This is a genomic window from Kitasatospora sp. NBC_00039 (assembly GCF_045160625.1).
In the GTDB taxonomy this organism is placed as follows: domain Bacteria; phylum Actinomycetota; class Actinomycetes; order Streptomycetales; family Streptomycetaceae; genus Kitasatospora.
This window is the reverse complement of sequence record NZ_CP108289.1, coordinates 5993723-6221115: the sequence shown is the minus strand read 5'-3', so window position 1 is coordinate 6221115 and position 227393 is coordinate 5993723. Positions and strand designations below refer to the sequence as shown.

At 73.0% G+C, this 227393-nt stretch carries 205 protein-coding genes, 7 tRNA genes, 2 pseudogenes and 1 riboswitch (1 of these 215 cut by a window edge); of the genes and pseudogenes, 91 read left to right on the top strand and 123 right to left on the bottom strand.

Annotation, left to right across the window (positions count from 1 at the left end; translation table 11 throughout):
- Positions 1–88 precede the first annotated feature (88 nt).
- The 5 genes from OG286_RS27680 (at position 89) to OG286_RS27660 (ending at position 5927) form a co-directional block, all read left to right on the top strand.
- Positions 89–1477, top strand: coding sequence for a M48 family metalloprotease (locus OG286_RS27680; protein ID WP_405359650.1), 1389 nt, complete (start codon positions 89–91; stop codon positions 1475–1477).
- Between the two features lie 153 nt (positions 1478–1630).
- Positions 1631–2284, top strand: a complete 654-nt coding sequence (locus tag OG286_RS27675) for a class I SAM-dependent methyltransferase (RefSeq protein ID WP_405359652.1) — start codon at positions 1631–1633, stop codon at positions 2282–2284.
- A 196-nt stretch (positions 2285–2480) separates the two neighbouring features.
- Complete coding sequence (locus tag OG286_RS27670; protein WP_405359654.1) at positions 2481–3776, top strand: hypothetical protein; 1296 nt, start codon at positions 2481–2483, stop codon at positions 3774–3776.
- A gap of 7 nt (positions 3777–3783) precedes the next feature.
- A complete protein-coding gene (locus OG286_RS27665) occupies positions 3784–4806 on the top strand; it encodes an N-acetylmuramoyl-L-alanine amidase (protein ID WP_396319528.1) in 1023 nt (340 codons plus the stop codon).
- A gap of 209 nt (positions 4807–5015) precedes the next feature.
- Complete coding sequence (locus OG286_RS27660) at positions 5016–5927, top strand: hypothetical protein (protein WP_405359656.1); 912 nt, start codon at positions 5016–5018, stop codon at positions 5925–5927.
- Positions 5928–6131: 204 nt separating this feature from the next.
- Here the strand turns inward: OG286_RS27660 and OG286_RS27655 are convergent, their stop codons facing one another.
- From OG286_RS27655 to OG286_RS27645, 3 genes are all read right to left on the bottom strand, one after another.
- Positions 6132–7214 (bottom strand): prenyltransferase, encoded by a 1083-nt coding sequence (locus OG286_RS27655; RefSeq protein WP_396319530.1) that lies wholly within the window; start codon positions 7212–7214, stop codon positions 6132–6134.
- Positions 7211–7960, bottom strand: a complete 750-nt coding sequence (locus tag OG286_RS27650; protein ID WP_396319531.1) for a class I SAM-dependent methyltransferase — start codon at positions 7958–7960, stop codon at positions 7211–7213. Before OG286_RS27650 ends, OG286_RS27655 begins: the two co-directional genes overlap by 4 nt.
- A 97-nt stretch (positions 7961–8057) precedes the next feature.
- Positions 8058–9368: a glycosyltransferase family 4 protein gene (locus OG286_RS27645; RefSeq protein WP_396319532.1), complete on the bottom strand. Its 1311-nt coding sequence runs from the start codon at positions 9366–9368 to the stop codon at positions 8058–8060.
- A gap of 291 nt (positions 9369–9659) precedes the next feature.
- Here OG286_RS27645 and OG286_RS27640 point away from each other — a divergent pair, with 291 nt between their 5' ends.
- The 8 genes from OG286_RS27640 to OG286_RS27605 all read left to right on the top strand — a co-directional run bounded on the left by OG286_RS27640 (position 9660) and on the right by OG286_RS27605 (position 18178).
- Positions 9660–10322: a TetR family transcriptional regulator gene (locus tag OG286_RS27640; RefSeq protein ID WP_396319533.1), complete on the top strand. Its 663-nt coding sequence runs from the start codon at positions 9660–9662 to the stop codon at positions 10320–10322.
- Positions 10323–10507: 185 nt separating this feature from the next.
- Positions 10508–10585, top strand: a riboswitch (cobalamin riboswitch).
- A 108-nt stretch (positions 10586–10693) separates the two neighbouring features.
- Positions 10694–11989, top strand: a complete 1296-nt coding sequence (locus OG286_RS27635) for a prenyltransferase/squalene oxidase repeat-containing protein (protein ID WP_405359659.1) — start codon at positions 10694–10696, stop codon at positions 11987–11989.
- A 155-nt stretch (positions 11990–12144) separates the two neighbouring features.
- Positions 12145–12834 (top strand): SCO2322 family protein, encoded by a 690-nt coding sequence (locus OG286_RS27630; RefSeq protein WP_405359661.1) that lies wholly within the window; start codon positions 12145–12147, stop codon positions 12832–12834.
- A gap of 422 nt (positions 12835–13256) precedes the next feature.
- Entirely contained in the window at positions 13257–14330 is a 1074-nt protein-coding gene (locus OG286_RS27625) for a CbiQ family ECF transporter T component (RefSeq protein WP_396319659.1), read from the top strand.
- Positions 14327–14464 (top strand): hypothetical protein, encoded by a 138-nt coding sequence (locus OG286_RS27620; RefSeq protein WP_396319536.1) that lies wholly within the window; start codon positions 14327–14329, stop codon positions 14462–14464. The genes OG286_RS27625 and OG286_RS27620 overlap by 4 nt, the downstream gene beginning before the upstream one ends.
- Positions 14461–16158, top strand: a complete 1698-nt coding sequence (locus tag OG286_RS27615) for an ABC transporter ATP-binding protein (protein WP_405365847.1) — start codon at positions 14461–14463, stop codon at positions 16156–16158. The genes OG286_RS27620 and OG286_RS27615 overlap by 4 nt, the downstream gene beginning before the upstream one ends.
- A complete protein-coding gene (locus OG286_RS27610; RefSeq protein ID WP_405365846.1) occupies positions 16155–17087 on the top strand; it encodes an ECF transporter S component in 933 nt (310 codons plus the stop codon). Before OG286_RS27615 ends, OG286_RS27610 begins: the two co-directional genes overlap by 4 nt.
- 95 nt (positions 17088–17182) lie before the next feature.
- On the top strand, positions 17183–18178 hold the full coding sequence (locus OG286_RS27605) for an RICIN domain-containing protein (RefSeq protein WP_405365845.1): 996 nt from the start codon (positions 17183–17185) through the stop codon (positions 18176–18178).
- Positions 18179–18255: 77 nt separating this feature from the next.
- Here the strand turns inward: OG286_RS27605 and OG286_RS27600 are convergent, their stop codons facing one another.
- From OG286_RS27600 to OG286_RS27585, 4 genes are all read right to left on the bottom strand, one after another.
- Positions 18256–18519, bottom strand: a complete 264-nt coding sequence (locus tag OG286_RS27600) for a hypothetical protein (RefSeq protein WP_405365844.1) — start codon at positions 18517–18519, stop codon at positions 18256–18258.
- Positions 18520–18873: 354 nt separating this feature from the next.
- Positions 18874–19116, bottom strand: a complete 243-nt coding sequence (locus tag OG286_RS27595; protein WP_405365843.1) for a hypothetical protein — start codon at positions 19114–19116, stop codon at positions 18874–18876.
- Between the two features lie 193 nt (positions 19117–19309).
- The gene (locus OG286_RS27590; RefSeq protein WP_405365842.1) at positions 19310–20188 is read right to left on the bottom strand and encodes a hypothetical protein; all 879 of its coding nucleotides are present in this window, start codon (positions 20186–20188) and stop codon (positions 19310–19312) included.
- Positions 20189–20377: 189 nt separating this feature from the next.
- Complete coding sequence (locus OG286_RS27585) at positions 20378–20710, bottom strand: antibiotic biosynthesis monooxygenase family protein (protein WP_396319543.1); 333 nt, start codon at positions 20708–20710, stop codon at positions 20378–20380.
- 380 nt (positions 20711–21090) lie between these two features.
- Between OG286_RS27585 and OG286_RS27580 the strand changes: the two genes are divergently transcribed.
- Together OG286_RS27580 and OG286_RS27575 are read left to right on the top strand one after the other, a co-directional pair.
- The gene (locus tag OG286_RS27580) at positions 21091–22131 is read left to right on the top strand and encodes a hypothetical protein (RefSeq protein WP_405365841.1); all 1041 of its coding nucleotides are present in this window, start codon (positions 21091–21093) and stop codon (positions 22129–22131) included.
- Positions 22132–22334: 203 nt separating this feature from the next.
- Positions 22335–22838: a hypothetical protein gene (locus OG286_RS27575; protein WP_396319545.1), complete on the top strand. Its 504-nt coding sequence runs from the start codon at positions 22335–22337 to the stop codon at positions 22836–22838.
- Positions 22839–23014: 176 nt separating this feature from the next.
- On the opposite strand, the gene OG286_RS27570 is transcribed toward OG286_RS27575, so the two are convergent.
- Positions 23015–23425, bottom strand: coding sequence for a cupin domain-containing protein (locus OG286_RS27570; RefSeq protein ID WP_405365840.1), 411 nt, complete (start codon positions 23423–23425; stop codon positions 23015–23017).
- A gap of 60 nt (positions 23426–23485) precedes the next feature.
- Between OG286_RS27570 and OG286_RS27565 the strand changes: the two genes are divergently transcribed.
- Complete coding sequence (locus tag OG286_RS27565) at positions 23486–23962, top strand: MarR family winged helix-turn-helix transcriptional regulator (RefSeq protein ID WP_396319547.1); 477 nt, start codon at positions 23486–23488, stop codon at positions 23960–23962.
- A gap of 7 nt (positions 23963–23969) precedes the next feature.
- Here the strand turns inward: OG286_RS27565 and OG286_RS27560 are convergent, their stop codons facing one another.
- Complete coding sequence (locus OG286_RS27560) at positions 23970–26042, bottom strand: DHA2 family efflux MFS transporter permease subunit (protein ID WP_405365839.1); 2073 nt, start codon at positions 26040–26042, stop codon at positions 23970–23972.
- Between the two features lie 417 nt (positions 26043–26459).
- Between OG286_RS27560 and OG286_RS27555 the strand changes: the two genes are divergently transcribed.
- A complete protein-coding gene (locus OG286_RS27555; protein ID WP_405359672.1) occupies positions 26460–27668 on the top strand; it encodes a peptidoglycan-binding protein in 1209 nt (402 codons plus the stop codon).
- 7 nt (positions 27669–27675) lie between these two features.
- Here the strand turns inward: OG286_RS27555 and OG286_RS27550 are convergent, their stop codons facing one another.
- The 4 genes from OG286_RS27550 to OG286_RS27535 form a co-directional block, all read right to left on the bottom strand.
- Positions 27676–28263, bottom strand: a complete 588-nt coding sequence (locus tag OG286_RS27550) for a TMEM165/GDT1 family protein (protein WP_396319550.1) — start codon at positions 28261–28263, stop codon at positions 27676–27678.
- Between the two features lie 277 nt (positions 28264–28540).
- Complete coding sequence (locus OG286_RS27545; protein WP_405366082.1) at positions 28541–29314, bottom strand: ABC transporter permease; 774 nt, start codon at positions 29312–29314, stop codon at positions 28541–28543.
- 26 nt (positions 29315–29340) lie between these two features.
- On the bottom strand, positions 29341–30960 hold the full coding sequence (locus OG286_RS27540; RefSeq protein WP_396319551.1) for a dolichyl-phosphate-mannose--protein mannosyltransferase: 1620 nt from the start codon (positions 30958–30960) through the stop codon (positions 29341–29343).
- 150 nt (positions 30961–31110) lie between these two features.
- Positions 31111–32418, bottom strand: a complete 1308-nt coding sequence (locus OG286_RS27535; protein WP_405365838.1) for an MFS transporter — start codon at positions 32416–32418, stop codon at positions 31111–31113.
- 168 nt (positions 32419–32586) lie between these two features.
- On the opposite strand from OG286_RS27535, the gene OG286_RS27530 reads away from it, so the two are divergent.
- Complete coding sequence (locus OG286_RS27530) at positions 32587–33147, top strand: MarR family winged helix-turn-helix transcriptional regulator (protein ID WP_396319553.1); 561 nt, start codon at positions 32587–32589, stop codon at positions 33145–33147.
- A gap of 124 nt (positions 33148–33271) precedes the next feature.
- Here OG286_RS27530 and OG286_RS27525 read toward each other — a convergent pair whose 3' ends face one another.
- The 3 genes from OG286_RS27525 to OG286_RS27515 all read right to left on the bottom strand — a co-directional run bounded on the left by OG286_RS27525 (position 33272) and on the right by OG286_RS27515 (position 36870).
- Positions 33272–35068 (bottom strand): glycosyl hydrolase family 18 protein, encoded by a 1797-nt coding sequence (locus OG286_RS27525; protein ID WP_405365837.1) that lies wholly within the window; start codon positions 35066–35068, stop codon positions 33272–33274.
- A 328-nt stretch (positions 35069–35396) separates the two neighbouring features.
- Entirely contained in the window at positions 35397–36068 is a 672-nt protein-coding gene (locus OG286_RS27520; protein ID WP_396319555.1) for an FxLYD domain-containing protein, read from the bottom strand.
- Positions 36069–36309: 241 nt separating this feature from the next.
- Positions 36310–36870, bottom strand: a complete 561-nt coding sequence (locus OG286_RS27515) for a DoxX family protein (RefSeq protein WP_396319556.1) — start codon at positions 36868–36870, stop codon at positions 36310–36312.
- 146 nt (positions 36871–37016) lie between these two features.
- Between OG286_RS27515 and OG286_RS27510 the strand changes: the two genes are divergently transcribed.
- Together OG286_RS27510 and OG286_RS27505 are read left to right on the top strand one after the other, a co-directional pair.
- Entirely contained in the window at positions 37017–37334 is a 318-nt protein-coding gene (locus tag OG286_RS27510) for a barstar family protein (RefSeq protein WP_396319557.1), read from the top strand.
- Between the two features lie 22 nt (positions 37335–37356).
- Positions 37357–37989, top strand: a complete 633-nt coding sequence (locus OG286_RS27505) for a MarC family protein (protein ID WP_396319558.1) — start codon at positions 37357–37359, stop codon at positions 37987–37989.
- A gap of 43 nt (positions 37990–38032) precedes the next feature.
- Here the strand turns inward: OG286_RS27505 and OG286_RS27500 are convergent, their stop codons facing one another.
- Both OG286_RS27500 and OG286_RS27495 read right to left on the bottom strand, forming a co-directional pair.
- The gene (locus OG286_RS27500; RefSeq protein WP_396319559.1) at positions 38033–38575 is read right to left on the bottom strand and encodes an NADPH-dependent FMN reductase; all 543 of its coding nucleotides are present in this window, start codon (positions 38573–38575) and stop codon (positions 38033–38035) included.
- A gap of 65 nt (positions 38576–38640) precedes the next feature.
- The gene (locus tag OG286_RS27495; RefSeq protein ID WP_396319560.1) at positions 38641–39075 is read right to left on the bottom strand and encodes an Lrp/AsnC family transcriptional regulator; all 435 of its coding nucleotides are present in this window, start codon (positions 39073–39075) and stop codon (positions 38641–38643) included.
- Positions 39076–39275: 200 nt separating this feature from the next.
- Between OG286_RS27495 and OG286_RS27490 the strand changes: the two genes are divergently transcribed.
- The 3 genes from OG286_RS27490 (at position 39276) to OG286_RS27480 (ending at position 42169) form a co-directional block, all read left to right on the top strand.
- Positions 39276–40106, top strand: a complete 831-nt coding sequence (locus tag OG286_RS27490) for a tryptophan 2,3-dioxygenase (protein ID WP_396319561.1) — start codon at positions 39276–39278, stop codon at positions 40104–40106.
- Between the two features lie 68 nt (positions 40107–40174).
- A complete protein-coding gene (gene kynU / locus OG286_RS27485; protein WP_396319661.1) occupies positions 40175–41401 on the top strand; it encodes a kynureninase in 1227 nt (408 codons plus the stop codon).
- Between the two features lie 276 nt (positions 41402–41677).
- Positions 41678–42169: a hypothetical protein gene (locus tag OG286_RS27480; protein WP_396319562.1), complete on the top strand. Its 492-nt coding sequence runs from the start codon at positions 41678–41680 to the stop codon at positions 42167–42169.
- A gap of 133 nt (positions 42170–42302) precedes the next feature.
- Here OG286_RS27480 and OG286_RS27475 read toward each other — a convergent pair whose 3' ends face one another.
- A complete protein-coding gene (locus OG286_RS27475) occupies positions 42303–43247 on the bottom strand; it encodes a hypothetical protein (RefSeq protein WP_396319563.1) in 945 nt (314 codons plus the stop codon).
- A gap of 64 nt (positions 43248–43311) precedes the next feature.
- Between OG286_RS27475 and OG286_RS27470 the strand changes: the two genes are divergently transcribed.
- Entirely contained in the window at positions 43312–43938 is a 627-nt protein-coding gene (locus OG286_RS27470) for a TetR/AcrR family transcriptional regulator (protein WP_405365836.1), read from the top strand.
- An 82-nt stretch (positions 43939–44020) separates the two neighbouring features.
- Here OG286_RS27470 and OG286_RS27465 read toward each other — a convergent pair whose 3' ends face one another.
- Complete coding sequence (locus OG286_RS27465) at positions 44021–44269, bottom strand: LPXTG cell wall anchor domain-containing protein (protein ID WP_396319565.1); 249 nt, start codon at positions 44267–44269, stop codon at positions 44021–44023.
- Between the two features lie 410 nt (positions 44270–44679).
- Between OG286_RS27465 and OG286_RS27460 the strand changes: the two genes are divergently transcribed.
- Positions 44680–45390 carry a 4'-phosphopantetheinyl transferase family protein gene (locus OG286_RS27460; RefSeq protein WP_396319566.1) on the top strand — a complete coding sequence of 237 codons (711 nt, stop codon included), beginning with the start codon at positions 44680–44682 and terminating at the stop codon, positions 45388–45390.
- Positions 45391–45540: 150 nt separating this feature from the next.
- Complete coding sequence (locus tag OG286_RS27455) at positions 45541–46023, top strand: DUF2269 family protein (protein WP_396319567.1); 483 nt, start codon at positions 45541–45543, stop codon at positions 46021–46023.
- A gap of 35 nt (positions 46024–46058) precedes the next feature.
- On the opposite strand, the gene OG286_RS27450 is transcribed toward OG286_RS27455, so the two are convergent.
- Complete coding sequence (locus OG286_RS27450; RefSeq protein WP_396319568.1) at positions 46059–46199, bottom strand: hypothetical protein; 141 nt, start codon at positions 46197–46199, stop codon at positions 46059–46061.
- Positions 46200–46482: 283 nt separating this feature from the next.
- Positions 46483–47490 carry an Lrp/AsnC family transcriptional regulator gene (locus OG286_RS27445; protein ID WP_396319569.1) on the bottom strand — a complete coding sequence of 336 codons (1008 nt, stop codon included), beginning with the start codon at positions 47488–47490 and terminating at the stop codon, positions 46483–46485.
- 124 nt (positions 47491–47614) lie between these two features.
- Here OG286_RS27445 and OG286_RS27440 point away from each other — a divergent pair, with 124 nt between their 5' ends.
- Positions 47615–48427: an inositol monophosphatase family protein gene (locus tag OG286_RS27440; protein WP_396319570.1), complete on the top strand. Its 813-nt coding sequence runs from the start codon at positions 47615–47617 to the stop codon at positions 48425–48427.
- Positions 48428–48556: 129 nt separating this feature from the next.
- On the opposite strand, the gene OG286_RS27435 is transcribed toward OG286_RS27440, so the two are convergent.
- The 6 genes from OG286_RS27435 to OG286_RS27410 form a co-directional block, all read right to left on the bottom strand.
- Positions 48557–49444 (bottom strand): amidohydrolase family protein, encoded by an 888-nt coding sequence (locus OG286_RS27435; protein WP_396319571.1) that lies wholly within the window; start codon positions 49442–49444, stop codon positions 48557–48559.
- On the bottom strand, positions 49441–51075 hold the full coding sequence (locus tag OG286_RS27430; protein WP_405359682.1) for an acyl-CoA dehydrogenase family protein: 1635 nt from the start codon (positions 51073–51075) through the stop codon (positions 49441–49443). The genes OG286_RS27435 and OG286_RS27430 overlap by 4 nt, the downstream gene beginning before the upstream one ends.
- The gene (locus tag OG286_RS27425) at positions 51059–51688 is read right to left on the bottom strand and encodes a TetR/AcrR family transcriptional regulator (protein WP_396319573.1); all 630 of its coding nucleotides are present in this window, start codon (positions 51686–51688) and stop codon (positions 51059–51061) included. Before OG286_RS27425 ends, OG286_RS27430 begins: the two co-directional genes overlap by 17 nt.
- A gap of 221 nt (positions 51689–51909) precedes the next feature.
- Entirely contained in the window at positions 51910–53385 is a 1476-nt protein-coding gene (locus OG286_RS27420; RefSeq protein ID WP_405365835.1) for a S28 family serine protease, read from the bottom strand.
- A gap of 139 nt (positions 53386–53524) precedes the next feature.
- Positions 53525–54466, bottom strand: a complete 942-nt coding sequence (locus OG286_RS27415) for a serine protease (RefSeq protein ID WP_405365834.1) — start codon at positions 54464–54466, stop codon at positions 53525–53527.
- A gap of 117 nt (positions 54467–54583) precedes the next feature.
- Positions 54584–55213, bottom strand: coding sequence for a TetR family transcriptional regulator (locus OG286_RS27410; protein ID WP_405365833.1), 630 nt, complete (start codon positions 55211–55213; stop codon positions 54584–54586).
- Positions 55214–55383: 170 nt separating this feature from the next.
- Here OG286_RS27410 and OG286_RS27405 point away from each other — a divergent pair, with 170 nt between their 5' ends.
- The 3 genes from OG286_RS27405 to OG286_RS27395 all read left to right on the top strand — a co-directional run bounded on the left by OG286_RS27405 (position 55384) and on the right by OG286_RS27395 (position 56989).
- Positions 55384–55539 carry a hypothetical protein gene (locus OG286_RS27405; protein ID WP_396319577.1) on the top strand — a complete coding sequence of 52 codons (156 nt, stop codon included), beginning with the start codon at positions 55384–55386 and terminating at the stop codon, positions 55537–55539.
- A 73-nt stretch (positions 55540–55612) separates the two neighbouring features.
- Positions 55613–55945, top strand: coding sequence for a DUF4190 domain-containing protein (locus OG286_RS27400; protein WP_396319578.1), 333 nt, complete (start codon positions 55613–55615; stop codon positions 55943–55945).
- Positions 55946–56080: 135 nt separating this feature from the next.
- Positions 56081–56989 carry a metallophosphoesterase family protein gene (locus OG286_RS27395; RefSeq protein ID WP_396319579.1) on the top strand — a complete coding sequence of 303 codons (909 nt, stop codon included), beginning with the start codon at positions 56081–56083 and terminating at the stop codon, positions 56987–56989.
- A gap of 235 nt (positions 56990–57224) precedes the next feature.
- Here OG286_RS27395 and OG286_RS27390 read toward each other — a convergent pair whose 3' ends face one another.
- The 6 genes from OG286_RS27390 to OG286_RS27365 form a co-directional block, all read right to left on the bottom strand.
- The gene (locus OG286_RS27390) at positions 57225–59804 is read right to left on the bottom strand and encodes an ABC transporter permease (protein ID WP_396319580.1); all 2580 of its coding nucleotides are present in this window, start codon (positions 59802–59804) and stop codon (positions 57225–57227) included.
- Positions 59801–60556: an ABC transporter ATP-binding protein gene (locus OG286_RS27385; RefSeq protein ID WP_396319581.1), complete on the bottom strand. Its 756-nt coding sequence runs from the start codon at positions 60554–60556 to the stop codon at positions 59801–59803. The genes OG286_RS27390 and OG286_RS27385 overlap by 4 nt, the downstream gene beginning before the upstream one ends.
- Positions 60553–60837 carry an SHOCT domain-containing protein gene (locus OG286_RS27380; protein ID WP_405365832.1) on the bottom strand — a complete coding sequence of 95 codons (285 nt, stop codon included), beginning with the start codon at positions 60835–60837 and terminating at the stop codon, positions 60553–60555. The genes OG286_RS27385 and OG286_RS27380 overlap by 4 nt, the downstream gene beginning before the upstream one ends.
- A 222-nt stretch (positions 60838–61059) precedes the next feature.
- Positions 61060–61737: a response regulator gene (locus tag OG286_RS27375; RefSeq protein ID WP_396319583.1), complete on the bottom strand. Its 678-nt coding sequence runs from the start codon at positions 61735–61737 to the stop codon at positions 61060–61062.
- Positions 61734–63122 (bottom strand): sensor histidine kinase, encoded by a 1389-nt coding sequence (locus OG286_RS27370; protein WP_396319584.1) that lies wholly within the window; start codon positions 63120–63122, stop codon positions 61734–61736. Before OG286_RS27370 ends, OG286_RS27375 begins: the two co-directional genes overlap by 4 nt.
- 91 nt (positions 63123–63213) lie before the next feature.
- Positions 63214–65754 carry an ATP-dependent Clp protease ATP-binding subunit gene (locus tag OG286_RS27365; protein WP_405365831.1) on the bottom strand — a complete coding sequence of 847 codons (2541 nt, stop codon included), beginning with the start codon at positions 65752–65754 and terminating at the stop codon, positions 63214–63216.
- 382 nt (positions 65755–66136) lie between these two features.
- Here OG286_RS27365 and OG286_RS27360 point away from each other — a divergent pair, with 382 nt between their 5' ends.
- The 3 genes and pseudogenes from OG286_RS27360 (at position 66137) to OG286_RS27350 (ending at position 67066) form a co-directional block, all read left to right on the top strand.
- The gene (locus OG286_RS27360; protein ID WP_405359693.1) at positions 66137–66619 is read left to right on the top strand and encodes a hypothetical protein; all 483 of its coding nucleotides are present in this window, start codon (positions 66137–66139) and stop codon (positions 66617–66619) included.
- A pseudogene (locus tag OG286_RS27355) lies at positions 66595–66693 on the top strand (NERD domain-containing protein); the annotation flags it as partial. The gene OG286_RS27360 and the pseudogene OG286_RS27355, both read left to right, overlap by 25 nt.
- 85 nt (positions 66694–66778) lie before the next feature.
- Positions 66779–67066, top strand: coding sequence for a hypothetical protein (locus OG286_RS27350; RefSeq protein ID WP_405366098.1), 288 nt, complete (start codon positions 66779–66781; stop codon positions 67064–67066).
- A gap of 777 nt (positions 67067–67843) precedes the next feature.
- On the opposite strand, the gene OG286_RS27345 is transcribed toward OG286_RS27350, so the two are convergent.
- The 4 genes from OG286_RS27345 to OG286_RS27330 form a co-directional block, all read right to left on the bottom strand.
- Positions 67844–68263 (bottom strand): hypothetical protein, encoded by a 420-nt coding sequence (locus tag OG286_RS27345; RefSeq protein WP_405359695.1) that lies wholly within the window; start codon positions 68261–68263, stop codon positions 67844–67846.
- A complete protein-coding gene (locus OG286_RS27340; protein ID WP_405359697.1) occupies positions 68260–68832 on the bottom strand; it encodes a hypothetical protein in 573 nt (190 codons plus the stop codon). Before OG286_RS27340 ends, OG286_RS27345 begins: the two co-directional genes overlap by 4 nt.
- 470 nt (positions 68833–69302) lie before the next feature.
- Positions 69303–69656: a GntR family transcriptional regulator gene (locus tag OG286_RS27335; RefSeq protein ID WP_405359699.1), complete on the bottom strand. Its 354-nt coding sequence runs from the start codon at positions 69654–69656 to the stop codon at positions 69303–69305.
- 571 nt (positions 69657–70227) lie between these two features.
- Positions 70228–70299: transfer RNA gene (locus tag OG286_RS27330), tRNA-Val, on the bottom strand.
- A gap of 224 nt (positions 70300–70523) precedes the next feature.
- On the opposite strand from OG286_RS27330, the gene OG286_RS27325 reads away from it, so the two are divergent.
- The 3 genes from OG286_RS27325 to OG286_RS27315 all read left to right on the top strand — a co-directional run bounded on the left by OG286_RS27325 (position 70524) and on the right by OG286_RS27315 (position 72735).
- Entirely contained in the window at positions 70524–71843 is a 1320-nt protein-coding gene (locus OG286_RS27325; protein WP_396319589.1) for a hypothetical protein, read from the top strand.
- 179 nt (positions 71844–72022) lie between these two features.
- The gene (locus tag OG286_RS27320) at positions 72023–72493 is read left to right on the top strand and encodes a DUF4442 domain-containing protein (RefSeq protein WP_405359701.1); all 471 of its coding nucleotides are present in this window, start codon (positions 72023–72025) and stop codon (positions 72491–72493) included.
- A 20-nt stretch (positions 72494–72513) separates the two neighbouring features.
- A complete protein-coding gene (locus OG286_RS27315; RefSeq protein WP_396319591.1) occupies positions 72514–72735 on the top strand; it encodes a zinc ribbon domain-containing protein in 222 nt (73 codons plus the stop codon).
- Positions 72736–72847: 112 nt separating this feature from the next.
- On the opposite strand, the gene OG286_RS27310 is transcribed toward OG286_RS27315, so the two are convergent.
- The 3 genes from OG286_RS27310 to OG286_RS27300 all read right to left on the bottom strand — a co-directional run bounded on the left by OG286_RS27310 (position 72848) and on the right by OG286_RS27300 (position 77592).
- Positions 72848–73717 carry an HAD family hydrolase gene (locus OG286_RS27310; protein ID WP_405359703.1) on the bottom strand — a complete coding sequence of 290 codons (870 nt, stop codon included), beginning with the start codon at positions 73715–73717 and terminating at the stop codon, positions 72848–72850.
- Between the two features lie 5 nt (positions 73718–73722).
- Complete coding sequence (locus OG286_RS27305) at positions 73723–76218, bottom strand: phosphoribosyltransferase (protein WP_405365830.1); 2496 nt, start codon at positions 76216–76218, stop codon at positions 73723–73725.
- A gap of 162 nt (positions 76219–76380) precedes the next feature.
- Positions 76381–77592 carry an HpcH/HpaI aldolase/citrate lyase family protein gene (locus tag OG286_RS27300; protein WP_396319594.1) on the bottom strand — a complete coding sequence of 404 codons (1212 nt, stop codon included), beginning with the start codon at positions 77590–77592 and terminating at the stop codon, positions 76381–76383.
- Positions 77593–78050: 458 nt separating this feature from the next.
- On the opposite strand from OG286_RS27300, the gene OG286_RS27295 reads away from it, so the two are divergent.
- On the top strand, positions 78051–79190 hold the full coding sequence (locus tag OG286_RS27295) for a TerD family protein (protein WP_396319595.1): 1140 nt from the start codon (positions 78051–78053) through the stop codon (positions 79188–79190).
- 256 nt (positions 79191–79446) lie between these two features.
- On the opposite strand, the gene OG286_RS27290 is transcribed toward OG286_RS27295, so the two are convergent.
- On the bottom strand, positions 79447–80187 hold the full coding sequence (locus OG286_RS27290; protein WP_396319596.1) for a Tellurium resistance: 741 nt from the start codon (positions 80185–80187) through the stop codon (positions 79447–79449).
- Between the two features lie 441 nt (positions 80188–80628).
- On the opposite strand from OG286_RS27290, the gene OG286_RS27285 reads away from it, so the two are divergent.
- Positions 80629–81861: a DUF2637 domain-containing protein gene (locus OG286_RS27285; protein WP_396319597.1), complete on the top strand. Its 1233-nt coding sequence runs from the start codon at positions 80629–80631 to the stop codon at positions 81859–81861.
- A 127-nt stretch (positions 81862–81988) separates the two neighbouring features.
- On the opposite strand, the gene OG286_RS27280 is transcribed toward OG286_RS27285, so the two are convergent.
- From OG286_RS27280 to OG286_RS27260, 5 genes are all read right to left on the bottom strand, one after another.
- Entirely contained in the window at positions 81989–83095 is a 1107-nt protein-coding gene (locus OG286_RS27280; protein WP_396319598.1) for a DUF475 domain-containing protein, read from the bottom strand.
- Positions 83096–83164: 69 nt separating this feature from the next.
- A complete protein-coding gene (locus OG286_RS27275) occupies positions 83165–83740 on the bottom strand; it encodes a TerD family protein (RefSeq protein WP_396319599.1) in 576 nt (191 codons plus the stop codon).
- 209 nt (positions 83741–83949) lie between these two features.
- Positions 83950–84525: a TerD family protein gene (locus OG286_RS27270; protein WP_396319600.1), complete on the bottom strand. Its 576-nt coding sequence runs from the start codon at positions 84523–84525 to the stop codon at positions 83950–83952.
- A gap of 197 nt (positions 84526–84722) precedes the next feature.
- Positions 84723–85181: a peroxiredoxin gene (locus OG286_RS27265; protein WP_396319601.1), complete on the bottom strand. Its 459-nt coding sequence runs from the start codon at positions 85179–85181 to the stop codon at positions 84723–84725.
- A 240-nt stretch (positions 85182–85421) separates the two neighbouring features.
- Entirely contained in the window at positions 85422–85856 is a 435-nt protein-coding gene (locus tag OG286_RS27260; protein ID WP_396319602.1) for a DUF3052 domain-containing protein, read from the bottom strand.
- 516 nt (positions 85857–86372) lie between these two features.
- Here OG286_RS27260 and aceE point away from each other — a divergent pair.
- A complete protein-coding gene (gene aceE, locus OG286_RS27255) occupies positions 86373–89123 on the top strand; it encodes a pyruvate dehydrogenase (acetyl-transferring), homodimeric type (RefSeq protein ID WP_396319603.1) in 2751 nt (916 codons plus the stop codon).
- A gap of 141 nt (positions 89124–89264) precedes the next feature.
- Here aceE and OG286_RS27250 read toward each other — a convergent pair whose 3' ends face one another.
- Positions 89265–90869 (bottom strand): MFS transporter, encoded by a 1605-nt coding sequence (locus tag OG286_RS27250; protein WP_405359710.1) that lies wholly within the window; start codon positions 90867–90869, stop codon positions 89265–89267.
- 221 nt (positions 90870–91090) lie between these two features.
- Here OG286_RS27250 and OG286_RS27245 point away from each other — a divergent pair, with 221 nt between their 5' ends.
- The 9 genes from OG286_RS27245 (at position 91091) to OG286_RS27205 (ending at position 102964) form a co-directional block, all read left to right on the top strand.
- Positions 91091–91801 carry a TetR/AcrR family transcriptional regulator gene (locus OG286_RS27245; protein WP_396319605.1) on the top strand — a complete coding sequence of 237 codons (711 nt, stop codon included), beginning with the start codon at positions 91091–91093 and terminating at the stop codon, positions 91799–91801.
- A gap of 85 nt (positions 91802–91886) precedes the next feature.
- Positions 91887–93191 (top strand): sensor histidine kinase, encoded by a 1305-nt coding sequence (locus OG286_RS27240; RefSeq protein ID WP_396319606.1) that lies wholly within the window; start codon positions 91887–91889, stop codon positions 93189–93191.
- A complete protein-coding gene (locus tag OG286_RS27235) occupies positions 93188–93862 on the top strand; it encodes a response regulator (protein ID WP_396319607.1) in 675 nt (224 codons plus the stop codon). The genes OG286_RS27240 and OG286_RS27235 overlap by 4 nt, the downstream gene beginning before the upstream one ends.
- Before the next feature lie 309 nt (positions 93863–94171).
- Positions 94172–95314, top strand: a complete 1143-nt coding sequence (locus OG286_RS27230; RefSeq protein ID WP_396319608.1) for an alpha/beta hydrolase — start codon at positions 94172–94174, stop codon at positions 95312–95314.
- A 45-nt stretch (positions 95315–95359) separates the two neighbouring features.
- Positions 95360–96589 (top strand): acyltransferase, encoded by a 1230-nt coding sequence (locus tag OG286_RS27225; protein WP_396319609.1) that lies wholly within the window; start codon positions 95360–95362, stop codon positions 96587–96589.
- A gap of 224 nt (positions 96590–96813) precedes the next feature.
- A complete protein-coding gene (locus tag OG286_RS27220; RefSeq protein WP_396319610.1) occupies positions 96814–98757 on the top strand; it encodes a galactose oxidase-like domain-containing protein in 1944 nt (647 codons plus the stop codon).
- A gap of 33 nt (positions 98758–98790) precedes the next feature.
- On the top strand, positions 98791–101079 hold the full coding sequence (locus tag OG286_RS27215; protein WP_396319611.1) for a Dyp-type peroxidase: 2289 nt from the start codon (positions 98791–98793) through the stop codon (positions 101077–101079).
- A gap of 145 nt (positions 101080–101224) precedes the next feature.
- Positions 101225–101572 (top strand): MmcQ/YjbR family DNA-binding protein, encoded by a 348-nt coding sequence (locus OG286_RS27210; protein WP_396319612.1) that lies wholly within the window; start codon positions 101225–101227, stop codon positions 101570–101572.
- A 234-nt stretch (positions 101573–101806) separates the two neighbouring features.
- The gene (locus OG286_RS27205; protein ID WP_405365829.1) at positions 101807–102964 is read left to right on the top strand and encodes an alpha/beta hydrolase; all 1158 of its coding nucleotides are present in this window, start codon (positions 101807–101809) and stop codon (positions 102962–102964) included.
- Positions 102965–102977: 13 nt separating this feature from the next.
- Here OG286_RS27205 and OG286_RS27200 read toward each other — a convergent pair whose 3' ends face one another.
- The 3 genes from OG286_RS27200 to OG286_RS27190 form a co-directional block, all read right to left on the bottom strand.
- Positions 102978–103952, bottom strand: coding sequence for a helix-turn-helix transcriptional regulator (locus tag OG286_RS27200; protein WP_396319614.1), 975 nt, complete (start codon positions 103950–103952; stop codon positions 102978–102980).
- 163 nt (positions 103953–104115) lie between these two features.
- Positions 104116–105129 carry an aldo/keto reductase gene (locus OG286_RS27195; RefSeq protein WP_396319615.1) on the bottom strand — a complete coding sequence of 338 codons (1014 nt, stop codon included), beginning with the start codon at positions 105127–105129 and terminating at the stop codon, positions 104116–104118.
- Positions 105126–105614: a MerR family transcriptional regulator gene (locus OG286_RS27190; RefSeq protein ID WP_396319616.1), complete on the bottom strand. Its 489-nt coding sequence runs from the start codon at positions 105612–105614 to the stop codon at positions 105126–105128. The genes OG286_RS27195 and OG286_RS27190 overlap by 4 nt, the downstream gene beginning before the upstream one ends.
- Before the next feature lie 141 nt (positions 105615–105755).
- Between OG286_RS27190 and OG286_RS27185 the strand changes: the two genes are divergently transcribed.
- Complete coding sequence (locus tag OG286_RS27185) at positions 105756–106589, top strand: serine hydrolase domain-containing protein (protein ID WP_396319617.1); 834 nt, start codon at positions 105756–105758, stop codon at positions 106587–106589.
- A gap of 34 nt (positions 106590–106623) precedes the next feature.
- On the opposite strand, the gene OG286_RS27180 is transcribed toward OG286_RS27185, so the two are convergent.
- Positions 106624–107400: a pirin family protein gene (locus OG286_RS27180; RefSeq protein WP_396319618.1), complete on the bottom strand. Its 777-nt coding sequence runs from the start codon at positions 107398–107400 to the stop codon at positions 106624–106626.
- Between the two features lie 207 nt (positions 107401–107607).
- Between OG286_RS27180 and OG286_RS27175 the strand changes: the two genes are divergently transcribed.
- From OG286_RS27175 to fabF, 5 genes are all read left to right on the top strand, one after another.
- The gene (locus tag OG286_RS27175; RefSeq protein ID WP_396319662.1) at positions 107608–108804 is read left to right on the top strand and encodes a PucR family transcriptional regulator; all 1197 of its coding nucleotides are present in this window, start codon (positions 107608–107610) and stop codon (positions 108802–108804) included.
- Positions 108805–108894: 90 nt separating this feature from the next.
- Positions 108895–109839: an ACP S-malonyltransferase gene (locus tag OG286_RS27170; RefSeq protein ID WP_396319619.1), complete on the top strand. Its 945-nt coding sequence runs from the start codon at positions 108895–108897 to the stop codon at positions 109837–109839.
- Positions 109836–110882, top strand: coding sequence for a beta-ketoacyl-ACP synthase III (locus OG286_RS27165; RefSeq protein WP_396319620.1), 1047 nt, complete (start codon positions 109836–109838; stop codon positions 110880–110882). The genes OG286_RS27170 and OG286_RS27165 overlap by 4 nt, the downstream gene beginning before the upstream one ends.
- Before the next feature lie 82 nt (positions 110883–110964).
- The gene (locus OG286_RS27160; RefSeq protein ID WP_360183576.1) at positions 110965–111207 is read left to right on the top strand and encodes an acyl carrier protein; all 243 of its coding nucleotides are present in this window, start codon (positions 110965–110967) and stop codon (positions 111205–111207) included.
- A 153-nt stretch (positions 111208–111360) separates the two neighbouring features.
- A complete protein-coding gene (gene fabF / locus OG286_RS27155; RefSeq protein ID WP_396319621.1) occupies positions 111361–112626 on the top strand; it encodes a beta-ketoacyl-ACP synthase II in 1266 nt (421 codons plus the stop codon).
- 63 nt (positions 112627–112689) lie between these two features.
- Here fabF and OG286_RS27150 read toward each other — a convergent pair whose 3' ends face one another.
- Together OG286_RS27150 and OG286_RS27145 are read right to left on the bottom strand one after the other, a co-directional pair.
- On the bottom strand, positions 112690–113184 hold the full coding sequence (locus OG286_RS27150) for a DUF3145 domain-containing protein (protein ID WP_396319622.1): 495 nt from the start codon (positions 113182–113184) through the stop codon (positions 112690–112692).
- Between the two features lie 363 nt (positions 113185–113547).
- A complete protein-coding gene (locus OG286_RS27145; protein ID WP_396319623.1) occupies positions 113548–114570 on the bottom strand; it encodes an NADP-dependent oxidoreductase in 1023 nt (340 codons plus the stop codon).
- Between the two features lie 96 nt (positions 114571–114666).
- Between OG286_RS27145 and OG286_RS27140 the strand changes: the two genes are divergently transcribed.
- A complete protein-coding gene (locus tag OG286_RS27140; protein WP_396319624.1) occupies positions 114667–115131 on the top strand; it encodes a MarR family winged helix-turn-helix transcriptional regulator in 465 nt (154 codons plus the stop codon).
- 157 nt (positions 115132–115288) lie between these two features.
- Complete coding sequence (locus OG286_RS27135; protein WP_405359722.1) at positions 115289–116818, top strand: LCP family protein; 1530 nt, start codon at positions 115289–115291, stop codon at positions 116816–116818.
- Between the two features lie 137 nt (positions 116819–116955).
- Here the strand turns inward: OG286_RS27135 and OG286_RS27130 are convergent, their stop codons facing one another.
- The 8 genes from OG286_RS27130 to mqnE all read right to left on the bottom strand — a co-directional run bounded on the left by OG286_RS27130 (position 116956) and on the right by mqnE (position 125375).
- Positions 116956–117879, bottom strand: coding sequence for a 1-aminocyclopropane-1-carboxylate deaminase/D-cysteine desulfhydrase (locus tag OG286_RS27130; RefSeq protein WP_396319626.1), 924 nt, complete (start codon positions 117877–117879; stop codon positions 116956–116958).
- Between the two features lie 198 nt (positions 117880–118077).
- Positions 118078–119118, bottom strand: coding sequence for a methyltransferase (locus OG286_RS27125; RefSeq protein ID WP_396319627.1), 1041 nt, complete (start codon positions 119116–119118; stop codon positions 118078–118080).
- Positions 119119–119270: 152 nt separating this feature from the next.
- On the bottom strand, positions 119271–120188 hold the full coding sequence (locus OG286_RS27120; RefSeq protein ID WP_405359724.1) for an oxygenase MpaB family protein: 918 nt from the start codon (positions 120186–120188) through the stop codon (positions 119271–119273).
- Positions 120185–121642, bottom strand: a complete 1458-nt coding sequence (locus OG286_RS27115; RefSeq protein WP_396319629.1) for an MFS transporter — start codon at positions 121640–121642, stop codon at positions 120185–120187. The genes OG286_RS27120 and OG286_RS27115 overlap by 4 nt, the downstream gene beginning before the upstream one ends.
- A gap of 84 nt (positions 121643–121726) precedes the next feature.
- Complete coding sequence (gene mqnC, locus OG286_RS27110; protein ID WP_405359726.1) at positions 121727–122935, bottom strand: cyclic dehypoxanthinyl futalosine synthase; 1209 nt, start codon at positions 122933–122935, stop codon at positions 121727–121729.
- Between the two features lie 16 nt (positions 122936–122951).
- On the bottom strand, positions 122952–123869 hold the full coding sequence (locus OG286_RS27105; RefSeq protein ID WP_396326180.1) for a menaquinone biosynthetic enzyme MqnA/MqnD family protein: 918 nt from the start codon (positions 123867–123869) through the stop codon (positions 122952–122954).
- Positions 123866–124168 (bottom strand): ferredoxin, encoded by a 303-nt coding sequence (locus tag OG286_RS27100; protein WP_396326179.1) that lies wholly within the window; start codon positions 124166–124168, stop codon positions 123866–123868. Before OG286_RS27100 ends, OG286_RS27105 begins: the two co-directional genes overlap by 4 nt.
- A 43-nt stretch (positions 124169–124211) precedes the next feature.
- On the bottom strand, positions 124212–125375 hold the full coding sequence (gene mqnE, locus OG286_RS27095; RefSeq protein ID WP_405359729.1) for an aminofutalosine synthase MqnE: 1164 nt from the start codon (positions 125373–125375) through the stop codon (positions 124212–124214).
- Between the two features lie 163 nt (positions 125376–125538).
- On the opposite strand from mqnE, the gene OG286_RS27090 reads away from it, so the two are divergent.
- Positions 125539–126423, top strand: a complete 885-nt coding sequence (locus tag OG286_RS27090) for a 1,4-dihydroxy-6-naphthoate synthase (RefSeq protein ID WP_396323277.1) — start codon at positions 125539–125541, stop codon at positions 126421–126423.
- Between the two features lie 35 nt (positions 126424–126458).
- On the opposite strand, the gene OG286_RS27085 is transcribed toward OG286_RS27090, so the two are convergent.
- Positions 126459–126815 (bottom strand): LuxR C-terminal-related transcriptional regulator, encoded by a 357-nt coding sequence (locus tag OG286_RS27085; protein ID WP_396323276.1) that lies wholly within the window; start codon positions 126813–126815, stop codon positions 126459–126461.
- Between the two features lie 547 nt (positions 126816–127362).
- Positions 127363–127436 (bottom strand) — tRNA-Ile (locus tag OG286_RS27080).
- Between the two features lie 191 nt (positions 127437–127627).
- Between OG286_RS27080 and OG286_RS27075 the strand changes: the two genes are divergently transcribed.
- Together OG286_RS27075 and OG286_RS27070 are read left to right on the top strand one after the other, a co-directional pair.
- Entirely contained in the window at positions 127628–128491 is an 864-nt protein-coding gene (locus OG286_RS27075; protein WP_396323275.1) for a trypsin-like serine peptidase, read from the top strand.
- 162 nt (positions 128492–128653) lie between these two features.
- A complete protein-coding gene (locus OG286_RS27070; RefSeq protein WP_396323274.1) occupies positions 128654–129403 on the top strand; it encodes a trypsin-like serine peptidase in 750 nt (249 codons plus the stop codon).
- Positions 129404–129557: 154 nt separating this feature from the next.
- On the opposite strand, the gene OG286_RS27065 is transcribed toward OG286_RS27070, so the two are convergent.
- Together OG286_RS27065 and OG286_RS27060 are read right to left on the bottom strand one after the other, a co-directional pair.
- Positions 129558–129630 (bottom strand) — tRNA-Asn (locus OG286_RS27065).
- Positions 129631–129693: 63 nt separating this feature from the next.
- Positions 129694–129766: transfer RNA gene (locus OG286_RS27060), tRNA-Asn, on the bottom strand.
- 244 nt (positions 129767–130010) lie between these two features.
- Between OG286_RS27060 and OG286_RS27055 the strand changes: the two genes are divergently transcribed.
- The 4 genes from OG286_RS27055 to OG286_RS27040 all read left to right on the top strand — a co-directional run bounded on the left by OG286_RS27055 (position 130011) and on the right by OG286_RS27040 (position 134860).
- Positions 130011–130304 (top strand): hypothetical protein, encoded by a 294-nt coding sequence (locus tag OG286_RS27055; protein WP_396323273.1) that lies wholly within the window; start codon positions 130011–130013, stop codon positions 130302–130304.
- A gap of 107 nt (positions 130305–130411) precedes the next feature.
- Positions 130412–131845: an FGGY family carbohydrate kinase gene (locus OG286_RS27050; protein WP_396323272.1), complete on the top strand. Its 1434-nt coding sequence runs from the start codon at positions 130412–130414 to the stop codon at positions 131843–131845.
- Positions 131846–131953: 108 nt separating this feature from the next.
- Complete coding sequence (locus tag OG286_RS27045; RefSeq protein ID WP_396323271.1) at positions 131954–133357, top strand: glutamate decarboxylase; 1404 nt, start codon at positions 131954–131956, stop codon at positions 133355–133357.
- A gap of 435 nt (positions 133358–133792) precedes the next feature.
- A complete protein-coding gene (locus tag OG286_RS27040; protein WP_396323270.1) occupies positions 133793–134860 on the top strand; it encodes a DUF2690 domain-containing protein in 1068 nt (355 codons plus the stop codon).
- Between the two features lie 15 nt (positions 134861–134875).
- On the opposite strand, the gene OG286_RS27035 is transcribed toward OG286_RS27040, so the two are convergent.
- The 5 genes from OG286_RS27035 to OG286_RS27015 form a co-directional block, all read right to left on the bottom strand.
- On the bottom strand, positions 134876–136090 hold the full coding sequence (locus tag OG286_RS27035; RefSeq protein ID WP_405365828.1) for an RNA polymerase sigma factor: 1215 nt from the start codon (positions 136088–136090) through the stop codon (positions 134876–134878).
- A 180-nt stretch (positions 136091–136270) separates the two neighbouring features.
- Complete coding sequence (gene dnaG, locus OG286_RS27030) at positions 136271–138178, bottom strand: DNA primase (RefSeq protein WP_396323268.1); 1908 nt, start codon at positions 138176–138178, stop codon at positions 136271–136273.
- A 119-nt stretch (positions 138179–138297) separates the two neighbouring features.
- On the bottom strand, positions 138298–139608 hold the full coding sequence (locus tag OG286_RS27025) for a deoxyguanosinetriphosphate triphosphohydrolase (RefSeq protein WP_396323267.1): 1311 nt from the start codon (positions 139606–139608) through the stop codon (positions 138298–138300).
- Positions 139609–139990: 382 nt separating this feature from the next.
- Positions 139991–140455, bottom strand: coding sequence for a nuclear transport factor 2 family protein (locus OG286_RS27020; RefSeq protein WP_396323266.1), 465 nt, complete (start codon positions 140453–140455; stop codon positions 139991–139993).
- A gap of 14 nt (positions 140456–140469) precedes the next feature.
- Positions 140470–141807, bottom strand: coding sequence for an MFS transporter (locus tag OG286_RS27015; RefSeq protein WP_396323265.1), 1338 nt, complete (start codon positions 141805–141807; stop codon positions 140470–140472).
- 85 nt (positions 141808–141892) lie between these two features.
- Between OG286_RS27015 and OG286_RS27010 the strand changes: the two genes are divergently transcribed.
- Positions 141893–142477 carry a TetR/AcrR family transcriptional regulator gene (locus tag OG286_RS27010; RefSeq protein ID WP_396323264.1) on the top strand — a complete coding sequence of 195 codons (585 nt, stop codon included), beginning with the start codon at positions 141893–141895 and terminating at the stop codon, positions 142475–142477.
- 66 nt (positions 142478–142543) lie between these two features.
- On the opposite strand, the gene OG286_RS27005 is transcribed toward OG286_RS27010, so the two are convergent.
- Complete coding sequence (locus OG286_RS27005) at positions 142544–143485, bottom strand: SGNH/GDSL hydrolase family protein (RefSeq protein ID WP_396323263.1); 942 nt, start codon at positions 143483–143485, stop codon at positions 142544–142546.
- A 278-nt stretch (positions 143486–143763) separates the two neighbouring features.
- The gene (locus OG286_RS27000) at positions 143764–144708 is read right to left on the bottom strand and encodes a PAC2 family protein (protein WP_396323262.1); all 945 of its coding nucleotides are present in this window, start codon (positions 144706–144708) and stop codon (positions 143764–143766) included.
- A 688-nt stretch (positions 144709–145396) separates the two neighbouring features.
- Here OG286_RS27000 and OG286_RS26995 point away from each other — a divergent pair.
- Positions 145397–146128, top strand: a complete 732-nt coding sequence (locus tag OG286_RS26995) for a GNAT family N-acetyltransferase (RefSeq protein ID WP_405359738.1) — start codon at positions 145397–145399, stop codon at positions 146126–146128.
- A gap of 84 nt (positions 146129–146212) precedes the next feature.
- Here OG286_RS26995 and OG286_RS26990 read toward each other — a convergent pair whose 3' ends face one another.
- Positions 146213–147469 carry an ADP-ribosylglycohydrolase family protein gene (locus OG286_RS26990; RefSeq protein ID WP_405359740.1) on the bottom strand — a complete coding sequence of 419 codons (1257 nt, stop codon included), beginning with the start codon at positions 147467–147469 and terminating at the stop codon, positions 146213–146215.
- A 186-nt stretch (positions 147470–147655) separates the two neighbouring features.
- Between OG286_RS26990 and OG286_RS26985 the strand changes: the two genes are divergently transcribed.
- Positions 147656–148039, top strand: a complete 384-nt coding sequence (locus tag OG286_RS26985) for a hypothetical protein (protein ID WP_405359742.1) — start codon at positions 147656–147658, stop codon at positions 148037–148039.
- Between the two features lie 167 nt (positions 148040–148206).
- Here the strand turns inward: OG286_RS26985 and OG286_RS26980 are convergent, their stop codons facing one another.
- The 8 genes from OG286_RS26980 to OG286_RS26945 form a co-directional block, all read right to left on the bottom strand.
- Positions 148207–148524, bottom strand: a complete 318-nt coding sequence (locus OG286_RS26980; protein ID WP_396323258.1) for a transcriptional regulator — start codon at positions 148522–148524, stop codon at positions 148207–148209.
- Positions 148524–149003, bottom strand: a complete 480-nt coding sequence (locus OG286_RS26975) for a hypothetical protein (RefSeq protein ID WP_396323257.1) — start codon at positions 149001–149003, stop codon at positions 148524–148526. The genes OG286_RS26980 and OG286_RS26975 overlap by 1 nt, the downstream gene beginning before the upstream one ends.
- Positions 149004–149186: 183 nt before the next feature.
- Positions 149187–149726 carry a ribonuclease domain-containing protein gene (locus OG286_RS26970; protein WP_396323256.1) on the bottom strand — a complete coding sequence of 180 codons (540 nt, stop codon included), beginning with the start codon at positions 149724–149726 and terminating at the stop codon, positions 149187–149189.
- A 276-nt stretch (positions 149727–150002) separates the two neighbouring features.
- Positions 150003–152711, bottom strand: coding sequence for a pyruvate, phosphate dikinase (gene ppdK / locus OG286_RS26965; RefSeq protein WP_405365827.1), 2709 nt, complete (start codon positions 152709–152711; stop codon positions 150003–150005).
- A gap of 564 nt (positions 152712–153275) precedes the next feature.
- On the bottom strand, positions 153276–154445 hold the full coding sequence (gene dusB / locus OG286_RS26960; RefSeq protein ID WP_396323254.1) for a tRNA dihydrouridine synthase DusB: 1170 nt from the start codon (positions 154443–154445) through the stop codon (positions 153276–153278).
- A gap of 90 nt (positions 154446–154535) precedes the next feature.
- On the bottom strand, positions 154536–155333 hold the full coding sequence (locus OG286_RS26955) for a DUF4097 family beta strand repeat-containing protein (RefSeq protein WP_396323253.1): 798 nt from the start codon (positions 155331–155333) through the stop codon (positions 154536–154538).
- Between the two features lie 2 nt (positions 155334–155335).
- A complete protein-coding gene (locus tag OG286_RS26950; protein ID WP_396323252.1) occupies positions 155336–155980 on the bottom strand; it encodes a response regulator in 645 nt (214 codons plus the stop codon).
- Positions 155968–157197 (bottom strand): histidine kinase, encoded by a 1230-nt coding sequence (locus tag OG286_RS26945; RefSeq protein WP_396323251.1) that lies wholly within the window; start codon positions 157195–157197, stop codon positions 155968–155970. Before OG286_RS26945 ends, OG286_RS26950 begins: the two co-directional genes overlap by 13 nt.
- A 135-nt stretch (positions 157198–157332) precedes the next feature.
- Between OG286_RS26945 and OG286_RS26940 the strand changes: the two genes are divergently transcribed.
- Together OG286_RS26940 and OG286_RS26935 are read left to right on the top strand one after the other, a co-directional pair.
- Entirely contained in the window at positions 157333–157887 is a 555-nt protein-coding gene (locus tag OG286_RS26940; protein ID WP_396323250.1) for a hypothetical protein, read from the top strand.
- Positions 157884–158282, top strand: coding sequence for a hypothetical protein (locus tag OG286_RS26935; protein WP_396323249.1), 399 nt, complete (start codon positions 157884–157886; stop codon positions 158280–158282). Before OG286_RS26940 ends, OG286_RS26935 begins: the two co-directional genes overlap by 4 nt.
- 4 nt (positions 158283–158286) lie before the next feature.
- On the opposite strand, the gene OG286_RS26930 is transcribed toward OG286_RS26935, so the two are convergent.
- Positions 158287–159183, bottom strand: coding sequence for a helix-turn-helix transcriptional regulator (locus OG286_RS26930; protein WP_396323248.1), 897 nt, complete (start codon positions 159181–159183; stop codon positions 158287–158289).
- A gap of 101 nt (positions 159184–159284) precedes the next feature.
- Here OG286_RS26930 and OG286_RS26925 point away from each other — a divergent pair, with 101 nt between their 5' ends.
- Positions 159285–160754: an MFS transporter gene (locus OG286_RS26925; RefSeq protein ID WP_396323247.1), complete on the top strand. Its 1470-nt coding sequence runs from the start codon at positions 159285–159287 to the stop codon at positions 160752–160754.
- Between the two features lie 82 nt (positions 160755–160836).
- On the opposite strand, the gene OG286_RS26920 is transcribed toward OG286_RS26925, so the two are convergent.
- From OG286_RS26920 to OG286_RS26910, 3 genes are all read right to left on the bottom strand, one after another.
- Positions 160837–161127, bottom strand: a complete 291-nt coding sequence (locus OG286_RS26920) for a hypothetical protein (RefSeq protein ID WP_405365826.1) — start codon at positions 161125–161127, stop codon at positions 160837–160839.
- Positions 161120–161683 (bottom strand): RNA polymerase sigma factor, encoded by a 564-nt coding sequence (locus tag OG286_RS26915; protein ID WP_405365825.1) that lies wholly within the window; start codon positions 161681–161683, stop codon positions 161120–161122. The genes OG286_RS26920 and OG286_RS26915 overlap by 8 nt, the downstream gene beginning before the upstream one ends.
- Before the next feature lie 259 nt (positions 161684–161942).
- Positions 161943–162386, bottom strand: a complete 444-nt coding sequence (locus OG286_RS26910; RefSeq protein ID WP_405359751.1) for a hypothetical protein — start codon at positions 162384–162386, stop codon at positions 161943–161945.
- An 88-nt stretch (positions 162387–162474) separates the two neighbouring features.
- Here OG286_RS26910 and OG286_RS26905 point away from each other — a divergent pair, with 88 nt between their 5' ends.
- The 3 genes from OG286_RS26905 (at position 162475) to OG286_RS26895 (ending at position 165589) form a co-directional block, all read left to right on the top strand.
- Positions 162475–163053, top strand: coding sequence for an NADAR family protein (locus OG286_RS26905; RefSeq protein WP_405359753.1), 579 nt, complete (start codon positions 162475–162477; stop codon positions 163051–163053).
- Positions 163050–164189, top strand: coding sequence for a hypothetical protein (locus OG286_RS26900; protein WP_405359755.1), 1140 nt, complete (start codon positions 163050–163052; stop codon positions 164187–164189). The genes OG286_RS26905 and OG286_RS26900 overlap by 4 nt, the downstream gene beginning before the upstream one ends.
- Before the next feature lie 68 nt (positions 164190–164257).
- Positions 164258–165589 carry a hypothetical protein gene (locus OG286_RS26895; RefSeq protein ID WP_405365824.1) on the top strand — a complete coding sequence of 444 codons (1332 nt, stop codon included), beginning with the start codon at positions 164258–164260 and terminating at the stop codon, positions 165587–165589.
- A 78-nt stretch (positions 165590–165667) separates the two neighbouring features.
- Here the strand turns inward: OG286_RS26895 and OG286_RS26890 are convergent, their stop codons facing one another.
- Complete coding sequence (locus OG286_RS26890) at positions 165668–167050, bottom strand: glycine--tRNA ligase (protein ID WP_396323240.1); 1383 nt, start codon at positions 167048–167050, stop codon at positions 165668–165670.
- A gap of 217 nt (positions 167051–167267) precedes the next feature.
- On the opposite strand from OG286_RS26890, the gene OG286_RS26885 reads away from it, so the two are divergent.
- Genes OG286_RS26885 through OG286_RS26870 form a run of 4 tightly spaced genes read left to right on the top strand, consistent with a single transcriptional unit; the run spans position 167268 to position 170368 of the window.
- Positions 167268–168221, top strand: a complete 954-nt coding sequence (locus OG286_RS26885) for a metal ABC transporter substrate-binding protein (RefSeq protein ID WP_405359759.1) — start codon at positions 167268–167270, stop codon at positions 168219–168221.
- Positions 168222–168237: 16 nt separating this feature from the next.
- Positions 168238–169005: a metal ABC transporter ATP-binding protein gene (locus tag OG286_RS26880; protein WP_396323238.1), complete on the top strand. Its 768-nt coding sequence runs from the start codon at positions 168238–168240 to the stop codon at positions 169003–169005.
- On the top strand, positions 169002–169922 hold the full coding sequence (locus OG286_RS26875) for a metal ABC transporter permease (RefSeq protein WP_396323237.1): 921 nt from the start codon (positions 169002–169004) through the stop codon (positions 169920–169922). Before OG286_RS26880 ends, OG286_RS26875 begins: the two co-directional genes overlap by 4 nt.
- 35 nt (positions 169923–169957) lie before the next feature.
- Positions 169958–170368, top strand: coding sequence for a Fur family transcriptional regulator (locus tag OG286_RS26870; protein WP_329487566.1), 411 nt, complete (start codon positions 169958–169960; stop codon positions 170366–170368).
- A 98-nt stretch (positions 170369–170466) separates the two neighbouring features.
- Here OG286_RS26870 and OG286_RS26865 read toward each other — a convergent pair whose 3' ends face one another.
- The 4 genes from OG286_RS26865 to leuA form a co-directional block, all read right to left on the bottom strand.
- Entirely contained in the window at positions 170467–171330 is an 864-nt protein-coding gene (locus OG286_RS26865; protein WP_396323236.1) for an isoprenyl transferase, read from the bottom strand.
- 4 nt (positions 171331–171334) lie between these two features.
- Positions 171335–172081, bottom strand: coding sequence for a DNA repair protein RecO (gene recO, locus OG286_RS26860; RefSeq protein WP_396323235.1), 747 nt, complete (start codon positions 172079–172081; stop codon positions 171335–171337).
- A gap of 249 nt (positions 172082–172330) precedes the next feature.
- Complete coding sequence (locus OG286_RS26855; protein WP_396323234.1) at positions 172331–173023, bottom strand: TerB family tellurite resistance protein; 693 nt, start codon at positions 173021–173023, stop codon at positions 172331–172333.
- Between the two features lie 261 nt (positions 173024–173284).
- Positions 173285–175081: a 2-isopropylmalate synthase gene (gene leuA, locus OG286_RS26850; protein WP_405365823.1), complete on the bottom strand. Its 1797-nt coding sequence runs from the start codon at positions 175079–175081 to the stop codon at positions 173285–173287.
- A 331-nt stretch (positions 175082–175412) separates the two neighbouring features.
- On the opposite strand from leuA, the gene OG286_RS26845 reads away from it, so the two are divergent.
- Positions 175413–176432: a M4 family metallopeptidase gene (locus tag OG286_RS26845; RefSeq protein ID WP_396323232.1), complete on the top strand. Its 1020-nt coding sequence runs from the start codon at positions 175413–175415 to the stop codon at positions 176430–176432.
- Positions 176433–176541: 109 nt separating this feature from the next.
- A complete protein-coding gene (locus tag OG286_RS26840; protein ID WP_396323231.1) occupies positions 176542–176808 on the top strand; it encodes a protealysin inhibitor emfourin in 267 nt (88 codons plus the stop codon).
- A gap of 114 nt (positions 176809–176922) precedes the next feature.
- On the opposite strand, the gene era is transcribed toward OG286_RS26840, so the two are convergent.
- The 15 genes from era to hrcA form a co-directional block, all read right to left on the bottom strand.
- Positions 176923–177852: a GTPase Era gene (era, locus tag OG286_RS26835; RefSeq protein WP_148645217.1), complete on the bottom strand. Its 930-nt coding sequence runs from the start codon at positions 177850–177852 to the stop codon at positions 176923–176925.
- Between the two features lie 61 nt (positions 177853–177913).
- Positions 177914–178075 carry a hypothetical protein gene (locus OG286_RS26830; RefSeq protein ID WP_396323230.1) on the bottom strand — a complete coding sequence of 54 codons (162 nt, stop codon included), beginning with the start codon at positions 178073–178075 and terminating at the stop codon, positions 177914–177916.
- 235 nt (positions 178076–178310) lie between these two features.
- Positions 178311–178664 carry a cytidine deaminase gene (locus OG286_RS26825; RefSeq protein WP_396323229.1) on the bottom strand — a complete coding sequence of 118 codons (354 nt, stop codon included), beginning with the start codon at positions 178662–178664 and terminating at the stop codon, positions 178311–178313.
- A 45-nt stretch (positions 178665–178709) separates the two neighbouring features.
- The gene (locus OG286_RS26820; protein ID WP_396323228.1) at positions 178710–179249 is read right to left on the bottom strand and encodes a DUF4383 domain-containing protein; all 540 of its coding nucleotides are present in this window, start codon (positions 179247–179249) and stop codon (positions 178710–178712) included.
- Between the two features lie 77 nt (positions 179250–179326).
- Complete coding sequence (locus tag OG286_RS26815; RefSeq protein ID WP_396323227.1) at positions 179327–179563, bottom strand: hypothetical protein; 237 nt, start codon at positions 179561–179563, stop codon at positions 179327–179329.
- A 44-nt stretch (positions 179564–179607) separates the two neighbouring features.
- Positions 179608–180933 (bottom strand): hemolysin family protein, encoded by a 1326-nt coding sequence (locus OG286_RS26810; protein WP_396323226.1) that lies wholly within the window; start codon positions 180931–180933, stop codon positions 179608–179610.
- 18 nt (positions 180934–180951) lie between these two features.
- Positions 180952–181446 (bottom strand): rRNA maturation RNase YbeY, encoded by a 495-nt coding sequence (gene ybeY, locus OG286_RS26805; protein ID WP_396323225.1) that lies wholly within the window; start codon positions 181444–181446, stop codon positions 180952–180954.
- 14 nt (positions 181447–181460) lie between these two features.
- A complete protein-coding gene (locus tag OG286_RS26800) occupies positions 181461–182597 on the bottom strand; it encodes a PhoH family protein (protein WP_396323224.1) in 1137 nt (378 codons plus the stop codon).
- A 197-nt stretch (positions 182598–182794) separates the two neighbouring features.
- A complete protein-coding gene (locus OG286_RS26795; protein WP_396323223.1) occupies positions 182795–183718 on the bottom strand; it encodes a ribonuclease Z in 924 nt (307 codons plus the stop codon).
- A gap of 5 nt (positions 183719–183723) precedes the next feature.
- Positions 183724–184077: a histidine triad nucleotide-binding protein gene (locus tag OG286_RS26790; protein WP_396323222.1), complete on the bottom strand. Its 354-nt coding sequence runs from the start codon at positions 184075–184077 to the stop codon at positions 183724–183726.
- Positions 184078–184144: 67 nt separating this feature from the next.
- A complete protein-coding gene (locus OG286_RS26785; RefSeq protein ID WP_396323221.1) occupies positions 184145–184816 on the bottom strand; it encodes an RDD family protein in 672 nt (223 codons plus the stop codon).
- 134 nt (positions 184817–184950) lie between these two features.
- Positions 184951–188262 (bottom strand): PDZ domain-containing protein, encoded by a 3312-nt coding sequence (locus OG286_RS26780; RefSeq protein ID WP_405365822.1) that lies wholly within the window; start codon positions 188260–188262, stop codon positions 184951–184953.
- Between the two features lie 113 nt (positions 188263–188375).
- Complete coding sequence (locus OG286_RS26775) at positions 188376–189125, bottom strand: 16S rRNA (uracil(1498)-N(3))-methyltransferase (RefSeq protein ID WP_396323219.1); 750 nt, start codon at positions 189123–189125, stop codon at positions 188376–188378.
- A 76-nt stretch (positions 189126–189201) separates the two neighbouring features.
- Complete coding sequence (gene dnaJ / locus OG286_RS26770; protein WP_396323218.1) at positions 189202–190341, bottom strand: molecular chaperone DnaJ; 1140 nt, start codon at positions 190339–190341, stop codon at positions 189202–189204.
- 75 nt (positions 190342–190416) lie between these two features.
- Entirely contained in the window at positions 190417–191451 is a 1035-nt protein-coding gene (hrcA, locus tag OG286_RS26765) for a heat-inducible transcriptional repressor HrcA (protein ID WP_396323217.1), read from the bottom strand.
- A 260-nt stretch (positions 191452–191711) separates the two neighbouring features.
- Here hrcA and htpX point away from each other — a divergent pair, with 260 nt between their 5' ends.
- The 3 genes from htpX (at position 191712) to OG286_RS26750 (ending at position 194274) form a co-directional block, all read left to right on the top strand.
- On the top strand, positions 191712–192632 hold the full coding sequence (gene htpX / locus OG286_RS26760; RefSeq protein WP_396323216.1) for a zinc metalloprotease HtpX: 921 nt from the start codon (positions 191712–191714) through the stop codon (positions 192630–192632).
- A 58-nt stretch (positions 192633–192690) separates the two neighbouring features.
- The gene (locus OG286_RS26755) at positions 192691–193275 is read left to right on the top strand and encodes a PspA-associated protein PspAB (RefSeq protein ID WP_396323215.1); all 585 of its coding nucleotides are present in this window, start codon (positions 192691–192693) and stop codon (positions 193273–193275) included.
- Between the two features lie 171 nt (positions 193276–193446).
- Positions 193447–194274 carry a DUF3097 domain-containing protein gene (locus tag OG286_RS26750; RefSeq protein WP_396323214.1) on the top strand — a complete coding sequence of 276 codons (828 nt, stop codon included), beginning with the start codon at positions 193447–193449 and terminating at the stop codon, positions 194272–194274.
- Positions 194275–194331: 57 nt separating this feature from the next.
- Here OG286_RS26750 and hemW read toward each other — a convergent pair whose 3' ends face one another.
- A complete protein-coding gene (gene hemW / locus OG286_RS26745) occupies positions 194332–195561 on the bottom strand; it encodes a radical SAM family heme chaperone HemW (RefSeq protein WP_396323213.1) in 1230 nt (409 codons plus the stop codon).
- Between the two features lie 83 nt (positions 195562–195644).
- Positions 195645–197567, bottom strand: coding sequence for an AMP-dependent synthetase/ligase (locus OG286_RS26740; RefSeq protein ID WP_396323212.1), 1923 nt, complete (start codon positions 197565–197567; stop codon positions 195645–195647).
- 337 nt (positions 197568–197904) lie between these two features.
- Here OG286_RS26740 and OG286_RS26735 point away from each other — a divergent pair, with 337 nt between their 5' ends.
- The 4 genes from OG286_RS26735 (at position 197905) to OG286_RS26720 (ending at position 204007) form a co-directional block, all read left to right on the top strand.
- Entirely contained in the window at positions 197905–199638 is a 1734-nt protein-coding gene (locus OG286_RS26735; protein WP_396323211.1) for an ABC transporter ATP-binding protein, read from the top strand.
- A 140-nt stretch (positions 199639–199778) separates the two neighbouring features.
- The gene (locus OG286_RS26730; RefSeq protein WP_396323280.1) at positions 199779–201677 is read left to right on the top strand and encodes an ABC transporter ATP-binding protein; all 1899 of its coding nucleotides are present in this window, start codon (positions 199779–199781) and stop codon (positions 201675–201677) included.
- Between the two features lie 226 nt (positions 201678–201903).
- Complete coding sequence (gene sigJ / locus OG286_RS26725; RefSeq protein WP_396323210.1) at positions 201904–202842, top strand: RNA polymerase sigma factor SigJ; 939 nt, start codon at positions 201904–201906, stop codon at positions 202840–202842.
- Between the two features lie 94 nt (positions 202843–202936).
- Positions 202937–204007 (top strand): NAD(P)/FAD-dependent oxidoreductase, encoded by a 1071-nt coding sequence (locus tag OG286_RS26720; protein ID WP_396323209.1) that lies wholly within the window; start codon positions 202937–202939, stop codon positions 204005–204007.
- Positions 204008–204095: 88 nt separating this feature from the next.
- Here OG286_RS26720 and lepA read toward each other — a convergent pair whose 3' ends face one another.
- A complete protein-coding gene (lepA, locus tag OG286_RS26715) occupies positions 204096–205964 on the bottom strand; it encodes a translation elongation factor 4 (protein ID WP_396323208.1) in 1869 nt (622 codons plus the stop codon).
- Between the two features lie 336 nt (positions 205965–206300).
- Between lepA and OG286_RS26710 the strand changes: the two genes are divergently transcribed.
- The 3 genes from OG286_RS26710 to OG286_RS26700 all read left to right on the top strand — a co-directional run bounded on the left by OG286_RS26710 (position 206301) and on the right by OG286_RS26700 (position 208329).
- Positions 206301–206606: an antibiotic biosynthesis monooxygenase family protein gene (locus OG286_RS26710; RefSeq protein ID WP_405359777.1), complete on the top strand. Its 306-nt coding sequence runs from the start codon at positions 206301–206303 to the stop codon at positions 206604–206606.
- Positions 206607–206815: 209 nt separating this feature from the next.
- Positions 206816–207082: a 30S ribosomal protein S20 gene (gene rpsT / locus OG286_RS26705; protein ID WP_363607500.1), complete on the top strand. Its 267-nt coding sequence runs from the start codon at positions 206816–206818 to the stop codon at positions 207080–207082.
- A 635-nt stretch (positions 207083–207717) separates the two neighbouring features.
- Positions 207718–208329 (top strand): hypothetical protein, encoded by a 612-nt coding sequence (locus OG286_RS26700; RefSeq protein ID WP_396323206.1) that lies wholly within the window; start codon positions 207718–207720, stop codon positions 208327–208329.
- A gap of 36 nt (positions 208330–208365) precedes the next feature.
- Here OG286_RS26700 and holA read toward each other — a convergent pair whose 3' ends face one another.
- On the bottom strand, positions 208366–209361 hold the full coding sequence (gene holA, locus OG286_RS26695; RefSeq protein WP_396323205.1) for a DNA polymerase III subunit delta: 996 nt from the start codon (positions 209359–209361) through the stop codon (positions 208366–208368).
- A 95-nt stretch (positions 209362–209456) separates the two neighbouring features.
- On the opposite strand from holA, the gene OG286_RS26690 reads away from it, so the two are divergent.
- On the top strand, positions 209457–209750 hold the full coding sequence (locus OG286_RS26690) for a hypothetical protein (RefSeq protein ID WP_396323204.1): 294 nt from the start codon (positions 209457–209459) through the stop codon (positions 209748–209750).
- A 240-nt stretch (positions 209751–209990) separates the two neighbouring features.
- Here the strand turns inward: OG286_RS26690 and OG286_RS26685 are convergent, their stop codons facing one another.
- The 4 genes from OG286_RS26685 to OG286_RS26670 all read right to left on the bottom strand — a co-directional run bounded on the left by OG286_RS26685 (position 209991) and on the right by OG286_RS26670 (position 215764).
- Complete coding sequence (locus tag OG286_RS26685) at positions 209991–212414, bottom strand: ComEC/Rec2 family competence protein (RefSeq protein WP_396323203.1); 2424 nt, start codon at positions 212412–212414, stop codon at positions 209991–209993.
- Between the two features lie 319 nt (positions 212415–212733).
- The gene (locus OG286_RS26680) at positions 212734–213750 is read right to left on the bottom strand and encodes a helix-hairpin-helix domain-containing protein (protein ID WP_405365821.1); all 1017 of its coding nucleotides are present in this window, start codon (positions 213748–213750) and stop codon (positions 212734–212736) included.
- Between the two features lie 176 nt (positions 213751–213926).
- Entirely contained in the window at positions 213927–214772 is an 846-nt protein-coding gene (locus tag OG286_RS26675) for a DegV family protein (protein ID WP_396323201.1), read from the bottom strand.
- A gap of 203 nt (positions 214773–214975) precedes the next feature.
- Positions 214976–215764, bottom strand: a complete 789-nt coding sequence (locus OG286_RS26670) for a hypothetical protein (protein ID WP_405359816.1) — start codon at positions 215762–215764, stop codon at positions 214976–214978.
- A 395-nt stretch (positions 215765–216159) separates the two neighbouring features.
- Here OG286_RS26670 and OG286_RS26665 point away from each other — a divergent pair.
- Positions 216160–216450, top strand: a pseudogene (locus OG286_RS26665) (TetR-like C-terminal domain-containing protein); the annotation flags it as partial.
- A 159-nt stretch (positions 216451–216609) separates the two neighbouring features.
- On the opposite strand, the gene leuS reads toward OG286_RS26665, so the two are convergent.
- From leuS to OG286_RS26645, 4 genes are all read right to left on the bottom strand, one after another.
- Positions 216610–219504, bottom strand: a complete 2895-nt coding sequence (gene leuS, locus OG286_RS26660; RefSeq protein ID WP_396323199.1) for a leucine--tRNA ligase — start codon at positions 219502–219504, stop codon at positions 216610–216612.
- Between the two features lie 257 nt (positions 219505–219761).
- On the bottom strand, positions 219762–221225 hold the full coding sequence (locus OG286_RS26655; RefSeq protein WP_405359818.1) for a hypothetical protein: 1464 nt from the start codon (positions 221223–221225) through the stop codon (positions 219762–219764).
- Between the two features lie 169 nt (positions 221226–221394).
- Positions 221395–221467, bottom strand: a tRNA-Ala gene (locus OG286_RS26650).
- A 226-nt stretch (positions 221468–221693) separates the two neighbouring features.
- Entirely contained in the window at positions 221694–223133 is a 1440-nt protein-coding gene (locus OG286_RS26645; RefSeq protein WP_396323197.1) for an MFS transporter, read from the bottom strand.
- 102 nt (positions 223134–223235) lie between these two features.
- Between OG286_RS26645 and OG286_RS26640 the strand changes: the two genes are divergently transcribed.
- Positions 223236–224141 carry a helix-turn-helix transcriptional regulator gene (locus OG286_RS26640; RefSeq protein ID WP_396323196.1) on the top strand — a complete coding sequence of 302 codons (906 nt, stop codon included), beginning with the start codon at positions 223236–223238 and terminating at the stop codon, positions 224139–224141.
- A 225-nt stretch (positions 224142–224366) separates the two neighbouring features.
- Here OG286_RS26640 and OG286_RS26635 read toward each other — a convergent pair.
- From OG286_RS26635 to OG286_RS26615, 5 genes are all read right to left on the bottom strand, one after another.
- A tRNA-Ala gene (locus OG286_RS26635) sits at positions 224367–224439 on the bottom strand.
- Between the two features lie 37 nt (positions 224440–224476).
- Positions 224477–224549: transfer RNA gene (locus tag OG286_RS26630), tRNA-Ala, on the bottom strand.
- Positions 224550–224674: 125 nt separating this feature from the next.
- Entirely contained in the window at positions 224675–225322 is a 648-nt protein-coding gene (locus OG286_RS26625) for a histidine phosphatase family protein (RefSeq protein WP_396323279.1), read from the bottom strand.
- On the bottom strand, positions 225319–225804 hold the full coding sequence (gene rsfS, locus OG286_RS26620; protein ID WP_396323195.1) for a ribosome silencing factor: 486 nt from the start codon (positions 225802–225804) through the stop codon (positions 225319–225321). Before rsfS ends, OG286_RS26625 begins: the two co-directional genes overlap by 4 nt.
- Positions 225805–225942: 138 nt before the next feature.
- Positions 225943–227393 carry the 3' portion of a LytR C-terminal domain-containing protein gene (locus OG286_RS26615; protein ID WP_405365820.1) on the bottom strand. 430 nt of this gene lie beyond the right edge of the window, so 1451 of the gene's 1881 nt are visible here — the last part of the coding sequence; the start codon falls outside the window, past its right edge; the stop codon is at positions 225943–225945.

Below are 227393 nucleotides of genomic sequence, written 5' to 3'. Positions count from 1 at the left end.
CTCGGCGGCCCGCCGGGCAGCGCCTGCGGCCCCCGGGCAGCGGAAGACGGGTGCCGGACGCGGGCCACCAGTGGCATGATCATCCGCCGTGTCCTCACCCGCCGCTCCGGCCGCCCCCACCCCGCCTGCCGACGCTCCCCCCGGCGCCACGCCCCACACCTGCCCGCAGTGTGCCGCGCCGCTGGACGCCGACCCGCGCTTCGCCGTCTGGTGCCCCCGCTGCGAATGGAACCTCGTACCGGAGCACGACGCCGCGACCGATCCGACCACCCCTGCCGCCCCTGCCACCCCGCGCGAGCGGGCGGTGGCCGCCCGGACCGAGCAGCTCTACCAGGACCTCGCCGCAGGCCGCACCGCCTCCGCCGGACGACGCGACTGGCTCGCCGCGGCGGCCGTCGCGTCACTCGTCCACCTCGTCACCACCGCCCTCTTCGGCTGGGCACTCTGGCTGCTCGTCACCGGGAGCACCCCGCTCCGGTGCCTGGGTGCGGCCGCCCTCGCGGTCGTCGTCCTCCTGCGCCCCCGGATCGGCCGGGTGCCGCGCGGCGAGAGCGTGCTGACCCGGAGCCAGGCGCCCGCCCTCTACGGCCTGGCGGACCGGGTTGCGGCCGAACTCGGAGCAGGGCCGGTCGGGGTGATCCGCGTCGACCGCTCGTTCAACGCCGGCCTCGCCGTGGTCGGGCTGCGCCGGCACTCGGTGCTCACCCTGGGCCTGCCGCTCTGGGAGGCGCTCGACGAACAACAGCGGATCGCCCTGCTCGGCCACGAACTCGCCCACCAGGTCAACGGCGACCACCGGCGCGGCCTCTGGCTCAACGCCGCGATCGGCGCGCTCGCGCACTGGTACGACCTCGCCCGGCCGCGCAGGCACGCGCACTGGGCGGGATTCCGGCTCCTGTTCCACGTCGCCGGCCTCATCAGCAACGCGGTGCTGCACTCCCTCGCCTGGCTGCTGATGCGGACCCTGTTCCTCCTCGACCGGCTCACCGCCCGGGCCGGCCACCAGGCCGAGTACCACGCGGACACGCTCGCCGCGCAGGCCGCGTCCACCGAGGCCGCCCGCGGGATGCTGGAAGCACTGCTGCTCGACGGGGCCGCCGGCACGCTGGTCTCCCGCGTGCGCGCCGGCCACCAGAGCCGCCCCCGGACGACCCGCCGTGGCGCGGCCGACGCCCAGCCGGCCTCGCAGGCCTCGAAGGCCCCACAGGCCTCGCCGGCCGACACCCTCTGGGACCGGCTCCGCGACCACCTCGCGGGCGTCCCGCCGCTCGAACGCGAGCGCCTGCTCCGCCGCTCCGCCCGGGACCGGGCCGCCGTGGACTCCACCCACCCCCCGACCCACCTCCGCCTCGCCCTCCTCGCCCAGCGCCCGCCCCTCCCGGCCGCCGTCACCACCTCCCCCGCCGAGTCCGCCGCCATCGCCACCGAACTCGCCCCCCACCGCCTCCGCATCGCCCGCTCCCTCCTCGCCCCCTGAGCGGCCCGAGCGGACCGGACGCGGAAAGCCGGCCGGGCCGCCCCGCTTCCGGCTCCGGCGCAGGTCGGGGTGGGCGGGACGGTGGGGCGTACCGTCGAGTAGGGTCCGACGGCGAGTACGGAGTACCGACCACCCCCGGCAAGGAGCTGCAGCATGTCCGACCTCCTGGAGAACACGCGACCCGGGGCCCAGGTGCTGGCGGCCTTCGAGGGTGCGACCGGGTTCATGCCGGTGGACGAGGGGCTGGCGCTGTACGCGGCGGCGGTGACGGCCGCGCGGCGGACGGGTCTGCCGGTGCTGGAGATCGGCACGTACTGCGGGCGCTCGGCGATCCTGCTGGCGGCGGCGGCCAGGGAGGCGGGGACGGTGGCGCTGACCGTCGACCACCACCGTGGGTCCGAGGAGCAGCAGCCCGGCTGGGAGTACCACGACCCGACGCTGGTGGACCCGGAGGTCGGCCGGATGGACACGCTCCCGCGCTTTCGCCGCACACTGCACGCGGCCGGGCTGGAGGAGCACGTGGTGGCGCTGGTCGGCCGTTCGCCGCAGATCGCCGCGCTCTGGGGCGGGCGGCTCGGCCTGGTCTTCATCGACGGCGGCCACACCGACGAGCACGCCACCGGCGACTACGAGGGCTGGGTGCCGCATCTGGCGCCCGAGGGCCTGCTGGTGGTGCACGACGTCTTCCCCGATCCGGCGGACGGCGGCCAGGCCCCGTACCGGGTGTACCTGCGGGCGCTCGCCGAGGGGTTCGAGGAGATCTCGGTGACCGGTTCGCTGCGGGTGCTGCGCCGGACCGCCGCCTGATCCGTCCGCGCCGAGATCCGCGGACCCGCCCCACCGGCGATCACGGATGCTCTAACGTCGTGCCGGGGCTGTCGGGCGGGGGTTCGAACGGTACGGTGTCCGCGCGGCGCCGACGGATGCCGCGGGCGACGAAACAGCGACAAAACGGCACAGCACCAGGCAGAGCATCCGGGCAGACGGTGGGGGCTAGAGCGCAATGACGGACCAGCAGAACACCGCTCCGGCGGTCTGGGACCCCACGGCGCGCGGCGGCGCCGGCGGCTGGGTCCGCGGCCCGCAGCAGCAGCCTGCCCCCGGCGCCGCCCAGAACCCCGCCACGCCCCCGCCCGCGGCCGCCCCGCCCGCCGGGGCGCCTCAGCCGCCCGGGCCGGGCGCCGTCGGCGACCAGGGCCCGCCGCTGGGCGCGCGCCCGTACCTGTCGGCCGCCCGCGGCTACGACGCCCCGACCGCGCCCGCCTTCCCGGCGGCAGCCCCGCAGCCGGCGGGCCCGCCTCCGGCCGCACCGCCCTCGGCCCCGCCCGCCGGCGGCTTCCCGGGCCACGCGGCCCCGCAGCACCAGGGCCCGGCCCGCCCCGACGGCTACGGCTACCCGGCGGCCCCGCCGCAGCCCCCGTACCCGCAGCGGCCGGACTCCCAGCAGCCGTACCCGCCCCAGCAGTACGCCCAGCAGCAGCCGTACGGGCAGCCCGACCAGCGCACCGACTACGCCCCCGGCTACCCCGCCGACTACGCCACCGGCTACGACGACCCGGACGACGAGGACCGCCCCGGCAACAAGCGTGCGCCGCTGCTGATCACCTTCGCCCTCCTCCTGGTGCTGGCGATCGGCGGAGGCATCCTCTGGGCGGTGAAGGGCACCGGCGACTCGGCCGACAAGGCCGCCCCCGCCCCGTCCGCCACCGGCGCACCCACGGACGCGACGGCCTCCGGCAATCCGCAGCCCGCCCCGGTGCCCGGCGGTTCGGCCGAAGCGCCGAGTCCGACCGCCTCCGACACCGCGTCCGCAAGCCCGACGGCCGGCGCGGCCGGCCCCAGCGCGCAGGCCCAGGCCAAGACGCTGGACGAACTGCTGACCCAGGGCGAGAGCGCAAAGGCGCCGATCGGCAGCGCGGTCGCCAAGGTGTCCAGCTGCCCGTCCAAGGCCGACATCGACAGCGCGGCGCAGGTCTTCGACACCGGCGCCAAGCAGCGCGACCAGCTGCTCACCAAGCTCGCCGCCCTGGCCGTCACCGACCTGCCCGGCGGTGCGGACGCGGTGGCGTCGCTGAAGTCGGCCTGGCAGCTGTCCGCCGACATCGACCGCGCGTACGCGAGCTGGGCGCGCACGGTGTCCACGCAGGGCTGCTCCGGCTCGGCGCCGAACACCGCCGACAAGAAGCACGCGGACGAGCTCAACCCGCAGGCCACCCAGGCGAAGAAGGACTTCGTGACGAAGTGGAAGACCATCGCGGACTCGTACGGCCTGACCGCGCGCACCCAGGACAGGATCTGAACCACCCGTGACCCGCACCACCGACGGCAGTACGCACGACGAACCGCCCCGCCGTTCCCGCCTGTTGCGCACCACCACGGTGGCCGGCGCGCTGGTGCCGCTCTGTCTGGCCGGCTGGCTGGGCTGGCAGGCCGTCGCCGACCACGGCCGGGCCGACGATGCCGCACCGTCGGCCCACACGGCCGGGGCGGCAGCTCCGCCGGCGCCGTCGGCCTCTCCGGCGCCGTCCACTTCGGAGCCGTCCACTCCGACAACCGCCGAGAGTGCCCCGGCCACCCCCGCCGGAGGGGACCCGACGAGCTCACCGTCGGCCTCCCCCGGGACCACGCCCACCACCGCGTCCGCTCCCGTGTCCACCGCCCTCGCCGGCCGGACCGTGCTGCTCGACCCCGGCCACAACCCCGGCAACTTCGCCCACACCACCGAGATCAACCGCCTGGTCGACATCGGCAACGCCCGCAAGGAGTGCGACGCCACCGGCACCTCCACCAACGCCGGCTACACCGAGGCCGAGTACACCCTGGACGTGTCCCGCCGGGCCCGCGCGATCCTGACCGCCCGCGGCGCCACGGTGGTGCTGGTCCAGGACGGCGACCGGCCCTGGGGCCCGTGCATCGACGAGCGCGCCCGCGCGGGCGCCGAGGCGCACGCCGACGCGGCGGTCTCGGTGCACGGCGACGGCGGTCCGGCCGGCGGCAGCGGGTTCCACGTGATCATGCCCGCCAAGGTGGTCGCGGGGAAGGCGGACAACTCCGCGATCGTCGCACCCTCGCACCGGCTCGGCCTGCTGCTGCGCGACGGCTTCCACGCGGCGACCGGCGAGCCGTACGCCGACTACACGGCGAGTCAGGGGCTGGACACCCGCTCCGACCTCGGCGGGCTGAACCTCTCGACGGTGCCCAAGGTGTTCATCGAGTGCGGTAACATGCGCAACTCGACCGACGCCAGGCGGATGACGGACCCTCAGTGGCGCCAGCAGGCGGCCCAGGGGATCGCCGACGCGCTGACGACGTTTCTGACCAGCCGGTAGGCGTCCGCGGCCGAGAGGGCCGGCTCGACCACCGGGTGGACGGCAGGAGTCGGACCCGCACAGTTTGCAACGACTTCGCCCCATTCCCGAGCCCGCTGTGCACCCGCGAGGCGGTTGGCCCTAGGCTTCTGGTCCGTTCGGAGTTTTCCGGGCCGGTCAAGCCGACCGTGCAAACCGCCGTCCACGACACACCAACGAGGGGAACGTTAGTGAATCTGCGCGCTCTCACCAGGGGAGACGCCGCCGTCGCAGGTGCGGCCGTCCTGCTCTTCATCGCCTCCTTCCTGCCGTACTGGACCGTGGACTGCAGTGGCAGGTACTGCGGTGACACGTCGCAGAACGCCTGGGACAGCGTCCTGTTCCCCGTCCTGCCCTCCGTCTTCCTGCTCGGCATCCTCGCCGCCGTGCTGATCCTGGTGCAGCGTTTCCAGGGTGCCGCGGCCGCCAACCGCCAGGTGCTCGGCCTGCGGCTGGACCAGTGGGGCATCGCCTTCGCCGTCGCCGCGCTCTGGACCTCGATCTGGTCCCTGGGCGGCGGCCCGAAGGGCCTGGACCACGGCTTCGGCGCCTGGCTCGCCGTCATCTCCCTGATCGTGCTCGCCGGTGCCGCCGCGGCCGCCCCGCTGGTGCCCGCGCTGAAGGCGCCGCTGGTGACCGACAAGCCGGTCGCCCCGCAGGGCTACCCGGGTGGCTACCCGGCCCCGCACGCCGGTCAGCCCGGCCAGCCCGGCCAGTACGGCTACCCGGCCCCCGGCCAGGACCCGCTCCAGGCGCAGCCGCCGGCCTTCGGTGGTCAGGCCGGCGGTTACGGCTACCCGGCCCCGCAGGCCGGCCAGCCGCAGGACGGTGCCGCCCAGCAGGCCGCTGCCCAGCAGGCTCCGGCCGCCCAGGCGCAGCCCGCCCCGGCGGCCCCGGCCGCCGACTTCGCGCCGTTCTGGTTCGCCGTCCCGGCGCCGCGTCAGCTGGCCCCGAAGGACAACCCGGCCGGTGGCCCGGTCGGCGAGCTGGTCCCGGGCACGTGGTACCTGGCGGTCGAGCAGCGCGGCGCCGCGCTGGTCGCCCAGCTCCAGGACGGCACCCAGGGCGTGCTGGCCGACACCTCGGGCATCCAGCGCGGCTGACGCCCGAGCAGCAACATCGAAGGGGCGGGACCGGAGGAGTCCGGTCCCGCCCCTTCAGCGTTGCGGCGCCGAGCCGTTGAGGCCTCGAGGCCTCGAGCCGCTGAGCCGAGCCGCTCAGCCGTCGAGGCCTCAGCCGTCGAGGCCTCAGCCGTCGAGGCACTGGGACGCCGAGTGCTCGGCGGCTCAGTGCCTCGCGGGGCCGCCTCAGCAGCAGTCCTGCACCACCAGTCCGGCGGGCAGCTGGTCGCCGCCGAAGACCGCGACCGTGGCCGGGTCGCCGCCGAGCGCGGCGACGGCCAGCAGCAGCGCGCCCGCCGTCCAGGTGGTGCGCTCCTCCGGCCAGATGGCGTCGTCCTCGAAGACGTAGCCGGTCCAGTACGAGCCGTCGGTGTGCCGCAGGTGCTTCTGGATCCAGCGCAGGATGTCCACCGCGCGGTCGGACTCGCCGACCGCCCAGAGCGCGAGGGCCAGTTCGGCGCTCTCGCCGCCGGTCACCCAGGGCCGGTCACTGACGCAGCGCACGCCGAGGCCGGGCACGACGAAACGGTCCCAGTCCCGTTCGATCCGCTCCAGTGCGGCCGGGCCTCGCAGCGCGGTGCCGAGCACGGGGTAGTACCAGTCCATCGAGTAGCGGTCCTTGTCGAGGAACCGCTCGGGGTGGTGGGCGATGGCGTGCCGCAGCCGGCCGGCCGCCAGCTCCCAGTCGGGCTGCGGCTCCTCCAGGTAGTCGGCGATGGCCAGGCCGCAGCGGAGCGCGTGCAGGATGGAGGACGACCCGGTGAGCAGCGCCTCGTCGGGCGCCGAGCCGTTCTCGTCGACCCGCCAGGAGATCGGCCCGTCGGGCAGCCGCAGGCCGACGATGAAGTCCAGGGCGCGCCTGACGACGGGCCAGATCCAGTCCAGGAACGCGTCGTCACCGGTGCTGAGGTGGTGGTGCCAGACACCGACCGCGACGTACGCGCAGAAGTTGGTCTCCTTGGCGGAGTTGGAGACCTGGCCGTCCGTGCCGCCGCCCTGCCCGTAGCTGTAGGCCGCGTACCAGGAGCCGTCGGGGTTCTGGTTGGCGGCCAGCCAGCGGTAGGCGGCCTCGGCGGCGGCGTGCTCGCCGGCGGTGTCCAGGGCCATCGCGGCCTCGGTGTGGTCCCACGGGTCGAGGTGGTGGCCGGTGAACCAGGGTATGGCGCCGTCGCCCTGCTGCTCGGCGAGGATGCTGCGGACGGTGCGGGCGGCCTGCTCGGCGTCGAGCACCCCGTCCAGCAGCAGCACCTCGGGGACGGCGGCGGTCACTCGCCGGCCCTGGCGGTCTCGGCGCGGTTGGGCTTGGAGGCGTAGGCGACGAAGCTCTTGCCGATGACCGGGTTGAGCGCCTTCTCGGCGGCCTTGGTGAGGGTGCTGATCACCGGGGTGCCGATGATGTCCCAGACCAGCAGCTGGTGGTAGGCCTTGACCGGCAGCGCCTTGTCGTTGTCCACGCCGACCGCGCACTTGATCCACCAGTACGGCGAGTGCAGAGCGTGGGCGTGGTGGGTGCCGTACGGCTCCAGGCCGGCGTCCTTGAGCTTGCCGAGGAGTTCGTCGCCGCGGTAGATACGGATGTGGCCGCCCTCGACCTCGTGGTACTCGTCGGAGAGCGCCCAGCAGATCTTCTCGGGCAGCCAGCGCGGCACGGTGACGGCGAGCAGGCCGCCGGGCTTGAGGACGCGGAACATCTCGTTGAGCACGCCCTTGTCGTCCGGGATGTGCTCCATCACCTCGGAGATGATGATCTTGTCGAAGTACTCGTCCTCGAACGGCAGGGCCAGCGCGTTGCCCTCCATGGCGACGGCCGACGCGCCCTCGGGCGCCTCACCGGCCTGCTCCATGGCCGCGAACCACTTCGTGACCTCGGCGATCTCCTCGGTGTTCTGGTCGAGGGCGATCACGTTGGCCCCGCGCCGGTAGCACTCGAACGCGTGCCGCCCCCCGCCGCAGCCCAGGTCGAGCACCCGGTCGCCGGGGGCGAGCGGGAAGCGCGAGAAATCAACGGTCAGCACTGCGGGGCTCCCATTCCTTTGGTACCAAACGCTTCCGGCGCCACGTCAGACCGGGCGGGGGACAGAACGACTTGAAGAGAGGGTGACGTGGCGGCCGTCAGGCCACGTACCGCCAGCCCGGACCGGAGCGGGCGCGCTGCCCGACCCCGGTGGCGATCGCTGCCCGGTAGCCCTCGGCGGTCAGTTCGGCGGCCCGCTGCCAGGTGAACCGTTCGAGCACCCGCTCGCGCCCGGCCTCGCCGAGCGCCTCGCGCAGCTCCGGATCGTCCAGCAGCCGGCCGAGCGCCGCCGCCAGCGCGTCCGCGTTGCCCGGCGGGACGGCCAGGCAGGTCTCGCCGTCCGGCCCGGCCACCTCGGGGATCGCCCCTCCGGTGGTGGCGACCAGCGGCGTACCGGTGGCCATCGCCTCGGCGGCGGGCAGCGAGAAGCCCTCGTACAGGGACGGCACGCAGGCCACCTCGGCCGAGCGGTAGAGGTCGACCAGCTCCTGGTCCGTCAGACCGCTGCGGAACTCGATGTGCCCTTCCAGGCCGAAGCGGCGCACCGCCTCGGTGACCGGCCCCTGCTCCTTCTGCGGCTTGCCGACCACGACCAGGTGCGCGTCCCGCTCGGTGCGGACCTTGGCCAGCGCCTCCACCAGGTACACCAGCCCCTTGAGCGGGACGTCCGCGCTGGAGGTGGTGACGATCCGGCCTGGCACCCGCCGCACCGTCTCCGACGGCGACCAGAGCCGGGTGTCGGCGCCGATCGGCACCACCGAGACCGCGCCGGGCGCGGCGCCCAGGTGCTCGACGATCTCCCGCTTCGAGCTGCCGGAGACGGTGATGATGTGCTCCAGCCGGGCGGCCACCCGGCGCTGCATCCGGGTGAAGGCGTACCAGCGGCGCAGCGACAGCCGCCGGAGTCTGGTGGGGGCAGCGTCCAGCTCCAGCTGCCGGTCCACGGTGATCGGGTGATGGATCGTGGTGACCAGCGGGAACCCGTGCCGCCCGAGGCCGAGCAGGCCGTAACCGAGGGTCTGGTTGTCGTGCACGACGTCGTAGCGGCCCTTGTGCAGGGCGAGGTACCGACGGGCGCGCAGCGAGAAGGTCAGCGGCTCGGGGAAGCCGCCGGTGCGCATCGTGGCGACCTCCAGCACGTCCACCGGGCCGCGGTACTCGGCGAGGTCCGGTGTACGGAAGGGGTCGTCGGCGCGGTAGAGGTCCAGGCTGGGCAGCTCGACCAGCCGGACCGAGCCGGGGCCCTCGACCTCGTCCAGTACGGGGTACGGCTGGGCGCCGATCACGTCCACGTGGTGGCCCAGCCTGGCCAGTTCACGGGAGAGGTGCCGTACGTAGACGCCCTGGCCGCCGCAGAACGGGTCGCCGCGGTACGACAGGAGGGCAATCCGCAGCGGTCGCGCGGTCATCCTCGGCCCCCATCTCTGCTACTAGGTGTGCTGCCGGTCGGTAAAGTAGATCAGGTTTCAGTGTGAGGTGGAGTTCGCCACTGACCATGTGAACAATGAGAGACCTTGAAGATACCGGCCCGTAGCTTCTCGTCAGGAGCCAGGGCTGGTGATTCACGCCACGCCGGATCACCCGCCCGACCGGCCGGACCAGCTCCGCCGGACCGGCCGGACGGACCTGCTCCGGAACCGTTCCGGACATGCTCCGGCACTTCAGGAGCACCCCGCCACTCTCGCGCACCGGGAGCACCCTTGCCGTCGCCCGCCGCACCACACCCTGCGCCGCCCGCCGCGGCGCACCCCGCGCCGCGCTCCGCACCGACCCCCGCACCGCACCCCGACGGCCCGCCGCTGACCGCCCGGCAGGCCGAACGGCGGCGGCGGATCCTGCGCTCCGCGACCGCGCTGGCGGCCCGCGGCGGGTACGACGCGGTGCAGATGCGGGAGGTCGCGGAGGGCGGGCAGGTCGCGCTCGGCACCCTGTACCGGTACTTCCCGTCGAAGGTACATCTGCTGGTCGCGGTCATGCTGGAGCAGTTGCAGAGCCTCCAGGAGCACGTCCGGCGGCACCCTCCGGCCGAGCTCGAACCGGCCCCGCGGGTTGCCGAGACACTCACCCGCGCGTTCCACGCGCTCCAGCGCGAACCACTACTGGCGGAGGCGATGGTCCGGGCGCTCTCCTTCGCGGACCGCTCGGTCAGCACCGAGGTGGACCTCGTGAGCACCGCCACCGGACAGCTGATCCTGGACGCGATCGGCCAGTCCGGTCCGCCCAGCGAGAGCCAGCGTGCCGCCGTCCGGGTGATCGAGCACACCTGGCACTCGGCGCTGGTGTCCTGGCTCTCCGGCCGCTCCTCGATCGCCGAGGTCCGCGCCGACCTGCACACCGCCGCCCGGCTGCTCACCCTGCCGTGACGCCGGTCGGCCGCCTGCCGGCCGCCGCCCCACCGCTGCCGTGGGGCCGTTCGCCGGTGCTCGCCCCCGATCGGTGGCGGTGCCCGCCGCCCAAGTGGAACCTGTTCTCGCCCGGGCCGGTTCGGCAGCCCCCGCCCGGCCGCTAGAGTCGAGCCGCAGGACAATTCCATCCCGCTTCTCCTCCGGGGAAAGCCGGTGCGAATCCGGCACTGACCCCGCAACCGTGAGCCCGGCGCTGGACGGCCGGGCGAGTCGGAATGCCCGGGGAGGGGCGAGCGGCCACACCGGGCACACCCGCGCCCGGCACCCGTCGAGGTCTACGGATCGGCCCACCCGGGCCGCCACCGCTCACCGAAAGGCTCACCTCCACCATGCTCACCGCCGCCCGCCTGGGCGCCGCCGCCCTGACCGCCGCGCTGCTCACCGGCGCCGCCGCCGTGCCGGCCCTCGCCGACAGCCCCTCACCCAGCGCCGCGGCCGTCCCCGAGGGCCTGTACGGCAAGGGCGACCCGACGTTCGACGGGGTGTGGCGGCAGTCGCTCGCCCTCACCGCACTGGCGGGCGCCAAGGTGACACCCGCCGACTCCGCCGTCTCCTGGCTCACCGGCCAGCAGTGCGCGGACGGCGGCTGGCCGTCGTTCCGCGCGGACACCGCGGCCGCCTGCGCCGCCGCGACCGAGGACAGCAACGCGACCGCCGTCGCCGTCCAGGCGCTGGTCGCACTCGGCGGGCACCAGGACGCCGTCGACAAGGGCGTCCAGTGGCTCAAGGCCAACCAGAACGCGGACGGCAGCTGGGCCTACAACCCCGGCAGCCCCGGCGACGCCGACTCCACCGGCCTCGCCGTCAACGCCCTGCTCGCCGCCAAGGTGGACCCGGCCGGCGTCGCCAAGGCCGGCAGGAGCGCCTTCGACGGGCTGGCGCTCTTCCAGCTCGGTTGCGCCGCCCCCGCCGACCAGCGCGGCGCCTTCGCCTACCAGCCCAAGCCGGACGGTGCGCTCGAACCGAACGCCCTCGCCACCGGCCAGGCCTCGCTGGCCGCCGTCGGCGGGAAGCTGCCGGTCACCAACACCAACCGGACCGACGCCGCGCCCAAGGCGCTCACCTGCGCGGACGGCTCCACCAGCGCGGCCGGCTCGGCGCCGACGGCCGTGCTGCGCGCCGACTCCGGCGAGACCGCGGGCGCCTACCTCACCGCTCAGCTCGCCGCCGGCGGGCAGCACCTCACCCTCACCACCCCCGGCGCGGCCCCGGCCCCCGACTACACCGCCACCGCCTGGGCCGCGCTCGGCCTGATCCAGGGCGGCCACCCGCAGCAGGCCGCCGGCGCGGTGGACTGGCTGGCCAAGGAGGGCACCGCCTGGACCAAGGGCGGCACCGACGCCTCCGCCACCGCCACCCTGCTGCTCGTCGCCCAGGCCGCCCAGCGCGACCCGGCCTCGTTCGGCGGCGACCTCGTCGGCCAGCTGACCGCCCTCGGCCCGGCGCCCAAGGCGACCGCCCCGGCCTCGGCCTCCGCCACGGCCTCCGCCACGGCCTCCGCGCCGGCGAAGGGGAAGAAGGACAGCAGCGTCAGCCAGTGGTGGCCGATCGGCATCGGCCTGCTCATCGGCATCGGCGGCGGCGTGGTCCTGAGCATTCAGCGCAAGCGTGGCCCGAAGCCGTGACCAGCCCCACCACGCCGGCACCGGTGAGCGCGGCAGCAGCAGCCGCGGCACCGGGCCACCCGGCAGGAGCCACCCCGGCAGCGGCTGCTTCGGCACCCGCTGCTCCGGCAGCACCCGTCACCCCGGCACCCGCTGCTTCCGGCCGCTGCCGGCGGGTGGCGCCCGCTCTCGTCCGGTTCGTCGCCGGAGTGGTGGCCGGGGTGCTGATCCTGCTGGTGCTCGGGGCCGCGCCGGCGCAGGCCGCCGGGTACCGGTACTGGTCGTTCTGGAAGTGGTCCGACGGCGCGTGGGCCTACCAGCAGCAGGGGCCCTCCGTGTACGTGCCGCCGGACGGTGGCGTGGACGGATGGCGCTTCGCCGTCAGCCCCGACGGCGGCCGGGACGCGGCCCGCCCCGGCACCGCCCCGGACTTCGCCACCGTCTGCGGCGGCACGCCCGCGCAGCAGGGGCGGAAGCGCGTCGGCGTCGTCCTGGACTTCGGCACCGCCGCCGACGCCGGCGGCGAGACCCCGCCCGGGCCCCGTACCGCCTGCGCCGTCGTACCCGGCAACGCCAGCTCGGCCGAGGTGCTGGCCACCGTCGCCCCGCCGCTGCGGTACGACACCAGCGGGCTGCTCTGCGCCATCGCCGGCTACCCGAAGGCCGGCTGTGCCGACCAGCTCGGCGGAGCCGGCCGGCCCTCCGATCAGCCCCCCGGCCGTTCCTCCGCCGACGCCACTGCTGCCGCCGCGCGCAACGACGACTCGCCCGGCACCGGCGGCCCGAACCTCGGCGTGATCGCCGGCGCCGCGCTCGTCGCCGTCCTGGCCGCGGGCGCCGTCTGGCAAGCGCGTCGCCGCCGCTGAACCGGGCGCCCGAATATGTCGACCGGTCCACCTATACCGACCGGTCTGTCTATATCGACCGGTCTACTTATGACGACCGGTCTACAGAAAACGACCGCCCGTACGACCAACCGGAGTAGGAAGTCGGCCCGTCCGACTTCCTACTCCGGGGCCACCCCCGAGTCAGCCCCGACCCACCCCGACCCACCCCGGACCCACCCCGCCCCGCCCCGCCCTCACCACTGCCCGGACCCGGACCCAAACCCGGACCTAGGCCCGGACCAGGACCCGCCCCCGCCCCCGCCCCACGCCACACCGCCCGCCGCCCGCCCCGGCACCACGCCGCCCCAACCCGCCCACCCCCGACCTGGACCTCCTCCCCCGTGACCACACCCCGCGCCGCCGGCCCGCGCCGCGCCCCCCGCGCCACTCGCCGCCCGCCCATCGGCCCCCGCCAGCTGCACCCCGGGGCCTGGTGGCTGTGGGCGCTCGGTCTGGGCGCGGCGGCCACTCGGACCACCAATCCGGTCCTCCTGCTGCTCCTCGTCGCCGTGGCCGGTTACGTGGTGGCCGCCCGGCGCGGCGATGCGCCGTGGTCGCGTTCCTACGGCGCGTTCCTCCGGCTGGGGTTGGTGGTGCTGGGCATCCGCCTGGTGTTCGCCGTGCTGCTCGGTTCGCCGGTCCCCGGCACGCATGTGCTCTTCACCCTCCCCGAAGTACCGCTGCCCGCCTGGGCGCAGGGCGTGCGGATCGGCGGCCGGGTCACCGTCGAGGGCCTGCTCGCCGCGTTCTACGACGGACTCCGGCTGGCCACCCTGCTGGTCTGCGTCGGCGCCGCGAACGCCCTCGCCAGCCCGGCCCGTCTGCTGCGCGCGCTGCCGGGCGCGCTCTACGAGGCGGGCGTGGCCGTCGTGGTGGCGATGACCTTCGCGCCGAACCTGGTCGCCGACGTCCAGCGGCTGCGTGCCGCGCGCCGGTTGCGCGGGCGTACCGACCGGGGCATCGCCGCCGTGCTGAGCGTCGGGATTCCCGTTCTGGAGGGCGCGTTGGAGCGTTCGGTGGCGCTCGCCGCCGCCATGGACACCCGCGGCTTCGGCCGTACCGCCGACGTCCCGCCGCGCCTCGCCCGGACCACCGCCGTGCTCACCCTGGCCGGCCTGCTCGGCGTCTGCCTCGCCGCCTACGGACTGCTGACCGCCGGGGGCGCCGGCTGGGCCCTGCCCGTGCTGCTGCTCGGTCTGGCCGCCGCGTTCGCCGGGCTGCTGCTCGGCGGCCGGCGTTCCACCAGGAGTCGCTACCGGCCGGATCCGTGGGCGCTGCCCGAGTGGCTGACCGCCGGATCGGGCGCCGCCGTGGCCGGGTTGACGATCTGGCTCTCCGCCCAGGACCCGGCCGCCTTCGCCCCCACCGTCGTCCCGCCGACCGCCCCCACCCTGCCGCTGGCCGCCGTCGCCGCCGTCCTCGTCGGCCTGGTCCCGGCGTTCGCCGCCCCGCAGCCGCCCCGGAGGGCCTCGTGACCGCCTCGCCCCAGGCCCCCACTCCGGCCCCCTCCCAGGCCCGCACCCTGGCCGAGGCCGCCGCACAGCCACCCGCCGCACCCGCCACGCCCGCCGTACCCGCCACCCCGCACCCGCCCCGGAGGGCCTCGTGATCACCTTCGAGCAGGTCTCCGTCCAGTACGCCGACGCCGGGGCCCCGGCCCTGAGCGGCGTCGACCTGACGATCCCCGAGGGCGAACTCTGCCTGCTGGTCGGCCCGTCGGGCTCCGGGAAGTCCACCCTGCTGGGCACCGTCAGCGGCCTCGTCCCGCACTTCACCGGCGGTGTGCTGCACGGCCGCGTCACCGTCGGCGGGCGCGACACCCGCGAGCACCGGCCGCGCGAACTCGCCGACCTGGTCGGCACGGTGGGCCAGGACCCGCTGGCGCACTTCGTCACCGACACGGTCGAGGACGAACTCGCCTACGGCATGGAGTCGTTGGGCCTGGCTCCGGACGTGATGCGGCGCCGGGTCGAGGAGACGCTCGACCTGCTCGGCCTCGCCGACCTCCGAGACCGCGCCCTGGGCTCCCTCTCCGGCGGCCAGCAGCAGCGCGTCGCGATCGGTTCGGTGCTCACCGTCCACCCCCGCGTGCTGATCCTCGACGAGCCCACCTCCGCGCTCGACCCGGGCGCAGCCGAGGAGGTGCTGGCCGTGCTGCAGCGACTGGTCCACGACCTCGGCACCACCGTGCTGATGGCCGAGCACCGGCTGGAGCGGGTCGTCCAGTACGCCGACCAGGTCCTGCTGCTCAACCCCGGCGCGCCGCCCGTCCTCGGCGAGCCTGCCGAGGTGATGGCGCACTCACCCGTCCACCCGCCCGTGGTCGGCCTCGGCCGGCTCGCCGGATGGGACCCGCTGCCGCTCTCCGTCCGCGACGCCCGCCGCAAGGCCGCCGCCCTGCGCACCCGGCTCGACGGCCTGCACCCGACGGCCGCCCCCTCCCCGACGGCCGCCCCCTCGAAGCCCCCCGCCACACCCACCACCACACCCACCGCCGTCGCCGACCGCCTCGCCGTCAAGCGCGGCCCCGTCCCCGCCCTGCGCGGAGTGGACCTCACCCTCCGCCCCGGCGAGATCACGGCGCTCATGGGCCGCAACGGCGCCGGCAAGTCCACCCTGCTCGGCACCCTGGTCGGCCTGCACGCGCCCGCCTCCGGCAGCGCCCGGGTCGGTGGGCTCACCCCGCACCGCACACGGCCCGCCGACCTGATCCGCCAGGTCGGCCTCGTCCCGCAGGACCCGCGCGACCTGCTCTACGGGGAGAGCGTCACCGCCGAGTGCGCCGCCGCCGACAGCGACGCGGGCGCCGCCCCCGGCACCTGCCGCGCCCTGGTGGAGCGGCTGCTGCCCGGCATCGCCGACGCCGCCCACCCGCGCGACCTCTCCGAAGGCCAGCGGCTCTCCCTGGCCCTGGCCGTCGTCCTCACCGCCCGGCCCCCGCTCCTGCTGCTGGACGAACCGACCCGTGGCCTCGACTACGCCGCCAAGGCCCGTCTGGTCGAGATCCTGCGCACGCTCGCCGCCGAGGGCCACGCCGTCCTGCTCGCCACCCACGACGTGGAGCTCGCCGCCGAACTCGCCCACCGCACGGTGATCCTGGCCGAGGGCGAGATCGTCGCGGACGGTCCGACGGCCGAAGTGGTGGTCTCCTCGCCCGCGTTCGCCCCGCAGGTCGCCAAGATCCTCGCCCCCTCCCCCTGGCTCACCGTCCACCAGGTCGAGCGGGCCCTCCACGCCGGCACCCGCCCCGCCGGCAGCGCCGAACCCGACGCCGGCACCGGCCCCGACGGGAGCGCCGGATGAACCGCCCCGCCGCCCCTCGCCCCGCCGCCGCCCCCCGCCCCCTCACCCGCTCTGCCGTCCTCACCCGCCCCGTCCCCCTCGGCCGCCGCTCGATCGCGACCCTGCTCCTCACCTCCCTGGTCGGCGTGGCCGCCTTCGGCTGGCCGCTGCTCGCCGCCACCGACTCCGCGCTGGTCGGCCACTCCACCGACGCCCCGTGGCTGTTCGCCCTGCTCCTGCCGCTGCTGCTCGCCGTCGTGATCGCCCAGATCTCCGAGGGCCGCACGGCCGGCGGCGGCGCGCCCGGCCTGGACGCCAAGTCGGTCGCCCTGCTCGGCGTGCTGGCTGCCGCGGGCGCGGCCCTGCGCCCGCTCGGCGCGGGGACGGCCGGGCTGGAGCCGATGTTCTTCCTGATGGTGCTGGCCGGACGGGTGCTCGGCCCGGGCTTCGGCTTCGTGCTCGGCTCACTCTCGATGTTCGCGTCTGCTCTGCTGACCGGCGGGGTCGGACCCTGGCTGCCGTTCCAGATGCTCTCCATGGGCTGGGTCTGCCTCGGCGCCGGCCTGCTGCCCGGTACCGCCACCCTCCGCGGCCGCCGCGAACTCGCCCTGCTGGCCGGTTACGGGGCGCTGTCCTCCGTGCTCTACGGCACGATCATGAACCTCCAGGGCTGGCCCTACATCGCCGGTCTGGCGAGTTCGATCTCCTTCGTCCCCGGTGACCCGGTCGGCGCCAACCTGGTGCGTTTCGCCGCCTACTGCCTCACCACCTCCCTCGGCTGGGATCTCCCCCGCGCCGCCCTCACCGTCGTCCTCTGCCTCACCCTCGGCACCCCCGTCCTGCGTGCCCTGCGCCGGGCGACCCGCCGAGCCGCCTTTGCCGCACCCGTGGAGTTCCGCCCGCCGCCAGGTGGCGGCGTCCCCGAGCGGGAACACACCTCTTCCAGGTGAACCGCGCGACGCGGGCGTGACCCACAGCCCCGAAGGGCCGGTTCGTCCACGAATATCTCGACCGCACCTGCCGTCCAGGAAATGGAGTCGAGTTCGTGAGTTCCCTCAACCGGGGCGTCGCCCGTGCGGCGACCGTGGCCCTGACGTCCCTGACGCTCGCCGGCGCCTTCGCGTCACCCGCCGCCGCCGTGACCTTCATCGGCCGGGACGCCCCGACCACCGTGACGATCGCCCCGGGCCAGACCGCCGCGGTGCCGTGGACGTACCAGAACACCGGCGGGCCCGGCCTCCTTCCCCCCTCCGGCATGTCGGCCGTGTTCACCGCGCCGGGCAACACCACCTTCGCCCCGCAGTCCACCGTCGCCACCCAGTACAGCGGCGACGGCTCGTCCTGGACCGGCAACAATGTGGGCCTGCGCAACTGCACGCTCAGTAACGCCGGCCGAACGCTCACCTGCGAGGGTTACGGACTCAACGGCGGCCGCAGCGGCTGGCCGTCCAACGGGTACTTCCGCTTCTCCCCGCAGGTCACCGTGGACGCCTCGGCACCGGCCGACACCACGCTCCCGCGCGGCAACGGCAGCTTCCGCTACCGGGACCCGAACAACGGCACCGACTACACGATCACCGACGGCACCCTGAACGTCGCCACCCCGCCGCGCGTGCCGAGGGGCATGTGCCTGGACATCGGCAACACCCGGTTCAACGCCGACAACGCCCGGATCTGGCAGTGCCTCGACCACACCAACCAGCGGTTCGTCCTCGACGAGGGCCGGGTCAAGGTCGCCGACACCGTCGGCACCAACCCGGAGATGTGCCTCGACGCCGACAACACCGGCTTCAACGGAGACAACGTCCGCATCTGGGCCTGCGAGTACTCCGACGCGGCCACCGCCAACCAGTCCTGGCTGCTCCGCCGGGGCTCGTTCGTCCTGGAGTCGACCCTCGGGTCGGCCCAGGAGATGTGCCTGGACGTCGGCGGTACGCGCAACAACAACGACAACGCCTTCATCTACCAGTGCGGGGCCGGCAACCCCAACCAGCAGTTCGTCGTGGAGGAGGGCTACATCAAGGTGAAGGACACCCTGTGAGGTGATCCGACGCGGGGCCCGCCCGCCCTTTCGCCGTGCCGCGGCAAGGGCGGGCGGAACACGACCAGCCCCACTGGTCAGCCGATCAGTTGGTCCGGCTCGTCCAACCACGGGCGGTGCTCCCCGGCAGCGGCGACCGTCAGGCCGAAACGGGTGAGAGCGGGCTGCCCCTGGCGCACCCACCAGGCGTGCGCGGCCGTGATCTCGTCCCAGAGGTTGCGGGGCCCCGACTGGGACACCGCGTGTCTGCCGTCCCGGTCGGCGAAACGGCAGTGTGCGTAGGAGACGCCGTCCCAGACCTCAAGGCGGCCGGTGCCGAAGCGGTCGTAGTCGGCCGCCACGTCCTGCCGCAGCAGGCCGGGCAGCCTACCTGTCCGGGGGTCTCGGGGCGGGGTGTCGCCCGGGCTGCTGCGGCGGCGTTGCCAAAGTCGTCATACTTGTGTCTCCTCACACTGAGATTCTCCCCAACGCCGGTTGGCGGTGAGGACGTTCGGTGATGTGGACCCGCTCCGGCCGCTTGTTCTCTGCCAGGATCCGGCGGCCGGGGCGGAGTTGGAGTAGCGCCTACGCGCCACCCGCGCAGCAGAACGTCAGCAGCATCGCGGCGACCAGCACGACGCCTGCCACGGAGACGGCAAACGCAGCGGCAAGCCGACGGGTGTCGCGGATGCCTCCCCCGTCCAGCCCGTCGTCCGTCACCGGTGCGCACTCTCGTGGTGGCGGCGCATCAGGACACGCGCGTCCACGGCCCCGGAGTGGTCGAAGGCAGCCCGAGCGGAAGCCTTTCGCGCGTCCAACTCCGCGCACAGCAGGCACCCTTCGACCATGGCAGGTTCGCCTGCGGTGATCACCTGGCGCAGGATTCGTGCTCGGTGCCGCTGCGGGGCACCGAGCGCGGACAGCCACGGGTCCATCGGCTCCAGCTCGCCGGCACTCACGACGCCTCCACAGAGACGCAGTTAACGCACTCGCAGTGCACGAGGACGGCGTCCCGGTTCAGGGTCTCGGCGGCGGCCGCGTATCCCGCATTGCGTCTGGCGGCCCGATAGTCGCCCATGGGGCTCCAGCCCCGAGACGGGGTGCATCGGACAGGCCCGCCTCGCGTGTCTCTTGCGGCCCGCCGACGCTGACTCAGAAGCGGACCTGACCCGGTTCCCGGCATGCTGCGCACAACTTTCCGGCCGCCGCCACATGGCGGCCGCACAAGCCGTCCCGTCCAAGGCACTCATGGTGCCTCGGGCCTGGGGCCGGACCGGCTGCGGGCGACATGGCCGCAGCCGGTCGAAGGGGCGGGGCGGACGGTACCTTCGACAGTCGGCCCGCGAGGATCGCGCCGACGCTGTGGGTGACCTTCTCGGGCAGTGGGGCGGACAGGACGCTCGTCAGAGCGTCCCCCGTCCAACCGGCCGCGAGCAACCCCTCCGCCATGGCTGCCTGATCCATCAACGGCTTTCCGGCAAGGGCCATACGCGGGTCCCGGCGCCCGAGTTCGAGCAGCAGCGTCATGCCCTCCGTCATGCGCGGCGGCGCAAGCGTCCGCGCCTCTCCGGACGGATGGACGGAAGGATGGCCTTCAACTTCCTTCCGAACCAACGTCTTTTCCCTCAAGGAGGGGCTTCCCGTCGTCCCGGCGCCTGCCGTTCCAGCTCCAGGTGGACCGGCGGCCGGAGATACGGGAAGCGGCGGCAGCGCGTGAATCGCCTTGCCCGTCACCGGGACTTCGTAGACGGAGACCGTCGTCCGGACCTGCCCCGTGACCGGGTCACGCTCGGTCCGGCGGACGTAGTGGCCGGCTTCCTCCAGCTCGCGCAGCGCCCGGGACACCACCGCCCGCCCCTCAACGCTCTTCGCCGCCAGGGTCCGCACGTCCTCCCTGGCTCCGTCGGGGAGGCTGAGGAGATAGCTCAGCAGCCCTCGCGCTGCCCACGACAGTGAGTGCTTCCGGACGACGTGGCCGTTGTCCAGGATCGTGTACCCGGGCGCGTGCTTGGGGATACGATGAATGTGCATTCGGAGTCCTTAGCTCCAGTGCCATACCCCGGGGTGTTCCAGCACCGCCGGGGATTTTCCTGTCGCCGATCACCGTAGATGCGGCAAACGGGCTCCAAGGCCGAATCCGGAAACGTCACCCGAACAGGGGGCGCCATCGCAAAGCAGCGCGCCCGGACTGATCCGGGCGCGCCGCTCACCATGACAACCTCAGGCCTTCGGCCCCGTCGACTGGACGACCTCGAAGGACCACAGCGTGGAGCCCGAGGCGGCCGGCCGCTTCGGGGCCTCGCCCTCCGCGGCGGGCGGGCCCTGGCGGTGGGCGGCCTGCATGGGGCCCTCCATCCAGGCCTTGAAGTCGTCCTCGCTGCGCCAGCGGGTGTAGACGAGGTACTGATCGGTCCCCTCGACCGGGCGGAGCAGCTCGAACCACTCGAAGCCGTCCGAGTTCTCGACCGTCCCGGCCCGCGAGGCGAACCGCTTCTCCAGCACCTCGCGCTGCTCGACCGGAACAGTCAGCACGTTGATCTTCACCACGGACATGCCGCACCTCCTCGTCCGCCGGGGCCCGCGTCGGGCTCCGGCCCTCGTCTGTGTCAGCTGCAGTCTCCTACACCTGACGCCTCGGCCGGGTGCGGGGCCGCGCGGCCTCCGCGGGCGAGCCGCGCCCCCGGAACACCGTGGGACGTCTCCATTCGGACGCTGTCGGCCGTCCCAAACCGCAGGTCCCGGCGGTGAGACGAAATGCGGTGCGTCCCACCGGAGTCCGGGGCGCGATCACCGTCCGGCGGGTCCCCTACGCTGGGCAAACGCCCGGCGCCGGGCCGGGTCGCCGCCTCCCGTGAGGTGCGCCGCGACCGCCCTCCTCCCAGGACCGCGCCCGGGCCGACCAGACCCAGACCGGACCCGAGGAGCGATCCGCCATGCCGTTGCGCCGGAGTGAGAGGACAGGCCGCAGCCGTACTCCCCGCGAAGCGCACCCCGCCGGCCTCGGGGCGGGGCTGCTGGCCCTACTCGCACTGGTGAGCGGCTGCGCCACGGCAACGGCCACGTCGGCGGTGCCGCCGATCGCCGCACCGCCCACCACTCCGGTGGCACCGCCCAAGGCGGGCACGGGCATCGCCGAACTCCACCTGCCCATCGAGCAGTACATGCTGACGGCGGTCCAGTCGGTGCAGTTCGACTGGGTGCGCAAGGCCGCCACCGGCTCCTGCATGAAGCGGTACGGGCTGGACTACCCGGTGCCGGCCAAGCCAGGGCCGGACGGCCCGGGTGCGCACGCCTTCACGCTGATGAACCGCCGTTACGGCATCACCGACGCTGACAGCGCAGCCCGGTGGGGCTACCACCTGCCGCAGGCCGCGTCCGCTCCGGCCGCCCCCGAACAGCCGGTCGCGCTGGCCGCGATGCCCGCAGCCGCCCAGACCGCCCTGCTCGGCGTCGACCCGGCCCGCGGATCCCGGGTGACCTCGTACCAGGGCAAGGCCCTGCCCGAGGGCGGCTGCTTCGCGGAGCTCGACCGTGTTCTGCCGGGTGCCGTCGGCGGCCCGCAGGGGCCCGGCAACGGGCCGCAGGGCGTGGTGACCGACATCAAGTCGGCGAGTTTCACCGAGTCGAGGTCCGTGCCGGAGGTCGTCGCGGCCACCGCCGCCTGGGTGGACTGCATGAAGGGCCGCGGCTTCGACATCCCCGATCCGCTGAAGGCGCCGGCGACCGTCACGACGATGAAGGACCCGGCACCGGGCATCGCGGAGATCGCCCAGGCCGTGGCCGACGTCGACTGCAAGGACCGGACCAACCTGACCGGGATCTGGTTCGCCTCCGAGTCCACCCTGCAGAACGCGGCGATCGCCAAGCATGCGAAGGACTTGGCCGGCGTCAAGGCGAGCCTCGACTCCGAGGTGGGAGCGCTGGGGCGGCTGCTGGAGCACGACTGGTCGTCCCCCACGCCCGCCGCCCTCTGACCTCCCCCGCCCTCGGACCACCCCGGGCCACCCCGAACCATCCCTGGCCGATCCGACCCGCTCCCCGCCCGCACGTCGGGCGCGGACCGCGGGGCGGGCGGACGGGGCCGTGCCGTGGCCGCCGCAGCAGGCGGTCCGGCAGCCGGACCGCGGACCGGTTCCGCCCCGGCAACCCTCCACCGAGTGAAGGAGCACCAACACCCATGAAGCTGAAGTCGACCGGCCGCCGTCTGGCCACCGGCGCGGCGGCGCTCGCCATCGCCGGTACCACCATGCTCACCGGCGCGGGCCCGGCCAACGCCGACAGCGTCACCACGATCAACGGCTGGAGCACCTGGAGCAACCCGGTGCGCTGCAAGGACAGCAACGGCGCCTACGTCACTCTGTGCATCTACTACTCGCCGGGCGCCGAGGGCGCGATGACGATGGAGTACACCGTCCAGGACGGCGAGATCGACGGGACCTTCTGGAAGCAGGACCAGTACGGCTCGGCCGGCTACGGCCAGAAGGTGCGCAACAACGCCGCCTCCGTCGAGAACGCCAGTAACTCGACCATCGGCGTCTGGGTGTACCCGTGGTTCTACGGTGACGCGAACTACGTCCCCGCCGGCCGCGGGGGCAGCCTGACCTCGAACCTGCGCAACAACGAGGCCTCCTGGGGCATGGTGGACCAGCTGGACCGCGGCGGCCACGTCCGCCTCGACTGACACGCCGGCACCCCCGCACCGCAACCGCACCGCACCCGACACCCCGCACCGCGTTCACCGCGGTGCGGGGTGTCCTGCTCCGGTCAGGCGAATCCGGTCGAACCGATCCGATCGGGCAGATCCGGTCAGACGCCCCGGTCGGGCAGATCGGGTCAGGCGATCCGTCAGGCGACCCGTCAGGCGATCCACGGCGGGACGACCCGCTCGTCGTCCCGCGGGGCCAGCCCGCAGGCGCCCTCCGGGGTGACGGCATCCGGGTTGTAGGCGACGGACGGCGTGGGCGAGGCCACCACGGCGGTGAATCCCGACGAGGTCCGCAGCTGACGGGCGACGTCCGCCGGCAGGACCACGGTGTCGCCCGCCGCGACCGCGACCTCCTCCCCGGCGAGGTCGATCACGACGTCCCCGGTCAGGAACGTCCAGACCTGCTCGGTGTCCATGGCGTGCAGCGGTCCCTGCCGGCCGGGCTGCATGTCGACGTGCCACACGGCCAGTGCGGCGCCGCCCTGGGTGGGCGAGGCGTAGGTGGTCATGACGGCGTTGGGCGTCTCGGTGCGGCGGGCTTCGGTGCTGCGGATGACTGACATCGGTAGGGCCCCCTAAGATGGACAATGTCGTTGTCTATATAGTCAATGAGGTTGTCCATCATGTCAAGCGAACCCCCGCCCCCCGGCTACGAACTGCCGCTGCGCCTCCTGCTCGCCTTCCGCGTGATCATCGACGAGCTGCACGAGCGCATCGCCCACGAGGGCCACCCCGACCTGCGCCCGATGCACGGCTTCGTCTTCCAGGCGATCGGCCCGGACGGCACCACCGCCGTCGAGCTCGGCCGCCGGCTCGGCGTCTCCAAGCAGGCCGCCGGCAAGACCGTCGAGCAGCTCGAACAGCTCGGCTACGTCGAGCGCGGCAGCGACCCGGCCGACGCCCGCCGCAAGGTGGTCCGGCTCACCGCACGCGGCGTCGACTGCCTCGTCCGCTCCGCCCGGATCTTCGACGAACTGCGCGCGCAGTGGTCCGCCACGCTCGGCGAGGAGCGGCTGCGCGCCCTGGAGACGGACCTGCGCGCGCTCGCCCCCGGCGACCCGTTCCGCCTCGACACCCCGCGCTGGTTCGGCTCCCCCTGAAGGGCGTTCAGGACGAACGCCCCTCCCCCGGGTACGGGTACTCCGGGCCGACCCGGTCCGGCCGGTCGCGCAGGTCGGCGCAGAGCCCGGACGACAGCCGGGTCAGCAGGTCGGCGAGGTCCGCGTACTGCTTCTCGTCCCAGTCGCCGAGGAGCTCGGCGAGCTGTTCCCGCCGCGCGGCCACCAGCCGCAGCGCCACCGCCTCGCCCGGTTCGGTGAGCCGCAGCGGGAGGCCGGCGGTGCGCGAGGCGAGCCCCCGGCCCTCGACCTCGCCAACGGCCTCCTCGACCACCGTGATCGGGACGGTCCGGCGCTCGGCCAGCCCGGCGGGCTCGACCGAGCCGTGGTGGTACATCTGCAGCAGCAGCCAGCTGGAGGCCGGCTTGAGGTCGAGCCCGGCCGACTCCGTGATCCTCCGGAACAGGTCGTGCCGGGCCTCCCGGCTGCTCAGCACCGAGAGGGCGCGGGCGATCTCGTCCAGCGAGGAGCGCTCGACCGGGTTGAGGCCGATCGACTCGCCGAGGTCGGGGGTGGTCACCGTCGCGCGGAGCTTCTGCTCGCGCAGGAAGAACGAGAGCACGAAGGCGACCAGGGCGACCGGCACCGCGTACAGGAAGACCCGGGTGATCGACTCGGCGTACGCGTGGTGGATCCCGGCCTGCACGTCGGCGGGGAGCACGGTGATGACGCGCGGGTCGGAGCTGACCGCCCCGGGGTTGAAGCCCGGCGGCAGCGGCACTCCGGCGAGGGCGTCCCGCAGCCGGTCGTTCAGCCCGGACGCGAAGAGCGTGCCGAAGATGGAGACGCCGAAGGACGCGCCGATGGAGCGGAAGAACGTGGCTCCGGCGGTGGCGACGCCGAGGTCCTGGTAGCCGACGGAGTTCTGCACGATCAGCACCAGCACCTGCATCACCAGGCCCAGGCCCAGGCCGAAGACGAGGAAGTAGCAGCTCATCTCGAAGGTGCTGGTGTTTTCGTCCAGCCGGGAGAGCAGCAGCAGGCCCACGGTGGTGACGGCCGTTCCGGCGATCGGGAAGATCCGGTAGCGGCCGGTGCGGGCGACGATCTGGCCGGAGCCGATCGAGGTGAGCAGCATGCCGAGCACCATCGGCAGCATGTGGATGCCGGACATGGTCGGCGACACCTGCATGACCACCTGGAGGAAGGTCGGCAGGTAGGTGAGCGCGCCGAACATGGCGAAGCCGACCACGAAGGAGATGACGGCGACCAGGCTGAACGTCTGCGAACGGAACAGCCGCAGCGGCAGCACCGGTTCGTCGGCGGCCCGTTCGGCCGCGACGAAGGCGACCAGCAGGACGAGGCCCAGCACGCCGAGGCCGACGATCTGCCAGGAGTTCCACGCCCACGTCGTGCCGCCGAGGGAGGTCATCAGCACCAGGCAGGTGGCCACCGAGGCGATCAGCACGGTGCCGAGGTAGTCGATCCGGTGCCGCCGCTTGACCTCCGCCCCGTGCAGCACGGCGGCGATCACCACCAGGGCGACCACGCCGATCGGCAGGTTGATGTAGAAGACCCAGCGCCAGCTGAGGTTGTCCACGAAGAGGCCGCCGAGCAACGGGCCCAGCACGCTGGTGACGCCGAAGACGGCACCGAACAGGCCCTGGTACTTGCCGCGGTCCCGGGGGGAGACGAGGTCGCCGACGATGGCCTGCGACAGCACCATCAGGCCGCCGCCGCCGAGGCCCTGGAGGGCGCGGAAGGCGATCAGCTCGCCCATGTTCTGGGAGATGCCGCAGAGCACCGAGCCCAAGAGGAAGATCACGATCGAGGCCTGGAAGAACCGCTTCCGGCCGTACATGTCGCCGAGCTTGCCCCAGAGCGGGGTGGCCGCGGTGGAGGCGAGCATGTACGCGGTGACCACCCAGGAGAGGTGCTCCAGGCCGCCGAGGTCGCTGACGATGGTGGGCAGTGCGGTGGAGACGATGGTCTGGTCGAGCGCGGCGAGCAGCATCGCCAGCAGCAGGGCGCCGATCGGGACCCAGAGGTTGGGGACGGTGACCTCCGGCGGGCCCGGCTCGCTCGCCGGGCTCCGGTCGGACGCGGCGATCGGATCCGTCATGGGGTCTCCGTAGGGGGTCGCGGGCCCGGGGCGGGGCCGGGCCCGGGGAGGCGGGCCCCGGCCGGCCGGGGTCCATGCGGACGATCACTCCCGGTTCACCATGCTGTCAGAATCGCCCTGGTTTGCGCCGTCCAGTTGAGCCGAACGTAAGAACGGCGGCCATCCGGGTGACGGGCCGACCTCGCCGACCGTTCTTCAACTCCCAACCACCACCAACCGGCACAACACCCCCAGAGCGGGCCGGACGCCCCTGTCCCCCCTCGGAGACGTCCTGCATAATCAGGCGCGTTCGCCCCCGGGAGCACACGTCCGGGCACGTGCCTCCGGGAGCACGTCCGAGCAGCCGTCCGGGAGCACCCGCCCGGGAACGCGTCGGGGGCACACGAGAACTGATCCGAGACCGAGGAGGACCGGCCGATGCCGGACCAGCACTGCCCGACGTGCGGCACCGCACGCTCCGCCGGGTGCGGGTGCCTCCCGGACCCGGGCCTGACCGAGACCGCCATCCTGCCGCACCTCGAAGGCCCGCCGCTGGTGCGGCCGTACGTGCCGCAGGCCGTCGGACAGGTCGCGGACACCCCGTCGGGCGGCGTCCCGGTGGGCGGCATCGTGGCGGGCGGCGTCTCGGCGGACCCGTTCGCCACCACCGTGCTGCCGCCGGTCCAGCCTCCGACGAGCCCGCCCGCCGCACCCCCGACGACCGTCCTGCCGCCCGTCCCGCCGGCCGGTCCGGACGCCGACGCCTACGCGACCACCGTGCTGCCCCCCGTCATGCCGGCGCCCCGGCAGGGCGGTTACCGGCAGGACGGGTACCACCAGGACGGGTACCACCAGGACGGCTATCAGCAGGACGGCTATCAGCAGGACGAGTACCGGCAGCCCCCCTCCGACGGCGGCGAGATCGGGCTCTTCCCGTTCGAGCACTCCGCCCCCGCCGGGCCAGCGAGCAGCACCGGCGGCCGGGCCGCCCGCCGCGCGGCGGAGCAGGCGGAGGGGAGCCCGACGGTCCGGCGCAGGGCGCTGCTGATCGCGGCGGGCGCCGGACTGCTGGCGCTCACCGTCGGCCTGGCGTACGCGGTGACGCCCTCCGCCGAGCCGGGCCACCAGGCGCAGCCGGCACCCTCGACGACCCTGGCGCCCGCGCCGGTCGACCCGACCACCCCGCCGGTGCCGAGCCCGAGCGCGCCGCCGCCGTCGGCCGGCGACACGCCGAGCCCGACCGCGACCAGGACCGCCAAGCCGAGCCCGACCAGGACGGCGACCCCGACTGCCGCGGCCACGACGCCGCCGGCGCCCGCTCCCCCGGCGCCGACCGCCCCGCCGACCGCGCCGAGCCCGACCCCCACCCCGACGCCGACGCCCACGGCGACGACGCCGACCCCCACCCCGACCCCGACGATCCGGGTGCTCCAGCTGAACATGACCGGCCCGGACGTCAAGGACATGCAGCAGCGCCTGTGGGTCGCCGAATGCGGAATAGTCGACAAGTCGATCATCACCGGCACCTTCGACTACTGGACCCAGACGGTGCTGAGCGACTACCAGCACTACAACCGGATCAAGGGCGAGAACAACGTCTACGGGCCCAAGACCCGGGCCGCGCTGGAGGCCGACCCGGGCTGCTGACCTGGTGTCAGCCGGTGACCGCCTGGAAGATGCTGACGCCGGCCATCAGCACCATGACGCCGGCCGCCACCCGGATGATCACCTTCATCGGCACGTGCTTCAGCAGCTTCTGGCCGCCCACGATGGCGATCCCGGCGACGGCGCAGAGCGCCAGCCAGGCACCGAGGCCGACGGCGAGCGGGTCGGCGTACTTGGCGGCCAGGTTGGCGGTCATGATCTGGGTGAGATCGCCGAACTCGGCGATCGCGACGACCACGAAGCTGGCCCCGGCGACCTTCCAGAAGCTGTTGGCGGACGGCTCCTTGGCGGCGTGGCCGTCCTCGTCGTCGACCCCGCCGTGGAAGAGCAGCATGGCGGCCCCGGCCAGGAACAGCACGCCGGTGACCCCCTCCACCCAGCGGTGCGGCAGCAGCGAGAGCAGGTGGCCGGCGACCAGGGCGATGCCGACCTGGAGGGCGAAGGCCGCGGCGATGCCGGCGAAGACGTGGCTCGCGCGGTACTTGGCGCCGAGCATCAGGCTGGCCAGGGCGGTCTTGTCCGGCAGCTCGGCCAGGAAGACGATGCCGAAGGTGATGGCGAGAACGGTCAGGCTCATGCGCCCGCCCCGCTTCGCCCGGCAGGGGCGTGCGCCTGTACGCGCCTTCTGGTGATTCGCTCGCTCATCAGGGGTTCGGTTTCCCTCGGTCGGGCTGCCCGGCCTCGGCAGCTCCGCTGGGGACGCTTCGGCCCGACAGCACTGGACGGATTCACAGCACTGCGGCCGAAGGTCTCGCCGGCACGCCGAGAACGACGCGTGCCCCGGGCGCCGGGCCCGCGAGGGCCAGTATGTCGACGGTCCGGTGGAGGGCTACTCCCCTTCAACGCCGACCAGCCTACCGGACGCCCCCGTGCACGGGCTCCGCGCCCACCAGCGCGCGGGTGACCAGCTCCAGCACCACCACGATCGCGACCGACTCCACCGCCAGCAGCGCGACCAGCACGAACAGCTGCACCGCACCCGCCTGCGCCGGGGTGGCACCGCCGAGCAGCATGCCGACGAAGGCGCCGGGCAATGTGACCAGGCCCACCGTCCGGGTCTGGTCGAGGGCCGGGACGAGCGAGGTGGCGGCTGCGGTACGGCAGATCTCCAGCCGGGCGTCCCGCGCCTCGAAGCCCAGCGCGAGCGCCGCCTCCACCTCGCCGTGGCGCTGGCGCAGCTCGTCCAGGGCGCGGCGGCCGGCCAGCGAGGTGGCGGTGAGCGCGCCGCCGATCAGGATGCCGGCGACCGGGATGACCGAGAGGCCCTTCGGCGGCAGCAGTCCGACGCCCAGCAGCAGCGCGAGCACCGGGAGCACCCCGGCGCCGATCGGCGCGGCCGCCCACCTCCACTCCGGCCCGGGGGTCATCCGCCGGCCGGCCGTCCGCACCGCGACCGCGAACATCAGCAGCACGAACAGCGCCGACCACCAGAGCGAGCCGACCACCCAGGTGATCACCAGCGCGACGGCGGCCAGCTGCACCACCGCGCGCAGGCCGGCCCGGAGCACCGCGTGCCCGTGGCCGAGCAGGCCCCACCCCGCCACGGCCACGGCGGCGGCCAGCAGGACGGCGGTGACCACCCCGAGCGCCGGGGTGACCGGCAGCAGCTGGCCGCTGCCCGCCGCCAGCACCGCCTCCGCCGGGGTCACGGGGGTCAGATCCAGCTGGTGAACCACATCCGGTCCTGCCAGGACGTCATCGGGATCACCTCCGCCGTGTAGAGCGGGTAGAAGAAGGCGAAGCAGCCGACGATGGCCAGCACGATCAGCCCGGCCCCGGCCGCGCCGATCCGGCGCCGTTCGGGCGAGCAGCCCTGCGGCCCGAGCACCGCGCCGAGCATCTGGGCGACGGCCAGGCAGAGGAACGGCACCAGCACGACCATGTAGAAGGAGAAGACCGTCCGCTCCTGGTACTGGAACCACGGCAGGTAGACCCCGGCGACGCCGCAGAGCACCGCGCCGGAGCGCCAGTCCCGGCGGAAGAACCAGCGCCAGAGCAGGTAGACCAGGGCGAAGCAGGCCGTCCACCAGAGCAGCGGGGTGCCGAGGCCGAGGATCTGCGCGGCGCAGCCGCCGGACGCGGTGCAGCCGTGCTGTCCGTTCGGCACCTGTTCCCAGTACATGGAGACCGGACGGCCCTGGACCAGCCAGCTGAACGGGTTGGACTGGTAGGTGTGCGGGGTGCTCAGCCCGGTGTTGAAGTCGTACATCTGCGAGTGGTAGTGCCAGAGGCTGCGCAGCGGCGCGGGCACCCAGCTCATCGGGACCTGCGGCAGCGGGGCGCCGAGGACGCTGTCCGGGGAGAGGCCGGCCCGGCTGTCGGCCCAGTGCCGGTCGTACCCGCCGCCGGACTTGCCGCCGGCGGCGAGCCAGCCGGCCCAGGCGCCGACGTACACCACCAGGGCGGAGCCCACCATGGCGAGCAGGGCGGGCAGCGCGTCCCGGCGCAGCATCGAGCGCCAGGGGCGGCGGGCGCCGGCCCAGCGGCGGCCGGACTGGTCCCAGAGGACGGTGAGCAGGCCGAAGGCGGCGAGCACCGGGGCGCCGTTCCACTTGACCGCGCAGGCGGCGCCGAGGAACACCCCGGCGGCGATCCGCCAGGGGCGCCGGCCGAGCCTGACGGTGTCGCCGCCGTAGGCGTCGCGGACGGCGGCCAGCCGCGCGCGGGTGCGGTCGCGGTCGACCAGCAGGCTGCCGAAAGCGGCGAGGACGAAGAACATCTGGACGCCGTCGAGAAGGCCGACCCGGCTCATCACCAGCTGGAGGCCGTCGACGGACATCAGGAGGGCGGCGGTGCAGCCGATCAGGGTGGAGCCGAAGAGCCGACGGCCGATCCGGGCCAGCATCAGCACGGTGACGGTGCCGAGCAGCGCGGTCATGAATCGCCAGCCGAAGGGGTGCAGCCCGAAGGCCGCCTCGCCGATCGAGATCACCCACTTGCCGAGCGGCGGGTGGGCGATGAACTCGGGGGCGGCGGTGAGCGGGATGTGCTGCGGGACGGCCAGGATGTCGGCGTTGGCGCTGTCCGGCCACGTCCCCTCGTAGCCCTGGTGGAGCAGCGACCAGGCGTCCTTGGGGTAGTACGTCTCGTCGAAGACGAAGGCGTTGGGGTAGCCGAGGTTCCAGAACCGGAGGATTCCGGCGAAGAGCGCCACGCCGATCGGCCCGAGCCAGCCTGCCCGGTCGGCCGCCCAGCGCAGCAGCCCCCGCGGAGCCGATGCGGGGGCTGCGGGGGCTGGTGGTGCGGGTGGGTGCGTGAGCGCCGCTTGCGTCATAGCCTCGCCGATTCGCCTGTCTCGCCTGTGCCGGCCGGGGCCGGGCGGTCAACAGCCACTGACACTATGTGCCGGTGGTCACGAATCCAAGCACGACGGGCGCCGTCCAGGTGACCCGGACGGCGCAGTCGCGACGCTGCTCAGGGCGGGTCACGCCGCGGTCTGCAGCTCCCGGACGGGCAGGGCGGTGCGGACCACGACCGGGGCCGCGTTGTCCTGGGCGGCGGTGAGGTACGGCCGCAGCTTCAGTGCCAGGGCGACGATCAGCAGGGTCGAGCCGGCCATCGCCGCGAGGTAGAACGGCCAGGTGCCGGAGCCGACCAGCAGCACGCCCACGGCCGGGCCGACCGCGATCGCGACCTGCTTCACCAGGGCGTACCCGGAGTTGTAGGTGCCGAGCAGCCGGGCCGGGGCGAGATCGGCGACGATCGGGCCCATGGTGGGGGCGAGCAGCGACTCACCGACCCCGAAGAGGGCGTAGATCGAGACGATCGCGACCGTGGCGGCCATGGTCTCGGTCCGGATCAGGCCGGCGACCAGGGCCATCGCCCAGGCGCCCAGCCAGACCACGCCGGCCGCGGCCATCGCGGTGGTGCGCCGGCGGCGGGCGGTGATCCGCACCATGAACATCTGCAGCACCACGATGGTCAACGCGTTGGCGCCGATGGCGATGCCCAGGGTGGAGGGCGCGGTACCGACGGTGTCGGTGGCGAAGGCCGCGACGCCGGACTCGAACTGGCCGTAGCAGGTGAAGAAGATCAGCCCGGCGAGCACGCAGAGCCGCAGCATCGCCTTGTCGGCGACCAGTGCACGCAGGCCCTGCGGGCCGCCCTGCTGGTCCTGGACGAGGACGGGGGCCGCATGCGGGATGCGGGCGGAGCCGGTGACGAGGGCCAGGCCCAGGAAGGTCGCCGCCTCGATGGTGAACAGCCGGGTCAGGCTGGCCGGGTCGGCGACGTCCACGATCTGGCCGCCGACCAGCGCGCCGATGCCCATCCCCAGGTTGATCAGGGTGAACTGCAGCGCGAAGGCGTGCGAGCGGGTCGCGGCGGTCGAGCAGCGGACGATCATCGTGGCGAGCGCCGGCTGGCAGGTGGTGACTCCCGCACCGAACAGGAACGAGGAGACCAGCAGGGCCGGGGTACCGGTGGCGTGGCCGAACGCGAACGCGCCGGTGGCGGCGAGCGCGGCGCCGGCCAGCAGCACCGGGCGCGGGCCGTACTTGTCGATGCCGCGGCCGGTGAACGGGAGGACGGCGAGCGCGGCCAGCGCGAAGACGGTGAACACCATCCCGGCGGCCAGCGAGCCCAGCCCCCGCACCTGGTCCACGTACACGAACATGTACGGCATCGTGAACCCGCTGCCGAACGCACTGAGCGCGTTGCCGATCTGGACGCGGCGCAGCGGGCCGCCCGCCCCATGACGCTGCTGCCTCTGCTGCTTCACCGTGCCGGTCACCGTGCACACCCCTTCGAGGTCGCTCCCGGCTCACCGAGCCGAGTTTCGCTGGATACTCTTAAGTCCGGAAGATTTAAGAGCTAAAGTCTGACGAGATAAAGTCTTAGCACCGGAAGAGTCAGGAGTCAAAGGCTTAAGGGGTGCACCCCTCATGCGACACTGGTCCGCATGACTGCAGAGAAGCCCGCGCCGGCCACCGCCCGAGAGCTGGGCATCGCCGAGCAGGTGGCCGTCTACCAGCGGGAATTCCCCGACGTGGACCCCCAGGTGGAGACCATCGTGCAGACCCTCTCCCGGGTCGCCCGGCGGATGAGCGTCGCCTACGACCGGCAGCTGACTGTGCTCGGAATCACCTCCGCCGAGTGGGAGGTGCTCAAGGCCCTGGTGGTCGCAGGGAGCCCCTACCAGCTGGGCCCGGGCGAGCTGGCCAAGCGGCTCGGGCTCACCCCGGCCGCGATGACCCACCGGATCGACCGGATGGTCGCCGAGGACCTCGTCACCCGGGAGCGCGACGAGGCCAACCGGGTCCGGGTGATCATCGAGCTGACCGAGAACGGCCGCGACAAGTGGCTGGAGTCGATGCGGATGGCCGCCGTCTTCGAGGAGGTGCTGCTCCAGGACCTCGTCGGCGAGGAGCGCACCGTGCTCTCCGGCATGCTGGCCCGGATGCTGCGGCGGATCGAGGAGACCCAGCCCGACGCCCTCGGGCGCACCGACGACCTGGCCTGAGCGCCGGGAGACCGCGAACGGTCCGGCCCGCCGGGGGAGCTCCCCCGGCGGGCCGGACCGTCTGTGCTGCGGGTGGTGGTGCGCGGGTCCGTCAGGCCGTCATGCGCTCGGGCGTTCGAATGGTTCAGCAGGGGCCGTTGTCGGTCCAGACGCCCCACTGGCCGGTGGTGGTGGGGTCCTCGCCCTTGGTCCACCACTTGCTGGTGTAGTAGTGGCCCTTCCAGGAGACCTTGGTCGGGGTGGCGTAGGTCGCGGCCGGGTCCCAGGCCGGGGCGCCGGAGCAGCCGGCCGGGGTGGTCGGGGTGGCGGTCGCCGTCGCGGTGGCCGTCGCGGTGGCGGTCGGCGTGGGGGTCACCGTCGGGGTCGCGGTCGAAGTGGGCGTCGGCGCGGCCGGGCAGCCGGCGGCGGAGCCGTTGGTGGCCTCGACCATCTTGTCGAACAGCGCGGTCCTGGTGCCCAGGTCGTACAGCGAGAAGGCGAAGGAACCGCCGAGACCGTTGCAGTGGGCGTAGTCGACCTTGGCCTGGATCGAGCGGGTGTCCTCACCGGTCCAGAAGGTGGTGCCGTCGTAGAAGTACGTGGTCTTCGCCGTGTCGTCCCAGAAGGTCTTGGCCGGGTTGTCGACGAAGCCCGCGAGCTCCTTGTACATCTGGATGCCGGGCACGTTGCCGGACATCGCCGCACCGGCGGCCGGGCCGGTCGCGGGCTGGAAGAGGCCGTTCTTGCCGTTGTTCTGAACGCCGGTCCAGCCGCGGTAGTAGAACGGGATCCCCACGTTGATCTTCTTGGCGGGGAAGCCGCCGGGGATGCCGTAGTCGGTGTCGCCGGCGGTGTACGCCTTGATCGCGGCGTCGACCGAGTACTTGCCGTGGCCCGGCGCGGCCGGGGTCATCGGGTCGTCCGGGCCGGAGTAGAGCGGGGCCTGGTGGTTGGTCGGGCCCTTGGCGTCCCAGGCACCGTGCATGTCGTAGGTCATGATGTCCAGGAACGTGAGGTACTGGCCGATCTTGTCGGTCTCCACGTTCCGGATCTTGTCCTGGCCGGCGCCGACCGCCGCCGCGGTGGCGTAGGTCTTGCCGTCGGCCTTGCCCTGGGCGTCGAGCTGCTCGCGCAGCTCCTTCAGCAGCAGGGTGAAGTCCTGCTTGTCGTTCTGGCTGGAGATGTTGCCGGTGTGGCCGCCGCCGCCCGGGTACTCCCAGTCGATGTCGATGCCGTCGAAGATGCCGGCCGCCGAGCCCGGGCCGCCGTAGCCGGCGTCCGCCGGGAGGTTGCCCTTGATGAACATGTCGATGCAGGACGAGACCAGGTGCTTGCGCGAGGCGTCCGTGGCGGCCGCCGCCGAGAAGTACTTGGAGTAGGTCCAACCGCCCAGCGAGATCAGGATCTTGAGGTTGGGGTTCTTCGCCTTCAGCTTCTTCAGCTGGTTGAAGTTGCCCGCGATCGGCTGGCCCCAGGCGTCGCCGACACCGTCGACAGCCACGTCCGGGCCGTAGCTCTTCTGGTAGTCGGCGAACGCGTCGCCCGCGCCGTCACCGGCGTTCGGGTTGTTGTCGTCCTGGCTGGCGGCCTTGGTGGCCTCGAAACAGCCGAGGTCGCTCGGGTGGATGTTGGCGAACGAGTAGATCAGGTAGTCCAGCTTCCCGGCCACGCCGGTGTCCTGGATCGTCTTCGGGTAGTACGCGTTCGCGTAGACCGACCACTGGTCGAAGTAGGCGACCTTGATGCCACCGCTGGTGGCCGGCGCGCCGGTGGAGTTGGTGACGGCCGCGTTGGCCGAGGCGCCGCCGGAGAGGGCGAGGCCCGCGCCGAGCAGCAGGGAGGCGGTCGTGCCGGCCGCGATGGCGGCCAGGCTCTTCGGGCGCCGGCGGCGGCCGCCCTCCCGGGCCGGGGTCCCGGCCCTTTCGATACGTGAACGGAGCATGGGTGCGTGACTCCTGGTTGTGGGGGATTCCGCCGCCCCGGCGGGTCCGTACGGGGTGGGGCCGCACGACCAGGGCATGACAGAACCGAGGAAGGGAATCGAGCGGGAACATGCCTGACGGACACCGGGATATGCCGAACCGGCGCCCGCGGCCTCGACCGCTGACGCCGGTTCAGGGGCTCCCTGCACCTGGGATCAAAATGGACTAGACCAACTCCCCCGTCAAGGGGTGATGTCGGGCCTTGAGCCGCCCTTAAGGTTCACCCGCTCCCGCCCGACCCCCGCCGACCTGCGGCTCCGTACGGGCTTCGCAGATCGGCGACGGACGTCAGTAGCGGATGGCGTTGGCCACCTCCGCCTTGACCGTGCCACTGAGATCCCGGTTGCTCTTCGCGGTGGCCTGGGCACTCTGCCCGGCCGCGACGTCCTCGACGGTCACCACCGTCGCGTCCAGCACGTTGCCGGAGCCGTCGGTGAAGTTGACCTGGATCACGTACCGGTCGGACTGCTGCCCGTGGTTGGTGACGGTGAGCGGCACCTCGGCCTTGCCGTCCGAGTCGATCTTCACCTCGCCCGTGGTGACATCACCCTTGGCGTCCAGCCCGCCCTTGACTCCCGCGATCGCCGACGAGGCCGCCGCCTCTGCCGAGGAGGCCGCCGACGCGGCCGCCGAGGAGAGCCCGCCCGCAGCCGAGGCCACCGCCGAGGCGGCGGCGGAGGCGGCAGCGGAGGCAGCGGCCGAGATGCCGGACTCCACCGCGCCGGCGGCCGAGGAGGCGACGCTGCTCGCCTTGCTGCCCGAGGAGCAGCCGGCCAGGGCCGCCGCGCCGAGCACGGCCGCCGCCAGCACGCCGGCCAACGCACGACGGGGCTGGCGGACCACGGGGGCGTCCGGGTCCAGGGCGGTGGGCCGGTGGGGGGTCGTCGTCCGGCGATCCGGCCGGTGCTGCGGCTGACGGTCCGGCCGGCGATCCGGCTGACGGTCCGGCTGGCGATCCATCGGGGGTCCTCGATTCTGCCCGGCGCCGGGGTGCCCGGCACACCTCCCGCACCACCCTCCGAGGTGGTGGCCCCACCCGCCAGCAGAGCTGGTTCGTCCGGGTGAGGAGCGGCGTTCCCGGACCGGACCGGTGCGCGGGAAGTCGGCCGGTCCGACTTCCCGCGCACCGGACGCCGCCGGACGGGGGCGGTTTCCGGCGAGCGGCGTTCGGGCCGTCAGGCCTCGCGCCAGCGGGCAGGGATCAGGAGAGGCCCGAGCCCTCCTGGTCCTGCGCCTCCATGGCGGCCCGCTCCTCGCTCAGCCGCACCGCGTGCCGGCGGCGGGCCACCACGCCGTACGCGGAGGCCGCGCTGGCGGCGAAGGCGAGCACGCCCACCCACGGGCGGTCGAAGGCGTGGCCGGTCAGGTGGTCCAGCGAGTACCGCCCCGGGCCGGCCAGGCCCAGCGCCAGCCCGGTCGCGCCCAGGAACGCCGGGTACTCGTAACCGCCGGACATCATGAAGAAGCCGGCCGGCGCATGCACCGCGACCGCCCCCGCCATGGTGCCGGCCACCACCACACCGGCCGCCGGCGTGGCCAGCCCGGCCACCAGCATGGCACCGCCGCCCGCCTCGCCGAGGCCCGCGGCCATGGCGCTCCGCCGCCCCGGGTGGAACCCCATCTGCTCCATCGCCTGGGCAGTGCCCTCCAGGCCGCCGCCACCGAACCAGCCGAACAGCTTCTGGGTGCCGTGCGCGATCAGCACCCCGCCGACGGCGCCGCGCAGGGCCAGCAGGCCCAGGTCCTTACGGTTCAGACACATGTCGAGTCCTCGTTCCAGCGGAGGGTGATCCGGCTTCCATAGGAGCCGAAAGGGCGGGCCGGTTCGACCCGGGACCGCCATCCGGGCGAATATCGAGGAGGGAGGGAATACCCGGGCGAACAGGGGCGAGCAGGAATGGAGGACGGATGACCGTCACCCGGCCGGAACGGCCCACCTACGTGCTGGACGGCCGCGGGGTCACCGACCGCGCCGCGTTCTACACCGCCCTCGGCGCCGCCCTGAACGGGCCCGGGGGCTACTACGGCTCCAACCTCGACGCGCTGGCCGACTGCCTGCACGGCGGATTCGGCCCCACTCCCCCGTTCACCCTGCTCTGGCAGGACGCCGGCACCGCCCGCCGGCACCTGACCGGCACGGTCTTCCTCGGCGAGCGGCGGCTCGACTACTTCGACGCGATCCTCGCCACGCTGCGCGCGGAGGGCGTGGCGGTCGAACTGCGATGATCATCCCGGCCATGCTTGGCCCATGTTCGTCTTCGACCTGAGCAGCACGTTCATCGCCTTCTTCGCCGTCGTGGGCCCGCCGAAGGTCCTGCTGTCGTTCGCCCGGCTGGCCGGCAGCCGCACCACAGGCGAGCTGCGGCGGCTGGCGGCCTGGTCCACGGTGATCTCCGCCGTCATCGGGCTGGTGCTCGCCTACACCGCCGACGCCGTCACCTCGCTCTTCCACATCAGCGACCAGTCGCTGCAACTGGCGGGCGGCGCGATCTTCTTCATCTACGCCGTCGCCCTGGTCCTCGGCATCCACCTCGGCGCCGGCTCAGACGAGGACGAACACCTGGCCAATCCGATGGTGGACGGCATCCGCGAGCTGCTGCTGCCGTACATCGCCAGCCCGCTGGCCGTCACCGCGGTACTGGTCGGCTCGCTCGTCAAGGACGACTGGGGGTGGCGCACGACCGTCGCCGGGGCGTACATCGCCGTCGTGGTGATCAACTACCTCTGTGTGGCGGCCCTCGCCCCGCTGATGCAACGCACCCACCGGACCTCGCTGGAGGTGCTCTCCCGGCTGCTCGGCCTGCTGCTGGCGGCGGTCGGCGTGGAACTGTTCCTGAACGGCCTGGCGGGGCTGGGCATGCACCTGCCGGACGGGCACTGAGCCCGGCCGGCAGGGTCCGGGGCCCCTCGGCCGAGGGCCGGGGTCAGCCGGCCGCCAGGCGGGCCAGCACCTCGCCGATCCGGTCGCGGACCAGCGGGTCCGTGGCCAGCCCGTCCGGGCCGACGCCCGAGCGGTCCAGCGGGATCCGTGCGCAGGCCTCGTCCAGCACGGCGGCGCCGGTGTAGCCGAGCACGGTGCGCAGCGTCGCCTCGGCGCCCTGGCCCCGGCCGGGGGCGGCGGCGGTGATCCAGGCGGCCGGCTTGTCCGAGATCTCGGTGCCGCCGACCGTCCAGTCGAGCAGGTTCTTGAACGAGCCGGGCAGCGTGCCCGCGTACTCCGGGGTGCAGATCAGCAGGGCGTCGGCGGCCTCGATGGCGGCCCGCAGTTCGGTGACCGGCGCGGGCAGCGGGTCGGTGTCGTCGTCGGGGTTGAAGTGCGGCAGTCCGGCCAGGCCGGTGTAGAACGTGGCGGTGACGCCCTCGGTGGAGTGCGCGACCGCGGCGGCGGTGCGCAGCACCGTCTCGTTGGTGGAGCCGGCGCGCAGGCTGCCGGAGAGCAGCAGGATGTGACGGTCGTCGTTCGGCATGGCGAGGAACCTACCGCTCCGCCGGATCTGACGTTCCGTCGGGCCGCCGTGCGGGACCCGCCCGCTCAGGGGGCGACGACCGGGCGCCAGGGCACCGGGCTGGAGAGGATCATCGAGCTGGCCGGCTGCCCGTAGGCGCCGAGGCGGTCGATCAGCGCCTCGAAGTCGGCCATCGCGGGCACGGCGACCAGCAGCACGCAGCAGGCGCCACCGGTCACCCGGTGCAGCTGGAGCACCTCCGGCCAGCGGGCCACCTCGGGGTCGCGCAGCACGCAGCGGGGGCCGTAGCACTGCAGCTGGACCAGCGCGGTGATCGGCAGCCCGGCCCGTGCGGGGTCGACATGGGCGTGGTAGCCGCTGATCACCCCGTCGGCCTCCAGCCGGCGCACCCGTTCGGCGACGGCGGGTGCGGAGAGACTCACCCGGCGGGAGAGTTCGTTGTACGAGAGCCGGGCGTCGGCCTGGAGCTCGGCGAGCAGGCGGCGGTCGACGGCGTCCATGGCGGCTCCAGGAAGGTCGTGGTCGGCGGGCGTTGTGTGGCCGGATCCAGCCGTTTCGCGATCATAAAGCAGATCGGCGGAAAGACCTCTCGAACGACAAGTCCGAGTGCCGTTGGGGTGCCCGGAGCCCATTCAAGAGCGGGTGGTGGCCGCCGCACAATGGGGCCCCGCAACTGTGCGGGTCATCAGGAGGGATCGGGATGGGGCACGACGCGGTGGAGAAACCGAACCTGTCGTTCGGCCCGGGCGGCGAACCGGGTCACGGCACCCCGTACGCCCGGTACGTGCGGCTGGCCGAGCTGCACAGTCTGCAGAACCCGCGCAGCAAGGTGCCGGCCGAGATGTCGTTCATCGTCTCCACCCAGGTGATGGAGCTGCTTTTCGGCCTGCTGCGGCACGAATGGACGCTGGCCCAGCAGGCACTCCGCGAGGACGACCTGCCGGCCGCGCTGGCCGCGCTGCGCCGCGGCACCCACGTCCAGGACGTGCTGACGGAGTCCTGGGACCTGCTGGCGACCATGACACCGCAGGAGTTCAACGCGTTCCGTTCGGTGTTCGGCGAGGCCTCGGGCTTCCAGTCCTCGGCCTTCCTGCACCTGGAGTTCCTGCTCGGCAACAAGAACGCCGCCCTGCTGCGGATGTACGACGAGGTGCCGGAGACGCACGCGGAGCTGAGCGCCGCACTGCGCTCCCCCGGCCTGTACGACGACGCGCTGGCCCTGCTCGCCCGGCGCGGGCTGGCCGTGCCGCACGAGCCCTCCGAGCAGCGGCACCGCGCCGACCCGGCGGTGGAGGCGGCCTGGCGGCAGGTCTACACGGACCCCGGGTACGCGGCACTGCAGCCGCTCGCCGAGGCGCTGCTGGACGTCGCCGAGCGGGTGACCCGCTGGCGCCAGCGGCACCTGGCGGCGGTCAAGCGGGCGATGGGCGCCAAGCCGGGCTCGGGCGGCTCCAGCGGCCTGACCTGGCTGCGCAAGGCCGCCGAGCAGGACGTCTTCCCCGAGCTGTGGACCGTCCGGGACGAGCTGTGAACGGGCCGGACGCGACCGGGCGAGATGTGACCAGAGGAATGGACGACAGAGTGGGCGAGAGACCGGGCATGATCACGCGCGAGGAGTGCGCGGCGCTGGACGCCGTCGACCCGCTGGCGGCGTTCCGCAAGGAGTTCGCGCTGCCGGAGGGGGTCATCTACCTGGACGGGAACTCCCTCGGTGCACTGCCGGCCCGCACCCCCGGGCGGGTGCGGCAGGTGGTCGAGGAGGAGTGGGGCCGGGAGCTGATCCGCAGCTGGAACGAGGCCGGCTGGTTCGAGCAGCCCTACCGGCTGGGCCGCCGGATCGCCCCCCTGGTCGGGGCCGGACCGGCGGAGGTGGTGGTCTGCGACACCACCTCGGTCAACCTGTTCAAGGTGCTGACGGCCGCACTGCGGCTGCGCCCCGGCCGGCACACGGTGCTCGGCGACGGCGCGGCGTTCCCGACCGACCTCTACATCGCCGAGGGCGTGACCCGGCTGTTCGAGGGCGCGCGCAGCGTCCTGGTCACGCCGGAGGAGCTGGACCGGCACCTGGACGGGGACGTCGCCGTCGTCGTCCTCTCCCACGTGGACTACCGCACCGGCGAGCTGCTGGACATGCCCGGGATCACCGCCCGGGTGCAGGCCGCGGGCGCCCTGATGATCTGGGACGTCTGCCACTCGGTGGGTGCGCTGCCGGTCGGGCTCGGCGCGAGCGGTGCCGACTTCGCGGTCGGCTGCACCTACAAGTACCTGAACGGCGGCCCCGGTTCGCCGGCCTTCCTGTATGTGGCCGAGCGCCACCTCGCGGCCGGGCCGGAGCAGCCGCTGAGCGGCTGGTTCGGGCACGCCCGCCCGTTCGCCTTCGAGCCCGGGTACGACCCGAAGGCGGGCATCGGCCGCTTCCTGACCAGCTCGCCCTCACTGCTCGGCCAGGCCGCGCTGGAGTCCTCGCTGGACGTCTGGGAGCGGGCCGACCTGGCCGCGGTGCGGGCGAAGAGCCTGGCGCTGACCGATCTGTTCATCAACCTGACGGAGGGCCTGGACGGGGTCGAGGTGGCCACCCCGCGCGAGCACGCCCGGCGCGGCAGCCAGGTCGCACTGCGGCACGCCGACGGCTACCCGGTGGTGCAGGCCCTGATCGCGCGCGGGGTCATCGGGGACTTCCGCGCCCCGGACCTCATGCGGTTCGGCTTCACCCCGCTCTACCTGTCGTACACGGACGTCTGGGATGCGGCACAGCAGCTGGCCGAGGTGCTGGAGAGCGGCGAGTGGCGGGAGGAACGCTTCTCCCGGCGCGGCGAGGTGACCTGACCCCCGACGACTCCTCCCCTGTCACCGGCGCCGAGCTCACCGTCGACGGCGACCGGACGGCCGGCCCGACCGTCGAGTAGGTCATGGGCCGGCGAGGTCGAGCAGGTGAGTCGATCCGGTGGGCCGGGGTCAGTGATCGCGGGCCAGGCGCTCCCGGGCCGGCGATCCACCCACACCCACACCTCCACACCCCGCCCGCGACGGCGGCTTGCCGCCAAAGCAACGGGGCAGGTAGACATTTGAGTGTTCGTCATACCGTCGGATGGGTGTATCGACATGGAAATCGGCCCGCTGAAGCCCGAACCCGCCGAGGTCCTCGTCGCCCTGGCCTGCTTCTTCCTGATGGTCTGGCTGCTGGGCCGCAAGGTGCTGCCGAGGATCGAGCGCGTGCAGGCCGAACGGCGGGATGCGACCGAAGGCCGACAGCAGCGCGCGGAGGAGATCCACGACGAGGCGGAGCGGACGTACGCGGCCTACCGGCAGGAGCTGGCGGACGCGCGGCACGAGGCGGCGCTGATCCGGCAGGAGGCGGCCGAGCAGGGTGCGGCGATCATCGCGGCGGCCCGCGAGGAGGGCATCCGGGAGCGCGACCGGCTGGTCGCCGAGGCGGACGCGCAGATCGCCGTCGACCAGGCACTCGCGGCCGTCACCCTCCGCCAGGACGTCGGCGAGCTGGCCGTCGAGCTGGCGGGACGGGTGGTCGGCGAGCCCGTGGCCGCCGTCGCGGCCCGGCGCGGCACGGTGGAACGCTTCTTCGACGAGCGCTGAGCCGACAAGCACCGATTCGACGAGCACTGATTCAGCGAGCGCCGATTCAACGAGCGCCGAGCCGACGAACACTGAGTCGTGACGCGGGACGGCCCTTCCCCCACCACGGGCGGAGGGCCGTCCCGCGTTGCCGTCACGGCGAGGTCAGCTCCTCGACCAGCCGGCGGTAGACGTCGAAGGCCGGCTTGCGGGTGTAGTCGTCCCGCAGCAGACCGAAACGGTCGAAGGCCCCGGAACCCGCGCTGTCCGCGTCCCTCAGACTGAAGAACGCATAGCTCTCGATGGTGAGTTCGGCGGCGAGACCGGCGACCGTCCGGACCACCTCCTCCACCACCTCGGCCTGCCGCCGCTCGCTCCGGTCCGGACCGGTGGGCCAGCCGTGCTCGCAGATCCGGACCGGCACCGACGGGCCGATGCCGGCCTTGGCGAGGGAGTCCCGCCGGAAGCCGGCGAGCACCGCGGCGACCACCTCCGCCAGCCGCTCCGGCGGGACGGGCCGGAAGACGTCGGGGAAGAAGTCCAGGCCGACGTAGTCGAGCGCGCGGTGGAAACGCTCGTCGGCGAGGGCGCCGAGCTCCGGCCAGAAGGTGTCCGCCGGGTCGAAGTTCAGCGCCGCGTTGAAGCCGACGGCGAGGTCGTGACCGCAGGCCAGCGCCTCCTCCTTGGCCGCGATCACGCCCTGCACCAGCGCCTGGCGGATATTGGGGGTGCTGCCGTCGAGCGCGGGCAGGTCGACGTTGGGCTCCTCGCAGATCTGCAGGAGGGCGATCCGGTGCCCCTCGGCCCGGACGGTCCGCCGGACGAAGTCCAGCCAGCCGTCCAGACTCCCGCTCGGCTCGCGGAACTGGAGGACGAGGTCGAGCCGGCGGCCCTCGACCGCATAGCGCTCCGGTTCGGCCGGGGTGGGCACCCCCTCGGGGTGGTGGCGGTAGGCGCGCACCAGGAACGCGGGCGCCGCGCCCTGGAGCTCCCGCAGAGCGGCGGCGATCAGGGCCGGGTCGTCGGGGCGGACGGGTTCGATCACGCCGGTGTCGTCACCGAGCAGACCGCCGGGGTAGATGCCGAAGGTGAAGGTCATGCCGCCACCGTAGCCGATATTTTTGGTGTCACTGCAAATTTAGCGTGACACTATGATTTCTGACATGGGACTTCGCGAACTCAAGAAGCAGCAGACCCGGACCCTGCTGGCCGATACGGCGATGGGCCTGTTCGCCGAGCGCGGGTTCGAGCAGGTCACCGTGGTCGAGGTGGCCCGGGCGGCCGGGGTCTCGGCCAACACGGTCTTCAACTACTTCCCGACCAAGGAGGACCTCTTCTTCGACCGGCAGGAGGAGGTGGTCGCCCGCCTGGCCACGGTGGTGCGGGAGCGACCGGCGGGCACGTCCGCCGTCGACGCCGTCCGGGCCGAGCTGCTGGCCGGGCTGGCGGCGGGCGAGCCGACGTACGGGCTGAGCGCCGAGGCGGTGGTGTTCTGGCGGGTGGTCGCGGAGAGCCCGGCCCTGCGGGCCCGACTGCTGGAGCTGGGCGAACGCGCCGAGGCGGCGCTCGCGGCGGCACTGGCCGCGGAGTCGGGAGCCGACCCGGACGACCCCCTGCCGCGGGTACTCGCCGGCGCCGTCGCGGGGGCGCACCGGGCGGTGATGGCGGAGATCCGGCGCGGCATCGTGGCCGGCGAGCCCACCGGGACCATCCGCGCCCGGGCGGAGGCGGCGGTCGAGGTGGCCTTCAACCTGCTGGGGGCGGGGCTGGCGGACTACCCGGCGCAATGAGCGCCCCCACGACGCGTCAGGCCGCCCGCTCGGGTGAGCGGGCGGCCGGACGGCGTTCGGCCGCGACGCGCAGCTGCAGCGGTCAGCTGTGGCGTCCGCACCGGCGGGCGGCCAGGACGGCGAGGCCGCCGAGACCCAGCACCCCGACCCCGGCCAGGCCGAGGACGACCGGGGCGTTGCCCGCGCCGGTCGACGGCAGCTCACCACTGCCGCCGGTCGACGTGCCGTTGGTCGGCCGATGGCCGGTGGGGTGGTGGCTCGTGGGGTGGTGGCTGGTCGGGTGGTGGCTCGTGGGGTGGTGGCTGGTCGGGTGGTGGCTGGTCGGGTGCACGGTCGGGCTGGTCGGCGCGGCGCTCGACCAGGTCGGCGCGGGCGAGGTGGGGGGCGAGGTGGGAGTCGGAGACGTCGGGGACGGCGAGTTGGAAGTGGGTGACGTCGGGGACAGCGAGGTGGGCGAGGGGCTCGGCGACGTCGGTGACGGGCTCGGCGTCACGACGCAGTCCGGGAGGTCCCCGTCGAACGGGTAGCTGTGGATCTCGTAGCCGCCGGATGTCCTCCGACAGAGAAAGCAGGCCAGGAAGCCTGCCGTGGTTCGGTTGATCCTGTGTTGATTCCAGCCAATCCGGTGCATCCGATACTAAATCGGATGATTCATGCCCTATAGGCCCTCAGGAGCGGTCCGAGATTCTTCCACCCGGGCCCGTCACCGCGCGCCGGCAGCGCCGCCGCTAGGTTGGCACCATGACTTCCGAGGACCAGGATCCGCACGCCCCGCTCGCCGCCGTCGCGGCCAGTGCCGACGTGCTGCGGCATCCCGAGGCCGGCGAGCACCTGCTCACCGCGCTGGAGCGCGAGCGCGCCGCCCGGTTCCGGCGCGACTCCGGACGGGCCGACTTCACCGCCGCGCACATCCTGGTCCGGCTCTGCGCCGCCCGCCTGCTCGGCGTCCCGGCCGCCGGGCTGACGCTGGCCCAGAACTGCCCCGACTGCGGAAAGGCCGACCACGGCCGCCCGTACCTGCCGGACCACCCGGACGTCCACGTCAGCCTCTCGCACACCCACGGCGTCATCGCGGCCGCCGCCGGACACCAGCCGATCGGCGTGGACGTCGAGCTGGCCACGCGCGGCGGCGCGCTCCCCGACGTCGCCCGGCGGGTGCTCGCCCCGGCGGAGCTGCGGCTGGTCGAGGCGCACCCGGAGCCGGGGGTGGCGTTCCTGCGGCAGTGGGTGCGGAAGGAGTCGCTGATCAAGCTCGGGCGGACCAGCCTGGACGGGCTCTCCGCCGTCGATCTCTCCGCCCTGCCGCTCGACATCCCGGCGGACCGGCCGCTGCGCAGCCGCTACCAGGACCTGCATCTGCTCGACTGGACCGACGCCGCGCACGGGGCGGCCGTCTCGGCCGTGAGCACCGCGGCGCCGCGGGTCGTGCTGCTGACGCCGCCGGCCGGCTGACCGAGCCCGGCCAGAGGCCCGACCCCGACCGGCGGCGCCCCGGATAAGCGGTGTTAGCGTGCCTGCTCGGGGCACGGAAACCGGACGCCCCGGCTGCCCGCGCCGCGTCCCCGGCGCGCAGCCCCCGTTGGATCAAGGGGTGCCCCCGCCATGGCCAAGTTCCTGCTGAGCCTGCACGTCCTCGCCTCGGTGCTGTTCATCGGCCCGGTGGCGGTGGCCGTCAGCATGTTCCCGCGCCGGGCGAAGGCCGCTCTGGCCGGCGGACCCGACCGGGCCGCCGAGGCGGGCACCTTGCGGCTGCTGCACCGGATCACCCAGGTCTACGCCCTGCTGGGGATAGCCGTCCCGGTGATGGGCATCGGCGTCGCCCAGGTGATGGACGTGCTCGGGCAGTCCTGGCTGATCGTCTCGATGGTGCTCACCGCACTCGCCGCGCTCTCCCTGCTGCTCTTCGTGCTCCCCGCCCAGCAGGCGGCGGTGGAGGCGCTCGACCTCGACGGCGGGGCCCCGGAGCACGGCAAGGCCGTTCAGGGCCTGCGGCTGCTGCCGATGACCGCCGGCGTCTTCAACCTGCTCTGGGCGGTTGTCGTGGTGCTGATGATCATCCGGCCGGGCTCGACCACCGGCGCCTGACCGGCCGGAACGGCCCACCCGGTACGGTCCTGCCATCACGGCCGCGGGGATCGAGGCCGGTACGGGGACGGGCGGACGGCGCCCAGCTCGACCAAGGTGGACCCGCCGACGCCCAGCAGGTCGCCGAGCGGCCCGCAGATGGCCAGGTAGGCGAGGCCGTTGCCGCCGCTGACCACCGCGTCGAGTGACCACCGCGTCGAGTGCGAGGAAGCGCCGCAGGTTCTGCCGGGCCCGCCGGCCGGCGGCGGCGGTGCGGTGGGCGGCGGTGAGGTTGTCCGCGGACATGACGGATCAGCCTCCGGAGGGGGGTCGGGGCCCGGTACGGCCGGCGCGGCCGGGTGCTCCACACCCTGCCCGGCCGGTCCCGGGGCGTCGATTACCTCCGAGGTAACGGCCAAGGTCAGGGGTGGGGCCGGGGCGGGACGGGGCCGGGCTGGGCCGGGATGGGTCGGGACCGGGTCAGGGCCGTGGGCGCGGGCGTTGCAACGGGACGCCCGCCCGTTTGACCGCGCGGGCGACGATGACCGTCTCGGCGCGGTCGACGCCGAGCGGGCCGAGCGTCCCGGTGAGGAAGCGGTAGAGGCCGCCGTGGTCCGCACAGAACAGGGTGGCCATCAGGTTGGCCGGGCCGCTGGTGGCGAAGACCCCGTGCACCTGGGGGTGGCGGGCCAGCGCCGTACCGACCTCGGCCAGGCGGCCCGGCGGGACGTCCAGCCAGAGGTTGGCGTCCACGGCCATGCCCAGCAGCCGTGGGTCGACGGTGGCGTGGGTGCGGAGCAGACCGGCTGCGGTGAGCCGGTGCAGCCGGCGGCGGACGGTCGATTCCGGCGCGCCGACGGCCGCCGCCAGGGCGGCGTGGGACTGCCGGGCGTCGACGGAGAGGCGGGCGAGCAGGGCCCGGTCGAGCGCGTCGAGCGGGGGCCTCTCCCGGGGGGCGTCGGCGGGCGGCTCCGTCGGGGCCGCAGGAGTCAGCGCGGCCACCTCGGCCTCGTCCAGGTAGCCGGCCTGCCACCGCCCCGCGTCGGAGAAGGCGTGCAGCACCGCGTGCGTGGTGGTCTCGGTGACCGCCGCGGTGGCGGGCAGCTGCCCGTACAGCAGCCGGTCCCGGGAGCCGGCGTCGCCCAGCATCACCGCGCCGACCTCCTGGCCGCCGAGCATGACGTCGACGAACGGGACGTCCGGACGGTCCGCCAGGGCCTGCGCGATGGTGTCGACCTTGCCGCGCAGCACCCGGACCCGTAGCAGCAGCGCGCCGACGGCGGCGTCCTCGACATCGGGCATCCGGACCACGCGCAGCAGACCGGCCTGCTGCATCCTGGCCAGCCGGCGGGTGACGGTCCGGGCGGAAACACCGAGCACCTCGGCGATCCGGCCGGTCTCGGCCCGGCCGTCGACCTGCAGGGCGCAGACCAGACGGCGGTCGAGTGTGTCCAGCACCGTGTCCTGATCAGCAGTCGAGAGGTCCATGAAGTCCGATCCCCGTCAGTTCTGGCTGCCCTGGCGTCCTGTTCGACAGCAATGACGGTACTCCTTGTCCCGGGCGGCCGGAAGATCCCGCTACCGGCCCGCGGCGGACAGGACAGGAGAAGCGATGAACGACGAGGTCCGGGAGCTGAGGGAGCTGCTGCCCGGGGTCGAGGCGGCGGTGCGGGAGGTCGGCGCGCGGCTGGCGGCGGCGCGCCCGGCCGAGCCCACCCCCGCACGGACGGTCGCGGAGGCGATGGCACACTTCGCCGAGCTGGACGGCCCGGCCGCCGCGCACCTGCGGGCACGGCTGGGCGAACTGCGCCCGCAGGCCGGCTGGGTGACGGACGAACTGGAGGGCGCGGTGCCGGCCGAGGGCGAGTGGTGGCTCTGCGACGCCACCGACGGCGCCGTGCAGTACCTGCTCGGCCAGCAGCAGTGGGCGGTCACCGCCACCCTGCTCCGGGACGGTGTCCCGGTGCTGGCCGTGGTGCACGCGCCGGAGCTCGGCGGGCGCACGTACCGCGCGGTGCGGGGCGGCGGCGCCGAGCTCGACGGGCGGCCCGTCGCACCACCGGAGCGCGAGCTGCCGGTGGCCGTCGCCGGGACCAGCCAGCCACCACTGGTGGCCTCGGACCCGGTGGCGCTGCGCCGCGCGGGCGAGTCGCTGACGGCGGTGTTGGGCTCGGTGCTGGCGGTCCGCAACCTCGGGCCGACGTCACTGCAGGTCGCCCAGGTCGGATCGGGGCAGCTGACGCTGTTCTGGGAGTACGGGGCGGACGCGGGCAACCTGCTGCCGGGGGCGCTGATCGCGGCCGAGGCGGGCGCGACGGTGACGGACGCCGCAGGGGCGGCCTGGACGGCCGGCTCCGACAGCTTCCTCGCCGCCGCGCCCGGGCTGCACGGGGACGTGCTGAGGCTGCTGCGTCCGGTCGGGTGACCGCCGGCGTCGGCGACCACCCGGACCGAACAGCGTGGCGGTGCCGGCGTCAACGGCGGGGGAGGCCGAACTGCGTGGCCACGGCGACGTCAGCGGGCGGCCAGACCGAACAGCGTGACCGTGCCGGCCTCAACGGCCGGCCAGACCGAACAGCGTGGCCGCGTTGTCGTGGCAGACCGCGCGAAGCCACTCCTCCCCCAGGCCCAGCCGGTCCAGCGCCTCCAGCTGGTGCATGTACCGGTACGGGATGTTGGGGAAGTCGCTGCCGAGCAGGACCCGGTCCTGGAGGGCGTGCAGGCGCGGCAGTTCGGCGCGTGGGAACGGATCGTCCGCCTCGACGAAGTCGGTGAACGCCATGGTGGTGTCCAGCCGGACGGACGGATGTCTCTCGGCGAGGTCGAGGAAGTCGCGGTACTCGGACATGCCGAGGTGGGCGACCACCAGGACCAGGCCCGGGTGCCGGTCCAACACCTCGCCGATCGGGCCGGGGCCGGTGAACTTGCCCGCCACCGGGCCGGATCCGCAGTGGCTGACCACCGGGGTGCCGGTCTCCGCGAGCAGCCCCCAGACCTCGTCCAGCCGGCGGTCCGTCGGGTCGTAGCCGCCGACCTGGAGGTGTGCCTTGAACACCCGGGCGCCGTCCTCGATCGCCCGCGCCACGTAGGAGGGCGCCTCGGGCTCGGCGAAGAAGGTCGCGGTGTGCAGGCAGTCCGGGGTGCGGGCGGCGAAGTCGGCGGCCCAGGCGTTCAGCCAGGCGGCCATGCCGGGCTTGTGCGGGTACAGCATGGACGTGAACGCCCGGACGCCGAACACCCTTAGGCGATCCACGCGTTCGGTCTCGGCCTGACGGTAGGTGATCGGCCAGGGGCGGTTGACGAGCGGGCCGGCCGCGTCGAAGTACGCCCACACCTTGTCGAGGACGTTCTTCGGCATGAAGTGGGTGTGCACGTCGATCAGGCCGGGCAGGCCGAGGCCCTGCCAGAAGCCGCGGACGTCCGTCACCTCGTCGTCGCTCATGCGGGCACCGGGCGGGCGCGGTCGATGATCGCCCCGGCGTCGAGGCCGGAGGGCAGGGTGCCGAAGGCGGCGCCGTGGTCACCCCCGAGGCGGGAGGCGCAGAAGGCATCCGCCACCGCCGGGTCACCGTGGCGGACCAGCAGCGAGCCCTGGAAGGCCAGCGCCATCGACTCGACCAGCCGGCGGGTCCGGAACTCCACGTCGCTCAGGTCGGCGAGCTGCTTGCGGAGTCCGGCGACGGCGGCATCGAGCCGGCGGTCCGCGCCGGCGGCCGCGTCCAGCTCGCCGAGGAAGGCCTCGACGGTGTCCGGCCGCTTGGCCATGGCACGCAGCGCGTCCAGGGCGGCGACGTTGCCGGAGCCCTCCCAGATCGAGACCAGCGGCGCCTCCCGGTAGAGCCGGGGCATGCCGGACTCCTCGACGTAGCCGTTGCCGCCGAGGCACTCCAGTGCCTCGGCCGCGTGCGCCGGACCGCGCTTGCAGACCCAGTACTTGGTGACGGCCAGCCCCAGGCGCCGTACCAGCGTCTCGGACTCGTCCCCGGCGAGGGCGAGGTCGGTGGCCTGGGCGAGCCGCATCGCGACGATGGTGGCCGCCTCGGACTCCACCAGCAAGTCGGCGAGCACGTTGCGCATCAGCGGCTGGTCGACCAGCGCCCGGCCGAAAGCGTGGCGGTGGACGGCGTGGTGGACGGCCCTGGTGGCGCCGAGGCGCATGCCGGAGGCGGCACCGATGGTGCAGTCGAGGCGGGTCATGTTGACCATCTCGATGATGGTCGGGACGCCCCGGCCCTCCTCGCCGACCAGCCAGCCGACCGCGCCGTCGTACTCGATCTCGGCGGAGGCGTTGGACTTGTTGCCCAGCTTGTCCTTGAGCCGCTGGAGGTGGAGGCGGTTTCGGCCGCCGTCCGGGAGGATGCGCGGCAGCATGAAGCAGCTGAGCCCACCCGGCGCCTGGGCCAGCGTCAGGAAGAGGTCCGACATCGGCGCCGAGGTGAACCACTTGTGCCCGGTCAGCCGGTAGCTGCCGTCCGCGTGCAGGGTCGCGGTGGTGGTGTTGGTGCGGACGTCCGAGCCGCCCTGTTTCTCGGTCATCGACATGCCGGCGATCAGCCCGCGCTTGCCGTGCGGCTCGCGCAGCCCGAAGTCGTACTCGGTGGCGGCCAGCAGCGGCTCCAACTCGGCCGCGAGGGCGGGGGTGGCGCGCAGGGCGGGCACGGCGGCGTACGTCATCGAGACCGGGCAGGTGTGGCCGGCTTCGACCTGGCCCCAGACGAAGAACTTGGCCGCGCGGGCGGCGTGCGCGCCGGGCCGGTCGTCCCGCCAGGGCGCGGCGTGCAGGCCGTGGCCGACGGCGGTGCGCATCAGCTCGTGCCAGGCGGGGTGGAACTCGACCTCGTCGATCCGGTGGCCGAAGCGGTCGTGGGTGCGCAGCACGGGCGGGTTCTCGTTGGCCAACCGGCCCCACTCGGCGGCCTGTTCGGAGCCGGCCAGCCGGCCCAGCTCGTGCAGCTCCGGCTCGGCCCAGCCGGCGCCGGCCCGGTGCAGGGCGGCGAGCAGGGCCGGGTCGGCGGCGGTGTCGTGTCCGTACGGCAGGGGCACCTGGTTGGTGACCTCATGCGTCGCTGTCATCGCGTCCTCCCAGGGCACGCAGGGTGAAGGAGACCAGGGCGGGGACCACCTCGGGCGGGGTGTCCCCGGTAGCGGGTGCGTGGGCCTCGGCGAGCGGGCCGGCCAGGGCCTCGCCGACCGCGCCGACGATGCCGGCGGCCGTCAGCTCCGGGTCCTGCCGGGGCAGCCGGCCGGCCGCCACTGCGGCGGCGATCTCGGTGGCGATCACGTCGCGGAACGCCCGCCGGAACACCAGGCGTTCGGCGTCCACGACGGCGTCGGCCGGTTCGACCAGCAGCACGTAGGCGAGCCGTGGCGCGCGCAGGGCGCGGGCGGCGAAGGTCTCGACGACGGCGGCGATCCGCTGCAGCGGGGCATCGCGGCGGGCGACGGCCTCGTTGACGGCGGCGATCTCGCGGGTGACCACCCGGCGGAACAGCTCGACGGACAGCTCGGCCTTGTTGGCGAAGTGCTGGTAGAGGCTGCCGGTGGCGATCCCGGCGCGGTCCGCGACGGCGGCCATCGAGCAGCCGCGGTAGCCGCGCTCGGCGAGCAGCAGGACCGCGGCCTGGAGCACCGCCTCGCGTTGGGCGTCCAGGCGGGCTTGTACGGCGGGCGTGCGTCGGTAGGCCACGGAAGCATTGAAGCACCGATTCACTGCTTCGGGGAGGGGGTGCGCGGCACTGTTTCCCCCGGTCGGCCGCACGGTCCACGAGGGGCCATCCGCCCGCGCTTTGCCGGGCGGATGGCCCCTCGTGGACCGTGCGTGCCGCTGTCACGGGCGATCTGGGCCCGGCCCGTTGCGGGCGGTGACGTTGTCACCGCCCGCCGGAGGCCGTGGTGGCCCGGTCGCCGCTAGAGGCGGTTGTGCTCCAGCTTCAGGCCCTCCTCGTCCAGCGGGCCGAACGGCGGGATCTGGTGCGACTGGGCGAGCGAGCGGGCTGCAGCCGGGTCGGCCAGGCCGGCCCACTCCAGCACCTTCGCGGTGGCCTCGGCCGACTCCGCCGCCGGCAGCTTGCCGATGTTGGAGCCGTGGTTGCCGCCGGGCACGGTGTAGACGTAGCTGTCCTCACTGCCCCAGCCCAGCCGGAACGGCTCGGCGCCCCACGGGTCGTTCTGCCCGTAGACGAAGATGATCCGCTCGGCCGAGTGCTTCACCCAGCGGTCGATGTCACGCATCGCGGACGGGTCGAAGCGCATCGGGATGCTCTTCGGCACGTAGGTGCGCGGCGAGTACAGCTCCTTGAAGTCGTAGTGCTGCAGCCCCTTGAGGTGCGGGACCTCGAAGGTGGGCGACCCCAGCTGGGTGCCCGCCTGGTAGTAGTACGCGGTGTACTTGGCGAGCGACTGGTCGCTGTTGCCGGTGATTCCGGACTGGGCGTCGAACCACGCGTACAGCTGGTCGTCGGTGGCGGCGGCCCCCGGCGGGACGCTGGCGCAGTCCGCCTGGGTGCTGTACTGCCAGAAAGCCCAGACCACGTCGAGCACGCCCGCCTCGTACGCCCGGTCGGCACTGCCGGTGGTGGTGAAGGTCGAGCCGGCGGCGGCGTTGTCGGCCACGTAGCGGGCCTCCAGCCGGTCGCGGCGGACGAGCAGCTCACGCTGGGCGGCGTCCAGCGCGGCACGGCACTCCGGGGTGCCGACGTTCTCGAAGAACTCCGTGTACGCGGAGTCCTCGCGGTTGTCGACGTCGTTCGGCGCGACGTAGGCGATGGTGCCGTCCACGTCCTCCGGGAAGAAGCGGCGGTGGTAGGTGGAGGACATGCCGCCCTTGCTGGCCCCGGTGGAGAGCCACGCACGGTGGTAGATCCGCTTGAGGGCGGTGATGATCCGGTGCGAGTCGGTGGCCGCCTGCTCGATGCCGGCCTTGGTCCAGTCGGCGGGCTCCGGGCGCGACGGCGTGAAGTACCGGTACTCGATGGAGACCTGGTTGCCGTCGGTCAGCCGGGTCGGCTCCGTGCGCGACGGGGTGGTGCCCAGGGTATAGCCGTTGGTGTAGAAGACCGTCGGGCGGTCGAAACCCCGGTGCAGCACGCTCAGCCGCTGCTGGAAGGTGCCCAACCACGGGCGGAAGTGGTCGATCGGCTGGGTGTAGGTGAGCAGGAAGTAACGGTGGTCGGCGTCGGTGGGCTTCTCCTCGGTGACGGTCATCCCGGGGATCGCCGCCAGGCGGTCCTTGATGTCGGCCGAGGCGTCGTCGGCGACCGAGGACCCGCCGCGGCCGTCCGGGCTGCCAGGCTCCCCCTGCGCGAACGCGGGCGTCGCCAGGCCGAGGCCGAGCATGGGTATCAGCAGAACGGCGACCAGCAGCCTTCTGAGCTTGGTGGACATCAACTCTCCATCGGGTCAACGGAACTGTTCGACACTCTCCGGCAGCCGGTGGCCGGCTGCCGGTCGGACGGCCGTCCGGTAGACGGCCGAGTGGGCCACCCGCCGATCGCGGATGGCCCACCGGGAAAAGATGTGCTGGTCAGGGGCGCGGCAGGGTGCAGCCGGGCAGAGTGAGGTCGAGGCGGTTGCCGGCCGCGAAACAGGCCGGGATGCCGTAGGTCTCCTGGGCGTAGTTGATGCCCTGCCGGACGGTCACCACGCCGTTCTGGTCCACCTCGCACGGGTTGTTGTCGGTGCAGCGCTGGCCGTCCTCATTGCCGGTGTTGTTCACGGCGACGACCTGGCCGGTGCTGACGTCGACCACGGGCGAACCGGAGGTGCCGCCGATGGTGTTGCAGCTGGAGGTGTAGCGGACCGAGTCCTTCCAGGTCCAGGAGCCCTCCTTCAGCCGGTAGACGAAGCCGTCGACCGAGCAGGAGTAGATCTTCTTCCAGTAGCCGGAGACCACCTTGATCGAGGTGCCCTGCACCGGGTGGCCCGCCGCGATGGTCAGCGGGGCGATCCCGTAGCGCGACTGGATCGAGGCGTAGGTGGTGTTCAGCTGGTAGATCGACACATCGGTGTCGGTCATGGTCCCGTAGACCACCTTGGTCGCGCGCAGCGTCGCGGCCTTGCCACCGGTCGAGTTGAGCAGCGAGAAGGTGCGGCTGGACGCCTGGTTGACCACGACCTCACCCGGGCCGGGGAAGCCGCTCTCCAGGCAGTGGCCGTTCGAGAGGACGAGCGCCGGGTCGGTGGCGGCCGAGCCGGGGAGCCGGACCAGCGAACCGGAACAGTTGCTGAGGGCCACCGTGCCGGCGAAGTTCACGGCAGCGGCGGCCTGCGCCTGCGCGGTGAAGCTTTCGGCGGCAGCGCCGCCGGCGGCGGCTTCGGCGGCGTCTGCTGTGGCCGCGGCCGTTGCGGCGGCGGTCGTTGCGGCGGCGGCTTCGGCGGGGGCTGCGGATGCGGTGGGGGCTCCGGCGAGGGCGGTGGCCCCGGCGAGCAGGAGCGTGGTGAGCATGCCTATGAGCGGCTTCTTCATGAGAGACCTCTCGTTGTGGGGGTGCACCCAAAGCTGGCGCGGACATGACGTGATGTCAAGAGTCCGCCCACAACGGAGAGGCCGGGCAGCCGCGGCCCCCGGCCACCTCAACTGCCTTCAGCCACCTTGCCAGTGGCGACGACCGAGGCTGATCAGCCTCAACTGGAGCCGGGCGGTGGCGGCAATGCGCTGCTCGCGGGCCGGGTCGACCTCCTGAGCCTCGAGAAAGGCGGCGGCCGTGGAAACCATGTGGTCGACGTACAGCTCGGCCAGCATCCGCAGATCCTCCCGGCCCCATCCCTGCGACACCGGCTGGAGCGCGAGCGCCGCACCCACCTCCTCGGCAAACCGCCCCAGTTCGGCGTCGATCGCCTCCCGCACCTGACGCACGCCCCCGTGCCGCTCGCGCGAAAGGAAGCGCACATGCGCGCGGTGTTCGCGGACGTGCTGCTCGATGACGTCCACCGTCCGGTCGATCAGCTTCTCGGCTCCGCCCTCCCCGGCGAGCACCGAACGGACCATCACGTGGAGGCTGGCGAGCGACTCCTCGACCAGCGCCACACCGAGCGCGGCGAGGTCCGGGAAGTGGCGGTAGAACGCAGCCGGTGAGAGCCCGGCGGCGCGGGTGACCTCGCGCACGCCGAGGCTCGCCAGGTTCTGGTCGGCCAGCAGGCCCAACCCCGCATCCAGCAATGCTCGCCGACTCTGCTGCTTCTGGGCCTGTCTGGCCCCCACGGTGTGACTCACGTCATTCAGTAAACAAGTGTTTGCCGAAATTGGCCAGTCGGGCGTAGAGTGACCGAGGATTCAGCGAACACTTGTAAACCCAAAGTTTCGCATCGCCTGTGCGGAACCGCCCGTTTGCACCGCTGATTCGCACGACCTGCTCGCACCGCCTGCTGCCGGAAGGGCCCGCCATGATCCTGCTCACCGCCCTGGTCGCCATGGGCGTCCTCGTCGGCGCTGCCGCCCACACCACGCTCCCGGTCTTCCTCACCGCCTCCGCCGCCATCACCGCCTGGCTGCTCGCGTTCGGCGCCCGCGAGGGCATCGCCCGCCTGCGGCAGCGCTGAGCCGGCACACCCCTGCTCTTCGGCCGTCTCACCCTCCGGCCGCCGCGCCTCTTCGGAAGGACTCGCCGCCATCATGAGCACCGTCACGCGCACCGCAGCCAGCACCGCCACCAGCACCACCCCGAGTGCCGCCAGGAGCGCTGCCACCAGGACGACGCGCCGTCACACCATCGCCGAGGCCGACAACCTGGCCGTCGCTTCCTTCCTGCTCGGCCTGCCCGGCCTGCTGCTCTTCAACATCGTCCTGGGGCCGCTCGCCATCATCCTGGCCACGCTCGCCCTCGTCCGGGGCACCCGCCGCCGTGGGCGCGCCGTCCTGGGCCTGGTGCTCGGCGTCGCCGCCCTGGCCGTCCTCTTCGTCACCACCGCCGCCGACCACGGCGTGCTCTGGCAGATCGGCACCTGAGACGGCACCGGGTCGGCCGCCCCGTGCACCGTCCGGCCAGGGCCGGAACCGGGCCACTCGAACGACCGATCCAGCCAATCTGCGGCGCCACGCCCGTCCGTCCCCGTACTGTGGCGCTATCGGCCGGGTGACTGTATGGGGGCTGGAGTGACGACCGAGTACCAGAGTGACGCGCAGTCGGAACGGACGGGAGGGTCCGGCGGCCCCGGACGGGCAGGCAGGCTGGTCGCCGTGAGCGACCTCCACGTCTCCTACCAGGAGAACCGCGACCTGGTGGAGAAGCTGGAGCCCGACTCCCCCGACGACTGGCTGATCGTCGCCGGTGACATCGCCGAACTCACCACCTCCATCGAGTGGAGCCTCGGCCTGCTCGCCGAACGCTTCGCCCGCGTGATCTGGGCCCCCGGCAACCATGAGCTGTGGACCCACCCCGACGACCCGGTGCAGCTGCGCGGCGTCGCCCGCTACGAGCACCTGGTGGAACTCTGCCGCCGCCTCGGTGTCGTGACCCCCGAGGACCCGTACCCGGTCTGGGAGGGCGCCGGCGGGCCGGTCGCCGTCGCCCCGCTGTTCCTGCTCTACGACTACTCCTTCCGTGCGCCGGGGACGACCACCAAGGAAGAGTCCCTGGCGGCCGCCTACAGCAGCGGCGTGGTCTGCGCGGACGAGCGGATGCTCCACCCGGACCCGTTCCCCGATCTCGACTCCTGGTGCCGCGAGCGTGTCCGGATCACCGAGGAGCGGCTCGCGGCCCACGACCCCGAGCTGCCGCTGGTCCTGGTCAACCACTACCCGCTGGTCCGTCACCCCACCGAGGTCCTCTGGTACCCGGAGTTCGCCCAGTGGTGCGGCACCGAACTGACCGCCGACTGGCACCGCCGCTTCAACACCGCCGCGATGATCTACGGGCATCTGCACATCCCCCGGGTGACCAACTACGACGGTGTCCGGTTCGAGGAGGTCTCGCTCGGCTACCCGCGCGAGTGGCACCGCCGCGGCCTGCCGGACCCGCTGCTGCGGCAGGTGTTCCCGCAGGACGGGTGAGGTCCTGCGGCCCTGAGGTCGCGGCTTGAGGCCTCCGGGTCGACGTCCACGGCGGGTGCGGCCGGCCCCTGCACCCGCCCGCACCTGCCCCGTGTCTACCGCTTCATGCCTACCGCCTCCTGCCGGCCGCCTCCTGCCCCTGTCGCCTTTTCCGCCCGCCTCAGGGCGTCCGCTTCAGGCCATCCGGTCGCCCCGCTCCGACACGTCCGCTGCGGTTACTCCGCTTCATGTCGTCTCACTCCGTCGCAATCGCCCGGAGCACGTCCAGCCGCGCCGCCCGCCCCGCCGGACGGAGGCCGGCCACCGCACCAGCCAGCAGTCCGGCTGCCAGCACCACCGCGAGCTGCCCCGGCGGTATCGCGAACGAGCCCGTCCCCGCGCTGTCCGAGGCCCGCACCAGCGCCCAGCCGAGGAAGGCCCCGAGGCCGAGCCCACCCACCGTGCCGAAGGCGGCCACCAGCACCGACTCCCAACGCACCATGCCCCGCAGCTGCGCCCTGGTCTGGCCGACCGCTCGCAGCAGGCCCAGCTCCCTGGTCCGCTCGTGCACGGCCAGCGTCAGCGTGTTGGCGATGCCGAGCAGCGCGATCAGCACCGCCAGCGCCAGCAGCGCGTAGACCACCGAGAGCATCATGTCGACCCCTCCGACGGCGCTCTCCGCGTACTCGTCCCGGTCCTGCACCGTCGGGTTCCCGAACGGGGCCGCGGCCTTCGCGACGGCGGCCTTGCCCGCGCCGAGCGTCACCCCGCTCTTCAGGCCGACGGCCACCATCGTGTCCGCGTCCTGGCCACGGTGCGGAGCCCAGGCCTGGCGGGTTATCAGGTAGTCCCCGGCCAGACCGCCGCCCTCGTACAGGGCACGGATGGTGAACGGGCCGCTCGCGCCGTCCGTGAAACCGACGGTGACGCTCTGGCCCAGCCGCCAGCCGTGCTGCTCGGCCTCGCTGCGCGAGACCGCCAGTCCGTCCGCGCCCAGGGTGTCGAGGGTGCCGTCGACCCTCCCGAGGTCGACGATGCCGGCCAGCCGCGCCGGGTCGGTGACGTCCAGCGTCCGCCCATGGCCGTCGATCCGCGCGACGCCACGGCCGAGGCCCACCGTCTGCCGGACCTCGGGCAGTTGGGCGACGGTGTCGGCCAGCTTCGGGCTGACCCCGCTGCCGCCCGCACCGAACGAGGGCGCGGTGACGGCGAGATCGCCGGCGAACGACGCGCTCACCGTGGTGTCCAGGGTGGCCTTGACGGAGGCGCCGAACACCGTGAACAGGGTGACCACCGCGACGCCGATCATCAGGGCAGTCGCCGTGGCCGCCGTCCGGCGCGGATTACGGGCCGCGTTGCGCCGGGCCAGGGTGCCCGAGACCCCGCGCAGCCGGGGCAGCGGGGCCCCCAGCGTCCGGACCGCGAAGGCGGCGGCGACCGGGCCGAGCACCACCACGCCGGCCAGGACCGCCAGCGCCCCGACGGCGGTCAGCGTCACCGACGGCCCGTCGGTCGCCCCGACGGCCGCGGCCGGGACACCGGCCGTGACCAGCAGCGCACCGAGTGCCACCCGGACCCTCCCGGACCGCCCCTCGGCCGCCCGGTCCACCCCGGTCTCGCGCAGCGCCGCCAACGGCGCGGTGCGCCCGGCCCGGACGGCCGGCAGCAGCGCCGAGCCGACCGCCACCACCGTGCCGACCAGCAGCGGCAGGACGACCGCGGCCGTGCTGATCACCATGCCGCCGGTCGGCAGCGAGAAGCCGAGCACCGAGAACAGCGCCTTGAGCCCCGCCGCCACCCCGATCCCGCCGATCAGCCCGCCGAGCGAGGCCAGCGCGCCGACGGCCAGCGCCTCCGCCAGCGTCGCCCCGAGCACCTGGCCACGCACCGCGCCGAGCGCCCGCAGCAGGGCGTTCTCCCTCGTCCGCTGGGCGACCACGATGGCGAAGGTGTTGTGGATGGTGAAGGTCGCGACCAGCAGCGCGATCCCGGCGAAGACCAGCAGCAACGTGGTGAACATGGTCAGGAACCGCCCCGACACCATCGCGGTGCTCTCCTGGGTGGCCGCCGCCCCGGTGACCGCCTCCGCCCCACCCGGCAGCTGCGGGGCGATCCGGGCCACCAGCTCGCGCTGCGAGAGCCCGCCCGCGGCCCGGAGCTGGATCGAGCCGGCCTGGCCGGCGCCCTTCGGCGTGAGGTAGCGCTCGGCGTCCCCGAAGGTCAGGGCGGTGAAGGTGGTCGGCCCCATCCCGTCGGCGCTCTCCCCGAAGGTCGCGATGCCGACGATGGTGACCGTCACCGGGTCGGGGGTGCGCAGCACGGTGGTGGAGCCGAGGTGCAGCCCGCCGGTCTTCGCCGCACCCCGGTTGATCACGGCCTCGCCGGGCGCGGAGGGCGCCCGGCCCTCCGCCAGTTTGTAGGGGTTGAGCCGGCTGTCACCGAGCCAGTTGCCCGCCAGGGTCGGCGGTCCCTGCCCGCCGATCGGCTTGCCGTCGCTGCCGACCAGCTGGCCCGCTCCCTGGACGGACGCCTCGGCGGCGGCCACCCCGGGGACGGCGCGCAGTCGGTCGACCAGCCCCGTGTCGACGGGTGCCCGGACGCCGCCGGGCGTCCCCGGGGAATCCAGGACGTCGGCACTGCGGACCACCACGTCGGTACCGGCGTTGGCGTCGGCGAACAGGGTGTCGAAGTTGGCCCGCAGGGTGTCGCCGAGCACCATCGTCCCGGTCAGGAAGCTGACCCCGAGCAGGATCGACAGGAAGGTGCCGACCAGGCGCCGTTTGTGTGCGCCCAGCGAGCGCAGGCTGAGCCGGACGGCGGCCGTCGTGGACGTCATGACCGCCCCCGTTCGAAGGCCTTCATCCGGTCCAGCACCCCGCCCGCGGTGGGCCGCTCCATCCGGTCGACCAGACGGCCGTCGGCGAGGAACAGCGCCTCGTCGGCGTGCCCGGCGGCCATCGGGTCGTGGGTGACCATGACGACCGCCTGCCCCATCTCGTCCACCGCGCGGCGCAGCAGCCCGAGCACCTCACCGCCGGTGCGGGAGTCGAGGTTCCCGGTCGGCTCGTCGGCGAAGACCACCTGCGGCCGCCCGGCGAGCGCCCGGGCCACCGCGACGCGCTGCTGCTGGCCGCCGGAGAGCTCGCTCGGTCGGTGGTGCAGCCGGTCGCCGAGGCCGACGACGTCGATCAGCGCGTCCAGCCAGGCCTGGTCCGGCGCGGCGCCGGCCAGGTCCAGCGGGAGGGTGATGTTCTCCCGGACGGTGAGCGTGGGCACCAGGTTGAAGGCCTGGAAGACGAAGCCGATCCGCTCCCGGCGCAGCAGGGTGAGGCGCCGGTCGCCCAGCGCGCCCAGCTCGGTGTCACCGATGTACGCGCTGCCGGCGGTGAGGGTGTCCAGCCCCGCCGCGCAGTGCATCAGGGTGGACTTGCCCGAGCCGGAGGGGCCCATGATCGCGGTGAACCGCCCGGCCGGGAACTCGACCGTGACGTGGTCGAGCGCCCGGACCTCGGTACCGCCGACACCGTAGATCTTGACGGCGTCGGCGACCCGCGCGGCGGTGCCGCGTACGACGTCGAGGGTGGTCACTTCCCGGCACCCCCTCGGTACTGCTCGCCGACCTGCCCGCGGCGCGACTCTGTCAGCACGGCCCGCTTGGCGCGGTACTCCTCGGCGTCGATGTCGCCCTCGGCGTAGCGGCGGCCCAGCACGGCCAGCGGGTGGTCCGGACCGGCTCCGCAGCCCCGGCGCCAGACCGTCCGGCGCAGGAGGACGATCACGAGGAACACCACGGCGGCCCAGGCCAGCGGGATCAGCAGGATCCAGGGGCCCGGCCAGTGCCCGTCGTGGTCGGCCAGCAGCGTGTACATGATGGTTCATCTCCTCGGCGGTGGGCTTCAAGGGCCTCGGGACGGTTCCCGAACTGACTTGAGCGTCCCGCCGACGGAGCTACTCCCGCGTCCTCCGGGGAGCGGCAGTCGGGATACTCCCGCGGGAGTACGACGGCCGCGACGCAGGGGCGCGGGGAGTAAGGAGCCCCCTCGGGTACCCCGCGGCGTGCCTGAACCACCCGCGCCCGGGCCGCCCGTGCCTCAGCCCAGCCAACCCGGCCGGACCAGCCCCGACTCGTAGGCCAGCACCACGAGTTGCGCCCGGTCCCGCGCGCCGAGCTTCACCATGGCCCGGCTGACGTGCGTCTTCGCGGTCAGCGGGCTGACCACCAGCCGGCGCGCGATGTCCTCGTTGGAGAGCCCCATGCCGACCAGCGCCAGCACCTCCCGCTCACGCTCGGTGAGCACGGAGACGTCCGTCAGGCCCGCCACCGCCGCCTCCGGCGCCTTGGAGCGGGCGGCGAACTCACCGATCAGACGACGCGTCACCCCCGGCGAGAGCAGCGCGTCGCCCGCGACCACGACCCGGACGGCACGGAGCAGTTCGGCCGGCTCGGTGTCCTTGACCAGGAACCCGGCCGCCCCCGAGCGGAGTGCCTCGAAGACGTACTCGTCCAGCTCGAAGGTGGTCAGCACGACCACCCGCACCTCGGCCAGCGCCGGGTCGGCGGCGATCCGGCGGGTGGCCTCCAGCCCGTCCATCCGGGGCATCCGGATGTCCATCAGGACGACATCCGGCAGGAGTTCGCGGGCCAGGCGGAGCGCGGCCTCGCCGTCGTCCGCCTCGCCGACCACGGTGAGGTCGTCCTGCATGTCGAGCAGCGCCCGGAACCCGGCCCGGACGAGCACCTGGTCGTCCGCCAGCAGTACCCTGATCACGAGCACTCCCTCTCGCCGGTGGGCCCTTGCCCCTCACCCCTGGACTCCGGCCTCTCGCCGGTGGGCCGCGGCCCCTCGCCTGCCGGGCCCGTCGGCTCGACCGTGGGCCCCTGCCGCGTCGGCAGCACCGCCCGGACCCGGAACCCGCCCCCCGCCGACGGCGCCACCGGCCCCGCCGTGATGCTGCCGCCGAACGCGGCGACCCGCTCCCGCATCCCGGCCAGCCCACTGCCCGTCCCGCCCGCGTCTCCAAGCGAGGCCGGGCCCGGGTCGTCGACCTTGACGACCAGCGAGTCGGGATCCCTCCAGTCCAGCACGACCGCCGCCTGCCGGGCGATCGAGTGCCTGATCACATTGGTCAGCGCCTCCTGGACGATCCGGAAGGCCGTCAGGTCGACGCCGGCGGACAGCGCGCGCCGGCGGCCCGTCTCGTGCACCTCGACCTCCAGCCCGACCCGCTCCGCCTGCTCGGTGAGCTCGTCGAGCCGGTCCAGCCCGGGCGCCGGGCCGCGCGGCGCCGCCGCCCCGGGCGCGCGCAGCGTCCCGAGCACCTGGCGGACCTCGCCGAGCGCCTCCTTGCTGGTCGCCTTGATCGTGGTCAGCGCCGTCCGCGCCTGCTCCGGCCGGCTGTCGATCAGCGCGAGCGCCACCCCGGCCTGGATGTTGATCAGCGAGAGGCTGTGCGCCAGGATGTCGTGCAACTCCCGCGCCATCCGCAGCCGTTCCTCGTTGGCCCGGCGCTGAGCCAGCTGCTGCTCGTACTCCCGGTGGGCAGCCATCTGCTCCCGCCGGAACCGCACGATCTCGGCGACCGACACCACCAGCAGCAGCCAGGCGATCAGCCCCAGCTCCTGCCACCAGGTGATCGTCGACGGAGCCGCGCGCTGCCAGTCGGCCGGCACCGCGAAGGTGACCAGCGCATGGACGAGGTAGACCCCGCCGAGCCCGGCCCAGGCGGCCCGGCGGTGCCCGGAGCCGACCGCCGCACAACAGGCGATCACCCAGCTCAGGAAGACCGGCCCGTACGGATACCCGGCGGTCAGGTACACCGCGGTGACCAGTGAGGTCCCCGCGACCACCGCCACCGGCCACCGGCGGCGCAGCACCAGCAGCACGGGCCCGAGCACCAGCAGGACGTACCCGAAGGCGTCCAGCGGGACCCGCCCGCTCTGGTGCCGGCCGGCCGCGGTGGACCCCACCACCTGGAGCGCCGCGACCACGACCGCCGCCGCCACCGGCCAGCCCGCCTTGGCGGCCCGCACCCACGGCGGGCGCCACGGCTCGGCATGCCCGCCCGGGGGCGTGCCGAACCCGCCCGGCGCGGGATGCTCCCCCGGGGGCGGCCCGGAACGCGCCGACGGCGGCTGAGGTGTACGCGGCGTCATGCCCGGAAGGCTAGACCCCGCGCGCACCCCGCCGCGTCACCCGAGAGTCGCGTTCGCGCGTACTCCCGCGGGAGTACGCGCGAACGCGAGCTCACCTCTGACCCTCCGCCGCAGCCGGCTCCTCGGCCTCCTCGAAGGTGGCCGAGGCTTCCGGCCGGGCCACCGTCACCACCAGCTCCCCGTCACTCACCCCCGCGATCAACGTGTCCCCCTCCTGCACACTGCCGTCCAGCAGGAGGTTGGAGATCCGGTTGTCCAGCTCCGACTGGATGGTCCGGCGCAGCGGCCGCGCCCCGAACTCCGGCTGGTAGCCCCGGTTCACCAGCCACTCCTTGGCCTCCTCGGCGACCTCCAGTTGCACGCCCTGCGCCTTCAGCCGGCGCCGGCTGCGGTCCAGCATCAGGTCGACCACCCGGAGGAGGTCCTTGCGGGTGAGCGCGTGGAAGACGATCACCTCGTCGATCCGGTTGAGGAACTCCGGACGGAACTGCGTCCGCAGGTCCCTCATCAGGTCGTCCTTGATCTCGTCGACGTCACCCGAATGGTCGAGGATCCGCTGCGAGCCGATGTTGCTGGTCATGATGACCACGGTGTTGCGGAAGTCGACCGTACGCCCCTGGGAGTCCGTCAGCCGCCCGTCGTCCAGCACCTGGAGCAGCAGGTTGAAGACGTCCGGGTGCGCCTTCTCCACCTCGTCGAACAGCAGCACGCTGTACGGCTTGCGGCGGACCGCCTCGGTGAGCTGGCCGGCCTCGTCGTAGCCGACGTACCCGGGCGGGGAGCCGACGAGACGGGAGACGGTGTGCTTCTCCTGGAACTCGCTCATGTCGAAGCGGATCATCCGGTCCGGGTCGCCGAACAGCAGCGCCGCCAGGGCCTTGGCCAGCTCGGTCTTGCCGACGCCGGTCGGGCCGAGGAAGAGGAAGGAGCCGGTCGGCCGGTCCGGGTCGCCCATCCCGGCCCGGCCGCGCCGCACCGCCTGGGCGACCGCCGTCACCGCCTGGTCCTGCCCGATCACCTTCTGGTGGAGGTGCTCCTCCAGCTTGAGCAGGCGATCGCGCTCGGTCGCGTTCAGCTCGGCGACGGGGATGCCCGTCCGCCGCGAGAGCACCTGCGCGATGTCGTCCGCGGTGACCTCGACGACCTCCTCGCGGCCCTCGGCGATCGCGGCCAGCTCGTCCTCGGTCTGCCGCAGCTCGGTCTTGAGGTTGGCCGCGCGCACGAACTCCTCGTCCGCGACCGCCTCCTCCAGCTCCCGGCGCAGCTTGGTGATCCGGTCCTGGACCGGCATCGCCTTGGTGGAGCCGCTCAGGCTGCGCAGCCGTACCCGCGCACCGGCCTGGTCGAGCAGGTCGATCGCCTTGTCCGGCAGGAAGCGGTCGCTGACGTACCGGTCGGAGAGGGTCGCGGCGGCGTCCAACGCCCCGTCGGTGAACCGCACCTGGTGGTGCGCCTCGTAGGCGTCGCGCAGCCCCTGGAGGATCTCGATCGTCTCCCCGACGGTCGGCTCGGGCACCAGCACCGGCTGGAACCGCCGCTCCAGCGCGGCGTCCTTCTCGATGTGCCTGCGGTACTCGTCCAACGTGGTGGCGCCGACTACGCTCAGTTCGCCCCGGGCCAGGGCCGGCTTGAGGATGTTGCCCGCGTCCATCGAGCCCTCGCCGCCACCGCCCGCGCCCACCACGGTGTGCAGCTCGTCCAGGAAGAGGATCACACTCTTCCCGGCCGCCGTGACCTCGTCGATCACGCTCTTCAGCCGCTCCTCGAACTCGCCCCGGTACTTGGAACCGGCCACCAGCGCGGTGAGGTCGAGGCTGACCACACGCTTGTCCTTGAGGCTCTGCGGCACGTCCCCGGAGACGATCCGCTGGGCCAGCCCCTCGACGATCGCGGTCTTGCCGACGCCCGGCTCACCGATCAGCACCGGGTTGTTCTTGGTCCGCCGGGAGAGGATCTCGACGGTCTGCTCGATCTCCTCGGCCCGCCCCACCACCGCGTCCAGCCTGCCGGACCGCGCCTCCTCGGTGAGGTCCCGGCCGTACTCGTCCAGGGTCGGCGTCTGGCTCGGACGCGCGCCGGTGCTGCTGCGTTCGCCCCCGACCCCGCGCCCGTCCATCACCGTGCGCAGCGCCTCCTGCGAGGGCGCCGCGTTGTGCAGGGCCGTGCCCGCGCCCGAGCGCTCCTCCTCCAACAGCGCGCCGAGGATGTGCTCCGGCCCGATGTAGGAGGCGCCCGCGGCCTGCGACCGGGCATGCGCGGCGAGCAGCGCGCGCTTGGCGGAGGGGGTGAGCGCCGGCCGCCCGTCCGCCTCGACCTCCGCGTTCCCGGTGGGCAGCTCCCGGCTCAGGTCGTCGGCGAGCCGGTCCGGATCGATGCCGGCGCGCTCCAGCATCCGGCGCGAGGGTTCCACCCGGGTGGCAGCCCAGAGCAGATGCGCGGTGTCGAGGTCGCTGCTCCCGTCCTCGGCGGCGCGCCGTGCGGCGAGCGCCAGCAGCTCCTGCGAGGACTCACTCAGCAACCGCCCGATCGGCACCCGTTGCACCGCGGGCGGGGAGGCCAGCGGGCTCATGCCGAAGAACCGGCTGAGCAGATCGGAGAACGGATCGTTCGACCCGAACGGGGGAATCGTCACGGTGGATCACCTCTCCCAAGCAGTTCGAGCCCCACACAAACACAGGTGTCGGCCACCCGCCTCCCGGAACGATCCACCCCCGGCCTGCCCGGCCGTCCACCCCGATTCACCCCGCAGGACGGCCGGGTTCACCCAGTGAAGCGGTCGAGCAGCACGCCGCCGCTGTACGTCACGGCCGTGCGAGCACGCCCGCCCGCCACGTTGCGCAGCACCGCCCGGGCCACCCCGGCACCGCCCAGGCCACCCCGGGACGCCCGGGCCACCCCGGCACCGCCCAGCCGAGCGCTCGTCCAGCCCGACGCGGTCAGCGCCGCTGATCCTGTATCAGGGAGGACACGCGGGAGGGGGCAACATGACTGACCTGGTGGTCGAGCCATGACGGGTGCTGGGCAAGGAACGGCTCTACGTGAACAAGGCCGGCGCCCGTGGTGACTCGGTTGCCTGGCTGGACTGCAAGACCGGGGTGGTCCGGGTGGACATCCCGGAGTTCGAGGGCGCTGCCCTGGTCATGGTCGAGGAGTGGTGCGGCTCGTTCGGCAGCCATGTGCCACCGCGAACCATTCGACGCCGCGAGGAGAAGCAGCAGTCGATGCGGGTAGCCCCGCCTCAGGAGCCGCAGCCTCCGTCGGGGTTGCCCCTCCTTCCGCCCATGCGAGAAGAGGACGACCTTGCGCGGAACCTCCCCGGCGCCGGGCTGGAGCGGCTGGTACGTCAGGGTGAGGAGACCTACAAGCTTCTCGTTCGTCTGGCAGCCAAGTTCTCCCGGCAACGCCTCGGCGACCACCCCAGGACGCTTCAGGACGCTTCAGGACGCTTCAGGGACTTGAAGGCGAGCAGATCGTGGGCGCTCACCTGGAAGCGTTGAAAGCCACCGGGTGGAAGGTTCTGCACGGAGTGCCGCTGCCGTCCGGGGCTGACATCGACCACGTGGCGATCTGGCCGCCGGGCGTCTTCACAGTCAACTCGAAGCATCACCCCGGAGCCACTGTGTGGGTCGGCGACAAGATCGTGAAGGTCAACCGCAATGGCCTCCCGTACCTGGAGAACTCCGAATTCGAGGCCCGGGCGAACCGCCGACCTCCTGACCGGATGGTGCGGCTTCAAGGTGCCCGTGCACCCGGTGATCGCTGTGGTGGGCGCCCAGAAGATCACCTACCGCGCCACCCCCGCCGTGGCCGTCACCGACGCCGAACAGATCGGCTCAATCCTGCCGTCCCGGCCGGAGGAGCTTCCCCCAGCCAGGCTGGAACAGATCTTCAGAATCGCGCGGCATCGCTACGTGTGGGGCCAGATCGGCAAGCGGAGCACGTAACCCCGCAGCTCAGCCGGCCGACCTACGATCAGCAAGCCATGAACTGACGGCCATTCTCCTGCCTGCGCGGGGCTCAGGATGCGATCACCCGGCTTGCCGTCCGCCGCGGCCGTGGCTCTCAGCGGGCTCCTCCTCCCCTCCCCTGCCTGATGCGCCCGGCCGTGACAGTCGGCGGGGGCGCTTCTCTGTCATCCGTACCGTGACCAGCGGAAAGGGCCCGATCATTTGGGAGGAATTCAGGGGCGGCTCTCGCCAGCCAGACGACAGGCAGCCTCAGAGCGGCTACAGGTTCAATACGTACACACGACTGCGGCCCAGGCCGGGACACCTGTCCTGCCTGGGCCGCAGCCTCAGTCTTGCCCGTTCAAGGGGTGGGCGCGGACGGTTTCGAACCACCGACATCTGCTTTGTAAGCTCGTTCGACCTCTCGGGCAGGCTGAGCGGAGCCGCACGCGCCTCTCGACAGCCGGGCGCTGGCGGCCCTCCTTGCCGCCTCATGTCCATCGGTGTTGCCGTCAGGATCTGCCGTCAGCGGAGTCCAGGAGCCGCCAGTGCCGGTCAGTCCACTGGCGGTCCGGGAGAGACGTCCGACCTGACCCGTGCGTTCTGGCCATAGCAAGCTCGCATCCAGCTTGCGTACCTCCGGCCGCCCGAAGCGGGTGCCTCCTGGAGTGTGCCCGTCCACCTCCGTCCAGAAATGTTGATGTCGGGTGGCGATGGCAGCCCACTGGTGCATACACGGGATCTCGGACCCCCAGCGGGGAGGCCGACGGGTGGTCAGCGCCACTCCAGGGGTACATCGACGTATCCGAGGGAAGTCGCGGCCTCGTCGGGGGTGATCTGCTGAGGCTGGGCGCCAGGGGTCAGGTCGGTGACGAATGCGGTCTCCTGCTTGCCCTGGACGGAACGGAACAGGAGCTTCTTGCCGTCGGCGGAGACGGCCTTGGGGAAATTCTTCCGGTCGGTGGCCGGGAGCAGGACGGTGCCGGCGGCGTCCTTGGCATTCTCGTAGTCGTTGGGGTGCATCCGGTCGACGTCGAGGGTCCACAGATTGTTCTGGTACGGCGGCTTCGCGCCGCCCAGCCGGTCGGGGGCGCAGAGCAGGGTGTGGTTGTCGACCCACCCTGACGGCCGGCATTCCATGTCCTTGATCTTGCCGGCGGAACCGTTCGCCTTCAGGGCGCCGTTCGCCGTCACAGCCACCACGTTCTGGCCTTCGCCGTCGACGTATCCGACCGCGCGCCTTCCGTCCGGACTGAAGTACACGCTCCCTCCGACCACACCGTGCATCGGGTACCGCCGAGCGACAGGCCGAGGTCCCCAAATGCAGCGCTCGACCCCGACCACTGCTCGGTCAGCCGGTGGTCGGCGGACAAGTCACGGCTGGCAATGTGGTCCTGACCGTTCGGATCCCGGTACGTGAACCAGACGCTCCCGCCATCGGGGGCGAAGAGGGCGTCCTTCTCCTTGGGCAGACTGGTGAAGCCGGAGGACGTACCGGTGAGATCGGTGAAGTGGCCAGCGAGATCGACGTAGCCAACGTGGTTCGCGCCGGTCTTGTCGTCCACGGTCACGACCGCGAGCCTGCTGAAGTCGTGGTCGAAGAGCTGCCGGATGCGCGGACCGAAGGCGGAGTCGGAGGCCTCCTCCCCACTGCTCCCGGGATTCGGGAAGTTCCCCGCGCACAGCTCCTGAAGGGCACTCAGCCTGGTCCCCTGCCGTGAGCCGACCGCCGCCGGGGGCAGGGTGAACTCGACCGAGGCCACGGTCTTCCAACTGCCGGGTTCGAACCCGTGCACCCAGACCTTCGCCGACCGAGAGGCAGGCACCGTGCAGCCCGCACTGATCACGAGGTCGTGCTCGCGGAAGGTCGCATTCGCGGCGACCGGTGGCGTCTGCGGGGAAGCCTGGGCAGGTGCTGTACCGGGGCTTCCCGGTCCGGTGGCGGGCTGCCCGGAGCTTCCACAGCTGGTGACCAGCGGAAGCAGCAGAGCAGCCGCTGCCACGAGGCGCCGCCCGATCCACCCATTCTCCGTCACGACCATCGAGACCCCCATCGTTGTACGACCACGCGTCAGAAGCTGACGACAAACGATCAAAGGATCTCAGACTCAGTGCGGCAGTGTCGTTGATCAATCGCATTCCACCCGCTGGCCTGAGGTGCAAATCACACTGCCCGCCCGGGGTCCTCCCAACCGAAGTCCGTGCTTCCAGGAAGCAACGTGCGGAGGCTCGGTCAGGTGTTGTCGAACCACGCCACTCCGCTTTGGGCGCGATTCCACCACCCGTGCAGGAAAGCCGTGCACTCGGCGTCGAACTGCTCCCGCTGCTCGACTGCCAAGAGGATGGTTGTTGGCGAGAGCTGGATCGCGTTCCGGACGAACGTCCCACGACCATGCTGCTTCTCAACAAGGCCTTCGTCGACCAGCAGTCCCATCGCTTGGCGGATGGTGGGGACGCTGACCGCGTACTCGGCAGCAAGCGCTGTCTCTGCGGACAATCGCATGCCGTTGGCAAGCTCACCTGCGTGGATCTTTGATCGGAGGTCCCTGGCAATGACCTCATAGCGGAGCGGCACGTTGTCCCCCAAGTTCTCGCGGCCCTTGGTCGGTTGACCCGATCACCCCATGGAAGGGGCACATGAGCAGGAGGGCAAGACCTCTTGTCCTCATTTCAGCGAACCACGCATCGGCGCGCGGTCTGTGCAGTTGAATGCTTCTGGCGTGGACACCGTCTGCCTGCTGAGCAGATAGCTCCTCCCAGATGATCAGTCGATCCCTCGAAGGACGGATGCCTCGAGGCCATCACCTCGAAAGTCCCCGCCACCTGCGGCCGGTGCGGCGCCCGCCTGAGCCGTACCAACACCGACACCGTGTGCAGCCCGTGCCGCTGTGCGATCGGGCCGGCCGCTGCAGTCGCGCAGGCTGTCCCGGCGGCCGAGCCGGTCAGCCGGCTCTCAGCCTCTGACGGCCGGGGGCGCCACATCACTTGACCTGCGCAAACGGCATGATCATTTAGGAGAATTTTAGGAGATGGCGCCCACGAGTCGAAGTACAGGAAGGCTCAGCGCCACTACAGAGAGACTACATACAACACTGCGGCCCAGGCCGGGACACCTGTCCCGGCCTGGGCCGCAGCCTCAGTCTTGCCTGTTCAAGGGGTGGGCGCGGACGGTTTCGAACCGCCGACATCTGCTTTGTAAGAGCAGCGCTCTACCACTGAGCTACGCGCCCCCGGCCGTGGCCCGGTTCGGGCAACGACGACTGCCTAGGGTACCTGGTCCGGGAGGTGGTGTGGTGCACGTGGTCGGGGGGTGGGACGGGTGGGGTGCCGGTCGGGTGGGGCGATCGGGAAGAATGGGCGCTGGATCAGCGGTCGGAGCAGGGAGCGCGCAGTGAGGGTGGCCGGCGGGGACAGGCGGGGGCGGCGGCCAGGGAGTGCGGCGGCCGAGGCGCTGGTGTTGCCGCTCGTGGTGGCGGGTGCGCTGGGGGCGGCCGGGGCCGCGGCGTTCGGCAGTGCCGGTGGCGGGCGCGGCGGCGGCTGGTGGGGGCGGCGCGGCGGCGAGGGCGTGCGGGCGGACGCCAAGGCGGCCCGGGACGCGGCGCAGCAGGCGTTCTACGAGCTGGACTCGACCCAGCGCGAGGTGCGGTTGGCCGTGGAGACGGTGCGCGCGGCGGAGGACGGTGCGACGGCCCGGCAGGCGGCGGCGGACTTCGAGGCGATCTCCGGCCGGGTCGACCAGGTGACCGTGAACTACCTGGCCGCGCTGGACGCGCACGACCTGGACGCGGAGGAGCTGGAGTCCGGGGCGGCGGCCCGGGCCCGGCGCCAGTTGGAGGACGTGCAGGGGCAGCTTGGGCAGGCGCTGGCGGAGCTGAACGGGTTCCTGCAGCGGCTGCAGCCGGTGTTGCAGCACGCCGAGTCGCAGCTGATGCGGGTGACGCCGGCGGTGGAGCAGGCGAAGCGGGCGCTGCTCGCGGCGACCAACGCGCTGGAGGCCGTGCGCGGGGCGGGCCTGAAGGCGGACGACCTGGCGGCCCGGCTGGCCGAGCTGGCGCCGGAGCTGGGCCGGCTGAACGAGGGCGCGGCCCGGCACGGGGTGGCGGCGACATTGCAGCGCGCGGAGCAGGTGAAGGAGCGGGCCGAGGCGGTCGCGGCGGATGCCTCGCACCTGCCGGAGCGGGCGCGGGAGATCGACCGGCGGGTGGCCAGCCTGCGGACCAGGATCCAGGCGCTGGAGACCAAGGCCGCCACGGTGGAGCCGGCGCTGAGCGAGTTGCGCCGGAGGTTCTCCACCTCGTGCTGGCAGGACCTCCAGCGGGTGCCGGACCAGGTGCCGGAGGCCGGGCACGCGGCGGAGCAGAAGCTCATGGAGGCGGCGCGGGCGCGCGACGAGCAGCGCTGGGCGGACGCGACGGGCGCGATCGGTACGGTGCGCGCCCTGCTGGACACCGCGGACGGCTCGGTGGCCGCCGTGAACGAGCGGCTGCGGCAGCTGAACGAGGTGCAGCACGACCCGAACCGGGAGATCGAGCGCACCCGGTTCGCCCTGCGCGACGCCCAGCGGCTGGCGATGGCGGGTCGGCAGGCGCCGGACCCTCGGCACGCGGCTCCGCTGGACGCGGCGGTCGGGCGGCTCGACCGCGCGGTGGCGGAGCTGGAGGCGGCCGGCCGGCACCCCGACTACTGGCACTTCCTGACCGAGCTGGCCGGGGTGCGGGAGACGGCGGCGAAGGTGGTCGAGTTGATCCGCGGCGACATCGGCGGTCACCGGTAGCGCGCGGGGACGACCGCCGGCCGGCCGGAAGGACAAGGACGGTAGGGCAGCCGGGAAGGTAGGGGGCAGGGCGGCAGCGGGCCGGGAGAGCAGGGCCGGGCGGTAGGGCCGGGACAGGGAGAAGAGCCACGCACAAAAGGCGGTTACCCACGAGTAACTTCGTGGGCTAGAGTCGCGCCATGGCTCGAAAGCGCAACGTCTCCGCCCGTACGTTCCGGCGCGGGATCAACCTCTGGCCGCCTTTCCTCTTCGCCGGAATCAAGGTGCTGGCCCTCTCCGACGACTTCCGGCGGACGACGGTCCGGCTCCGGCTCGGGCGGCTGAACCGCAACTACGTGGGCACGCACTTCGGCGGGTCGATCTTCGCGATGACCGACCCGTTCTGGATGCTGCTGGTCATGCACAACCTCGGGCGCGACTACGTGGTCTGGGACGCCGCCGCCGAGATCAGCTTCGTGTCGCCCGGGCGCGGCGACATCGTCGCCGAGTTCGTGCTCACCGATGACCGGCTGGCCGAGATCCGCGAACTCACCCAGGACGGCAAGAAGGCCCTGGTCTGGTTCGACACCGAGGTCCTGGCGGCGGACAGCTCGGTGGTGGCCCGGGTGCGCAAGCAGCTCTACGTACGGGAGAAGCGCCGCACCGCCTGAACCGGGCTACCCTGCGGGGTATGCCACGCTACGACTTCCGCTGCCGCTCCTGCGGCGCCACCTTCGAACTCCGCCGCACGATGGCGCAGGCCAACGAGCCGGCGGTCTGCCCGCAGGGACACGAGGACACCGTAAAGCTGCTGTCGGCCGTCGCCGTCACCGGCGGAGCCTCCGGCGGCGCCGCGCAACAGGCCCCGTCCGGAGGCGGGGGCGGCTGCTGCGGCGGCGGTTGCTGCGGCTGACACCTGCACCGGCGCACCGACACCAGGGGCACCGGCACCGGGGTACCGACACCAGGGGCACCGGCACCGGGGCACCAGCAGCTACACCAGGGACCGGTACCGGGCGCAGCCGTCAGCCCGCGACGACCGGGCCCACCGAACCGACCACGTCCACCGCGCCCCGGACCCGGGCCAGGAACTGACGGACGATCTCCTCCCCCGCCGCCACGCCCACCTGGTCGAGGGCGGTGACGCCGGGGGCCGTCCAACCGCTGTCCGCGAGTTCGCCGTGCCCGGGGCGCCAGGCCGCGTCTGCGGCGAGCAGCAGGTCGGCGTCGAGCAGCGAGTCGCCGGCCGCCAGCACGGTGGCCCCGCCGACCCGCCGCTCGACCTCGGCCAGCGCGGCGCTCTTGCTGAGCGGCGCCGGCACCGCGTACACCTTGCGGCCCTGCAGCGAGACGGCCCAGCCGCGCTCGCCGCACCAGCCGGTGAGTTCGTCCAGCCAGCCGGCCGGCAGCTCGGCGCGCTCCACGACCAGGTAGGCGAAGAGGTCGTCGGCGACCCGCCGCTTGTGGGTCCACTCCGGGTCGGCGCAGAGCGCCAGGTGCTCGACCACCTCGGCCAGCGGCACCGAGGCGGCGGCCAGGCGGCCGGCCACCTCGGTCTGCCAGTCCTCGTCCGGCACGCCGTCCACGAGCAGCCGGCCGCCGTTGCTGCAGATCGCGTAGGCCGGGATCCAACCGGGCGTCGGGCCGGGCAGGTTGACCCGCTCGTACTGGGTCCTGGTCCGCGTGGTGGCGGGGACGAGGAGCGCCTCGCGGGCCAGCTCCACCAGCAGCGCGGCGGCCTGCTCGGTCATGAACGAGAGCGCCTTGCCGTCGTGCACCTCGACCGAGAGCAGCCGCGGGGCGAGCCGGTCGGGCACGTCCAGGGCCAGGGCGCGGTTGGAGTAGATCAGGGTGCGGTCGAGGTCGCTCGCGACCAGGAAACCACTGGGACTCATCGGGCTCAGGACTCCTTCACCAGGACGGCCGTGCCGGAGGCACCGGTCGCTCCCCGACTGTAGCGGGGGTGGATCAGGCCGACGCAGGAGTACGGCAGGTCGTCCACCTCCTCGACGGGGACGCCACGTTGGGCGGCGAGCAGGCGGACGTGGTCGAGGTCGGCGCCGGTGCCGCGGCGGGCCAGCACCCTCCAGGGGACGCGGCGCAGCATGACCCGGGTGGTCTCGCCGACGCCGGGCTTGACCAGGTTGACGTCGTCGATGCCGTAGTCGGCGCTGATCCGCTCGACGGCGGCCCAGCCGGCCCAGTCGGGCGTGCGGTCCTCGGCGGCGAGCGTGGCCGCGGCGCCGGCGGCCTCCTCCCGGACTTCGGCGAAGTGGTCGGCGACGGTGTCCAGGAAGGCCCCGGAGACGTCCCCGCCGGCCAGGTCCGTGTAGTGCTTGGCGCCGTGGAAGTCGTCCGGGCCGATCAGGTCGGCGCGCAGCACGGTGCGCGAAATCAGGCCGGACACGGTGGAGTTGAGGCAGGCGGACGGAATCAGGAAGTCGTCGCGGGTGCCGTAGGTCCGCACGCAGCGGCCGGGGTCGGCGAGGACGGCCAGCTCGGGGTTGAACGCGGATCCGGCCAGGGCGCCGGCGAGTTCGCGGGTGATCGCGCCCTTGCCGGTCCAGCCGTCGACGAACACCACGTCAGGGGCGTGGTGGTGGGCGTCCAGGTAGCGCAGGGCAACGGGGTCGATGCCGCGGCCGCGGACGATCGAGACGGCGTAGTGCGGGGTGTCCAGACCGTGGGCGAAGGCGAGCCAGCGGCGGATCAGGACGCCGACCGGCGTGCCGGCGCGGGCCAGCGAGGCGAGCACCAGGCCGCGGCCGCGTTCGCGCACCAGCGTCTCGGCGACGGTGCCGACGGCGAGCGCGATCCGGCGGGCGGAGACCCGCAGGGCCTGGTGGAACAGCTCCTGGTAGGCGGGGCTGGGCTGGTACTCGACCGGCAGCGACTCGGCGTAGTGGGCGCCGCCGTTCTGGACGGCCTCCTCGCGCTCCTCGGTGGGGGCCTCCAGCGGGACGTCGGAGAGGTCCTTCAGCAGCCAGGCCACCTCGTCGGGGCGGTAGGAGGAGAACTCCGGGCCGTACAGCGGCCGCGGCAGACGGCCCGGCAGACGGGTGGAGGACCGCCCCGAGGAACGCCCCGAGGAACGGTGCGAGGACAGCTCCGAGGGCCGGTGCGAGGGCAGGACGGCGAGCACCACCCGGTCGGTGACCTGGCGCAGTTGCGTCAGCAGGGCCCGCTCGCCCTCGTGCAGGGCCGGGGTGTCGGCGACGTCGTCGACCACCAGGACGACGGCGTCGAAGCGGCGGGCCGGGTCGGTGCCGGGGGCGACGTTGTACGCGTAGCGCTCGCGCGAGGCGGAGTCGCTCGGGTCGTCGTGGGCGGGAAAGGCGAGCCGGGTGCGGATGGCGTACCCGGGGTCGTCGACCGCGAGGACGGGCGAGCGGGTGGTGGTGGAGTAGCGGACCCGCTCGTCGCCGCCGGGCAGGAGCTCCGCGAGGGCGCCGGCCAGGCGCAGCGGCGCGTACATCAGCTCCTCGAAGCCGAGCACGAGCACCCGTCCGCCGTCCCCGACCGGCTCCAGCGCCGCGGCGAGCTGGGAGGCCAGCTGCGGCAGTGCGGCGTCGAGCTGCCCGCGGTGCTCGGAGGTGAAGCCGTGCCGGCCGCCGTCCGGGAGACCCTCGGGCCAGTCCAGGGCAGCCCGGACCAGCGGGGCGTGCGCGGCGGGCGGCAGCGCCGGTGCCGGGCCGGCCTCGGCGATCAGCCGCTCGGCACGGTCCAGGATGTCGGCGGGCAGCTCGACGCCGCCGCTGGCGGCGGCCACCAGGTCGAGCCGGGTGCCGAGTTCCGCGGCGGTGTCGGCCAGCCAGCGGCGGTCGGCCTCGTCGCGCAGGTCGACCAGGGCCACGACGACGTAGTGGCCGCGCGGGTTGCGGCCGTGCAGCTCGCGGATGGTGTTGAGCACGGTGTTGCCGGTGGAGAACTCGTCGTCGACCAGTACCAGCGGGCCGTCGCCGGCGAGCAGCGCGGGGTCGGCGGGCAGCAGCAGGTGGGAGGTGGCGTGCGAGTGCTCCTCCTCGAAGCCGCCGACCGGGGTCACCCCGTCGACCGGGCGGCGGGTGGAGTGCAGGTAGGGGGCGTCCAGGCCGTCGGCGACGCTGTGGCCGAGCCCGGTCGCGGTCTCGGCGTAACCGAGGACGACGGCGCGCGCGGCCGCGTCCGCGCCGAGCAGCTCGCGCACCCGGCGGCCGAGGTCGAGGCCGGCTCCGTGGACGACGGACGGGCGCTGCGGGACGTGTTTGCCGAGCACGGTGGAGACCAGCAGGTGGGCGCGCTTGCGGTTCTCGCGCAGGGCCAGGCCGACCAGTTCGGGGAGCCGGTCGGAGCCGGTCAGGCCGACGCCGGCCCGGTCGGCCACCCAGCGGCCGGTCCACTCTTGCTGTGCTGTCACTGCTGGTCCTGCCTTCGATGGTGCGGAGTCGTGCGGGTTACTGCAGGACAGCGCCAAGCCGTCCGGGTTACTGCGGGACAGCGCCAGGCCGTCCGGGCTACTGCTGGGCGGCGCCGAGCCGTCCGGGTCGGTGCCGAGCCGTCCGGCTCGCCGGCCCCGGCCTCAGCCGCAGAGGCAGGCCGAGAGCAGCTCCGCGAAGCTGACGTCCTCCCGGGCCACCCCGAACACCTCGGCGCGCAGCAGTACCCGCTCCGCCCAGGCCCGGTGCGGCTTGGCCTCGTTCATCTTGTTGGTGTACGCCGAGCGCAGGACGCCGCCACCGCCGCGCTCCTGGTCGAGGATGTCCCGGGCGTCGGAGTACTCCTCGTGGGTGACCACCGCGAGGGCGTGCACTGCGGGGACGTGGCTGGGGTGGATGCAGGTCTTGCCGAGCAGGCCGTTGGCCCGGTCCAGTTCGAGCTCGCGGATCAGGCCGTCGAGGTCGTGCTCGATGATCCGCTGCCGGACCGCCTCCCCGGAGGGCTCGGCCTCGGCGAACGGGGTGCGGCGCAGCTGCGGTTTGAACATCCGCTCCTGGACGGGGAAGTACTCCCACACCGGCCCGGTCACGGTGAAGCCGGTGCCATCGGCCCGGCCGAGCACGTTGACCACGTCCCCGATCACCGCCGCGACCAGGGCGACGTCGTACGCGGTCAGGTCGGGCGAGCGGCGCAGGCCGTACGCGGAGCACAGGTCGGTGACGCCGAGGCGGACGGCGAGGACGCGCTCGCGGTACTTGTCGAGCAGCCGGGCGATGCCGAAGAGCTGCTCGCGCCGGGTCTCCAGGTGGGCGAGCTCGGGGGACTCCAGGACGGGCATGGCGAACAGCCGCCGGCCGGTGGCGGCCTCGGCGGCGGCGAGCGCCTCCAGGTACGCGCCGCCGTTCTCGTCGGTGAACTTCGGCAGCACGAAACCGGTGAGCAGTCCGACCGCCGGGCCGAGCCGGTCGGCGAGGTCGGTGATCTGGGAGGCCGCGCGCACCCTGATGAAGAGAAGGGGCAGATCCCGTGTGCAATCGATGGAGATCCGAGTGCTCTCAGGGGCCCCCGAACCCTTGCCGGACAGCGCGCCGAGCTGCGCGACCAGGTTGGCCTCGGCGGCGGTCACCTCGTGGTCGGCGATCGAGTCCTCCAGGCAGAGCACCATCGAGACCACACCCCGGGCCGCCTGCTTGCGGATGTCCGCGCCCAGGGTGGGCCTGGTGGCCGGGCTGTACAGGGTCGCGCCGAGCGCGGTGGCGAGCACGGCCGCGTCGCTCTCCGGAGTGAAGGCCCGGGGCTGTTCGAGGAAGAGCCGGCCGCGTACGTCGTCGGCGAGGTGGCCGAAATGGCGCAAGGTGCTCTCCTCAGGGGTTGCGGCCGCCGGTTGGGGCGGGTGCGAAGGGCTCGGGGGTGTGCGGCAGGCTGCTCGGGCGGGTACGCGATGCGGTGCTCGGGCGAGCCCTGGGCGGTCGGGCGCGGGGCGGGCGGCGGATCGGGCGTGGATACGGGGTGCCGGGGTCGGAGCGGGGCGGTCGGACCCCGTCCCGGAGTGCGGGGCCTCACCGTGGTTAACCGGCCCGCCGGGCGCCGTGGTTCCCGGCGCCGCGCGTCTGATTACCCCCTGCCGAACCCCCCGGGGCCCTCTGGCCGCCTATCGTACGGACGACTTCCGGCCGAATGCAGCTCGGAAACATCGAATTCTCGGAAGGTTACCCTCCGCTTCACAAAGCGCAAGCGTTGGCAAAGTCCCACCGTTTCGCCACCTTCGGTCACGTTGTCCGAAGGGGTGGCGAACAGGCAGGATGGTCGGCTATGACGCACGTGATGGCCAAGGGCGCCAACATCGCACTGCCGGTGGCGGCGGTCCGCGCCGTGCTGCGCTGGAGCGCCACGCCCGGTGCGCCGGACGTGGACGCTTCCGCACTGCTGCTCGGCGCCGACGGCAGAGTCCGTTCGGATGCCGACTTCGTCTTCTACAACCAGCCGCGCCACCCCTCGGGGCTGGTGCGCCACCTGCCCAAGCAGCAGACCGCCGGCGGCACCGAGATCGCCGACACGATCGAGGCCGAGCTCGGCAAGCTGCCGCCCGAGGTGGACCGGGTGGTGCTGGCCGGCTCCTCCGAGGGCGGTTCGTTCCGCTCGGTGACCGGGCTGCGGGTCCTGCTCTTCGACGCCGCCGGCGGCGACGGCGCACCCGCACTCGCCGAGTTCGCGATGCCGGAGGCCGACGAGGTCACCGCGCTGGTCGCGGGCGAGCTCTACCGGCGGGCCGGATCCTGGAAGTTCCGGGCCGTCGGCCAGGGGTACGCCTCCGGGCTGATCGGCCTGGCGACCGACTTCGGCATCACCGTCGAGGACGACGCCGGCAGCTCCGGGATCTCGGACGCGGTCGCCGCGGCCGCCCCCGCGGTGGACCCGCGCACCGCCGTACCGGACCCTCGCCCGGCCGCGCGGGCCGAGCCCGGCACGTTCACCCTGGCCCCGGCCGTGCCCCTGCCGCCGACGACGGCCCCGCCCGTGCCCGCCAACACTCCCCCGCCGCCGCCGGCCCCGCCCACCATGCCGCCGACCGCCCCGCCCGCCCCGCAGGCCCCCCCGGTGCCGCAGCCGGCGTACGGCTACCCCCAGCCGGGCCCGCAGCAGCCCGCGCCGCACCAGCAGGGCGGCTACGGCTACCCGCCCCAGGCGCCGCGCCCCGCGTACGGCTACCCGCAGCAGCAGCCCTACCCGCAGCCCCACCAGGCACCGAACCAGCAGGCACCGAACCAACCGCCCCCCGGCTACGGCTACCCGCAGCAGCAGGCCCAGCAGGCCGGCGGCTACGGCTACCCCCCGCCGAACACCGGCCCGCAGCCCCAGCAGCCCCAGACCCAGCAGCCGCAGGCCCAGCCTCCGGCCACGGCCGAGGAGTTCGCGTTGCCGCCGCAGGGCCCGCAGTTCCAGCCGCGCTGATCCTGCCCGCACCGCGCCGGGCCGCCCGGGGCCACCACCCCGACCGGCCCGGCCACCCTGGCACCGCGGGCCACCCCGGCACGCCCGACCGCCCCAGCGTGCCCGCCGCCCACGGGGCCGCCCGACGTACCACCCTCCCGGTACTCACGGTCCCGCGACCACCCGCAGCCGTCCCCGCCCGCCGTCGGACTGCCCCCAAGCGCCCCCGCTCGCTCCCAATCGCCCCCGACTGCTCCCGCCGCTCCGACTGCTCCGTCTACTCCGGCCCCGAAGCGTTCTTGTACCCGCGCTGCCACTGCATCCCGAAGCCGTACAGCCGGTCGATGTCCGCCTGGAACCCGTTGACGTACCGCACCTCGCGCCGGACGGTCAGCGTGTTGTCCCCGGTGTTCTCGATCAGCACCACCGCGCAGGAGCGCGCCGCAGCCGCCCGTTCCTCCAGCTTGATCTCGATCCGCGGGCCGGTCTGCGGCACGATCGTCACCACCGCGTTGGCCTGCTCGAACGCCGGCGTGCCGTCGTAGATGTAGACGAAGATGAGCAGCCGCTTGAACTGCTCCTTCTTCTCCAGGTTGACGTACATCGTCTCGCCGGACGGCGCCCCGTACTGGTCGTCCCCGCTGAGTTTGACGTAGGGCGCGCGCTGGAGGTCGCCGAAGTAGCCGCCGAGCGGCTGCACCACGCCCCGGCTGCCGTCGGAGAGTTCGTACAGACAGGCGAGGTCGAGGTCGACGTTGAGCTGCGCGGACTGCTGGGAGTCCGGCTCCATCGGGCTGAGGATGCGCGGGCTGAGCCAACGCTTGAGGGTGTCCCGGCCGGACGGTCGCGGAGCCCCTATCCGGGTGGTCCAGTGCAGGTTGACGTAGAGGTACCCGGTGGTGGCCGCGGCCCCGGTGATCGCGTGCTGCGGAGTCGACTTGGTGAGCGTGATCTTGTGCTGCCCGCCCGGGTCGAGGGTGTTCCGCTCCCCGCGCAGGTACTCCCAAATCGAGGCCATCCCAGTCCTCCCCTGGTCCCGCCAGTCGATCTGGCGGTCCACCGCTCCATGATCGGGCATCAGCCCGCCGGCCGGAAAGCCGGACTTCCCACCCGGCGGACTCCCTACCCAGCCCCATACCCCGAACACCGGCCGCCGCCACGGAGGGCCACCACCACGAACAACCGGCACGCCCGGACAGCCGCCGACACGAACACCCGCCACGCCCCGACAGCCGGCACCGGCGGGTCGGTTGGCGGGGGGAACCCCGACTCCCGTAACATGCCGCCCCTTCGGACGCGATATCGTCTAGCCGCACAGGTGTCCCGCCCGCCCCTTGCCCGGGTGAGGCGAACGCGCCGACAGCAAAGACGCACCGTCAGGCCCGGTCCCGGGGACGGAACCTGACCGCCTGTGTCCACTGTGACCTGTCCCCTGCGGAAACCCGAGGCCCGACCCGCAATGAACCTGACCTCCATACAGCTGGTCTGGACCGTCATCGGCGGCGCAGCCCTGCTGTTCACCGCCATCCTGGTGGCGACGCTGCGCTTCAAGAACACCGGCAGGACCGAGGAGTCGGGCGACTCCTGGGAGCGCAGCGAGGAGCGCCGCCGGCGCAAGGAGATGATCTACGGGATCTCCTCCTACGTCCTGCTGTTCTGCTGCGCCGGCGTCGCGGCCGCGCTGTCGTTCCACGGCCTGGTGGGCTTCGGCAAGGAGAACCTGGGCCTGTCCAACGGCTGGGAGTACCTCGTCCCGTTCGGCCTGGACGGCGCGGCGATGTTCTGCTCGGTGCTCGCCGTGCGCGAGGCCAGCCACGGTGACGCGGCGCTCGGTTCGCGTCTGCTGGTCTGGGTGTTCGCGATCGCCTCGGCGTGGTTCAACTGGGTGCACGCCCCGCGTGGCGTGTCGCACGACGGTGCCCCGCAGTTCTTCTCCGGCATGTCGATCTCGGCCGCGATCCTGTTCGACCGGGCGCTGAAGCAGACCCGCAAGGCCGCGCTGCGCGAGCAGGGCCTCGTCCCGCGTCCGCTGCCGCAGATCCGCATCGTCCGCTGGCTGCGCGCCCCCCGCGAGACCTACGCCGCCTGGTCGCTGATGCTGCTGGAGAACGTCCGCAGCCTGGACGAGGCGGTCGAGGAGGTGCGCGAGGAGCGCCAGGCGAAGCTGGACGCCAAGGTGCGTGCCCGCAGCGCCGACCGCCGGGAGCGCGCCGAGCTCAAGGCCATCTCGCGCCAGGGCGGCATGCTCGCCCGGGCCCGCGGCGGCCGCCAGGTGCCCGCGCTCACCGCTGCCGGAGACGGCCCGAGCACTACGGAGCCTGCCCTAGCCGCTGACGCTGCCGCCTCCGAGAACACCTCGTCCGCGTTGGAGCACGCCCCGATGAGCGCCCTGGACGCCGGCCGCCGCCCGCGCGCCGCCGTCGGCTCCTCCTCGCTCGGCTCGTCCGCGTACGGCTCGGCCTCCTCGCTCGGCTCGTCCACGTACGGCTCGTCCTCTTCCTACGGGTCGTCCTCCTCGTACGGGTCCTCCGACGAGTCGTCGTACCGCAGCACGGGCAGCGGCAGCAGCAGTTCCTCCTCGTCGTACCGCAGTTCGGCCATCGACCTGACGGCCGACGACGACACCCTGTCGATGCCCAAGCTGGACTCGCTGGAGCGCAAGCTGCGCGCCATCGAGCAGCAGCTGGGCTAGGCCTTCAGCACTGCGGGGCAGAGCCCCGAACACGCGGAACGGCCGCCCCCTTCCTCTCGAAGGGGGCGGCCGTTCCGCTTCCGTCCGAACGCCACCGGGGCGCTGCGGGCCGGACTGGGCCAAGGTGTTACTTGCCGGTGCTCACCAGCTCCCGCTCCTCGCCTCCGTCGCCGTCGGCGGACTCGCGCCGGTTGCGCAGGATCGACGACCCGAGGGCGAGACCGATGAAGGCGACGCCGATCAGGCCGGTGACGATCTCCGGAATGTGGTACTTGATGCCGACCATCAGGATCACCGCGAGCGCGCCGATCGCGTAGTGCGCGCCGTGCTCCAGGTAGACGTAGTCGTCCAGGGTGCCCTTGCGGACCAGGAAGACGGTCAGCGAGCGGATGTACATCGCGCCGATGCCGAGGCCCAGGGTGATCTGGAAGATGTCGCTGGAAATCGCGAACGCGCCGACGACGCCGTCGAAGGAGAACGACGCGTCCAGAACCTCCAGGTACATGAAGAGGAAGAACGCGGCCTTTCCGCCCACCTGGACGATGGACTTGCCGCTCTTCTCGGCCCTCTCCTCCTCCTCGGCCTCTTCCTCCAGGCCCGCCTCGAAGACCGAGGAGAGCCCGTTCACGACGAGGTAGGTGACCAGGCCGAGCACACCCGCGAGCAGCACCGTCTCGGCGTGCTCACCGGCGAAGAAGTTGGACGCCAGCAGCAGCGTGACCAGCGCGACGACCGTCGAGAAGGCCTCCAGCTTGCCGACCTTCTCCAGCGGACGCTCGATCCAGGCCAGCCAGTTGTAGTCCTTCTCCTCGAAGATGAAGTCGAGGAAGATCATCAGCAGGAAGACGCCACCGAAGGCCGCGATGGCCGGGTTGGCGGCCTCCAGGTACTGGGCGTACGTCATGCCCTCGTACGTCGCGTCCGAGTGGAGCGCGAGGTCGATGACCGTAGCCGGGTTGAGGTGCGCGGTGAGGCCGACAACCAGCAGCGGGAAGATCAGCCGCATACCGAAGACGGCGATCAGCACGCCGACGGTGAGGAAGATCTTCTGCCAGTACGGGTTCATCCGCTTCAACACCGTGGCATTGACCACCGCGTTGTCGAACGACAGGGAGATCTCCAGGATGGAGAGGATCAGCACAATGCCGAATCCCTCGGCTCCCCAGAGCAGGCCGGCTGCGATCAGCCCGATGACGGTGATCGCGAATGACCAGCCGAATGTGCGGAGGAACACGGGACTTGGTTACCTTTCGAGTTCATGGCGCCGCCTGCGGCCGAAGCGCAGCAGGCGAGTTTCGCGCCTTTACTGTACGTTTACGCCGAAATCGAGGGCAATACCGCGCAGGCCCGAGGCGTACCCCTGGCCCACTGCCCGGAACTTCCACTCCCCCGCGTAGCGGTACAGCTCGCCGAAGATCATCGCGGTCTCGCTGGACGCGTCCTCGGAGAGGTCGTAGCGCGCGATCTCCTGTCCGTCCACGGAGTTGACCACGCGGATGTAGGCGTTGCGCACCTGGCCGAAGTTCTGCAGCCGCGACTCGGCGTCGTAGATCGAGACCGGGAAGACCACCTTGTCCACCTGCGGCGGGACGAGGTCCAGGTTGACCAGGACGACCTCGTCGTCGCCGTCGCCGTCGCCGGTGAGGTTGTCGCCCTGGTGCTCGACCGAGCCCTCGGGGCTCTTCAGGTTGTTGTAGAAGACGAAGTACTCGTCGCCGAGCACCCGTCCTCCCGAGCAGAGCAGCGCGCTGGCGTCGAGGTCGAACGGCGCCCCGGTGGTCGAGCGGGCATCCCAGCCGAGGCCGATCTGCACCTGCGTCAGATTCGGCGCGGCCTTGGTGAGCGAGACGTTTCCACCCTTGGCGAGCGTGACACTCATGGCTGTCCTTCCTCCCTTTGCCTCCCGGGGCGCATCTAGGTCTATTCCCCCGTGGCCCCGCCCGGCCTCTTCCGGCCGGCTGAACTTCCTGAACTCCTATCCTTCCAGTGCGCCGGGGCAACGCGAAGCCGGGGCGGCCGCCGACGTCTCACGTCGGCGGCCGCCCCGGCCGGTGGTGCTGCGTCAGGCCTCCGGGGCCCGCCCCGGGCTCAGACGTTGACGCCGAAGTCCTGGGCGATGCCGCGCAGGCCGGAGGCGTAACCCTGGCCGATGGCGCGGAACTTCCACTCGGCACCGTTGCGGTAGAGCTCGCCGAAGACCATCGCGGTCTCGGTCGAGGCGTCCTCGGAGAGGTCGTACCGGGCCAGCTCCTTGTTGTCGGCCTGGTTCACCACGCGGATGAACGCGTTGCGGACCTGGCCGAAGTTCTGCGTCCGGTTCTCGGCGTCGTAGATGGACACCGGGAAGACGATCTTGGACACGTCCGCCGGAACGCCGGCCAGGTTGACCTTGATCTGCTCGTCGTCGCCCTCGCCCTCACCGGTCAGGTTGTCGCCGGTGTGCTCGACCGAGCCGTCGGGGCTCTTCAGGTTGTTGAAGAAGACGAAGTTGCCGTCCGTGCCGACCTTGCCCTGGTCGTTGCAGAGCAGGGCGCTGGCGTCCAGGTCGAAGTCCGTGCCGGTGGTGGTACGGACGTCCCAGCCGAGGCCGACGACCACGGCGGTCAGGCCGGGGGCCTCCTTGGTGAGCGAGACATTGCCGCCCTTGCTCAGGCTGACACCCACTTGTCCTCCAAGAATCGGGAGGCACGCCGTGGTGCCCCCGTGGTGCGGTCCAAGGCGTCGGCGGCGGTTGCCCCCGGGCCTCTGACCAGCCAACGGACCGATCGTAGTGCCGGGTTCCCGTCCTGGGCAGGGAACGGGCCCGGCGTGGCTGTTCGAATTCTCGGCCGGACCGGGCCCGCGGGGGGCGGAAGGCGGGCTCAGAGCGAGCCGAGGACCTTCAGGTACTCCTGCTCGTCACGGGCGTCCGGGAGGTCGTTGACGACGCTCCAGCGGACCACGCCGGCCTTGTCGATCACGAAGGTGCCGCGGACCGCGCAGCCCTTCTCCTCGTTGAAGACGCCGTAGGCGCGGGAGACCTCCCCATGCGGCCAGAAGTCGGAGAGCAGCGGGTAGTCCAGGCCCTCCTGCTCGGCGAAGACGCGCTGGGTGAACGGCGAGTCGTTGGAGACGCCGAGCACCTGGACGTCGTCGTTCTGCAGCCGCGGCAGCTCCTTCTGGATCGCGCAGACCTCGCCGGTGCAGACGCCGGTGAAGGAGAACGGGTAGAAGACCAGGACGACGTTCTTCTCGCCCCGGAAGTCGGAGAGCTTGACCAGCTCGCCGTGCTGGTTCTTCAGCTCGAAGTCCGGAGCCTCGGTGCCGACCTCGATGGCCATGGTGGGACCTTTCTGACGCGACGGGGCCGCGCGGCGGGCGCGGCGAGCGACATCCTCGCATCCGTTTGCACCGATTCGGCCGAACGGGTGAGGGCGCCCTCGTCCGGGGCGGTCACTTTCGCCCTGGGCGAACGCACTCACCGGCAGGGTCTCCAGCCGGGAAGGTGAAACGACCGGGCCCCGCTGGAGCTTCCTCCAGCGGGGCCCGGTCCTGGTTCGCGGCTCAGCTCCGCGGGGCGCTCAGCGCTTGCCCGCCTTGGTGGCCTTGGTCGCCAGACGGGTGGCGGCCCAGTCCTTGGCGATCGCGATCGAGCTGGTCTGGGAGAGGCCGGCCGTCCGCGCCGCATCGGCGATGTCCGAGGCTTCGATGTGACCGTCGCGGCCGGTCTTGGGCGTCAGCAGCCAGATCAGGCCGCCCTCGGCCAGGTACTCCAGGGCGTCGACGAGGGCGTCGGTCAGATCCCCGTCGTCGTCGCGGTGCCACAGCAGGACGGCGTCGGCGACGTCGTCGTAGTCCTCGTCGACGAGATCCGTCCCGGTGAGCTCCTCGATGCCTTCGCGGAGTTCCTGGTCAGTGTCGTCGTCGTACCCCAGCTCCTGGATGATCTGGTCCTTCTCGAAACCGAGACGGTGCGCCGGGTTGGACTTGTCCGCGGGGTCCGCGGTCGCGCTCACGGGAATAACCTCCAGTATTCGGCCCGGCATCCATGCCGAGGCTGTGGCCGTAGTCCACACGGGCGCGGCGGTTCGCGCAAGTACCCGACCCCCGATCCCCTCCAAAGGTTGACGTGTCGCAGGGGGACACGCCGGTCGAGGTGTCGCGAATCACACCGATTTGCCCTTCTCTGCGTGAGACAAGGATGCTTCGGGTGGTCCCGGTCCACAGGCCGTACGCGTGCCCGAGATGCGAACGGCATTCGGGTCCGCGCGTGCGCGGGCGTAGAGTCTCCTGTTGGCCCTCACCCCGACCGTCCGCCATCGGACGGTCGGGCAACCAGGTCGGACCACCTCTTTTCGTAACACCCGGTGGTGCGCGGCGCAGGCAACAGCGCCTGTCCCGCACTCCGCCAGACCGTACCGCCCACCAGGCGGAACGGTTACCGATCGGTAGAGATGACGGATCTCCGAGCGCGGTAGCACGATGGAGGCGGCGCGACACACCTAAGTTTCGACCGACAGTGAAGGAACAGCGTGGCTTCCGGATCCGATCGCAACCCGATCATCATTGGCGGCCTTCCGAGTCAGGTCCCGGACTTCGATCCCGAGGAGACCGCGGAATGGCTGGAGTCGCTTGACGCGGCCATCGACGAGCGGGGGCGCGAGCGTGCCCGCTACCTGATGCTCCGCTTGATCGAGCGCGCCCGCGAGAAGCGTGTCGCCGTGCCCGAGATGCGCAGCACGGACTACGTCAACACCATCGCCACCAAGGACGAGCCCTTCTTCCCCGGTAACGAGGAGATCGAGCGCAAGGTCCTCAACGCCACCCGTTGGAACGCGGCCGTCATGGTTTCGCGCGCCCAGCGCCCGGGCATCGGCGTGGGCGGCCACATCGCCACCTTCGCCTCCTCCGCGTCGCTCTACGACGTCGGCTTCAACTACTTCTTCCGCGGCAAGGACGCCGAGGGCGAGTCCGGCGACCAGATCTTCTTCCAGGGTCACGCCTCCCCCGGCATCTACGCCCGCGCGTTCCTCCTGGACCGACTGACCGAGCAGCAGCTCGACGCCTTCCGCCAGGAGAAGTCGAAGGCCCCGTACGGCCTCTCCAGCTACCCGCACCCGCGGCTGATGCCGGACTTCTGGGAGTTCCCGACCGTCTCGATGGGCCTCGGCCCGCTCGGCGCGATCTACCAGGCCCGGATGAACCGCTACCTGGAGCACCGGGGCATCAAGGACACCTCCGACTCGCACGTCTACGCCTTCCTCGGCGACGGCGAGATGGACGAGCCGGAGTCGCTGGGCCAGCTGTCGCTCGCCGCGCGCGAGGGCCTGGACAACCTGACCTTCGTGGTCAACTGCAACCTGCAGCGTCTGGACGGCCCGGTCCGCGGCAACGGCAAGATCATCCAGGAGCTGGAGTCGCAGTTCCGCGGCGCCGGCTGGAACGTGATCAAGCTCGTCTGGGACCGCAGCTGGGACCCGCTGCTCGCGCAGGACCGCGACGGCGTCCTGGTGAACAAGCTGAACACCACGGTGGACGGCCAGTTCCAGACCTACGCCACCGAGACCGGCGCGTACATCCGCGAGAACTTCTTCGGCGGCGACCTGCGGCTGCGCAAGATGGTCGAGAACATGACCGACCAGCAGATCCAGCACCTGGGCCGCGGCGGTCACGACCACGCCAAGGTGTACGCGGCGTTCAAGGCCGCGCGCGAGCACACGGGCCAGCCGACGGTCATCCTCGCGCAGACGGTCAAGGGCTGGACGCTCGGCCCCAACTTCGAGGGCCGCAACGCGACCCACCAGATGAAGAAGCTGACGGTCGAGGACCTCAAGCGCTTCCGCGACCGCCTGCACATCCCGATCACGGACAAGCAGCTGGAGGAGGGCTACCCGCCCTACTACCACCCGGGCCGTGACTCGGAGGAGATCCAGTACATGCACGACCGCCGCAAGGAGCTGGGCGGCTACGTGCCGACCCGCAAGGTGCGGCCGCGCAAGCTGGAGCTCCCGGGCGACGACGCGTACAAGGCGGTCAAGAAGGGTTCCGGCAACCAGACCATCGCCACCACCATGGCGTTCGTCCGGGTGCTCAAGGACCTGATGCGCGACAAGGGCATCGGCAACCGCTTCGTGCCGATCGCCCCGGACGAGTACCGCACGTTCGGTATGGACTCGCTGTTCCCGTCGGCGAAGATCTACAACCCGCTCGGCCAGACCTACGAGTCGGTCGACCGCGAGCTGCTGCTCGCGTACAAGGAGTCGCCGACCGGGCAGATGCTGCACGACGGCATCTCCGAGGCCGGCTGCACCGCCTCGCTCATCGCCGCGGGCTCGTCCTACGCGACCCACGGCGAGCCGCTGATCCCGGTCTACGTCTTCTACTCGATGTTCGGGTTCCAGCGCACCGGCGACCAGTTCTGGCAGATGGCCGACCAGCTGGCCCGCGGTTTCGTGATCGGCGCCACCGCCGGCCGCACCACCCTGACCGGTGAGGGCCTGCAGCACGCCGACGGCCACTCGCAGCTGCTGGCCTCGACCAACCCGGGCGTCGTCGCGTACGACCCCGCGTACGGCTTCGAGATCGCGCACATCGTCCAGGACGGCCTGCGGCGGATGTACGGCTCGTCCGCGGAGTTCCCGCACGGCGAGGACGTGTTCTACTACATGACCGTCTACAACGAGCCGATCAAGATGCCGGCCGAGCCGGAGAACGTCGACGTCGAGGGCATCCTCAAGGGTCTGCACCGGTACGCCCCGGCGGCCGCCGGCCAGATCCCGGCCCAGATCCTCGCCTCCGGCGTGGCGGTGCCGTGGGCCCTGGAAGCCCAGCGCATCCTCGCCGAGGAGTGGAACGTCAAGGCCGACGTCTGGTCCGCGACCTCCTGGAACGAGCTGCGCCGCGACGCGGTGGAGGCCGAGGAGTTCAACCTCCTGCACCCGGAGGAGCCGCAGCGCGTCCCGTACGTGACGCAGAAGCTCCAGGGCGCCGAGGGCCCGTTCGTCGCCGTCTCCGACTGGATGCGCGCGGTGCCGGACCAGATCTCGCGCTGGGTGCCGGGCCAGTACCAGTCGCTGGGCGCCGACGGCTTCGGCTTCGCCGACACCCGTGGCGCGGCCCGTCGCTTCTTCCACATCGACGCCCAGTCGGTCGTCCTCGGCGTGCTCACCGAGCTCGCCAAGCAGGGCAAGGTCGACCGCAGCGCCCTGAAGGACGCGATCGACCGCTACCAGCTGCTCGACGTGGCGGCCGCCGACCCGGGCGCCGCCGGCGGCGACGCCTGACCGGCAGCCGGACCCTGAGGGGCCGGACCTCCACCCGGAGGTCCGGCCCTTCGCCGTTCCCGGGCCCGTCGGAGCGTCCCGGTACGCGGGCGGCCCCGGACTCGGTGGAGTCCGGGGCCGCCCGCGTACCGCGGGGCGGGGTCAGATGTGCACGGCGGGGCCGGCGTCGGTGGCGCCGCGGCGGGTGAGGAGGCCGAGGAGGGCCGCCGCGAAGGCCACCACGGAGGCAACCGCGAAGGCGAGCGACATCCCGCTGACGAAGGAGTCGTGGACGGCGCCGGCCATCGCGTCGACGGCCTGCTGCGGGGTGCCGGGCGGGGCCGGCGGGGCGATGCCGAGCTGGGCGGCCTGGTTGAGGCCCTCGGCCTGGGCACTCTCGACCGGCGGCAGTCCGGCCCTGGCCCAGTTGCCGGGCAGCACGTCGGTGACCTTGGCGGCCATCAGCGCGCCCAGGACGGCCGTGCCCAGGCTGCCGCCGACCTGCATCGCGGCCTGCTGGAGGCCGCCGGCGACGCCGGAGAGCTCCAGCGGGGCGTTGCCGACGATCACCTCGGTGGCGCCGACCATGACCGGGCTGATGCCGAGGCCCATCAGGACGAACCAGAGCGACATCACGCCGGTGCCGGAGCCCGCGTCCAGGGTGGACATGCCGAACATCGCGGCGGTGGTGATCAGCATGCCGGCCACGATCGGGATCCGCGGGCCGAGCCTGCCGATGGCCAGGCCCGCCAGCGGCGAGCCGACGATCATCATGCCGGTCATCGGCAGCAGGTGGACGCCGGCCGAGACCGGCGACATCCCGTGCACGTTCTGCAGGTAGAAGGTCACGAAGAAGATCGCGCCGAAGAACGAGAAGGCCATCAGCACCATCAGCAGGGTGCCGGCCGAGAGCGGAAGCGAGCGGAACAGGCTGAGCGGGATGAGCGGCTCGCGGGCCTTGCTCTGCCAGAACGCGAAGAGCGCCATCAGGACCACCGCGCCGCCGAGGAAGAGCACGGTCCGGGTCTCGCCCCAGCCCCACTCGGGCGCCTTGATGATGCCGAAGACCAGCGCGAACATCGCCACCGAGAGCAGCACGATGCCGGGGATGTCGAAGGACTTGGCGGCGTTCTCCGCCCGGACGTCCTTGAGGATCCAGATGCCGAGGGCCAGCGCGATCAGGCCGACCGGGATGTTGATGAAGAACACCGACTCCCAGTTGACGTGCTCGACCAGCAGGCCGCCCACGATCGGGCCGGCCGCGGTGGACGCGCCGATCACACCGCCCCAGATGCCGATCGCCATGTTGAGCTTCTCGGCCGGGAAAGCCCCGCGCAGCAGGCCGAGCGCGGCCGGCTGGAGCAGCGCGCCGAACAGGCCCTGGAGGACCCGGAAGGCGATCACCATCTGGATGTTGGTGGCGAACCCGATCGCGGCCGAGGTGGCGGCGAAGCCGACGGCACCGACCAGGAAGGTGTTCTTGTGGCCGAACCGGTCCCCGATCTTGCCTGCGGTGATCAGGAAGACCGCCAGGGCCAGCAGGTAGCCGCTGGTCACCCACTGGATCTCGGAGGGCGCGGCCTTGAGGTCGGCCTGGATGACGGGGTTGGCGATCGCGACGATCGTGCCGTCCAGGGCGACCATCATCACGCCGACGGCGACGGTCAGCAGGGTCAGCCAGGGGTGCCCCTGGAGGCGGCCCCCGGACGGAGGCTTGCGCTGCGGCGGCACGTCCGCCCTGGCGCTCTTGACGACGGACTGGCTCATCTGGGCCCTCCGGGGGCATTGCGGCGGAACAACGGGCATGGGTGTGGCGCCCCGGCCACCCGTCCCCACGAGTTACCCGGCCGTAGGGCGCCACGTCGGGGAGATTATGTCAGCGACTGTCATTCGGCAAACGCTGACTAGTGTCCGTCACTGACATTTGTCAGACCGCTACAGTTGTGCTCCTGCACCCCAGCCGCACCCACCGCCCGGAAGGCCCCGCCATGGCCGCTCAGCCCCCGCCCGCCGCCACCACCCCGGCGGCCGGCAGAACCGCCGGCCGCGGCGGGACCGCCGACGGCACCGGCCCCGGCCTGCGCGAGCGCAAGAAGCAGCAGACCAGGGACGCCCTGATCGAGGCCGCCCACCGGCTCTTCCTGAGCCAGGGCTTCGCCCGGACGACCGTGGACGAGATCGCCGCCGCCGTCGACGTCTCCCAGCGCACCTTCTTCCGCTACTTCGCCAACAAGGACGAGGTCGCACTCGCCGTCCTGGCCGACGCCGAGGACTACTTCATCGACCGGCTGCGCCGGCGCCCCGCCGCGGAGAACCCGATCCAGGCGCTGCGCGCCGCCATCGTCGAGTCCTGGCGCGAGCTCGGCTCCCCGCTGCACACCGGCCCCGGCTCGGTCACCAGCGCGCTGGAGCTGATCGCGATGATCGAGGAGTCACCCACCCTGCTCGCCGCCCACCTGTGCCGGGTCACCGAGCAGGAACGGGTGGTCGCCCAGGTGATCGCGGCCCGCGAGGGCCTGGACCCGGCCGAGGACCTGCGCCCCACGGTGATCGCCGCCGTCTTCGGCAGCGTGCTGCGCGCGGCCCACCTGTCCTGGACCGCCGACCAGGAGGAGTCCGGCCCGGAGGGCATGATCGCCCTGATCGGGCGTTACTTCGACCAGCTGGGGCCCGCGTTGGCCGGTGACTGGCGGCACTGAGACCCGCCTGTCATACCGGGGTACTACCGCCGGATCCAGCCCCCGGTCGGACGCCGGAGCGCCCCGGGCCGCCTAACCTGACGGGATGATCGATCCGCCCGCCGGGCCGGCCCGGGGCGGCGGCCGGCTGGCCGCCCTGCTCGCCCCGCTCACCCGCCCCTCCTCCGACCACGCCCCGCTGCTGGCCCACGCCTCCCGCCGCTGGGTCCGCTACCTGCCCTACGCCCTCGCGGTGGCGGCGCTCTCCTCCCTGCTGCCCAGCGCGATCAACGTCCTCGCCAACGACTACGGGCTCAACGCCGGGCTGGCCGCGGGGCTCGCCGTCGGACAGACCGTTCCGCTGCTGCTGGCGGTGAGCCGCCCGCTGCCCGCCTGGTGGATGATCGGCGGCGCCGACCTGCTGACCTCCCTGCTGATCCTCACCACGGGGCGGGACACCCACGCCCCCTGGCCCTGGCCCGCCACCGGCCTGGTCGGCTACCTGTTCCTGATGCTGCCCCTCGCACTCCGCGAACGCCGGCGCACCCTGCTCTCCGTCTGGCTGGTCACCGGCACCGTCAGCCTCGTACTCTCGGCGCTCGCCCCCGCCGGCCGCTTCGGTGGCGACAACAGCCTGCTGGCGGTGGCCCTGACCGGCGCCGTGCTGGTGCTCGGCGGAGCCCTGCGGGAACGGGCGGAGGCCCAACGCCTGCTCGCCGAGCAGGAGCACATCAGCGAGGCCGAGCGCGAGCGGCGCACCCTGCTGGAGGAGCGCGCCCGGATCGCCCGTGAGCTGCACGACGTGGTGGCCCACCACATGTCGGTGATCGCCGTGCAGGCGGCCAGCGCCCCGTACCGGATACCCGACGTCACGCCGGAGGCCGCCGAGGAGTTCGGCGCCATCGCCGGCACCGCCCGCGAGTCACTGGCCGAGATGCGGCGGCTGCTGGGCGTGCTGCGCAGCGAGGAGTCCACCGCCGAGAAGGCGCCGCAGCCCGGGGTCGGCCAGCTGGGTCAGCTGGTCGAGACGGTCGGCCGGGCCGGGGTGCCGGCCGAGCTCGCCACGCCGCCGGAGCTGGCCGGCACGTTGCCGCCGGCCGTCGACCTCTCCGTCTACCGGATCGTCCAGGAGGCGCTGGCCAACGTCGTCCGGCACGCGCCCGGCGCGCAGACCTGGGTCTCGCTGGCCGTCGACGGCCAGGGCCTGCTGGTCACCGTGGTGAACGGCGCCCCGCCCGCGCGCACCGAGTCGCTGGAGGCGTCGGTCGAGGGCACCGGCCAGGGACTGGTCGGAATGCGCGAACGCGTCCGGCTGCTGGATGGCAGGCTGGACACCGGCCCGCTGCCCGACGGCGGCTTCAAGGTGGCCGCCGTCCTGCCGCTCGACACCCCCGGGGAGACACCCGCATGACCATCCGCGTGATCATCGTCGACGACCAGGCGATGGTGCGGGCGGGGTTCGCCGCCCTGCTGAACGCCCAGAGCGACATCGACGTCGTGGGCGACGCGGCGGACGGCGCGCAGGCCCTGGAGGTGAGCGGCCGCACCCACCCGGACGTGGTGCTGATGGACGTCCGGATGCCCGGCATGGACGGCCTGGAGGCGGCCCGCCGGCTGCTCGACCCGGCCGTCCCCGGCGCGCACCGCCCCAAGGTCCTGATGCTGACCACCTTCGACGTGGACGACTACGTGTACGAGGCGCTGCGCGCCGGGGCGAGCGGCTTCCTGCTCAAGGACGCGCCCCCGGCCGACCTGATCGCCGCCGTCCGGGTGGTCGCGGCCGGCGAGGCGCTGCTCGCCCCCTCGGTGACGCGCCGGCTGATCGAGGACTTCGCCCGGACCAAGCCCGCCAAGCGCCGCGACCCCAAGCTGCGGCTGAACGGCCTGACCCCGCGGGAGACGGAGGTGCTGGAGCTGATCGCCCGCGGCCTCTCCAACCAGGAGATCGCCGCCGGGCTGGTGCTCGCCGAGCAGACCGTCAAGACCCACATCGGCCGCATCCTCGCCAAACTCGGCCTGCGTGACCGCGCCCAGGCGGTGGTCCTCGCCTACGAGTCGGGGCTGGTGACGCCGGGTCAGTGACGGCGGGCGCCGGCACTGGTCCGATGACGCGGGTCCGGTGACTCGGGTCTGTGACGCCGGTCCGGTGACGCGGGCGGCCACTCGCCCGCCCGCCGAGGGCGCTCCTGGCCCGGTACCGGCGCCCGGCGATCCCCGGCCCTCCCTCACCTCCCCACCCCTCCCTCCCGGTACCGGCGCGCCCTTCCGCCCGGGGCGGAGGTGATACCCGGGTAGTACCCGGGAGTTGGCCCCGCGGTGTGACGTCCGCGGGGCCGTCGCATTTCTACCTTCCTCTCCGTCGAGACCGAACGGACAAGGGAGACACCGAAGATGCGGCAGCCGCGCACCCACCACAGGCCCCGCCGCTTCCGGCGGGCGGTCGCCGCCGCCGCGGTGGCCCTGGCCGCCGTCCTGGGCGCGGGCGGCTGGGCCGCCGACACCCAGCAGGCGGTCATCGGCCCGCCGCCCGGCAGCGCCGCCTGGGCCGCGGACACCACCCTCGGCCTCCGGCTGCCCGACCCGGCGACCGCCTCCGCGGCCGAGGTGGCCGCCTTCTTCGACCGGCTGCCGGCCGGCCCGCAGGACGCGCTGGCCGTCCGTCACCCGCTGGTGGTCGGCAACCTGGACGGCGCCCCGGTCGCGCTCCGGTACCGGGCCAACGCGCTGGCGCTGGCCGAGGAGCGCGAACGCCAACTGGCCCGCGCCACCGACCCGGCACTCACCCCGCAGGACCACACCGCCGCCCGCGACCGCGCCGAGCGCTACCGCACCCTGCTCGACGGCGGCCGGCAGATCCTCGCCTTCGACCCGCGCGGCCGCGGCCAGGTCGCCGAGGTCTACGGCGACCTCGCCACCTCCCGCCGGACGGCCGTGATCGTGCCCGGCTCCGACATCGACCTGCACAGCTACGACCGGCCGGGCGATCCGTACGGCAGCCCGGCCGGGATGGCCCGCGCGCTGTACGAGGCCACCGGCCGGCAGACCGCCGTGATCGCCTGGGCCGGCTACACCACCCCGGTCGGCGTCGGCCCGGACGCCGCCACCGAGACGCTCGCCCACGCCGGGGCGCCGCGGCTGGCCCGGCTGCTCGACGGGCTCGCCGTCTCCACCGCCCCGGCGGCGCCCGCCACGGTGTTCTGCCACAGCTACGGCTCGGTGGTCTGCGGGCTGGCCGGCCTCGGGCCGCGGCAGACCTCCGGCGTGGTCGTCCTCGGCTCCCCCGGGATGGGCATCGGCTCCGCGGCCGACCTCGATCCCCGGGTGCCGCTCTGGGCCGTCGAGCGCAACGGCTCCGACTGGATCGGCAACGTGCCCAACGTCTCGTTCCTGGGCCTCGGCCACGGCCCCGACCCGACCGCCCCCGGCTTCGGCGCCCGCCCGCTGCCCGCCACCGGATCCCACGGCCACACCGGCTACTTCACCCCCGGCACCGCCTCGCTCGCGGCCTTCGCCGCCGTCGCCCTCGGCCGCTGAACCCGCCGTAGGCACCCCACCCGACCAGCAGTAAGGAGCACCGCCGTGGCCCACCCGCTCACCGCCCTGCGCCGCGCCGCCGACCAGGTCGACGCCCGCACCCCCGCGACCCGCGACCGCGCCCTGGACGGCCTGCGCGCGCTCGCCCTGCTCGCCGTGCCGACCGGGCACTGGATGCTCGGCGGCTTCACCCTCTCCGCCGACGGCGCGCTGCACAACGCCAGCCCGCTCAGCTCGCTCGGCTTCCTCGCCCCGGCCAGCTGGGTGCTCCAGATGCTCGGTGTCTTCTTCCTGGTGGGCGGTCACTCCTCGGTCCGCTCGCTGGACCGGGCGCGGGCCGAGGGGCTGGGCCACGCCGGCTGGCTGCGCGGCCGGGCGGTACGGCTGCTGCGCCCGGTGCTCGGGGTGGCGGCCGTGTGGGCGCTGCTGATCCCGCTGATGGAGCGGCTCGGCGTCCCGGGCGACACCGTCCGGACCGGCTCGGTGCTGGTGGTGCAACCGCTCTGGTACATCGCCGTCTACCTGGGGCTGACCGCGCTCACCCCGCTCTGCGTCGCCGCCGCCCGGCGTCTGCGCGGCTGGTCGGCGGGCATCCTGGCCGCCGTGGTCGCCGTCGTCGACCTGCTCCGGTACGGCTCGTGGGCCGAGGCGGTGCCGTCCTGGGTCGGGCTGCTGAACATCCTGCCGGGCTGGCTCTTCGGGTATCAGCTGGGCGTGCTCTGGGCGCGGGAGCAGCTCGGCCGCCGGGCGGCGCGGCTGCTGCTGTTCGGCGGCGGCGCCCTGTTCGCCGTGCTGCTGCTGGTCTTCCACTACCCGGCGAGCATGGTCGGCGTGCCCGGCGCCGAGCGGACCAACTCGCACCCGCCGTCCCTGCTGGTGCTGGCGCTGGCGGCGCTGCAGTGCGGCGCCGCGGTGCTGCTGCGCGAGCGGCTCGGCCGGCTGCTGAAGCGCCGTCCGCTGCTCTGGCTGCCGGTGGTGACGGTCAACCTCTCGGCGATGACGATCTTCTGCTGGCACCAGAGCGCGATGCTCGCCGTCGCGGTGCCCGGAGCGGCCGGCCTGGGCACGGTTCCCGGGCTGACCGACGCCCCCGCCTCGCTCGGCTGGGTGGCCGCCCGGCTGGCGCTGCTTCCGCTGTTCGGCGCCGTACTGGTCGCGATCGGGTGGTTCACCCGCCGCTTCGACGGCCCGTGGACGGCGTTCTCCCGCACCTGGAAGGCGGTGGCCGGCGCGGCGGCGGCACTGTTCGCCGCGTACGCGCTGGGCGTGGTCTGAGCAGGCCGCCCCCGACGGGGACTGACGGGGCGTGAGCCGTTCGGGCCCACGCCCCGTTCGCATGCGACACGCGCTCCACCAAAGCAGGGCATCCGCATGCGAACCACCACGCACTGTGATGTCCTGTGACGGTCGGCAACCGCCGCTGCACCCGCGCCCGCCACGGCCCGTCCACCCCGCGCCCGCCGGCCCTTCTCCCGACGTTCCCCCTCACGAGGAGTCCCATGTCCCTGTCCCCACCGCGGCCGCCGCACCGGCCGCGGGCCCGCCGCCGGCTGTCCGCCGTCGCCACCGCCCTTGTCTGCACGCTGACCACCGGTACCGTCCTGGCCGTCGCCGCGCCGGCCCTCGCCCTGGTCCCCGGCCACGGCGGCGCCGACGACGACCTGGCCCCGCACGTCACCTCGCCCCGGGTACTGGCCGAGATGCGGGACGACGAGGTCGCGGCGCTCGGCCAGGAGCACGCCGAGGAGCACGCCCGCATGCGGGCGGCCGTCCGCGGCATCGGCGACTACCCGCAGACCACCCGGACCAACCGGCTCAAGGCGCTGACGGACTCCCAGACCACCACCAACGCCGGCTTCGACCCGACCGTCTTCGGCGCGTTCAACCAGTACTTCTCCTCGCCCGACTTCGGCGACCACATCGCACTGCTGCCGACCGGCAAGGTACTGGTGTTCTCCTTCGAGCGGATCGAGACCAACCCGGAGAAGGAGCCCGCGCCGACCCAGACCACCGGCAAGGAGAACGCCGGCCGGGCCTACCTGTGGGACCCGGCGAAGGGCTACGGCAAGGACGCCTTCAAGGAGGTCACCCCGCCGGTCGTCGACATGCCGGACGGGCTGAACGAGCCCCGCCCCGCCCCGTTCTTCTGCTCCGGCCACTCGTTCCTGCCCAACGGCATGCTCGGCGTCTTCGGCGGCAACCTGGGCGGCAACGGCGGCACCGGCGCCAAGCTCTCGCTGATCTTCGACCCGTGGACCGAGACCTGGACCAGGAACCCGGACATGTCGGTGGGCCGCTGGTACCCGTCCGTGGTCACCGGCGCCGACGGCCGGCAGCTGATCATGTCCGGCCAGTCCGAGCTGGGCTGGGGCACCCCGACCCCGGTGGTCGAGCGCTTCCCCGCCAAGGGTCACCCGGTGCCCTCGCTCAAGACCGAGATCCCGAAGAACACCCCGGTGGACCGGTTCAAGGCCGACGCCCCGTTCACCCTGGACTACCCGCACCTGTTCTCGCTCAACGACGGCAACATCTACGGCTTCGGCCGCCAGGCCGACGAGCAGTGGAAGTTCGACCCGGTCGCCGAATCCCGCAGCGACCTGGCGGCCCGCCCGGACGGCCGCAAGCGCAACTACGGCTCGGCCGTCATGCTGCCGAGCGGCCCGAACGGCCCGGACTCCGCGCTGGTCCTCGGCGGCGACCGGGACAACCCGAGCACCCTGCGCTTCTCCAACGGCAGTTGGACCGCCGAGAAGTCGCGGGCGTTCGGCCGCACCCAGGACGACACCATCCTGCTGCCCGACGGCAAGCTGATGACCGTCAACGGCGCGTACGACATCCGCGACTACGGCAACGGCCCCTACAACCCGAACGCCGACCTCAAGTACCGCCAGATCGAGCTGCGCGACGCCCAGGGCAACTGGAAGCTCGGCCCGGTCCAGCGGCTGCCGCGCGGCTACCACTCCAACGCCGTGGTACTGCCGGACGGCCGCGTCATGGTGACCGGCGACGAGCTCCAGCAGCTCGCCAACAACCCGGACATCAACGGCACGGTGAGCGGCATCCCCGGCACGACGGGCCCCGTCACCATGAACGGCACCATCGAGATCTACGAGCCCGCCTACCTCCACCAGGACAACCGCCCCTCGCTCGACCGGGCCCCCACCACACCCGTCGGCTACGACAAGAAGTTCCTGGTCAGCACCTCGACCCCGGAGCGCGCGTCCAGGGCCGTCCTGCTGGCGCCGACCACCTCCACCCACTCGGTCAACACCAGCCAGCGCCACATCGAACTGCGGCTCAGCAGCCGGGCCGGCAACCGGCTGGAGCTCCAGGCGCCGCCGGACGCCAAGGCCGCGCCGCCCGGCTGGTACATGCTCTTCCTGCTCAACGACCAGGGCGTGCCCAGCGTCGCGCAGTGGGTGCAGCTCAGCTCCTCGGCCTGATCCCCCTCACCCATCCCCACCCGGAGGAACCCCATGGCAACGGATCTGAGACTGCGCACGAGCGACGAGATCCAGGGCGACGTCGTCGCCGGCTTCAAGAAGGACAACGTCACGCTGCTGTTCCTGAAGTTCGAGGACGCGGCCCGGGCCCGCAGCTGGCTGCGCGTGCTGGCCCCGCAGATCGCCACCACCCGCCAGGTCGCCGACTTCAACGAGGCGTTCAGCGACGCCCGGAAGTCCTCGGGCGGCGACGACCCCAAGACGCTCAAGGCCACCTGGCTGGGCGTCAGCCTCACCTACGAGGGCATGCGCCAGCTCTCCGCCACCGACCCGTTCGAGAAGGCCCCGCCGCCCGGCAGCGGCCTGGAGGCGTTCAAGGAGGGCTCGGCCAAACGCGCCGGCGCGCTCGGCGACACCGGCGACAACTCCCCGGAGAACTGGCTCTTCGGCAACGGCAAGAACCAGCCCGTGCACGCGGTGCTGACGATCGCCGCGGACACCGAGGCGGACCTCGCCGCCGCCGTCACCGCCCAGCGCGAGGCCGCCGCCGAGGCCAAAATCCTGATCATCTTCCAGCAGAACGCGAAGACCCTGCTCGGCAGCCGCCGCGGCAAGGAGCACTTCGGCTTCAAGGACGGCATCAGCGAGCCCGGCGTCCGCTTCTTCGACCGGCCGAACCCGGACAACCAGGAGGAGGTCGAGAACCACCCCGGCACCCGGATCATCCCGGCCGGCGAGTTCGTCGTCGGCGAGCAGCCCGCCCCCGGCAGCTTCACCGACTTCCCCGAGTGGGCGCGCAACGGCTCCTTCCAGGTGGTCCGCCGCCTCGCCCAGGACGTCCCCGGCTGGTGGTCACAGGTCTCGGTCAAGCTCAAGGAGCTGAAGCAGGCCAAGGCCGTCCCGGAGACCGCCACCGCCGAGTGGCTGGCCGCCCGGCTGGTCGGCCGCTGGCGCTCCGGTGCGCCGGTCTGCAAGCACCAGGACCGGGACGTCCCGAACAACCCGAGCGCCTCCTCCGACAACGACTTCGACTTCCGGGACGACCTGGAGGGCCTGGCCACCCCGCTCTTCTCGCACCTGCGCAAGACCAGCCCCCGCGCCGGCCTTCAGGCCCCCGACCCCAGCCGGCCCCCCTTCGACGCCAAGGAGCTGGACGGCCGGCGGATCATGCGGCGCGGCGCCCCCTACGGGCACCCGTTCGACCCGGCCGCCGAGGGCCCCGGCGGCCCGGACGACCCGCGCGGCCTGCTCTTCGTCTGCTACCAGGCCGACATCGCACGGCAGTTCGAGTTCATCCAGGCCGACTGGATGGACGAGCCGGACTTCCCGCCCGGCCGCAACCCGCAGCCCGGCAAGGACCCGGTGACGCAGGAGGCCGACAACGTCGACTTCGAGAGCCGCGGCCCGGACGGCGCGATCAAGCACACCCCGCTGAGCTTCCAGCAGTTCGTCCAGACGCAGGGCTCGGTGTACGCGTTCGCACCGTCCATCAGCACCCTGAAGGCGCTCGCCGAAGGACGGCTCACCGGGCAGTCGCAGGGCCAGCAGGGCGGCCAGACCACCCCGCAGCCCGGCAGGGCGTACCCGGCCGACGACTTCGTCGCCGTGCCGGACCAGTGGCGCAAGGGCGGGCAGAGCCAGTTCTGGGCCTGCCACGGCGACCGGTACCGGAAGATCTCGGTGGCCGACGGCTCCGCGCACACCGACCGCACCGTCAAGGGTGACGGCCGGCTCGGCGACCACGCGTGCGTCCAGGGCATCGGCCGGATCGACTGCGCGCTCCCCATGCCCGACCTGCAGAACCCCGGCGGCAAGAGCTGGTACTGGGTGTTCCACAGCACCGGAGGCAAGCAGCAGTACCGCGCCGTCTCGATCACCTGCGGCAGCAACCACAGCGGCGCGCTGGAGCGCCCGGACCGCGACCTGACGGCCTGGGCGTCGCTCGCCGGCGTCGGCCGGGTGGACTGCTTCCTCCCGGTGCCGGACCAGCAGCGGGTCGGCGGCAAGAGCTGGTACTGGGTGTTCCACACCACCGGAGGCAAGCAGCAGTACCGGCTGATCTCGATCGCCGACGGCGCCGCCCACACCGACGTCTGCGAGCGCACCGACCGCGAGCTCTCCCAGTGGGGCTCCCTCAACGGGGTCTCCGCGGTGAACTGCTTCCTGCCGGTGCCCGACTGCCGGCGGGTCGACGGGAAGAGCGAGTACTGGGTGTTCCACGGCGAGAACTACCGCCGGATCTCGGTCTCCGACGGCAGCGGCCACCCCGACCGCCAGATCGCCGGCGACCGCTCCTGCGACGCCTGGAACTCGCTGCTCTGAGCCCTCCCGCCGGAGACCCCGACGCTCCGCCGGCCGGGGATTCCCCGGCCGGCGGAGCCGCTCGCCCGGAAGACCCCCGCCCCCGGTACGCGCCACGCACCGGGGGCGGGGGCGTACCCGCGCGGGCACGCCCTAGGCTGCCGCCATGGTGACGTTCGACGATTTCCGGGCGATGGCACTCGCCCTGCCCGAGGCCGAGCAGCAGCCCACCTGGGAGATCGAGACCCTGAGGGTCCGTACGAAGATCTTCGCGATGGGCTCCCCGGACGGCGAGACCGTCAGCGTCAAGGCCTCCCGGGAGGACCAGACCGAGCTGCTCGCGGCCGAACCCGAGGTGTTCTCCTACCCCAAGTACGTCGGCCGGCACGGCTGGGTAGGCGTCCGGCTCGACCGGGTCGACCCCGAGGAGCTGCGGGACCTCCTCACCGAGGCCTGGCGGCTGACCGCGCCGAAGCGGCTGGTCAGGGAGTTCGACGCGGACACCGCCCGCTGAGGCCTCCGTGACGCCGGCCGGATACCTCCGGTTCATGTGATCCATCCCACAGTTTGAGGCGCCCCGGCATTCCGCCGGGCGCCCTAGGCTTGCGCAGGGAACAGCAGTCGAAGTTGGCAGGCGTACCACCCTCCGGGCCCCGCCCGTGGAACGGTCACGGGCCCCAAGGGAGTTGACGCGATGCGCCGTCGGCGGTGGAAGCGTGTACTGATCGGTGCCTTCGCAGGGTGTGCCGTGCTCGCCGATGCCGGCGCCGCCGCGGCCCAGGCCGCCGCCTCCACCGAACAGCTGGCGATCTCCACGCCCCCGGCCGGCAGCAGCGCCTGGGTCCAGGACCACTCCTTCGGCCGCAGCCTGCCCGACCCGGCCACCACCACACCGGCCGCCGCCGCCGAGTTCTTCGCCTCGCTGGCGCCCACCGAGCTGGACCGGCTGATCCAGGACTACCCGCTGGTGGTCGGCAACTTCGACGGCGCCCCGGTCGAGCTGCGCTACCGGGCCAACCGGATCGCGCTCACCGCCGAACGCGACCGCGCCCGGGCCCGCGCCGCCGACCGGAACCTCGACTCCGACCTGCGGGCGCTGGCCGTCTCCCGGGCCAACGACGTCGACCACCTGCTGGCCCCCGAACGCCAGGTCCTCGCCTTCGACCCGCGCGGCCGCGGACTGGTCAGCGAGGTCTGGGGCGACCTCGCGGACGCCGACCGGATCTCCGTCGTCGTCCCCGGCTCGGACGCCGACCTCGGCCACTTCGACCAGGCCGTCGAACCACTGCGCTCCCCCGCCGGGATGGCCCGCGCGCTGTACGCCGAGGAGCGGCGGCAGGCGCCCGGCACCCGCACCGCGGTGATCGCCTGGACCGGCTACGTCACGCCCTCCGGCCTCGGCCCGGACGCCGTCACCTCCCGGCTCGCCGACGTCGGCGCACCCCGGCTGGAGCGGCTGCTCGCCGGGCTCAAGGAGACCACCCGGCCGGACGTCCCGCCGTCCCTGCTCTGCCACTCCTACGGTTCGGTGGTCTGCGGCACCGCCGCCCCCGACATCCCGCGGGCGGCCGCCTCGCCGTCCGACACCTCCGGCGTCACCGACCTGATGGTGTTCGGCAGCCCCGGCATGGGCGTGCAGAGCACCTCCGAGCTGGGCACCGGCGTCCACGTCTGGGCGACCCGCAACGGCAGCGACTGGATCGGCAACGTGCCCTACCTGGAGGTCGGCGGGCTCGGCCACGGCGCCGACCCGACCTCGGCCGACTTCGGCGCCGAGCAGATCTCGTCGGCCCGCTCCTCCGGCCACAACGGCTACTTCACCGAGGGCACCGACAGCCTGCACAACTTCGCGGCCATCTCCCTCGGCCACTACCGGGACGTGGTCCGCCCCGCCGCTGACGCGTGAGACCCGCGGGCCGTCAGTCCCGGTAGAGCCGGGCTGCCTCGGCGGCCGCGCGGGCCAGCTCCCGGCGGGCCGCCGGCGGCGAGAGCACCTCGGCGTCCGCGCCGAAGGAGAGCAGGGCGCGGACCGACGGCAGCGCCTGGAACCCCAGCGCCAGCTCCACCCACTCCTCGGAGGTCCCGGTCCCCGCGTCGGGCGGCGGGGGCGAGGTGAGCCGGGCGCCGTGGATCCGGACGAAGATGTCCATCCGACCGCGCCGCACCCGGACCTTCACCAGCACCTCCTTCGGCGGCCGCTCGACCTGCTCGCGCAGCACCGCCCAGGCCTCGCCCAGCCCGACCCCCGGGCGGCGGCGCACCGGCTCCTCGGCGGCCTCGGCGGTGACCACCCGATCGGCCCGGAACAGCCGGGGCTCACCGCGCAGATCGGCCACCAGGTACCAGACCGAGGCCTTGGAGACGAGGCCGTACGGGTCGACGGTGTACTCGACCGGGGCCGGCGTGCCGCTGTGCCGGTAACGCAGCCGCAGCCGGCGGTCGGCGAAGACGGCGTGCTGCAACTCGCCGAGGTCGGGGCCCGCGGGGGCGCCGGGCTGGAGCCAGCGGGCCGGGTCGACCAGGACGCGTTCGCTGATCCGCTCCGCGGCCGGGCGGTGCGGGGCGGGCAGCGCGGCCATCACCTTGCGCAGCGCCGAGCCGAGCGCGCCGTCGAGCCCGAGGTCGCTGTGCGCGCCCTGGGCGGAGAGCACGAAGAGGGCGCGCGCCTCGTCCGCGGTGAGGCCGCTGACGTCGGTGCGGTAGCCGGGCAGCAGCGCGATCCCGCCGTGCCGGCCGCGCTCGGTGTAGACCGGGACGCCGGCCGCGGAGAGCGACTCCACATCGCGGTAGATGGTGCGGACCGACACCTCCAGGCGGTCCGCCAGTTCGGTGGCGGACACCCGGCCGCGGGTCTGGAGCAGCAGCAGGATCGAGAGCAGGCGGTCGGCCTTCATGCCGGAAGGATCGCAGAAACCCTGACGCTCGTTGTCAGCTTTACCGGGAGATTGCCTCCGGGAGGGAAACCCCTTCCGCGTTCGGGCCACAGCCGGGGGCGGACCACGGCCGTGACCGGGCCACGGCCGGGGGCGGGCCGGCGGGCCGCCCCCGGGGCCGCCGCTATTCGCGGCCGACCGGGGTGAACGCCATGTCCGGGTAGCGGTCGCCGGCCACCCGGCCGGAGATCGGCTCCAGCACGGCCAGCTCCTCGGCGGTCAGCCGGAGCGTGGCGGCCGCGGTGTTCTCGGCGAGCCGGCCGCGCCTGCGGGTGCCGGGGATCGGCACGACGGTCAGGCCGTGGACCTCGGCCCGCTGGTGCACCCAGGCGAGCGCCACCTGGGCGGCGGTGATCCCGCGGGCCGCCGCGATCTCCCGGATCGGCTCGACCAGCACGAGGTTGGCCGCGGCGTTGGCCCCGCGGAACCGGGGCTGCGTCCGGCGCACGTCGTCCTCGGCCAGCTCCTCGGCGGCGGCGAAGGAGCCGGTCAGGAAGCCGCGCCCGAGCGGCGAGTACGGCACGAAGGCGACGCCCAGCTCGGCGGCGGCCGGCACCGCCGAGCGCTCGACGTCCCGGGCGAAGACCGACCACTCGGACTGCAGGGCCGCGATCGGGTGCACCGCGTACGCCTCGCGCAGCTCGGCGCCGGTCACCTCCGAGAGCCCCAGGTGGCGCACCTTGCCGGCCGCCACCAGCTCGGCCATCGTGCCCACCGACTCGGCGATCGGCACGGCCGGGTCGCGGCGGTGCATGTAGTAGACGTCGATCACGTCCACGCCGAGCCGGCGCAGCGAGGCGTCCACGGCGGCGCGGATGTACGCCGGGTCGTTGCGGACGCCGCGGTGGGCCGGGTCGTCCTGCTTCCGCTCGAAGGCGAACTTGGTGGCGACCACCACCCGGTCGCGGTTGGCGCGGACGAAGGGGCCGATCAGCTCCTCGTTGCGGCCGAACCCGTAGGCGTCCGCGGTGTCGAACAGGGTCACGCCGCCCTCCAGCGCGGCGTCCAGGGTGGCGAGTGCCTCCGAGGTGTCGGTCGGGCCGTAGAACTCGCTCATGCCCATGCAACCGAGGCCCTGGACACCCACGACCGGGCCGTCGGTGCCGAGCTGGGCGGTGGGGAGGGTGGGGAGACTCATGCGCTCTGCTTCCTCTGCGGGCGGTCCGCCGGTTCGCCGCGGTCGGCGATCTTGCCGGCGTAGAGATCGATCTTGTAGTCGATGACGGCGAGGGTGGCGTGGAGGTCGGCGATCCGCTGCCGGACCTCGTCCCGGTGGGCGACCAGCAGGTCGCGCCGGTCCTCGAGGGTCTGCTCACCACGGCGGGCCAGTTCGACGTAGCGGAGCATGTCGGCCACCGTCATACCGGTCAGCCGCAGCCGGCCCAGGAAGGCCAGCCGGTGCAGGTCGGCGTCGCGGTAGCGGCGCTGGCCGGAGGCGGACCGGTCGACCGGGTCGAGCAGGCCGATCCGCTCATACCAGCGCAGGGTGTGGGCGGTCAGTCCGCTGGCCGCCGCCACTTCGCTGATGCTGTGCCGGGGGGTGCGGTCCGGCTCGCCGAGCGGTGTGTTGAACACGTCGGAACACGTCCGCAGATCGACCTTGATCGGCGTGAGCATTGCCATGACCGGAACCCCCAGTGGTGTGCGGTGGCCCACGCGGTGGTGGGTCGGTACGACGCTAATGAGTTGGAGTGCACTCCAAGCAAGCCTGCCATCCGGGTGGTCCCGCCAACCGGCTCGCACCGTCCCGTTAGAGTCGGGCGCATGGAGAGCTTGCGGATGATCGAGACCTGGCCGGTGCCCCACGCCGCGGCGGCCGTGGTGCGGGGTGCGGACGGCGCGGTGCTGGGCGGGCACGGCCCGCAGGACCACCTGTTCCCCCTGGCGTCGGTGACCAAGCTGCTGACCTCGTACGCCGTGCTGGTCGCGGTCGAGGAGGGCGTCTTCGAACTGGACGACCCGGCCGGGCCGGAGGGCTCCACCGTCCGCCACCTGCTGGCGCACACCTCGGGCCTGGCCTTCGACGAGCACCGGGTGATGGCCGAGCCGGGCAACCGCAGGCTCTACTCCAACGCCGGCTTCGACGTGCTGGCTCAGACCCTCCAGCAGGCCTCGGGCATCGAGTTCGGCCGGTACGCCGCCGAGGCCGTGTTCGAGCCGCTCGGCATGCGCTCCACGCTGATCAACACCGCGCACAAGTCCCCCGCCGGGGCCGGTGGCCTCTCCACGGTGGCGGACCTCGCGCTGTTCGCGGCCGAGTTGCAGTCGCCCAAGCTGCTGGACCCGTCCACCGTCCGCGCGGCCACCCGCGAGGTCGCCTTCCCGGGCACCAGCGGCGTGCTGCCGGGCTTCGGCCACCGCCGGCCGAACGACTGGGGCCTCGGCTTCGAGATCCGGGACGGCAAGGCGCCGCACTGGACGGGGACGGCCAACTCCCCCGCCACCTTCGGCCACTTCGGCCAGTCCGGCACCTTCCTCTGGGTGGACCCCGAGGCCGGCGTGGCCTGCGTCGCGCTCACCGACCGGGACTTCGGGCCGTGGGCCGCGGAGGTCTGGCCGGCACTCAGTGACGCGGTGCTGGCCGGCCTCCCCGCCTGAGAAGGAGCCGGACTCCCCACCCGAGCAGGGCCTGTCAGCCGTACGAGACCGGCGAGTGCATCTCCCAGAGCAGCAGCTCGGCGCCGGTCTCGCCGGCCGTCGGGTCGGTGAAGGCCCCGCCGGTGATCCGGACACTGTCGCCGGGCGCCATCGAGCGCCCGCCGCCCTGCGGTCCGGGCACCGTGCGGTAGCCCAGCGAACCGGCCGTCAGGTGCGCGTACCGCCAGGCGGCGGCCGGGAGTTCGGGCAGCGGCTGCCACGGCCCGGCGGTGGCCAGCCAGAGCGCGGCGTCGCTGCGGCGCAGCCGCAGCGCGTCGGTGCCGGCGTCCCGGTCCAGCCCTGAGGCGAGCAGTGTCAACCCGCCGTCCGCCGGTTCCACCCGGCGCAGCCCGTACGCCGGGGGCGCGTCGAACACGTCCGGCTGGAGCCACATCTGGACGAACCGGACCGGCCCTTCGGCGCCGCCGACGTTGCGTTCGGTGTGGGTGACGCCGGAGCCCGCGCTCAGGTGCTGGACCATGCCCGGACGGACGACGCCGCCGTGGCCGTGGGAGTCCCGGTGGGCCAGCGCGCCCTCCAGCACCCAGGTGAGGATCTCGGTGTCCCGGTGCTTGTGCTCGTCGAACCCGGAGCCGGGGGCGAGCCGTTCCTCGTTGCACGCGAGCAGCGCGCCGAAGTGCGTGTTCCTCGGGTCGTAGTGGCCGGAGAAGGAGAACGCGTGTCTGGTCTCGATGCCCTCGGCCGGGGCGGAGAGGAAGCGCTCCGCGGTACGGCGCAGGTCGGCGCGGGGGCGGGCGGGGGCGTCGGTCACGGGCCCCACGGTAGCCGGTGTGACGGCTGCCACCGTGCCGCTCCGCCGGGGGCTGTGCACGAGCAGTCACTCCGGTGAGGCAGTCTTGTCCTTGTGCCAGCCGCATCCGCGAACTCCAAGAGCGATCCCACCGCCCAGCCCGACCAGGACGGGAAGGGCCCGGCCCCCGGGGCCGGCCGCGACCGGCCCGGCCGCGCTGCGCCGCGTCTGACCGCGCAGGAGCGCAGACTCGCCGCCGAGCGGGCCGAGCGCCGGGCCGCGACGCTGAAGCGGCTGGAGAAGTCCTCCGGCAAGCTGGCCACCGCCGCGATCGCGCGGATGGACGACCAGCTCGGCTGGTACCGGCGGATGCCGCCGGAGCACCGCTCCTGGATCGGTCTGGTCGCCCAGGCCGGTATCGCCGCGTTCACCGAGTGGTACCGCCACCCCGACGCCCCGCAGGCGATCTCCACCGACGTCTTCGGCACCGCGCCGCGCGAGCTGACCCGGGCCATCACCCTGCGCCAGACCGTCGAGCTGATCCGCACCACGATCGAGGTGATGGAGGAGGCCATCGAGGAGGTGGCCGCCCCCGGCGACGAGGCCGACATGCGCGAGTCCGTGCTGGTCTACGCCCGTGAGATCGCCTTCGCCACCGCCCAGGTGTACGCCCAGGCGGCCGAGGCGCGCGGCGCCTGGGACGCCCGGCTGGAGGCGCTGGTCGTCAACTCACTGCTCTCCGGCGACGCCGACGAGGGCGTGCTCTCCCGGGCCGCCGCGCTCGGCTGGGGCCAGCCGAGCCAGGTCCGGGTGGTGATGGGCAGCGCCCCGGACGGCGACAGCGAGCTGGTGGTGGAGGCGATCCGCCGGGCCGCCCGGTACGCCAAGCTGCACGTGCTGACCGGGGTGCTGGGCAAGCGCCTGGTGGTGGTGGTCGGCGGCGACAAGGAGCCGGTGCACGCGGCCCGCGCGCTGATCGGCCAGTTCGCGCCGGGCCCGGTGGTGGTCGGCCCGACCGTGCCCGACCTGCTGTCGGCGACCCGCTCGGCGCACGCCGCCGCGGCCGGCCTGCGGGCCTGCGCCGCGTGGCCGGACGCGCCCCGCCCGGTGCTGGCCGACGACCTGCTGCCCGAACGGGCGCTCGCCGGCGACCAGGCGGCGCGCCGTCAGCTGGTGGAGGAGATCTACACACCGCTGGACGAGGCCGGCTCGGCACTGCTGGAGACCTTGAGTGTCTACCTGGAGCAGGCCTCCTCGTTGGAGGGAGCGGCCCGGATGCTCTTCGTCCACCCCAACACGGTGCGCTACCGGCTCCGACGTGTGACAGACGTCACGGGCTACGCTCCATCCGACGTACGTTCGGCGTTCACGCTGCGTATCGCACTGGCGCTGGGACGACTCACGGCCGCCGGAGAGCCGAGCTGAGCCCGATGTAGGGAACTTACAATCCCGGATGCTTTTCTTCGTTACCGTCGCCTACCCGCCCCCGGGCGTCCGGCGAGAGAGGGTTGAACCGTGCTCGTAATCGTCGCCCCTGGACAGGGTGCCCAGACCCCCGGTTTCCTCAGCCCCTGGCTGGAGCTGGACGGTGTCGCCGACCGCCTCCACGGCTGGTCGGAGGTCGCCGGGCTCGACTTGGTGCACGCCGGTACCCAGGCGTCCGCCGAGGACATCAAGGACACCGCCGTCGCCCAGCCGCTGCTGGTCGCGGCCGGCCTGGTGACCGCCCGAGAGCTGTTCCCCGACGAGGACCGCGCCCGTGCGCTGGTCGGCGCCGTGGCCGGCCACAGCGTCGGCGAGATCACCGCCGCCGCCGGTGCCGGCGTGCTCTCCGCCCATGACGCACTCACCTTTGTCCGTGAGCGCAGCCTCGCGATGGCCGAGGCCGCCGCGGCCACCGAGACCGGCATGATCGCCGTCCTCGGCGGCGAGCCGGAGGCCGTCTCGGCCAAGCTCGCCGAGCACGGCCTGACCGCGGCCAACAACAACGGCGGCGGCCAGATCGTCGCGGCCGGCACGGTGGCCCAGCTGGAGGCCCTGCAGGCCGACCCGCCGGCCGGGTCCCGGCTGATCGCGCTCAAGGTCGCCGGCGCGTTCCACACCGCGCACATGGCGCCCGGTGTCGAGCGGCTGGCCAAGCTGGCCCCGACCCTGCCGGTCGCGGACCCGAAGGTCGCCTACGTCTCGAACCAGGACGGCCAGGTCGTGGCATCCGGCGCCGAGGTGCTGGACCGTCTGGTGTCGCAGGTCTCCAACCCGGTCCGCTGGGACCTCTGCATGGAGACCCTGCGGGAGCTGGGCGCGACCGCCGTCATCGAGCTCGCCCCCGCGGGCACCCTCACCGGACTGGTCAAGCGCAACCTCAAGGGTGTGGCCACGCTTGCCCTCAAGACCCCCGCCGACCTGGACAAGGCCCGCGAGCTGGTCGCGGAGCACGGCGGTCAGGAGCAGCAGGCATGACCAAGGCCCAGATCAACCCCGTCACCGGTGCGCAGTACTCGCGCATCCACGGTGTCGGGGGCTACCGTCCGGTGCGGGTGATCCCGAACTCCGAGGTGCTGAACTGGATCGACTCCTCGGACGAGTGGATCCGCACCCGTAGCGGGATCGCCGAGCGCCGCTGGGCCGGCCCCGAGGAGACCGTCGCCGAGATGTCGGTGCAGGCCGCCGGAAAGGCCATCGCCCAGGCCGGGATCGACCCCGACCGGATCGGCGGCGTCATCGTCGCGACCGTCTCGCACCTCAAGCAGACCCCCGCGATCGCCACCGAGATCGCCGAGCGGCTGGGCTGCGGCACCGCCCCGGCCTTCGACATCTCGGCCGCCTGCGCGGGCTTCGGCTACGGCCTGGGCCTGGCCGACGGCATGGTCCGCGGCGGCAGCGCCGAGTACGTGCTGGTGATCGGCGTGGAGCGGCTCAGCGACCTGACCGACCAGTCGGACCGCTCGACCGCGTTCATCTTCGGTGACGGCGCCGGCGCCGCGATCGTCGGCCCGTCCGACACGCCCGGCATCGGCAAGGTCATCTGGGGCTCGGACGGTTCCCACAAGGACGTCATCTCGCAGACCCAGGCCTGGGACACCGCCTTCGGCAAGGAGGACGCCGTCAACGGCGTCGGCGAGGCCCATGGCGACGGTCGCAGCAAGTGGCCGGCCCTGCGGATGGAGGGCCAGACGGTCTTCCGCTGGGCGGTCTGGGAGATGGCCAAGGTGGCCCAGCAGGCGCTGGACGCCGCCGGGGTGACCGCCGACCAGCTGGGTGCGTTCATCCCGCACCAGGCCAACATGCGCATCACCGATGCCATGATCAAGGCCCTCAAACTGCCCGAGTCGGTGCCGGTCGCCCGCGACATCACCGAGACCGGCAACACCTCCGCGGCGTCCATCCCGCTGGCGATGGAGCGCATGCTGGAGAGCGGCGAGGCACGCAGCGGCGACCTCGCGCTGATCATCGGATTCGGGGCGGGTCTGGTCTACGCCGCGGCAGTCGTTACGCTCCCCTAGGCGCGTTTCGCCCCAACCCCCATCAAAAGCCTGCGTCCGTCCGCCGGGCGGCCGCATTCAACACCGAAGAGGAGCAGCCAGTATGGCTACCAAGGACGAGGTCCTGGAAGGTCTCGCTGAGATCGTCAACGAGATCGCCGGCATCCCGACCGAGGACGTCGAGCTCGACAAGTCCTTCACCGACGACCTGGACGTCGACTCGCTCTCCATGGTCGAGGTCGTCGTGGCCGCCGAGGAGCGCTTCGACGTGAAGATCCCGGACGACGAGGTCAAGAACCTGAAGACCGTCGGCGACGCGGTGGACTACATCCTCGCCAACGCCTGAGCGTTCGACTCGTTCGACGCCTGATGTCGGCCGGCTCCCCGAGCCGGCCGACCCTCCGGCCGGACGCCCCTGCGGGCGCCCGGCCGGGGCCCCACCCCCCGGCCACCCCCCGGCCCGCCGCCGAAACCCCGCAACGTGAGAGAAGAAGATCCAGTGACCGCTGAAAACCGTACCGTGGTAGTCACGGGTATCGGCGCCTTCACGCCGCTGGGCGGCGACGCCGCCACGACCTGGGAGAACCTGGTCGCGGGCCGCTCCGGTGTGGCCGCCCTCACCGAGGAGTGGGCCGCCGAGCTGCCCGTCCGGATCGCCGCGCGCACCGCGGTCGACCCGGGCGAGATCCTCCCCCGCCCGCTCGCCCGCCGGCTGGACCGCTCGGCGCAGTTCGCGCTGATCGCGGCCCGCGAGGCCTGGGCCGACGCCGGCTACGAGACCCCCGCCACCGACGAGTCGTCGAAGCTGGCCCCCGAGCGCCTGGGCGCCGTGATCGCCTCCGGCATCGGCGGTGTCACCACCCTGCTCGACCAGTACGACGTGCTGAAGGAGAAGGGCGTCCGCAAGGTCTCCCCGCACACCGTCCCGATGCTGATGCCCAACTCCCCGGCGGCCAACGTCGGTCTGGAGGTCGGCGCCCGTGCCGGTGTGCACACCCCCGTCTCCGCCTGTGCCTCCGGCGCCGAGGCGATCGGCTACGCGATCGAGATGATCCGTACCGGCCGCGCCGACGTCGTGGTGGCCGGCGGCACCGAGGCCGCGATCCACCCGCTGCCGATCGTGGCGTTCGCCAACATGATGGCGATGTCCAAGAACAACGACGAGCCGCAGCGCGCCTCCCGCCCGTACGACAAGGGCCGTGACGGCTTCGTGCTCGGCGAGGGCGCGGGCGTGGTCGTGCTGGAGTCGGTCGAGCACGCCGAGGCGCGCGGTGCGCGGATCTACTGCGAGGCGATCGGCCAGGGCCTGTCCTCGGACGCCCACCACATCGCCCAGCCCGAGCCGACCGGCGCCGGCGTGGCCCGCGCGCTGGCCGACCTGTTCGAGCGCAACGACCTGGACAAGGCCGAGATCGTGCACGTGAACGCGCACGCGACCTCGACCCCGCAGGGTGACACGGCCGAGCTGAAGGCGCTGCGCAAGGAGCTCGGCGAGCACCTGGACCACATCGCCGTCTCGGCCACCAAGTCGATGACCGGCCACCTGCTGGGCGGCGCCGGCGGCATCGAGACCGTCGCCACCGTGCTGGCCCTGTACAAGCGGCTGGCCCCGCCGACCATCAACGTCGAGGACCTGGACGACGACGTGGACGCGGATATCGTCCGGGACGAGCCCCGCCCGCTGCCCGAGGGCCGGATCGCGGCGCTGAACAACTCGTTCGGCTTCGGCGGCCACAACGTGGTGCTGGCCTTCCGCACCGTCTGAGACCGCTGACAGCAGAGGGGTCCGGCGCTCGCCACGAGCGCCGGACCCCTTCGCCGTTCACGGTCAGACCACCTGGTGCAGCCAGCGCACCGGGGCGCCCTCGCCCGCGTAGCGGAACGGCTCCAGCTCGTCGTCCCAGGGCTTGCCGAGCAGCCGGGAGATCTCGGCCTCCAGGTCGGCCCCCTCGCTGCGGGCACGCAGCAGGACGGCGCGCAGCCGGTCCTCGGGGATCAGGATGTCGCCGTGGATGCCGGTGACGGCGTGGAAGATGCCGAGCGTGGGCGTGCTGCTGTAGCGCTCGCCCTCCGCCGTGGCGCAGGGCTCGCTGGTGAGCTCGTACCGCATCAGCTGCCAGCCGCGCAGGGCGGAGGCGAGCTTCGAGGCCGTACCGGGCTCGCCCTGCCAGGAGAGCTCGGCGCGCCAGTGTCCGGGCGCGGCCGGCTGGCGGATCCAGTCCAGACTCACCCGCACACCCAGCACCCCCGCGACGGCCCATTCGACGTGCGGGCACAACGCGCGGGGCGCGGAGTGGACGTACAGGACTCCACGTGTCGTCACCGGGACCTCCAGGCTGTGGACGAGGGTCGCCTTCCCCAGCTGCCTCGCGTTCGCGCCTGTAGTTGATCCACAGTTACCCACGTTAGCCGACATTAAGCCACTAAATTGAGCAAAACGGACAGGCTTTCGCTCAATGCTAGTCGAATCCTCAACGAGGTCCACCCCTCGGTCGGATCTCTCCCCCGAACGGCCCCATCGCCAGGCGGGACCACCGTACCGCGCCGCCCCGCACGATGGATGACGCACTTTCGGATCCGGCCGCAATGCGGTAGCGCGGCCGGATCCCCTGCGCCCGGTACGCAAACCGCCCCGCACGCCCGAGGGGCGGCGGGGCGGCCTGGCGGCAGTGGTGTTGACGTGGCGTCAGCCGTCGAGGCGGACCACCATCTTGCCGGTGTTGACGCCGCGCAGGAGGTCCAGGAAGGCCTCCGCGGTGTTCTCGAAGCCGTCCACCACGGTCTCCTCGTTGCGCAGCCTGCCCTCCTTCAGCCAGCCGCCGACCTCGGCGACGAACTGCGGCTGCAGAGCGGCGTGGTCGCGCACCAGCATGCCCTCCAGGCGCAGCCGCTTGCCGATCGCCAGCGCCAGGTTGCGCGGGGCGGCCGGCGCGGAGGTCTCGTTGTACTGCGCGATCGCGCCGCAGAGCACCGCGCGGCCGTGCACGCCGAGCGCGCCGATCGCGGCCTCCAGGTGGCTGCCGCCGACGTTGTCGAAGTAGAGGTCGATGCCCTCCGGGGCGGCCTTGGCGAGCTGCTCGGCGACCGGGGCGTCCTTGTAGTTGAACGCGGCGTCGAAGCCGTACTCGTCGGTCAGCTTGGCGACCTTCTCCGCCGAGCCGGCCGAGCCGACCACCAGCGAGGCGCCCTTGAGCCGGGCGATCTGGCCGACCATCGAGCCGACGGCGCCGGCCGCGCCGGAGACGAAGACCCGGTCGCCCTCCTTGAGGCCGCCGACCGCCAGCAGGCCGGCGTAGGCGGTGAGGCCGGTCATACCGAGCACGCCGAGGTAGGCGGAGAGCGGCACGGACTCGTCGACCTTCACCGCCTGCGTCGCGTCGACGGTGGCGTACTCGCGCCAGCCGAGCCCGTGCAGCACGGCGTCGCCCGGGGCGAAGCCCTCGGCCTCCGAGGCGACGACGTAGCCGACCGCGCCGCCGTCCATCGGCCGGCCGAGCTCGAACGGCGGGACGTAGGACTTCACGTCGTTCATCCGGCCGCGCATGTACGGGTCGACCGAGAGGTAGGCGTTGCGGACCAGGATCTCACCCGGGCCCGGGGTCCGGACCGGCGCCTCGACCAGGGCGAAGTCGGTCGGAACGGGCCAGCCCTGGGGGCGGGCGGCGAGGTGCCATTCGCGGGCGGTGGCGGGCACTTCCTGCTCGGCCATCTGGGGGTACTCCTTGTCGCCTAAAAGGTTGACTTACTGAAGTAACGATGGACATGAAAGGTTCATGTTGTCAACTGTTCAGGTAGACTGTGAGGCATGGACACCCAGCCGACCCCGTCCGGCGCGCCGGAGCCCGACGAGATCACCCGTGAGGTCGTCGACCTGATGGCCAACCTGGTCGCGCTCTTCCATCGCGAGTACGAGGAGGCCGCCGCCGCCCGCTCGCTCACCGGCGCCCAGGCCAAGGTCCTCGCCCTGCTGCGGCGCGGCCCGATGCCGATGCGCCACATCGCCCAGACCCTCAGCTGCGAGCCGTCCAACATCACCGGCATCGTCGACCGGCTGGAGTCGCGCGGCTTCGTCACCCGGGAGGCCGACCGGCAGGACCGCCGGGTCAAGCTGGTCGCCGCCACCGAGAGCGGTTCGGCCGCCTCCGAGGAGCTGCGGGAGTCGCTGAACTTCGCCCGCGAGCCGCTGGCCGCTCTCGGCCCGGACGAGCGGACGGCGCTGCGCGACCTGCTCCGCCGGATGCTCTCGGGCGCCTCCGGCCCGGGGGCGTGAGGAGCATCACGGCCCCGGCGGCCGTTCCGGAGCAATTGGCCGGCCATCGGATGTAACCGAACACTCCCCCGAAGCGTCTAACGTTCGAGATTCGCACCGGCCTGCCCATGAGCCGGTGCGTGCAGGGAACGACACCAGAAGACGGGGGGCCGGGGGGATGAGCAGCAGCTCGCGCCGGCGGCGCATCGTACGGACCGCCGTGGGCCTCGCCGCCGTTCTCGTGCTGTCGGTGGCGGGGGCCGGCGCCTGGTTCTACCACCGGCTGGACAGCAACATCACCACCTTCGACGCGGGCGGTGTCGCCACCGAACGGCCGCCGGCCCCCGTCCCGGTCACGCCCGGCGCCTCGGTGCCGGTCAACGTCCTGGTCCTCGGCTCGGACACCCGCAACGACGGCAACGCCGACCTCGGCGGCGGCGAGGAGGGTGTCGGCCACTCGGACACCGCGGTGCTGCTGCACATCTACGCCGACCACAAGCACGCCGTCGGCGTCTCCATACCCCGCGACGCGCTGGTGACCGTCCCGTCGTGCCGGCTGCCGAACGGCGGCTGGACATCGCCCAGGACGAACCAGATGTTCAACTCGGCGTTCACCATAGGCGAGTTCCCCAAGGGGAACCCGGCCTGCACGCAGAACACCGTCGAGACGCTGACCGGCCTGCGGATCGACCACACCATCGTGGTCGACTTCAAGGGCGTCGCCGCGATGACCGAGGCCGTCAACGGCGTGGACGCCTGCGTCCCCAACGACGTGAACTCGCACAACATCCACCTCAAGAAGGGCATGCAGAAGCTCTCCGGGCAGCCCGCGGTGGACTACCTGCGGGCCCGGTACGGAATCGGCGACAACTCCGACATCGGCCGGATGAAGCGCCAGCAGGCGTTCCTCTCCTCGATGATCAGGAAGGTCCAGGGCCTCGGCTTCTCGCTGCCGACCCTGCTCCCGCTGGCCGACGCGGCCACCCGCTCGCTGACCGTGGACGAGGGCCTGGGCACCGCGATGAAGCTGGTGGACTTCGCCCAGTCGCTGCAGAGCATCAAGCTCTCCGACATCACCTTCGTCACCACCCCCTGGCGCTACTCCGGCGAACGGGTCGCCTTGGTCCACCCGGACGTCGACACCCTCTGGAAGCTGCTGCGCGAGGACCGCACGCTGGACGGGCAGAGCACCGGCCAGGTCGGCGACGCCTCGTCCGCCCCCGCCCCGGCCACGCCCACCTCCGCCGTCTCGCCCACCCCGCTCTCGCCCGAGCAGACGGCCGCACCGATCACCGTGGTCAACGGTGTCGGCACCCCCGGGCTGGCCGGCAAGGGCGCGGAGGCGGTCCGCGCCAAGGGCTTCCGGAACGTCGCCCTGGGCCCCACCAACGGCGGCCGGCTGCAGACCGAGATCGCGTACGACCCGGCGCTGAAGGCCGTCGCCGACCAGCTGGCACCGCTCTTCCCCGGGGCCCGACTGGTCGAGGAGGCGGGCTCCGAGGGGATCACCGTCACGCTGGGCCGCGACTACCACCCGACGCCGGCCACCGGGCTCGACGCCGCCGACGCCCCGGCCGGCCCGACGGCCGCCGCCACGACCCGCCCCGCACCCGGCGCCACCCCCACCCCGAGCGGCGTGCCCACCGGCATCGCCGAGAACAGCCGCGGGGCCGACACCGACCCCTGCGCCGACCTGACCTTCGGCTAGGGGCTTGTCCGACGATTCGCGTCGCATCAGCGCATTGTCAGACAGGCCCTTGGTCCCGGGCGGCCGGTCGCCGCGCGGCGCCCGGTCGGGCCCGGCCGGACAGGACAGGACACAGGGCGTGCCCGGCAGGCGCGCTCTCAGGCCGCTTCCGGCGGGTCCGGCAGACCGGTGACGACCGCGGTCAGCCGGGTGCCCGCCGGAAAGGCCCCGGCCCCGGCCAGCTCGTACAGGGCGGCCAGCAGCTTGGCGACGTAGCGGCGCTCCAGGGCGATGCCGTGGCGCTGCTCGAACCCCTCGGCGAAGGCGGCCAGCCCGGGCGGCACCCGGCCGTAGCCGCCGCCGTGGTGGTCGTGGTCGATCCGCCAGTTGCCGAACTCCCGCCCGAAGGCGTCCCGGTGCAGCCGGGCGACCTCGCCCTCCAGGTAGCCGGCGCCTCCGCGCAGCACCGCCACCCCGAGCGCCCGCGCGCCCGGCGGCAGGCCGGCCGCGATTCCGGCCAGGGTGCCGCCCGTGCCGACCGGGCAGCAGACCACGTCCCGCCCGCCGAGGTCGGGCAGCTCCGCCGGGACGGCCGCCGCCCCGGTCGCCGCCAGGGCGTTGGAGCCGCCCTCCGGCAGCACCAGGCAGGGCCCCCAGCGCCGCTGCAGCTCGGCCGCGACGGCGTCCTCCGCCCCGCACCGGCCGGCCGTCTCCCGGTACGCCGTCCGGGAGAGGAACTCCAGCCGCATGCCGGCCGCCTCGGCCTCCCGCAGCGACCAGTTGCGCGGGGCATCGGCCAGTTCCTCGCCGCGGACCAGCCCGACGCTCTCCAGCCCGAGCGCGCCGGCCGCCACCGCGACCGCGCGCAGATGGGTGGAGTAGGCACCGCCGAAGGTCAGCAGCCTGGTCTGCCCCTGCTCGACCGCCGCCGCCAGGTTGGGCCCGAGCTTGCGCCACTTGTTGCCCGGCACCGCCGGGTGCAGCAGGTCGTCCCGCTTGAGGCGCAGCTCCACCCCGGCCCGGGCCAACACCTCGTCGGTGCAGTCCACCAGCGGAGTCGGCAGCAGTGCGGGTTCGAGCATCGGGCCAGGATACGGAGGCGGGGCGCCGCGCCGGGGCGCCGGGTGCGCCGGGCGGAGCCGCCCGAGACGTCGACGTGCCCCTCGGGGAACGCCACCGCCCCGGCGGCGCTCGCGAGCCCTGGACCGCCGAGGGCGCGCGGTCGGAGGGCTGCGGAGGGCCGCCGGGTCAGTGGCGTGCCGCCTGCGCGCCGGACAGGCCTAGGCCCGCTTGCGGCCGCAGATCACCACGGTGTCCGCGCCGAGCGCCACCCGCCCGGTGGGCTCGATGCCGGCCTCGGCGAACCACTGCTCGTACTCCCGGCCGGTGTAGACCATTCCCTCGCCGGAGGCGATGGTGTGGAAGTACGCCGAGAGGTAGGCCGCCCGGTCGGGCCCGGTCTCCTCGTCGTTCTGGTAGGGCGTCACCACGAAGATCCCCCCGCCGGGGGCGAGGGCGCGGGAAGCCTTCGCCAGCAGGGCCCGGATCCGGTCGGCGGACCAGATTTCGAGGAAGTGCGCGAAGAGCAGCGAGTCGCACCCGGCCGGGAACTCGTCCTTGAACACGTCGAGGCTCACCGCGTTCACCCGGTCGGCCAGCCCGAGCTTCTGGATCGTGGCGTTGGCACTGGCCGCGACCGAGGGCAGGTCGGCGATGGTGACCCGCAGCCCGGGCCAGCGCTCCACCAGGTTCGAGGCGTTGATGGCGGTGCCGCCGCCGATGTCGAGCAGATGGGTGTACCCGGAGAGGTCGAGCTTCTCCTTGAGTTCCTCGCCGACCAGCCGGCTCACCGAGGCCATCATGGTGTGGAAGGTCGACTCCAGCTCCGGATGGTCGGCCAGCCGCTCGTACATGGTCGGCGCCGTGCCCGGGATCTCCCGCTGCAGGCCGATGTTGGTGTCGGCCTTCAGCGCCTCGGGGAACCAGGACATCGCCCGGTAGATGCCCTGCTGCTCCCACGGGATGAAGGCGGCGGGCGACTCGTCGAGGTTGTCGGCGAGCGGCTGGGTGAGCGGGGTGTTGTAGTAGCCGCCGTTCTCCCTGCGCAGCAGGCCCATGGTGGTGCAGCCGAGCAGCAGTATTCGGGTCGGCTGCTCCTTCAGGCCGACGCGGGCCGCGATGTCCGGCATCGCGATGCCCGGCTCCTGCTCGAGGATGGTGAAGAGGCCGAACTGGAAGGCCGCGCTGAGGAACTGGAATCGGTAGTGGGCCTTGTACAGCGGTCGGAGCTCGACCTCGATGGGCTTCGCGGTTGGTGCCATGTCCAAGCCTCCTGGGCAATCGGTGCGATGGTCGCGTTCACGGTGCGGCGCGCGGAGGGCCGGCGCCGGCATGTCGTCGTAGCCCGGGCGTCGGGCCCGGGAAGGGTCTGCGGGGATCGCCCCGGGGCGGAGGGTCCGGCCGCCCCCGGGTGCTATCCGCCGGAAGCCATCCGTTGCCGGACGGCCCGCTGGATCTCGGAGGGCCCGCAGGCCCACACCAGTACCCGTCCGATCGCGCGGGCGGCCGGGCGATCCCAGCCCGCTCGTACCAGGCCGGGCCGGCGGATCCCGAGTTCGGCCCTGGCCCACCTCGGCAGCAGGCCGATCGACCCGTTCATCAGCAGCCCGGTGGCCACCCGCTCGCGCGGGCTGCGGCCGAAGCCGCGCAGGAACCGGACGCAGTCGAGCGCGGCGGGGGTGGCCAGCAGCTCCGGGCGGATCCGCGCGAGGTACCGGTCCACCTCGGCGGCCGAGCGCGGCACCCCCGCCGCCCCCAGCCGCTCGCCGACGAGGGCGGCCTCCGCGTAGTAGCGGTCGCACTCCGCGGCCGACAGCGGCGTCGCCGAGAAGACCTGATGGCCCGCCAGGAAGCAGCTGACCTCCGCGGTGTGCACCCAGGTGAGCAGGTCCGGATCGTCCGCGCGGTACGGCCGTCCGTCCGGTGCCCTGCCGTGGATCCTCGGGTGGAGCCGCCGGACGTGCTCGATCGCCTCCCCGGCCGCCGCCGTCGAGCCGAAGGTGGTGGTGGTGACGAAGCGCGCCGTCCGGTTGAGCCGGCCGGTCGGGTCGGACCGGAAGTCGGAGTGCCCGTCCACCGCCGCCATGGCCAGCGGGTGCAGCGACTGGAGCAACAGGGCCGCGAAGCCGCCGGTGAGCATCCCGGCCGGGTGACCGTTGACGCGCCACACGACGCTCTGCGGACCGAACAGCCCGGGATCCCCGGCCGGCCGGTCGTACCGCTCCAGGTGCAGGTTCGGCCCGTGCACCGAGGCGTTGACCTCGGCCAGCAGCCGGGCGCGGAACGCGGCGAGCGGAGTCACCCGGCGGGCCTGCGGCGTCCGTCCGGTCATGGCGTCCGTGCGCCGCTCGGCGGCGTGACCCGGTCGAGGGGGCCCGGCGGGTCCTCGGTGGGCCGCTGGGCCGCCCGGCCCATGGTGAGGACGGCCAGCGCCAGCACCGCGAGCCCGCAGCCGGCCATGATCGCCCAGCCGAGGTGGCTGGCGGCCGGGAACCCGGTGGCGAACGGACCGGCGATCCGGGCGGTCGTGACCGAACCCAGCACGGCGACCCCCAGCGAGGCCCCCACCTGGCGACCGGTGGAGGTGACCGCTGCGGCCACCCCGGCCCGGGACGGCGGCATCCCGGAGACCGCCGCGTAGGTGATCGGGGCGTCGAGCATGCCGAAGCCGATGCCGAACGCCACGTAGGCGAGGGCCAGGAACCAGATCGGGGTGTCCGCCGTGAGCCCGGTCAGCAGCAGACCGCAGAGCGCGATCCCGCTCCCCGCCACCACCAGCGGCAGCCGAGGCCCGCGGGCACCGATCACCCGGCCCGCCAGCGGGCCGGAGACCAGTGTCATCGCCGCCATCGGCAGTGTCAGGAGCCCGGCGTGCAACGGGGAGTACCCCCGCACGTTCTGCAGATAGAGGGAGTTGAGGAAGAGGAAGCCGGCCAGTGCGGCGAAGCCGCAGACCGCCGAGGCGATGGCCCCGCTGAACGACACGCTGCGGAAGAACCGCAGGTCCAGCAACGGTTCCGGGCGCCGCCGCTCGTGCCGCACCAGGGCCGCCGCCGCCAGGACGGTGGTGGCGAAGCAGCCGACGATCGGCCACGAACCCCAGCCCTGGCGTGCCCCCTCGATGATCCCGAAGATCAGCGCCGCCAGCAGGGTGATCACCAGCAGCTGCCCGCCGGGGTCGAGCCGGCGCGGGTGCGGCGCCTTGGACTCGGGGACGAACAGCGCGGTCAGGACCAGGGCGAGGACGCCGAACGGGATGTTGATCCAGAAGATCGACCGCCAGCCCGCCAGATCGACCAGCGCGCCGCCCACCACCGGGCCGAAGGCCAGGCTCATTCCGGCCACGCCGCCCCAGATCCCGATCGCCCTGGCCCGTTCCCGCAGGTCCGTGAAGGTGTTGGTGATGATCGACATGGCGACCGGGTTGAGCATCGCACCGCCGACCGCCTGCAGCATCCGGAACCCGACCAGCGTCCCGGTGTCCGGCGCCAGGCCGCAGAGCAACGAAGCGAGGCTGAACAGCAGCAGGCCGGTCTGGAAGGTGCGCCGCCTGCCGAACCGGTCGGCCATCGAGCCGGAGAGCATCAGCAGACTCGCGAGCACCACCGTGTAGGCGTCCACCGTCCACTGCAGGCCCGTGGCCGTGGCGTCCAGATCGTGCTGGATGGCGGGAAGGGCCAGATTCACGACCGTCGTGTCCAGGCCCACCATGAACAGACTCAGACAACACACCGCGAGGGTCAGCCACTTGAGTCGGTTCTGCGGCACTGAAGGCACATCCGTCATTATGCCCTCCATGCATATGACATGGTAGGGCGACCGATTGACGCATCGTCACTTTCCCAACCCCTCCCGCCCGTGGCCCATCGCTCAGCGCGTCCCGAGCAGCTTCAGCTCGGGGTGGGCGGTGCCGCCCTCGATCGCGGTGGAGGCGATGTGCGAGGCGACCCGCGGGTCGACCGGGTCGTCGGCCGGATCGTCCAGCACCCGCAGGTGCTCGTACGTCGTCGAGCGCTGCGCCGGGACACGGTCCGCGGCCCGGATCAGGTGGATCAGCTCGGTCAGGTTCGACCGGTGCCTCGCACCGGCCATCGACACCACGTTCTCCTCCAGCATGACCGAACCCAGGTCGTCCGCCCCGTAGTGCAACGACAGCTGGCCGGCCTCCTTGCCGGTGGTCAGCCACGAACCCTGGATGTGGGCCACGTTGTCGAGGAACAGCCGCGCGATCGCGATCATCCGCAGGTACTCGAACACCGTCGCCTGGGTCGAACCCTTCAGATGGTTGTTCTGCGGCTGGTAGGTGTACGGGATGAACGCCCGGAAACCACCCGTACGGTCCTGCACGTCACGGATCATCCGCAGGTGCTCGATCCGCTCGGCGTTGGTCTCACCGGTACCCATCAGCATCGTGGACGTCGACTCCACACCCAGACCGTGCGCGACCTCCATGATCTCCAGCCACCGCTCACCGGACTCCTTCAACGGCGCGATCGCCTTGCGCGGCCGCTCCGGCAGCAACTCCGCACCCGCACCCGCGAACGAGTCCAGACCCGCCCGGTGGATCCGGGTGACGGCCTCCTCGACCGACACCCCCGAGATCCGCGACATGTGCTCGACCTCGGACGCACCGAGCGAGTGGATCACCAACTGCGGGAACTCCGCCTTGATCGCCGAGAACGCCCGCTCGTAGTACTCCACGCCGTAGTCCGGGTGGTGCCCACCCTGGAACATGACCTGCGTACCACCCAGCTCGACCGTCTCCGCACAACGACGCAGGATCTCGTCGAGATCACGGGACCAGCCCTTGTCACTCTTCGGCGCCACATAGAACGCGCAGAACTTGCACGCCGTCACACAGACGTTCGTGTAGTTGATGTTCCGCTCGATGATGTACGTCGCGATGTGCTCCGTCCCCGCGTACCGACGCCGGCGCACCGCGTCCGCAGCCGAACCCAGCGCGTGCAACGGCGCCGAACGGTACAGCTCCAACGCCTCCTCCGGCGTGATCCGGCCACCACCGGCGGCCCGGTCGAGCACGGCCTGCAGACCAGGGTGTTCCTCTTCGAGCTTCGACACGTCGCCGCCCTCTCCTTCAGTTCGTCGGCTTGTTGCTGGTCACGTCCGGCTGTACTGGTCGGCTCCCCCGTGCGCTGGTGTCCAGCAGCCGCACCCGGACGCCCTCCGGGAAGCCCGCGCCGGCGTCGCCGCCGACCCGGCGGGCGAACTCCGCGATGCCGGCGAGCTGGCGTTCGCCGAGGCCGTAGTCGAGCGCCGAGGTGAAGTAGCGCTTCAGCGTGGGGGCGTCCAGGTCCTCCCAGCGGGCGGCCCGCTCGCACACCAGGTCCATCTCGTCCAGGGCCAGATCGCGTGCGGCCAGCAGCGCCCGGTGGACCTGGTGCACGGTCCCGGGCTCCCTGGCCAGGAAGTCGCGGCGGGCCGCGAACACCGCGAAGACGAACGGGAGCCCCGTCCAGTCCCGCCAGATCTCCCCCAGGTCGTGCACCTCCAGCCCCTGCCGGGGGGCCTGGAGCAGCGAGGCCCGCAGCGCGGGGTCGCCGATCACCACGGCCGCGGAGGCCTCGGAGAGCATGGTCGCCAGGTCGGGCGGACGGACGAAGTAGTTCGGCTTGACGCCCACCAGATCGGAGAGCACCAGCCGGGCCAGCCGCACGGAGGTGCGGCTGGTGGAGCAGAGCGCGACGGGGGCGCCGTCCAGCTCGGCCAGCGGTACCTCGCTCACGATCAGGCAGGACATCACCGGCCCGTCGCTGCCGATCGCGATGTCCGGGAGGGCGACCAGGTCGTCGGCGTTGCGGAGGAACTCCACCAGGCTGATCGGGCCGATGTCGAGGTCGCCACGGGCCAGTGCGGCGCTCAGGTGGTCCGGCGTGCCGAAGGTCAGGTCGAGGTCGAGCAGGTCGCCGGTCCTGGCCAGCCCCCAGAGCAGGGGGAGGCAGTTGAGGAACCGGATGTGGCCGGTCCTCGGCCGCTGCCGGGCACGCCCGGTCACGCGTCCGGCCCGTACACCTCGACCCGGTCGCTGCGGCGGCGTACGTGGATGCAGTCCCCGGGACAGTCCCGCACCGAGTCCACCACGTCCCGCAGCAGTGGCAGCGGCAGGGTCACCGCCTCCTCCGGCTGCTGGCACAGCTCGTCGTCCTCGTCCTTCACATAGGCGAGGCCGTCGATGTCCAGCTCGAAGATCTCCGGCGCGTACTGGACGCAGATCCCGTCCCCGGTGCAGAGGCCCTGGTCGATCCAGACCTCCAGTTCCTCGTCGTGCGGCTCGTCGTGGGTCTTCGTGGGCATGGCTGGAACCTGCCGATCGTCGTCGGGGTGGGGGCCGTCGAGGTCAGAGGCGCATGGCCTGCGGGGTCTCCCGGCGCGTCAGGTCCGGGCCGTCGTACTCGCGGATGACCTCGTAGCGGGTGTTGCGCTCCACCGGGCGGAATCCGGCGTCCCGGATCAGGCCCAGCAGGTCGTCCCGGCCGAGCTTGTTCGGGGTGCCGAAGTTGTCCGCGTCATGGGTGATCTTGTACTCGACCACCGAGCCGTCCATGTCGTCCGCACCGTGGCTCAACGCCAGCTGCGCCGTCGTGACACCGTGCATCACCCAGAACACCTTGACGTGCGGCACGTTGTCGAAGAGCAGCCGGGAGACCGCGAAGGTCTTCAACGCCTCCGCACCCGTGGCCATCTCGGTGCGCGCCATCAGCCTGTTCCGCACGACGCCGTCCTTGGAGTCGTGGAAGTCGTGCTGGTAGCGCAGCGGGATGAAGACCTGGAACCCGCCCGTCTCGTCCTGCAGCTCCCGCAGCCGCAGCACGTGGTCCACCCGGTGCCGGGGCTCCTCGATGTGGCCGTACAGCATCGTCGACGGCGTCTTGAGGCCCTTGCCGTGCGCGAGCCGGTGGATCCGCGACCAGTCCTCCCAGTGGGTGTCGTGGTCCACGATGTGCTGACGGACCTCCCAGTCGAAGATCTCCGCACCGCCACCGGTCAGCGACTCCAGCCCGGCATCGATCAGCTCGTCCAGGATCTCGTCCGCCGGCAGACCGCTGATCTTCTCGAACCAGTGGATCTCGGTCGCGGTGAACGCCTTCAACGAGACGTTCGGCAGCGCCGCCTTCAGCTCCCGCAACGACCGCGGGTAGTAACGCCACGGCAGGGTCGGGTGCAGACCGTTGACGATGTGCAGCTCCGTCAGGGAGTCCACCTCCATCGCCTTGGCCAGACGCACGGCCTCCTCGATGCGCATCGTGTACGCATCCTTCTCGCCCGGCTTGCGCTGGAACGAGCAGTACGCACAGGACGCGTTGCACACGTTCGTCATGTTGAGGTGACGGTTCACGTTGAAGTGGACGACATCGCCGTTCTTCCGCGTCCGCACATGGTGGGCCAGACCACCCAGCCAGGCCAGGTCATCGCTCTCGTAGAGCGCGATCCCGTCCTCCCGGGTCAGCCGCTCACCCGCGTAGACCTTCGCCTCCAGCTCGCGCTTCAGCCCTGCGTCCAATGCCAGAACCCCCTAGGTCGGTGCCCGTGAGGCACGGTGCGCCCCCATCCTGGCGAGGTCTTTCCAGGGAAATCCCCAGACCGCAGCCGCTTCCCTGGAGGGGTGGGCCCGGCCGCGGCCCGCCGGCCCGACGCGCCGTCGTCCGACAAGGAAGGGTGAGCCGGTGCCACCGCTCTCCATCGCGTACTCGCCCTGCCCCAACGACACCTTCGTCTTCCACGCCTGGACGCACGGCCTGCTCCCCGGCGCGCCCGCCCTCGAGGTCCGGATCGCGGACATCGACGTCACCAACGGGCTCGCCGAGCAGGGCTCGCTGGACGTCCTGAAGATCTCCTACGCCGCCCTTCCGTACGTCCTCGACGAGTACGCGCTGCTGCCCAGCGGCGGCGCGCTCGGGCGTGGCTGCGGGCCGCTGGTCCTGGTCAGGGACGCGGCCGAGCCGGCCTCACTGGTGGGACGCAGGGTCGCCGTGCCGAGCAGCCGGTCGACGGCGTACCTGCTGTTCCGGCTCTGGGCGGCCACGGCCGTGTCGCCCGCACCGCCCGGCAGCCCGGGCGGCATCGGTGAGGTCGTGGTGCTGCCGTTCCACGAGATCATGCCGGCGGTCCGGGACGGCCTGGTGGACGCGGGGCTGGTCATCCACGAGGCGCGGTTCACCTACCACGAGTACGGCCTGCGCAGCCTCGCCGACCTGGGCGAGGTCTGGGAGCGGGAGACCGGGCTGCCGATCCCCCTCGGCGCGATCGTGGCCAGGCGGAGCCTGGGCGAACAGGCCCTCGGCGTCCTCGCCCGGGCAGCCGCCGACTCGGTGCGGTACGCCTGGGACAACCCGCAGGCCTCCCGGCCGTACGTGCTCCGGCACGCCCAGGAGATGGCGCCGCATGTGGTGGACCAGCACATCGGCCTCTACGTGAACGGGCACACCGCCGCGATCGGGGACGAGGGCTACGCGGCGGTCCGCGGCCTGCTCGGCCGGGCCGCGGTCGCCGGCCTCGCCCCCGCGGTCGCTCCCGGCGCCCTCGACTTCCCGGTCCGGATCGGCCGCTGAGCCGCCGGACGGGAGGCCCGGCAACACGGACGGCCCTACAACGACGCCCGCCCGGCGGCCTCGTCCGGCTCACGGCGGGCGGCACCCCCGTCGTCCTCGATGAACCGGGGCAGGACCCGGGGCGGCCACGTCCCCTCCGCGAGAATCCCGAGGAAGTGGGCGCGGGCGACCAGCGAGGCCCGGTTGGAGGCCCGCAGCAGGCGCAGCATCCGGCCGACCCGGTACTCGATGCCCTGGCGGCTGAGGTAGAGCTGGGTGGCCAGCTGGAGGTTGGAGTGGCCGCGGGCTATCCCCTCCAGGATCCGCACGTCGACCGGGCAGAGCACGGTCCGGCTGCGCGGGGAGGACTGACGGCGGGAGGCTGCCTGCTCGGAGCGGGACGTCATGGACATGGTCCTTTCCTCCCCTCACTCATCGCCGGGAGACCCGTGCCGGGTGCGCCCTCGATGAACGAGGTACCTGGCTGGACGAGGTACGGGAGGAGCCTAGGCAGGGCAGCGGCCGAATCCGCCGTCCGCTGCAGGAAGCTGCCATCCGACGGGTCCCGGGTACGGCGTTACGGCCGGACCCTGCCACCGCGGCCGTCCGGCGGTCCCGACCCGTCCGCGGGGAAGCCCGCCCCGCACGGACGGGCACCGGCGTCGTCCTCACCAGGGACGGTCCCCGACGGGGCACCACCGCGTCGCGAACGTGCGTTTGAGGAGCCGGCGATCGTCGGCGGCCTGCGGTCAGGAAGCGGTCCGCTCGCGCCGGGAGGCCCGCCAGAGCTGCCACAACTCGGCTCTCCCGCGCCATGTCGCCGGGTGTCCACTAGGAGGGTGAATCTCGGGGTGTTGAGGCGGATTCCGACCGGCCTTGCCACTAGAGTGCCGCGTGGGCCTCGGGCATGTGTGCAGGCCGGCCCGACCTTCCATCGGACGATCTGTCACGTGTTCGAGGTGGGGCGGGTGGGACTCGAACCCACGACCAAGGGATTATGAGTCCCCTGCTCTAACCGGCTGAGCTACCGCCCCGGTTCGCCGCGCGCACCGGTCACCCGGTCGCGGCAGCAGCAGACGGCCCCGCAAGGCCGTCCCGGGCAGCATAGCCGGTCGATCACCCCTGGTGCGCGCCGGGGGCGCACATGGGTGCGCACGGAAGCACGCCTCCCCACGCGGAGCAGTTCCGGTGGCGGGCCCACGGCGGCAGCGGGGAGCCTGGGCCGATGACGGTACGTGAGCTGGTGGCGGCCGGCGCCGCGCTGGCACTCCTGGCCGCGGCGGGCTGCACCACCGCGGCGGGCCCCGGCGGCGCCGGCCCGACGATGCGTTCGCACCCCGCCTCGGCCGCCGGCACGACCTCCGCCTCCACCGACAGCCACGGCTGGAGCCCGGAACGGCTGCGCGGCGCGCTCGGCCGGCAGACGGGCGTCACCCGCACCGCCAAGCCCACCGTGCTCAACGGCCTGGTCGGGGCCGTCTTCACCCGGAACGCGGACGGCGACCACTTCTGCACCGCCAGCGTGGTCGACAGCGCCGGGCTCAACCTGATCGTCACCGCCGCGCACTGCGTGTGGGACCCACAGCTCGGACAGCGCAGCGACCTCGTCTTCGTTCCCGGCTACCGGGACGGCGACACCCCGAGCGGCGTCTGGCCGCTGCTGGCGGTCACCGTCGACCAGGCCTGGAAGGACGACGCCGACCCGGACGTCGACGTCGCCTTCGCGGTGGTCCGGCCGCAGAACGGGCAGCAGGTGCAGCAGGTGCTCGGCGCCAACCGGCTGGGCGTCAACCGCGGCTACCGGCTGCCGGTGAAGGTCACCGGTTACCCGGGCACCAGCGAGGTGCCGATCACCTGCAGCAACACCACCTCCGAGCAGAGCCCCACCCAGCTGCGGATCGACTGTCCGGACTACACCGGAGGCACCAGCGGCAGCCCCTGGGTGACCGACTTCGACGCGGACACCCGCACCGGCACCGTGGTCGGCGTGATCGGCGGCTACCAGGAGGGCGGCGACTCGCCCGACACCTCGTACAGCAGCTACTTCGGGGACAAGGTCCAGGCCCTGTACGACCGCGCCACCGGCTGACCGTGCCGTGCCGGGCCCGGCACGGCACGGCGCCGTCCGCCCCAAAGGGAAACCGCCGGGCTCGGAGGTTGGCGCCGCCGGGCGAGGACTGGTAGATCTTCCTCACGAAAGGCGGTCCGCACGACCCGCAGGGGCCGCCCCCGAGGACGAGACGGAGCCCCGATGGCCCCCCGCCCGGTACGGCCCGGCCGCGCGGCCCAGGCGGTCGCGCTGGCGGCCCTGCTGCTCACCTCCGGCACCGCCTGCGGCAGCGGGGACAAGAAGCCGCCGACCGCCTCGGTGGCGCCGCAGAGCCCGACGGGCGACCGGATCGGCACCCTCTCGATCCACACCGCCCAGGGGCCGCGGGCCTGCACGGCGAGCGTGGTGCACAGCCCGCGGCGGAATCTGCTGGTGACCGCCGCGCACTGCGTGCAGAGCCGCCGGATCGGCCTGCTGGACGGCCTGGTGTTCACCCCCGGCTACCGCAACGGTTACTCCCCGTACGGGAGTTGGCCGGTGCAGGCGGTCACCGTCGATCCGCGTTGGGCGGCCGACGACGACCCCGAGTACGACGTGGCGTTCATCACCCTCCGGCCGGTGGACGGCCGGGAGATCGAGGATGCCGTCGGCGGGAACCCGCTCGGCACCGGCCAGGGCTTCGGCCTCACCGTCTCGGTGACCGGCTACCCCAACGAGCGCGACGAGCCGATCACCTGCGCGGTCCGGACCAGCCCGCAGGGCCCCACCCAGGAACGCTTCGACTGCGGCGGCTACACCAACGGCACCAGCGGCAGCCCGTGGATCACCACGACCGGCAACGTGATCGGCGTGATCGGCGGCTACCAGGAGGGCGGCGAGAGCCCGGGCACCTCGTACAGCATCACCTTCGACAACCGGGTCGCCGAGCTGTACCGCCGGGCCACCGACTGACGTCCGCCCCGGCCGGGCGGCGTGGGCAGAGCGACACCGGCGTGAGCAGGGCACCGGCGTGAGCAGGGCACCGGCGTGAGCAGCACAACACGAAGGCCCCCCGGTCGACCGGGGGGCCTTCGCTCTGAGCAGTCACCGGGCGCACCCGGTGAAGCTCCCGCATTTGGACTCGAACCAAAAACCTGCCGGTTAACAGCCGGCTGCTCTGCCAATTGAGCTATGCGGGATCGCGGTGGACAAGCGTCGCACCACGGGCAGGACGGCAGCCCCCGAGAGGACCGCCACCTGAGCTCCCCCAATTGGACTCGAACCAATAACCTGCCGATTAACAGTCGGCTGCTCTGCCAATTGAGCTATGGGGGATCGGGCTTCCGCTTCGGCCCCCGGTCTCCCGGGCTCCTCGGCGCTCGCTGCGGGACATACATTAGCGCACTCGGGGGGGTGGTCCGCCAATCGCTTTCCCCGGCCGCCCCGGCGCCCCCGCCCGGCGTGCCCGGCGCGCGCCCGGCACAGCGCACGGGGATGCTGGGGGCACGGACGGTTCGCCGCCCCGAAGGACGGGTAGGGCAATGCGGCAGAGGCCGCCAGGAGAGGGTGGAATCCGATCATGTGGAAGCTGTCGTTGATCGTCGGACTCGCGGCGGGCTACGTGCTGGGCTCGCGGGCCGGACGCCAGCGGTACGAACAGATCGCCAGGGTCACCCGGCAGGTCGCCCAGAACCCCAAGGTGCAGACCGCCGCCGACAAGGCCAAGCAGCAGGCCGGCGCCGCCGCCGGGAAGGCGGCCGACGCCGTCGCGGGCAAGGTCGGGGACCGGCTGCCGAACGCGGTCACCGACCGGGTGTCGTACTTCAACCGCCCCCGGGTGGAGGACGACAGCTGGGGTACCTTCCGGCCGTGAGCGGGCGGTGACGGCCGGGCGTCCGCGACGGCTCCGGAGCGGTACCGAACGGGCAACACTTGCCCGGACGGACCGCGCCCGGACGCCCGCTGAGGCATGATCTCGACATGGCCATCGTCGCGGGGATAGACAGCTCGACCGGTCGCACCAGGATCGTCGCGTGCGACACCGAGACCGGCGCGGTGCTGCGGTCCGGCAAGGCCCCGCACCCCTCGCCGGAGAGCCAGGACACCCGGGCCGGCGAGGCCGACCCGCAGATCTGGCTGCACTCGCTCGGCGACGCGGCCGCCGGCGGCCTGCTGGAGGGCGTCCGGGCAATCGGCGTCAGCGCGCAGCAGCACGGCATGATCGGCCTGGACGCCGGCGGCGTGCTGGTGCGGCCCGCGATCCTCTGGAACGACCCGCGCTCCAGCGGCGCCGCGGCCGCCCTCCTGGACGCGCTCGGCGGCCCGGCCGCCTGGACGGCCGCGATCGGCGCCGTCCCCGGCCCGACGTACACCATCGCCAAGCTGCGCTGGCTGGCCGAGTTCGAGCCGGCCAACGCCCGCCGGGTGGCCGAGGTGCTGCTGCCGCACGACTGGCTGGTCTGGCAGCTGCTGGGCCACCCCAAACGGCGTACCACCGACCGGGGCGACGCCTCCGGCACCGGCTACTGGTCGCCGATCACCGGCGAGTACCGGCAGGACCTGGTCGAGCTGGCGCTCGGGCACGAGCTGAAGCTGCCGCACGTGCTCGGTCCGGCCGAGCCCGCCGGACACACCCCCGAGGGCCTGCTGATCTCGGCCGGCACCGGCGACAACATGGCCGCCGCGCTCGGCCTCGGCCTCGAACCCGGCGACGCGGCGGTCTCGCTCGGCAGCTCCGGGACGATCTTCGCCGTGCACGAGCAGGCCGTGGTGGACGCCACCGGGCTGGTCTCCTCCTTCGCCGACGCCACCGGCCGCCACCTGCCGATGGTCGCCACCCTGAACGCCGCCCAGGTGCTCCGCTCCACCGCCGCCCTGCTCGGCCAGGACGTGGAGGGCCTGAGCGAGCTGGCCCTGCAGTCCTCCCCCGGCGCGTACGGGATGGTGCTGCTGCCCTACCTGGACGGCGAGCGGACGCCCGCGCTGCCGCACGCGGCCGGCACGCTGACCGGGATGCGGGCCGAGTCGATGACCCCCCAGCACCTGGCCCGGGCCGCCGTCGAGGGCATGCTCTGCAACCTCGCGGACGCGCTGGACGTGCTGCGGGCCCGGGGCGTCGAGGTGAGGCGCGTCTTCCTGCTCGGCGCGGCCGGACGGCTGCCGGCCGTCCGGCAGATCGCCCCGCTGCTGTTCGGCGTCCCCGTCGTGGTGCCGCCGCCCGGCGCCCACGCGGCGCGCGGCGCGGCCCGGCAGGCCGCCTGGGCGCTGGCCGGCACCCCCGAGCCGCCGCGCTGGGAGCTGCCGGAGACGGTCACCGTCACCCCGGACGCCGAACAGGACCTGCCGGTCGGCGCGGCGGTACGCCAGCAGTACCGGGCCGCCCGGGAGCAGATCCACCCGGAGACGGCCGGCTGAGACGGGCCGCGGGGTGGCGAGGGCGAGGCTCGTGAAAATGCGTCACCCCGCGCCCGGTGGCAGCGTGGAAGGCGACGCGGCTACCGGACCGAGGGGCGGCAGGATCCCATGGCTCTGCACAAGGGAGCCGGCGACGATCGCCGGCTGACCGTAAGCCCGTTCGTCGGCACCGCCGACCCGCTGGGCGCGATGGAGCTGGCGCCGCCGCTGCACCGGCTCGGCGACGGTCCGGTACCGGCCGAGACCGCCTACCAGCTGATCCACGACGAACTGATGCTGGACGGCAACGCCAAGCTCAACCTGGCGACCTTCGTCACCACGTCGATGGAGATCCAGGCCACCCGGCTGATGACCGAGTGCCTCGACAAGAACATGATCGACAAGGACGAGTACCCGCAGACCGCGGAGCTGGAGCGGCGCTGCGTGGCCATCCTCGCCGACCTCTGGCACGCCCCCGACCCGGACGGCGCGGTCGGCTGCTCCACCACCGGCTCCAGCGAGGCCTGCATGCTGGCCGGCCTCGCGCTCAAGCGCCGCTGGATGAGCCGCAACGCCGAGCGCTACGCGGCCGGTGCCCGGCCCAACCTGGTGATGGGCATCAACGTACAGGTCTGCTGGGAGAAGTTCTGCAACTTCTGGGAGGTCGAGGCGCGCACCGCCCCGATGGAGGGAGAGCGCTACCACCTCGGCGCCGAGGAGGCCGTGGCACTCTGCGACGAGAACACCATCGGCGTGGTCGGCATCCTCGGCTCCACCTTCGACGGCTCCTACGAGCCGGTGGCGGAGATCTGCGCGGCGCTCGACGAGCTCCAGCAGCGGACCGGCCTGGACGTCCCGGTCCATGTGGACGGCGCCTCCGGCGCCATGGTCGCGCCCTTCCTCGACCCCGAGTTGCTCTGGGACTTCCGGCTGCCGCGGGTCGCCTCCATCAACACCTCGGGGCACAAGTACGGCCTGGTCTACCCGGGCGTCGGCTGGGCGCTCTGGCGCGACCGCGAGGCGCTGCCCGAGGAGCTCGTCTTCCGGGTCAACTACCTGGGCGGCGAGATGCCGACCTTCGCGCTCAACTTCTCCCGCCCGGGCGCCGAGGTGATCGCGCAGTACTACACCTTCCTGCGGCTCGGCCGGGACGGCTACCGGGCCGTCCAGGGAGCCTCCCGGGAGGTGGCCGTCTACCTGGCCGGGCAGATCGAGGCGCTCGGCTGCTTCCGGCTGCTGACCCGCGGCGAGGATCTCCCGGTCTTCGCCTTCACCACCACCGACGACGTCCCGTTCGACGTGTTCGACGTGTCGCGGCGGCTGCGCGAGCGCGGCTGGCAGGTGCCCGCGTACACCTTCCCGGAGAACCGGGAGGACCTCTCGGTGCTGCGGGTGGTCTGCCGCAACGGCTTCTCCCGGGACCTCGCCGACCTGCTGCTCAACGACCTCACCCGGCTGCTGCCGGAGCTGCGGCGCCAGCCCGGCCCGCTGAAGGACCTCGGGGTACCGCCCCGCATGGGCTTCCACCACTGAGCGTTCCCCCGGGCGCGTTCCCCCCGGGCACCGCGCGGCGGCGGACAGGGGAAGTGATCGCGGCGGGGAGGGCGGCATGATGCGCCCTCCCCGCCACGCGTCCCTGCGCTCGGGGCAGCCTCCCCCCGCGAGGCTGCCGCGAACGGTGTGGGGGATTCGGGACGTCAGGAGCCGGCCTCGGAATCGGTGCCCGGACGAAGGATCCCTGCGCCCGAAACGGACCGGCCTGAGAACTCTGCACGATGGACCTGTGGATGTTCGAGCGGCCACCGGGGGTGTGAGACACTTCCGTCCGTCTCAGCGCCATGACCTGGGGTTTGAGACGGCAGGCCGGTGAGGTTGGAGACGCGGAGACGCCCCCAGGCCCCGGGCCGGTGCCCAACTCGGCCCTGTCCTCGATCCCGCGTCCCCCGTTTCTGATGTTGGGAAGGCCGCATGGCATCCGCTTGGAAGCAACTCCCGGACGAACTGTCCGACCCCGCCCGACGCCTGACGGAGGAGCTTCGCGCCGTCAAGGACGCGACCGGGCTCTCACTGTCCGAGCTGGCGGCCCGGACCCACTACAGCCGTGCCTCCTGGGAGCGCTGGCTCAACGGCAAACGGGTCGTCACCGACCAGGCGCTGGAAGCGCTGATCGGGGCGGTGGAGTGCGACGGCCCCGCGCTGCGGGCGCTCTGGGCCGGGGCGACGGCACCGGAGGGCACCGCGGATGTCACCGCGGATGTCACTGCGGAGGGCGCCGCGGATGTCACCGCGGAGGGCAGCCCGAAGGGTGCCGCGGAGGACACCGCCCCACCGGTGGCCGGGCTCGTGGTCGAGTCTGCCGCCGAGCCCGTGGTGGAGTCTGCCGCGGACCCACTGGTGGAGGCTGTCGCGGGCGCGACGGAGGGCCGGGAGCCCGCCACGGCCGCGCCGTGGTGGCGGCGGCCGGCGGCGCTGGCGGCCGGCGCCCTGGTGACGGTGGCGCTGCTGGTGCTGGCCGGGGTCCGGTACACGCACGGCACCGGGCAGGAGCCTGCTGCCCTCGCGCAGCCCGCCACGCCCACGACCGCGACCACGAGCCCGGCTGCCAAGCCCGCTGTGCCCGGCTCCGCGTGCCAGGCCATCGGCTGCTCGCACAAGGACCCCAAGGCCACCGGCTGCGGTACCGACGCCCGGACCCTCCAGACCAGCAACATGGGCAAGGTGGTCATCTACCTGCGCTACAGCCAGAAGTGCCAGGCCGCATGGGCCGCCATCACCGAGGGCGAGCCCGGCGACTACTCCACCGTCACCAGCAGCACCGGCGAGACGGAGACGGCGCTGATCCACTGGGGGTACGACAACTACTCGCTGATGGTGAACGCGGCGGACCCGGCCGCGACCTTCCAGGTCTGCGGCCACCAGCCGGCCGGGGACGCCTGCACGCTCGGCGCCTCCGACCTGGCCCACCTGGTCGCCTCCACCCCGATCCCGATCGGCCCGGCCTCGCCGCCGGCGACCCCGAGCGCCACCGCGTCCTAGTCCAGGCAGGACTCCCTAGTCCAGGTAGCCGCGGAGCTGCTCGGCGAAGGCGTGGTCGCGGAGTTTGACCAGGGTCTTGGACTCGATCTGGCGGATCCGCTCCCTGGTCACCCCGAAGAGCACGCCGATCTCCTCCAGCGTGCGGGGGCGGCCGTCGTCCAGGCCGTAGCGGAGCTGGACGACCTGGCGTTCCCGCTCGCCGAGCGTCGCCAGTACCGCGTCCAGATGCTGGCGCAGCAGCAGGAAGGTGGCCGACTCGGCGGGCGAGGCGGCGTCGGCGTCCTCGATCAGGTCGCCGAGCGCCACGTCGTCCTCCTCCCCGACCGGGGTGTGCAGCGAGATCGGCTCCTGGGCCAGCCGGATCAGCTCCCGCACCCGCGCCTCGGTCAGCTCCAGTACGACGCCGATCTCGGCCGGGGTCGGTTCGGTACCGCGCTCCTGGTGCAGCGCGCGCTGCACCCGGACCACCCGGTTGATCAGCTCGACCACGTGCACCGGCACCCGGATCGTCCTCGCCTGGTCGGCCAGGGCGCGGCTCATCGCCTGGCGGATCCACCAGGTGGCGTAGGTGGAGAACTTGTAGCCGCGCGCGTAGTCGAACTTCTCCACCGCCCGGATCAGGCCGAGGTTGCCCTCCTGGACCAGGTCCAGGAGGGTCAGCCCGCGGCCGATGTACCGCTTGGCGACGGAGACCACCAGACGCAGGTTGGCCTCGATCAGCCGCCGTTTGGCGATCCGGCCGATCACCACCAGGGTGTCCAGCTCGACGGCCAGCGGGTCGGGGGGCGGCGGCACGCGGTTCAGCCGCTCCTCGGCGAAGAGACCGGCCTCGATCCGGCGGGCCAGCTCCACCTCCTCGGCGGCGTTCAGCAGCCGGATCCGGCCGATCTCGCGCAGGTACTGGCGGAGCAGGTCCGCCGCGGGGCCGGTCGCGCCGACGGGGCCCGGGTCGGCGTCGAGGTCGGGTTCGGCGTCATCGGGCGCCGCCTCGGCTTCGGGTTCGGTGTCGGGTTCGGTGTCGGGTTCGGTGTCGGATGCGGCTTCGGGTTCGGTTTCGACGTCAGGTGCGGTTTCGGTTTCGGGGGCCTCGGGGTGGCCCTCCGGGAGGCCCTGCGCGGGCACCCGGGCACCGTCCGGCGGCGGAGAGCCGGCCCGGCCGTGGTCGTCGTGGGGGGCGAGCGGGTCGGTGGTCGGGCGGGTGGTCGCGGCAAGGCCTTGGTCCACGGGCATCCCCTCGGGGCGGGCGCGACTCTGGCGGACCCGCGCTGTACGGAGCTGGGACGCCCTCCAGTGTGGGGCACGCCACACTCCGCAGCCGAGACTCGTGCGCGGACTTTCTCCGGGCGGGCGGGGCGGCCCGGTCTCCGGGCGGGCGGGGCGGCCGCGTCTCCTGCCGGGGCGGCGGCGCGACTACAGCGCCGCGGCTCCGCGGCTGCGCAGCTGCTGACCGTACTGCTGGAGCTGCCACAGCTCGGTCTGCACCGCGTGCAGCTCCTCCGCGGAGGCCCGGGTGCCCAGCCGCTGGAGGTGGCCACGGACCTCGTTGACCCGCCGGTCCACGGCCAGCAGCCGCAGCTTGACCAGGAACTCCCCCGCGTAGACCGCGTCCGCCTTGCGGCGCGACCGCACCGGCTCCACCGTCAGCTCGGTCACCAGCGACCGCACCTGGTCGTCCGGGGCCGCCTCGCGCACCGCGCTGGTGAAGTCGGCGAGGGTGACCCCGTACGCCGCCCCGCCGGCCTGGCCGATCGCGCGGCGCACGGCGGTGTACGGCGGGGTCGGGAACTCGTCCTCGCCGTAGTGGTCGAAGGCCGGGGCGACCAGGTCCGGGTGCTGGAGTGCCAGCTTGAGCAGCTCGCGCTCCACGAACTGTGCCGGGTCGCGCGGGTTGAGGCGGAAGAGCGGGGTGACGGACCTCGTCGGCTGCGGCTGCTCGGGGCGCCGCTGCTGGCCGTTGGCCCGCGGGTTCTGCTGGCGCTCGCGGTCCCAGCGGGCCAGCTGGGAGATCCGGCGGACCACGAACTGCTCGTCCAGGATGCCGAGCATGCCGGCCAGCCGGACGGCGTACTCGTGCTGGATCGAGCGGTCCTTGATCTTGGCGACGATCGGCGCCGCCTCCTCCAGCGCCGCCGAGCGGCCCTCCGGGGTCTCCACCCGGTGCCGGGCGACGGCCGAACGCAGCGCGAACTCGAACAGCGGGACCGGGTTGTCGATCAGCTCGCGGACCGCGTCGTCGCCCTTGGCCAGGCGCAGATCACACGGGTCCATGCCGCCGGGGCTGACCGCGATGGAGGTCTTGGCGGCGAACTTCTGGTCGTCCTCGAAGGCGCGCAGGGCGGCCTTCTGTCCGGCCGCGTCGCCGTCGAAGGTGAAGACGGTCTCGCCGCGGTACTGGGAGGTGTCCATCAGCAGCCGGCGGATGATCTTGATGTGGTCCTCGGCGAACGCGGTACCGCAGGTGGCCACCGCCGTGGTGACGCCCGCGAGATGGCAGGCCATCACATCGGTGTAGCCCTCGACCACCACCGCCCGGCCCGACTTGGCGATCTCCTTCTTCGCCAGGTCGATGCCGTACAGCACGTGGGACTTCTTGTAGATCGGCGTCTCGGGCGTGTTCAGGTACTTCGGGCCGTTGTCGTCCTCGCGCAGGCGGCGGGCGCCGAAGCCGACCACCTCACCGGCGATGTCGCGGATCGGCCAGACCAGCCGGCCCCGGAAGCGGTCGATCAGGCCCCCGCGCTGGCCCTGCGAGGCCAGACCACCGAGCAGGATCTCCTTGTCGCTGAAGCCCTTGCCCCGCAGGTAGCGGACCAGGTGCTCCCAGCCGGCCGGGGCGTAGCCGACGCCGAAGGTCTGCGCCGCCTGCTCGTCGAAGCCGCGCTCGGCCAGGAAACGGCGGCCGATCTCCGCCTCCGGCGAGGCGAGCTGCTCCTGGTAGTAGGCGGCGGCCACCTTGTGCGCCTCGACCAGGCGGGTGCGCTCGCCCTGCTGGTGGCGGGGGCTGTAGCCGCCCTCCTCGTAGCGGAGCGTGATGTTGGCCTGGGCTGCCATCCGCTCGACGGCCTCGGCGAAGGTGAAGTGCTCGATCTTCATCAGGAAGGCGATGGTGTCGCCGTTCTCCTGGCAGCCGAAGCAGTGGAAGACGCCCTTGGCGGGGTTCACGTAGAAGGAGGCGGACTTCTCGTCGTGGAAGGGGCAGACGCCCTTGTACTCGCCACCGCCACCGTTGGTGAGCTGAACGTAGTCGCCGACCACCACGTCGATGGGCAGTGCGCTGCGCACCGCCTGTACGTCTTCGTCCCTGATCCGCCCGGCCACCCCGGAAGTCTACTGGGGTGGCGCGGGTTACCGGCTGCGCCGGGGCGAGCGGGGCGGACCGGGCGGCTTTCCGGCCGGACCGGGCATCGCGCGGCCCGGCGCGGCGGCAGCGCGGGGGGCTACGTCCAGGCCGCTCCGACCAGCTTGCCGTGCAGGGCGGTGGCCGAGGCGTCGGTGAGGGTGGCGATCTGGTCGATCACCGCGCGGAGGGCGGCGCGGTCGTCGTCCGCCTCCCGGTAGAGCGCGGCGAAGACCGGGTCCAGGCCCTCGGGGGCGCGCTGGTTGAGCACGTACGCCAGCTCGGCGATCACGATCCGCTGGCGCGCCCGCAGCTGGGCCTGCTCGTCGCGCTGCATCACGAACCGGACGGCGACCGCCTTCAGCACCGCGCACTCCAGCCGGACGTCCCGCGGTACCACCAGCTCGGCCGCGTACCGGGTGAGCCGGCCGGGGCCGTAGCGGGCACGGGTGGCCTGCTCGGCGGCCAGGCAGAAGCGGCCGATCAGCTGGCTGGTGAGGTCCTTGAGGGCGGCCCGGGACCGGGCCGAGCCGTCGTAGGAGCGGGGCCACCACTCCTGGGCGAGCAGCCGGTCCAGGGCGTCGGCCAGCTCCTCGGGCTCGGCGTCCCGGGCGTAGCGCTCGGCGACCTTGAACAGCTCGGCACGCTCGCTCGGGGCGCGCAGCACGTCCGGGTCGATGTGGCCGGCCTGAAGGCCGTCCTCGACGTCGTGGGTGGAGTAGGCGACGTCGTCGGCCCAGTCCATGACGGTGGCCTCGAAGCACTTGCGCCCGGCCGGGGAGCCGGCCCGCAGCCAGCGGAAGACCGGCAGGTCGTCGGCGTAGACGCCGTACTTGGGCGAGACCGGGTCGAGGGGGTGGGAGCCGTGCGTCCAGGGGTACTTGGTGGCGGCGTCGAGGGCGGCGCGGCTCAGGTTGAGGCCGACGCTGCGGCCGGGCCAGGGGGCCAGCCGGGCGGGCTGCTCGTCCTGCGGGGCGAAGCGCTTGGGCTCCAGGCGGGTGAGGATGCGCAGCGACTGCGCGTTGCCCTCGAAACCGCCGCAGGCCTCTGCGGCCTGGTCGAGCGCCTCCTCTCCGGTGTGGCCGAACGGCGGGTGGCCGATGTCGTGGGCCAGGCAGGCGGTCTCGACGAGGTCCGGGTCGCAGCCCAGGGCGGCACCCAACTCCCGGCCCACCTGGGCGCATTCGAGGGAGTGGGTGAGCCGGGTGCGGGGGAAGTCGCTGCGCATCGGGGCGACCACCTGGGTGGTGCCGGCCAGCCGGCGCAGGGCGGCGGAGTGGAGCACGCGGGCGCGGTCGCGCTGGAATGCCGTCCGGCCGGGGCGCTTGTCCGGTTCGGGTACCCAGCGGGCCTCGGCGGCGTGGTCGTACGGGGTCGGGGCGGCGGTGAGGCGGTGCGCGGTGTCGTCCATCCATCTCCTTGCGTAGTCGTCCGCTTCCGTTACGTGACATACAATCAGTCACCTGTCCTCGGACAACGGTCAGGGCTTGGCCGTCATGAGGCTCCCGGAGTCGAGTGAGAAGCCTCTCCGTCTCTCGGAGAGGAGGAGTCACATGCCAATGACGGTACGCCGCCCCTCTGACACGCGAGGCGTGCCGCGCTTGAGAGGCACTGTGTGGATCGATGCATCCACGACCGCATGCCGCCGGCCTACCGGTCGGCGGCACGGTCCGTGCCGGCGGGACAGGCCAGGCGCGGCGATTCGGCGCGCGGGACCGAACACGCCCGTACGCCGGCTCCCCGGCGGGCCGAGGGGGAGCCCACGGGGCGGCCGCCCCGTGGGCGGCGGGGGCTCAGACGATCGGACGGCCGCTCGCGGTGGTGGCGGGGACCGCCTCGTTGAGGTCCCAGTGCTCGGCGATCAGGCCGCCTTCGAGGCGGAAGACGTCGACGACGGCCCGGCCCTCGTCGCCCGGGGCGGCGGTGAACAGCGAGTGCGCGAAGACCAGGTCGCCGTCGGCGGCCAGGCGGCGCAGCTCGAAGCGGAGCTCGGGCAGCTGGGCGCGCAGGCCGTCGACGAAGGCGGTGAGCGCCGCCCGGCCGTCGGGGAGGTTGGGGTTGTGCTGGGCGAGGTCCTCGGCGAGGTAGCGGTCGGCCAGGTCGGTCCGGCCCTGGTTCCAGACGGTCTCCAGGTAGTCCCGGACCAGCGCGCGGGCGGTGCTGAGGTCGGTCGCGGTGGCGAGGTCGGGCGCGGTGCCGAGGTCGGTCGTAGTGGCGAGGTCGGGCGCGGTGGCGGCGGGATCGGTGATGGCGTTCATCGGACGGCTCCTGTTCAGGGCTGGGTGGTACGGGACTTGGCGGTGACGGCGGTGACGGCGGTGACGGCGGTGACCGCGGTGACGGCGGTGACGGGCCTGCTGCGGCCCGGGCCACGGACCGAGAGCAGGTGGGCCAGGCCGGCCAGGGCGATCGCGGCGAGACCGACGGCGGGCAGCGCGCGGGCGCCGAGGGCGGACAGCAGCGCACCGGCGAGCAGGCTGCCGAGGCTGATGCCGACGTAGAGCATCGAGGCGTTGAGGGCGAGCAGCACGCCGCGCCGGCCGGGGCAAAGAGCGATCAGCCGGGCCTGCTGCGGGGCCTGGTAGAGCTGGCCGAAGAAGGCCCAGACGGCGAAGAGCAGCAGCGCCGCGGCCAGGCCGCGCGGGGCTGCGAGCAGTCCGAGGAAGGCGGCGGCCAGGCCGGCCAGGGTCACCGCGACGGTGGCCGCGCCGCCGAGCCGCGCGGAGAGCCGGACGCCGCAGGCGTTGCCCAGGACGCCGACCGCACCGAAGGCGAACAGCACCCCCGTCACGGCGCCCGGGCCGATCGCGAAACGGGCGGCGAGGAAGACGCCGGCGACCCCGTAGACGGTGAACTGGGCGGCCATGCAGAACAGCGTGGTGAGTACGGTCGCCGCGGCGCCCGGGGTGGCCAGCACGGCCCGGTAGGCGGCGGTGGTCGGCGGCTCCCCCGCCGGAACGGCCGGGACCAGGGCGGCCACCAGGGCCAGCGCCAGCAGGCTCGCGCCCGCCACCCCCGCCAGCGCCCAGCGCCAGCCGACGGCCTCGCCGAGGTAGGAGCTGAGCGGCACTCCGGCGACCGCCGCCACTGTCATACCGGCGAACACGGTGGCCAGCGCCCGGGGTCGGCGCTCCTCGGGGACGATCAGCGAGCCCACCGCCGAGGAGGCCGGGCCGAACGCGGCGCCACCGAGCCCGGCCACGACGCGGGATGCGGCCAGCACCCCGTAGGAGGGGGCGAGGGCACCGATCACACCGCCGGCCGCGAGCAGCGCCAGGCCGACCAGGAGCGCCGTCCGGCGGTCCAGCCGGCCGAGCAGGGCGGGGGCGAATGGCGCGGCCAGCGCGAAGCTCAGTGCGAACACGCTGACCAGGACGCCGACGCTGCCGGGCCCGGTGTGCAGGTCGTGGCCGATCGGCGTGCCGAGGCCGACCACGGCCAGCGAGCTGGTGCCGAGGGTGAAGTAGCCGAGCGAGAGCGCCAGCAGCGCGGCTGCGGCGCGGTCCGGTCGACCGGGGCTTCCAGGCTGCTCAAGCCCGTCGGACTGTCGGGACTTCTCGGATGTCTCGGATGCCTGGGCTCGCTCGGATAACTCGGGGTGGGTACGCATCGGATCCCCCTTTCCAATACGGTCCGTTGCGTATTGCTATTCCAATACGAGACGCACCGTATGTCAACCCCTTAGGGTGGGCGTCATGACTGGACGACCACGCGACCCCGCCGTCGACGCCGCCATCCGCGCGGCCGTCACCGAGATCGTCGAACGCGACGGCTACCGGGGCCTGAGCATGGAAGGCATCGCGGCACTCAGCGGCGTCTCCAAGCAGACCGTGTACCGCCGTTACCGCAGCAAGGGCGAGGTGGTGCTGGACACCCTCGGCAGCTTCGCCGCGACCGAACTGCCGACGCCGGACACCGGCTCGCTGCTCGGTGACCTCACCGTCCTGCTCACCGCGACATTCGAGGCGCAGCGGACGGTCAGCGGCACGCTGAACCGGGCCCTGGCCGCGGAGGCACTGCAGGACCCGGAGTTCGGCGCCCTGCTCTGGGAGCGGTTGATCGCGGCGCGGCGGACGGCCGTACGCGAGTTGCTGGCACGGGGCCGGGAGCGCGGCGAGGTCGTCCACCCGAACGACGACCACCTGATCGACCTCGTGTTCGGCCCGATGTGGTACCGGCTGCTGTTCGACGTGCCGTCACTGACCTGGGACTACGCCGCCGAACTGGCGCGCAGCGTCACCCTGGTGGCCCGGAGCGGCGCGGGGCGTTCGGGGCGCTGAAAGCGCCGGGCTGAAACGGCCGGGAGCGGAAGAGTCCGGAGCCGGGAGGCCCGGGGCCCAGGGCGGTCAGCCGCGGACGGCCTTGAGGACGGCGGCGGCCACGCCCTCCTGCCCCTTGGCGTTGGGGTGGATCGCCGCCAGGCCGGATGCCGGGAAGGGCGGCTCCACCCAGCGGTTGGCCGCGCCGGCGCACATGTCGTGGCCGGCCGAGGGGGCGGCGGCGTCCACGAAGACCGCGCCGGCCGACTCCGCGCGGCCCTTGAGCATCGCGTTCAGCTGCTGTTCCTTCTCTGCCAGGAACCCCAGGTCGGCCGCGGCGACGGTACTGCCGAGCACCGGCACACAACCCGCCGGGTCGGCGGGCAGCAGCGCCGGATAGCCGACCACGTACACCCGGGCCTGCGGGGATCGGCGCTTGACCTCCTGGAGCACCCGGCCCAGCTGCTCGCCGGCCGCGTCGACCTTGCGCTGCACCTGGTCGGCAGCGCCGCCGGGGGTGGAATAGTGCTCCCGGCACGGCGCCTCGGCCCGGGTCGAGCCGATCAAGCCCTTCACCGCGTCGGCCAGGTTCTCCTTGGCGCACTGGCCGACGACCTCCATGAACCCGGCGTCATTGCCGCCGATCCCTACCGTGACCAGCCGGGTGGCCGGGGAGAGGGCGTCCAGCTGGGGCGGGTTGGCCCCGCCGTCGGTCTGCTGGGAGTCCGTCAGGTCGCCGGTGCGGGCACCGCTGCAACTGACGTCGTGGAACTGGCCGTCCGCCAGTCCCAGCGACCTGGCCACCAGAGACGGGTAGTTGACCGCCGAGCGGGCGCAGCCCTTCGGCTCCCCCACCTGCGGGGCGATCTTCAGGCCCGAGGTGTAGGAGTCCCCGAGGGCGACGTACGGGCCGGCAGGTGTCGGTGTCGGGGTGGGCGTCGGGGTCGGGGTGGCCCGCACCGGGCGCGGGGCGTCCGACGCGCCGGGGCCGTTCGCTCCGCCCCCGCCGCTGCAACCGGCCAGCAGCACGGCCAGCCCGGTGGCAAGAACAGCGGCCCGCCCGGCCGCCGGACGAGCGGCCGAACGTGGACGAGCAGCCCCACGTGTGGGCACCGGCATGGAATCCCCCCGGGGGTCGGAACGGCGACGTCTCTCCCTGCGGCGGCCCGTCCCCCGGGCACCTCACTCGCCAACGAACGAGCGGTGTCGGATGACTCCCGCCCGTCCGGTGATTCTTGCAGCCCGAGGCGCGCCCGGCATGCGGCCCGCCCGGAGCCGCACCCGTCCCGTTCGGGGCCGCGCCCGTCCTACTCGGGGCCGCGCTCGTGCTCGGCGAGGAACTGCTCGAAGCGCCGGCCCAGTTCGTCCGCCGACGGCAGGTCGACCGGCTCGGCCAGCAGGCTCTCCCGGCCCTCGGCGCCCGCCACCGCGTCGTACTGGCCCTCCATACCGCGGATCGCCGAGCGCGTCTCGCCGTCCCCCTGGGCCAGCTGCTCCTCGATGTCGGCGTAGACCTCGCCGACCCGCTCGCGCAGCCGGGTGCCCGGCAGCACCAGGCCGGTGGCCGACTGCACCGCCTCCAGGATCAGCACCGCCGCCGCCGGGTACTCCGAGCGCGCCACGTAGTGCGGCACGTGCACGGCGAAGCCCAGCACGTCGTGCCCGGCCTCGGCGAGCCGGTACTCCAGCAGCGCCTGTGCGCTGCCGGGCACCTGGGCCTGCTCGAACCACTGCGGGTACCCGGCCGCGAGGTCCAGCCGGTTGCCGTGCGGCGTCAGGCCGACCGGGCGGGTGTGCGGCACGCCCATCGGGATGCCGTGGAAGTCCAGCGTCAGCCGGACCTCGAACTGCTCGACCAGCCCGCGCACGGCCGCGGAGAAGCGCTCCCACTCGACGTCCGGCTCGGGACCGGTGAGCAGCAGGAAGGGCGCGCCGGCCGCGTCGTGGACGAGCTGGAGCAGGATCTCCGGCGGGTCGTAGGAGGACCAGTGCTCACGGTCGAAGAGCATCGCCGGGCGGCGGGCCCGGTAGTCCACCAGGCGGTCGTGGTCGAAACGGGCCACCACCTGCGGCGAACCCTGCTCCAACAGGTGGGCCACCACCTGGCCGCCGGCCTCACCGGCATCCATGAAGCCCTCGAAGTGGTGGAGCAGCACCAAACCGGCGCCGGTGTCGGCCAACGCGGCGTTCGCCGCGGCCACGGCGGCCACGCCCTGCTGATCCAGCTCGTACAGCGCCTGGGGATCACGCACCGCGCACCCAACCCCGTTCTCTACTCGTCGACTCGTACCGGCTTCTCCTCGTCTGCAGCGTGCCGGGCCCCGCCGGAATTCCCGCCCTGGCCCGGCGTCGGACCGCCACTGCACCGGTGAACGCCCGGCGGCCCGCCGGAGTGCCCTCCGCGGCTCGCCGGAGTGCCGTCCCGACCATGATCGCACCCGGATGGAAAAGCGCTGGTCACGGGCGCCCACAGGCCCTTCCGGAGGCGTCGGCGGCAGACCGGCGCGCCCATTCGTGTGCGGCGAAGTGACGCACCGCCTTCTGGCGGGTATCGTCCTCTCGCTGCCTCGCATCGTCGCGTCGTCGTCACGTCGTCCGTAACGCCGTCGATCACGACCCGGCCCGGTGTTCGGCCAGCCACCCACGACGCATCTTGCCTTCATCTGGCCGCCTGCTTCCCTTCGCGCTCTCGTTTCCTCCTCGGCCATCTCGCGGACGCACACTGTCCCCTCGCTCATCCCGCCGGACCGGTCCGTCGACCCGTGTCCGTTCCGGCACCGCGCTGCCCGCCTCCGGGCCGCCGCCCCCACCCCGCTCGACCGGCCTCCGGCGTGCACGGGCATGGACGGGCGGTCTCCGGAGCCGGGGCGAAGTCCCTGCGTCCCGCGCCGCACCCCGGCACGGGACGCACCCTCCGACCGATGAAGGACCGAAGGTTCCGTGCCCGTACCTGTCATCCTCACCGGCCGCACCGTGCGGCTGGAGCCCCTCGCCGCGCACCACGCCGAGGCCATCGCCAAGGCCGGCGCCGAGGACCGTACGACCTACGCCTTCACGCCCGTCCCGCACGGCCTGGAAGCGGCCCGCGACTACATCGCGCGCGCCCTTGCCGACCAGTCCGCGGGCCGGTCGCTGCCGTTCGCGACGGTGAGCGTCGCCGACGGCCGGGTCGTCGGCTCCACCCGGTTCCTGGAACTCGACTACTGGCAGGGCCCGGTCGTCTGGCCGCCGGTGCCCGGCGTGCCGTTCGGCGACCCCGCCACGGCCGTCCCGGACGCCGCCGAGATCGGCAACACCTGGCTCTCGCCGCGCGCCCAGGGCACCGGCATCAACACCGAGGCGAAGCTGCTGATGCTGCGGTACGCCTTCGAGGAGTGGGGCGTGCAGCGGATCTCGATGCGCGCGGACGCCCGCAACATGCGCTCCCGGGCGGCCATCGAGCGGCTCGGCGCCACCTCCGAGGGCGTCCGCCGGGCGCACTCGCGCGGACTGGACGGGGTGGTGCGCTCCACCGCGTTCTACTCGATCCTCGACTCCGAGTGGCCCGCCGTACGGGACATCATCGAGCTCCGGATCGCCGCCGCCACCTCGCCGAGCGCCCCTGACCGGGCGATCAACCAGGAGTGCCTTAGACACGGCGGCGGCGGCGCCGGGCAGCTGATCACGGCCTGAGGGTCACGGCCCGGGAGTCACGAGCCGGGGGTCACCGGCTCCCGGTAGGGCGGCGGCCGCGGGAGGCCGCCGCTCGGCACCGGCTCAGTGCGAGTAGCCCCTGGCGGCCAAGCCGAGGATCATCGCGAGCTCCTCGGCATCGGGCACACCCTTGTACCGGTCGGGGTGCGCCTCGACCAGCGCCGACACGGGCCGCCAGCCACCGCCCGGCACCGGAGCCACCCGGACGTTCCACACGGCGAAGCCGGTCCAGCTCCGGTGCAGGTGCAGGACGCCCTCGGCGGTGTAGGACTCCCACTTCTGCTCCATCTCCCGGGAGCGCAGTCCGGCTCTGATCTGCTGCCATTCCTCCTCGGTCCAGACCACGTCCGGCACCGGACAGCGGCGCGGCAGCAGGAGCGGCTTCAGGTACGTCCGGTCCACCGGAGCGGCGGCCACCCTGCGCGGTGCCGGGAAGGCCCACTCGGGAAGCACCTCGCGGGCGGCCATCCACGCGGCGGGGATGCCGGTCGTGCCGGTGTACGCGGCGACCACTCCGCCGGTGATGGCGGCGACGGTGTCCATGTCCCCGCCGGCGCCGATCGCCTCCCAGACCGCGGCCGGGTAGTCCGTGAGCCGGCGGGCCGCACACCAGAGCGCATAGGGGACGGTGTCGGCGGCGCTGGTCCGGCTGCCGTTGCCGAGCGCCTTGGCCGCGACCTTCAGGTCCGGCTCGGCGAGCAGGCCGATCGCCTCGGTCAGGCCGTCGTGGACGGCCCCCCGCGGGGTCAGCGCGGCGACCGCCGCCAGGAAGCTGTTCGGCGTGATGGTCCTGGTCCGCGCCCGTACCGCGTAGGCGGCGGCCACCGCGACGGCGATCGCGCCGTCCACGGCCTGCGGGTGGGTGTGGGTGATCACCGCGGTGTCCGCGGCCGGCCCCACCGCCTCGGCCGGATCGTCGGCGTACAGCGCACCCAGCGGCGCCACCCGCATGGCGGCGCCGTTTCCGTACGAGCCCTGTCCGTCGAAGAGTTCGGCGGCCAGGGCCTCGGCGTCGCCGCCCTCGCGGACCAGCCGGAGCAGCCGGTTGGCCGCCGGGCCGTAGCCGCGGTCGAAGTCGTGCCGGCGGGCGAAGGACCAGGTGAGGTCGAAGGTGTCGATCGCGCCGCGCTCGGCCCGGGCCGCGTGGACCGAGCAGGCCATCTCGGTGTCGTCGGTCCAGGGCCAGGGAGCGGGCGGGGCGGTGCGGGCGGCGAAGTGGGCCGCGGCGGTGTCGGGTACGAAGAACTGGGCGCCGAGGGCGTCGCCGACGGAGAGGCCGTTCAGCGCGTCGAGCGCCGGGCCGCTGTGAAGTGTCATCATCGCGCCCCAGCTCAGCGGCCCGTCCGGCGCCCGTCAACCCGGTTCCCGTCGGCTCCCCCGGCGGGCGATGTTCCGCATACCTCCGACCCGGCGGGAAGCACCCGGGCATGACCCGCGCCCGACCTCCTCGCCCCGCTGCTGCCGATCAACCGGCCCGGTGCACTCGAACTGCCCCACGTCGCCCAGGTGGTGGAGGAACTCGCGGCCGGGGTGCGCTCGGCGGTGGAGGGCGAGGCCCGGGAGCTGGTGCGCGGGGCGGGCCTGCCCGAGCCGCTCTGGAACCCGGTGCTCTCTTCTGACGGCCGCTTCCTCGCTGTCCCGGACGCCCACCGGCCCGAGGCCTGCGTGGCGCTGGAGATCGGCTCCCGCGTCTGGCACCTGCGCCCGGCCGACCGCGAACGCGGCCTCGCCCGGGCCAACCGGCTCACCGCCGCCGGCCTGCCGGTCGTCCGCACCACCCCCGTCCGGCTGCGGCGCGAACCGGCTCCCCCGCCACAGGAGTTGGCCATCCTGCTCGCCACCGGGCCGCACGACCCGCACGCCCGGATCAGCTGGCGCCGGGCCCGGTGAAGCCGCGGGCATACCCCTGGCCGGGCAGCCTCCCGGGCGGGCGGCCTCCCGGGCGCCGAAGCCAACGCCATCGGCGGGCGAAAGGCGGCAGGCGGCAGGCGGCAGGCGGCAGGCGGCAGGCAGCAGGCGAAAGGGGTAGGCGGTGGCGACGGGCCGGCGAACTCCCCCTACCGGCCCTCGTGTTCGGCTCCGGCGGCCTCCGCGGCGGCCACCAGGCGCTGGAGTTCGGCGAGATGGCCGGCCAGGGCCGCACGCCCGGCCTTGGTGGCGGCGAGCCAGGTCCGCGGGCGCTTGCCGACGTAGCCCTTCTTCACCGCCACGTAGCCTGCCTCCTCCAGCGCGGCCGCGGCCTTGCTGAGCACCGAGTCGGAGACCTCGCAGTGGTCCCGGACGGCGCCGAACTCGGCCTCCGCGCAGGCGCTCAGGAAGGCGAGGACGGTGAGCCTGGTCGGATGCTGGAGCAGCGGGTCGAGCGCGGCGGGCATCAGCGCGCCCCGAGCTCGCGCCGGATGCGGGCGTTCAGCCACACCACCGTCGCCCAGAACACCGCGCCGGCCGTGATCCCCACCGCCGCGCCCACCCAGCGGGCATCGCCGCCGAGTGCGAAGGCGAGCCCCGCCGCCGCCAGCGCCGCCCCGACCAGCTGCAGGAACGCCCGGCGGACAAGATGCCCGAAGACGGGCTCCAGCCGGTGCACGATGCCGCCGCTGCGGGCGGCGACCGCGACCAGGCAGCCGGTCAGCGCGGCGAAGGCCACGGCCAGCGCGGTGCTCGGCCAGGCCAGGTGCGCGTGGGCGGCCTGGCCGACTCCCGTCCCGTAGAGCGCGAAGGAGACCGCGAAGGCCGGGCCGAACCACGCGGGCAGGGAGCGCGGCGTCTGGGCGGCCGCCTGGGCCCGCAGGGCGAGGCGCAGCGCCTCGGCGGCGGGAAGGTCGTCGGGCCGGACGGGTTCGGCACTGCTCATGGAGTCCCCCTGGAGTCTGCGCGAGGGCACCGCGCTCTCGCCGGTTCCACTATGGCATCTGCATTCCAACTTGGAAAGTACTCTCGAAACCGCAGGACTTCCAACGCCGCAGGCCTCTCTGTTCGGCAAGGATCCCGGTTCGGCAGGACAGCCGCACCGGAAACCCTCAGCCCGACAGGCCTCTCAGCAGCGCGCGTCGATCTCCTGGAAGGTGCCGTAGTGGTCGGCCGTCCAGTACTGCTCGCCGGCGTCGCCCGTGACGACGCGTCGGGTGCCGCGGTCGCCGGAGCCGGGGGTGACGACGGTGAACTCGTGGTAGTAGCCGGAGCCCTTGCGCGGGAGGCGGTTCTCCCGGTTCTCGAAGACGATGCCGTCGGAGCGGTACGGGTACGGGCCGCCCTTGGCGATCAGGCCGAGGGTGTCGCGGGCCTGGCTGGGCAGCTTGGTGCGGCAGACGTCGGCGAGCGCGGGGTCGGTGGGAACCCAGGTGGCGGCCGGTGACGACGGCCCGGGTGCGGACGATGCCGGGGCGGACGACACCGGGGCGGACGGCCGGGGTGCCGAAGGCTTGGGGGCGCCCGGACTCGCGACGGAGGCCGGGCTCGTGGAGGCGGCCGCCTTCGGGTGGCTCGTCCCGTTGCCCGAGAGCGCGCACCCGCCCGCGGCGGCGATCGCGCAGATCAGGGCGGCCACGAGGACGAACAGGCGGTTCTTGCTGGTCATGCGCTCCAGCTTGGCAGCAGGCCCGGCCGCGGCCGGGCGGCCACACGCGTGGCCTCGGCCAGGCGCCGCGGGAAGGGCGCCACGAAAGAAGCGGCCGGGGCAGGAACGGACGCCGTTGTCCGTTCCCGCCCCGGCTGCGTTACGTACGCCGGTTCTCCTGCGCCGAGCTCCGGTGTACGCCCTCCCGAGCGGGAGGGATACGGTCAGCGACGGGACCGCGCCGTGGTCGGACGGGCCCTCCTCGCCGATGCCTGGCGAGGAGGGCGCCTACCCGCCTCAGCGCGAGTCGCTGCCCGCGGTCTCGATGGCGGCGCGGCCGGCCTCAAGGCGCGCCACCGGGATCCGGAAGGGGGAGCAGGAGACGTAGTCCAGCCCCACCTCGTGGAAGAAGTGCACCGACTCCGGGTCGCCGCCGTGCTCGCCGCAGACGCCGAGCTTGAGGTCGGGGCGGGTGGCCCGGCCGGCCTCGACGGCGTGCTTGACGAGCGAGCCGACGCCGTCGCGGTCGATGGTCTCGAACGGGGAGACCCCGAAGATGCCCTTCTCCAGGTAGGCCGTGAAGAACGAGGCCTCCACGTCGTCCCGGGAGAAGCCCCACACGGTCTGGGTGAGGTCGTTGGTGCCGAAGGAGAAGAACTCGGCGGCCTCGGCGATCTGGCCGGCCGTCACGGCGGCGCGCGGCAGCTCGATCATGGTGCCGAGCTTGATGTCCAGCTGCACGCCGGTGGACTGGGCGACCTCGGCGAGCACGCGCTCGCACTCGTCGCGGACCAGCTCCAGCTCCTGGACGGTGCCGACCAGCGGGATCATCACCTCGGGACGCGGGTCCCCGCCGGCCAGCTTGCGCTCGGCGGCGGCCTCGGCGATGGCGCGGACCTGCATGCCGAACAGGCCGGGGATGACCAGGCCGAGGCGGACGCCGCGCAGGCCGAGCATCGGGTTCTGCTCGTGCAGCTTGTGCACCGCCTGGAGCAGGCGCAGGTCGTTCTCGTTCGGGTCCTTGCGGGCCTCGGCGAGGGCGACGCGCACCGACAGCTCGGTGATGTCGGGCAGGAACTCGTGCAGCGGCGGGTCGAGCAGGCGGACGGTGACCGGCAGCCCGTCCATCGCCTGGAAGAGCTCCAGGAAGTCGCCCTTCTGCAGCGGCAGCAGGGTGGAGAGCGCGAGCTCGCGGTCCTTGTCGTTGTCCGCCAGGATCAGGTGCTCGACCTCCTTGCGGCGCTCCTCGCCGAGGAACATGTGCTCGGTGCGGCAGAGGCCGATGCCCTGGGCGCCGTAGCGGCGGGCGCGCCCGCCGTCCTCGGCGTTGTCGGCGTTGGCCCGCACGGCGAGCCGGCGGCGACCGTCGGCGTGCGACATCAGCCGGTGCACGGCCTGGACGAGGCCGCCCTGGACGTCGGCGCCGGCGTGCAGGGTGCCCTCGAAGTACTCGACCACCGGGGACGGCAGCACGGGTACCTCGCCGAGGTAGACCTTGCCGGTGGCGCCGTCGATGGAGACGACGTCCCCCTCCTCCAGCACCAGGCCGTCGGAGGTGGTCATCCGGCGGCGCTTGGTGTCGACCTCGAGCTCCTCGGCACCGCAGACACAGGTCTTGCCCATGCCGCGGGCGACGACGGCGGCGTGCGAGGTCTTGCCACCGCGCGAGGTGAGGATGCCCTCGGCGGCGATCATGCCGTCCAGGTCGTCCGGATTGGTCTCGCGGCGGACCAGGATGACCTTCTCGCCGGAGCGGGACCACTTCACCGCGGTGTAGGAGTCGAAGACGATCTTGCCGATCGCGGCGCCGGGCGAGGCGGCGAGGCCCCAGGCGATCTGCTTGGAGGTGGCGTCGGGGGCGAACCGCGGGAACATCAGCTGCGAGAGCTGGCCACCGGTGACCCGCATCAGGGCCTCGTCCAGGTCGATCAGGCCCTGGTCGACCAGCTGGACGGCGATCCGGAAGGCCGCGGCGGCGGTGCGCTTGCCCACGCGGGTCTGGAGCATCCAGAGCTTGCCGCGCTCGATGGTGAACTCGATGTCACAGAGGTCGCGGTAGTGGTTCTCGAGCTTCTGCATGATCGCCATCAGCTCGTCGTACGACTTCTTGTCGAGCTGCTCCAGATCGGCGAGCGGCAGGGTGTTGCGGATGCCGGCGACGACGTCCTCGCCCTGGGCGTTGGAGAGGTAGTCGCCGTAGACGCCGACGGCGCCCGTGGAGGGGTCACGCGTGAAGGCGACACCGGTGCCGGAGTCCTCGCCGAGGTTGCCGAAGACCATGGAGCAGACGTTGACCGCCGTGCCCAGGTCGTTCGGGATGCGCTCCTGCCGGCGGTAGAGCCGCGCCCGGTCGCCGTTCCAGGAGTGGAAGACGGCGTGGACGGCGAGGTCCATCTGCTCGCGCGGGTCCTGCGGGAAGGCCCGGCCGGTCTCGCGCTCGACGATGCCCTTGAACACCTCGACCAGTTCCCGGAGGTCGGAAGCGTCCAGGACCAGGTCGTTGGTGGTGCCCTTGGCGTGCTTGGCCTCGTCCAGGGCCTCCTCGAACAGCTCGCCGTCGACGCCCAGCACGGTCTTGCCGAACATCTGGACCAGGCGGCGGTAGGAGTCCCAGGCGAAACGCTCGTTGCCGGACTGCGCGACCAGGCCGACCACCGAGGCGTCGGAGAGACCGATGTTCAGGACGGTGTCCATCATGCCGGGCATGGAGAACTTGGCCCCGGAGCGGACCGAGACCAGGAGCGGGTTGTCGGCCTGGCCGAGCTTCTTGCCCATCTCCTGCTCGAGCGCGTCCAGGTGGGCGCTGATCTCCTCGTGCAGGGAGGCCGGCTCGCTGCCGGTCTCCAGGAAGACCTTGCAGGCCTCGGTGGTGATGGTGAACCCCGGAGGGACGGGGAGACCCAGGTTGGTCATCTCGGCCAGGTTCGCGCCCTTGCCGCCAAGAAGATCCTTGAGGTCCTTGTTTCCTTCGGTGAAGGAGTAAACAAACTTCTGCTGCGACGGCACGGGTCGGTCTCCTCGCACACGGTTGGCCTGACGCCGGAGAACATACCCATTTCGAAGGCGCTTTTGCGCCGCCAATAGGCCGTACGAGGCCAGTACTCAGCGGTAACCCGGCAGATCGAATGCACATAAAGGCGTTCACCTCTGTTGGTGAAATCGTCCGGATGACGCGAGCTTGCCTTCAACTCTTGAAGGCAAGGAAACCGGAAGATCACACGAACGGGACGGAGGGTAGCGGTCGGCGGTCCACCGTGTTGCCCCGGCTTGATTTCCTGCACCCGGACCGGCCGATCCGCGCCACTCCCCTTCGGGAAGCGATTCACCGCCGATGTGGCCATTTCGTCCCCTGAGTGACCGTCAGTCGCCACCGTATGTGGCCAGCGTCACGAGCGCATCTCGCGGGTCGGGCGTAGTCCTCCTCCGCCGATCGTCGCACTCCGTGCGGACGTTTGCCTGTTTCCGTGACATTGATGCACCAAAAAGGAGCCCTCTTGGCCAGATAGGACAAGAGGGCTGGGACGCGGCGGCAATCACCGGTCGATGGGTGTTTTCTCCACTACGGACAGATCATCCGCCGGAGGTGTCCGATTCGGCGTCCGCACTGGGCAGAGCGCAGTCGTACGGATCGTCCAACCAGCCTTCCGGGAGAACCACCCGGTTGTTGCCGCTGGTGCGCCCCCGAGGGCCGTCCGCGCCGGCCGGCCAGAGCTGGGACTGCTCCACCTGGGCGAGGGTTTCGGCCAGTCCGGCCAGCGAGGAGGAGTTGGCCAGCCGTACCCGCAGCTCGGAGCCGACCGAGAAGCCCTTGGTGTACCAGGCCACGTGCTTGCGGAAGTCGATCACGCCGCGCGCCTCGTCCCCCAGCCACTCGCCGAGCAGCTGCGCGTGGCGCACCATGGCCCGCGCCACGTCGGCGAAGCTCGGGCGGGCGTAGTCCGTCTCGCCCTCGAAGATCGCCACCAGGTCCTTGAACAGCCACGGCCGGCCCAGGCAGCCGCGGCCGACCACCACGCCGTCGCAGCCGGTCTCGCGCATCATCCGCACCGCGTCGTCCGCCGACCAGATGTCCCCGTTGCCGAGCACCGGGATGTGCGCCGGGACGGATTCGCGCAGCCGGGCGATCGCCGACCAGTCCGCGGTGCCGCCGTAGTGCTGGGCCGCGGTGCGGCCGTGCAGGGCGATCGCGGAGACGCCCTCCTCCGCGCCGATCCGGCCGGCGTCCAGGAAGGTGAGGTGGTCGTCGTCGATGCCCTTGCGCATCTTCATGGTCACCGGGAGGGCCCCGGCGTTGGCGACGGCCTCGCGGAGGATCTCGCGCAGCAGGTTGCGCTTGTACGGCAGCGCCGAGCCGCCGCCCTTGCGGGTCACCTTGGGGACGGGGCAGCCGAAGTTGAGGTCGATGTGGTCGGCCAGGTTCTCGTCGGCGATCATCCGGGCCGCCTTGCCGACGGTCACCGGGTCCACCCCGTAGAGCTGGATCGAACGCGGCTTCTCGCTCGCGTCGAACCTGATCAGCTGCATGGTCTTGGCGTTGCGCTCGACCAGGGCCCGGGTGGTGATCATCTCGGAGACGTACAGGCCCTTGCCGCCGCTCTGCTCACGGCAGAGCGTGCGGAACGGCGCGTTGGTGATGCCGGCCATCGGTGCCAGCACGACGGGCGGCCACACCTGCATCGGGCCGATGGTCAGCGGCGCGAACTCGGCGGCGGTCGCGGTGGGTGCGGGCGTGACTGTCATGCGCGGCTGACCTCGGGGACGGGGATTCGGGACTCTTCATTGTCCCCCACCCGCGGATCGGCCCTTCGGCCGTCCGCCCGGCCCGTCCGCTCAGCCGTCGACGGGGTTCACGCTCAGCGCCCCGGAGGTGGACGTGACCTGGACGGTGTCCGGGCTGGCGGGGTTGGACAGCCTCGGATCGATATGGCCGTTGCCCGACCCGCGGTCGACGCCGAAGCGGTAGCCCGAGCCCTGCGGCAGGGCCAGCGACACCTCACCCGAGGTCACCCCGACCGCCACCGCGTGCGGCGGGCCCGCGAAGCCCAGGTCGACCGCGCCGGAGGTGGCGTGCACCTCGACCCGGGCGGAGGTGAGGCCGGTGGCCCGCACCGCCCCGGACGTCGTCCGCGCGTACACCGGCCCGGAGAGCCCGCTCAGCTGGACCGCCCCCGAGGTGGCCGCCACCCGGACGTCCCCGCTCAGGCCCTTGATGTCGATGCTCCCGGAGGAGCCCCCGCCGTCCACCGCGGCCGTCGGCGGCACCTCCAGCTCGATCACGGCACCGCAGCCGAGGTCCACCACCGGCACCACCTGGTTGCAACGCATCCTGACGTTGAGCACGTCGCCGTCGAAGACGGTCTCGACCCTGGGGCTGCGCACCGTCCAGTCCAGATGCTCGGTCACCAGCACCCGGCCGGGCTGCCCGGGCCTGATCTGCACCGCCGCGGAGCCGGTGTCCAGGTGCACCCTGGTCGCCGCGACCGGGTACGAGCGGTCGGACGTCCGCTGCTGCTGCACCACCAGACCCCAGGTCTGCGCGCCGCCGCACACGACGGCCAGCGCCACCACCGACGTCCCGGTGATCCGCCAGGCACGGTGCCCGCGGATCGCCGTCCGGTCCTCCGCCACCGCTACCCGACCTCCAGGAACCGCAGCACCGCGAGCACCCGGCGGTGGCTGGCGTCCGCGGGCGGCAGGTCGAGCTTGGTGAAGATGGAGCTGATGTGCTTGGCCACCGCGCTGTCGCTGACCACCAGGGCGGCGGCGATCGCCGCGTTCGAGCGGCCCTCCGCCATCAGTCCCAGCACGTCCCGCTCGCGCGGGGTCAGCTTCTCCAGCGGGTCCCGGTGGCGGCGGACCAGCAGCTGGGCGACCACCTCCGGGTCCAGCGCGGTGCCGCCCTCGGCGACCCGCTGCAAGGCGTCCACGAAGTCGTCCACATTGGCCACCCGCTGCTTGAGCAGATAGCCCACCCCGCTGGTGTTGGTGGCCAGCAGGTCGGCCGCGTACCGCTCCTCGACGTACTGGGAGAGCAGCAGCACCGCCACCTCGGGCCACTGCCGGCGGATCATCAGCGCCGCCCGGACGCCCTCGTCCGTGAAGCCGGGCGGCATCCGGACGTCCGCCACCACCACCCCCGGCCGGTGCTCCTCCACCGCGGCGAGCAGCTCCTCGGCGTCCCCCACGGCGGCGGCCACCTCGAAGCCCACCGCCTCCAGGACCTTGACCAGACCGACCCTCAGCAGGACCGAGTCCTCGGCGATCACAGCACGCACGGCAACTCCACGGTGATGGTGGTGGGACCCCCGAGGGGGCTGAGAACGGACAGCGAGCCGTCGACCGAGGCGGCGCGCTTGCGCAGGCCGGTCAGCCCGGTGCCGCGCGAGGCGTCCGCGCCACCGACGCCGTCGTCGCTGACGACCAGGAGCAGCCGGCCGCCGACCGTCCGGACCGAGAGGTCGACCCGGGTGGCGCGGGCGTGCTTGGCGACGTTGGTCAGCGCCTCGGAGACGGTGAAGTACGCGACCGCCTCGACGGTCGGGGCGATCGGCTCGACCAGGGCGACGTCCAGCCGGACCGGCAGCGGGGCGCGGGCGGCGATGCCGGACAGCGCCGCGTCCAGGCCGCGGTCCTCCAGGACGGCCGGGTGCAGTCCGCGGACCAGGTCGCGCAGTTCGTCGATGGCGGCCTGGGCCTCCTCGTGCGCGTCCACGATCACCTGCATGACCTCGGGCGCCACGTCCTTGAGGGTGCGCCGGGCCAGACCCAGGTTCATCGCCAGCGACGTGAGCCGCTGCTGGGCGCCGTCGTGCAGATCGCGCTCGATCCGGCGGCGCTCGGCGTCGACGGCGTCGACCAGGCCCGCCCGGCTCTCGGTGATCTCCTCGACCCGGCGCTCCAGCGTCTCCGTCCGGCCCGGGCCGAGCAGCCGGTGGGCCGCGAGCTCCTCCAACCGGGCCAGCAGGGCCACCACCCACGGCGTCACGGCCAGCAGCAGCACACCGCTCACGGTGTACAGGGCGTTCGCCCCGGCCCACTGCGACCGCAGCGGGTTGCCCGGCGGCATCAGCCAGACCCAGCCGTACACGGTCGCCATGACCAGGCCCGCGCCCCACGCGTACAGCACCCCCAGCGCGCCCAGCGCCAACAGCGGTCCGGCCAGCAGGTGGTAGCCGACCTGACGCCAGCTCACCCCGGTGCGCAGCCTGGTCAGCAGGCCCGCCGGGGTGTCCGCGGACTGCAGCAGCACCGGCACCTCGACCCCGCGCAGGGTGCGCAGACGACCGCGCTGGGCCGCCGTCAGCAGCCGCAGGCAGAGCAGGGTCAGGGCGGTGACCGGCAGGAAGGCCTTCGGGGTGAGACAGGCCAGCCAGATCGGCACGGCCAGCGGGATGCCGGCGGCTATGAAGCGGGTGTCGCGCCAGGCGGCGGCCGACCACGGCGGCCGCTCGGCGCTCCTGGCGAGCGCACGGCGCAGCGGGGTGGAGGGCATGGCCGACAGCGTAGAGCCCGAAGATCGACTGACGCCATGAAGGGAGCTGGAGAGCGGGGGTGTACCCAGGTACACCCCCGATTCGGGGCGGCACACTACCGACGCCGGGGGGTGGTGCGCGGAAGTCTTGACGGCATGACGAGCACTGCATCGCACTCCGCCACGCCGCCCCACGGGCGGCCCGCCCCGGGCACCGGCGCGGCCGACGCCGAAGGTCCGCTGCCGGTCGGTCCGTCCGACCCGGCCGGGCCCGCCGGGCCGCGCGGGCCGTGGGCGGTGCGCAGCGTCCGGGCGACGCGGGGGCGCGCGGCACTGGAGGTGTACGAGCACGGCGAGCTGCTGGACGTCCTGGTCGCGGCCCGGCTCACCCCGCAGCTGCTGCGCGGCGCCCGGCGCTGCGCCGTCCCCGGTGCGCGGGGGCGGTACGGGCTGGCCTGGGGGCGGCTGCCGCAGGGCGGTGCGGCGCCCGCCGTGCGATTCACCGGCGGGTGGCTGCGGCGGGCCGGCGGCCGGGCCGTCGAGGTGCCCGAAGTCATCACGGTGGCCGGGGAGTTCTGGATCGCCTGGGCGCGGGGGCGGTTCGGCGGGGTGCTGGTGGAGCATGCGGGCGGCCGCGAGCGGCAGCCGCTGGCGCGAGTCCGCGGCCGTCGGCGGGGTGCGCCGGTCGGCACGGCCGGGGGTCAGCGATGAGCACCGCCGTTCTGGGGGCGCTGCCGTGCTCCCCCACTCGCCATGGCGCCCCGGCGCTGCCCGCGTGGACCGAGCGGGTGCCCGCCTTCGCGGCCCTCGCGCTGCTTCCCTGGCTGGCGGTGCTTGCCGTCGGCCACGAGACCTCGTGGGTCGTCCTCGACCTGCTCGAACTCGCCGCCCTGATCTCGCTCGACGCGCTGCTGCGACGCCGCAGCCGGGCCGCGATCCGGCCCGCCTGCGCGGTGGCGCTGCTGCTCGCCGGCGACGCCCTCGCCGACGTCGGCACCGCCGGCACTGGCCTGCCGCTGCTCGCCGCCGTGGTGATGGCCGGCTGCGTCGAACTGCCGCTGGCCGCCCTCTGCCTGGCGCTCGGCCGCCGGGCAGCGCGCGCCTGACCGGCTACCGCCCGCCCGGCAGCCCTCGCGCCATCAGCTCCATCCGCTCACGGGTCTCCTCGTCCCTGGGCGTGTAAGCGACCAGGCGGGTGCTGGGACGCGGCCCGAGCCAGAGGCTCGTGTAGTCGCAGTGCAGCAGCCCGATGCCGGGGACGAGGAACCGCTTGAGCCCGTTGCCCGGCTTCATCACGTCGTGCCGCTGCCAGGCCGCCTCGAAGTCCGGAGAGGCCTTGCGCAGCCGGGCGAGCAGCGCCTTCCACGCCGGTTCGGCCGTGTGGTCGGCCATCCCCGAACGGAACCTGGCCACCATCCCCTCGCGCCCGTCCTCGTGGTCGATCAGCACCTCCCGGAAGCGCGACGGCGTGAACGCCATCCACATCAGGTTCCGGTCCTCGAAGGGCAGTTCGTCGAGGTTCCCGACGATGTGGGTGTACGACGGGTTGTACGCCAGCACGTCGTACCGAGCGTTGATCACCGCGGCCGGCATCGGCGACATCTGCTCCAGGAGCAACCGGATCGCCGGGGTCACCGTCAGGCACTCCACCACCGGTGACGGATCGTCCGCCGCCGCCAGTGCGAACAGGTGGGCCCGCTCGGCCGGGTCGAGCCGGAGGGCGCGGGCGACCGCGTCCAGCACCTGGGCGGAGACCTGGATGTCCCGGCCCTGCTCGAGCCACGTGTACCAGGTCACCCCGACCGCGGCGAGCTGCGCCACCTCCTCCCGGCGCAGCCCCGGCGTCCGGCGGCGTCCGGTCATCGGCAGGCCCACCTGCTCGGGCGCGATCCGCTCGCGGCGGCTGCGCAGGAAGGCGGCCAGCTCGTGCCGCCGGGCCCCGTCGGGGGAAAGGCCTCCGCGGCCGGTCGCGCGGGACGCTGTGGCGGGCGTGGTGGTGAGGCTCATGCACCCAGCATGCGGCACCCGGAAGCCTGTTGCCAGGTACTTCTTATACCTGGATAACCACACTCTGGTACCAGGTTGTCGGGTGGCGGATCGTATGACCCGTGACCCCACAACTCGCCGTCGCCAAGACCACCGTCGCCGCAACCGCCCGGCCCGCCGCCACCACCCCCGGCGTCGCGGTCCAGGGCACCGCCTCGCTCGGCACCGCCGGGCTGGTCACCGTCCTGCTCGGGGCGTTCCTGCCGATGCTCGACTTCTTCATCGTCAACGTCGCCCTGCCCACCATCGACCACGACCTGGCCGCCGGCCCCGCCGTCCTGGAGCTGGTCGCCGCCGGATACGGCATCGCCTTCGCCGTCCTGCTCGTCCTCGGCGGCCGGCTCGGCGACATCTTCGGCCGCCGCCGGCTGTTCGTCGTCGGCGCCGCCGCCTTCGCCCTGACCTCGCTCGCCTGCGGGCTCGCCCCCGGCGCCTGGACCCTGGTCGCCGCCCGCGCCGCCCAGGGCGCCTCGGCCGCCCTGCTCATCCCCCAGGTGCTCGGCACCATCACCGCCGCCACCCACGGCGCCCGGCGCGGCCAGGCGCTCTCCGTCTACGGGGCGGTCGGCGGCATCTCGGTGGTCATCGGGCAGGTGCTCGGCGGGATGCTGGTCGCCGCGGACCTGTTCGGCACCGGCTGGCGCTCCGTCTTCCTGCTGAACGTCCCGTTCGCCCTGCTCGCCCTCGTCCTCGCCGTCCGGTACGTCCCCGAGAGCCGCGCCGAGCGGGCCGCCCGCGTGGACGTCCCCGGCACGCTGCTGCTCACCGCCACGCTGCTCGCCCTGCTCGTCCCGCTGATGGAGGGCCGCGCCGCCGGCTGGCCGCTCTGGTCCTGGCTGCTGCTCGCGCTCTTCCCGGTGTTCGCGGTCGCGTTCGGTGTCGTCGAGCTGCGCGCCGAACGCCGCGGCGACACCCCGCTGGTGCCGCCCACCCTGCTGCGGATCCCCGAGATGCGGCGCGGCCTCGGCATCGCCCTGCCCTACTTCGGCGGCTTCGGCGGCTTCATGTTCGTGATCGCCGTCGCCCTCCAGCAGGGCCTCCACCTCGGCCCGGTCGCGGCCGGCTGGGCACTCGTCCCGATGGCCGTCGGCTACTTCGCCGCCTCGCTCTCCGGCCCCCGCCTGATCGGCCGCTTCGGCAGCCGCGTCCTCACCGCCGGCGCCGTCGTCCAGGCGATCGGCCTCGCCACCCTGGCCCTCACCGTCCTCGCCGACTGGGCCCACTTCTCCCCGCTCCGGATGGCACCCGGCGTCGCCCTCGCCGGCATCGGCCAGGGCCTGATCGGCACCCCGCTGTTCCGCGTCGTCCTCTCCAAGGTCCCCGCCGACCGGGCGGGCGTGGGCAGCGGCGTCCTCGCCACCGGCCAGCAGTCCAGCCTCGCCCTCGGCGTCGCCACCCTGGGCACCCTCTACCTGGCCCTCGCCCCGACGCTGGGCATGGACCGTGCCCTGGCCCTCTGCCTCGGCATCCAGCTCCTGGGCTCCTTCACCGTCCTCTACCTGACCACCCGTCTCCCCCGCTCCATCGGCTGACGGCCGCGGACGGCCCGGGTCACACCGGCACGAACGGCGTCGCACCCGCCCGCATCCTTGTGCGGACGGGCGCGACGCCGTTTCAGCCGGGCCCGCCGACGGAGAGCCGGCACCGGCCGTCCGGCGTGCAGGAGCGCTTCAGACGGCCCCGCGAGACGGTCTGCGCCAGCCCGACCGCCCAGCACATCGGGCACCCGCGCAGGGCGAGCACGCCGACCGGCAGGAGCAGCAGGGAGACCGGCAGGAGCAGCAGGGAGACCGGCCCCGCCACCGGAACGAGCGCGAACGAGCCGGCCAGTGCGCCGAATCCCACCGCGCCACGCGCCAGGTGCCGGGGCAGGGAGGTACTGGAGAAGTCGGGACGGTCAGTCATCTCTGCCTCCGAAAGCCGGATCGGTCCTGTCCCGCAGCGTCTGCCGGACGGTCGCGCGGGCGCGGTGCAGCCGCGACTTCATCGCGGCGCTGCTCAGGCCCAGCGCATCGGCGACCATCCGCCCGCCGAGGCCCTGCACGTCCCGCATCACCAGGACGCGGCGCTGGTCCGCCGGGAGGGCCGCGATCGCCGCCGCCACCCGCCCGGCCTCCAGACGCTGCAGCGCCTCGTCCTCGGCCGACGGCCCGGCGTCGTCTCCCGCCGGCGGGTGCTCGCACAGCAGCGTGCGCGCGCGGCGCAGGCACTCGTTGCGCACGATGCGGAACATCCACGACGCCAGGGCACCGGAGGCGCGCAGCATCCCGATCTTGCGGTACAGGATGATCAGTGCCTCCTGCGCCGCGTCCTCGGCGTCCTCCGGCGACGCGCACAACGAGCGGGCGAACCGCTGCACATGCGGGTGCGCGCCCGACACCAGTGCGGCGATCGAGTCGACGTCACCGCGCTGCGCGGCGACGACCAACCGCTCGCCCGGCCAGGCGGTGGACTCAGCCACGGCCCCGCCCCCGCCTGCGCAGCACGACCACACTGCACGTGCACAGGAGCACCACGGTGACGGCGACAGCGATACCGACGATCACGACAACCTCCAGATCCGCCCCGACGTTCGTCGGAGACATGTATAGGAGGCACGGGCATCGCCAAAGGATTCACCCCCGGGCCGGTCGGCCGTCGGACGGCCTGAGCCGGAGCCTGGACCGGCCTGAGCCGGAGCCGCCGGAGCCGGGGGGCCACGGCGGGAGGGGCGTACCGGTTCAGGTGGTCGGTACCCGTTCCGCGTCGATCCGGGCGGCGCTGAGGTACTCACCGTCTCCGCGGAGGCGGACGGTCGGGGGAAGGCCGTCGCCGAGGGCGTCGAGGACCTCCCTGCGCGGGTGGCCGAAGAGGTCGATGCCGTGGAGGACCACCGGACAGGCCGACGGGCCGGCCCCGGTGGCCGGGTCGCGGGTGAGGCCGATGCCACCCAGGCCGGGGGTGTCCCGGTACCGGCCGTAGCGGTCCACGACGTCGCCGAGGGCGTCGAGCTCCAGCCCCTGGTAGCGCGCGGTGAAGGACCAGCCGGCGCCGCAGACCCACCCCGCGCGCACGTCAGCGACGGTGGCGACGGCCCACTGGGCGGTGCGCTCGTCCGCACCGAGGCGGAGCGTGCCCGCGCGGCCCGGGAGCCGGAGGCCCACGCCGGGGAGAAGCTCGAACATGTGGCGATGATCCCGATCGCACGCTCCGCACCGCAAGCGCGCATCAAAGCGTTGGCGCCCTCACGACCCTTTGTGTCAGTATGACGATATGAGCGACACGTACACGGGGGACCCTCTCGACGCCCGCAACCGGGCTGAGCTGGTGGCATCGATCGCCTCCGGCGCGCAGCCGAAGTGGCTGATGTTCTGGGGGCACCGGCCGCAGCGGGACGGGTCGGTCGGGCCGGGGTCGCTCAGCCAGTGGTGGCCGTCCGCGTTCACCGTCGACGGGATGACGTACACCAGCGCCGAGCACTGGATGATGGCCGGGAAGGCCCGGATGTTCGGGGACGACGCGATCGTGCCACGCATCCTGGCCGCGCGCACGCCCGCCGAGGCGAAGAAGCTCGGCCGGCTGGTCAAGGGCTTCGACGAACCCACCTGGACAGCAGGGCGGTTCGAGCTCGTCGTCCGGGGCAACGTCGCCAAGTTCGGGCAGGACGAGGCCCTGGGCGCCTACCTCCTCGGCACGCAGCAGCGCGTCCTCGTCGAGGCCAGCCCGGTGGACCGGCTCTGGGGCATCGGGCTCGCCGCCGACGACGACCGCGCGCAGCGGCCGGCCGACTGGCGCGGGGAGAACCTGCTGGGCTTCGCGCTGATGGAAGCCCGTACCAGGCTGGTGAAGTGAGCACCATCGCCCCCGTCCTGGACGGCACGGTGGCGGTGTCGACGGTTGCGGCTCTGGCCGTCGCGCCGCGGGCGTCGAAGCGGGAGCGGCAGCCGGGGCTCGGGGGGTTCGGGCCGGACGCCGTGCTCGCGGTCGTCGTGGCACTGATCCTCCTCAACCAGCTCGCCTTCGCCGTCTACGTCCAGCGGGTGCACGGCGGCGACCCGTCCTTCATCGCGCGGTACCTGCCGCCCGGCTGGTTCGCCGTGCCCCGCGGCAATCCGGTCGTCGACGGCCTCGCCGCGCACACTCCCGCTCCGGCGGTGCTCGCGCCGTCCGTCCTCCGCGTCCAGGCGTTCCTCGAACTGCCGCTCGTGCTCCTGACGTTCGCCGCCGTGCTGCGCCGGCTGGACGGATCGCTGTACCGGAGGGTGTTCCTCTCACCGCTGGTCCCGCTCGCCGCCTCGTCGTACACCGTCGCCTTCTGCGCCGTCGAGTGGGACCTGCGCAACCCGTACACGACCGACGACCTCCTCGTCCGCGCGGTCTCGGCTCTCGTCACCCCGGTCCTGCTGGCCAGGCTGGCCGCACGGGAGAAGGAACCCGAAGGACGGCACGTCACCGCACCCCGCCTCCTCCTCTTCGCCCTCGAACTCTGGGCGTACGGCGCCCTGATGCTCACCCTCTACGACACCGCGCTGCTCTACAACCTCGCCCGCCTCGGCGACCGCCTCCCCACGGCCCTCGCCGCGCTCGCCGTCCTCACGGTCACGCGCCTCGCGGCCACCCGCCTCGCACCACGGCCGGCCCACCCCGCCGGCCCTCGCACGACGGCGCTCGCGGGCGCCCTGCGCGCCGGGCTCGTGCTCTTTCTCGCCCCCGCACTCGCCGTCCGGTACGCCGGGAGCTTCGGCACGCCCCAACTCGCCGCCGCAGCCGGTGCCGTGGTGCTCATCACCGCCACCGCCCGCTTCGCGATCCGGCTGGCACTGCCTGCCGTGGCGGGTATCGCCGCAGGCTGGGCGGCCGTGCACTGGTCCGTGTCCGCGTACTACGAGGCGGCCCTGCTCCAGGCGGCGACCGCCGCACTGCTCGCCACCGTCGCCGTCTGTGTGCTCCTGGACACCATTCGCAAACCATTGGATGCACTTTCGTAACGCAGTTGCCGTATACCGACGCCAGGATGACTCGCAGTCAGGGTCTAGATGGACAGGTTGCGGCGATCATGCGAATACGGAACACAGAACAACCCACAGCTCAGCGGGCCGGCGAGAGCGAGCAGGACGCTCTGGAACTCAGCGCGGAGCTGGACGAGTTACTGCGGGCGAAGCAGTACGCCAATCAACGCGAACGCCGGCTCATGGAGTCCGTCCGCTCCCTGCCGGAGCGGCAGCGCCCGGACGCGGAGCTGTTACGGCAGCTGGCCCAGGCACGGACGCTGCGCGAGGGCCTCGGCGCGCGCTGCCTCGAACTGAGCGATCAGCTCACCGCGTTGGAGGACCGGCTGCGCCAGCCGGCTCCGCGGCAGAGCGGCCCGATCCCCCGTCAGCCCACCGGAGCCCGGTTCGCGGACGGCGCGTACGAGGAGGCGCCCGCCCCCGCAGTGCCACAACCTGCTCCCCCGGCGCCCCCCGCCACCGGGGCCCGCTTCGGCAACCCCAGGCCCCTGGCCAGGGCCCAACCCCGGCCCACCTCCCAGCCCCGGCTCCGGCCTGCGGACACCGCGGCCGCACCCCCAGCGCCCCCACCACCTCTGCCGGCGCCTCAGGCACCTCAGGCGCCCCGGGCCTCTCAGGCCCCCGAGGCCCGCCGCCGCTCCCCCGCCGAACTCGCCGCCCTCGCCGAGCGGGTCACCACCCTGCACCGCCAGGGCGCCACCCACGAGAGCACCGCACTGCTGAACGAGGCGGCCGCCCTCCTCCTGCCGCCCGACACCGCCCACCTGGCGGGCCTGCTCGCCAGGGGCGGCCCGCCCGGCGCCTCCGTCCGGCTGGCCCGCGAGGCGGCGCAGAGCACCCCCGCACAGGCCGCCGGCACCCTCGCCGAGCTGCGGCAGGCGGGCCTGGCCGCGGAGGCCGCCGAGCTGTTCCACGCCCTCTGGAACTACCCGGCCGCCGCCCTGCCCGCGCTGCTGGCGGCACTGGAGCGGGCCGGACAGCACGCGGACGCCGCCACCCTGCTCTGGGAATGGGGTTCCGCGCCGGCCGCCGAGCTGGCCTCGCTCGCCACCGCGCTGGAGCGGGGCGGCCGTTCCGGCGACGCCCGGACGCTGCTGCGCCAGGCCGCGGGCCGGCCCACCGCCGACCTCACCGCGCTGGCCACCACCCTCCCCGCACCACTGCCCGCCGTCCTGCTGCACGAGCTGGCCGCGCTGCGCCCGCCGGCCGAGCTGGTCCGGCTCGCCGCCGCCCTGGAGGCGCACCGGGAGCTGTACGCCGCGCTGCTTTCCGTCCTGATCGAGGAGGAGGGACGTCACCGCACCACCCTCGCCGCCCTCCGTACGGCCGGCCTGCCGACCACGACCGCCCCGGCGCGCTCCCGCTGGGGACGCCGGTAGGCGGCAGCCGGCCGGCAGTGGACAGCAGGGAGCCCCCGCCCGCCCGAAGGCGGACGGGGGCTCCCCGTCGGACCGGCGTCAGCAGCCGATCAGCCGCGCGGCCAGGTACGACTTCACCTGGTCCAGCGAGACCCGCTCCTGCGACATGGTGTCGCGGTCGCGCACGGTCACCGCGTTGTCCTCGAGGGTGTCGAAGTCGACGGTGACGCAGAACGGCGTGCCGATCTCGTCCTGACGGCGGTAGCGCTTGCCGATCGCGCCGGCATCGTCGAACTCGACGTTCCACGCGGTGCGCAGGTCGGCGGCGAGGCCGCGGGCCTTCGGCGAGAGGTCGGCGTTGCGCGAGAGCGGCAGCACGGCGACCTTGACCGGGGCCAGGCGCGGGTCGAGCCGCATGCCGACGCGCTTCTCCATGACGCCCTTGGCGTTGGGCGCCTCGTCCTCGAAGTAGGCGTCGATCAGGAAGGCCAGCATGGCGCGGTTGAGGCCCGCCGCCGGCTCGATGACGTACGGGAAGTACCGCTCGCCGGACTCCTGGTCGAAGTACTTGAGGTCCTGGCCGGAGGCCTCGCTGTGCACCGTGAGGTCGTAGTCGGTGCGGTTGGCGACGCCTTCGAGCTCGGAGAACTCCTGACCGCCGAAGTTGAAGCGGTACTCGATGTCCACCGTGCGCTTGGCGTAGTGGGACAGCTTCTCCTTCGGGTGCTCGAAGAAGCGCATGTTCTCGGTCCGCAGGCCGAGGTCGACGTACCAGTCCCAGCGCTGCTGGAGCCAGTAGTCGTGCCACTGCTCGTCCTCGCCCGGCTTGACGAAGAACTCCATCTCCATCTGCTCGAACTCGCGGGTGCGGAAGATGAAGTTGCCGGGGGTGATCTCGTTGCGGAAGCTCTTGCCGGTCTGGGCGATGCCGAACGGCGGCTTCTTGCGCGAGGTCGTCTGGACGGCCTTGAAGTTGGTGAAGATGCCCTGCGCCGTCTCCGGGCGCAGGTAGGCCAGGCCACCGGCCTCCTCGGTGACGCCGAGGTGGGTCTTCAGCATGCCCGAGAACTCACGGGGCTCGGTGAAGGAGCCCTTGGTGCCGCAGTCGGGGCAGTTGATGTCCTTGAGGCCGTTCGGCGGCGGGAAGCCGTGCTTGGCCTCGTACTTCTCCTCCAGGTGGTCGGCCCGGTGGCGCTTGTGGCAGGAGAGGCACTCGGTCAGCGGGTCGTTGAAGGTGGCGACGTGGCCGGAGGCCTCCCAGACCTCGCGGGCCAGGATCACCGACGAGTCGAGGCCGACGACGTCCTCGCGGGCCTGGACCATCGCACGCCACCACTGGCGCTTGATGTTCTCCTTCAGCTCGACACCCAGCGGTCCGTAGTCCCAGGCGGCACGAGTGCCGCCGTAGATCTCGCTGCAGGGGTAGACGAAGCCACGGCGCTTGCTCAGGCTGACGATCGTGTCGATCTTGTCGGCGGCCACAGTGCTCTCTTCAGTACGACGGCACGGTCAGGGCACGGCTGGTTGCGCGTACCCGAATACCTCAGGTTACCGGCCATACGGGTACGAGGTTCAAATCGGTATTGCCCGCCCTCCCCCGCTCATCGGAATCCCGCGTCCTCTCCCACTCATCGCCACCCCCTGTTCACCCGTCCGAGTGATTTGACAATCATTTCCATCTAACCTGAGAATGGTTGTCATGATGATCCGACGACCCGCACGCGCCGCCATAGCCCTGACCGCGACCGTCCTCTCAGGCACCCTGCTCCTGACCGCCTGCGGCGGGGACAGCAGCGCCAAGGGCACCGGCGGCAAGCTGGACGTCGTCGCCTCCTTCTACCCGATGGAGTACCTCGCCTCGCAGATCGGCGGGGAGCACGTCAAGGTCACCGACCTCACCGCGGCCGGCGTCGAGCCGCACGACCTGGAGCTCACCGCCAAGCAGGTCGGGAGCCTCCGGAAGGCCGGCGCCGTCGTCTACCTCAAGGGCCTCCAGCCCACCGTGGACAAGGCCGTCGCCGGCTCCGGCGCCAAGCACGTGATCGACGCCACCGCCGCCAGCCCGCTGGCCGACCACCACCTCGACGAGGGCCACTCCGAGGGCGACGGACACGACCACGCCGAGGCCGCCGGCGACCCGCACATCTGGCTCGACCCGACCCGGTACGCGGCGGTCGCCAAGAGCGTCGGCGCCGGGTTCGCCGAGGCCGACCCGGCGCACGCGGCCGACTACCAGAAGAACACCGACGAGCTGGTCGGCCGGCTCACCGCCCTGGACCAGGAGTTCCGGGACGGCCTGAAGGACGCCGGCAGCAGGACGTTCGTCACCAGCCACGCCGCCTTCGGCTACCTCGCCGAGCACTACGGCCTCACCCAGGTCGCCATCAACGGCGTCGACCCCGAGTCCGAGCCCACCCCGGCCCGCCTCGCCGAGGTCCAGAAGGCCGCCAAGGACAACGGCGCCACCACGGTCTTCTTCGAGACCCTGGTCAGCCCCAAGCTCGCCGAGACCGTCGCCAAGGACCTCGGCCTCAAGACCGCCGTCCTGGACCCGCTGGAGGGCGTCAAGGACCCCTCCAAGGACGACTACCTGACGGTGATGAACCGGAACCTCGCCAACCTCCGGGCCGCCCTCGGCGCGACCACCAGCTGACGGGACGACAGCAGCCATGACCCACCCGACACCCCCGGCCGTCCGCCTCCGCAACGCCGCCGCCTCGCGCGGCGGCCGGCCGGTGCTGCGCGGCGTCGACCTCACCGTGGAGCCCGGCGAGGTCGTCGCGCTGCTCGGCGCCAACGGCTCCGGCAAGTCCACCACCGTCAAGGCCGTGATCGGCGCCGTCCCGCTGGACCAGGGCGGCCTGGAACTGTTCGGCACGCCGTTCGCCAAGTTCCGCGCCTGGCACCGGATCGGGTACGTCCCGCAGCGCACCACCGCCGCCTCCGGCGTCCCGGCCACCGTCCGCGAGGTGGTCTCCACCGGACGGCTGCCGCAGCACGGGCTGCTGCCGTTCCGTCGCAGGGACCGCGAGGCGGTGGACCGCGCGCTCGCCGCCGTCGGCATGCTGGACCGGGCCGGGGACGGCGTCGCCGACCTCTCCGGCGGCCAGCAGCAGCGGGTACTGATCGCCCGCGCCCTGGTCGGCTCCCCCGACCTGCTGATCATGGACGAGCCGATGGCCGGCGTGGACGCCGCCAGCCAGCAGGTGCTCGCCGACACCCTGCGCTCCGAGGTCGCACGCGGCGCCGCCGTCCTGCTGGTGCTGCACGAACTCGGGCCGCTGGAGCCGCTGATCGACCGCGCGGTGGTGCTCCGCGACGGCTGCGTCGCCCACGACGGCCCGCCCGTCCCCAACACCGGGCTGCACGCACTCCCCGGCCACGACCACGTCCACCCGCACGCGGACCTCCACCACACCCAGGGACTGCTGGCATGACCGAGATGCTCAGTTACGACTTCATGCAGCGGGCGCTGCTCGCCGCCGTGCTGGTCGGCATCACCGCGCCCGCCGTCGGCATCTACCTGGTCCAGCGGCGCCAGGCGCTGATGGGTGACGGCATGGGCCACGTCGCGATGACCGGCGTCGGCCTCGGCTTCATCTTCGACACCAGCCCGGTCTGGATGGCCGTGCTGGTCTGCGTGCTCGGCGCCGTCACCATGGAGCTGGTCCGCTCGCGCGGCAACCAGCGCGGCGACATCGCCCTCGCGATGCTCTTCTACGGCGGCATGGCCTGCGGCAAGCTCCTGGTCTCCAAGTCCGCCCAGGCGGGCGCCGGCTCCCTGGAGTCCTACCTGTGGGGCTCCATCCTGACCGTCGCCCCCGCCGACCTCGCCACCATCGCGGCCCTCGGCGCCGTGGTGATCGCCGTCACCGTCGGCCTGCGCCGCCAGCTCTTCGCGATCTGCCAGGACGAGGACTTCGCCCGGGTCACCGGCCTGCCGGTGCGCCTGCTCAACCTGCTGCTCGCCGTGATGGCCGCGGTCACCGTCACCGTCGCCATGCGGGTCGTCGGCCTGCTGCTGGTCAGCGCGCTGATGGTGGTCCCGGTGGTGGCCGCCCAGCAGCTCACCCGCTCCTTCGCCGCCACCCAGGCCGCCTCGATCGCTCTCGGCGTGGTGGTCGCCCTGGCCGGCGTCACCGGCTCCTACCAGGTGGACGTCCCCTCCGGTCCGGCCATCGTGCTGCTCGCCATCGCCGTGTTCGCGGTCTTCAGCGCGATCGCCGCCCCGCTGGCCCGCCGCCGGCACCGGTCGGCGGCCGACTCCGGACCGCAGGTCTGCGACGTCCAACTGCCCGGACAGGGCCCGACCGACGCGACCACACCGGAGCGGAGAGCGGGGCTGGCACAATGAGGTGCGAGACGCCCACACCCCCAGGAGGACCCACGGTGACCACCGCAGGCCCGTCGCCGCGCGCCCGCTCGACCCGGCAGCGTGCCGCCGTCTCGGCGGCCCTGGACGAGATCGAGGACTTCCGCAGCGCGCAGGAGCTCCACGACATGCTCAAGCACCGGGGTGACTCGGTGGGCCTGACCACGGTCTACCGCACCCTGCAGTCGCTCGCCGACGCGGGCGAGGTGGACGTGCTGCGCACTGCCGACGGCGAGGCGGTCTACCGCCGCTGCAGCAGCGGGCACCACCACCACCTGGTCTGCCGGCACTGCGGCGCCACCGTCGAGGTCGAGGGGCCGGCCGTCGAACGCTGGGCCAACTCGGTCGCCGCCGAGCACGGCTTCAGCGACATCGCGCACACCCTGGAGATCTTCGGCACGTGCGCGGAGTGCGCCAAGAAGGCCTGATCTCCGCACGCCGAAGGGCCCGTGGGACTCCCACGGGCCCTTCGGCGTGCGCCCGGACGCGTCCGCCCCCGGGGGGGCACGCGTGCGCGGGCGTGCGATCAGCGCTGCGCCGGCAGCTCCGGGGCCACCTCGTTCGGGATCGCCCCGCCGAAGCGCCGGTCGCGCATCGCGAACTGCTCGCAGGCCCGCCAGAGGTCCCGGCGGTCGAAGTCCGGCCAGAGCACGTCCTGGAACACGAACTCGGCGTACGCGGACTGCCAGAGCAGGAAGTTGGACGTCCGCTGCTCGCCGCTCGGGCGCAGGAAGAGGTCCACGTCCGGCATGTCCGGGTGGTACAGGTACTTGGCGATGGTCTTCTCGTTGACCTTCTTCGGGTCCAGCTTCCCGGCCGCGACATCGGCCGCGATGGCCGCCGTGGCGTCCGCGATCTCGGCCCGGCCGCCGTAGTTGACGCACATGTAGAGCGTGACGGCGTCGTTCTTCTTGGTCTGCTCCTCGGCGACCTGGAGCTCCTGGACGACGCTCTTCCAGAGCCTGGGCATCCGGCCGGCCCAGCGGATCCGCACGCCCATCGCGTCCATCTCGTCACGGCGGCGGCGGATGACGTCCCGGTTGAAGTTCATCAGGAACTTCACCTCGTCGGGCGAGCGCTTCCAGTTCTCGGTGGAGAACGCGTACAGCGAGATGTTCTTCACGCCGAGCTCGATCGCGCCCTTGAGGACGTCCAGCACCACGGACTCGCCGACCTTGTGGCCCTCGGTGCGCGGCAGCCCGCGCTCCTTGGCCCAGCGGCCGTTGCCGTCCATCACGATCGCGACGTGGCCGGGGACCAGCTCACCGGGGATCTTCGGCGGCTCGGCGCCACTGGGGTGCGGGGTCGGGGGGAGGTACTCGCCTCCGGCCTTCGGCCGGGGGGACCCCCAGCTGCCGTCGCCGCCGCCGAAGAGCCGTCGCGCTGCCATGTGCTCACTTCTCCACGTATCTCATCGAGCGGATGCCCCGCTCCAGGTGCCACTGCAGATAGGCCGCGACCAGGCCGCTGCCCTCCCGCCAGTACCTCGGCTCGCAGGTGTCGGCCGTCTGCCAGTCCCCTGACAGGAGCGCCCCGAGCAGTACCAGTGTCTCAGGGGAGGGTACGGCACATCCGGGCACTCGGCAGTCCCCGCAGAGCACGCCGCCCGCCTGGAGCGAGAAGAACCGGTTCGGGCCCTCCAGCCCGCACTTGGCGCAGTCGGTGAAGCTCGCGCCGTACCCGTTCACCGCGAGCGAGCGGAGCAGGAAGGCGTCCAGCACCAGGTGCGACTCGTGCAGCCCGGCGGCCAGCGTGCGCAGGCCGCCGACCAGCAGCAGGTACTGCTGGACGGCCGGCTCGCCCTCGTTCTCGGCGAACCGTTCCGCCGTCTCCAGCATGGCCGTCCCGGCGGTGTAGCGGCCGTAGTCGGTCACGATGGAGCCGCCGTACGGGGCGATCGTCTCCACCTGGGTGCAGAGCGGCAGGCCGCGGCCGACCAGGTCGCTCCCGCGGCTGAAGAACTGCACGTCGACGTGCGAGAACGGCTCCAGCCGGGCGCCGAACTTCGACTTCGTCTTGCGCACCCCGCGCGCCACCGCACGCACCTTGCCGTGCTGGCGGGTGAGCAGGGTGATGATCCGGTCGGCCTCGCCGAGCTTCTGCGCCCGGAGTACCACGCCGTCGTCCCGGAACAGGCTCATGCGGCGCCCTCGCGGCCTGCGACGGGCGGTCGGGCGTCGAACAGTGTGGACATCCCACCATTGTCGCGCAGGAACGGCGGCAGCCGTGTGGCCCGCACCGGGGCCCGTGGGGGAGGTGCCCGGAGGGTGCGGGTCACGGCGGGCCCGGGAGTGGGGGCACCGCCCGGCCGACGGCCGGGGGCGGGTCGGGCCCGGTTTGTGGGGGTCTGCGGGGCCTGGGGGGGTGGGACGGGAGGTGGAGCCCGGAGCCTAGTGCGAGGCGCGGGTCGCCGCCTCCAGCAGCGCCCCGACCGTGGCCTGCGGAAGGTCCAGACAGCGCCCGACCGCGGCCAGCGCCTCGCGCTCCTGCGGCAGGTAGCGCCCGTCGGCGAGGGCGATCGCCGCGCCCTGGAGCAGCAGCCGCTCCCGCCCCTGGTGGGCGAGGTGCGGGGCGAGCGGTTCGAGCACCGCGTGCAGCTCCACGGCCAGGCCTCCGGCCTCCCCCAGCCTCCGGCCGGGAGGTGCCACCACTTCGTGGGCGTCGTGAAGCTCCCCGCCGAGACCGGAGAGCGCGGCCAGCGCCGCCAGCACCTGCGCCTCGCCGCAGTCCTCGAAGCCGGCCTCCCGGACGGCCGCGCAGGCCGCCTCGCGGGCCGCCCGGTGCGCGGTGCCGCCGGCCGCCAGCAGGGCGAGCGCCACCGTGTACTGGGCGTCGCGCAGCATCGCGCCGAGGCGGACGCAGGTGGGCTGTTCCAGGCTCTCCACCCCGTACCGGCCGTGGCAGGTGGTGCACTGCACGCTGCCGAGGACCGGGCCGAGCGGCAGCACCGGGGTACCGAGCAACCGCAGCCACCGCCGGCCGTGCTGCCGGCGGTAGTTGCGGTCTCCGCCACAGCCCGGGCAGAAGAAGTCACCGAGAACGTCAGTCCGCCACCGCGGGCGGACACCCCACAACCCTGTCACGGCGCCACTCCCCAGACATGGCAGGCGGCCTGCACAACAATGGGCAGGTCACGCGACCGGACACCGAGGCCGTCCCACCGACCCGGCTTTCCGGTGCGTCGATGTTGCCATGGTTACCGGCACGTGTCAGTACCTCGAACGGCTCGGGACCCGAGAAAATGTGGCGCAGGCCACAGTGCGTGCGCCCTCCCCCGCCCGGGGCCGCCGGAAAGGCGGCCGGGCCGCCCCGGAGGACGGCCCGGCAGCTACCACTCGTACGAACTACCCGCGCTGCACGCGGTTGACGGCGCTGATCATCGCCTTCAGCGAGGCCAGCACGGTGTTGCCGTCGATGCCGACGCCCCACAGCACCTTGCCGTCGACGGCGCACTCGACGTACGCGGCCGCCTGGGCGTCGCCGCCCTCGCTCAGCGCGTGCTCGGCGTAGTCCAGGACCCGGACGTCCACGCCGATCCGGGCCAGCGCGTCGGCGAAGGCGGAGACGGGGCCGTTGCCGGCACCGGCCAGGGTGACGGGCACGCCGTCGACCACGGCCTCGGCGGTCAGCGCGTCCCGGCCGTCCTCGGTGGTCAGGCTGCGCGAACCGGCCAGCGAGATGCGGCCCCACGGGTTGTCGGTGGTCGGCAGGTACTCGTCCTGGAAGACCGCCCAGATCGCGGCCGGGGTGACCTCGCCGCCCTCGGCGTCGGTCTTGGCCTGGATGATCCGGGAGAACTCGATCTGCATCCGGCGCGGCAGGTCCAGCTTGTGGTCGTTCTTCAGGACGTACGCGACGCCGCCCTTGCCGGACTGGCTGTTGACCCGGATGACCGCCTCGTACGTCCGGCCGACGTCCTTCGGGTCGATCGGCAGGTACGGCACGCCCCAGGTGTGCTCCTCCACCGGCACGCCGGCCGCCTTGGCGTCGGCCTCCAGGGCGTCGAAGCCCTTCTTGATCGCGTCCTGGTGCGAGCCGGAGAAGGACGTGTACACCAGGTCACCGGCGTACGGGTGGCGCGGGTGCACCTCCATCTGGTTGCAGTACTCGGCGGTGCGGCGGACCTCGTCGATGTCGGAGAAGTCGATCTGCGGGTCGATGCCCTGCGAGAACAGGTTCATGCCCAGGGTGACCAGGTCGACGTTGCCGGTCCGCTCGCCCTGGCCGAACAGGCAGCCCTCGATCCGGTCGGCGCCGGCCATGTAGGCCAGCTCGGCGGAGGCGACGGCGGTGCCGCGGTCGTTGTGCGGGTGCACCGACAGGCAGACGTACTCGCGGCGCGACAGGTTGCGGGACATCCACTCGAACTGGTCCGCCTGGACGTTCGGGGTGGCCCGCTCGATGGTGGCCGGCAGGTTCAGGATGATCTCGCGCCCCTCGCCCGGCTCCCAGACGTCCATCACCGCCTCGCAGACCTCCAGCGCGAAGTCCAGCTCGGTGTCGACGAAGATCTCCGGCGAGTACTGGTAGCCGAAGACGGTGTCGTCGCCCAGCAGCTTCTCCGCGTACTCCATCACCAGCCGGGTGCCCTCGGTGGCGATCGCCCGGGTGGCCGCCCGGTCGTTGCGGAACACCACCCGGCGGAACAGCGGCGCCGTCGCGTTGTACAGGTGGACGGTGGCGCGCGGGGCGCCGACCAGCGACTCGACGGTCTTCTCGATCAACTCCTCGCGGGCCTGCGTCAGCACCGAGATGGTGACGTCCTCCGGGATCGCCCCCTCCTCGATCAGCGAGCGTACGAAGGCGTGGTCGGTCGCACCGGAGGAGGGGAAGCCGACCTCGATCTCCTTGTAGCCCATCTTCACCAGCAGGTCGAACATCTTGCGCTTGCGGGCCGGGGACATCGGGTCGATCAGCGCCTGGTTGCCGTCCCGCAGGTCGGTGGAGAGCCAGCGCGGTGCCTTGGTGATCACCTGCGACGGCCAGGTGCGGTCCGGCAGGTCGACGGTGCCGAACGGCAGGTAGCGCCCGTGCCGCATGCCCGCGGGCTGCTGGCGCACGGTCGCGGCGGTGATCGGGGTCGGACGGTCGACGAACGCGCGACCGGCGGGGATGGACGCGGCGGAGCTCTGCTCGGTCATGGAGGTGACTCTCGGCTTCCTGTGATGCGGGGCGTGTCGGGGGGAGGTGGACACCCGACTGACCGGCCTGCTGCCGCTCGCGACCCCTCGTTGGGCCGCAGGATTGCTACGCGCACAGCACAGTCCCCGCGGCGAGGGAGCCGGCCCTGGTGGACTACAGGCCCTCGACGCGGCAGCTAAGAAGAAGCAGCCCATTGCGCATGATGTCGTCCAGCGTAACCGAGGACCGCGCGCCCCCGAAGTGAGCCGGGCGGACATTCCACCCCTTGAGACGGAGCGACTTCCGTCCGCGCCGGTGACAACACGTCACGCATGCCTCACTCTTGGCCACATGACCGCTGAACCGGCGCTCTGCGCGATCGTTCCGCCCTATGTCCTGGACCGCCTCGCCGAGGACGGTCACGAGCCCGCCGCCCGCTCCCTCGCCCTGGACGCCGTGCACCGCACGGCCCGCCTCACCGCCGTCCCCGCCCCACCCGCCACCGGCCGCCTGGACCGGGTGATCGGGGACGCCGGCCACACCGAACGACTGCCCGGCCGCACCGTCCGCAGCGAGGGCCAGAGCCCCGTCCAGGACGAGTCCGTCAACCACGCCTACGACGGCCTCGGCGCCACCTTCGAGCTCTTCGCCGACGCGTACGGGCGCCGCTCGATCGACGACCAGGGCCTGCGCCTGGACGCCACCGTGCACTACGGCCTGCACTACGACAACGCCTTCTGGGACGGCCGGCGGATGGTCTTCGGGGACGGCGACGGCGAGGTGTTCGGCGACTTCACCGCCTGCATCGACGTCATCGGCCACGAACTCACCCACGGCGTCACGCAGTTCACCGCGGGTCTGGAGTACAACGGACAGTCCGGCGCGCTCAACGAGTCCGTCTCCGACGTCTTCGGCTCGCTGGTCAAGCAGTACGCGCTCCACCAGGACGCCGCCGACGCGGACTGGCTGATCGGCGCCGGGCTGCTCGCCCCCGGCGTGCAGGGCGTGGCGCTGCGCTCGATGAAGGCGCCCGGCACCGCGTACGACGACCCCCGGCTCGGCAAGGACCCGCAGCCGGCCCACCTGCGCGACTACGTGCGAACCGCCCAGGACAACGGCGGCGTGCACATCAACTCCGGCATCCCCAACCACGCGTTCTACCTGTTGGCCACCGCGCTCGGCGGGCCGGCCTGGGAGCGGGCCGGGCGGATCTGGTACGACACGCTGACCGGCCGGCGGCTGCCGTCCGACGCCGGCTTCACCGCATTCGCCCGGGCCACCGTGGCGGCCGCCAAGGCCCGCTACCCCGAGCCCTCGGTGGCCGACACGGTGACGGCGGCCTGGGCGAAGGTCGGCATCAGCACCGCCTGAGCCCGTTGAGCCGACGTTGAGCCGGGCTTGAGCCGGGCTTGAGACCGCAAAGGTCAAGGTCCGGAAAAAGCCCGGCAAACAACCATCCCTGCGTAGCACCATGGACACCATGCGTATCCAGGTGACCCGGACCGGCGGCCTTGCGGGGCGCGCCCTCCACGCGGAGCTCGACACCACCGAGCGGACAGACGCCCCGCACGTGCACGCGCTCGCCCGCGAAGCCGTCGCGGGCGGGCTGCGGTCGCCCTCGTACGGGGTGCCGGACGGATTCCACTACGAGATCACGGTCGACGGCCGGACGGTGCACTGCGCCGACCCCAAGCTCACCGACTCGCAACGCGAGCTGGTCTCGCTGGTGCTGCGCGAGGGTGCGTAGGCCCTCGGGCCGGGGTGCAGGGGGCCGGGCCCGGGCGCGACGGAAGGTCCCGACCGGACGGCGAAGGCCCGCCCGTAGACGTCCGGGCGGGCCCTGCGCCGTGGTCCGGGCAGGTCAGAAGCCCAGCTTGCGCAGCTGCTTCGGGTCCCGCTGCCAGTCCTTGGCCACCTTGACGTGCAGGTCCAGGTAGACCGGCGTGCCGAGCAGCGCCTCGATGTGCTTGCGGGCGGTGGTCCCGACGTGCTTGAGCCGGGAGCCCTTGGCGCCGATCACGATCGCCTTCTGGCTCTGCCGCTCGATGTAGACGTTGGCGTGGATGTCCAGCAGCGGACGGTCCGCCGGGCGGCCCTCGCGCGGGATCATCTCCTCGACCACCACGGCCAGCGAGTGCGGCAGCTCGTCCCGGACGCCCTCCAGCGCCGCCTCCCGGATCAGCTCGGCGACCATGATCTGCTCGGGCTCGTCGGTGAGGTCACCGTCCGGGTAGAGCGGCATTCCCTCCGGAAGCAGCTTGGTGATCAGCTCGGCGACCAGGTCCACCTGCTTGTCGCCGACGGCCGAGACCGGGATGATCTCGGCCCACTCGATGCCCAGCTCGACGCCCAGCTGATGGATGGCGATCAGCTGCTCGGCCAGCCGCTTGGAGTCGACCAGATCGGTCTTGGTGACGATGGCCACCTTGGGGGTCTTCTTGATCTCGGCGAGTTCCTTGGCGATGAACTTGTCGCCGGGGCCGAGCTTCTGGTCGGCGGGCAGGCAGAAGCCGATCACGTCGACCTCGGCCCAGGTGGAGCGGACCAGGTCGTTGAGACGCTCGCCGAGCAGGGTGCGCGGCTTGTGCAGACCGGGGGTGTCGACCAGGACGAGCTGGGCGTCCGGGCGGTGGACGATGCCGCGCACGGTGTGCCGGGTGGTCTGCGGACGGTCGGAGGTGATCGCGACCTTCGTCCCCACCAGGGCGTTGGTCAGGGTCGACTTGCCCGCGTTGGGCCGGCCGACGAAGCACGCGAAGCCGGAGCGGTACGAGGAGGAAGGGGCACTCATGCGCTCCATTCTCCCTGATCACCGGGAGCGCGACGGACGCGGCCGCCCGAACGGCGTCCGATCAGCCCTTGTCGCCGCCGCCGAGCGAGGCCAATCCCATGATCAGCACCAGCAGCAGGAAGGTCACCGAACCCCAGAGCCAGAACGGCGAGCCGGTCTCCTGCCACTTGCCCATGCCCATCACGCCCAGCAGCAGCCCCGCGAAGAACGCGTACGGCCCCATCTCCCCAGCCCCCTCACCGCAACCCACTCCCGGTGAGATTATCTGCCGAACGCAGACGGCATCGAAGGCGCATCGAAGCCGGCACCGAGGGCGGAATCGAGGGCTGTGTCCCAGGCGGCATCACGCACGGCATCGCCGGCGGCATCGCGGACGGCGGAGCGCCCGGGGTTTCCGCCCCGGGCGCTCCGAACGCCGTACCGCCCGGCGGGCCGGGCCGCTCGGCACGCCGTACCGCTCAGCGGGCCTCGGCCGCCACCTTCAGGGCCCCGTCCGGCCCGGCCAGCAGCACCGGCGTCCCGGCCCCGCCGAGGTCCCGCACCGCGGCCAGGTCGGCCTCGGCCGGCTCGCCGGCCTCGCTCACCACGGCCGCCGCCTCCAGCGACCTCGCACCGCTGGCCACCGCCATCGCCACCGCCGTCTGCAGCGCGCTGAGCCGCAGCGACTCCAGCGCGACCGTCCCGGCCACGTAGGTGCGCCCGGTCTCGTCACGCACCGCGGCCCCCTCCGGGACGCCGTTGCGGGCGCGGGCGGAGCGGGCCAGGGTGATGATCTTCTTGTCTTCGGGGTCGAGCTCGACGATGTCACTCATGCCGCCGAGCATAGGCCCGGGGCCAGGCCACGGAGCGGGCCGGGCTCAGTGGCCGATCGGGTTCGGCGGCCCGGGCCGCATCACCTTGACGAAGGTCTTGGGACCGGACGGCAGCGGCTCCTCGTCCGCCGACCGCTGTCGCCAGTACGGGTTGTCGTGCGGCAGGTGGCTGCTGACCCGGCCGTACATGCCGAAGGTCGTCACCACCACGCCGAAGATGAACGCGAAGATCACGTTGGACATCCGGAAGTTGAGGATGTTCGCTTCCGGCCGGCCGAGCACCGCGAGGCCGTAGAAGCCGGAGAGCACGAAGAGCCCGCCGACCACCATGTTCAGGTTGGAGGCGAAGTTCCCGCCGATGACGGCCCCGCCGACCAGGATGGCGCCCACCACGATGGAGAGGATGCTCAGCGCCCCGTTGGTCGAGAGCCCGGCGATGTGGTCGCCGTGGGTGGACAGGAAACCCGGGTGGTCCAGCAGTCCGAGGATCCCGAACACGATCAGGAAGACCCCGCCGAGCCCCGCTCCGATCCGCCAGACCATGAGGAGTTTGTGGTCGACGGGCAGTTCGTCTTGCAGCTTCATGGTGACCTCCACCATGGGACGTCAGACGGCCTCCACCCACGCGGCTCCGCCCACGGAGCGGCGCACGGCCGGGCCGGTCAGCTGTAGGGATGGCTCCCCTGCATGTGGGGCACCTCGTGCATGTACAGCGAACCGCACTGCTGGCAGCAGCGCAGCCCGGTGCCCCACTCCTCCTCCGCCCGGGTCTCGGCGTCGGTGTCCATGGTGCGGCCGCAGAGGGCCGTCGCGGGTTCGGCGGCCCGGACGACGTGCCAGGACTTCGCCCCGGCCGACCGACCCTGCGGGCCGTACTCCGCACGCAGTAGATGACTCATGTACCCATGGTCGTTCGGCCGGAGCCCGGACGCTACTCGCCGGCCTATTCGCCGGTCTCCGCGTCCGCCAGGGACGCCCGGCGGACCGGGAGGGCCACCATCGAGCCGATCCGGTTGCGGCGCCCGGCCGAGCTCTCCGCGGTGAGGCGGATCGCGGTCAGATCGGTGGCGGCGTCCTCCGGCAGCGGGATCTCGCAGGCCGAGCCCGGGATCGGCACCCGGCCGAGGTGCTTGGCGAGCAGACCGCCGACGGTCTCGACGTCCTCGTCCTCCAGCTCGATGCCGAACAGCTCGCCGAGGTCCTCGACCAGCAGCCGGGCGGTGATCCGGTACGAGCCGTCGCCGAGGTCCTCGACCGGCGCGATCTCCCGGTCGTACTCGTCGGTGATCTCCCCGACGATCTCCTCCAGGACGTCCTCGATGGTGACCAGCCCGGCGGTGCCGCCGTACTCGTCGATCACGATCGCGACGTGCGAGCGGCGCTGCTGCATCTCGCGCAGCAGGTCGCCGGCCGGCTTGGAGTCCGGGACGAAGACGGCCGGCCGCATCACGTTCCCGACCTCCTCGGACTCCGCCTCCCGGTTGATGTGGGTGCGGCGGACGAGGTCCTTGAGGTAGATGATGCCGACCACGTCGTCCTCGTTGTCGCCCACCACCGGGATGCGCGAGAAACCGGAACGCAGCGCCAGGGTGAGCGCCTGACGGACGGTCTTGTGCCGCTCGATCATCACCAGGTCGGTGCGCGGCACCATCACCTCGCGGACGATGGTGTCGCCCAGCTCGAAGACGGAGTGCACCATCCGGCGCTCCTCGTCCTCGATCACGTCGTTCTTCTCGGCGAGGTCGACCAGGGCGCGCAGCTCCGCCTCGGAGGCGAACGGCCCCTCGCGGTAGCCCTTGCCGGGGGTCAGCGCGTTGCCGAGCAGGATCAGCAGCCGCGGGATCGGGCCGAGCACGCCGGCCAGCGGCAGCAGCACGAAGGAGGCCGCGGTGGCGGTGGTCAGCGGGTGCTGGCGGCCGATCGTGCGCGGCGAGACGCCGACCGCCACGAAGGAGACCAGCACCATCACGCCGAACGCCAGCAGCACGGCCTGCCAGGTGGTCTCCAGGTTCCGCACGCAGACCACGGTGACCAGGACGGCCGCCGCCATCTCGCTGGCCACCCGGATCAGGGTCGCCAGGTTGAGGTAGCGGATCGGGTCGGAGGCCAGCGTCAGCAGCCGGGCCGAGCCGCGCCGCCCGGCCCGGACCGCCTCCTCCGCACGGAACCGGGAGACCCGGGAGATGCCCGCCTCGGCGCACGCGGCCAGCCAGCCGAGGACGACCAGCAGCACGGCACCCAGGATGAAGCTCGTACTCTCACCACTCACAGGGGTCGGGCTCCGCGCTCAGTGGGTGGTGGGGGCCGGCGAGATGCCGCCGAGGCCGCGGCCGGCCCGCCAGCCGTCGAGGATCGCCTTCTGGAGGCCGAACATCTCCTCCTCCTCGTCCGGCTCCTCGTGGTCGTAGCCGAGCACGTGCAGCACGCCGTGGACGGTGAGCAGCTGCAGCTCCTCGTCCATCGAGTGCTGGGACGGGGCCGCCTTGCCCTGCTGCTCCGCGACCTCGGGGCAGAGCACGATGTCGCCGAGCAGGCCCTGCGGCAGCTCCTCGCCCTCCTTGCCGGGGCGCAGCTCGTCCATGGGGAAGGACATCACGTCGGTGGGGCCCGGGAGGTCCATCCACTGGATGTGCAGCTCCTCCATCGCCGCACCGTCCACCAGGATCACGGACAGTTCGGACTGCGGGTGGATCCGCATCTTGTCCAGTGCGTAGCGGGCGACGTCGAGGATGGCTTCCTCATCGGCGTCCCAACCGGACTCGTTGGCGATGTCGATCGACATGACGGGCTGGTTACTCAGCTTTCGGTGCGATGGGACTGGCGGGGTGCGCGCGGTGCGGCCGGCTTTCCGGGGCGCCGCTGGCCGGGCTTGCGGGAGGGCCGTGGTGCGCCCTCCTCGGCCTCCTGGAGGGCGTCCCAGCGCTCGTACGCGTCCACGATCCGGCCGACCAGCTTGTGGCGGACCACGTCGGTGCTGGTGAGGACGGAGAAGTGGATGTCGGGCACGTCGGCCAGGATCTCCTGGACGACCTTGAGACCGCTGCGGGTGCCGCCCGGGAGGTCGATCTGGCTGGTGTCGCCGGTGACGACCACCCGGGAGTTGAACCCGAGGCGGGTGAGGAACATCTTCATCTGCTCGGGCGAGGTGTTCTGGGCCTCGTCCAGGATGATGAAGGCGTCGTTGAGGGTGCGGCCGCGCATGTAGGCGAGCGGCGCGACCTCGATGGTGCCGGCCGCCATCAGGCGCGGGATGGAGTCCGGGTCCATCATGTCGTGCAGCGCGTCGTAGAGCGGGCGCAGGTACGGGTCGATCTTCTCGTAGAGGGTGCCGGGCAGGAAGCCCAGCCGCTCCCCCGCCTCGACGGCCGGGCGGGTCAGGATGATCCGGTTGACCTCCTTGGCCTGGAGGGCCTGGACGGCCTTGGCCATCGCGAGGTAGGTCTTGCCGGTACCGGCCGGGCCGAGGCCGAAGACGATCGTGTGCTTGTCGATCGCGTCGACGTAGCGCTGCTGGTTGAGGGTCTTGGGGCGGATGGTGCGGCCCCGGTTGGACAGGATGTTCGCGGTGAACACCTGGGACGGCGCCGGGCTGTCCGGGTCGTCCACGGCGCTCCGGAGCATGGCGATGGAGCGCTCCACGGAGTCCTCCGTCAGGGGTTGGCCGGTGCGCAGCACCAGCATCATCTCGTTGAAGAGCTGCTGGACGAGGGCGACCTCGGCGCGCTCTCCGGTGGCGGTCACCTCGTTGCCGCGGACGTGGATGTCGGCGGCGGGGAAGCCCCGCTCGATCACCCGGAGCAGCGAGTCCGCGGTGCCGAGCAGGGTGACCATCGGGTGCTTCTCGGGGATGACGATCCGGGCGCTGGTGCGGCCGTCGTCCGCCGGTTCGGGGCGCGACTGTCCGTTCGTACGGGTCTGCGATGTGTCACTCATAGGTCGGCGCTGGGCCTGCCTCATCCCATCCGTGTCTCGTGGGCCGCTCGGTCTCTCCGGGGCACCAGGGTACGCCGCGCACGTGATCGCTGCGGCGGGCGGCGGGGCCGCACCCGACGATGCTCCGGCAGATCGCGGGGCGGCGCGAGCGGTTTTCCGCACCGTTCACGGGCCGCCCACGGCTCCGCCCCGTCCGGTCACGGCCGGCGCCGGGGCGGGACGGGCACCCTGGCGAGGTCCTCGGCGAGCACGATGGTGCCGTCGAAGTGCTTGCGGGCGTCGGCGAGGTGCTGGCCGAGGTCCGGGTAGCGCTGCGAGAAGTGGGTCAGCACCAGGGTCTGCGCGCCGGCCTCGGCGGCGACCTTGGCGGCCTGGCCGGCGGTCAGGTGACCGTGGTCCTCGGCGAGCCGGACGTCGGCGTCGGTGAAGGTCGACTCGATGACCAGCAGGTCGGCGCCCTCGGCGAGTTCGTGGACGCCCTCGCAGAGCCGGGTGTCCATCACGAAGGCGAACTTCTGGCCGAGCCGGGGCTCGCTGACCTGGTCCAGGGTGACGCGCACGCCGTCCACCTCGATCGCGCCCCGGTGCTGGAGCCGGCCGACGTCCGGCCCGGCGATGCCGAGGGCGGCGAGGCGCTCGGGCACCAGCCGGCGGCCGTCCGGCTCGGTGAGCCGGTAGCCGAAGGACTCGACCGGGTGCGAGAGCCGGACGGCGTCCAGCGCGAAGCGGGCACCGGGGACGGGCAGCGGGCCGCGCTCCTCGATCGGGCGGGGGCGCAGCACGGCCGTCTCGTGGTAGGCGGTGGCGTACCGCAGCCGCTCGAAGTAGACCTCCCCGGACGCCGGGAAGTAGACGTCCACCGGCTGCGGGACGCGGTCCAGGTTGATCCGCTGGATCACCCCGGCGAGCCCCAGGCTGTGGTCGCCGTGGAAGTGCGTGACGGCGATCCGGGTGATCTGGGTGGCGGAGACCCCGGCGTGCAGCATCTGCCGCTGGGTGCCCTCGCCGGGGTCGAACAGCAGTCCCTCGCCGTCCCAGCGCAGCAGGTAACCGTTGTGGTTGCGGTGCCGGGTCGGCACCTGGCTGGCGGTGCCGAGGACGACGAGTTCGCGCTGGGACACGCCGGTCAGACCATGCGCTCGGTCATCGGGATCCCGCCGAGCACGTGGACGTGGGCGTGGAAGACGGTCTGGCCCGCGCCGGCGCCGGTGTTGAAGATCAGCCGGTAGTCCTTGATGCCCTCGTCCTCGGCGACCCGGCCGGCCTCGGCCAGCAGCTCGCCGGCGATCTGCGGCTCGGCGGCGGCCAGTTCGGCGGCGTTCGGGTAGTGGACGTGCGGGATGACCAGGACGTGGGTCGGGGCCTTCGGGGCGATGTCCCGGAAGGCGAGGATGCGCTCGGTCTTGCGCACCACGGTGGCCGGGATCTCGCCGGCCACGATCTTGCAGAACAGGCAGTCGGGCTGCGGCTCGCCGGCCATCGGGGTCTCCTCGCGGTGTCTCACGGTGTCGTGTCGCACGGTGTCGGTCGGGGCGTACGGCCGCATGCTAGCCGAGCCGGCCGGTCGCCTGCTGGTACTCGCGCAGGTGCTTCCAGCGGACCACGCGGACCGCGAGGACCTCGCCCTCGTCCTCGAAGTCCTCGGTGAGCAGCGAGATCGCGAGGATGACGAAGCCGATCATCCAGCGCTTGGTGAGCCGCCAGGTGTGCGGCCGGCTGACGTCCTTCTTGCGGATCACCCGGAGGGCCATGATCCCCTTGCCCACGCTGAAGCCGGTGAGCCGGGCGAGCAGCACCTGGTTGACGTAGGAGACGCCGAAACCGACGCCGAGCAGGGCGCCGAGGTAGGCACCGCCGTGGACGGTCTTCGGACCGCCGGCGGCCTTGGCCGCGACGAAGCCCAGGGCGACCGCGAGCAGGCAGTCGATGACGACGGCGGGGAAGCGCCGGAAGCCGCTAGCCTCCTTCGGCCTGGGCACGTGCCCGGCGTAGGGGTGCTGCTGCCCTTGGGGCTGCCCGCCGTAGGGGTTCCCGTGGACCGGCGGCCGGCCGTAATGCGGCTGCCCGTACCCCGGCTGGTGCCCGTACGGCTGTTGCCCGCCGTACTGCGGCTGCTGCCCGTACGGCGGTTGCCCGTACCCCGGCTGCTGCCCGTACCCCGGCTGCTGCCCGTACGGCTGTTGCCCGCCGTACTGCGGCTGCGGATAGCCCTGTGCCATGTGCTCCCCCGTGAGCTGTCGATCGGCCGACGATCGGACTTGATCAAGAACAGCCCCGCATCCTACCCAGCCCCGGCGTGGGAGGCCGTCCGGACGGCCTCCCACGCCACAGCGCTGCGCGCGGCCTCCGGCCGCTACGCCCAGGGCAGCGGCGGCGCCGTCCTGGCCGGGCTCCCGGCCAGCGCGGCCAGGGCGATCCGGACGCCCTCGGCGAGCTGCGGGTCCTCCCCCGCCGCGTGCTGGTGCGGCGCGATCGGCACCTCGACGTCCGGGTCGACGCCGTGGTTCTCCACGCCCCAGCCGTAGCCCTCCATCCAGAAGGCGTACTTGGGCTGGGTGACCAGGGTGCCGTCGACCAGGCTGTACCGGCTGTCGATGCCGATCACCCCGCCCCACGTCCGGGTGCCGACCACCGGGCCGATCTTCAGTGCCTGGATCGCGGCGTTGACGATGTCGCCGTCCGAGCCGGAGTACTCGTCGGCCAGCGCCACCACCGGCCCGCGCGGGGCGTCCGCGGGGTACGGCACCGGGCTGGCGATGTCCCGGGCGACGTCCCAGCCGACGATCCGGCGGGCCAGCTTCTCGATCACCAGCTGCGAGGTGTGGCCGCCGCGGTTCTCCCTGATGTCGACGATCACGCCCTCCTTGGCCATCTCCGACCGCAGGTCGCGGTGGATCTGTGCCCAGCCGGCCACCTGCATGTCGGGGACGTGCAGGTAGCCGAGCCGGCCGCCGGACAGCTCGCGGACGGCGGACCGGCGGCCGGCCACCCAGTCGTGGTAGCGCAGCGGCTCGTCGTCGGCGAGCGGGACGACCACCGGGTGGCGCTGGTCGGTGCCGTCCTTGCCGGCCACGGTCAGCTCGACCGGCTGCCCGGCGGTGCCGGCCAGCAGCGGCGCCGGGCCGGTGACCGGGTCGACCGGGCGGCCGTTGACGGCGAGGATCGCGTCGCCCGGGCGGACGGCGGCGCCCGGCGCGGCCAGCGGCGAGCGGGCCCGCGGGTCGGAGGACTCTCCGGGCAGGATCCGGGCGATCCGCCAGACGTCGCCGTCCTTGACCAGGTCGGCGCCGAGCTTCCCCTGGCGGCGGGCCGCCTCGGTGTGGACGCCGTGCGCGATGACGTAGGCGTGCGACGTACCCAGCTCGCCGTGCACCTCCCAGAGGAGGTCCACGAGGTCGTCCTTGGAGCCGAGCCGCTCCACCAGCGGCCGGTAGCGCGCCAGCACGCCGGCCCAGTCGACACCGGCGAGGTCCGGGCGCCAGAAGTTGTCGCGCATCAGGCGGCCGTTCTCGTCGTACATCTGCCGCCACTCGGCCTCCGGGTCGACGGTGACCCGCAGCCGGGCGAGGTCGACGTCGATCTCGTCGTCCTCACCGGCCGCCTTGTGGTCGGCGGGGACGATCCGCAGCTCGCCCTCGTCCAGGACGGCCAGCCGGGAGCCGTCGCCGCTGACCGCGAACCCGTCCAGGCCGTCGACCAGTTGCTCGGCGCGGCGCTTGCGGAAGTCGAACCGCTCCAGCGCCGGGCGCGGCCGCTCGTCCTCCAGGGAGGCCGCCTCGTCGCCGAGTTCGCCGATCAGCGGGATCCTCGTCCAGAGCACGCCGTCCTTGGCCGCCTTCAGCGAGCCGAACCGGCCGCCCTCGACCGGGAAGGGGATGATCCGGTCGGCGATGCCGTCCAGGTCGACCCGGGTGGCCGGCGGAGCGTCGGCGGCGCCCTCCTCGCCGTCCGCCTTCTTGCCCCTCGGCTCGTCCTCCTCGCCGCCGACCGGGCGACCGGCCCGCTGCGGCCCGAACGGGGACGGCGTGTCGGCGGCCAGCGTGACCAGGTAGGGGCGGCAGCCGTTGGGGAACGACAGGTCGAAGACGTGCGAGTCGTAGACCGGGTCGAAGTTGCGCACCGAGAGGAACGCCAGGTGCTTGCCGTCGGCGGTGAACGCCGGCGAGCTGTCGAAGAACCGTGCCGGGGTGACCTCGCCGACCGTCCGGGTGGCCAGGTTGGCCAGCGCGATCTGCCGCAACGAGAAGGCGCCCAGGCCCGCCGCCGGCTGCGACCAGGCCAGCCAGGCCGAGTCCGGGCTGAACGTCAGCCCGCTGACCTCGCCGTCCGTGCTGAGGGCCAGCTCGTGCACGACACCGTCGGCGAGCGTGACCAGCAGCACCCGGCCGTCGTGCGAGCCGACCGCCGCCTGCTTGCCGTCCGGCGAGACCACCAGGGCGCGGACCCGGCCGAGCTGCCCGGCGGCCAGCCGGCGGCGCTCGGCGCCCAGCACGGCCGGCGCGTACTCCAGCGCGTCGTCGCCCTCGGCGTCGGTCACCCAGAGCACGCCCTGCCCGCTGTCCTCGCCCGGCACCACCCGGGCCAGCCGGCCGCGCACGCCGGGCGTCTCGTCCAGCACCCGGGCGGGACCCTCCCGGTGGGTCAGCCAGTGCACGGTGCCGCGGACCACCACGGCGCCGGCCCGGCCGGTGCGGTCGGGCGCGGCGCTCTCCAGCCAGTGCGCGGCCGAGACCGGGCGCGGCCGGCGCCCGGCCCGCGGCCCCGCCAGCCGGACGTCCAGCCGGCGCGGCCCGGCGCCGTCCGGCCCGCCCGTGCCGTCCGGATTGTCCGGGCCGTCCAGGTTGTCCAGCAGCCAGAGGTCACCGGCCCGGTGCCAGACCACCCGGGTGCCGTCGGTGGCGGCGTTGCGGGCGTAGAAGCCCTCCGGGGAGGTGGTGTGACGGCGCAGGTCGGTGCCGTCCGGGAGGCTGGAGTACAGCTCGCCGACGCCCTCGTGGTCCGAGAGGAAGGCGATTCTGGACGCGCCCGGCCCGCCGACCCAGAGCGGGGAGTCGAGCTGTCCGTCCAACTCCTCGTGGACGCGGACGAACTCGTCGCGGCCGATCCAGAGCTTGCCGGCCTGGCCGCCCCGGTACCGCTTCCACCAGGCCGGGTCCCGGTTGTTCGCCGAGACCAGCAGCACCCTCCCCCCGCCTCCGGCCGGGGACGCCCCCGTGCCGTCCGGCTCGAACGCCAGGCCCCCGACCGGCCCGTACGGCAGCCGGACCGGCTCGCCGCCGTCCAGCGGCACGGCGTGCGCCCAGGTGCGGCGCAGGGTGGCCTGCCCGGCGGTGGTGGTGGCGATCGGGCGGCCGTCGGCCGTCCAGCCCTGTACCTGGGTCTGGTCGCTGCCCCAGTACGTCAGCCGCCGGGACGGGCCGCCGTCCACCGGCGCGAGGTGCACCTCGGGCGCGCCGTCCCGGGTGGAGGTGAAGGCGATGTACCGCCCGTCCGGGGAGAACCGCGGCCTTCGGACCGGGACGTGGTCGGCCGTCAGCCGCCAGGCCCGGCCGCCGTCCAGCGGGGCGAGCCAGACGTCGTTCTCGGCCACGAAGGTGACCAGGTCACCGTGCAGATGCGGGTGGCGCAGGTAGGCGCCGGCAGGGGTGCTCGGAGATTCGCTCACATGGTCAGCCTAGGCAGGTCCGCACACGATGCACCCGGGTTTTCCGCAACAGGCGACCCGTGTGGGGGACACCCCTCCACGCCGCCGGGGCGCGCGGCCGCGAGCCTGGCGGCTCAGCTCCAGCGGCCGGTGCGGCCCAGCAGGAGGGCGCCGGCGGCCACGCCCGCCGTCGAGGTGCGCAGCACCGACGGGCCGAGCCGGTACGGCCTGGCGCCGGCCTCGGCGAAGGCGGCCAGCTCGTCCGGGGAGACCCCGCCCTCGGGGCCGACCACCAGCACGATGTCCCCGCCCGCCGGCAGGGCGGCACCGGCCAGCGGCTCGGCGCCCTCCTCGTGCAGCACCGCGGCGAGCGCGGCACCGGCCAGGACGGGCGCCAGCTGCCTGGTGGTCACCGGATCGCGGACCTCGGGGAAGCGCAGCCGGCGGGACTGCTTACCCGCCTCGCGGGCGGTGGCCCGCCACTTGGCGAGCGCCTTGGCGCCGCGCTCGCCCTTCCACTGGGTGATGCAGCGCGAGGCGGCCCAGGGGATCACCACGTCCACGCCGACCTCGGTCATGGTCTCCACGGCCAGCTCGCCGCGGTCGCCCTTGGGCAGCGCCTGGACGACGACGATCCGCGGCGACGGCTCGGGCTCCCGCCGGACGGCGGCCACCGTCACGTCGACGGCGTCCTTGCCGTGCACCGCCGCCACCGTGCCGTCCACGCCGAGGCCCAGCCCGTCCGCGAGGGTCACCGCCTCGCCGGGCTCCAGCCGCTTCACGGCGGCGGCGTGCCGCCCCTCCGGACCGTCCAGCCGGACCACCGCGCCGGGGGCGGCGGTGGCGAGCTGCGTGGTCTCGACGACGAACACGGGCGCGGTCATGGGGTTCCCTGAGGTCTCTGTGCGGTGGAACGACGGCGCCCGGTGACCCCGTCCGGGTCACCGGGCGCCGGTGCGGTCAGCGGCCGTTGAAGGCGTCCTTCAGGCGGGAGAACAGCCCCTGCTGGCCCGGCGCGAACTGGCCCGAGGGCCGTTCCTCGCCGCGCAGCACCGCGAGGCGACGCAGCAGCTCCTCCTGCTCGGCGTCGAGCTTGGTGGGCGTCTGCACCTCGACATGCACTATCAGGTCGCCCCGGCCGCCGCCGCGCAGGTGGGTGATGCCACGGCCGTGCAGCGGGATCGACTGGCCCGACTGGGTGCCGGGCCGGATGTCGACCTCCTCCAGCCCGTCCAGGGTCTGCAGCGGCACCTGGGTGCCGAGCGAGGCGGCCGTCATCGGGATGGTGACGGTGCAGTGCAGGTCGTCGCCGCGCCGCTGGAACACCGTGTGGCTGGTCTCGGCGATCTCGACGTAGAGGTCGCCGGCGGGGCCTCCGCCGGGGCCGACCTCGCCCTCGCCGGCCAGCTGGATCCGGGTGCCGTTGTCGACACCGGCCGGGATCTTGACGGTCAGCGTGCGGCGGGCGCGGACACGGCCGTCGCCGGCGCACTCCGGGCACGGGGTCGGCACGACGGTGCCGAAGCCCTGGCACTGCGGGCAGGGGCGGGAGGTCATGACCTGGCCCAGGAAGGACCGGGTGACCTGGGAGACCTCGCCCTTGCCGCGGCACATGTCACAGGTCTGCGCGGAGGTACCGGGGGCCGCGCCCTCGCCGCTGCAGGTGGTGCAGGTGACGGCCGTGTCGACCTGGAGTTCCTTGGTGGTGCCGAAGGCGGCCTCCTCCAGGGTGATCTCCAGCCGGATCATGGCGTCCTGGCCGCGCCTCGTCCGGGAGCGCGGGCCGCGCTGGCCGGAGGCGGCGCCGAAGAAGGCGTCCATGATGTCGGAGAAGCCGAAGCCCGCCGCGCCCGCGCCGAAGCCGCCCGCACCGCCGCCGTTGGGCGACAGGGGGTCGCCGCCGAGGTCGTAGACCTGACGCTTCTGCGGATCGGAGAGCACCTCGTAGGCGGCGTTGATCTCCTTGAACCGCTCCTGCGTCTTCGGGTCCGGGTTGACGTCCGGGTGCAGTTCGCGTGCCAGGCGCCGGAACGCCTTCTTGATCTCGTCCTGCCCCGCATCCCGCCGGACGCCGAGTACCGCGTAGTAGTCCGTGGCCACCAAATGCTCCGCTTGTTCCGCCTGTTGAAGTGCTTGCGACTGGTACCACCATCGGATGTCCGATGGTGGCCGTTCCTACGACTCGGCCAGGATCTGGCCCACGTACCGTGCCACCGCTCGCACCGCCCCCATTGTGCCCGGGTAGTCCATCCGGGTCGGACCGATCACACCCAGCTTGGCCACGCTCTCGTCGCCCGAACCGTAGCCCACGGAGACGATCGAGGTGGAATTGAGCCCTTCGTACGCGTTTTCCCGGCCGATCCGGACCGTCATCCCGGCGTCGGCCGTCTCACCCAGGAGGCGGAGCAGGACGACCTGCTCCTCCAGCGCCTCCAGCACCGGCTGGATGGTGAGCGGGAAGTCGTGCCCGAAGCGGGTCAGGTTGGCCGTGCCGGCCAGCATGATCCGCTCCTCGTTCTGCTCGGCGAGCGCCTCGAAGAGCGTCGCCAGGACGGTGGTGACGGCCGGCCGGTCGGCCGCCTCGAACTGGGACGGCAGCTCGTCCAGCAGCTCCGGGACGTCGGGCAGGCGCTGCCCGACGGCCCTGGTGTTGATCTTGGCGCGCAGGTCCGCCAGGACGGTCTCGCCGACCGTGCCCGGGCAGTCCACGAGCCGCTGCTCGACCCGGCCGGTGTTGGTGATCAGGACGAGCATCACCTTGGCCGGGGCCAGCGCCACCAGTTCGATGTGGCGCACGGTGGACCGGGAGAGCGAGGGGTACTGGACCACCGCGACCTGCCGGGTGAGCTGGGCGAGCAGCCGGACCGTCCGGGCGACCACGTCGTCCAGGTCGACCGCGCCGTCCAGGAAGTGCCGGATCGCCCGCCGCTCGGGCGCGCTCATCGGCTTGACCTCGGCCAGCCGGTCGACGAACAGGCGGTACCCCTTGTCCGTGGGGATCCGCCCGGCGCTGGTGTGCGGCTGGTGGATGTAGCCGTCCTCCTCCAGCGCCGCCATGTCGTTGCGGACGGTGGCCGGGGACACGCCCAGGCTGTGCCGCTCCACGAGGGCCTTGGAACCGACCGGCTCCTCGGTGCCCACGTAGTCCTGGACGATGGCGCGAAGGACCGCGAGCTTGCGGTCGTCGAGCTGGCGGACCTCACCGGCCATGGGGCACGCACCTCCGTCTTCGCACGTTGTCCGATGTGACATGTGTCCGTGTGTCTCGCTGCGGACCCCACTGGCGGGCCCCGGCTTTGGCACTCTGAACACACGAGTGCCAGAACCGTACCTGCCAGTGTAAGGCCCGGGTCCGACGGCAGGAACGGCCCGGCCACAGTGATCCTGCTTGCAGTCCGCGGCGCGCGGGTGATGCCCCGCGCCCGTCCGGGTGGCAGCATCGATAGCGGACGGCGAACAGAGGAGCAGAGATGTCGACCTCGGGCCAGCACACCCGCTTCGCACCGGACCGCGGCCTGACCGGCCGGATGGTCGGGACGATGTTCGTGATCGGGCTGTTGTACGTCGGTTTCACCGGTCTGCTGATCGCACTGCTGCGCGGGGCCTGGCCGCTGATCGTGCTGATCTCGGGCGGGCTGTTCGTCGCGCAGTTCTGGTTCAGCGACAAGATCACCGAACGGGCGATGGGCGCCCACCGGGTCACCCCGGAGCAGTACCCCCAGCTGCACGGCACCGTCGACCGGCTCTGCGCACTCGCCGACATGCCCAAACCCCGGGTGGCGGTCGCCGACAACGACATGCCGAACGCCTTCGCGACCGGCCGCAACCCCCAGAACGCCGTGGTCTGCGTCACCACCGGGCTGCTGCGGCGGCTGGAGCCGGAGGAGCTGGAGGGCGTGCTCGCGCACGAGCTGTCGCACGTCGCCCACCGGGACGTCGCGGTGATGACCATCGCCGGGTTCCTCGGGGTGCTGGCCGGGGCGATGACCCGGATCGCGATGTACGGCGGCTTCATGGGCGGCGCCCGGAACAGCAACGACTCCAACGCCGCGATCGCCGCGCTGGTCATCCCGCTGGTCTCGGTCGTGGTCTACGCGATCAGCTTCCTGCTGACCCGGCTGCTCTCCCGCTACCGGGAGCTGGCCGCCGACCGGGCGGCCGCCCAGCTCACCGGCCGGCCCAGCGCGCTCGCCTCGGCACTGACCAAGGTGACCGGCCAGATCGCCGCGATCCCGACCAAGGACCTGCGCCAGGCGCAGGCGTACAACGCCTTCTACTTCGCCCCGGCGCTGAGCGCCCGGGACGCCGCCTCGCAGCTGCTCTCCACCCACCCGCCGCTGGAGCAGCGGCTGGCGCAGCTGGCGAAGATCTCGGCCCAGCTCGGCCGCTGAACCGCCTCCGGCCGCCGGGCCGCTCCGGCGAGCCGGACCACCTCCGGAAGGGACCGCCGTGGGATTCCTGGACACGCTGTTCGGCCGCACCAAGCCGGTCAGGCCCGACCTCGACCAGCTGTTCGGCGTACCGTCCGCCGCGCTGACCCTGGAGGCGGCCTCCGGCTTCCGGCCCACCGGCGTCGGATCGGTCTGCTTCGCCTCCGTCGAGGGCGGGGCATTCGGCGAGGTCGAGCGGCAGGTACGGGCGCTGCTGGACGCCGACACCGAGCGCGGCGGCGTCCCGGTGGAGGCCTCCAAGGACGCGTACGGGTACTCCTGGCTGCTCGCCCGGCACACGCCCGAGGAGCTGCCGGAGCTGGTCAACGACCTGCACGCGGTCAACAGCGAGCTGGAGGCGAACGGCTTCGGGCCGCAGTTGCTCTGCTCGCTGGTCGCCTTCCGCGACGCCGAGGGGCAGCCGCTGGCGCTGGTCTACCTGTACAAGCGCGGCACCTTCTACCCGTTCGCGCCGGTGCCGGGCGGCGGGGAGAAGCGGAACAGCCCGCTGGAGCTGCAGGTCAACGCCATGCTCGGGAACGACCTGCGGCTGGAGAAGGACCTCACCCGCTGGTTCCCGGTCTGGGGCGCGCCGGGTCTGTGACCTCGGCCGGCCGCAATCCGCCGGCCGCCGCCCGGCCGCCGCCCCCACCGACGACGTCCCGGGGCCCCTGAGGGCGACCGCCCCGGCCGCGCCGTGGCCCTGTGGGCACGGGGCGGGTGTCCCGGCGGTCGGCTCACCGTTCACGGGCCGACGCCTCCTAGACTCCGGGGAATGCGCAGCCGCCAGTACGGACCCGACCTGACCCCGCCGTGGAAGAAGCAGCAGCCCGCCCCGGAGGTGCCCGCCGAGCGCGACCTCGTGGTGGAGGAGGCGGCGACCGGATTCTGCGGGGCGGTGGTGCGCTGCGAGAAGACCGCCGAGGGCTTCACCGTCACCCTGGAGGACCGCTTCGGCAAGCACCGGGTCTTCCCCCTGGTGCCGCGCGGCTTCCTGCTGGAGGGCCGGACGGTCACCCTGGTCCGCCCCGCCGGCCCGGCGCCCGCGCGCACCCCCGGCCGGACCGCCTCCGGGTCGGTGGCCGTGCCCGGCGCCCGCGCCCGGGTGGCCCGGGAGTCCCGGATCTACGTCGAGGGCCGGCACGACGCCGAGCTGGTCGAGCGGGTCTGGGGCGACGACCTGCGGATCGAGGGCGTGGTGGTCGAGTACCTGGAGGGCATCGACGACCTGCCCGCGGTCGTCGCCGACTTCGCCCCCGGCCCGGGCCGCCGCCTCGGCGTCCTGGTCGACCACCTGCTCCCCGGCACCAAGGAGCACCGGATCGCCGCCCGGGTCACCGGCGACGCCGTCCTGGTCGTCGGCCACCCCTACATCGACGTCTGGCAGGCCGTGAAGCCGTCCAGCGTCGGCATCCCCGGCTGGCCGGACGTGCCGTACGAGGAGGTGTGGAAGGAGGGCATCTGCCGCCGCCTCGGCTGGCCGGTGGACACCCCCGCCGCCTGGAAGCGCATCCTCGCCTCGGTGGATTCCTACCGGGACCTGGAGCCGGCCCTGCTGGCGAAGGTCGAGGAGCTGATCGACTTCGTGACGCTGCCGGACTGAGCGTCCGGGCGTCGGTCCGGAACGGCGGGGCGACGGCCGGGACCGCGTCGGCGGACGTCAGTCCACCAGGTCGCGGACGACCGCGTCGGCCAGCAGACGGCCCTGCAGGGTCAGCACGGCGCGGCCGGCGGCATACGGCCCGGCGGCGAGGAGTCCGTCCTCGTGGTGGCGGGCGGCGGCCTTGAGGCCGGTGCCGGTGAGCAGGCCGAGCGGGATGCCCTCGGCGAGGCGGAGTTCGAGGAGGATGCGCTCGACCCGGCGGTCCTCGTCGGTGAGCAGTTCGCGGCCCTGGGCGGGGGTGCGCTGCTCGGCGAGGGAGCGGGCGTAGGCGGCGGGGTGCTTGGCGTTCCACCAGCGGACGCCGCCGACGTGGCTGTGTGCGCCGGGGCCGGCGCCCCACCAGTCGGCGCCGGTCCAGTACAGCTCGTTGTGGCGGCAGCGGCCCTCCGGGGTGGTGGCCCAGTTGGAGACCTCGTACCAGGAGTAGCCGGCGGCGGCGAGCGCCCGCTCGGCGATCAGGTAGCGGTCGGCGTGCACGTCGTCGTCGATCATCGGGAGCTCGCCGCGCTTGACCCGGGCGGCCAGCTTGGTGCCGTCCTCGACGATCAGCGAGTAGGCCGAGACGTGGTCGGGGCCGGCGCCGATGGCGGCGTCCAGGGAGGCCCGCCAGTCGTCGTCGGACTCGCCGGGAGTGCCGTAGATGAGGTCCAGGTTGACGTGCTCGAAGCCGGCCGCGCGGGCCTCGGCGACGCAGGCCTCGGGGCGGCCGGGGGTGTGGTGGCGGTCGAGCAGCCGGAGCACGTGCGGGCGGGCGCTCTGCATGCCGAAGGAGACCCGGTTGTAGCCGCCCGCGCGCAGCTCGGCGAGGTAGGCCGGGTCGACGGACTCGGGGTTGGCCTCGGTGGTGACCTCGGCGCCCTCGGCGAGCCCGAACTCGTCGCGGATGGCGGCGAGCATCTTCACGAGGTCGCGGGCGGGCAGCAGGGTGGGCGTGCCGCCGCCGAGGAAGACCGTCTGCACGGGCAGGTCGGCGTCGCCCAGCACCCTGCGGGCCAGCCGGATCTCCGCGACGACGTTGTCGGCGTACGTCTCCTGGGAGGCGACGGCCCCGGAGGACCGCAGCTCGGTGGCGGTGTAGGTGTTGAAGTCGCAGTAGCCGCAGCGGCTCGCGCAGTACGGCACGTGCAGGTAGAAGCCGAACGGCCGCGACCCGAGCCCGGCGAGGGCGTGTGCGGGCAGGGAACCGTCGGACGGCACGGGTTCGCCGTCGGGGAGTGCGGAGGGCATGACCCCAGTGTCCCGTACGGCCCGGGCCTGCCCGAAACGGGCGGGCGGCCCGGGGCCGTAGGGGGCGGGGAGCGGGGAGCCGCTCAGGCCTCGTTGGCGCCCGCGTACATCTCGGTGACGGCGTCGGCGTACGTCCGCTCGACCACCGGGCGCTTGATCTTCAGGCTCGGGGTGAGCTCGCCGTGCTCGATGTCCAGGTCGCGCGGGAGCAGGGTGAACTTCTTGATCGTCTGCCAGCGCTGGAGGCCGGAGTTGAGCCGCTGCACGAAGCCGTCGATCAGCTTGTGCACCTGCGGGTCGGCGACCACCTCGGCGTAGGACTTGCCGGCCAGGCCGTGCTCGGCGGCCCACGGCATGATCACCGTCTCGTCCAGGCCGATCAGCGCGGTGCAGAAGTTGCGGCCGTTGCCGATCACCAGGATGTTGCTGACGAACGGGCAGACCGCCTTGAACTTGCCCTCGACCTCGCTGGGCGCGACGTACTTGCCGCCCGAGGTCTTGAACATGTCCTTCTTGCGGTCGGTGATCCGCAGGAAGCCGTCCGCGGACAGTTCGCCGATGTCCTCGGTGTGGAACCAGCCGTCGGCCTCCAGCACCTCGGCGGTCTTCTCCGGCAGGTTGTGGTAGCCGCGCATGATGCCCGGGCCGCGCAGCAGGATCTCGCCGTCCTCGGCGATCCGGACCTCGGTGCCGGGCAGCGGACGGCCGACCGTGCCGACCCGGACGTCCTCCGCACGGTTGACGGACGAGCCGGCGCTGGTCTCGCTCAGGCCGTAGCCCTCCAGGATCGGCACCCCGGCGCCGACGAAGAAGTAGCCGATCTCGGGGGCGAGCGCGGCACTGCCGGAGACCGCGCCGCGCAGCCGCCCGCCGAAGGCGGCCCGGATCTTGGCGAACACCAGCTTGTCGGCGACCGCGTGCTGCAGCCGCAGGCCCAGCGGGGCGGTGCCGACACCGGTGGCGATCCGGTTCTCCTGGACGACCCGGGCATACTCCCGGGCGGTCTGCGCCGCCCACATGAAGATCTTGTACTTGGCGCCGCCCTCGGCCCGGGCCCTGCCGGCGATGCCGTTGTAGACCTTCTCGAAGATGCGCGGTGCCGAGGCCATGACGGTCGGCCGGATGACCGGCAGGTTGTGGATGATCCGGTCGACCCTGCCGTCCACGGCCATCACGTGGCCGGTGGCGATCTGGCCCGAGATCAGCGTCTTGCCGAAGACGTGCGACAGCGGCAGCCACATGAACTGCACGTCGTCGGCGGCCAGCAGCCCGCTGGCCTCCTGGGCCCGCCCCTCGTACGCCCAGCAGTCGTGCACCAGGCGCACGCCCTTGGGGCGGCCGGTGGTGCCGGAGGTGTAGATGAGGGTGGCCAGCTGCTCCTTGTCGAGCGCGGCGATGGTCTTCTCGACGGCGTCCGGGTGCTGCTCCAGGTACTTGGCGCCGAGCTGCTCCAGCTCGGCCAGGGTGAGCACGTTCAGCCCGCCGGTCTCGGGAGCCTCGGCGGGCGCGTCGAAGAGGACGACGGTGCGCAGCTCGGGCAGCCGGTCCACCTCGGCGACGGCCTTGGCGAGCTGGGCGGCGTTCTCGGCGAACAGGGCCCGGGAGCCGGAGTCGGAGAGGATGAACGCCGTCTCGTCGGCGTTGGTGCTCGGGTAGACGGCTGTGGTGGCCGCGCCCGCGCACATGTTGCCGAGGTCGGCGATGACCCACTCCAGCCGGGTGGAGGAGGCCAGCGCGACCCGGTCCTCGGCCTGGATGCCCAGCGACAGCAGGCCTGCGGCCACCGCGTACACCCGGGTGGCGGTCTGCGCCCAGGTCAGCGAGCGCCACTGCTCGGCGCCGGGGGCACTGTCCGCCGCGTGCTCGTCCACCGGGACGGGGAAGCGGTACGCCTCACCGGCCGGGGTGGCGGCGACCCGCTCCTGGAACAGGTGGGCGACGGAGGCGGGACGCGCGGCAACGATGTCGGCACGGCCGGAGTCGATCAGGGACTGCGCGGAACTCAACGAGGACCTCCGGGGGCGGGTGGCCGTCTGAGGGATTGTCGCGGCTCCCGTGGGGGCGGTCGCCGGGCCCCCGGTCGACCGGACTGATACCGGCGAGTAACAAGGGGGCAACCAGCAGCCTAGGGGGAAACCGGTCATTCCGTAAGAGGGCGGGGCAGCCTGGCACACCTCCGGGTGCCGGGTGCAGCCCGCCGGAGCACCCCGCAACCGGCCCGCCGCAACGCCGGGCAAAGGACTGGACAAACATCCGGGCGGCGTACCCAGAATCGCCTGTACGAGTCCACCAAAGAACGAGAATTGGGATGCGAATCCCACCGCCGACGACAAGAGTGTGCCAGTGCTGATCAGACTGCTCAGGGCCTACCTGCGCCCCTACTCCCAACCGATCACCTTGCTGGTACTGCTCCAGCTGGTCTCGACGCTCGCCCTGCTGTACCTGCCCACACTCAACGCCGACATCATCGACGACGGCGTGGTGAAGGGTGACACCGGCACCATCCTGCAGCTGGGCGGCGTGATGATCGCCGTCACCGTGGTCCAGGCGCTCTGCTCGATCGGCGCCGTCTACTACGGCGCGCGCACCGCGATGGCCGTCGGCCGGGACGTCCGGGCCGCCGTCTTCGACCGGGTGCAGAGCTTCTCCGCCCGCGAACTCGGCCAGTTCGGCGCCCCCTCGCTGATCACCCGCACCACCAACGACGTCCAGCAGGTCCAGATGCTGGTCCTGATGTCCTTCACGCTGATGGTCGCCGCGCCGATCATGTGCGTCGGCGGCATCATCATGGCGCTCAACCAGGACGTCCCGCTCTCCGCGCTGCTGCTCGCCGTCGTCCCGGTGCTCGGCACCATCGTCGTCCTGCTGGTCCGCTCGCTGCGCCCGAAGTTCCGCAGCATGCAGACGAAGATCGACACCGTGAACCGGGTCCTGCGCGAGCAGATCACCGGCATCCGGGTCATCCGCGCCTTCGTCAAGGACGACCACGAGCAGGCCCGGTTCGCCGGCGCCAACGGGGAGCTGACCGACGTCTCGCTCCGGGTCGGCCGGTTGATGTCGCTGATGTTCCCCCTCGTGATGCTGGTCGTGAACGTCTCCAGCATCGCCGTGCTCTGGTTCGGCGCCTACCGGATCGACAGCGGCGGCATGGAGATCGGCGCGCTGACCGCCTTCCTGTCCTACCTGATGCAGATCCTGATGAGCGTCATGATGGCCACCTTCATGTTCATGATGGTGCCGCGCGCCGAGGTCTGCGCCGAGCGCATCCAGGAGGTGCTGGACACCCGCTCCAGCGTCGTCCCGCCGTCCGCCCCGGTCACCGAGGTGCTGGCCCGCGGCAACCTGGAGCTGCGCGACGTCGAGTTCCGCTACCCGGGCGCCGAGGCCTCCGTGCTGCGCGGCATCGACATCACCGCCCGCCCCGGCGAGACCACCGCCGTCATCGGCTCCACCGGCAGCGGCAAGTCCACCCTGCTCGGCCTCGTCCCCCGGCTCTTCGACTCCACCTCCGGACAGGTCCTGCTGGACGGCGTCAACGTGCGCGACCTCGCCCCCGAGGCCATCGCCGAGACCGTCGGCCTCGTCCCGCAGAAGCCCTACCTGTTCACCGGCACCGTCGCCAGCAACCTGCGCTACGGCCGGCCCGACGCCACCGACGAGGAGCTCTGGCACGCCCTCGACGTCGCCCAGGCCAGGGAGTTCGTCGAGCGCCTCCCCGAAGGCCTGGACGCGCCCATCGCCCAGGGCGGCAGCAACCTCTCCGGCGGCCAGCGCCAGCGCCTCGCGATCGCCCGCGCCCTGGTCCGCAAGCCCGGCATCTACCTGTTCGACGACTCCTTCTCGGCACTCGACTACGCCACCGACGCCAGGCTCCGCAAGGCGCTCGCCCGGGAGACCTCCGACGCCACCGTGCTGATCGTCGCCCAGCGCGTCTCCACCATCCGCGACGCCGACCGGATCATCGTCCTGGACGAGGGCGCCGTCGTCGGCAGCGGCACCCACGGCGAGCTGATGGCCGGAAACCCGACGTACCGGGAGATCGTGCTCTCCCAGCTCACCGAGCAGGAGGCGGCGTGACCACCCCGCAGAAGAAGACGCCGCTGACGAAGAGCCCGGAGCAACAGGACCCGGGCCCCGCCGCGGCGAACCCCGGCGAGCCGCGCAGCGACTCGCAGTCCGCCGCCGCCCGCCGCGGCCCCGCCGGCCCCGGCCGGTTCATGGGCGGCCAGGGCACCGAGAAGTCGATGGACTTCAAGGGCTCCGGCAAGCGCGTCCTCAAGCTGCTGCGCCCGGAACGCGCCCTGCTCTCCGGCGTCCTCACGCTCGGCGTGCTCAGCATCGGCTGCGCCGTCACCGGCCCCAAGATCCTCGGCAACGCCACCGACCTGATCTTCGCCGGCGTGGTCGGCGGCAAGTTCCCGGCCGGCACCTCCAAGGAGCAGGTCGTGGACGGCCTGCGCGCCGGCGGCGACGGCAGGGTCGCCGACCTCCTCTCCTCGATCGACTTCACCCCCGGCCAGACGATGGACTTCGGGGCGATCGGCACGGTGCTGCTCTGGGTGCTGGCGATCTACGTCGCCTCCGCCGCCTTCGGCATCGTCCAGGGCCGGCTGGCCACCACCGCCATCCAGCGGGCCGGCTACCGGCTGCGCCAGGACGTCGAGGCCAAGCTCGCCCGGCTGCCGCTCAGCTACTTCGACAAGCAGCCGCGCGGCGAGGTGCTCAGCCGGGTCACCAACGACATCGACAACATCGGCCAGTCCATGCAGCAGACCATGGGCCAGGTGGTGAACTCGCTGCTCACCGTGGTCGGCGTGCTGGCCATGATGTTCTGGATCTCGCCGCTGCTCGCCGTGATCGCGCTGGTCTCGGTGCCGCTCTCGGTGGTCGTGGCGACCAAGGTCGGCAAGCGGGCACAGCCGCAGTTCGTCCAGCAGTGGAAGTCCACCGGCCAGCTGAACGCGCACATCGAGGAGATGTACACCGGGCACGCCCTGGTCAAGGTCTTCGGCCGGCAGAAGGAGTCCGCCGAGACCTTCCGCGAGCACAACGATTCGCTCTTCGAGTCCAGCTTCCGGGCCCAGTTCATCTCCGGGATCATCCAGCCCTCGATGATGCTGATCGGCAACCTCCAGTACGTGCTGGTCGCCGTGGTCGGCGGGCTCCGGGTGGCCAGCGGCGCGCTGTCCATCGGCGACGTGCAGGCCTTCATCCAGTACTCGCGGCAGTTCAGCCAGCCGCTCACCCAGGTCGCCAGCATGGCCAACCTCGTGCAGTCCGGCGTCGCCTCCGCCGAACGCGTCTTCGAGCTGCTGGACGCGCCCGAGCAGACCCCCGAGCCGGCCATGCCGGAACGCCCCGACGCCGTCCGCGGCCGGGTCGCCTTCCAGGACGTCTCCTTCCGCTACGACCCCGGCAAGCCCCTCATCGAGGACCTCTCGCTCAAGGTCGAACCGGGGCAGACAGTCGCCATCGTCGGCCCCACCGGCGCCGGCAAGACCACCATGGTCAACCTGCTGATGCGGTTCTACGAGGTCAGCGGCGGCCGGATCACCCTCGACGGGGTGGACATCGCCGCCATGTCCCGCGAGGACCTGCGCTCCGGCATCGGCATGGTCCTCCAGGACACCTGGCTGTTCGGCGGCACCATCGCCGAGAACATCGCGTACGGAGCCGACGGCGCCACCCGCGAGCAGGTCGTCGAGGCGGCCAAGGCCGCGCACGTCGACCGCTTCGTCCGCACCCTGCCGGACGGCTACGACACCCGCATCGACGACGAGGGCACCGGCGTCAGCGCCGGCGAGAAGCAGCTCATCACCATCGCCCGGGCGTTCCTCGCGCAGCCGTCGATCCTCGTCCTGGACGAGGCGACCAGCTCGGTCGACACCCGCACCGAGGTACTGATCCAGCGCGCCATGGCCCGGCTGCGCACCGGCCGCACCAGCTTCGTGATCGCCCACCGGCTCTCCACCATCCGGGACGCCGACGTGATCCTGGTGATGGAGAACGGCTCGATCGTCGAGCAGGGCACGCACGACGAGCTGATCGCCGTCGACGGCGCGTACGCGCGGCTGTACAAGGCACAGTTCTCCGAGGCGGTGGCCGAGGTCGACTGACCGGGCACGCCCGGCGAAGAGCCGGAGGGAACGCCGTGGCAGCCGGCGCCCCCTCCGGCTCTTCGCCTTCCGGGGGACGGGCCGCGGAGGCGTTCGCGGCTGCGGAGGCGGCCTGCCGGGCCCCGCGTCCCCGTCCCCGCGTCCCTGCGTGCGTGTCCCGGCGTACGTGCCCTGCGTACGTGTCCCGGCCTTCGTCCTCCGGGGGACGGGCGCTACCGTGGGGCCCGTGAGTGACGACCCGTCGGCGGCAGCCGTGTCGAGCCCGGACGCGACCCCGGACGCCTTCGAGGTGAACCGGCGCTACCTGGGCTCGGTCGCCTACCGGCTGCTCGGATCGTTCAGCGACGCCGAGGACGTACTGCAGGAGGCCTGGCTGCGGTGGCGGTCCGCCGACCAGTCGGCCGTCACCGACCCGCGGGCCTTCCTCACCACCATCGTCACCCGGCTCTGCTACGACCAGCTGGGCTCCGCCCGGGCCCGCCGGGAGGCCTACTTCGGCGAGTGGCTGCCCGAACCGGCCGTCTCCTACCAGGACTCCCCCGCCTCCCCCGCCGAGCTGGCCGAACTCGGGGAGTCGGTCTCGCTGGCACTGCTCGCCGTCCTGGAGCAGCTCACCCCGGCCGAACGCGCCGCATTCGTGCTGCACGACGTGTTCGCGGTCGGCTTCGACGAGATCGCCGCCTCACTCGACCGCTCCACCGAGGCCACCCGCCAGCTCGCCTCCCGGGCCCGGCGCCGGGTGAAGGACGGCGGCCGCCGCGCCACCGCCGACCGCTCCGAGCACCGGCAGGCGGTGGAGGCGTTCGCCGCGGCGAGCACGCGTGGCGACATCCAGGGCCTGCTCGCCGTGCTCGACCCGGAGGTCGTCTGGCACTCCGACGGCGGCGGGGTCGTCTCCGCCGGTGCCCGCCCGGTGTTCGGCGCCGACAAGGTCTCCCGGCTGGTCGCCGGCCTGGTCGCGAAGTGGTTCACCCCGGACATGGGCCTCGCGCTCGCCCTGGTCAACGGCGAGCCGGGCCTGCTCTGGCACGACGCCGACGGCGCGGTCGGCGGTGTACTGGCCTTCACCGTCGCCGACGGCCGGATCACCGAGGCGTACGTCGTGGTCAATCCCGAGAAGCTCACCCGGATCGCGCCGATCGCCGGCCCGCCCGACATCGTGTGACGCAGGTCACTGTCACGGTTGGACCGGCCGTGTCGTCCCCTTCCCGAAAACGCAGCGAGCGCTTCGTGAGGGCGCTAAGAAGGAGGCGGACGACATGACCGAGAAGCAGATCGTCGTACTGGGCGCCGGCTACGCGGGACTGAGTGCGGCGACCCGGGCGGGCGGCAAGCACAACCGGGTGACCCTGATCGCCCCGGAAACCCGCTTCCTGCACCGCGTCCGCCAGCACGAGACCGCCGCCGGCCGGCCCGCGCACCGGCCCACCGTCGCCGAGGTCGTCCGCGGCCGCGGCGTGCGGCACATCGCGGCCCGCGCCACCGCCCTCGACCTCAACGCCCGCAAGGTCTTCCTGGACACCGGCGAGGCCGTCCCCTACGACACCCTGGTCTACGCCCTCGGCAGCCGCACCGCCTGGCACGGCGTCCCCGGCGCCGCCGAGCACGCCTACCCCGTCGAGCGGGCCGCCGAACTGGGCCGGCGGCTGCGCACCGCCGGCCGCCCCGGCACCGTCGCCGTGGTCGGCGGCGGCGCCACCGGCATCGAACTGGCCTCCGAGATCGCCGAGGCCAACCCCGGCTGGAAGGTCCGGATCGTCGCCGCCGGCCAGGTCGGCGGCTGGTTCTCGGCCCGCGGCCGCCGCCACGTCCTGGACGTCATGGCCCGGCTCGGCGTCGAGGTGCACGAGCAGAGCACCGTCACCGCAGTCGACCCGGACGGCCTGGACACCACCGCCGGGCGGATCCCCGCCGACGTGGTCGCCTGGGCCGCCGCCCTGGAGCCGCACCCGCTGGCCGCCGAAGCCGGCCTGACGGTCAACGCGGCCGGCCAGGCCGTGGTCGACGGCCACCTGCGCTCGGTCTCGCACCCCGACGTCCACGTGATCGGCGACGCCGCCGAGGTCACCGTCCCCGGCACCGGCACCCTGCGGATGGCCTGCGCCACCGCCCAGCCGATGGGCCGCTACCTCGGCAAGCTGCTCACCGGGGGCACCGACAAGCCCTTCGCGTTCCGGTACGCGGTCCAGTGCCTGAGCCTCGGCCGCCGGGACGGCATGGTCCAACTGATCCACGGCGACGACTCGATGCGGCCCACCGTGCTCACCGGCCTGACCGGACGGCTGACCAAGGCGCTCATCGTCAACGGCGTGGTGTGGTCGCTGCGGTGACCCCGGCGGGCCGGGGCGCGACGCCCCGGCCCGGCCGGACATGCCGAGGGCCCGGGGCGGATCGCCCCGGGCCCTCGTGCGCCGTCGGTTACTTCTTCTCCTTCGGCGCCTCGGCGTCGGTGGACAGCGCGGCGATGAAGGCCTCCTGCGGGACCTCCACGCGGCCGACCATCTTCATCCGCTTCTTGCCTTCCTTCTGCTTCTCCAGCAGCTTGCGCTTGCGCGAGATGTCACCGCCGTAGCACTTGGCGAGGACGTCCTTGCGGATCGCGCGGACCGTCTCACGGGCGATCACCCGGGAGCCGATGGCCGCCTGGATCGGCACCTCGAACTGCTGGCGCGGGATCAGCTTCTGCAGCTTGCCGGCCATCATCACGCCGTAGTTGTAGGCCTTGTCCTTGTGCACGATCGCGGAGAACGCGTCCACCGCGTCGCCGTGCAGCAGGATGTCGACCTTCACCAGCTGGGCGCTCTGCTCGCCGATGGGCTCGTAGTCGAGCGAGGCGTAGCCGCGGGTCTTGGACTTCAGCTGGTCGAAGAAGTCGAAGACGATCTCCGCGAGGGGGAGGGTGTAGCGCAGCTCCACCCGGTCCTCGGAGAGGTAGTCCATGCCCTGGAGGTTGCCGCGGCGGGACTGGCAGAGCTCCATGATCGCGCCGACGAACTCGTTCGGCGCCAGGATGGTCCCGCGCACGACCGGCTCGAACACCTCGGCGATCTTGCCGGTCGGGAACTCGCTCGGGTTGGTGACGGTGTGCTCGGAGCCGTCCTCCATCACCACGCGGTAGACCACGTTGGGGGCGGTGGAGATCAGGTCGAGGTTGAACTCGCGCTCCAGCCGCTCCCGGATGATCTCCAGGTGCAGCAGGCCGAGGAAGCCACAGCGGTAGCCGAAGCCCAGCGCGACCGACGTCTCCGGCTCGTAGACCAGCGCGGCGTCGTTCAGCCGCAGCTTGTCCAGGGCGTCGCGGAGCAGCGGGTAGTCCGAGCCGTCCAGCGGGTAGAGGCCGGAGAACACCATCGGGCGCGGGTCCTTGTAGCCGCCCAGCGCCTCGGTCGCACCCTTGTGCATCGAGGTGATGGTGTCACCGACCTTGGACTGCCGGACGTCCTTCACACCGGTGATGATGTAGCCCACCTCGCCGACACCGAGGCCGTCGGCGACCTTCGGCTCGGGCGAGATGACGCCGATCTCCAGCAGCTCGTGGGTCGCGCCGGTCGACATCATCGCGATCCGCTCGCGCTTGGTGAGCTGACCGTCCACGACACGGACGTAGGTGACCACGCCGCGGTAGGAGTCGTACACCGAGTCGAAGATCATCGCGCGGGCCGGGGCGTCCTTGACGCCGACCGGGGCCGGGATGTTGTCGACGATGTGGTCGAGCAGGTCCTCGACGCCGAGGCCGGTCTTGGCGCTGACCTTGAGCACGTCCCCCGGGTCGCAGCCGATGATGTGCGCGATCTCCGCGGCGTACTTCTCCGGCTGGGCGGCCGGCAGGTCGATCTTGTTGAGCACCGGGATGATCGTGAGGTCGTTCTCCAGCGCCAGGTACAGGTTGGCGAGGGTCTGCGCCTCGATGCCCTGGGCGGCGTCCACCACCAGGACGGTGCCCTCGCAGGCCGCGAGGGAGCGGGACACCTCGTACGTGAAGTCCACGTGGCCCGGGGTGTCGATCATGTTGAGGATGTGCGTCGTGCCGGCGTTCGCTCCGGCGTTCGGCGCCCACGGGAGGCGGACGGCCTGCGACTTGATGGTGATGCCGCGCTCGCGCTCGATGTCCATCCGGTCGAGGTACTGGGCGCGCATCTGCCGCGGGTCGACCACACCGGTGATCTGGAGCATCCGGTCTGCGAGCGTCGACTTGCCGTGGTCGATGTGGGCGATGATGCAGAAGTTGCGGATCAGCGCCGGGTCGGTACGGCTGGGCTCTGGCACATTGCTGGGGGTCGCGGGCACCTTGGTCCGATTCTCCGTTGGTCCGGGGGCCGGGGGTGTCCTGGTCATCGCTGACCGGTTTCCCGGGGACCGGACAGTCGTCCGATCGAAATAGTTCCTCCCATACTCCCACGAGCGCGACGTGCGCCGCCGTTCGGTTCTTCCCCGGGGATCCGGCCGGGCCCTTCCGGAGGGACGGCCGGGTGTTCCCCGCGGGAGCGGGCCGCTGTTCCCCGTGGGGGCGGGCTGCTGTTCCGCGTGGGGGCGGGCCGCCGTTCCCGTGGCGGGCGATCGCCTGCCCGCGGGCGTCGGGCGGCCGTTCCCCCAGCGTCCGGGTGTGCGGCAGGATGCGGTCGCATGATCCTGGAAAGTGCGCTGCTCGACGTCGTTCCCGGCCGGGAGGAGGCCTTCCTCGCCGCCTTCGCCGAGGCCCGGCCGCTGATCGCGGCCCAGTCCGGCTTCCGCTGGCTGGAGCTGCGGCGCTGCCTGGACGAGGGCCGCGGTTCGCGGTTCCTGCTCCAGGTGGAGTGGGAGCGGCTGGAGGACCACACGGAGGGGTTCCGCCGCTCGGCCGAGTACGAGCGGTGGAGGGAGCTGCTGCACCGCTTCTACGAGCCGTTCCCCGAAGTCGAGCACTACGGGGAGCCGGTGCTCCGGGCCTGACGCGATTCGGGCCCCGCTCCGACGCGTGAGGGCTTCCGGCGGCCGTCCGGTTTGGGGTCGGCCGTACGCCCCTGGTAGCGTGGGGCGCTGCACCTGGCCTCGGCATGCCCTCTCAGCTTGTCCGACGGCCGCGCGGTGCAGCCCTCCCCCAGCCTCTCCGGCCGGGGGGACCCCCAGAACCGTTTAACACACAAGACTGAGGCTCCTTCGTGGCGAACATCAAGTCCCAGATCAAGCGCAACAAGACCAACGAGAAGGCGCGCCTGCGCAACAAGGCCGTCAAGTCCTCGCTGAAGACCGCTCTGCGCAAGGCCCGTGAGGCCGCTGCCGCCGGCGAGACCGAGAAGGCCGCCGTGCTGGCCCGCGCCGCCTCCAAGGCGCTCGACAAGGCCGTGAGCAAGGGCGTCATCCACGCCAACCAGGCCGCCAACAAGAAGTCGGCCATCACCAAGCGCGTCAACGCCGTCCAGGCCTGACGCCCCCGGGGCCCCAGGCCCCACCCACCTCGGGAGAACCGGCCCTCTACCCGGACCTCCGAGGCGAGAACCAAGACTCGCACCGCACGCGGCCTGCGTTCGCCACGCGGGTGCGGTGCACAGGCAGTACGGCAGGCGCCGCAGCAGACCTCTTCCCCGAGGCTGCTGCGGCGCCTGTCGCGTTCTGTGGTCCGACCGCTATGGTCGGTCACGGCAGTTCCGGGATCACGATCGCAGGGACCGCCGCTCGGGCGGGCGCCGAACCGCGATCACCCTCGCCGGTTCGTCCGGTCCGTCCAGTCCTTCGATCTCGGCGGGCCCGGCGGGCCCGGCGGGCCCGGAATCACGGCGTCCGACGGATTCCTTGAAAGCGTTGAAGGCTCAGGGGGGCACAACCTATGGCGACGCCACCACCATCGCCGGCCCAGAGCGGGCCGGGGTTCACCGGTTTTCCGCAGCAGCAGGCACCACCGGCGGGCGCCCCCGGGTTCGGCCCGCCGCCCGGACTGCCCACCTCGCCGGGGCTGCCGCCCACCTCCCCAGGAGTGCCGCCGGTTTCACCCGGCGCAGCGGGCGGGCCGGGCGGGACCGGCCGTCAGCGCGGGAACCTGCGGCGGAACGCCGTCTGGGCGTTCGTGGGCGCCGTCCTCGCCTCGGTCGTCTGGTCCGGCGCCGTGGCCGTCGTGCCCAGGATGGTGCAGGGCCACTCCTCCGCGCAGAGCATCCACGGGTACCACGCCATCGACAAGATCTGCGAGACGGGCAAGCTCACCGCGTTCCGGCAGAAGTACAAGATGGTGGACAACTACCCGCTGGAACACACCGGCCGCAGCGGGTCCATGGACATCATGCGGTGCTACGCCCTGATGAAACGCTCCGTCAGCGGGAGCGACACCCCTGACTACGCCACCCTCGACATCCGCGTCGAGCTGCACAAGGCCGTCGACTCCTCGCCCGAATACGCCGCCACCCGGCACTACTTCGAGCAGCAGAAGTACGAGATCGCCGACGTGCCGAACCTCGGCCAGGAGGCCTACTACGCCTACGGTGACGAGCCGACCAGCTCCGACAAGACGTACCACGACATCAACTACTACCTGCAGGTCCTGGACGGCGGGATGACGTTCTCGCTCTACTGGACCGACAACTACCAGGTCGGCAAGGACACCACGCTGGACCGCGACTCGGTCCGGCGGGCCATGCTCGACGACACCCGGGACATCCTCAAGGCGATCGGCGGGAAGTAGGCGAGGCCGTCCGCCCCGCCCGTGCTCCCGCTCCGGTCAATACGGGCGGGAGCCGGCCCGGGCGGCCCTGGCGACGGCAACCACCGCCCGCTCCAGGGCGTAGGCCGGGTCGTCGGAGCCGCCCTTCACGGCAGCGTCCGCCTGCGCGATCGCCGTCAGCGCGGTGGCCACGCCGTCACCCGTCCAACCGCGCATCTGCTGGCGGACCCGGTCGACCTTCCACGGCGGCATGCCCAGCTCGCGCGCCAGATCGGCCGGGCGCATGTTCCGCCCAGCCGTCGCCAGCCGGCCGATACTGCGCACCCCGGACGCCAGCGCGTAGGTGATGCCGGTCGGCGGCTGCCCCACGGCCAGCGCCCAGCGCAGCCGCTCCAGGGCTTCGGCCGCCCGGCCGGTGACCGCCAGGTCCGCCACCTCGAAGCCGGTCGCCTCGGCCCGGCCGCTGTAGTAGCGCGCCACCACGGTGTCGTCGATGGTGCCCTCGACGTCCGAGGTGAGCTGGCTGCACGCGGCCGCCAGCTCGCGCAGGTCGCTGCCGAGCGCGTCCAGCAGAGCCTGGCACGCCTCCGGGGTCGCCGACCGCCCGAGCGTTCGGAACTCGCCCTTCACGAAGGCCAGCCGCTCCGACGCCTTGGCGAGCTTCGCGCAGGCGACCTCGCGGCCGCCGGCCTTCCGCCCGGCGTCCAGCAGCCCCTTGCCCTTGGCGCCGCCCGCGTGCACCAGCACCATGATCACTTCGTCGGCCGGGGCCTCGATGTACGCCTTGACCTCCTTCACGGAGTCGGCGCCGAGATCCTGGGCGGCCCGGACCACGATCACCTTGCGCTCGGCGAAGAGCGAGGGCGTGGTCAGCTCGGCCAGGCTGCCAGGCTGGAGGCTCCCGGGCGCGAGATCCCGTACGTCGGTGTCGGGGTCCGCCGCCTTCGCCGCCGCCACCACCTGGGCGACCGCACGGTCCAGCAGCAGCTCCTCCTGGCCGACCGCGAGGGTCAGCGGGGCGAGCAGGTCGTCGGGTGCACTCTTCCTGGCCATCGCCTACCAGCATCCCACGCGGTACGGACAGCCCCGCGCGGCCCGGGAGCCGGGGGTGGGCGCGGGCGCCGGGCGCGCGCCTGGAAAATGGACGGGTGACCGAACACTCCACCACCGACCAGCCGGGCGCCTTCGACCCGAACGCCCGGCAGCTCCTCGTCCTTCCCGACCGCGACGCCGCCGAGGAGGCCGCGGAGGAGCTCAGCGCCAACCACCCCGACCTCGGCGAGCTCGAAATCGTCCGGGACGCCCTGGCCGGCGAGGACGACGCCGAGGACGCCCAGTGGCTGGTTGTCGTGGAACCCCCCGAGAACGGCTGGACCCCCGCCCACCTGCGCGCGCTCGACGCCATCGCCGCCGAAGCCGACGGCTGGCGCGAGGAGAGCTGACCGTGCGCCCAGGTCGCCGGAGTGGGAAGTCGGCCTGTCCGACTTTCCCACTCCGTGCTGAGAGCCTTCCCGGTCCGCCTCAGGAGTGCCGGGCCAGGGCCCGAAGCGATGGCCTGGGAGCTCTTCTCACGCCGGCCCGGGCAGCGCCCGGGCCGGCGTGTCACCCTCGGGCCCCGCCCCACCCCCCACCCCCTCCCTCCCCACCCTGTGCCCTCCTCCCGGTGGGGAGAGCGGGGGCGGTCAGGCTGGCGGGCCGCGCGGCCCGCCAGCCGGGTGGAGGCCTCGGGAAGCGCGAAGCCCGTGCGCGGCATGGGCGTTGTGCGGGTGGACGGCCGCGGCGAGGTGGGCCGGGGTGTCACCCGTGACGGCGATGTCCCCGGCGCGATCCGTACGCAGCACCGTGGCACCGAGAGCACGCAGGTGATCGACCGTCCTGGCCGACGGGTGGCCGTACGGATTGCCCTCGCCGCAGGAGACCAACGCCAGCCGGGGGCGTAGCGCCGCGGCCAAGTCCCAGTCCTGATGCGCCGAACCGTGATGGGCCACCTTCAGGACGTCCACCGTGACCCCGCCTCCCAATCTGCCCAGCAGCGCCGACTGGGCCGGCGGTTCGAGATCGCCCAAGAGCGCCAGCCGCAACCCGCCCGCGAGGGTCACCAACAGCGCCACACTGGCGTTGTTGGCACCGGACGCATCCACCGGCAGCTCCGCTTCCGGCCAGACCACCTGCCAGGACAACCCCGGCCCGGCCGATCGCCGTTCACCGCGCCAGGCCCGCAACAGCGGGACCCCGGCAGCCGTCGCCCACCCGGACACCCGTGCCGCCTCGCCCGGCGGGTCGCTCACGTTCGTTCCCTCGATCGCCCCGACCGCACGCCCCCGCAGCACACCGGGCACACCCTCCACGTGGTCGGCATGAAAGTGCGTCAACAGCAGGAGCGGGACGCGGGTGATCCCGAGATCCCGGAGGCACCGGTCGGCCGCCTGCGGATCCGGACCGGCATCGACCACCACCGCACTGTCCGGAACCGAATCACCGTCCGTAGCCACCGGCAGCACCAGCATGTCGCCCTGCCCCACGTCGCACATGACCAGCCGCCACCCCGGGGGCGGCCAACCGGTCGCGAGCCGGGTGAGCAGGGGCGGGCGCAACAGCACGGCCAGCAGGACGAGGAGGAGCAGACCCGCGACCACCGGACGGATCCACCCGCCACGAAGGCGGCGGCCGGGTGCCCGGGAGCGCCGGGGCAGCAGGAGCGGCACCGTCCAGCACAGCGCCACGGTGGCCAGCGCGAGCGTCACCGTGCCGAGGAGGCCGCCCGGCCAGGAGAGCTGCCCGCCTGGCAGCTCGGCGCCGTACCGGGCCACCGCCGCCAGCCAGCCGGCCGGGAGGCCTGCCAGCTCTGCGAGCAGCCGGGCCGCTGCCGGGGAGAGCGGACCCAGTACGAGCGCCGCGAACCCGAGCAGCGTCGCCGGGGCCACGGCCAGCTCGGCCAGCAGGTTGCACGGGACGGCGACGAGGCTGATGTGCCCGGACAGCACCACCGTCGCGGGTGCGCAGAGCGCCTGCGCCGCGGCCGTCGCCCCGACGGCGCCCGCCAGGTGGTGCGGCCAGCCCCGTGCCCGCAGGGCCTGGGCCCAGTGCGGGCCGAGCGCCAGCAGCCCGGTGGTGGCGAGCACCGAGAGCAGGAAGCCGAAGGACCGCGCCAGGTAGGGGTCGATGAGCACCAGGAGCAGGACGGTGGCGGACAGGGCGGGCACCGCCTGGCGCGGACGGCCGGTGGCCAGCGCCAGCAGGCCGATGAGACCGGTACCGGCGGCCCGCAGAACGCTGGGCTCGGGCCGGCAGACGGTGACGAAGGCCAGCGTGACCGCCGTGCCCAGCAGCGCGGTGGTGCGCAGCGGGATCCCGAACAGGGCGGCCAGGCCTCGCCGTTCGGGAGTACCGGCCTGGCCGGGCGCCCCGATCAGGAGGCCGAGGACGATCGCGAGGTTGGCCCCGCTCACCGCGACCAGGTGTGCCATGTCGGTGGCCCGGAAGGCGTCCAGGAGGTCGCCAGGCAGCCGCGAGGTGTCTCCGACGACCAGCCCCGGGAGCAGCCCGCGCGCGTCCGGCGGGAGCCCGTCGGTCGCCGACTGCAGGCCCGCCCGCAGCCGGCCGGCGATCCGCTGCGACAGGCTGGGCGATGTGAGCTCTCGGGGCGGCCCGTGCGCGACCAGCAGCGCGGCCGACTCGTCGTCGTGGCCCTCCCCAGCGGGGCGGACGTCGGCCTCGGCGGCGACCCGGGCCGACGGAAGCAACCGCTGCCACTGCTCGATGTCCGGTCCGCGTGCCAGGACGGTCACCGGGGTTCGGGTCCTGGTCGCGCCGGCGCCCGGCCCCGGCTCGGGACCGGCCAGGACGGTGACCTGGTCCACCACGGCGTCCACGGTGAGGACGGCCTGCCCGGCGGCCGTCCCTCTGGTCCGGGAGGTGCGGGCCTTCGGGTCGCCGCTGATGGTCAGCTCCACGCCCACCTCGGGGGCGGGGCCGACGACGTGGGCCAGTGCCGGCAGCGGACCCCGGTGCAGGTCGGCAGTGTGCAGCAAGGTCGCGGCCGTGGCCGCCGCACCGGTGAGCAGCACCGCGGCCGCCGTCAGGCCTGCGCCTCGGCGCCGGCGCACGCCCGGGCGCATGAGCAGCACGACGGCGGCGAGCGCGGACGCAGCAGCCGCCGGGAGCAGCAGGGAGCGGTGGCCCGCGCCCGGACCGAGGACGGCCGCCGTGACGGACCACGCCGCGACGGCGGGCAGGAGGAGCCGAAGGTCGCTGACCGGCGGTGGAGTCGAGGACGGACGGGTGAGCGGCCGGACGGCGAGGGCCGTGGTGGCGGCGATGACGGTACCTCCCTTCGACTGGGTCGGTTGAGCGGGCCTTCAGCGGGGCCGGTTGGGCGGGTGGGGCGGCGACGGGCAGGGCGGGCGGGCCCGACAGGGCTGCCGGTCAGAGGGTGAGCATCGGCCTGATCTCCGCATAGGTGCGCTCGCCGATGCCGCTCACCTGCCGGAGCTGGTCGAGCGAGCGGAACGATCCGTGGGCCGCGCGGAACGCGATGATGCGCTGGGCGAGCGTCGGACCGACTCCGGGGAGCGTGTCGAGCTGTTCGAGGGTGGCGTGGTTCAGGCTGACCGGCTGTTTCGGCCCGGCCGGCGCAGGAGGCCCGGCACCCGCCCCCCCGGCCGGCGGGGCTGCGGACTCGCCGACGAGGATCTGCTCGCCGTCCGTCAGCACCCTTGCCAGGTTGAGGTTCTTGGTCTCCGTCTCGGGCAGCGGGCCGCCGGCCACGCGGAGGGCGTCGGCCACCCGGGAGCCGCCGGGGAGGGAGTGCACGCCGGGCGAGTGCACCCGGCCGCCGATGTCGACGACCACCACGGTGCTTGCGTCCGGACCGCCCGCACCGGGCGGAGCCGGGCCGGGGGTGGCTTCGGCCCGGCCCGGGACGCGAGCCCCCGGCTCCGCCGAGGCGACCGCCATCGCCGGCACGTCGACCGGTTGCGGCCTGGCCAGCCAGAAGTGCTGCACGCCGTAGCCGACGGCGAGCAGCAGCAGGACGGCCAGCCCCACCACGGCCCGCCGGTCGAGCATCACCGCCGGGCCCAACCGGAACGGCACACGGTCCGGCGCGTCGTCGTCCGGGCCGCCCTCGGCCACCGCGCCGGCGGCGACCGCGCCGCCCGCCACCTCACCGGCCGGCCCACCGGGCAGCACACCGAACGGCAGCTCGGAGGACGGCCCGGACGACGACGCGGCCGGCGAACCGGGCGGCTGCTCGGACAACGCCTCGATGGACGACTCTGCCGACCCACCGGCCGGCGGCCCGGTGGTCGTCGTCTCCTCGGCTCCGACCGGTCCCTCGGCCGCCGGCAACAGGGCCGCCATCCGCAGGCGGGCGGTCTCGGCCACCTCGCGGCGCTTGCGTGCGCTGATCTTCGTGCTCGTCAGGCTCGTCAGGCTCGTCATGCGGAGCACGGTAGGAGCGGCCGGACGGCCGCGTGAGAATTTCCGAAAGCCTGTGGACAACCCGGGGGCTGTGGATAAATCAGGTCACTCACACGAGGGAGGAGCGCCCTTCAGGGTTGACCACTCGCCGCCCGAAAACCGCTTCGGCTGGTCTCAGCTCGCCGTCCGAACCCACCTCAGCGCGGCGAGACCACCACGGCCAGCAGCCCCGGCCCGGCGTGCGCCCCAATCACCGCACCGACCTCGCCCACGTACAGCTCCCGCAGCCCGGGGACCCTCCCCCGCAGACGCTCCGCGAGCGGCTCGGCCCGGTCCTCGGCCGCCAGGTGGTGGACGGCGATGTCGACCTCCCGCTCCCCCGCCTGCTCGACCGCGATCTCCTCCAGCCGGGCGATCGCCCGGGAGGCCGTCCGCACCTTCTCCAGCGGCTCGATCCGCCCGCCGTCCAGGTGCAGCAGCGGCTTCACCGCCAGGGCCGACCCGAGCAGCGCCCGAGCCGCCCCGATCCGGCCGCCGCGGCGAAGGTACTCAAGGGTGTCCACATAGAAGAAACCACTGGTCAGCGCCGTACGCCGAGTGACGGCCGCGGCCACCTCGGCCGCCTCCCGCCCTGCCGCGATCGCCTCCGCCGCGGCCAGCACGCCGTACCCGAGGGCCATGCCGACCAACCGGCTGTCCACCACCTGCACCGGGACGGACGCCTCGGCGGCCGCCAGCCGCGCCGCCTCCACGGTGCCGGAGAGCTCGCCGGAGATGTGCACCGAGACGATTCCCTGCGCGCCCGCCTCGGCGGCCGCCCGGTAGGCGGCGGCGAAGGCCTCGGGGCTGGGCCGGGACGTCGTCACCCGCTGCCTGCCACGCAGCGCCTCCGCCACGTCCTTGGGGGAGATCTCCACGCCCTCGGCGAGGACCGTGTCACCGACCGCGACGCTCAGCGGGACCACGGAGATTCCGTACCGGTCGGCGGCTTCCTGCGGCAGATAGGCCGTGGAATCGGTGATGAGAGCGAGGGCGGCGGGCATGAGGCGGAGGTTACTCCGCGCCCGGCCCGGATGACAGCGCACCGACCAGGTCGAAGGCGCCCCCCGAGCAACGGACGCTGCCCCGGAGCCTCGCGCCCTCCCGGCCCTCCGACCCACACACGCCCAGGCCCGCCGCCCCCCGGGCCCACAACCGCTTGAGCCCGCCCAGGCCCGCCGCCCCCCGGCCCCGGCCCCACACCCGCTCAGCGGGCCGACGGGCCCGCCGACGGCTTCCGCAGCCGGTCCGCCAGCCGCGCCAGCGGGTCGGCCAGCCCCAGCAGCTCCTCGGCGCTCGGCCGCCCGCCCCTGCCGTCGGTCAGCCCGGCCCGCTGCACCTGCTCGCGGCCGGCGGCGGATCCCTGGGCAGGGCCCCCGTCCTCGCCGCCCCCGGCACCAGCCCCACCGGAACCCCCGACACCACCCGCCGAGCCACCGCCCGACGAGTCCCAGTGCCGCAGCGCCCCCGCCTCGCTCTCGCACTCCTGGCTGAGCCGGCTCAGCTCGTCGTCGGCGAAGCGGTGCATCCGGTCCTGGGCGGCCCAGCGCATGGTCTCGGCGGAGTGCGTGATCCGCTCGGCCCGCTCCCGCAGCTCGGGCAGCTTGGCTGCGATCCGCCCGGCGTCGGGCTCGCGCTCCAGGAGCCGCAGCTCTCCGTCCAGCTCCGCCGCGTGGGCGTCCAGCCGCCGCAGGAGGGCGAGCGACTCGCCGAGCTGGCCGTCCTGGGCGAGGCCGCTCTCCAGGACCTGGCGGGTGCCGTCGAGGGAGGTCCGCAGCGCGAGCCGGACGGCCGAGATCCGGCCCTGCGGGCCGGGCTTGGTGTACGTCTTCGCCTTGAGGGTGACGTTCTCGACCGCGCGCCGGGCGTTGGCCTCGTGCCGCTCGACCTTCTGGGCCACCGCCTTCGCCGCCTTCACGGTGCCGACCACGGCCAGCACCACCACCGTGAGCCCGAAGAGCAGGGCCAGGCCGAGCATCACGCCGAGCACGTCCATCACGAGCCACCTTCCGCCAGCCGAACCGGCCCCCACCGGACCCAACGCGGGCCGGCCCACCGAGGGTTCCACGGTAGCGGCCGGGCCGGGCCCGGGGGCAGGGCAATCGGGGCTCTGCGCCGGAGATCAGGGACAGATGGGGGATCTCCCCCAGATCCCGGCCCCCGATCCCCAACGCCCCGGCATCCCCGGCACCACCCTCACCTCAGCCCGCCTCGGCCCACCTCAGCCCCGGGGCCGCGCCGCGAGCAGCTCCCGCACCAGCCGCACCGCCTCCGGCACCTCCACGTGGTCGTCCGGCGTGGCCCCGAAGTGCGCGCCCTCCGCCGTCAGCACGCGGCAGCACCGCCGAGGACCGCACCGTCTTCGTCGCCGCCCTCCACTCGGTCACGGAGCACCCGCTCCGGGTGCGCGCGCTGCGCGGGCTGATGGCCGAGGCCCAGCTCGACCCGGCGTTCGAGGAGCCGTTCCGCGCCTGGGTGCAGAGCCGGCGGGCGGTGGCGCTGCGGATCCTCGCCCGCGGGGTCGACCGCGGCGAACTGCCCGCCACCGCCGACCTGGAGGCCGCCACCGGCGAGCTGTTCGGCCTGTTCTGGTACCGCCTGCTGGTCGGCCATGCCCCGCTGGACCCGGCCGGGGCGCCGGCCCACGTCGCCCGCCTCCTCGACGGGCTCGGGCACACCTGATCAGCCCCCGGCCCCACGGCTCCCACCGCGCCGACCGCCCCACGGCTGCCGGCCGGCACCCACCGCCCAGCAGCCCCACCCCAGCCCCAGCCCCACCCAGGAGCCCCCAAACGAACGGGCGGGCGCCCCGAAGGACGCCCGCCCACCCAGCAGCAACCGTCAGCCGGTGACGATGTTCACCAGCTTCGGCGCCCGCGCGATCACCTTGCGCACCGGCGCGTCCCCGATCGCCGCGACGACGGCCGGGTCGGCCAGGGCCAGCGCCTCCAGCTCGGCGTCGGAGATCGACGGCGCGACCTCCAGCCGGGCCTTGACCTTGCCCTTGATCTGCACGACGCAGGTCACCGCCTCGTCCACCACGTACGCCGGGTCGGCGACCGGGTAGTCGGTGTGCGCCAGCGACTCGCCGTGGCCCAGACGGCGCCACAGCTCCTCGGCGATGTGCGGGGCCAGCGGGGCGACGATCAGCACCACCTGGTCGGCCACCGAGCGCGGCGTGGAACCGCGCTTCACCAGGAAGTTGTTCAGCTCGATCGCCTTGGCCACGGCCGTGTTGAAGCGCAGCCCCGCCATGTCGCCGCGGATGCCGTCGATGGCCTTGTGCAGCGCGCGCAGCGTCGCCTCGTCCGGCTCCTCGTCGGTGACGACCAGCTCGCCCGTGGCCTCGGAGACGATGTTGCGCCACAGGCGCTGCAGGAAGCGGTACGAGCCGACGACCGCGCGGGTGTCCCAGGGGCGGGAGACGTCCAGCGGGCCCATCGACATCTCGTACAGGCGCAGCGTGTCGGCGCCGTACTCGTCGGCGATCTCGTCGGGGGCGACGGCGTTCTTCAGGGACTTGCCCATCTTGCCGGCCTCGCGCTTGACCGGCTCGCCCTGCCAGAAGTACGCGCCGTCGCGCTCCTCGACCTCGGCGGCGGGCACCGGGAAGCCGCGCTCGTCGCGGTAGACGTCCGCGGTGATCATGCCCTGGTTGAACAGCTTGTGGAACGGCTCGACCGAGGAGACGTGGCCCAGGTCGTGCAGCACCTTGTGCCAGAAGCGCGCGTACAGCAGGTGCAGTACCGCGTGCTCGGCACCGCCGACGTACAGGTCGACGCCGCCGGCCGGCTTCTGCTCGGTCGGGCCCAGCCAGTACTGCTCGTTGGCGGGGTCGACGACGCGCGAGCCGTTGGTCGGGTCGACGTAGCGCAGCTCGTACCAGCACGAACCGGCCCAGTTGGGCATGGTGTTGGTCTCGCGGCGGTAGGTCTTCGGTCCGTCGCCCAGGTCCAGCTCGACGGTGACCCAGGCCTCGTTGCGCGACAGCGGGGTCTTCGGCGAGGAGGTGGAGTCGTACGGGTCGTAGGTGTGCGGCGAGTAGTCGTCGACCTCGGGCACCTCGACGGGCAGCATCGACTCGGGCAGCGCGTGCATGACGCCGTCCTCGTCGTAGACGATCGGGAAGGGCTCGCCCCAGTACCGCTGACGGCTGAACAGCCAGTCGCGCAGGCGGTAGTTGACGGTGCCCTCGCCGATGCCGCGCTCGGCCAGCCAGGCGGTGACGGCGGCCTTGGCGTCGACCACGCTCAGGCCGTTCAGCGAGACACCGTCCGAAGTACCCTCGTCGTGCGCCGAGTTGACGATGACGGAGTCGTAGGTGTCGAACGCGTCGTCCCACTGCGCGGGGTCGTCGCCGCGGCCATCGGTCGGCCGGACGACGCAGCGCATCGGCAGCTCGAAGGCGCGGGCGAACGCGAAGTCGCGGTGGTCGTGGGCGGGGACGGCCATGATGGCGCCGGTGCCGTAGCCCATCAGCACGTAGTCGGCGATGAAGACCGGGACGGGTTCGCCGCTGACCGGGTTCACCGCGTACGCGCCGGTGAAGACGCCGGTCTTGACCTTGGCGTCGACCTGGCGCTCGACGTCGGACTTGGCGGCGGCCGCGGCACGGTAGGCGGCGACGGCCTCGGCGGGGGTGGCCGCACCGCCGGTCCACTCGTCGCGGGTGCCGGCGGGCCAGGCGGCCGGGACGATCGTGTCGACCAGGCCGTGCTCGGGGGCCAGCACCATGTAGGTGGCGCCGAACAGGGTGTCGGGGCGGGTGGTGAAGACGGTGATCTTCTCACCGTCCACGGCGAAGTCGACCCGGGCGCCCTCGGAGCGGCCGATCCAGTTGCGCTGCTGCAGCTTGATGGCCTCGGGCCAGTCCAGCAGGTCCAGGTCGTAGATCAGCCGGTCCGAGTAGGCGGTGATCCGCATCATCCACTGGCGCAGATTGGACTTGAACACCGGGAAGTTGCCGCGCTCGGACCGGCCGTCCGCGGTGACCTCCTCGTTGGCCAGCACGGTGCCCAGGCCGGGGCACCAGTTGACCGGCACCTCCTTTGAGTACGCCAGCCGGTACTCGCCCAGCAGTTCGTCACGCTCGGCGGCGGACAGCTCCGTCCAGCCGCGGCCGCCCGGCACCTCACGGGTGCCGGCCTCGAACTGCGCGATCAGCTCGGCGATCGGGCGGGCCTTGCCGGCCTCCTGGTCGTACCAGGAGTTGAAGATCTGCAGGAAGATCCACTGGGTCCAGCGGTAGTACTCCGGGTCGATCGTGGAGATCGAGCGGCGCGGGTCGTGGCCCAGGCCCAGCCGGCGCAGTTGCTGGCGCATGTTGGCGATGTTGGCCTCGGTGGAGACCCGCGGGTGCGTGCCGGTCTGCACCGCGTACTGCTCGGCGGGCAGGCCGAAGGCGTCGTAGCCCAGCGTGTGCAGCACGTTGTGGCCGGTCATCCGCTGGTACCGGGCGTAGACGTCGGTGGCGATGTAGCCCAGCGGGTGGCCGACGTGCAGACCCGCACCCGAGGGGTACGGGAACATGTCCATGATGAAGCTGTGCGGCTTCGCGGCGACGTCACCGGCGGCCGGGTCGGCCAGGTCGCCGGCCGGGTTGGGGGCGTGGAACGTCCCTTCCTTCTCCCAGATGTCCTGCCAGCGGGACTCGATCTCCGCCGCCAGGGTGGCGCTGTACCGGAACGGCTCGGTTGCGGCCTCGGCCGCGCCGGAAGCAGGGGTCGTCTCGCTCATGGTCCTTCAGGCTCCATCGATGTCAGTTGGCGAACCGCGGCCGGTGACCGGACGGGTGACCGGACGGGTGACCGGCCGCGGACGGCCGTGCCGGTGCGGCGCTTGCGGAAAAGGCGGTGGAAAACAAAAAAGCCCCTCGCAGGAGGGGATGCCACGCCGACTCCGGCAACCGCCCGTGAACGGGGCCGGTCCTGGTCAGCGCGGCCGGCTAAGGAGCAGGCGCACAGTTCGCATGGGCTCAGGGTACCGCAAGGGCATCAGGCCTCTCCCGGCAATCCCGCACGGGAGGCCACGTCGAAGTCGCGCAGCGCCCGGGCGACCCGCTCGGACTGCATGCCGGCGGCGAGCGCGCGGGCCCGGTCGGCGGTGGCGGCGGCCTCCCCGTGGCGGCCGGTGCGGCGCTGGGAGTCGGCCAGTCGGACCATCAACAGCGCCCGGGCCCGGGCCCGGCCGTCACCGAGGCCGGCCACCGCCTCGGCGAGCAGGGCCTGGGCGCGCCGGTGGTCGCCGAGGAAGAGGTGCCCCTCCCCCACCATGCCCGCGAGATCCGCCCGCACCTGCCCGTACCCGTCGGCCGCCATCGAGGCGGCCCCGGTGCCCTCGGCCGGACCCACGACCGCGCCCCTGTCCAAACCCCCCGCCCGCCCGTCCGGCCCAGCGAAGTCCTGCCCGTCCGGCCCAGCGAAGTCTTTCCCGCCCGGCCGTCCCGCGCCCACCCGCCCGTCCAGCTCCGCGAACGCGAGCTCGGCCGCCGCCCGCGCCTCCGCCGGCTCGCCCCGCCGCCCGTGCGCCCGGGCGATCCGGCCGAGTTGCAACGCCCGGTCGGCCGGGCCCAGCGCGTCCCCGGCCGCCTCCAGCGCCCCGGCGAGCGCGCCGACGGCGTCCAGCCCCCGCGCGTCCAGCCCGCGTCCGCCCGTGCTCTGGGTGGCCAGCACCACCAGGCAGCCGACCACGCCCACCCCGAGCCGGAGGTCCCCGCTGAGGTGCGCGGCCCGCAGCGCGGCGACGAACGCCCGCTGGGCGGCCGCCTCGTGCCCGAGGTCGTACGCGGCCCAGCCGGCCAGCCGGGCGAACCGGGCGGCCGTCCCGTACAGGGCGCGGCCGAGGCGCTCGTCGTACCCGCCGAGTTCCAGCAGTTTGGCGACCATGGCCAGCTCGGCCCGGGCCGGGCCGAGCACCAGCCCGCCGCCGCAGGCCCGCTCCAGCCGCTGCTTGCTCCGGTGGGAGAGCCCGAGGTCGCCCACCAGACCGGGGTCGATCCGCAGCGCGCCCTCACCGCCGCCGACCGGTGGCGGCGGGGTGGTCAGCCGCCGGGCGGCCTGGTCGAGGTCGGCGCCGCGGAAGAGGTCGGTGAGGCGGACCGGGCCGGCGTCGGTGGCCGCCTCACGCAGCGCGGTCTGGGCGGTGTCGGCGGTCCACGGGTCGGTGAGCAGGTGCGGCGAGAGGATCTTGGCGCCCCGGTTGCCGCCCATCCGGCCCCAGAGCTGTTCGTAGGTGACGGCGATGCCGAGGGCGCGGCCGAGCACCTCGCAGACGGTCTGGTCGTGCGGGCTGCGCGGGACCATGCCGCGGTCGCGCCACTTGTACGGGGCGGTGGAACTGATGGCCAGGCCGGGAGGCAGGGTGAGGTTCACCTCGCGGGCGAGCCGCTCCGGGTTCCAGCCCAGCTGGTGGAGTATCCGCGCCAACTCCTCGTTGCGCCTGCGCTCCAGATCGGCCATGGCACGACGGTAGCGGTCCCCCGGGGCCGGCTGCCGAGGCGTTCACGAAAACCGGCCGCCGCCGGAAGACCCGTGGACCCCGGCCCACGGCCGACCCACCGCAACCCCGGAGAACCATCGGGAACACCGAAGGCCGCCCCCCGAAACGGGAGGCGGCCTTCGATTCCTGTGGAGCTACGGGGAATTGAACCCCGGACCTCTTGCATGCCATGCAAGCGCTCTACCAACTGAGCTACAGCCCCTTGACCTGCGTTGTCACCGGAGGTTTTCTTCCGTTTCCCTCGGCGACATCGACTACTTTACACGGTCGAAGGGGTGCTCCACGAATCCATTGACCGGACGTACGTCCGGGAGGTTCCGCACCGCCCGGACGTACCGCTCGAAGGCCCGGCGGGCAGGTACGGGGCGCGTCCGCCGCCGGGCACGCGGGCAGGCCGGCCGGCGGATCCGCGGGCACCCCCGCACGCCCTACCCGGCCGACCGCCGGGTGCGGGCGGCGAAGACGGCCGCGGCCGCGACGGCCACCGCGATCACGCCGGTGGTCACCAGCAGCGCATGCCCCGAGTCGCGGGCCGGTGCCGGGAGGTCGGCCCCGCCGAGGAAGACCGAGCCGAGCACCGCCACCCCGACCACCTGGCCGAGCTGGATGACCGTCACCATCACGCCGCTGGCGTCCGCCGCGTCCGCCGGGGCGACGCCTCCCAGCGCCCGGGCGAACAGCGGCGCGTACGCGCAGCCCGCGACCAGCCCGAGCACGGTCATCTCCAGCAGCGCCACCGTGCCGATCTCCGCGCCGTCGCCGAGCAGGACGCCGAGCAGCAGGTAGCCGGGCGCGAGCAGGACGGTGGCGAGCACCGGCAGGACGCCGTGCAGCCGGGCGGGCAGCCGCTGCCAGCGCAGGCTGGACACCCCGAACCCGACCGCGACCGGCGCCGAGCAGAGCCCGGCCCGCAACGCGCTGTGGCCGAGCCCGGCCTGCTGGTGGAGGGCGAAGGCGAACAGGAAGCCCGCGAAGGCCGCCATGATCACGAACAGGCCGCCGGCCGCCGGGCGCAGCCCGGGTGCCCGCAGGACCCGGCCGGAGATCAGCGGCTGGCCGCCGCGCCGGGCGATCCGCCGCTCGACCACCACGAACAGGGCGAACAGGGCGGCGCTGCCGGCGAGCATCACCCAGCCCCAGACCGGCCAGCCCAGTTCGTGGCCGAGCACCAGCGGCACCACCAGCAGCCCGAGGGCCGCGCCGAGCACCACCAGGCCGGGGAGGTCGAAGCCGCGGTCGCGGTCGCCCGGCATGCTCGGCAGCAGCCGGGCTCCGACCGCCAGCAGGGCCAGCCCGATCGGCACGTTGACCAGGAACACCGGGCGCCAGCCCGTGCCGAACAGGTCGGCGCTGACCAGCACCCCGCCGAGCACCTGGCCGAGCGCCATGCCCACGGCCAGGACCGCCGAGTAGAGGCCGAGCACCCGGGTGCGGGCGGCGCCGGTGAAGGTCCGCTGGAGCAGGCTCATCACCTGGGGCACCATCAGGGCCGAGCCGGCGCCCTGGAGCAGGCGGAAGCCGATCAGCCACCCGGTGGCCGGGGCGAGGCCGCAGGCGAGCGAGGCGGCGGTGAAGGCGGCCAGGCCGAGCTGGAACAGCCGGCTGTAGCCGTAGCGGGCGCCGAGCCGGGCGCCGGTGATGAGCAGCACGGCGTACGCGATGGTGTAGCCGGCGATGACCAGTTGGAGCGCGGCGCCGGAGGCGTGCAGGTCGGTGCGGATGGTCGGGACGGCGACGTTGACGATGGAAACGTCGAGGACGGCCATGAACTGGCCGCAGAGGACGAGGGCGAGGAGCATCCCGGGCCGGGTGGCCGGGCCGGGGGTGGTGCCGCCGGCCACGCGGGGCCGGATCTGAAGGTCCGTCATGACTCCAGCATGGGGCCCGGCGGGTACTGGTGGTTAGAGCCTGCTGATCCTGGTACTGGCAGCACCTGTCTGCGCGGCGCGGTCTGCGGCACGATGGCGGGTATGACCGTTCTGGACGACCACACCGTCACCGCCCTCGAGCCGCGCCGGCAGGACCGCCGCCGAACGGAACTGGCCCGGTTCCTGAAGGCCTGCCGGGCCCGGGTCACGCCCGAGGACGTCGGCCTGCCGCCCGGCCTGCGCCGCCGGACGCCGGGGCTGCGCCGCGAGGAGGTCGCGCAGCTCGCCGGGGTGGGGGTCACCTGGTACACGTGGCTGGAGCAGGGGCGGCCGATCAACGCCAGTGAGCAGGTGCTACTGGCGGTGGCCCGGGCGCTGCGGCTGGACGCGACGGAGCGGGAGCACCTGTTCCGGCTGGCCGGGGTGGCCGCCGTTCCCCGCTCGCCGTCCGACCCGCCGGTCCTCGAACCGTCCACCCAGGTCATCCTGGACGCGCTCGCGCCGCTGCCGGCGGCGGTGTCCAACGCCCGGTTCGACGTACTGATGTACAACCGGGGGTACGAGTCGCTGTTCGGCACCGACCGGAGCGTCACCCCCAACGGCACGTTCAACAGCATCTGGTGCACGCTCTTCTCGGATCCGTGCTGCAATCCCTTCCTGAACCGGGACGAGGCGCTGCCCCGGATGGTCGCGGTGCTGCGCTCCGCGTACGGCAAGCACGTCGGCGAGCCGGTCTGGGAGGAGCACGTGCAGCAGCTCTACGCGGGCAGCGAGCTCTTCCGGGAGTTGTGGGACCGGCAGGAGGTGGCACCGCCGGCGACCTGGCTGCGGGTGTTCCGGCATCCGGAGGTCGGGGTGCTGCGGCTGAACGCCTCGTACCTGACGATGCCGGGGGTGCCCGAGACGTACATCGTGGTCTACCTGCCGGAGGGCCTGGAGGACCGGGAGCGGATCGAGCGGCTCGCCGCCCTGCCGCGCGGCGGCTGGAAGCACAGCTGCCGCCCCTGAACACCGGCGGGCACGGCAGGCGGTCCGACGCGGCCGGCAGTCCGGCACGGCCGGCGCTCCGCCGAAGCCGGCCCTCCGCCACGTCCGGTGCTCCGCCGCAGTCGGTGCTCCCCGCGGCCTGGAGATCCCCCGCGGCCGGTGGCCCGCCGCCCGCAGGTGATCGATCCCGGTGCCCGGAAACGCCGAAGGCCGCCACCCGGTGGGTGGCGGCCTTCCCGCTGTCTGTGGAGCTACGGGGAATTGAACCCCGGACCTCTTGCATGCCATGCAAGCGCTCTACCAACTGAGCTACAGCCCCGCGACACGCACGGCCCTCGCGGACCGCAGGTGCGGAGTGGAGCTACGGGGAATTGAACCCCGGACCTCTTGCATGCCATGCAAGCGCTCTACCAACTGAGCTACAGCCCCGCACTCACCGGATTTCCCGCTTCCCTTTTTCCGGGCCGCGTTCCCTCCGTGCGAACGAGGAAGACTCTAACTGGTCAGGCCCGGAACTGCGAAATCCGCCCCCGCAGGCACCGCTCCGGCGTCTCTCAGGTGTCGTCGCCGATGACCGGCTGCGGCAGGGTGCCCGCGTTGTGCTCCAGCAGGCGCCAGCCGCGCGCGCCCCGGCCCAGCACGGACCAGCAGCAGTTGGACAGGCCGCCGAAGCACTCCCAGAGCGCCGGCTCCAGGCCGAGCAGCCGCCCGAGCATGGTGCGGATGGTGCCGCCGTGGCTGACCACCACCAGGGTGCCGCTCTCCGGCAGCTTCCCGACCGCTTCGAGCACCACCGGCACCGAGCGGTCGGCGACCTCGGTGGAGAGCTCGCCCCCGCCGCGGCGCACCAGCTCGCCCTGCGCCCAGGCCTCGTACTCCTCGGGGAAGCGCTCGCGGATCTCGGCGTTGGTGAGCCCCTGCCAGGAACCGGCGTAGGTCTCGCGCAGCCCCTCGTGGTGCTGCACGTCCAGGCCGGTGACCTCCGCCAGCTCGTCGGCGGTGCGCCGGGCGCGCTGGAGGTCGGAGGAGATCAGCAGGTCGGGGCGCAGGCCGGAGAGCAGCCGGGCCGCCCGCTGGGCCTGCAGGACGCCCTGGCCGGTCAGCTCGATGTCCGTGGTGCCCTGGAAGCGCGATTCGAGGTTCCAGGAGGTCTGGCCGTGCCGCCAGAAGACGATGCGCGGGCCCCGCGCGTCCCGGCTCAGCTGTTGTCCTCGGCGGTGTAGTCCTCGGCGCCGAAGTTGTCCGCCGGGGCGGCCTCGGCCGGGGAGAGGGCGTTGCCGGCGGCGTCGGTGTCCGCGTCGGGGCGGTTGCGCGAGGCGAGCGCGTCGGCCGGCAGCGGCAGCTCGGGGCAGTCCTTCCAGAGGCGGTCCAGGGAGTAGAAGGAGCGCTCCTCGGAGTGCTGGACGTGCACCACGATGTCCAGGTAGTCGAGCAGGATCCAGCGGCCCTCGCGCTCGCCCTCGCGGCGCACCGGCTTGATGTCCAGCTGCTCGCGCAGCTGGTCCTCGATCTCCTCGGCGATCGACTTGACCTGGCGGTCGTTGTTCGCGGAGGCGATCAGGAAGGCGTCGGTGATCGACAGCACCTCGCTGACGTCGAACGCGATGATGTTGTGCGCCAGCTTGTCGGCCGCCGCCTGGGCGGCGACGGTGATGAGGTTCTGGCTGTGCTCGGTGGCGGTCACGGTGTTCTTCCGGCTCGGCTGCTTGGGGGCGAGCCCGGCGCGCGGCCGGGCATCGCCTTCCAGGATCTCACGCCGTCCGGGCGGCCCCGGAACCGTTTTCCGGGGCCGCCCGGGCCCGCCGTGCCGGGCCGGGCCGCGCTACTGGGCCTTCGGCGGCTGGTAGTCCTTGCCGAGGACGACCACCAGGTCGGCGTTCTGCGCGTCGGTGACCTTCTTGGCCGCCGTCTCCGGCAGGTTGAGGCTGATCGCCAGCGACTTCGCCGCGGCCTGCCGGGCGTCGTCGGTGTAGCGGATCTCACTGGCCGCCTGCGGCGCTGTCTTCGCCCCGCCGGGGATGAAGGTGAGGCCCGCGTTGACCACCTGGACCTGTGCGGCGGCGGCCGCCTGGTCGTTGCCGGTGGCGTCCTGGATGGCGACCCGGGCCGGGGCGTCGCCGGTGACGGCGGACTTCACCGTGCTGCCGAGGACGTCCTTGACCTGCTTGCCGGCGGTGGCGTCGTCCAGGGAGCCGTCCGGCTTGACGGTCAGCACGGTGGTGGCGAGGTGGCCGTCCTTGGCCTGCTGGGCGAGCTGGCCCAGTACCCCGGCCAGGGCGTCCTCCGGCAGGGACGGGTCCAGCACCGCGTTCATCCGGTGCACGTCGTCCTTGGCGTCCTTGAAGTCGGTGGGCATGGTGCGCACCACGGCGTCCAGCACCTGGCCGAACCGGGCCAGCTGGGTGTCCCGGTTCTCGCCGGCCGCCTGGAGGGTGGCGTAGGCGACCGCCGCCTTTCCGCTGAGCAGGGTGTTCTTGCCGGCGGCGGAGAGCAGCTTGCCGTCGGGCTTGCCGCCCTCGTGGGTCTCGGCGTTGGTGTCGACCCGGACGCCGCCGAGCTGGGCGACCAGCAGTTCCAGGTACGGGGTGTCCAGCCGCCAGGTGCCGGCCACGGGGGCGCCGAGCACGGTGGTGAGGCCGTCGCGGGCGGCGGACGGGCCGATGCTGTCCATGGCCTGGCCGACGGTGGTGACCGGCGGGTCGCTGGGGCCGGGCAGCCGCAGGGTGTCGGGCAGCAGCAGCACCGTGCCCTTGTGCCCGGCGGAGTCGTTGACCAGCAGCGCGCTGGAGACCTTGCCCTGCAGGTCGCGCAGGTGCACCACGTTGACCTGGCGGGGGCCGGCCGCCGTGGCCGCGCTCTGCTTGTCCGCGCCGGTGAACCAGAGGTAGCCGCCGGTGCCGGCCGCCGCGAGCGCCAGCACGACGCCCACGCCGACCAGCCGGTTGCGCAGCTTGCGGCGGCGCTCGGCGCGCACCTCGCTGCGTGACTCGGCGAACTTGAGCCAGTCGATGACGTCCTCGGACTCCTCCGCCTCCTCGTCGACGAAGGTGAACTCGCCGGTGGGGTAGTCGTCCTTGGGCGCCTTGCCGGCGCCGGCGGCCCTGGCCGCGCGGCTCCCGCCGACCTGCTCGGACGGCGGCTCGGGCCGGACGGGCGGCTCGGCCGCGGCCGGGCGGGGCGTGCGCGGACGCGGCGGCACCGGCGCCGCCGCCGGGACGGCCGTGGGAGCCGCGGCTGCGGGCCCGGGCTCCGGCTCGGTGACCACCGGCATCG

Coding starts and splice junctions, on each gene's coding strand:
- OG286_RS26830 (WP_396323230.1), bottom strand. CDS start 178,075: ATGGGGCCGTACGCGTTCTTCGCGGGGCTGCTGCTGGGCGTGATGGGC.
- OG286_RS27025 (WP_396323267.1), bottom strand. CDS start 139,608: ATGGACGACACCGCGCACCGCCTCACCGCCGCCCCGACCCCGTACGAC.
- OG286_RS27290 (WP_396319596.1), bottom strand. CDS start 80,187: ATGGCCTCGATTTGGGAGTACCTGCGCGGGGAGCGGAACACCCTCGAC.
- OG286_RS26655 (WP_405359818.1), bottom strand. CDS start 221,225: ATGGCCGATCTGGAGCGCAGGCGCAACGAGGAGTTGGCGCGGATACTC.
- OG286_RS26815 (WP_396323227.1), bottom strand. CDS start 179,563: ATGAGTCATCTACTGCGTGCGGAGTACGGCCCGCAGGGTCGGTCGGCC.
- OG286_RS27610 (WP_405365846.1), top strand. CDS start 16,155: ATGAACCGCCCCGCCGCCCCTCGCCCCGCCGCCGCCCCCCGCCCCCTC.
- OG286_RS26670 (WP_405359816.1), bottom strand. CDS start 215,764: ATGGACGTGCTCGGCGTGATGCTCGGCCTGGCCCTGCTCTTCGGGCTC.
- recO (WP_396323235.1), bottom strand. CDS start 172,081: ATGAGCCTGTTCCGGGACGACGGCGTGGTACTCCGGGCGCAGAAGCTC.
- OG286_RS27525 (WP_405365837.1), bottom strand. CDS start 35,068: ATGCTCCGTTCACGTATCGAAAGGGCCGGGACCCCGGCCCGGGAGGGC.
- OG286_RS26845 (WP_396323232.1), top strand. CDS start 175,413: ATGACCGCTGAACCGGCGCTCTGCGCGATCGTTCCGCCCTATGTCCTG.
- OG286_RS26730 (WP_396323280.1), top strand. CDS start 199,779: ATGGGCGGCCAGGGCACCGAGAAGTCGATGGACTTCAAGGGCTCCGGC.
- hemW (WP_396323213.1), bottom strand. CDS start 195,561: ATGCCCTCCGCACTCCCCGACGGCGAACCCGTGCCGTCCGACGGTTCC.
- OG286_RS26940 (WP_396323250.1), top strand. CDS start 157,333: ATGACGAGCACTGCATCGCACTCCGCCACGCCGCCCCACGGGCGGCCC.
- OG286_RS26710 (WP_405359777.1), top strand. CDS start 206,301: ATGATCCTGGAAAGTGCGCTGCTCGACGTCGTTCCCGGCCGGGAGGAG.
- OG286_RS26640 (WP_396323196.1), top strand. CDS start 223,236: ATGACCGTTCTGGACGACCACACCGTCACCGCCCTCGAGCCGCGCCGG.
- OG286_RS26930 (WP_396323248.1), bottom strand. CDS start 159,183: ATGAGCCTCACCACCACGCCCGCCACAGCGTCCCGCGCGACCGGCCGC.
- OG286_RS27210 (WP_396319612.1), top strand. CDS start 101,225: ATGGTGACGTTCGACGATTTCCGGGCGATGGCACTCGCCCTGCCCGAG.
- OG286_RS27540 (WP_396319551.1), bottom strand. CDS start 30,960: ATGACGCAAGCGGCGCTCACGCACCCACCCGCACCACCAGCCCCCGCA.
- OG286_RS27250 (WP_405359710.1), bottom strand. CDS start 90,869: ATGAGCCAGTCCGTCGTCAAGAGCGCCAGGGCGGACGTGCCGCCGCAG.
- OG286_RS27195 (WP_396319615.1), bottom strand. CDS start 105,129: ATGAGTCTCCCCACCCTCCCCACCGCCCAGCTCGGCACCGACGGCCCG.
- OG286_RS27040 (WP_396323270.1), top strand. CDS start 133,793: ATGGCATCCGCTTGGAAGCAACTCCCGGACGAACTGTCCGACCCCGCC.
- OG286_RS26825 (WP_396323229.1), bottom strand. CDS start 178,664: ATGAGTGACATCGTCGAGCTCGACCCCGAAGACAAGAAGATCATCACC.
- OG286_RS27645 (WP_396319532.1), bottom strand. CDS start 9,368: ATGACCGCGCGACCGCTGCGGATTGCCCTCCTGTCGTACCGCGGCGAC.
- OG286_RS27565 (WP_396319547.1), top strand. CDS start 23,486: ATGTCAAGCGAACCCCCGCCCCCCGGCTACGAACTGCCGCTGCGCCTC.
- OG286_RS26920 (WP_405365826.1), bottom strand. CDS start 161,127: ATGACTGACCGTCCCGACTTCTCCAGTACCTCCCTGCCCCGGCACCTG.
- OG286_RS27045 (WP_396323271.1), top strand. CDS start 131,954: ATGGCTCTGCACAAGGGAGCCGGCGACGATCGCCGGCTGACCGTAAGC.
- OG286_RS27400 (WP_396319578.1), top strand. CDS start 55,613: ATGAGCACCGTCACGCGCACCGCAGCCAGCACCGCCACCAGCACCACC.
- OG286_RS27190 (WP_396319616.1), bottom strand. CDS start 105,614: ATGGCAATGCTCACGCCGATCAAGGTCGATCTGCGGACGTGTTCCGAC.
- era (WP_148645217.1), bottom strand. CDS start 177,852: ATGAGTGCCCCTTCCTCCTCGTACCGCTCCGGCTTCGCGTGCTTCGTC.
- OG286_RS27310 (WP_405359703.1), bottom strand. CDS start 73,717: ATGAGTCCCAGTGGTTTCCTGGTCGCGAGCGACCTCGACCGCACCCTG.
- OG286_RS26885 (WP_405359759.1), top strand. CDS start 167,268: ATGATGATCCGACGACCCGCACGCGCCGCCATAGCCCTGACCGCGACC.
- dusB (WP_396323254.1), bottom strand. CDS start 154,445: ATGACAGTCACGCCCGCACCCACCGCGACCGCCGCCGAGTTCGCGCCG.
- OG286_RS27670 (WP_405359654.1), top strand. CDS start 2,481: ATGACGGACCAGCAGAACACCGCTCCGGCGGTCTGGGACCCCACGGCG.
- OG286_RS27185 (WP_396319617.1), top strand. CDS start 105,756: ATGGAGAGCTTGCGGATGATCGAGACCTGGCCGGTGCCCCACGCCGCG.
- OG286_RS27285 (WP_396319597.1), top strand. CDS start 80,629: ATGAACCTGACCTCCATACAGCTGGTCTGGACCGTCATCGGCGGCGCA.
- OG286_RS27435 (WP_396319571.1), bottom strand. CDS start 49,444: ATGAGCGACGACGAGGTGACGGACGTCCGCGGCTTCTGGCAGGGCCTC.
- OG286_RS27220 (WP_396319610.1), top strand. CDS start 96,814: ATGTCCCTGTCCCCACCGCGGCCGCCGCACCGGCCGCGGGCCCGCCGC.
- OG286_RS27460 (WP_396319566.1), top strand. CDS start 44,680: ATGACTTCCGAGGACCAGGATCCGCACGCCCCGCTCGCCGCCGTCGCG.
- OG286_RS26775 (WP_396323219.1), bottom strand. CDS start 189,125: ATGACCGCGCCCGTGTTCGTCGTCGAGACCACGCAGCTCGCCACCGCC.
- OG286_RS27380 (WP_405365832.1), bottom strand. CDS start 60,837: ATGTACACGCTGCTGGCCGACCACGACGGGCACTGGCCGGGCCCCTGG.
- OG286_RS26790 (WP_396323222.1), bottom strand. CDS start 184,077: ATGGCCGGCGAGCCGCAGCCCGACTGCCTGTTCTGCAAGATCGTGGCC.
- kynU (WP_396319661.1), top strand. CDS start 40,175: ATGATCACGCGCGAGGAGTGCGCGGCGCTGGACGCCGTCGACCCGCTG.
- OG286_RS27500 (WP_396319559.1), bottom strand. CDS start 38,575: ATGCCGAACGACGACCGTCACATCCTGCTGCTCTCCGGCAGCCTGCGC.
- OG286_RS27350 (WP_405366098.1), top strand. CDS start 66,779: ATGGCCTCCCGTACCTGGAGAACTCCGAATTCGAGGCCCGGGCGAACC.
- OG286_RS27490 (WP_396319561.1), top strand. CDS start 39,276: ATGGGGCACGACGCGGTGGAGAAACCGAACCTGTCGTTCGGCCCGGGC.
- OG286_RS27135 (WP_405359722.1), top strand. CDS start 115,289: ATGAGCAGCAGCTCGCGCCGGCGGCGCATCGTACGGACCGCCGTGGGC.
- OG286_RS27475 (WP_396319563.1), bottom strand. CDS start 43,247: ATGACCTTCACCTTCGGCATCTACCCCGGCGGTCTGCTCGGTGACGAC.
- OG286_RS27510 (WP_396319557.1), top strand. CDS start 37,017: ATGACCGTCACCCGGCCGGAACGGCCCACCTACGTGCTGGACGGCCGC.
- OG286_RS26905 (WP_405359753.1), top strand. CDS start 162,475: ATGAGCGACACGTACACGGGGGACCCTCTCGACGCCCGCAACCGGGCT.
- OG286_RS27115 (WP_396319629.1), bottom strand. CDS start 121,642: ATGACGGATGTGCCTTCAGTGCCGCAGAACCGACTCAAGTGGCTGACC.
- OG286_RS27015 (WP_396323265.1), bottom strand. CDS start 141,807: ATGCGTACCCACCCCGAGTTATCCGAGCGAGCCCAGGCATCCGAGACA.
- OG286_RS27215 (WP_396319611.1), top strand. CDS start 98,791: ATGGCAACGGATCTGAGACTGCGCACGAGCGACGAGATCCAGGGCGAC.
- hrcA (WP_396323217.1), bottom strand. CDS start 191,451: ATGGCCGGTGAGGTCCGCCAGCTCGACGACCGCAAGCTCGCGGTCCTT.
- OG286_RS27315 (WP_396319591.1), top strand. CDS start 72,514: ATGCCACGCTACGACTTCCGCTGCCGCTCCTGCGGCGCCACCTTCGAA.
- OG286_RS26975 (WP_396323257.1), bottom strand. CDS start 149,003: ATGAGCAGTGCCGAACCCGTCCGGCCCGACGACCTTCCCGCCGCCGAG.
- OG286_RS27530 (WP_396319553.1), top strand. CDS start 32,587: ATGACTGCAGAGAAGCCCGCGCCGGCCACCGCCCGAGAGCTGGGCATC.
- OG286_RS27120 (WP_405359724.1), bottom strand. CDS start 120,188: ATGACCGGACGGACGCCGCAGGCCCGCCGGGTGACTCCGCTCGCCGCG.
- OG286_RS27125 (WP_396319627.1), bottom strand. CDS start 119,118: ATGGCACCAACCGCGAAGCCCATCGAGGTCGAGCTCCGACCGCTGTAC.
- OG286_RS27140 (WP_396319624.1), top strand. CDS start 114,667: ATGGACACCCAGCCGACCCCGTCCGGCGCGCCGGAGCCCGACGAGATC.
- OG286_RS26990 (WP_405359740.1), bottom strand. CDS start 147,469: ATGATGACACTTCACAGCGGCCCGGCGCTCGACGCGCTGAACGGCCTC.
- OG286_RS26720 (WP_396323209.1), top strand. CDS start 202,937: ATGACCGAGAAGCAGATCGTCGTACTGGGCGCCGGCTACGCGGGACTG.
- OG286_RS27580 (WP_405365841.1), top strand. CDS start 21,091: ATGCCGTTGCGCCGGAGTGAGAGGACAGGCCGCAGCCGTACTCCCCGC.
- OG286_RS27145 (WP_396319623.1), bottom strand. CDS start 114,570: ATGGCCGAGCAGGAAGTGCCCGCCACCGCCCGCGAATGGCACCTCGCC.
- OG286_RS26785 (WP_396323221.1), bottom strand. CDS start 184,816: ATGGCACAGGGCTATCCGCAGCCGCAGTACGGCGGGCAACAGCCGTAC.
- OG286_RS26895 (WP_405365824.1), top strand. CDS start 164,258: ATGCGAATACGGAACACAGAACAACCCACAGCTCAGCGGGCCGGCGAG.
- OG286_RS26750 (WP_396323214.1), top strand. CDS start 193,447: ATGCGCAGCCGCCAGTACGGACCCGACCTGACCCCGCCGTGGAAGAAG.
- OG286_RS27295 (WP_396319595.1), top strand. CDS start 78,051: ATGACGCACGTGATGGCCAAGGGCGCCAACATCGCACTGCCGGTGGCG.
- OG286_RS26865 (WP_396323236.1), bottom strand. CDS start 171,330: ATGGCAGCGCGACGGCTCTTCGGCGGCGGCGACGGCAGCTGGGGGTCC.
- OG286_RS27370 (WP_396319584.1), bottom strand. CDS start 63,122: ATGACGCCGCGTACACCTCAGCCGCCGTCGGCGCGTTCCGGGCCGCCC.
- OG286_RS27130 (WP_396319626.1), bottom strand. CDS start 117,879: ATGCTCGAACCCGCACTGCTGCCGACTCCGCTGGTGGACTGCACCGAC.
- OG286_RS27515 (WP_396319556.1), bottom strand. CDS start 36,870: ATGTGTCTGAACCGTAAGGACCTGGGCCTGCTGGCCCTGCGCGGCGCC.
- OG286_RS26675 (WP_396323201.1), bottom strand. CDS start 214,772: ATGCCCGCCGCCCTCGCTCTCATCACCGATTCCACGGCCTATCTGCCG.
- OG286_RS26935 (WP_396323249.1), top strand. CDS start 157,884: ATGAGCACCGCCGTTCTGGGGGCGCTGCCGTGCTCCCCCACTCGCCAT.
- OG286_RS27235 (WP_396319607.1), top strand. CDS start 93,188: ATGACCATCCGCGTGATCATCGTCGACGACCAGGCGATGGTGCGGGCG.
- OG286_RS26910 (WP_405359751.1), bottom strand. CDS start 162,386: ATGTTCGAGCTTCTCCCCGGCGTGGGCCTCCGGCTCCCGGGCCGCGCG.
- OG286_RS27240 (WP_396319606.1), top strand. CDS start 91,887: ATGATCGATCCGCCCGCCGGGCCGGCCCGGGGCGGCGGCCGGCTGGCC.
- OG286_RS27635 (WP_405359659.1), top strand. CDS start 10,694: ATGCTCACCGCCGCCCGCCTGGGCGCCGCCGCCCTGACCGCCGCGCTG.
- OG286_RS27430 (WP_405359682.1), bottom strand. CDS start 51,075: ATGACAGCGACGCATGAGGTCACCAACCAGGTGCCCCTGCCGTACGGA.
- OG286_RS27575 (WP_396319545.1), top strand. CDS start 22,335: ATGAAGCTGAAGTCGACCGGCCGCCGTCTGGCCACCGGCGCGGCGGCG.
- OG286_RS27020 (WP_396323266.1), bottom strand. CDS start 140,455: ATGAACGCCATCACCGATCCCGCCGCCACCGCGCCCGACCTCGCCACT.
- OG286_RS27415 (WP_405365834.1), bottom strand. CDS start 54,466: ATGAAGAAGCCGCTCATAGGCATGCTCACCACGCTCCTGCTCGCCGGG.
- OG286_RS26970 (WP_396323256.1), bottom strand. CDS start 149,726: ATGACCAGCAAGAACCGCCTGTTCGTCCTCGTGGCCGCCCTGATCTGC.
- OG286_RS27230 (WP_396319608.1), top strand. CDS start 94,172: ATGCGGCAGCCGCGCACCCACCACAGGCCCCGCCGCTTCCGGCGGGCG.
- OG286_RS27245 (WP_396319605.1), top strand. CDS start 91,091: ATGGCCGCTCAGCCCCCGCCCGCCGCCACCACCCCGGCGGCCGGCAGA.
- OG286_RS27010 (WP_396323264.1), top strand. CDS start 141,893: ATGACTGGACGACCACGCGACCCCGCCGTCGACGCCGCCATCCGCGCG.
- OG286_RS27395 (WP_396319579.1), top strand. CDS start 56,081: ATGGGGGCTGGAGTGACGACCGAGTACCAGAGTGACGCGCAGTCGGAA.
- OG286_RS26945 (WP_396323251.1), bottom strand. CDS start 157,197: ATGCCCTCCACCCCGCTGCGCCGTGCGCTCGCCAGGAGCGCCGAGCGG.
- holA (WP_396323205.1), bottom strand. CDS start 209,361: ATGGCCAGGAAGAGTGCACCCGACGACCTGCTCGCCCCGCTGACCCTC.
- OG286_RS27520 (WP_396319555.1), bottom strand. CDS start 36,068: ATGGATCGCCAGCCGGACCGTCAGCCGGATCGCCGGCCGGACCGTCAG.
- OG286_RS27275 (WP_396319599.1), bottom strand. CDS start 83,740: ATGAGTGTCACGCTCGCCAAGGGTGGAAACGTCTCGCTCACCAAGGCC.
- ybeY (WP_396323225.1), bottom strand. CDS start 181,446: ATGTCGATCGACATCGCCAACGAGTCCGGTTGGGACGCCGATGAGGAA.
- OG286_RS27505 (WP_396319558.1), top strand. CDS start 37,357: ATGTTCGTCTTCGACCTGAGCAGCACGTTCATCGCCTTCTTCGCCGTC.
- OG286_RS27405 (WP_396319577.1), top strand. CDS start 55,384: ATGATCCTGCTCACCGCCCTGGTCGCCATGGGCGTCCTCGTCGGCGCT.
- OG286_RS27200 (WP_396319614.1), bottom strand. CDS start 103,952: ATGAAGGCCGACCGCCTGCTCTCGATCCTGCTGCTGCTCCAGACCCGC.
- OG286_RS27075 (WP_396323275.1), top strand. CDS start 127,628: ATGACGGTACGTGAGCTGGTGGCGGCCGGCGCCGCGCTGGCACTCCTG.
- OG286_RS27550 (WP_396319550.1), bottom strand. CDS start 28,263: ATGAGCCTGACCGTTCTCGCCATCACCTTCGGCATCGTCTTCCTGGCC.
- htpX (WP_396323216.1), top strand. CDS start 191,712: ATGTCGACCTCGGGCCAGCACACCCGCTTCGCACCGGACCGCGGCCTG.
- OG286_RS26680 (WP_405365821.1), bottom strand. CDS start 213,750: ATGACGAGCCTGACGAGCCTGACGAGCACGAAGATCAGCGCACGCAAG.
- OG286_RS27455 (WP_396319567.1), top strand. CDS start 45,541: ATGGCCAAGTTCCTGCTGAGCCTGCACGTCCTCGCCTCGGTGCTGTTC.
- OG286_RS26800 (WP_396323224.1), bottom strand. CDS start 182,597: ATGAGTGACACATCGCAGACCCGTACGAACGGACAGTCGCGCCCCGAA.
- OG286_RS27390 (WP_396319580.1), bottom strand. CDS start 59,804: ATGACGTCCACGACGGCCGCCGTCCGGCTCAGCCTGCGCTCGCTGGGC.
- OG286_RS27420 (WP_405365835.1), bottom strand. CDS start 53,385: ATGTCCACCAAGCTCAGAAGGCTGCTGGTCGCCGTTCTGCTGATACCC.
- OG286_RS27560 (WP_405365839.1), bottom strand. CDS start 26,042: ATGACGGATCCGATCGCCGCGTCCGACCGGAGCCCGGCGAGCGAGCCG.
- OG286_RS27160 (WP_360183576.1), top strand. CDS start 110,965: ATGGCTACCAAGGACGAGGTCCTGGAAGGTCTCGCTGAGATCGTCAAC.
- OG286_RS27440 (WP_396319570.1), top strand. CDS start 47,615: ATGAACGACGAGGTCCGGGAGCTGAGGGAGCTGCTGCCCGGGGTCGAG.
- leuS (WP_396323199.1), bottom strand. CDS start 219,504: ATGAGCGAGACGACCCCTGCTTCCGGCGCGGCCGAGGCCGCAACCGAG.
- OG286_RS27320 (WP_405359701.1), top strand. CDS start 72,023: ATGGCTCGAAAGCGCAACGTCTCCGCCCGTACGTTCCGGCGCGGGATC.
- OG286_RS27555 (WP_405359672.1), top strand. CDS start 26,460: ATGCCGGACCAGCACTGCCCGACGTGCGGCACCGCACGCTCCGCCGGG.
- OG286_RS27070 (WP_396323274.1), top strand. CDS start 128,654: ATGGCCCCCCGCCCGGTACGGCCCGGCCGCGCGGCCCAGGCGGTCGCG.
- OG286_RS27470 (WP_405365836.1), top strand. CDS start 43,312: ATGGGACTTCGCGAACTCAAGAAGCAGCAGACCCGGACCCTGCTGGCC.
- OG286_RS27165 (WP_396319620.1), top strand. CDS start 109,836: ATGACCAAGGCCCAGATCAACCCCGTCACCGGTGCGCAGTACTCGCGC.
- OG286_RS26820 (WP_396323228.1), bottom strand. CDS start 179,249: ATGAAGCTGCAAGACGAACTGCCCGTCGACCACAAACTCCTCATGGTC.
- OG286_RS26980 (WP_396323258.1), bottom strand. CDS start 148,524: ATGCCCGCCGCGCTCGACCCGCTGCTCCAGCATCCGACCAGGCTCACC.
- OG286_RS27495 (WP_396319560.1), bottom strand. CDS start 39,075: ATGGACGCCGTCGACCGCCGCCTGCTCGCCGAGCTCCAGGCCGACGCC.
- OG286_RS27050 (WP_396323272.1), top strand. CDS start 130,412: ATGGCCATCGTCGCGGGGATAGACAGCTCGACCGGTCGCACCAGGATC.
- OG286_RS27035 (WP_405365828.1), bottom strand. CDS start 136,090: ATGCCCGTGGACCAAGGCCTTGCCGCGACCACCCGCCCGACCACCGAC.
- OG286_RS26880 (WP_396323238.1), top strand. CDS start 168,238: ATGACCCACCCGACACCCCCGGCCGTCCGCCTCCGCAACGCCGCCGCC.
- OG286_RS27100 (WP_396326179.1), bottom strand. CDS start 124,168: ATGCCCACGAAGACCCACGACGAGCCGCACGACGAGGAACTGGAGGTC.
- OG286_RS27480 (WP_396319562.1), top strand. CDS start 41,678: ATGGAAATCGGCCCGCTGAAGCCCGAACCCGCCGAGGTCCTCGTCGCC.
- OG286_RS26645 (WP_396323197.1), bottom strand. CDS start 223,133: ATGACGGACCTTCAGATCCGGCCCCGCGTGGCCGGCGGCACCACCCCC.
- OG286_RS27085 (WP_396323276.1), bottom strand. CDS start 126,815: ATGTCCATGACGTCCCGCTCCGAGCAGGCAGCCTCCCGCCGTCAGTCC.
- OG286_RS27265 (WP_396319601.1), bottom strand. CDS start 85,181: ATGGCCATCGAGGTCGGCACCGAGGCTCCGGACTTCGAGCTGAAGAAC.
- OG286_RS27445 (WP_396319569.1), bottom strand. CDS start 47,490: ATGGACCTCTCGACTGCTGATCAGGACACGGTGCTGGACACACTCGAC.
- OG286_RS26875 (WP_396323237.1), top strand. CDS start 169,002: ATGACCGAGATGCTCAGTTACGACTTCATGCAGCGGGCGCTGCTCGCC.
- OG286_RS27675 (WP_405359652.1), top strand. CDS start 1,631: ATGTCCGACCTCCTGGAGAACACGCGACCCGGGGCCCAGGTGCTGGCG.
- leuA (WP_405365823.1), bottom strand. CDS start 175,081: ATGACCGAGCAGAGCTCCGCCGCGTCCATCCCCGCCGGTCGCGCGTTC.
- OG286_RS26840 (WP_396323231.1), top strand. CDS start 176,542: ATGCGTATCCAGGTGACCCGGACCGGCGGCCTTGCGGGGCGCGCCCTC.
- OG286_RS27055 (WP_396323273.1), top strand. CDS start 130,011: ATGTGGAAGCTGTCGTTGATCGTCGGACTCGCGGCGGGCTACGTGCTG.
- OG286_RS27570 (WP_405365840.1), bottom strand. CDS start 23,425: ATGTCAGTCATCCGCAGCACCGAAGCCCGCCGCACCGAGACGCCCAAC.
- OG286_RS27590 (WP_405365842.1), bottom strand. CDS start 20,188: ATGCACATTCATCGTATCCCCAAGCACGCGCCCGGGTACACGATCCTG.
- OG286_RS27585 (WP_396319543.1), bottom strand. CDS start 20,710: ATGTCCGTGGTGAAGATCAACGTGCTGACTGTTCCGGTCGAGCAGCGC.